The sequence below is a fragment of the Gordonia shandongensis DSM 45094 genome, from assembly GCF_000423025.1.
Classification (GTDB): Bacteria; Actinomycetota; Actinomycetes; order Mycobacteriales; family Mycobacteriaceae; genus Gordonia; species Gordonia shandongensis.
The window spans coordinates 56,567-239,994 of sequence record NZ_AUHE01000003.1 but is presented as its reverse complement, the minus strand read 5'-3'; the positions used below and the strand labels follow the sequence as shown (position 1 = coordinate 239,994).

General features: G+C 69.8%; 161 protein-coding genes and 2 pseudogenes (1 of these 163 cut by a window edge). 73 read left to right on the top strand and 90 right to left on the bottom strand.

Features of this window, described 5'->3' with window-relative positions:
- Positions 1-226 (top strand): annotated as a pseudogene (locus tag G528_RS18935) (HNH endonuclease signature motif containing protein); the annotation flags it as partial.
- A 63-nt stretch (positions 227-289) separates the two neighbouring features.
- Here G528_RS18935 and G528_RS0106295 read toward each other — a convergent pair.
- Positions 290-1,510, bottom strand: coding sequence for a polysaccharide biosynthesis protein (locus tag G528_RS0106295; protein ID WP_035719195.1), 1,221 nt, complete (start codon positions 1,508-1,510; stop codon positions 290-292).
- A gap of 82 nt (positions 1,511-1,592) precedes the next feature.
- Between G528_RS0106295 and G528_RS0106290 the strand changes: the two genes are divergently transcribed.
- From G528_RS0106290 to G528_RS0106280, 3 genes are all read left to right on the top strand, one after another.
- Complete coding sequence (locus G528_RS0106290; protein WP_026918233.1) at positions 1,593-2,507, top strand: HpcH/HpaI aldolase/citrate lyase family protein; 915 nt, start codon at positions 1,593-1,595, stop codon at positions 2,505-2,507.
- A 4-nt stretch (positions 2,508-2,511) separates the two neighbouring features.
- Positions 2,512-4,311, top strand: coding sequence for an MmpA family trehalose lipid delivery protein (locus tag G528_RS0106285; protein WP_026918232.1), 1,800 nt, complete (start codon positions 2,512-2,514; stop codon positions 4,309-4,311).
- A gap of 189 nt (positions 4,312-4,500) precedes the next feature.
- Positions 4,501-5,118, top strand: coding sequence for a ScbR family autoregulator-binding transcription factor (locus G528_RS0106280; protein WP_026918231.1), 618 nt, complete (start codon positions 4,501-4,503; stop codon positions 5,116-5,118).
- Between the two features lie 45 nt (positions 5,119-5,163).
- Here G528_RS0106280 and G528_RS0106275 read toward each other — a convergent pair whose 3' ends face one another.
- Entirely contained in the window at positions 5,164-6,312 is a 1,149-nt protein-coding gene (locus G528_RS0106275) for a glycosyltransferase family 4 protein (RefSeq protein ID WP_026918230.1), read from the bottom strand.
- A gap of 28 nt (positions 6,313-6,340) precedes the next feature.
- On the opposite strand from G528_RS0106275, the gene G528_RS0106270 reads away from it, so the two are divergent.
- From G528_RS0106270 to G528_RS0106260, 3 genes are all read left to right on the top strand, one after another.
- Positions 6,341-7,081 (top strand): class I SAM-dependent methyltransferase, encoded by a 741-nt coding sequence (locus G528_RS0106270; protein ID WP_026918229.1) that lies wholly within the window; start codon positions 6,341-6,343, stop codon positions 7,079-7,081.
- Positions 7,082-7,360: 279 nt separating this feature from the next.
- Positions 7,361-8,812 (top strand): aldehyde dehydrogenase family protein, encoded by a 1,452-nt coding sequence (locus tag G528_RS0106265; RefSeq protein WP_026918228.1) that lies wholly within the window; start codon positions 7,361-7,363, stop codon positions 8,810-8,812.
- 116 nt (positions 8,813-8,928) lie between these two features.
- Positions 8,929-10,539: a sigma-54-dependent Fis family transcriptional regulator gene (locus G528_RS0106260; protein WP_026918227.1), complete on the top strand. Its 1,611-nt coding sequence runs from the start codon at positions 8,929-8,931 to the stop codon at positions 10,537-10,539.
- On the opposite strand, the gene G528_RS0106255 is transcribed toward G528_RS0106260, so the two are convergent.
- Positions 10,518-10,823 carry an EthD family reductase gene (locus G528_RS0106255; protein WP_026918226.1) on the bottom strand — a complete coding sequence of 102 codons (306 nt, stop codon included), beginning with the start codon at positions 10,821-10,823 and terminating at the stop codon, positions 10,518-10,520. The two genes, G528_RS0106260 and G528_RS0106255, sit on opposite strands and share 22 nt — an antisense overlap.
- Before the next feature lie 199 nt (positions 10,824-11,022).
- On the opposite strand from G528_RS0106255, the gene G528_RS0106250 reads away from it, so the two are divergent.
- A complete protein-coding gene (locus tag G528_RS0106250) occupies positions 11,023-12,648 on the top strand; it encodes a fatty acyl-CoA synthetase (RefSeq protein WP_026918225.1) in 1,626 nt (541 codons plus the stop codon).
- Positions 12,649-12,666: 18 nt separating this feature from the next.
- Here G528_RS0106250 and G528_RS0106245 read toward each other — a convergent pair whose 3' ends face one another.
- From G528_RS0106245 to G528_RS0106215, 7 genes are all read right to left on the bottom strand, one after another.
- A complete protein-coding gene (locus G528_RS0106245; protein ID WP_026918224.1) occupies positions 12,667-13,158 on the bottom strand; it encodes a hypothetical protein in 492 nt (163 codons plus the stop codon).
- 30 nt (positions 13,159-13,188) lie between these two features.
- Positions 13,189-15,756 (bottom strand): ABC transporter permease, encoded by a 2,568-nt coding sequence (locus G528_RS0106240; RefSeq protein ID WP_026918223.1) that lies wholly within the window; start codon positions 15,754-15,756, stop codon positions 13,189-13,191.
- Positions 15,757-15,760: 4 nt separating this feature from the next.
- A complete protein-coding gene (locus G528_RS0106235) occupies positions 15,761-16,552 on the bottom strand; it encodes an ABC transporter ATP-binding protein (protein ID WP_051198373.1) in 792 nt (263 codons plus the stop codon).
- Between the two features lie 136 nt (positions 16,553-16,688).
- Positions 16,689-18,512 carry a phosphoenolpyruvate carboxykinase (GTP) gene (locus tag G528_RS0106230; RefSeq protein WP_026918221.1) on the bottom strand — a complete coding sequence of 608 codons (1,824 nt, stop codon included), beginning with the start codon at positions 18,510-18,512 and terminating at the stop codon, positions 16,689-16,691.
- 116 nt (positions 18,513-18,628) lie between these two features.
- Positions 18,629-19,012, bottom strand: a complete 384-nt coding sequence (locus G528_RS0106225) for a hypothetical protein (protein WP_026918220.1) — start codon at positions 19,010-19,012, stop codon at positions 18,629-18,631.
- A 49-nt stretch (positions 19,013-19,061) separates the two neighbouring features.
- Complete coding sequence (locus tag G528_RS0106220) at positions 19,062-20,198, bottom strand: hypothetical protein (RefSeq protein ID WP_026918219.1); 1,137 nt, start codon at positions 20,196-20,198, stop codon at positions 19,062-19,064.
- Complete coding sequence (locus G528_RS0106215; RefSeq protein ID WP_156890362.1) at positions 20,195-20,950, bottom strand: hypothetical protein; 756 nt, start codon at positions 20,948-20,950, stop codon at positions 20,195-20,197. The genes G528_RS0106220 and G528_RS0106215 overlap by 4 nt, the downstream gene beginning before the upstream one ends.
- 114 nt (positions 20,951-21,064) lie before the next feature.
- Here G528_RS0106215 and trmB point away from each other — a divergent pair, with 114 nt between their 5' ends.
- The 5 genes from trmB to G528_RS0106190 all read left to right on the top strand — a co-directional run bounded on the left by trmB (position 21,065) and on the right by G528_RS0106190 (position 27,474).
- Positions 21,065-21,946, top strand: coding sequence for a tRNA (guanosine(46)-N7)-methyltransferase TrmB (gene trmB / locus G528_RS16605; RefSeq protein WP_425402216.1), 882 nt, complete (start codon positions 21,065-21,067; stop codon positions 21,944-21,946).
- On the top strand, positions 21,943-22,596 hold the full coding sequence (locus G528_RS0106205) for an NYN domain-containing protein (protein WP_026918217.1): 654 nt from the start codon (positions 21,943-21,945) through the stop codon (positions 22,594-22,596). Before trmB ends, G528_RS0106205 begins: the two co-directional genes overlap by 4 nt.
- 96 nt (positions 22,597-22,692) lie before the next feature.
- On the top strand, positions 22,693-25,878 hold the full coding sequence (locus G528_RS0106200; RefSeq protein ID WP_026918216.1) for an MMPL family transporter: 3,186 nt from the start codon (positions 22,693-22,695) through the stop codon (positions 25,876-25,878).
- Positions 25,879-25,912: 34 nt separating this feature from the next.
- The gene (locus G528_RS16600) at positions 25,913-27,043 is read left to right on the top strand and encodes a lysylphosphatidylglycerol synthase transmembrane domain-containing protein (RefSeq protein WP_051198368.1); all 1,131 of its coding nucleotides are present in this window, start codon (positions 25,913-25,915) and stop codon (positions 27,041-27,043) included.
- A gap of 14 nt (positions 27,044-27,057) precedes the next feature.
- Positions 27,058-27,474 carry a DUF3054 domain-containing protein gene (locus G528_RS0106190; protein ID WP_026918215.1) on the top strand — a complete coding sequence of 139 codons (417 nt, stop codon included), beginning with the start codon at positions 27,058-27,060 and terminating at the stop codon, positions 27,472-27,474.
- A gap of 13 nt (positions 27,475-27,487) precedes the next feature.
- Here the strand turns inward: G528_RS0106190 and G528_RS0106185 are convergent, their stop codons facing one another.
- Complete coding sequence (locus tag G528_RS0106185) at positions 27,488-29,125, bottom strand: NTF2-like N-terminal transpeptidase domain-containing protein (protein WP_026918214.1); 1,638 nt, start codon at positions 29,123-29,125, stop codon at positions 27,488-27,490.
- Positions 29,126-29,254: 129 nt separating this feature from the next.
- On the opposite strand from G528_RS0106185, the gene G528_RS0106180 reads away from it, so the two are divergent.
- The 3 genes from G528_RS0106180 (at position 29,255) to G528_RS0106170 (ending at position 34,163) form a co-directional block, all read left to right on the top strand.
- Positions 29,255-29,986, top strand: a complete 732-nt coding sequence (locus G528_RS0106180) for a pirin family protein (protein ID WP_026918213.1) — start codon at positions 29,255-29,257, stop codon at positions 29,984-29,986.
- Positions 29,987-30,029: 43 nt separating this feature from the next.
- Entirely contained in the window at positions 30,030-32,042 is a 2,013-nt protein-coding gene (locus tag G528_RS0106175) for a M13 family metallopeptidase (RefSeq protein ID WP_026918212.1), read from the top strand.
- 72 nt (positions 32,043-32,114) lie between these two features.
- The gene (locus tag G528_RS0106170) at positions 32,115-34,163 is read left to right on the top strand and encodes an MMPL family transporter (protein WP_026918211.1); all 2,049 of its coding nucleotides are present in this window, start codon (positions 32,115-32,117) and stop codon (positions 34,161-34,163) included.
- Here G528_RS0106170 and G528_RS16595 read toward each other — a convergent pair.
- Entirely contained in the window at positions 34,114-35,070 is a 957-nt protein-coding gene (locus G528_RS16595; RefSeq protein WP_051198367.1) for a DMT family transporter, read from the bottom strand. The two genes, G528_RS0106170 and G528_RS16595, sit on opposite strands and share 50 nt — an antisense overlap.
- 182 nt (positions 35,071-35,252) lie before the next feature.
- On the opposite strand from G528_RS16595, the gene G528_RS0106160 reads away from it, so the two are divergent.
- Entirely contained in the window at positions 35,253-36,143 is an 891-nt protein-coding gene (locus G528_RS0106160) for a LysR family transcriptional regulator (protein WP_026918210.1), read from the top strand.
- Between the two features lie 94 nt (positions 36,144-36,237).
- Positions 36,238-37,194, top strand: a complete 957-nt coding sequence (locus G528_RS0106155) for a R2-like ligand-binding oxidase (RefSeq protein ID WP_026918209.1) — start codon at positions 36,238-36,240, stop codon at positions 37,192-37,194.
- Positions 37,195-37,282: 88 nt separating this feature from the next.
- On the opposite strand, the gene G528_RS0106150 is transcribed toward G528_RS0106155, so the two are convergent.
- On the bottom strand, positions 37,283-38,398 hold the full coding sequence (locus G528_RS0106150; RefSeq protein WP_425402215.1) for a L,D-transpeptidase: 1,116 nt from the start codon (positions 38,396-38,398) through the stop codon (positions 37,283-37,285).
- Between the two features lie 131 nt (positions 38,399-38,529).
- On the opposite strand from G528_RS0106150, the gene G528_RS0106145 reads away from it, so the two are divergent.
- Positions 38,530-39,414, top strand: a complete 885-nt coding sequence (locus G528_RS0106145) for an alpha/beta fold hydrolase (RefSeq protein ID WP_026918207.1) — start codon at positions 38,530-38,532, stop codon at positions 39,412-39,414.
- A gap of 44 nt (positions 39,415-39,458) precedes the next feature.
- On the opposite strand, the gene G528_RS0106140 is transcribed toward G528_RS0106145, so the two are convergent.
- Genes G528_RS0106140 through G528_RS0106120 form a run of 5 tightly spaced genes read right to left on the bottom strand, consistent with a single transcriptional unit; the run spans position 39,459 to position 42,886 of the window.
- Positions 39,459-40,079 carry a TetR/AcrR family transcriptional regulator gene (locus tag G528_RS0106140; RefSeq protein ID WP_026918206.1) on the bottom strand — a complete coding sequence of 207 codons (621 nt, stop codon included), beginning with the start codon at positions 40,077-40,079 and terminating at the stop codon, positions 39,459-39,461.
- Positions 40,076-41,272, bottom strand: a complete 1,197-nt coding sequence (locus G528_RS0106135) for an NAD(P)/FAD-dependent oxidoreductase (RefSeq protein WP_026918205.1) — start codon at positions 41,270-41,272, stop codon at positions 40,076-40,078. Before G528_RS0106135 ends, G528_RS0106140 begins: the two co-directional genes overlap by 4 nt.
- Positions 41,269-41,457: a rubredoxin gene (locus G528_RS0106130; RefSeq protein WP_026918204.1), complete on the bottom strand. Its 189-nt coding sequence runs from the start codon at positions 41,455-41,457 to the stop codon at positions 41,269-41,271. Before G528_RS0106130 ends, G528_RS0106135 begins: the two co-directional genes overlap by 4 nt.
- A 1-nt stretch (position 41,458) precedes the next feature.
- Positions 41,459-41,626, bottom strand: coding sequence for a rubredoxin (locus G528_RS0106125; RefSeq protein ID WP_026918203.1), 168 nt, complete (start codon positions 41,624-41,626; stop codon positions 41,459-41,461).
- Between the two features lie 15 nt (positions 41,627-41,641).
- Positions 41,642-42,886 carry an alkane 1-monooxygenase gene (locus tag G528_RS0106120; protein WP_026918202.1) on the bottom strand — a complete coding sequence of 415 codons (1,245 nt, stop codon included), beginning with the start codon at positions 42,884-42,886 and terminating at the stop codon, positions 41,642-41,644.
- A 160-nt stretch (positions 42,887-43,046) separates the two neighbouring features.
- Here G528_RS0106120 and G528_RS0106115 point away from each other — a divergent pair, with 160 nt between their 5' ends.
- Genes G528_RS0106115 through G528_RS0106105 form a run of 3 tightly spaced genes read left to right on the top strand, consistent with a single transcriptional unit; the run spans position 43,047 to position 45,716 of the window.
- Positions 43,047-43,847: an SGNH/GDSL hydrolase family protein gene (locus tag G528_RS0106115; RefSeq protein WP_026918201.1), complete on the top strand. Its 801-nt coding sequence runs from the start codon at positions 43,047-43,049 to the stop codon at positions 43,845-43,847.
- A 46-nt stretch (positions 43,848-43,893) separates the two neighbouring features.
- Complete coding sequence (locus G528_RS0106110) at positions 43,894-44,886, top strand: daunorubicin resistance protein DrrA family ABC transporter ATP-binding protein (RefSeq protein ID WP_026918200.1); 993 nt, start codon at positions 43,894-43,896, stop codon at positions 44,884-44,886.
- Complete coding sequence (locus G528_RS0106105; RefSeq protein WP_026918199.1) at positions 44,883-45,716, top strand: ABC transporter permease; 834 nt, start codon at positions 44,883-44,885, stop codon at positions 45,714-45,716. The genes G528_RS0106110 and G528_RS0106105 overlap by 4 nt, the downstream gene beginning before the upstream one ends.
- A gap of 1 nt (position 45,717) precedes the next feature.
- On the opposite strand, the gene G528_RS16590 is transcribed toward G528_RS0106105, so the two are convergent.
- Positions 45,718-46,590, bottom strand: coding sequence for an oxygenase MpaB family protein (locus G528_RS16590; protein ID WP_211220602.1), 873 nt, complete (start codon positions 46,588-46,590; stop codon positions 45,718-45,720).
- A 118-nt stretch (positions 46,591-46,708) separates the two neighbouring features.
- On the opposite strand from G528_RS16590, the gene G528_RS16585 reads away from it, so the two are divergent.
- Positions 46,709-47,413 carry a TetR/AcrR family transcriptional regulator gene (locus tag G528_RS16585; RefSeq protein WP_051198363.1) on the top strand — a complete coding sequence of 235 codons (705 nt, stop codon included), beginning with the start codon at positions 46,709-46,711 and terminating at the stop codon, positions 47,411-47,413.
- A gap of 69 nt (positions 47,414-47,482) precedes the next feature.
- Here G528_RS16585 and G528_RS0106090 read toward each other — a convergent pair whose 3' ends face one another.
- Both G528_RS0106090 and G528_RS0106085 read right to left on the bottom strand, forming a co-directional pair.
- Entirely contained in the window at positions 47,483-49,681 is a 2,199-nt protein-coding gene (locus G528_RS0106090) for a 3-hydroxyacyl-CoA dehydrogenase NAD-binding domain-containing protein (protein ID WP_026918198.1), read from the bottom strand.
- Positions 49,682-49,711: 30 nt separating this feature from the next.
- Positions 49,712-50,923 (bottom strand): acetyl-CoA C-acetyltransferase, encoded by a 1,212-nt coding sequence (locus tag G528_RS0106085; protein ID WP_026918197.1) that lies wholly within the window; start codon positions 50,921-50,923, stop codon positions 49,712-49,714.
- A gap of 139 nt (positions 50,924-51,062) precedes the next feature.
- Between G528_RS0106085 and G528_RS0106080 the strand changes: the two genes are divergently transcribed.
- The 3 genes from G528_RS0106080 to G528_RS0106070 are packed head-to-tail and all read left to right on the top strand — an operon-like array spanning position 51,063 to position 53,909.
- Positions 51,063-52,244: a TetR/AcrR family transcriptional regulator gene (locus tag G528_RS0106080; protein WP_026918196.1), complete on the top strand. Its 1,182-nt coding sequence runs from the start codon at positions 51,063-51,065 to the stop codon at positions 52,242-52,244.
- The gene (locus G528_RS0106075) at positions 52,237-53,139 is read left to right on the top strand and encodes an adenylate/guanylate cyclase domain-containing protein (protein ID WP_026918195.1); all 903 of its coding nucleotides are present in this window, start codon (positions 52,237-52,239) and stop codon (positions 53,137-53,139) included. The genes G528_RS0106080 and G528_RS0106075 overlap by 8 nt, the downstream gene beginning before the upstream one ends.
- A 29-nt stretch (positions 53,140-53,168) precedes the next feature.
- Positions 53,169-53,909 carry a substrate-binding domain-containing protein gene (locus G528_RS0106070; RefSeq protein ID WP_026918194.1) on the top strand — a complete coding sequence of 247 codons (741 nt, stop codon included), beginning with the start codon at positions 53,169-53,171 and terminating at the stop codon, positions 53,907-53,909.
- A gap of 28 nt (positions 53,910-53,937) precedes the next feature.
- On the opposite strand, the gene G528_RS0106065 is transcribed toward G528_RS0106070, so the two are convergent.
- On the bottom strand, positions 53,938-55,224 hold the full coding sequence (locus G528_RS0106065) for an ROK family transcriptional regulator (RefSeq protein WP_026918193.1): 1,287 nt from the start codon (positions 55,222-55,224) through the stop codon (positions 53,938-53,940).
- A gap of 321 nt (positions 55,225-55,545) precedes the next feature.
- On the opposite strand from G528_RS0106065, the gene G528_RS0106060 reads away from it, so the two are divergent.
- The gene (locus G528_RS0106060; protein WP_026918192.1) at positions 55,546-56,205 is read left to right on the top strand and encodes a histidine phosphatase family protein; all 660 of its coding nucleotides are present in this window, start codon (positions 55,546-55,548) and stop codon (positions 56,203-56,205) included.
- Positions 56,206-56,208: 3 nt separating this feature from the next.
- On the opposite strand, the gene G528_RS0106055 is transcribed toward G528_RS0106060, so the two are convergent.
- The 4 genes from G528_RS0106055 to G528_RS16575 all read right to left on the bottom strand — a co-directional run bounded on the left by G528_RS0106055 (position 56,209) and on the right by G528_RS16575 (position 59,900).
- Positions 56,209-57,228, bottom strand: coding sequence for a phosphotransferase family protein (locus G528_RS0106055; protein WP_026918191.1), 1,020 nt, complete (start codon positions 57,226-57,228; stop codon positions 56,209-56,211).
- 99 nt (positions 57,229-57,327) lie between these two features.
- Positions 57,328-58,533, bottom strand: a complete 1,206-nt coding sequence (locus G528_RS0106050; RefSeq protein ID WP_026918190.1) for an acyl-CoA dehydrogenase family protein — start codon at positions 58,531-58,533, stop codon at positions 57,328-57,330.
- Between the two features lie 94 nt (positions 58,534-58,627).
- On the bottom strand, positions 58,628-59,233 hold the full coding sequence (locus G528_RS16580) for a TetR/AcrR family transcriptional regulator (protein WP_035719097.1): 606 nt from the start codon (positions 59,231-59,233) through the stop codon (positions 58,628-58,630).
- A 4-nt stretch (positions 59,234-59,237) separates the two neighbouring features.
- Positions 59,238-59,900, bottom strand: coding sequence for a TetR/AcrR family transcriptional regulator (locus G528_RS16575; RefSeq protein WP_051198360.1), 663 nt, complete (start codon positions 59,898-59,900; stop codon positions 59,238-59,240).
- A gap of 88 nt (positions 59,901-59,988) precedes the next feature.
- Between G528_RS16575 and G528_RS0106035 the strand changes: the two genes are divergently transcribed.
- Positions 59,989-60,852, top strand: coding sequence for an oxygenase MpaB family protein (locus G528_RS0106035; RefSeq protein WP_026918189.1), 864 nt, complete (start codon positions 59,989-59,991; stop codon positions 60,850-60,852).
- Here G528_RS0106035 and G528_RS0106030 read toward each other — a convergent pair.
- From G528_RS0106030 to G528_RS0106020, 3 genes are all read right to left on the bottom strand, one after another.
- Entirely contained in the window at positions 60,794-62,056 is a 1,263-nt protein-coding gene (locus tag G528_RS0106030) for a hypothetical protein (protein WP_026918188.1), read from the bottom strand. The genes G528_RS0106035 and G528_RS0106030 overlap by 59 nt on opposite strands.
- Positions 62,057-62,167: 111 nt before the next feature.
- Positions 62,168-63,454, bottom strand: a complete 1,287-nt coding sequence (locus G528_RS0106025) for an alpha-hydroxy-acid oxidizing protein (protein WP_026918187.1) — start codon at positions 63,452-63,454, stop codon at positions 62,168-62,170.
- 56 nt (positions 63,455-63,510) lie between these two features.
- The gene (locus tag G528_RS0106020) at positions 63,511-63,993 is read right to left on the bottom strand and encodes a DUF4334 domain-containing protein (protein WP_026918186.1); all 483 of its coding nucleotides are present in this window, start codon (positions 63,991-63,993) and stop codon (positions 63,511-63,513) included.
- Between the two features lie 55 nt (positions 63,994-64,048).
- Between G528_RS0106020 and G528_RS0106015 the strand changes: the two genes are divergently transcribed.
- Entirely contained in the window at positions 64,049-64,408 is a 360-nt protein-coding gene (locus tag G528_RS0106015; RefSeq protein WP_026918185.1) for a RidA family protein, read from the top strand.
- 59 nt (positions 64,409-64,467) lie between these two features.
- On the opposite strand, the gene G528_RS0106010 is transcribed toward G528_RS0106015, so the two are convergent.
- A complete protein-coding gene (locus tag G528_RS0106010) occupies positions 64,468-65,886 on the bottom strand; it encodes a flavin-containing monooxygenase (RefSeq protein ID WP_026918184.1) in 1,419 nt (472 codons plus the stop codon).
- Between the two features lie 217 nt (positions 65,887-66,103).
- Positions 66,104-66,874, bottom strand: a pseudogene (ku, locus tag G528_RS16570) (non-homologous end joining protein Ku); the annotation flags it as partial.
- 39 nt (positions 66,875-66,913) lie between these two features.
- Between ku and ligD the strand changes: the two are divergent.
- Positions 66,914-68,827 carry a non-homologous end-joining DNA ligase gene (gene ligD / locus G528_RS0106000; RefSeq protein WP_026918183.1) on the top strand — a complete coding sequence of 638 codons (1,914 nt, stop codon included), beginning with the start codon at positions 66,914-66,916 and terminating at the stop codon, positions 68,825-68,827.
- 13 nt (positions 68,828-68,840) lie between these two features.
- On the opposite strand, the gene G528_RS0105995 is transcribed toward ligD, so the two are convergent.
- The 13 genes from G528_RS0105995 to G528_RS0105935 all read right to left on the bottom strand — a co-directional run bounded on the left by G528_RS0105995 (position 68,841) and on the right by G528_RS0105935 (position 82,846).
- A complete protein-coding gene (locus G528_RS0105995) occupies positions 68,841-69,263 on the bottom strand; it encodes a nitroreductase family deazaflavin-dependent oxidoreductase (protein ID WP_026918182.1) in 423 nt (140 codons plus the stop codon).
- Between the two features lie 40 nt (positions 69,264-69,303).
- Entirely contained in the window at positions 69,304-71,148 is a 1,845-nt protein-coding gene (locus G528_RS0105990) for an NAD(P)-binding domain-containing protein (RefSeq protein WP_026918181.1), read from the bottom strand.
- Positions 71,149-71,250: 102 nt separating this feature from the next.
- On the bottom strand, positions 71,251-71,979 hold the full coding sequence (locus tag G528_RS16565) for a hypothetical protein (protein WP_051198358.1): 729 nt from the start codon (positions 71,977-71,979) through the stop codon (positions 71,251-71,253).
- Positions 71,976-72,524, bottom strand: coding sequence for a hypothetical protein (locus G528_RS0105980; protein WP_026918180.1), 549 nt, complete (start codon positions 72,522-72,524; stop codon positions 71,976-71,978). Before G528_RS0105980 ends, G528_RS16565 begins: the two co-directional genes overlap by 4 nt.
- Complete coding sequence (locus tag G528_RS0105975; protein ID WP_026918179.1) at positions 72,497-73,930, bottom strand: MlaD family protein; 1,434 nt, start codon at positions 73,928-73,930, stop codon at positions 72,497-72,499. The genes G528_RS0105980 and G528_RS0105975 overlap by 28 nt, the downstream gene beginning before the upstream one ends.
- Positions 73,927-75,057, bottom strand: coding sequence for an MCE family protein (locus G528_RS16560; protein WP_035719090.1), 1,131 nt, complete (start codon positions 75,055-75,057; stop codon positions 73,927-73,929). Before G528_RS16560 ends, G528_RS0105975 begins: the two co-directional genes overlap by 4 nt.
- Positions 75,057-76,178, bottom strand: a complete 1,122-nt coding sequence (locus tag G528_RS0105965; RefSeq protein WP_026918178.1) for an MCE family protein — start codon at positions 76,176-76,178, stop codon at positions 75,057-75,059. The genes G528_RS16560 and G528_RS0105965 overlap by 1 nt, the downstream gene beginning before the upstream one ends.
- On the bottom strand, positions 76,175-77,164 hold the full coding sequence (locus G528_RS0105960) for an MCE family protein (RefSeq protein WP_026918177.1): 990 nt from the start codon (positions 77,162-77,164) through the stop codon (positions 76,175-76,177). Before G528_RS0105960 ends, G528_RS0105965 begins: the two co-directional genes overlap by 4 nt.
- A complete protein-coding gene (locus G528_RS0105955; protein WP_026918176.1) occupies positions 77,161-78,201 on the bottom strand; it encodes an MCE family protein in 1,041 nt (346 codons plus the stop codon). The genes G528_RS0105960 and G528_RS0105955 overlap by 4 nt, the downstream gene beginning before the upstream one ends.
- A complete protein-coding gene (locus G528_RS0105950) occupies positions 78,198-79,364 on the bottom strand; it encodes an MCE family protein (RefSeq protein WP_026918175.1) in 1,167 nt (388 codons plus the stop codon). The genes G528_RS0105955 and G528_RS0105950 overlap by 4 nt, the downstream gene beginning before the upstream one ends.
- Entirely contained in the window at positions 79,361-80,227 is an 867-nt protein-coding gene (locus tag G528_RS0105945) for an MlaE family ABC transporter permease (RefSeq protein WP_026918174.1), read from the bottom strand. Before G528_RS0105945 ends, G528_RS0105950 begins: the two co-directional genes overlap by 4 nt.
- Positions 80,228-80,279: 52 nt before the next feature.
- Positions 80,280-81,107: an MlaE family ABC transporter permease gene (locus tag G528_RS0105940; RefSeq protein ID WP_026918173.1), complete on the bottom strand. Its 828-nt coding sequence runs from the start codon at positions 81,105-81,107 to the stop codon at positions 80,280-80,282.
- Positions 81,104-82,846 carry an FAD-dependent oxidoreductase gene (locus G528_RS0105935; protein WP_035719176.1) on the bottom strand — a complete coding sequence of 581 codons (1,743 nt, stop codon included), beginning with the start codon at positions 82,844-82,846 and terminating at the stop codon, positions 81,104-81,106. The genes G528_RS0105940 and G528_RS0105935 overlap by 4 nt, the downstream gene beginning before the upstream one ends.
- Positions 82,847-83,001: 155 nt before the next feature.
- Between G528_RS0105935 and G528_RS0105930 the strand changes: the two genes are divergently transcribed.
- From G528_RS0105930 to G528_RS0105920, 3 genes are all read left to right on the top strand, one after another.
- Positions 83,002-83,613 carry a TetR family transcriptional regulator gene (locus G528_RS0105930; protein WP_026918171.1) on the top strand — a complete coding sequence of 204 codons (612 nt, stop codon included), beginning with the start codon at positions 83,002-83,004 and terminating at the stop codon, positions 83,611-83,613.
- 135 nt (positions 83,614-83,748) lie between these two features.
- Positions 83,749-84,993, top strand: coding sequence for a GAF domain-containing protein (locus G528_RS0105925; RefSeq protein ID WP_026918170.1), 1,245 nt, complete (start codon positions 83,749-83,751; stop codon positions 84,991-84,993).
- A 69-nt stretch (positions 84,994-85,062) separates the two neighbouring features.
- Complete coding sequence (locus tag G528_RS0105920; RefSeq protein ID WP_026918169.1) at positions 85,063-85,830, top strand: metallophosphoesterase family protein; 768 nt, start codon at positions 85,063-85,065, stop codon at positions 85,828-85,830.
- Positions 85,831-85,968: 138 nt separating this feature from the next.
- Here G528_RS0105920 and pntB read toward each other — a convergent pair whose 3' ends face one another.
- The 3 genes from pntB to G528_RS0105905 form a co-directional block, all read right to left on the bottom strand.
- A complete protein-coding gene (gene pntB / locus G528_RS0105915) occupies positions 85,969-87,444 on the bottom strand; it encodes a Re/Si-specific NAD(P)(+) transhydrogenase subunit beta (RefSeq protein ID WP_026918168.1) in 1,476 nt (491 codons plus the stop codon).
- 8 nt (positions 87,445-87,452) lie between these two features.
- Positions 87,453-88,985: a Re/Si-specific NAD(P)(+) transhydrogenase subunit alpha gene (locus G528_RS0105910; RefSeq protein WP_026918167.1), complete on the bottom strand. Its 1,533-nt coding sequence runs from the start codon at positions 88,983-88,985 to the stop codon at positions 87,453-87,455.
- A 247-nt stretch (positions 88,986-89,232) separates the two neighbouring features.
- Positions 89,233-90,720, bottom strand: coding sequence for an FAD-binding protein (locus G528_RS0105905; protein WP_026918166.1), 1,488 nt, complete (start codon positions 90,718-90,720; stop codon positions 89,233-89,235).
- Between the two features lie 216 nt (positions 90,721-90,936).
- On the opposite strand from G528_RS0105905, the gene G528_RS0105900 reads away from it, so the two are divergent.
- The gene (locus G528_RS0105900; protein WP_035719086.1) at positions 90,937-92,016 is read left to right on the top strand and encodes a YdcF family protein; all 1,080 of its coding nucleotides are present in this window, start codon (positions 90,937-90,939) and stop codon (positions 92,014-92,016) included.
- A gap of 77 nt (positions 92,017-92,093) precedes the next feature.
- Here the strand turns inward: G528_RS0105900 and G528_RS0105895 are convergent, their stop codons facing one another.
- From G528_RS0105895 to nadB, 7 genes are all read right to left on the bottom strand, one after another.
- Positions 92,094-92,582: a ferritin gene (locus tag G528_RS0105895; protein WP_035719171.1), complete on the bottom strand. Its 489-nt coding sequence runs from the start codon at positions 92,580-92,582 to the stop codon at positions 92,094-92,096.
- 219 nt (positions 92,583-92,801) lie between these two features.
- The gene (locus G528_RS0105890; protein WP_084638057.1) at positions 92,802-95,087 is read right to left on the bottom strand and encodes a heavy metal translocating P-type ATPase; all 2,286 of its coding nucleotides are present in this window, start codon (positions 95,085-95,087) and stop codon (positions 92,802-92,804) included.
- A 29-nt stretch (positions 95,088-95,116) separates the two neighbouring features.
- Positions 95,117-95,275 carry a hypothetical protein gene (locus tag G528_RS18610; protein WP_169515225.1) on the bottom strand — a complete coding sequence of 53 codons (159 nt, stop codon included), beginning with the start codon at positions 95,273-95,275 and terminating at the stop codon, positions 95,117-95,119.
- Complete coding sequence (locus G528_RS0105880) at positions 95,272-95,478, bottom strand: heavy-metal-associated domain-containing protein (RefSeq protein ID WP_026918162.1); 207 nt, start codon at positions 95,476-95,478, stop codon at positions 95,272-95,274. Before G528_RS0105880 ends, G528_RS18610 begins: the two co-directional genes overlap by 4 nt.
- A 97-nt stretch (positions 95,479-95,575) precedes the next feature.
- On the bottom strand, positions 95,576-95,908 hold the full coding sequence (locus tag G528_RS0105875) for a metal-sensitive transcriptional regulator (protein ID WP_026918161.1): 333 nt from the start codon (positions 95,906-95,908) through the stop codon (positions 95,576-95,578).
- 126 nt (positions 95,909-96,034) lie between these two features.
- Positions 96,035-96,538: a hypothetical protein gene (locus G528_RS18785; protein WP_026918160.1), complete on the bottom strand. Its 504-nt coding sequence runs from the start codon at positions 96,536-96,538 to the stop codon at positions 96,035-96,037.
- Between the two features lie 909 nt (positions 96,539-97,447).
- The gene (nadB, locus tag G528_RS0105865; RefSeq protein WP_026918159.1) at positions 97,448-99,022 is read right to left on the bottom strand and encodes an L-aspartate oxidase; all 1,575 of its coding nucleotides are present in this window, start codon (positions 99,020-99,022) and stop codon (positions 97,448-97,450) included.
- A 140-nt stretch (positions 99,023-99,162) separates the two neighbouring features.
- On the opposite strand from nadB, the gene G528_RS0105860 reads away from it, so the two are divergent.
- Positions 99,163-100,536, top strand: coding sequence for an ABC1 kinase family protein (locus G528_RS0105860; protein WP_051198355.1), 1,374 nt, complete (start codon positions 99,163-99,165; stop codon positions 100,534-100,536).
- 54 nt (positions 100,537-100,590) lie between these two features.
- Positions 100,591-102,435: a cell envelope lipid trafficking protein PgfA gene (gene pgfA / locus G528_RS18900; RefSeq protein ID WP_084638056.1), complete on the top strand. Its 1,845-nt coding sequence runs from the start codon at positions 100,591-100,593 to the stop codon at positions 102,433-102,435.
- 13 nt (positions 102,436-102,448) lie between these two features.
- Here the strand turns inward: pgfA and G528_RS0105850 are convergent, their stop codons facing one another.
- Positions 102,449-104,119: an FAD-binding dehydrogenase gene (locus G528_RS0105850; protein ID WP_026918157.1), complete on the bottom strand. Its 1,671-nt coding sequence runs from the start codon at positions 104,117-104,119 to the stop codon at positions 102,449-102,451.
- Between the two features lie 391 nt (positions 104,120-104,510).
- On the opposite strand from G528_RS0105850, the gene G528_RS0105845 reads away from it, so the two are divergent.
- The 5 genes from G528_RS0105845 to G528_RS0105825 all read left to right on the top strand — a co-directional run bounded on the left by G528_RS0105845 (position 104,511) and on the right by G528_RS0105825 (position 111,197).
- Positions 104,511-105,467 carry an alpha/beta hydrolase gene (locus tag G528_RS0105845; RefSeq protein WP_026918156.1) on the top strand — a complete coding sequence of 319 codons (957 nt, stop codon included), beginning with the start codon at positions 104,511-104,513 and terminating at the stop codon, positions 105,465-105,467.
- Positions 105,468-105,582: 115 nt separating this feature from the next.
- Positions 105,583-106,644 (top strand): Dyp-type peroxidase, encoded by a 1,062-nt coding sequence (locus G528_RS0105840; RefSeq protein WP_026918155.1) that lies wholly within the window; start codon positions 105,583-105,585, stop codon positions 106,642-106,644.
- A 30-nt stretch (positions 106,645-106,674) separates the two neighbouring features.
- Positions 106,675-107,472, top strand: coding sequence for a family 1 encapsulin nanocompartment shell protein (locus G528_RS0105835; protein ID WP_026918154.1), 798 nt, complete (start codon positions 106,675-106,677; stop codon positions 107,470-107,472).
- 69 nt (positions 107,473-107,541) lie between these two features.
- Positions 107,542-109,275 (top strand): ABC transporter ATP-binding protein, encoded by a 1,734-nt coding sequence (locus G528_RS0105830; protein ID WP_026918153.1) that lies wholly within the window; start codon positions 107,542-107,544, stop codon positions 109,273-109,275.
- Entirely contained in the window at positions 109,272-111,197 is a 1,926-nt protein-coding gene (locus G528_RS0105825) for an ABC transporter ATP-binding protein (protein ID WP_026918152.1), read from the top strand. Before G528_RS0105830 ends, G528_RS0105825 begins: the two co-directional genes overlap by 4 nt.
- Positions 111,198-111,223: 26 nt before the next feature.
- On the opposite strand, the gene rnhA is transcribed toward G528_RS0105825, so the two are convergent.
- Positions 111,224-111,685 carry a ribonuclease HI gene (gene rnhA, locus G528_RS0105820; protein ID WP_026918151.1) on the bottom strand — a complete coding sequence of 154 codons (462 nt, stop codon included), beginning with the start codon at positions 111,683-111,685 and terminating at the stop codon, positions 111,224-111,226.
- A gap of 32 nt (positions 111,686-111,717) precedes the next feature.
- Here rnhA and G528_RS0105815 point away from each other — a divergent pair, with 32 nt between their 5' ends.
- Both G528_RS0105815 and G528_RS0105810 read left to right on the top strand, forming a co-directional pair.
- Positions 111,718-112,248, top strand: a complete 531-nt coding sequence (locus tag G528_RS0105815) for a DUF1697 domain-containing protein (RefSeq protein ID WP_026918150.1) — start codon at positions 111,718-111,720, stop codon at positions 112,246-112,248.
- Positions 112,248-112,595 (top strand): YidH family protein, encoded by a 348-nt coding sequence (locus G528_RS0105810; protein WP_026918149.1) that lies wholly within the window; start codon positions 112,248-112,250, stop codon positions 112,593-112,595. Before G528_RS0105815 ends, G528_RS0105810 begins: the two co-directional genes overlap by 1 nt.
- Before the next feature lie 22 nt (positions 112,596-112,617).
- On the opposite strand, the gene G528_RS0105805 is transcribed toward G528_RS0105810, so the two are convergent.
- The 3 genes from G528_RS0105805 to G528_RS0105795 form a co-directional block, all read right to left on the bottom strand.
- Complete coding sequence (locus G528_RS0105805; protein WP_026918148.1) at positions 112,618-114,627, bottom strand: YhgE/Pip domain-containing protein; 2,010 nt, start codon at positions 114,625-114,627, stop codon at positions 112,618-112,620.
- Entirely contained in the window at positions 114,628-115,362 is a 735-nt protein-coding gene (locus tag G528_RS16545; protein WP_051198354.1) for a P-loop NTPase family protein, read from the bottom strand.
- Positions 115,363-115,474: 112 nt separating this feature from the next.
- A complete protein-coding gene (locus G528_RS0105795; RefSeq protein ID WP_026918147.1) occupies positions 115,475-116,686 on the bottom strand; it encodes a CoA transferase in 1,212 nt (403 codons plus the stop codon).
- A gap of 72 nt (positions 116,687-116,758) precedes the next feature.
- On the opposite strand from G528_RS0105795, the gene G528_RS0105790 reads away from it, so the two are divergent.
- Genes G528_RS0105790 through G528_RS0105780 form a run of 3 tightly spaced genes read left to right on the top strand, consistent with a single transcriptional unit; the run spans position 116,759 to position 119,617 of the window.
- The gene (locus G528_RS0105790) at positions 116,759-117,958 is read left to right on the top strand and encodes an acyl-CoA dehydrogenase family protein (RefSeq protein ID WP_026918146.1); all 1,200 of its coding nucleotides are present in this window, start codon (positions 116,759-116,761) and stop codon (positions 117,956-117,958) included.
- Between the two features lie 28 nt (positions 117,959-117,986).
- Entirely contained in the window at positions 117,987-118,733 is a 747-nt protein-coding gene (gene fabG, locus G528_RS0105785) for a 3-oxoacyl-ACP reductase FabG (protein WP_026918145.1), read from the top strand.
- Positions 118,730-119,617, top strand: coding sequence for an HTD2 family dehydratase (locus G528_RS0105780; protein WP_026918144.1), 888 nt, complete (start codon positions 118,730-118,732; stop codon positions 119,615-119,617). Before fabG ends, G528_RS0105780 begins: the two co-directional genes overlap by 4 nt.
- Here the strand turns inward: G528_RS0105780 and G528_RS0105775 are convergent.
- A complete protein-coding gene (locus tag G528_RS0105775) occupies positions 119,614-120,837 on the bottom strand; it encodes an acetyl-CoA C-acetyltransferase (RefSeq protein ID WP_211220601.1) in 1,224 nt (407 codons plus the stop codon). The genes G528_RS0105780 and G528_RS0105775 overlap by 4 nt on opposite strands.
- A 108-nt stretch (positions 120,838-120,945) precedes the next feature.
- On the opposite strand from G528_RS0105775, the gene G528_RS0105770 reads away from it, so the two are divergent.
- On the top strand, positions 120,946-121,620 hold the full coding sequence (locus tag G528_RS0105770) for a GntR family transcriptional regulator (RefSeq protein ID WP_026918142.1): 675 nt from the start codon (positions 120,946-120,948) through the stop codon (positions 121,618-121,620).
- 13 nt (positions 121,621-121,633) lie between these two features.
- Here G528_RS0105770 and G528_RS16540 read toward each other — a convergent pair whose 3' ends face one another.
- The gene (locus G528_RS16540; protein WP_245569688.1) at positions 121,634-123,085 is read right to left on the bottom strand and encodes a hypothetical protein; all 1,452 of its coding nucleotides are present in this window, start codon (positions 123,083-123,085) and stop codon (positions 121,634-121,636) included.
- Positions 123,086-123,348: 263 nt separating this feature from the next.
- Between G528_RS16540 and G528_RS0105760 the strand changes: the two genes are divergently transcribed.
- Positions 123,349-123,795: an Hsp20/alpha crystallin family protein gene (locus tag G528_RS0105760; RefSeq protein WP_026918141.1), complete on the top strand. Its 447-nt coding sequence runs from the start codon at positions 123,349-123,351 to the stop codon at positions 123,793-123,795.
- Positions 123,796-123,823: 28 nt separating this feature from the next.
- Positions 123,824-123,976, top strand: a complete 153-nt coding sequence (locus G528_RS18400) for a hypothetical protein (RefSeq protein WP_156890361.1) — start codon at positions 123,824-123,826, stop codon at positions 123,974-123,976.
- 777 nt (positions 123,977-124,753) lie between these two features.
- Here G528_RS18400 and dnaB read toward each other — a convergent pair.
- The gene (dnaB, locus tag G528_RS0105745) at positions 124,754-126,967 is read right to left on the bottom strand and encodes a replicative DNA helicase (RefSeq protein ID WP_026918140.1); all 2,214 of its coding nucleotides are present in this window, start codon (positions 126,965-126,967) and stop codon (positions 124,754-124,756) included.
- Between the two features lie 457 nt (positions 126,968-127,424).
- Here dnaB and G528_RS16535 point away from each other — a divergent pair, with 457 nt between their 5' ends.
- Positions 127,425-128,012 (top strand): hypothetical protein, encoded by a 588-nt coding sequence (locus G528_RS16535; RefSeq protein ID WP_245569687.1) that lies wholly within the window; start codon positions 127,425-127,427, stop codon positions 128,010-128,012.
- 102 nt (positions 128,013-128,114) lie between these two features.
- Here G528_RS16535 and rplI read toward each other — a convergent pair whose 3' ends face one another.
- The 4 genes from rplI to rpsF all read right to left on the bottom strand — a co-directional run bounded on the left by rplI (position 128,115) and on the right by rpsF (position 129,845).
- A complete protein-coding gene (gene rplI, locus G528_RS0105735; protein ID WP_026918139.1) occupies positions 128,115-128,564 on the bottom strand; it encodes a 50S ribosomal protein L9 in 450 nt (149 codons plus the stop codon).
- 20 nt (positions 128,565-128,584) lie between these two features.
- Positions 128,585-128,839: a 30S ribosomal protein S18 gene (rpsR, locus tag G528_RS0105730; RefSeq protein ID WP_026918138.1), complete on the bottom strand. Its 255-nt coding sequence runs from the start codon at positions 128,837-128,839 to the stop codon at positions 128,585-128,587.
- A gap of 56 nt (positions 128,840-128,895) precedes the next feature.
- Positions 128,896-129,447, bottom strand: a complete 552-nt coding sequence (locus G528_RS0105725; RefSeq protein WP_026918137.1) for a single-stranded DNA-binding protein — start codon at positions 129,445-129,447, stop codon at positions 128,896-128,898.
- Between the two features lie 116 nt (positions 129,448-129,563).
- Complete coding sequence (gene rpsF / locus G528_RS0105720; protein ID WP_026918136.1) at positions 129,564-129,845, bottom strand: 30S ribosomal protein S6; 282 nt, start codon at positions 129,843-129,845, stop codon at positions 129,564-129,566.
- 140 nt (positions 129,846-129,985) lie between these two features.
- On the opposite strand from rpsF, the gene G528_RS0105715 reads away from it, so the two are divergent.
- On the top strand, positions 129,986-132,007 hold the full coding sequence (locus tag G528_RS0105715; protein ID WP_026918135.1) for a GNAT family N-acetyltransferase: 2,022 nt from the start codon (positions 129,986-129,988) through the stop codon (positions 132,005-132,007).
- Here G528_RS0105715 and G528_RS16530 read toward each other — a convergent pair.
- From G528_RS16530 to G528_RS0105700, 3 genes are all read right to left on the bottom strand, one after another.
- A complete protein-coding gene (locus tag G528_RS16530; protein WP_245569686.1) occupies positions 131,981-133,555 on the bottom strand; it encodes a glycosyltransferase family 87 protein in 1,575 nt (524 codons plus the stop codon). The two genes, G528_RS0105715 and G528_RS16530, sit on opposite strands and share 27 nt — an antisense overlap.
- Positions 133,556-133,606: 51 nt before the next feature.
- Positions 133,607-135,847, bottom strand: a complete 2,241-nt coding sequence (locus G528_RS16525; protein WP_051198352.1) for a transglycosylase domain-containing protein — start codon at positions 135,845-135,847, stop codon at positions 133,607-133,609.
- A gap of 145 nt (positions 135,848-135,992) precedes the next feature.
- Positions 135,993-136,385: a DUF5318 family protein gene (locus tag G528_RS0105700; RefSeq protein ID WP_026918134.1), complete on the bottom strand. Its 393-nt coding sequence runs from the start codon at positions 136,383-136,385 to the stop codon at positions 135,993-135,995.
- A 148-nt stretch (positions 136,386-136,533) separates the two neighbouring features.
- Between G528_RS0105700 and G528_RS0105695 the strand changes: the two genes are divergently transcribed.
- Both G528_RS0105695 and G528_RS0105690 read left to right on the top strand, forming a co-directional pair.
- Positions 136,534-137,187, top strand: coding sequence for a PadR family transcriptional regulator (locus tag G528_RS0105695; RefSeq protein ID WP_026918133.1), 654 nt, complete (start codon positions 136,534-136,536; stop codon positions 137,185-137,187).
- The gene (locus G528_RS0105690) at positions 137,180-138,274 is read left to right on the top strand and encodes an inositol-3-phosphate synthase (RefSeq protein WP_026918132.1); all 1,095 of its coding nucleotides are present in this window, start codon (positions 137,180-137,182) and stop codon (positions 138,272-138,274) included. The genes G528_RS0105695 and G528_RS0105690 overlap by 8 nt, the downstream gene beginning before the upstream one ends.
- A gap of 33 nt (positions 138,275-138,307) precedes the next feature.
- On the opposite strand, the gene G528_RS0105685 is transcribed toward G528_RS0105690, so the two are convergent.
- The gene (locus G528_RS0105685; protein ID WP_026918131.1) at positions 138,308-139,408 is read right to left on the bottom strand and encodes a DUF475 domain-containing protein; all 1,101 of its coding nucleotides are present in this window, start codon (positions 139,406-139,408) and stop codon (positions 138,308-138,310) included.
- 60 nt (positions 139,409-139,468) lie between these two features.
- On the opposite strand from G528_RS0105685, the gene G528_RS0105680 reads away from it, so the two are divergent.
- Positions 139,469-140,482, top strand: a complete 1,014-nt coding sequence (locus G528_RS0105680) for a BadF/BadG/BcrA/BcrD ATPase family protein (RefSeq protein ID WP_026918130.1) — start codon at positions 139,469-139,471, stop codon at positions 140,480-140,482.
- Positions 140,483-140,562: 80 nt separating this feature from the next.
- Here G528_RS0105680 and G528_RS0105675 read toward each other — a convergent pair whose 3' ends face one another.
- Entirely contained in the window at positions 140,563-141,798 is a 1,236-nt protein-coding gene (locus tag G528_RS0105675) for an NAD(P)/FAD-dependent oxidoreductase (protein ID WP_026918129.1), read from the bottom strand.
- A 320-nt stretch (positions 141,799-142,118) separates the two neighbouring features.
- On the opposite strand from G528_RS0105675, the gene G528_RS0105670 reads away from it, so the two are divergent.
- Positions 142,119-143,342, top strand: a complete 1,224-nt coding sequence (locus G528_RS0105670) for an IS110 family RNA-guided transposase (RefSeq protein WP_006896189.1) — start codon at positions 142,119-142,121, stop codon at positions 143,340-143,342.
- Positions 143,343-143,380: 38 nt separating this feature from the next.
- Here G528_RS0105670 and G528_RS0105665 read toward each other — a convergent pair whose 3' ends face one another.
- A complete protein-coding gene (locus tag G528_RS0105665) occupies positions 143,381-146,422 on the bottom strand; it encodes an MMPL/RND family transporter (protein ID WP_006896188.1) in 3,042 nt (1,013 codons plus the stop codon).
- Positions 146,423-146,508: 86 nt separating this feature from the next.
- Complete coding sequence (locus tag G528_RS0105660; protein WP_006896187.1) at positions 146,509-147,135, bottom strand: TetR/AcrR family transcriptional regulator; 627 nt, start codon at positions 147,133-147,135, stop codon at positions 146,509-146,511.
- Between the two features lie 114 nt (positions 147,136-147,249).
- Between G528_RS0105660 and G528_RS18170 the strand changes: the two genes are divergently transcribed.
- Complete coding sequence (locus G528_RS18170) at positions 147,250-147,726, top strand: PaaI family thioesterase (protein WP_006896186.1); 477 nt, start codon at positions 147,250-147,252, stop codon at positions 147,724-147,726.
- A 514-nt stretch (positions 147,727-148,240) separates the two neighbouring features.
- On the opposite strand, the gene G528_RS0105650 is transcribed toward G528_RS18170, so the two are convergent.
- Entirely contained in the window at positions 148,241-148,774 is a 534-nt protein-coding gene (locus tag G528_RS0105650; protein ID WP_245569685.1) for a DUF2231 domain-containing protein, read from the bottom strand.
- 110 nt (positions 148,775-148,884) lie between these two features.
- On the opposite strand from G528_RS0105650, the gene G528_RS0105645 reads away from it, so the two are divergent.
- The gene (locus tag G528_RS0105645) at positions 148,885-149,574 is read left to right on the top strand and encodes a helix-turn-helix transcriptional regulator (RefSeq protein ID WP_035719080.1); all 690 of its coding nucleotides are present in this window, start codon (positions 148,885-148,887) and stop codon (positions 149,572-149,574) included.
- A gap of 91 nt (positions 149,575-149,665) precedes the next feature.
- Here the strand turns inward: G528_RS0105645 and argG are convergent, their stop codons facing one another.
- From argG to G528_RS0105630, 3 genes are all read right to left on the bottom strand, one after another.
- The gene (argG, locus tag G528_RS0105640; RefSeq protein ID WP_026918126.1) at positions 149,666-151,081 is read right to left on the bottom strand and encodes an argininosuccinate synthase; all 1,416 of its coding nucleotides are present in this window, start codon (positions 151,079-151,081) and stop codon (positions 149,666-149,668) included.
- 68 nt (positions 151,082-151,149) lie between these two features.
- On the bottom strand, positions 151,150-152,598 hold the full coding sequence (gene gndA / locus G528_RS0105635; RefSeq protein WP_026918125.1) for an NADP-dependent phosphogluconate dehydrogenase: 1,449 nt from the start codon (positions 152,596-152,598) through the stop codon (positions 151,150-151,152).
- A 204-nt stretch (positions 152,599-152,802) separates the two neighbouring features.
- The gene (locus G528_RS0105630; RefSeq protein ID WP_026918124.1) at positions 152,803-154,119 is read right to left on the bottom strand and encodes a TrpB-like pyridoxal phosphate-dependent enzyme; all 1,317 of its coding nucleotides are present in this window, start codon (positions 154,117-154,119) and stop codon (positions 152,803-152,805) included.
- Between the two features lie 36 nt (positions 154,120-154,155).
- Here G528_RS0105630 and G528_RS0105625 point away from each other — a divergent pair, with 36 nt between their 5' ends.
- Positions 154,156-155,139 (top strand): quinone oxidoreductase family protein, encoded by a 984-nt coding sequence (locus G528_RS0105625; RefSeq protein ID WP_026918123.1) that lies wholly within the window; start codon positions 154,156-154,158, stop codon positions 155,137-155,139.
- Positions 155,136-155,846: a hypothetical protein gene (locus G528_RS0105620; RefSeq protein ID WP_026918122.1), complete on the top strand. Its 711-nt coding sequence runs from the start codon at positions 155,136-155,138 to the stop codon at positions 155,844-155,846. The genes G528_RS0105625 and G528_RS0105620 overlap by 4 nt, the downstream gene beginning before the upstream one ends.
- On the opposite strand, the gene G528_RS0105615 is transcribed toward G528_RS0105620, so the two are convergent.
- Together G528_RS0105615 and G528_RS0105610 are read right to left on the bottom strand one after the other, a co-directional pair.
- A complete protein-coding gene (locus G528_RS0105615) occupies positions 155,836-156,741 on the bottom strand; it encodes a diacylglycerol/lipid kinase family protein (RefSeq protein ID WP_026918121.1) in 906 nt (301 codons plus the stop codon). The genes G528_RS0105620 and G528_RS0105615 overlap by 11 nt on opposite strands.
- The gene (locus G528_RS0105610) at positions 156,738-158,339 is read right to left on the bottom strand and encodes an FAD-binding oxidoreductase (RefSeq protein ID WP_026918120.1); all 1,602 of its coding nucleotides are present in this window, start codon (positions 158,337-158,339) and stop codon (positions 156,738-156,740) included. The genes G528_RS0105615 and G528_RS0105610 overlap by 4 nt, the downstream gene beginning before the upstream one ends.
- Positions 158,340-158,409: 70 nt before the next feature.
- Between G528_RS0105610 and G528_RS0105605 the strand changes: the two genes are divergently transcribed.
- Positions 158,410-159,015: a TetR/AcrR family transcriptional regulator gene (locus tag G528_RS0105605; protein ID WP_026918119.1), complete on the top strand. Its 606-nt coding sequence runs from the start codon at positions 158,410-158,412 to the stop codon at positions 159,013-159,015.
- Positions 159,012-160,601 (top strand): glycerol-3-phosphate dehydrogenase/oxidase, encoded by a 1,590-nt coding sequence (locus G528_RS0105600; RefSeq protein WP_051198351.1) that lies wholly within the window; start codon positions 159,012-159,014, stop codon positions 160,599-160,601. The genes G528_RS0105605 and G528_RS0105600 overlap by 4 nt, the downstream gene beginning before the upstream one ends.
- A gap of 39 nt (positions 160,602-160,640) precedes the next feature.
- On the opposite strand, the gene dinB is transcribed toward G528_RS0105600, so the two are convergent.
- Positions 160,641-161,855, bottom strand: a complete 1,215-nt coding sequence (gene dinB, locus G528_RS0105595) for a DNA polymerase IV (RefSeq protein WP_026918117.1) — start codon at positions 161,853-161,855, stop codon at positions 160,641-160,643.
- 145 nt (positions 161,856-162,000) lie between these two features.
- Between dinB and G528_RS16515 the strand changes: the two genes are divergently transcribed.
- The gene (locus G528_RS16515; protein ID WP_084638052.1) at positions 162,001-163,593 is read left to right on the top strand and encodes an HNH endonuclease signature motif containing protein; all 1,593 of its coding nucleotides are present in this window, start codon (positions 162,001-162,003) and stop codon (positions 163,591-163,593) included.
- A gap of 34 nt (positions 163,594-163,627) precedes the next feature.
- On the opposite strand, the gene G528_RS0105585 is transcribed toward G528_RS16515, so the two are convergent.
- A complete protein-coding gene (locus tag G528_RS0105585) occupies positions 163,628-164,281 on the bottom strand; it encodes a class I SAM-dependent methyltransferase (protein WP_026918116.1) in 654 nt (217 codons plus the stop codon).
- Between the two features lie 26 nt (positions 164,282-164,307).
- Between G528_RS0105585 and G528_RS0105580 the strand changes: the two genes are divergently transcribed.
- Complete coding sequence (locus tag G528_RS0105580; protein ID WP_026918115.1) at positions 164,308-165,102, top strand: LLM class F420-dependent oxidoreductase; 795 nt, start codon at positions 164,308-164,310, stop codon at positions 165,100-165,102.
- Between the two features lie 33 nt (positions 165,103-165,135).
- Here G528_RS0105580 and G528_RS0105575 read toward each other — a convergent pair whose 3' ends face one another.
- A complete protein-coding gene (locus G528_RS0105575; RefSeq protein WP_026918114.1) occupies positions 165,136-166,545 on the bottom strand; it encodes a phytoene desaturase family protein in 1,410 nt (469 codons plus the stop codon).
- Between the two features lie 54 nt (positions 166,546-166,599).
- On the opposite strand from G528_RS0105575, the gene G528_RS0105570 reads away from it, so the two are divergent.
- The 4 genes from G528_RS0105570 to G528_RS0105555 all read left to right on the top strand — a co-directional run bounded on the left by G528_RS0105570 (position 166,600) and on the right by G528_RS0105555 (position 171,115).
- On the top strand, positions 166,600-168,624 hold the full coding sequence (locus tag G528_RS0105570) for a TPM domain-containing protein (RefSeq protein ID WP_026918113.1): 2,025 nt from the start codon (positions 166,600-166,602) through the stop codon (positions 168,622-168,624).
- 106 nt (positions 168,625-168,730) lie between these two features.
- Entirely contained in the window at positions 168,731-169,180 is a 450-nt protein-coding gene (locus tag G528_RS0105565) for a MarR family winged helix-turn-helix transcriptional regulator (RefSeq protein ID WP_026918112.1), read from the top strand.
- Positions 169,167-170,405: an MFS transporter gene (locus G528_RS0105560; RefSeq protein WP_026918111.1), complete on the top strand. Its 1,239-nt coding sequence runs from the start codon at positions 169,167-169,169 to the stop codon at positions 170,403-170,405. The genes G528_RS0105565 and G528_RS0105560 overlap by 14 nt, the downstream gene beginning before the upstream one ends.
- Positions 170,406-170,437: 32 nt before the next feature.
- Complete coding sequence (locus tag G528_RS0105555) at positions 170,438-171,115, top strand: SDR family oxidoreductase (protein WP_026918110.1); 678 nt, start codon at positions 170,438-170,440, stop codon at positions 171,113-171,115.
- Between the two features lie 186 nt (positions 171,116-171,301).
- On the opposite strand, the gene G528_RS0105550 is transcribed toward G528_RS0105555, so the two are convergent.
- Complete coding sequence (locus G528_RS0105550) at positions 171,302-171,697, bottom strand: nuclear transport factor 2 family protein (RefSeq protein ID WP_026918109.1); 396 nt, start codon at positions 171,695-171,697, stop codon at positions 171,302-171,304.
- An 86-nt stretch (positions 171,698-171,783) separates the two neighbouring features.
- On the opposite strand from G528_RS0105550, the gene G528_RS0105545 reads away from it, so the two are divergent.
- Entirely contained in the window at positions 171,784-172,125 is a 342-nt protein-coding gene (locus G528_RS0105545; protein ID WP_026918108.1) for a YnfA family protein, read from the top strand.
- 48 nt (positions 172,126-172,173) lie between these two features.
- On the opposite strand, the gene G528_RS0105540 is transcribed toward G528_RS0105545, so the two are convergent.
- Positions 172,174-173,364, bottom strand: a complete 1,191-nt coding sequence (locus G528_RS0105540) for an acyl-CoA dehydrogenase family protein (RefSeq protein ID WP_026918107.1) — start codon at positions 173,362-173,364, stop codon at positions 172,174-172,176.
- A 72-nt stretch (positions 173,365-173,436) separates the two neighbouring features.
- Here G528_RS0105540 and G528_RS0105535 point away from each other — a divergent pair, with 72 nt between their 5' ends.
- Positions 173,437-174,495, top strand: coding sequence for a DUF2804 family protein (locus G528_RS0105535; RefSeq protein WP_026918106.1), 1,059 nt, complete (start codon positions 173,437-173,439; stop codon positions 174,493-174,495).
- A gap of 6 nt (positions 174,496-174,501) precedes the next feature.
- Here the strand turns inward: G528_RS0105535 and G528_RS16510 are convergent, their stop codons facing one another.
- Genes G528_RS16510 through leuS form a run of 3 tightly spaced genes read right to left on the bottom strand, consistent with a single transcriptional unit; the run spans position 174,502 to position 178,121 of the window.
- Positions 174,502-174,957, bottom strand: coding sequence for a GNAT family N-acetyltransferase (locus tag G528_RS16510; RefSeq protein WP_051198348.1), 456 nt, complete (start codon positions 174,955-174,957; stop codon positions 174,502-174,504).
- A 32-nt stretch (positions 174,958-174,989) separates the two neighbouring features.
- Positions 174,990-175,214 (bottom strand): glycine zipper domain-containing protein, encoded by a 225-nt coding sequence (locus tag G528_RS17990; RefSeq protein WP_156890360.1) that lies wholly within the window; start codon positions 175,212-175,214, stop codon positions 174,990-174,992.
- Positions 175,215-175,259: 45 nt separating this feature from the next.
- Positions 175,260-178,121 (bottom strand): leucine--tRNA ligase, encoded by a 2,862-nt coding sequence (leuS, locus tag G528_RS0105520; RefSeq protein WP_026918105.1) that lies wholly within the window; start codon positions 178,119-178,121, stop codon positions 175,260-175,262.
- 93 nt (positions 178,122-178,214) lie between these two features.
- On the opposite strand from leuS, the gene G528_RS0105515 reads away from it, so the two are divergent.
- The 3 genes from G528_RS0105515 (at position 178,215) to G528_RS18780 (ending at position 180,199) form a co-directional block, all read left to right on the top strand.
- On the top strand, positions 178,215-178,727 hold the full coding sequence (locus tag G528_RS0105515; protein ID WP_026918104.1) for an SdpI family protein: 513 nt from the start codon (positions 178,215-178,217) through the stop codon (positions 178,725-178,727).
- Positions 178,728-178,733: 6 nt separating this feature from the next.
- Positions 178,734-179,720 (top strand): bile acid:sodium symporter family protein, encoded by a 987-nt coding sequence (locus tag G528_RS0105510; protein WP_026918103.1) that lies wholly within the window; start codon positions 178,734-178,736, stop codon positions 179,718-179,720.
- A gap of 71 nt (positions 179,721-179,791) precedes the next feature.
- Complete coding sequence (locus tag G528_RS18780; RefSeq protein ID WP_245569684.1) at positions 179,792-180,199, top strand: hypothetical protein; 408 nt, start codon at positions 179,792-179,794, stop codon at positions 180,197-180,199.
- Here G528_RS18780 and G528_RS16495 read toward each other — a convergent pair.
- Complete coding sequence (locus G528_RS16495; protein WP_051198344.1) at positions 180,160-181,497, bottom strand: MFS transporter; 1,338 nt, start codon at positions 181,495-181,497, stop codon at positions 180,160-180,162. The genes G528_RS18780 and G528_RS16495 overlap by 40 nt on opposite strands.
- 112 nt (positions 181,498-181,609) lie before the next feature.
- Here G528_RS16495 and G528_RS0105495 point away from each other — a divergent pair, with 112 nt between their 5' ends.
- The gene (locus tag G528_RS0105495; RefSeq protein WP_169515229.1) at positions 181,610-182,173 is read left to right on the top strand and encodes a YqgE/AlgH family protein; all 564 of its coding nucleotides are present in this window, start codon (positions 181,610-181,612) and stop codon (positions 182,171-182,173) included.
- A gap of 10 nt (positions 182,174-182,183) precedes the next feature.
- Here G528_RS0105495 and G528_RS0105490 read toward each other — a convergent pair whose 3' ends face one another.
- Both G528_RS0105490 and G528_RS0105485 read right to left on the bottom strand, forming a co-directional pair.
- Positions 182,184-183,275, bottom strand: a complete 1,092-nt coding sequence (locus G528_RS0105490) for an aminotransferase class V-fold PLP-dependent enzyme (RefSeq protein ID WP_026918101.1) — start codon at positions 183,273-183,275, stop codon at positions 182,184-182,186.
- Between the two features lie 9 nt (positions 183,276-183,284).
- Positions 183,285-183,428, bottom strand: partial view of a CCA tRNA nucleotidyltransferase gene (locus G528_RS0105485; RefSeq protein ID WP_026918100.1) — the end only. Its footprint extends 1,326 nt past the window's final position; the window shows 144 of its 1,470 coding nt (coding positions 1,327-1,470); the start codon falls outside the window, past its right edge; it ends in the stop codon at positions 183,285-183,287.

Here is a 183,428-nt window from a genome sequence, read left to right as displayed (position 1 = left end):
CCTCGGGGCGGCCTGCGGCAGCCACAACCGCACCGTCGGCACCGCACCCGGCCAATGGGAAACCCGCATCGCGGCCACCGGCCCCCATACCGGACGCGTCCACTGGCGACCGGCAACCGGCGGACCCCATCGGTGGCAGATCAACACCATCCACCACGCCGAACTGCTCCCGACCACAGACCCCGACCCACCACCGACACCACCAGAACCACCAGAACCGGACTGACGCCGCGGTCGCTGTGAGAGATGCCGGCAGCTCAGAGGTGCCCGACATCCGACCCGAATACGCCTAACCGACCACGGTCGAATAACCGGCGGTCGCGGCCACGGCCGTCGCCGCGGCGATCGCCGCCACCGCAGCCAGCCCGACCACCGATTCCACGCAGGTCGCGATGACGACGACCTCCACCGCCAGGGTGACGAAGGCCGGGACCGCGCCGCGCGCCCGGTCGCGCGCGATCGCCGCCAGGAGCAACAGCTGCAGCACCGCCAACAACGATCCGGTGAGCGCGAACAGCCACATCAACCCCGCGACGGGCCGGTAGTCCTCGGAGATCACCACTGGGACCAGCGGTCCGCCGACGGCGGCGAGGGCCGTCACCGCGACGCCGATTCCGGTGAGGACCACCGCGGCGCGGCGCAGGGCCGCCGCCGACCGCACCGGATCGGCGAGCCGCGGGTAGGCCACCACGCCGATGGCCTGCGGCAGCCAGAACGCCGCCTTCGTGGCGACCGCACCCAACGCGTAGAGGCCCGCATCGCCGGGCGTCAACACCGCGCGGGAGAGCAGCAGGTCCACCGAGACGGCGACGATCATCACGAACTGGACGCCCGAGGCGGCCAGCACGTCGGTGAGCCCCACGCGCGGACCGCTCCCCGGACCCGCATCGACTCCCGCACCGACCGGAGTCTCCCGCGTCCGGCGACGTCCCGTGAGTGCGACGACGACCGCGGCGGCCACCACGGTGCCCGCGGTACCCGCCGCGAGGGCGCCGGTGGCGTCGGCGCCGGCGTAGACGGCGGCGACCACCGGCACCGATCGTGCGACACCGACACCCGCGAGCACACCGCCGAGCATCCGGAACCGGCCCGCCCCCTGGAGGAATCCCTGCCCGCCCGCGATCACCGCCAACGGCGCGGCACCGGCGAGCGCGGCCGCCGTCGGAGCCAGACCGGTGTGCGCGATCCGCATCATCGCCGCCACCGCGATCACCGCGCCGCCGGCCACAACCAGCAGCACTCCGGCGATCAACCGCCACAGCCGCCGCCGCGCGGTCCCCCGCACCACCTCGCGCGCCACGACCGTCTGAACGGCCAGGGCCGGGACGGACGCGACCAGCATGGCCGCGTTGAGAACCGAGAACTCACCGAAACCGTCGGTCCCCAGCACCCGACTGGCCGGGATCTGCGCAGCATAGGCCAGCAGATTGGCCAGCAGCGTTCCCGCCGTGACCCACCCGAGCGACGCCGCGGTGGACCCGCGGCGCACGCGTGCGGCGACGTCGACCATGCTGAACAGTCTGCCTGCCCGCGTCACGATAGACTTGCTCGGCAGCATCCCACCCCGAGTCCGAGACGAGCGTAAAGAGTCGATGTACGACAGCGAGCCCTTCACCGAGCCCGACCCCACCGACGTCGGTTCCCGCATCGACCCGGTCCTCGCGCGGAGCTGGCTGCTGGTCAACGGCACACAGTTCGACCGGTTCGAGCCCGCCCACCGGTCGCGCGCCGACATCGTGGTCCTCGACATCGAGGACGCCGTGGCACCCAAAGACAAGGACCGCGCCCGCGACAACGTGGTGCGCTGGCTGAACGACGGTCATTCCGACTGGGTCCGGATCAACGGTTTCGGCACACCCTGGTGGTCGTCTGATCTCACCGCGCTGTCGAAGACGTCGATCGGCGGCATCATGCTGGCGATGGTCGAGTCGGTCGACCACATCACCGAGACGGCGCGCCGCGTCCCCGGAGTGCCGATCGTCGCCCTCGTGGAGACCGCGCGCGGCCTGGAACGCATCACCGAGATCGCCTCGGCCAAGGGAACCTTCCGACTCGCCTTCGGCATCGGCGACTTCCGCCGCGACACCGGCTTCGGCGATCAACCCGCCACCCTCGCCTACGCGCGGTCGCGGTTCACGATCTCGGCGAAGGCCGCGAACCTGCCGTCGGCCATCGACGGCCCCACCGTGGGGTCGAGCGCACTCAAACTCTCCGAAGCGACGGCGGTGAGCGCGGAGTTCGGCATGACCGGCAAGATCTGTCTCACCCCCGATCAGTGCGCACCGGTCAACGAGGGCCTCTCGCCGTCGCAGGACGAGATCAAGTGGGCCCGCGAGTTCTTCACCGAGTTCGAGGCCGACGGCGGTGAGATCCGCAACGGCTCGGACCTGCCGCGCATCGCCCGCGCCACCAAGATCCTCGAGTTGGCCCGCGCCTACAAGATCGTCCCGAGCGACTACGGCATCAACGATCACATGCCGGCGCCGACCGACACCTACCACTACTGACATCGTGCTCTACGCGGTCGGCGGCCTGCTCACGGCGCTGATCTGCGGGCCGCTGTTCGTGTGGTCGACGAGCGCCGGGCATCTGCTGTACCGCGACGCCGTCGCCGTTCCTGAGTGGTCGGCGACCGCCGCCGCGTTCGGCATCGACGGATCGGCACCACGCGCCGTCCCCCAGGACGGTTTCCTCGCGGTCGTCTCACCGTGGATCGACGGCAGCTCCCTGGTGCCCGCGATCACGGCGGTCGCCGTCTTCGCCGCCGCGATCGGGTACGGCCGTCTCGCCGGTCGGCTGGTGCCCGACGCCGGCACCGCCGGCCAGGTGGTCGCGGCCACGGTGGCCGTGTGGAACCCGTTCGTCGCCGAGCGGCTGTTGCAGGGGCAGTGGAGTCTGCTGACCGGGTATGCGGCCCTGGGGTGGACGGTGCTCGCCGTGATGCGCCTCGCCCGGGAATCCGGGGCCCGCACCTCCGGAACCGGAACGTCGGGCGTCCCGGAGTGGACGCCCGGACTCCGGTCGACGCCCGGACGGTCGACGCTCGGACGGTGGGCCGTGCTCGCGAGCGTGCTCGCCGCCGCGGGACTGACGCCGACCGGTTCGGTGTTGGCGCTGGTGGTGGCCGCCGTTGCGGCCGTCGCCGTCCGCCTGCCCGTGCGCCGAACGGTCGGCATCGTGGCACTGTGGGCGGTCACCGCGTCACCGTGGCTGGTCGGGGCGGCCGTGTCGTCCGCGGTCGGCGGGTCGGGTGGCGCAGCCCTGTTCGCGGCTCGCGCCGAACCGGCCCTGGGCACGTTGGGGACCCTGCTCGGTCTCGGCGGCATCTGGAATGCCGAGGCGGTGCCGGGCAGTCGGACGTCGCCGTGGGCGCTCGTCGCGACGGCGCTGCTCGTGACCGTGGTGGCCGTCGGCTCGGTGCACCTGGCGCGAGGTCACCGGATGAATGGTGGCCGGCGGGACTCACCGGAGGCCCGCGTCGTCGGGCTGCTCGCGGTGCTCGCCGCGGTGAGCGTGATCGCGGTGGCCGCTGCGGCGACCGCGCCGGGGCTGTGGCTGCTCGACGGCGTTCTCGAGCACGTACCGGGTGCCGGGCTGCTGCGCGACACCCAGAAGTTCGTGGCGACGGCCGTGCCGTTCGTCGCCGTCGCCGCCGCGGCGTGCGTCGCCCGGCTGCGCCGCTGGGTGCCCGCCGGTTTCGCGGGCGTCGCCGTCGTCGCCCTGGTGGTGGCGCCGCTGCCCGATCTCGTCGGGGCCGGCGGGATCCGGCCGGTGGCGTACCCCGCCGATTACCCGCGGGCCGTCGCGGCGATCGGGGACGGCGGCGGTTCGGCGGTCGCACTGTGGCCGTCCGACCAGGTCCGTCGACTCTCGTGGACGCGCGGTCCGTCGCTGTCGCCGCTGCCGCGGATGATCGACGCCCCGGTGTTGGCCTCGGGCGAACTCACCGTCGACGGAACCTCGGTCGATGCACCCGACGGGCGGGTGGCGGAGGTGGTCGACGCGCTCGACCGGGGCGGTGATCCACACCTGTTGGCGTCGCTCGGTGTCGGCTGGGTGGTGGTCGAGGAGGCGCCGCCCCCGCGACTGCTGGCCGCCGCCGGTCCGCCGGTGACGACCGGCGATCACGTGTCGGTGTATCAGATTCCCGACGCGGTGCCCGCACCGAGCCCGTCGACTGCGAGCTGGGTGGCGACCGGGATCGCCCACGGCGCCTGGGCGGCCTGTCTGCTCGCCGGGGTCGTCGCCTGGGCCGCGCGGCTCCGTCGGGGGCGCGGGACGTGGGCTGTCCGGCGCCGGTCCCGCCTCTGAGGCACCCCTCGGCTCTTCGGCGGACTCCTCCGTGTCTCCAGCCGATCTCGCAGCCCCAGCGTCGGGACCGGAAACCGGTCCACCGGTATGAAACTTTATACTCCCCTGTACATACCGGCAAGATCTACGGCGTCGCCACGGTCGGACCGGGCGGACACACCAAGGGCGAGCGCAGAGGCGGGAGGCTTCGTGGCCAAACAGGCGAGAGCCGTCGCGACCCGCGGTCAGATCCTCGACGGTGCCGCGCGGGTCTTCGGTCGTCTCGGATTCGAACGCGCCCGACTCAACGACATCGTCGACGAGACCGGGGTCACGCGCGGGGCCCTGTACTTCCACTTCCAGTCGAAGGACGAGCTGGCCCGCATCGTCATCGACGAGCAGCATGCCCGTTCTCGTGCCCTCATCGATCGGGTGACCGCCACCGACGCCGACGCGATCACGACGATCGTCGAGTTGACCCGCGAGTTCGCCCGGTTGGCTGCCGACGACCCGGTGATCCGCGCCGGCATCGGGCTCATCCTCGAGTTCAATCGCGGTGAGCAGCCGATCCCGGCCTACCTGGATTGGATCGAGGCCTCCCGGCGCCTGGTGACACGGGCGATCGCCGAGGGCGACGTTCGGCCGGAGGTGGTGCCCGCCGACGCCGCCGAGTTCATCATCGGTTCGTTCGTCGGCGTCCAGCTCAGCTCGCAGATCGTCGCCGGCGGCGTCGACCTGCTCGACCGTGTCGACCGACTGATCGGCTTCATCCTGCCGGCGCTGATGCGTCCCGAACGGTTCGCCGCCCACCCCGCGACCGTCGGCTGACGCCTCCCGCCTGCGAGAGCGACGATCAGTTCCGCAGGGCGACGATCAGTTCCGGAGGGCGGCGAAGACGTCGACGAAACCGTTGGCCGTGCGGTGCCACGAGAAGTCCGCGGACCGTGACCGGGCCGCAGCACTGAGGGCGGTGCGTCGGGCGGCGTCGACCGCGAGCTGCGCCGTCGCGGAGACGAGGCCGTCCGTGTCGTCGACGAGGACGCCGGTCACCCCGTCGATCACCGAGTCGACCAGTCCCGCGGAGCTGCGGTAGCCGATGGTCGGGACGCCGTGTTGGGCCGCTTCGATGACGGCCAGCCCCCACCCCTCCTTGCGTGACGGCATCAGATGGAGGTCGGCGGCGGCCAGGATCTCGTGTTTGCGGACGTCGCTGACGTGGCCGTGGAATCGCACCCGGTCGGCGACGTCGAGGTCGGCGACCGCGGTGGTCAGCCGGTCGGCCCACCAGCCGTCGCCGACGATGTCGAGCCGCACGTCGACGCCGCGGACCGCGAGGCGCGCGACGGCCTGCAGGGCGTGCTCGATCTGCTTGTGCGGCACCAGTCGGGAGACCACGACGAGGTTCACGCCGTCTCCCGCGGGGTGGGCGGTCCGGGGGGCGTCGGTTCTCGCCGCGGCGGGGATCGGGTCCACGCCGCCCCGGATCACCGTGATCCGGTCGCGGTCCACGCCGAGGCGTTCCAGTTCGGCGGCCGACGGGTCCGACACGGTCACGTAGCGGCTCCGCCGGTGCACGCGCGGCGACAGCCGGGATTCGATGAACCAGCCCAGGCGCGACAAGACGGGGCCGGCGACCGGCCACTGTTCGCGGTGACCGTGGTGCACCAGGATCACCGTCGGTGTCCGGGTGACGAGGCGGGCGAAGAAGGGCACGCCGTTCTGGGTGTCGACGATGACGTCGGGCACCCGAGCTCGTAGGCGGCCGCGCCCGAGCCGGGCCGCCGCGATCGTCGCCAGGGCCCGCGGGTACACGGTGAGTCGGCCGCCTGCCCGGAGCACCAGGATCCCGTCTCGCATCTGTTTGCGGGGGGCGCCGCGGTAGCGGGCGGTCAGCAGGGTGACGCGTGATCCGCGACGGGCGAGTTCCGCGCCGACTCGCTCGAGGTACCGTTCACTGCCGCCGCCCTGCGGGTGGCCGGTGTCGCGCCAGCACAGCAGCAGGACGTCGGTCGGCACGCTCACGCGACCCAGGGTATGCGACCCTGACACCATGCTCCCGTTCGCCCGCCGGGCCACCGCGGCCCGATCGGTTCGACTGTTGCGGGCGTTCGGTCACGAGCAGTCCGAGCCCGCCGTCTTCTACTCGGCCCTCGCCGATGACACCGCCGCGATGGTCGCCGGCGTGGTCCCGGAATCGTTACGCGGTGCGGCGGTTCTCGATGTCGGCGGCGGCCCCGGATTCTTCGCCGACGCGTTCACCGCTCGCGGCGCGGACTATCTCGCGGTGGAGCCGGATGCCGGGGAGATGTCGGCCGCCGGAATCGACCACCGCACCACCGTTCGCGCGCGCGGGCAGCGACTGCCGTTTCGGAGCGGGAGCGTGGACGTCTGCTTCTCCTCCAATGTCGCCGAGCACACTCCGGACCCGTGGGCGATGGCCGACGAGATGGTGCGGGTCACCCGGTCGGGCGGGACCGTAATCCTCAGCTACACGCTGTGGTGGGGCCCGTTCGGCGGACACGAGATGGGGCTGACGCACTATGCCGGCGGGCACCGTGCCGCCCGCTGGTACACGCGGCGTCACGGGCGACTGCCGAAGAACCTGTACGGCGTCTCGTTGTTCCCGATCACCGCCGCAGCGGGGCTGCGTTGGGCGCACAGCACCTCCGCCGCCGATCTCGTCGCCGCCTTTCCGCGTTATCTCCCCCGCTGGGCGTGGCCGGTCGTCCACGTTCCCGGCGTCCGCGAGGTCGCCGCGACCAACCTGGTCCTCGTTCTCCGCGTCCGCTGAGGATCCGGATGCCGGGGATCGTCGGCGACGGCGACCCGCCTGAAGGACGAGCCTGCGAACCGCGAGATCAGGTCCGCGACGTGCTGAATCACATGTGTGTAATTCATCCACACTGTGGACAAGCCCTGTGGACAACTCGCGCGGTCGTCCACTTTCGGCACAGTCGCGGGCGGCGGGCGCCAGCAGAATCGGCACTGAGCGCATCGACCGGGGACTGCCTGGCCGTCGCTTCCGGACCGTCGGACGGCGGCCGGACGATCTCCGAGGAAGCGTGACGCCATGACCGAGTCCACCATCGGAACCGACCACACCGACCTGTTCATCGGCGGCACCTGGACGCCGTCGCGCGGCGGCGAGACCCGAACCGTCGTCGACCCGTCCACCGAACGCCCACTGGGCACCGTCGTCCTGGCCTCCACCGACGACGTCGACGCCGCCGTCGCAGCGGCCCGCGCCGCATTCGACGACCCCGCCGGGTGGTCCTCGTGGACCGGCGAGGCCCGCGCCGACGCACTCGACCGATTCGCCGACGCCCTCACCGCCCGCAGCGACCAGATCGCGGCCGCGGTGACCTCGCAGAACGGCATGCCGATCGGTTTGGCGACCGCACTCGAAGGTGCCTTCGCGCCCCTGCTGTTGCGGTACTACGCCGACCTCGCCCGCAGCTCGCATCCCCAGATCGTCGACGGCATGCTCGGCGGCCGCGTCGAGATCCGGCACGTCCCCTACGGCGTCGTCGGCGCCATCGCACCGTGGAACTATCCGCAGACGCTCGCAGCCATGAAATACGCACCCGCCCTGGCCGCCGGCTGCACGGTGGTCCTCAAAGCGCCCGTCGAATCGCCCCTCGACGCCCGCCTCGTCGCCGACGCCGCCATCGAGGCGGGACTGCCCGCCGGAGTGCTGAACATCCTCCCCGGCGACGTCGACGCCGGCCGCGCCCTCGTCGCACACCCCCGCGTCGCCAAAGTCGCGTTCACCGGATCCACCGCCGCCGGCCGCGACGTCGCCCGCGTCTGCGGCGACCTCCTGCGACCCGTCACCCTTGAACTGGGCGGAAAGTCCGCCGGCATCGTCCTCGACGACGCCGACCTCGCGTCCTCGGTGGAAGACCTGTTCGGCGCCGTCTTCATCAACAACGGCCAGACCTGCTTCCGCACCGCCCGAATCCTCGCCCCACAGCGTCGCTACGACGAAGTCGTCGCACTGCTCGCCGACCTCTCGTCCGGCGCCGCCGTCGGCGACCCCCGCGACGCCGCCACGGCGATCGGCCCACTCGTCCACGCCCGCGCCCGCGCCCGCGACCGCGTGATGGGATACATCGACCAGGGACGGGCCACCAGCAGGCTCGTCACCGGCGGCGGCACCCCCGACGGCCCCGGATTCTTCGTGCAGCCGACCGTCTTCGCCGACGTCGACAACGATTCGCCGATCGGCCAGGAGGAGATCTTCGGGCCCGTCGTCACCGTCGCCCCCTACCGCGACGAAGACGACGCCGTCGCCATCGCCAACGACTCCGTCTACGGACTCGGCGGCACCGTCTGGTCCCGCGACGCCGAGCACGCCGCCCGGGTGGCGCGGCGCCTGCAGACCGGCACCGTCGGCATCAACGGTTACACCCCCGACCCGGCGGGCCCCTTCGGCGGCTTCAAGAACAGCGGCATCGGCCGAGAATTCGCCACCAGCGGGTTCGAGAACTACCGGCAGCCGCAAACCATCTACCTCGGTTGATCACGAGATCGGTCTGTCAACGGTGTAGCGAAAGTGAACACCGCGAACAGGCGTGAGGTGTCACACTGATAGGACCAGTTCGCGGGTTCGGTCCGCGCCCCGGGGAGGTGTATCCGATGTCCGTTCAGGCCTCCGCCGCGATCGGATCGTCATGGCGCCGATCGGCGCTCAGCGGCGTCGACCCGGCCCGCTGCCTCGACGGCGACGACACCATCGTCGAGGTCAACACCGGCAGTCGCCTCCTCGCCGCCGCAGGGCCCGTCCTCGACCGGGTCGCCGATGCCCTCGCCGGCACCGACTTCGCCGTCCTGCTCGCCGACAGCAGCGCCCACGTCGTCGACATCCGCGCCGGCGAAGCCAGCGTCCGCGACCACGTGGACCGGTCCGGCGTCGTCACCGGACGGTGGCTCGCCGAAGAGGCCGCGGGCACCAACGCCGTCGGCACCGCCCTGGAGGTCGGCGGCGGCGTCAGCGTCCGCGGCACCGAGCACTTCGCCGAGGCCCTGCGCGGCTTCTCCTGCTACCGCCACCCCATCCGGCACCCGGTGACCCGCCGGACCGTCGGAGTCCTCGACATCTCCTGCGGACTCGAAGCCGAGAACCGCCTCCTGCCGCCGTTCCTCGTCTCCGTGGTCCGCGGCATCGAGGACCGCCTGCTGCGCAGCGCCTCAGCGCCCCAACGAGAACTGATCGACGCCTTCGACCGCGCGGTCGCACTCTTCCGCGGCTCCGCCGTCGCGGCCATCGACTCCGAGATCGACCTGGAGAACGTGCACGCCGGACGGCTCCTCGACCCCGCCGACCGAGTGACCCTGAGCGTGCTCATCCGCGAAGCACCCCTCGCCGGGACGAGCGAACACGATCTCACCCTCGTCTCGGGGCGCGCGGTCCGCGCGGCCGTCACCCGGTACGGCGACGGCGGACTGATCGTCCTGACCCCGACACCCGAACCTCGGAGCGCACCCGAGGTCGCGGCACCCGTCTCCGCAGCCCCGCCCGGCGGCCTCACCGTGGTCTCCGGTGAGGCGGGGACCGGTCGGACCACCGCGGCCGCCACCACGCTCGACGGCTTCGAGGCGGCCTGGATGGACGGGGCCGACACCGTGGTCTGCGACCACCGGGAGTGGCTCCGCGACGTCGCCGCCACCATCGATCGGGCCGCGGTCGTGGAGAACGTGCACCTGCTGCCCGCCCCCGTCGCGCACGGTCTGGCCGACCTGCTCACGGCCCGCCCCCTGCCGGCGCCGGTCGTCCTCACGTGCCTGCCCGAAGCCGATCTGACCGGCGAACACACGCGGTTGATCGCTCTCGCCGATCACCACGTCGACCTGCCCCCGCTGCGCCACCGGCGCGGCGACATCCCCGCACTCGTCGCCGCCCGCCTCACCCGCAACCGGCCCGACGACACGGTGCGGCTGACACCGGACGCCATCGCCGCACTGACCGAATACGGGTGGCCCGGCAACGTCGCCGAACTCGTCCGGGTCGTCGATGCGCTGACGTCCCGGCGCAGCGCCGGCGACATCACCGCCGCCGACCTCCCCGCCCACATCCGTTCGGGGGCGATCCGCTCCTCACTGACCCCGCTGGAACAGGCCGAACGCACCGCGATCGCTGAAGCCCTCCGTGTCACCGACGGGAACAAGAGCGCGGCGGCGGCGCGGCTGGGAGTCAGCCGCACCACCCTCTACCGCGCCATCCGCCGCTACCGGCTGAACACGTCGTAGTGGACGATCGTGGCGCCACCGGTCGCATAGTTCGCGATGTCGGCGGCCGCCGCCTGCCCCTCCGGGGACGCCATCCCCGCACCGAACGCCTCCGCCGAGGCGAAGTCGGCCGAGAAGATCGCCCAGAACGGCGACGAACCCTCGGCCGCCTCGACGCCGAACGCGAAGGTCAATCCGCTCGCGCCCGGGATGGCCGCCGCCAACGGCAGGTGCGTGCTCCGGTAGTACTCCTCGAACTGCCGGTGATCAGTCGGTTCGCCGTACAGGACGTTCACACGATGCATGGGGTTCTCCTTCGAGCGGCCGCGGCGTCTCGAGCACACGGCACGGAATCGGACGACTCCATCGTCGTCCGCGCCACCGGCGACAGCTGATCAGAAAGTGGACACCTGCCGCACCACCCGTGGGAGACACTGGGTCACAGGTCACCGAAGCACAGTTCCGGATCCCCTCCGCGGATCCCCGTCAGAAGGTGAGAACGCCATGACCGTCGACACCGCTCTTCCCGAGATCACCCGCGCACGTCGTCACAGTCTCGGCGACCTGCTGCATCGCACGGCCCGTCGCGTGCCCGACAAACTCGGCGTCGTGACCGCCGAGCGTGAGTTCACCTTCGCCGAATTCGACGTCGCGGTGAACCGCATGGCGCATGCGCTCGCCGACCGCGGGCTGGTCAAGGGCGACCGGCTGGCCCTGCTGTCCCGGAACTGCTGGGAGTTCGGCGCCCTGGTCTTCGCCGCGGCACGGCTCGGCGTGATCCTGGTGCCCATCAACTTCGCCCTGCAGCCGCGCGAAGTCGCCTTCATCCTCGCCGACTCCGGGGCATCCGGGCTCATCGCCGGCGGCGACCTCCTCGACGTCGCCGCGGCGGCCGCCGACATCGCCGCCGAGTCCGGCGATGCCGCCCCCGCCGCGAGCATCCGGGTCCGGGCCGTCATCGGGGAGCCGGCGACACGATCGGCGGCAGCCGGATGGGAGTCCGCGTCACGATGGGCCGACGACGGTCCCGACCGGGCGCCCGACGTCGACGTCCTCGACGACGACCCGATCCGGTTGATGTACACCTCCGGCACCGAGTCGTCGCCGAAGGGCGTCATCTCCACCAGCCGCTCCCTCATCGCCCAGTACGTCAGCTGCATCGTCGACGGCGGCGCCACCGCAGACGACATCGAGATCCACTCGCTGCCGATGTACCACTGCGCCCAACTCGACTGCTTCTTCTGCGTCGACGTGTACCTCGGCGCCACCAGCGTCATCCTCCCGACCCCCGACCCCGACGCCGTCTTGGCCGCGATCGAACGGCACGGAGCCACCAAGTACTTCGCACCCCCGACCGTCTGGATCGGGCTCCTGCGCTCCGAGAAGTTCGCGTCGACCGACCTGTCGACGCTCGCCAAGGGCTACTACGGCGCCTCCCCGATGCCCGCCGAAGTCCTCCGCGAACTCCTCGACCGACTCCCCGACGTCCGGCTGTGGAACTTCTACGGGCAGACCGAGCTGTCGCCGATGGTCACCATCCTGCTGCCGCACGAACAGCTCGCCCACGCGGGCAGTGCCGGACGCGCCGCCCTCAACGCCGAGACCATCATCGTCGACGACGACGGGAACGCCGTCCCGCCCGGCGAGGTCGGCGAGATCGTCCACCGCAGTCCGCACATCTGCGCCGGCTACCACCACCGCCCCGACAAGACCGCGGAGGCGTTCGCCGGCGGCTGGTTCCACTCCGGCGACCTCGGTGTCATGGACGCCGACGGATACCTGTCGGTGGTGGACCGCAAGAAGGACATGATCTGCACCGGCGGCGAGAACGTCGCCAGCCGGGAGGTCGAGGAGGCGATCTACGAGATCCCGGGCGTCGCCGAAGTGGCCGTCTTCGCCGTCCCGCATCCGCGGTGGGTGGAGGCCGTCACCGCCGCCGTCGTCCCCCGCGCCGGCGTCGACATCGACGAACAGCAGATCCTCGACCACCTCCGCGACCGACTGGCCGGATTCAAACGCCCCAAGTACGTGGTCGTCGTCGACGAGCTGCCGAAGAACCCCAGCGGCAAGATCGTCAAACGGACGCTGCGCGAACGCTACGACGATCTCGCCCGGACCGCCACCGGGTAGCGACCGGCGCGAACCGATTCACCGCGGGAGACGGCCCGAGCAGTGCAGCGGTCCGCCGCGGCTCGTGCTCGACGCGATGAGGTCCTCACCGTGGAGGATCGTGCAGGTCACCGTTCCACGGGTGACGATCGCATCCATCGTCGCCTTCCGCCCCTTGACGGTGGTGGCCTGCGACCACGGCGCACCGGCCGCCACCACCACCTTGGTCCCGCTCCCCGTCGCGAACGTCAGCGTGATGACGTCGCCGCTGCCGGTGAGCTGGTAGGTGACCGAACCCGGTGGGGCCGTCGGCCGCGTGCGCGACGGCACCGCGGTCGACGACGACGTCGACGACGAACTGGTCGGTGACGAACTGCTCGCCACGCTGCTCGAAGCGGGTCCCGCCTGCTCGTCGGGTTCTGACACGCGGTCGAAGACGATCTTGCCGACCAGGGCCACGACGATCACGGCGAGGACCACCACGATCGACAGCAGGACGGTCCGGCCGCGACCCGGTGACGCATTGCTCATGCCTCACGGTATCGCGGCGCGGCCCCTCGGTCATTCGGCGGTGATCGCCTCCAACGGCCGCGTGCGGGCCGCCGTGACCGCCGGCCACAGGGCGGCCACCACTCCGACGACCGCCGACCCGACCAGGGTGGCGCCGATCAGCGGCCACGGAATCACCACCCCGTCGATGCCCCAATGCGCCAGGGTGCGGACCAGCGGGACGCCGATCGCCAACCCCAGCACGGTGCCGAGCAGCGCACCGAAGACCGCGATGTACGTCGACTCGAGGTACACCGTCCGGCGGACCTGGGCCCGGCTCATCCCGACTGCTCTGAGCATGCCGATCTCCTGGCGCCGCTCCACCACCGACAGGGCGAGGGTGTTGATGATGCCGAGCACGGCGATCACCAGCGACAGCGCCAGCAGGGCGCCCAGCGTCGCCATCATCTGATCGATCTGCGACGAGATCGAGTTCTTGAACTGGTTGCGATCCTGAACCTGAGCGGTCAGGTACGGCGCCGTCGCATCGGTCAGTCGCCCTCGGAGCTCGTCGAGCGACGTCCCGGCGGCGGCCTTCACCAGGATCGGTCCGACGATCCGCTGCGCGGCCACCGGGACCAGCTCGTCGTAGGCGTCGGCGCCGACCATCACCGGGACCACCAGCTGGTTGGGCGCGAAGACGCCGGTGACCCGCACCGTCACGTCCTGCCCGGTGGTCCCCTCGAGGTCGACCGAATCGCCCAGCGTCCACCCCTTGTCGCGGGCGACGTCGTCCGCGACCAGCAGGTCGTGGCCGGACAGGTCGGCGGTTCCCGCTTCCATGTCGAGCGCCACCACGTCGTCGATCGATCCGCCCATCGGCGACGAGACGAACGTCGTCGAACCGTCCACGCCGGCGCGGCTGTACGCCTGGGCGACCACCGCGGACGTTCCCGGCACCGTGCGGACGGCGTCGGCGACCGCCGGGGAGAGCGGCATGTTGTTGGTGCCGGTCACCACGAAGTCGGCCTGCAGTCCCTTGTCGACCGCCGCGTTGACGGTGCCCTTGAACGACCAGCCCAACGTGCCGATCACCACGACCAGCATCAGACCGAGGGTCAACGCGAACGCGGTCGCCGCGCTGCGGCGCGGATTGCGGACCGCGTTGGTGCGGGCCAGGCGGCCGACCGTGCCGAACGGCCGCTGGAACACCGCACCCAGTCCGCCGACGACCGGCCGCGCCACCGCGGGCGCCCCGACCACCACGGCGATCACCGCCAGCAGGGCACCGAGGCCCACCGTCACGGCCGGGCCCACGCCCTCACCGAGTCCGCCGACGACGAGCGCGGCCACCGCGAGAACCCCGATCACGGCTCCCACCAGCGTCCGGCCGCGCAGCGACCCCGCTCCCGGTTCCACACTGCTCTGGCGCATCGCCTCGACGGGCGGGATCCGCGATGCGCGGCGCGCCGGGATCCAGGCGCTCAGCAGGGTGACGACCACGCCGACGAGCAGTGCCGACACCACGGCCGCGACACCCACCTGAACACCGTTCGACGGCAGGCCCTGCGATTCGGTGAAGGCGAGCATCGCCGCGGCGATCCCGATGCCCAGACCGAGTCCGATCACCCCGCCGACCACGCCGACGATCAGCGCCTCGCGCATCACCGACCGCGAGATGTCCGAGCGTCCCGCGCCGATGGCGCGCAGCAACGCCAGTTCGCGATTCCGCTGGGCCACGATCATCGAGAACGTGTTGTAGATGATGAACGTGCCCACCAGCAGCCCGATCGCCGCGAAGGCGAGCAGGATCGCCTGGAAGATCGTCAGGAACTCGCCGATGGCCTCCTTCTGATCGGCACGCACCTCATCGCCGGTGCGCACCGAGTAGGCCGTCGGCGCCGATGCGTCGCGGGTGGTGAGGAACGACGCCACGGCGTCCCGGAGCTCGTCGTCCGAGACCCCCGGTGCGGCCGCCAGATTCACCGTCGAGACGTATTCGCCGTCGGAGAACAGTCGGGCCGCCGTCTGCTCGTCGAAGGTCACGCCGACGAACCCGCCCGTCGACGTCGGCATGTCGGTGATCCCGACGACCGTCACCGTCATCGGCGGCTCCGTTCCGGCCCCCACGACGACCTTGGTCGTCGACCCCACACGCAGGTCGGCCTTCTCGGCCGCATCGGCGTTGAGGGCGATCTCACCTGATCGCTGCGGGGCGCGGCCCTCCTCGATCGTCATCTGCTCGCCGACGGCGCGGTCGGGCGGCAGGTATGCCATCCCGATGCTCGGTGCGCCGCCGGTCTGGATGGCGCGCCCCGACGAGTCGGCGACGGTCACCGACCCCGAGTAGTCCTTGGCGAGGCGAGCGATCCCCAGGTCGCCGGCGTGGGCGTCGAGATCGTCGGCGAGGGCGGTCGGGACTCCCGCGGAATCGTCCTTGGCCCCGCTGACCTGGACCGAGACGCCCTTCGCCGCATTGTCGAAGATGCCGTTGAAGGCCTCGGAGACCGTGGAGGTGAAGACCACCGCCGCGGCGACGAAGCTGGTGCCGAGCACCACCGAGAAGACGGTGAGGATCAACCTCACCTTGTGTTGCACGAGGCTCCGGGTGGAGACCTTGCGCATGACGGATGCGGCCATGACGTCAGCCCACCTCGCCGTCGCCGGACTCCGCCGCGGGCGCCTCGTCGTCGAGATTCCGCATCACCTCGAACACGTCGTCGGCCGACGGCCGGGAGAGCTCGCGGACGATCTGCCCGTCGGCCAGGAACACCACGCGATCGGCGTAGGCCGCCGCCCGCGGATCGTGCGTCACGATCACCACCGTCTGACCGAACTCGTCGGTAGCCGCCCGCAGGATCGACAGGACCTCGCCCGACGACCGCGAGTCGAGGTTGCCGGTCGGCTCGTCGCCGAAGATGATGTCGGGCCGCCCCACCAGAGCGCGCGCGCAGGCCACCCGCTGCTGCTGGCCTCCGGACAGCTCCGACGGCCGATGCGAGAGTCGGTCGCGCAAACCGAGCCGGTCGACGACCGTGTCGAACCACTCCCGATCCACCCGACGGCCGGCGATGCCCTGCGGGAGGGTGATGTTCTCCTCCGCGGTCAACGTCGGCACCAGGTTGAACGCCTGGAAGACGAAGCCGATGCGGTCGCGCCGGAGCCGTGTCATCTCCTTGTCGGACAGGCCGACCACCCCGACGTCGCCGATCCAGACGGACCCGTCGGTGACGGCGTCCAGCCCCGCCAGGCAGTGCATCAGCGTCGACTTCCCGGAACCCGACGGCCCCATGATGGCGGTGAACTCACCGGCTCGGAACCCGATCGACACCCCGCGAAGGGCGTGGACCGCGGTGTCTCCGCTGCCGTAGGTCTTCACCACCGAGTCTGCGCGCGCTGCGATCGTGTCCGCGTCGGTCGATTCCCTTGGAGTCATGTGAACAAAAATCTCACGTCTGGCCGCGCCGCGCATCAGGAACATCCCTGAAGACGTCCCCGAGGGGAGCCGCCGGACGCCCGAGGGCCGCACCGGATCGAACCCGGTGCGGCCCTCGGAAACCCTCGTGTCCCAGTCAGCCCAGACGGCTGCGCAGCGTCTCGAGCTGGTCGCTGAGCTCACGCGGCAGCTTGTCGCCCACGAACTCGAACCACTCCTCGATCGTCGGGATCTCCTCACGCCACTCGTCGGCGTTCACCGCGAGCGACTCGGCGAGATCCTCCTGCGCCACGTCCAGACCGGTCAGGTCGAGCTCGGACGGTGCGGCGACGGTGCCGATCGGCGTCTCCACGCCGTCGACGCGCCCCTCGATGCGGTCGACCATCCACTTCAGGACGCGGCTGTTCTCGCCGAAGCCCGGCCACAGGAAGCGGCCGTCCTCGCCGCGGCGGAACCAGTTGACGTAGAACACGGCGGGCAGCTGGGCGCCCTCGCGGCGGCCGATGTTCAGCCAGTGCTCGAAGTAGTCGCCCACGTGGTAGCCCATGAACGGCAGCATCGCCATCGGGTCGCGGCGGACGGTGCCGACCTTGCCCTCGGCGGCGGCGGTCTGCTCGGAGCCGACGGTGGCACCCATGAAGACGGCGTGCTCCCAGTCCCGCGCCTGCGTGACCAGCGGGACCGTCGACTTGCGACGGCCGCCGAACAGGATCGCCGAGATCGGGACGCCCTGCGGGTCGTCCCACTCGGGGGCCAGCGTCGGGCACTGCGACATCGGGGTGCAGTACCGCGAGTTCGGATGGGCCGCCTTGGTCTCCGAGTCGGGACCCCAGTCCTCGCCGTGCCAGTCGATGAGGTGGGCCGGCGTATCGCCGCCGATGCCCTCCCACCAGACGTCGTCGTCGTCGGTGCGCGCGACGTTGGTGTAGATCGTGTTGCCCGCCTCGATGGTCTTCATCGCGGTCGGATTCGAGTCGTAGCTCGTGCCCGGCGCCACACCGAAGAAGCCGAACTCGGGGTTCACGGCGTACAGGCGTCCGTCGTCGCCGAAACGCATCCACGCGATGTCGTCGCCGACGGTCTCGGCGCGCCAGCCGTCCAGCGTGGGATGGATCATCGCGAGGTTGGTCTTACCGCACGCCGAGGGGAACGCCGCGGCCACGTAGTAGACCTTGTCCTCCGGGCTGATCAGCTTGAGGATCAGCATGTGCTCGGCGAGCCAGCCCTCATCGTGCGCCATCGCCGAGGCGATCCGCAGCGCGTAGCACTTCTTGCCGAGCAGCGCGTTGCCGCCGTAGCCCGACCCGTACGACCAGATCACGCGGTCCTCGGGGAAGTGGACGATGTACTTCTCGGTGTTGCACGGCCACGGGACGTCCTCCTCGCCCTCGGCGAGCGGCGCGCCCACCGAGTGCAGGCCCTTGACGAAGAACCCGTCGTCGCCCAGCGCCTCGAGGACCTTGGGGCCCACGCGGGTCATGACGCGCATCGACAGCACCACGTACGGGGAGTCGGTGAGTTCGATGCCGAGCTTCGGATCGTCCGAGCCCAGCGGCCCCATGCAGAACGGGATGACGTACATGGTCCGTCCGCGCATGCTGCCGCGGTACAGGTCGGTCATCGTGGAGCGCATCTCGTCGGGATCGACCCAGTTGTTGGTGGGGCCGGCCGCATCCGCGGTCTTGCTGCAGATGAAGGTGCGCGACTCGACGCGAGCCACGTCGGCGGGATCGGAGAGGGCCAGGAACGAGTTCGGCTTGCGCTCCTCGTTCAGCTTGACCACGGTGCCTGCGTCGACCAGCTCAGCGGTGAGACGGTCCCACTCGTCGTCACTGCCGTCCGACCAGACCACGCGGTCGGGCTGCGTGAGCTCGGCAACCTCGGCCACCCAGGCGATGAGCCCGGCGTGGTTCGTGGGGGCGTTCCCGGGTTCGAGGCCCGGAACGGTCGCAGCGGTCATGCGGATCTCCTCGTCGAAATTCACGGTGCCTGCGCGCAACAGCTGTGCGGACGCATTCCCGGCCTAGGATACGCCCGTTTCTCCCGGCCCGGGCCGGTGGGCGGACCGAGCGGCCGTCAGTCGATACGGCCGAGAGTCGTCGGGCTCCACTCGCCGACCGTACCGTCGAGCGAGCGTTCGGTCACCCCGTCCGGTCCGTCGACGGAGGTCACCCGGTCGACCCGTCCGTCGCCGTCGGCATCGGAGACGATCGCCGGGACACCGCGGAGTCCGCTGGTCAACGATTCGGGGACGCCGTCGCCGTCGGCGTCGATGTCCGCGGGACCCAGGTCCCACACCGTGCCGTCGGCATACCACCAGAGGTTGTCGTGGGCCGAGACACCGTCGGCCGATTCGGTGTCGCCGAACACATCGGGAGCCTCCGGAGAACCCGCCTCCGCAGGGGTCCAGATGAGATCAGCTTCACGTTCCGCATCGGACTCGCCGAACAGCTCGTCCATCGTTCACCGGCACCTTCCCGAACACCCCAGCGGACACACCCCTCATCTATTAGACGCGCGCGGACCGCGTTCGGTTCCATATCTCTCGGCCGATGCTCGCCTCCGCCGCCCCGACGGCCGCGACGAGCCGGTGCTCCATGTCGCCGCGACGCCGGGCGACGGTCTCACCGACCCAGCGGACGACCGCCGCGCGGCGCGCCGCATCCCGCCGGACGGCCACGATCCACGCCGCGAGCAGCACCCCGGCGGCGAGCGCGAGAGCCGTCCCGAGGGCACCGAGTCCGGCCCAGTCGAGGGCCGGGGCGATCACCATCCGGCCGACCCCGAAACCCATCGAGGCGCCGACGATCAACAGCATCGCCCCCTCGGCCCGTCCGCGCACCTGCTCGGGCGGCGGGCACGGCGGCCCGGCGTCCCGACCGATCTCCACGGGTCGCGGCGGCCCCGGCGACGACAGGCCCGCCAGGGCCGAGGCCTGGATCCGGTCGACCCGACGCCGCACCGCCTCGATGAGCCCCCGCTCCACCGCATCGAGCGCGGGCGGCAGCCAGTCGAGCGCACCGGGTCCCGTCGCCGTGGCCGTCGCCGCCGTCTCGCGCAGCGCTTCACGCAACGCCGCGACCGCCTCGCCGCGGACCTCGACGATCCCCGCACGCACCGCGGTGAGGCGTTCGGCACGCGTCGGCAACACCGCTGCCGTGTCGACCGACCGGCGCGCGACGGGCGGCGACACCGCCTCCTCGGGGGCGGGTCGGGAGAGTGCCGGCGGATCGTCGGTGCACCAGCGCACCACGTCTCGGACCCCCGACCGGTCACCCGCGTCCGGTGCGACGGCGAACAACGGCACGCGGCGATCCGGGTCGAGCGCGGTACGCGACCGCGCGATCACCGCCGGCCACCCCGGATGCCGATCCACGTGGACGGCCACCATCGCCACGGCCGCTCCCGCGCGGGCGGCGGCGGCCAGCACCGCCCGCTCCTCGTCGGCCGCCGGAGCCGTGGCGTCGAGGGCGAGCAGGACCGTCCGGGCGCCACCGACCACCACCGGCTCGTCGTACCGCACCGCGATGTGGGTCACCCCGTCCACGCCGTGCTCCGCGAGCTCCGCCGCCAGCCCCGCGGGGTCGGCGCCGGCGGTCCCCGCCACCACGACGGTCGCCGACGCCGTGGTCGCCGACGCCGTCACCGGGCACCCGTTCCGACCGCACCGGCGAGCCACCGCTCGGCGTCCTCCCGGCGGTGACCGCGCGCCGCCGACAGCCGAACCTCGGCGAGAGCGAGCACGCGACGCCGTTCGACGATCGCCGGAACCGCGGCGCGCACCGCGGGAATCAGCGCATCGATCCCACTGATGCCCCGGAGGTGCGCCGACAGGCCGGCGGCGTCGAGCTCTGGCGAGTCGACCAGCGCACGCATCGCCGCGACCAGTCCGGTGCGGCCCACGGACGACAGGACGTCGGCGCGCATCCGCTGGTCGGCCGGGTCGGTCGCGCCGTCGGGGAACATCGCGGCGATCACGGGGACACCGAAGCCGCGCCCCGCATCGCGTCCCCGGTCCGCCCACCGTCGGAGGGCGGCGGCCTGTGCGTCGTCGAGGTCGACCCCGGCGAGCAGGCCCGACACCGGTGTCACCGGCAGACCGAGGCGGTCGGCGGCCGCTCGGGCGAGCCGGTCGGCCGTCGGTCGCGCATCGGCCTTACCGGCGATCACGACGACCGGCGGCCCGCCGCGTCGCCGACAGCGGTCGAGGAGCACCCGGTCCGGGCCCCGTTCCTGGGCGCCGATCACGCGTACGAGGAGATCGGCGTCGGCATCCGCATCGTCGGGGCGGGCCGTGGCCGCCACCCCGAACCGGCGGTGCAGCGCTCGCACCATCGTCGCGACGCCGACACCGGCCGTTCCCGACACGGCGACGCGCAGAGTCCCGTCAGCATCCACCCCGTCCACCTCCCCCAAGGCGTCCTCGATACGCCGACGCTACTCCCCGGATCGGACATTTGGTGCCGTATTCGGGGTGTCCGGTGTGAGTGAGCAGCGGTGATGAGACACCATGTGTATGTGAGCATCGATCCAACCCCGAGTTCGTCCGATCCGGACTCGTCCACGCGGGAGCCGGCCGGACAGGGCGCGTCGAGCGACACCGATCGCTCCCGCCTGTACCCGCGCGTGACCAGCTTCCGGTTCCGCCGGGGCACCCTGACGCCGGGGCAGCGCCGCAACTGGGAGAACCTGTGGCCGACGCTCGGACGCGATCTGCGCACCGGCCCCGACCGCGACGCCGAGCCCCCGCTGCGGGCGCAGGAGTGGTTCGGCCGCACCGCGCCCCTCATCGTGGAGGTCGGCAGCGGCACCGGGATCTCCACCGCGGCGATGGCCGACGCCGAGCCCGACGTCGACGTGGTGGCCGTGGAGGTCTACCAGCCCGGTCTCGCCCAGCTCATCGGCCTCGTCGACCGCGGTGGGCTCACGAACGTGCGGATGATCCGCGGCGACGCGACCGTCGTGCTCACCGAGCTGATCGCACCCGACTCGCTGACCGGCGTTCGCGTGTTCTTCCCCGACCCCTGGCCGAAGGCGCGGCATCACAAGCGGCGATTCCTGCAAGCCGGGACCATCGAATTGATCGCCGACCGCTTGGCGCCCGGCGGCATTCTGCACATCGCGACCGACCACGCGGACTACGCTGCGTGGATCGCCGAGTTGCTGGCCACCCAGCCTCGGGACCGTCCGCACGTGGTCCCGCTGACCTTCGATTCGCCGATCCTCCTCGACCGCCCGACCACGAAGTTCGAGGGTCGCGCCCACGAGGAGGGACGCGGGGTCAACGAGTTCGTCTATGTGAAACCGGCCCCGGCTGCGAGACCGGCCCCGGCTGCGACGGCGCCGCCGCGGATGAGCGCGGCGTCGGACACGACGAGCGAGGAGAAGGCATGACCCCGGAGTTCGCCGACACGATCGCCGGCACCACGTCCCACCGTCGCGTCCTGCTCGTGTGGGACGCCCCGAACATGGACATGGGGCTCGGCGGCATCCTCGGCGGCCGTCCGACCGCGGCCCACCGGCCCCGGTTCGACGCCCTCGGTCGGTGGCTCCTCAAACAGTCCGCCGCACTGGGCGCCCGGTTCCACGCCGAGGTGGAGCCCGAGGCGACGGTCTTCACCAACATCGTCCCCGGCAGCGCGGAGGTGGTGCGTCCGTGGGTGGAGGCGCTCCGCAACGTCGGCTACGCCGTGTTCGCCAAACCCAAACTCACCGACGACAGCGATGTGGACGCCGACATGCTCGACCACATCCAGGTGCGTCGACACTCGCCCGGGCTCGCCGGAGTGATCGTCGCCTCAGCCGACGGGCAGGCGTTCCGGGAGCCGCTTCTCGAGATCGCCGCGGAGGGCGTCCCGGTGACGGTCATCGGCTTCCGCGAGCACGCGAGTTGGGCGCTGACCTGCGATGAGATCGAGTTCATCGACCTCGAGGACATCCCCGGCGTATTCCGCGAACCGCTCCCGCGGATCAGCCTCGACGCACTGCCCGACGAGGGCGCCTGGCTCACCCCGTTCCGCCCGCTCTCGGCGCTGCTCAGCTAGCGGCCCCGCCCAACCTGAATCCGTGCGGCTCGATTTCTCAGTAATGATTGAGAGAATCACCCGATCGGACATCGGCAAGTAAGAAAGGACACCGGCGTGTTCGGATCCATCGGCTCATTCGTCCACCGGATGCGCTACACCGTCATCGCCGTGCTCGTCGCGCTCATGGGCGGCCTGGGACTGTACGGCCTGAGCCTGGGCGATCACCTGTCCCAGAGCGGATGGTTCGCCCCGGGCTCCGAATCGGTGGAGGGATCGGTGCTGGCCGACTCCGCACTCGGCCGCGACCACAAGTCCGACGTCATCCTGCTGATCACGCCGCCGGCGGGCACCACGGTCGACGATCCGGCGTTCGGCGCCAAGATCGAGACGATCCTCGACGATCTCACCGAGCAGCACCCCGATGTCGTCAGCCGTGAGAGCGGCGACGGCCACGCCGGCATGATCGATCCGTTCGAACCGGCGGCAGGCGGCGCCAGCGACATCGCCGCCGAGACCAAGCAGAAACGCATGTGGACGCCGGACCGCAAACATGCGTTCGTGTCGATCGGCGTCGCCGGCGACGACGACACCAGCATCGTCAAGAACTACCAGAAGATCCAGCCGTTCTTCGACGATCTCGCCGAACGCTACGACCTCCCGGGAACCCGGTTCCAGCTGGCGGGTCTGCAGCCGATCGCGACGGCGATGAGCGCTGGGATGGACGCCGACATCGCGCGCGCCGAACTCATCGCGCTGCCCGTCGTCGCGGTGATGCTGTTCTTCGTCTTCGGCGGCGTGATCGCCGCGGTGCTCCCGGTGTTCATCGGCGGTCTGACGATCGCCGGCTCGCTCGGCATCATGACGCTCCTGGCGCGCGTCACCGAACTCAACATCTTCGCCCAGTCGGTCGTCACGCTGATCGGACTGGGCATCGCGATCGACTACGGCCTGTTCATCGTCAGCAGATTCCGCGAGGAGTTGGCCGACGGCTACACCGTCGAGGCCGCGGTCCGAAGAACCGTGATGACCGCCGGTCAGACGGTGGCGTTCTCCGCGACGATCATCATCGCCGCGCTGGCCTGTCTGCTGATGTTCCCGCAGGCGTTCCTCAAATCCGTGGCGTACGGCGCCCTCGCGTCGGTGTCGCTGGCCGCGATCCTGTCGGTGACGGTGCTGCCCGCGGTCCTGTCGATCCTCGGCCACCGCGTCGACGCCCTGGGACTGCCGTTCCTGCGTCGCACCAAGACGCGCGAAGAGGTCGAGGCCGGATTCTGGGGCAAGCTGGCCGGCTGGGTGATGAAGCACCCGATGAAGACGGCCGTGCCGACGACCCTGATCCTGCTGGCGCTCATCATCCCGTTCAAGGACATCACCTTCGGCGGGATGAGCGAATCGTATCTGCCGCCCGACCAGCCCAATCGCGTGGCGCAGGAGGACTTCGACAAGTACTTCCCCAGCGAGCGGACCGAAGAGATCAAGCTCATCGTCAAGGTCCCGCCGACCATCGACGACGCCGCGGGCGCCGTCGACGCCATCAAGAACGACGCCAACAAGATCCCGGGCTTCACCCGCCAGTTCTCGCCGGACGCCGACCAGAACGGCCTGTGGGGATCGTCGGGTGACGACGCCGTCGTCCAGATGTCGGCGGGACTGCTCGATCGGGACACCGCGGCCGAGGCGATCTCCAAACTCCGCGAGATCGACCCGCGCGGCACCACGGTCTACGTCGCGGGCACCCCGGCGCTCACCCAGGACTCGGTGGACGCCCTCATGACCCGACTGCCGTTCATGGCGGTGCTGCTCGTCTTGGTGACCGGCCTGCTGATGTTCCTCGCGTTCGGCTCGATCATCCTGCCGATCAAGGCGGCGTTGATGACGGCGCTCGGACTCGGCTCCACGCTCGGCATCCTCACGTGGATCTTCATCGACGGACACGGGTCGTCGCTGGCGAACTTCACGCCCGGCGCCCTCTTCGCACCCGTGCTCGTGCTGATCATCGCGATCATCTACGGGTTGTCGAACGACTACGAGATATTCCTGATGTCCCGCATGGTCGAGGCCCGACAACAGGGGGCCTCGACCACCGAGGCCATCCGCGTCGGCACCGCCCAGACCGGTCGCATCATCACCGCGGCCGCCGCCATCCTGGTGGTGGTGACCGGAGCGTTCGCGCTCTCGGACATCGTGATGATGAAGTACATCGCGTTCGGCATGATCGCCGCCCTGATCCTCGACGCCACGGTGATCCGCATGCTGCTGGTGCCGTCGATCATGAAGATGCTCGGCGACGACTGCTGGTGGTCGCCGCGGTGGATGCAGTGGCTTCAGCAGCGGATCGGTCTCGGCGAGACGATTCTCGAGGAGGAGCCCGAGCACAAGCGGCCCGACTACCAGCCGGCACACGTCGGCGGGACGTCGGGCGGTGTGGTGGCCGCCGCCGAGGCGCCCACCACGGCGTTCCGCGCCCCCGACCGGTCCGCCGATCGCGGCGACCGCCCGGTCGCCGGACGGGCCGAACCCACCGGCCGCTGGCGGTCGCTGCCGTCCACACCGGCGGGCGGCGCACCGGAGAGCGACCCGGGCACCGGCCGCGGACGGCCCGACCGCGGCGGATCGTCACGACGCCCGTCGGCGGCGGAGGATCCCGCGGCCGAGGATCTGGCGGCCGAGGGCACCCTCGACGAGTTGATCGACGAGCCCCGCACTCCGCGCCGCCCCGACGCCGCGCGCTCACGGCGCGGCGACTCGGGACCCGACACCGGTTCCTGGCGACTCGGCCAGGGCGGGGTGCGGCAGGTCGGCGCCGACCAGCGGGCCCGTCCCGCGCGGCCGACCACACCGCCGCCGATGAGCGGCCCCCAGCGGGTGTCTCGCGGCCCGGTCACACCGACGACCACCGGTTCGCTGCCCGTACTCGGCCGTCCGGGCGACGTGCCCGCCGACCGCAGGCCGATCGGTCAGCCGGAACCCCCGCGGCGGGTCCCGCCGCGCGCGGTGGTCCCCCCGTCAAGACCGCAGGGCCCGGCGGGTCCGCAGGGCTCGGCGCGCCCGCAACCGGCACCGCGTCCGGCACCGCAGCCCGGACCCGCTCGTCCGGAAGCACCCCGCCCCCAGGCACCCCGTCCGGAAGCACCCCGTCCGGAGGCACCCCGTCCGGAGGCACCCCGTCCGACGCACGAGGAGCAGTCCGAACCGGCGCCCTCGCGGGAGCTGCGCCCCGACCGCGGCGAGTCCGGCAATCAGATCAGCGTGCAGGACCTGCTGCGGCGGAGCCGGGCGAACCGCCCCGACGACGAATAGGACGGGAGACACCCCGCCCGTTAGGCTGTACGCCATGCCCACCGACGACGTCGACCCCGTCGCCGAGGACGCACAGTCTTCGTCGCGGTCGTGGCGGCGCTGGCTCCGGTGGCTACTGGTGGCCGTGGTCGTCGCCATCCTCGTCACCGAAGCCGTGATCATCTGGCCCAAACTGTCGCTGGCCTGGCAGCGGATCGGCGATCTCCGGTGGGAATGGGTGATCGCCTCGATCGGTGCCGCGATGTTGTCGATGGACAGCTACGCACAGGTGCAGCGCGTCCTCATGCGGTCGGCCGGCGTGCGGGTGCGGCAACGCGAATCGCTCGCCGTGATCCTCGCGTCCAACGCCGTCTCGCAGACGATGCCCGGTGGGCAGGTGCTGGCGCCCGCGTTCGTCTACCGCGAGACCCGCAAGTGGGGCGCCAGCCCGGTGGTCGCGTCGTGGCAGCTGGTGATGTCCGGGCTGCTGGCCGGTGCGGGCCTCGCATTGCTCGGACTCGGCGGCGCACTCCTCGCGGGCGCCAAGACCAGCCCGTTCTCGGTGATCTTCTCGGTCTCGGCGTTCGTCCTGTTCCTGGTGATCATGCAGTATCTGGCCGGGCATCCGCAGGTCCTGGAGTCCATCGCGGCCCGGATACTCGGTTGGTTCAACCAGCTCCGTGAGAAACCCGCCGATTTCGGCACCGACAAGCTCCACCAGATCATCCACCAGCTGCAGGCCGTGAAGCTCGATCGGCGCCACGGAGCGCAGGCGTTCGGGTGGAGCCTGTTCAACTGGGTCGCCGACGTCGCCTGTCTGGCCGCCGTCTGCTACGCCGTCGACGCCCACCCGTCGATCGCGGGCCTCATGGTGGCGTACGCGGCGGGCAAGGCCGTCGGCACCGCGGTGCCCCTGCTCCCGGCGGGCATCGGAGTGGTCGACGGCGTGCTGTTCGCCGCCCTCGTCTCGGCCGGCGTCCCCTCGGCCGACGCCTTCACCGCCGTCCTGCTGTACCGCATCGTCAGCTACATCCTCATCTCGCTGGTCGGCTGGGTCATCATCGCCATCCGATACCGGGGCGCATTCGCCGGCGGCCGCAGCCTCGACGACGAGATCGCCGAGGACACCACCGAGAAGAACCCGGTCATCCGCCCGGACGAGCCGGGAGACGCGCCGCGCGAGTAGCTACCGTGGACGTCATGACCGCACCCGCACCGGCGTCGCCCGCGACCCGCCGCTACGTTCTTCCCGCGCTCGCCGACGTGATCGCCATCGGCGTCTTCGTCGCCGTCGGCCGCACCACCCATGACGAGGGCAATGCGGTCGTCGGCTTCCTCACCACCGCGTGGCCGTTCCTCGTCGGCGGCGGCGTCGGTTGGCTCGCGGTGTTCGCCGTCGGGCGCGGACGCCGGTTCGTCCCCGCCGCGCCGGTGCCGGCCGGCGTGGTGATCTGGCCGGCGACCGTGATCGTCGGGATGCTCCTGCGGACGGCGTCCGGTCAGGGCACCGCGGCGGCGTTCGTCATCGTCGCCGCCGTCGCGACGGGGCTGCTCCTCGTCGGCTGGCGCATCGCGGCCCACCTCATCGCAACCCACCTCATCGGCGGCCGCCGGTAGGACGAGCGGGGCGCTACTTGATCGTGAAGTACTTCTGCGCCACCTGGAGTGCCGCGGTACCGGACTTCTCGCCCTCGCAATAGATCACGATCACCCTGCCGCCCTGCGAGCCGATGAACCATCCCGGTCCCTGCGGGCCGTCGGTGCCAACGAGCGCACGCAGCCCAGGGGCCTTCGTCAGGTCGCTGGCATCACCCTTCGCGGCGGTGCGCGCCATCTCGGCGCGGACGCGACGCACCACGTCGTCGTCGATGGTGCCGAGGTCGCCGCCGCCGCGCACCTTGGTCTCGGCGCCCTTGATGACGTACGGCGGGGCCGCCCGGTCGGTGCCCGACGCGGAGCGGTCGAGGGCGACGCCGAGGGCGGCCATGTTGAGGATCGACGCGGTGGGGTTCTCGGGCCGGTACGAGGCGGCCGAGACGTTCGGCTTCCCGACCCTCTTGGGCAGGCTCACGCCCGCCGTGACGAAGTCGACCCCGAGGCCGAGTGACCGCAGCGCGCCGCGGGACGCCTTCTCATCACCCCGCGTCACCCCGTCGATCGCGTCGTAGAGGGGATCGAGGGTGTCCCCGACCGGGTGCGCGCCCACCGCATCGATGGAGCGTTTCGCGGCGGCATCGTTCTGCGCCATCGCGAGGATGCCCCCGGTCTTCGGATCGAGGGTCATCATGGTCGCCGGTTGGGCCACCTCGACGACGGCGTCGCCGAGGGTGAGCTGCTGACTCTGGCTGATGGTCGTCATGACGTCCGGGCCCGGGCCGCCCTGGTGGCCGGCGAGCTTGCGCGGCGGCGACCCGGGGACGACGAGCTGCACCTGCCAGCCCGCGGTGGCGTCGCGGATCGCGTTCCAGTAGTTGGTGATTCCCGTCGCCAGCGGCGTCGACAGCCTGCGGTCGCTCATCACCAGCTTGCCGGTCTTGTTGACGGTCACCCCGGCGATGCGGGCGGGATCGGAGGCCAGGACCTTCATGTCGGGGTCGCGGAGGGTGACGGCGACGATCTCGTCGCCGGGCGATTCGGCCATCTTCTTCCCGATGGTCTTCGCGGTGACCAGGGGGGCGATCGGTTTGATGGCTCGCGCGAGCGCGGTCACCGACTTGTCGACGTTCCGCGTGGCCTTCGGGTTGAAGACGATCTCGTTGACCGGCTCCATCTGCATGAACGGCTTCTTGTTCGCCGACCGCACGGTGGGCGCGGGGGTGGCGTCGGTGCGGACCTCCTGGAGGCGGCTGTCGGCCGTCATCCCGGCCATCAGCAGTCCCGGGTCCCACTGAACCTTCCATCCGGACGAGAGGCGGCGCGCCGAGCCCGAGGTGGTGGTCTCGAAACTCCGGTCGTCGGACCACCGCCACGTGGTCGACAGGGTGAAGGATGCGCTGCCGTCGCTGTACTCGACGAGCTTGCCCGCGTCGCTCGAGACCTCGCGGGCGTGCATCGACGCGAAGGTGGCGCCGAGCGTCTCGGCCGCCTGACTCGGCGACGTCGTCATCTCCGCGGCGCCCTGCGTGTCCTGCCGCGCCATCGCATCGGCGAACTCGTTCACCGCCCGCGCGGCATCCGTCTCCTGCTCCGACGAGCATGACGCGACCCCGAGCGTCATCGCCGTCGCGGCGATCAGTGCGACCGCCGATCGTCCTCCCCGGAAAGCCATAGCCTCAATTATCACTTCTTTCACACACGTTTCATCCATCTCGGCCCGGTGTCCCGCGTCGAAGTGGTCACAATCTCACAACGCCCCGCACCTCGATCTTCTTCCCGTGAGCCGAGGATAATGGGCCGCATGACCCTCACCGTCGTTCGTTCAGCCGATCGCCGCCGGACCGTTACCGACTGGCTCGACTCGGCGCACTGCTTCTCGTTCGGCGACCACTACGACCCCGCGAACACCCACCACGGCGTCCTGCTCGCCCACAACGAGGACACCGTCGCCCACGGCCGCGGATTCGACACCCACCCGCACCGCGACACCGAGATCATCACCTGGGTCCTGTCCGGCTCCCTGGTGCACCAGGACTCCGAGGGCAACGCCGGCGTCATCTACCCCGGACTGGCCCAACGGACCAGCGCAGGCAGCGGCATCCTGCACTCCGAGCGCAACGATCACCTCGAGACGCGGGGCGAACCGGTCCGCCTCATCCAGATGTGGGTGATGCCCGACGACTACGGCACCGACCCCGACTACGCCCAGCACGACATCACCGACGAGCTGACCCCCGGTCGCCTCGTCACCCTCGCGTCGGGATCGCCGCACCACGACTCCGCGATCCGCATCGCCAACGCCGACGCCACCCTGTCGGTGGCCCGACTCGCCCCCGACCAGCAGGTCACCGTGCCGACGGCACGCTTCACCCACCTGTTCGTCGCGCGCGGCGCCGTCGACGTCGACGGCGAACGGCTCACCGTCGGCGACACCGTCCGCGCCGAGGGCATCGGCGGCACCGTCGTCCGCGCCGCCGGCGACAGCGAGATCCTCCTCTGGTCCATGGACGCCCGCCTCGGCGAAAACCTCTGAACAAACGCGGTCGACGCGGCACGAAGCGCACGGTGATGCCACCATGGAGGGCGTGACTAGCGAGCAGACCTCCGGCGCAGCGACCACCGACCGGATGCGATCCGGCATCGACCTGGAATGGATGGACGACTCGGTCCGCGCCGCCGACGACCTCTACACCCACGTCAACGGCCGGTGGCTGGCCTCCCACCAGATCCCGGGCGACCGCAGCATCGACGGCGCGTTCCACGTCCTGCGCGACAACGCCGAGGCCGACGTCCGCGCGATCGTCGAGGAGTGCGCCGACCGGGAGTCGGCACCGGGAACCCCCGCGCAGAAGATCGGCGACCTCTACGCCTCCTTCATGGACGTCGAGCGCATCGAGGAGCTCGGCGTCACCCCCATCGCGGCGGATCTCGCCGCGATCGACGCCGTCTCCTCCACCTCCGACCTCGTACGCACGATGGGCGCACTGCAGCGCGACGGCGTCGGCGGTCTGTTCGGGTTCTACGTCGACACCGATGCGCGGGCCTCCGACCGCTACCTCGTGCACATCGTGCAGAGCGGCCTCGGACTGCCCGACGAGTCGTACTATCGCGAGGACAATCACGCCGAGACCCGCGAGGCGTACCGGGCACACCTGGCGACCATGCTCGACCTCGCCGGACGCGACGACGCCGCGACGAGGGCGGACGCGGTGTTCGCACTGGAGACCGCGATCGCCGCAGCGCACTGGGACGTGGTGCGCCGCCGCGACGCCGAGGCGTCGTACAACCTGCGCACCCTGACCGAATTCACCGATGCCGCCGCCGGCTTCGACGTGGACGCCTGGCTGGCCGGGATCGGCGCGGGCGACGAGTTCGCCGAGGTGGTCGTCGGGCAGCCGTCGTTCGTCGAGGGCGCCGCCGCACTCGTGGCCGCCCAGCCCCTCGACGCGTGGAAGGACTGGCTCACCTGGCGGCTCATCCGCTCGGCCGCGCCCTACCTGTCGAGCGCCTTCGTCGACGCGAACTTCGCGTTCTACGGCCGGACCCTCACCGGCGCCGAGGTGATCCGCGACCGCTGGAAGCGCGGCGTCGGATTCGTCGAGCACGCCGCCGGGTTCGCCGTCGGCGAACTGTACGTGGAACGCCACTTCCCGCCCGAGGCGAAGGCCCGGATGGACGAGCTGATCGCGAACCTCGTCGAGGCCTACCGGCGCAACATCTCCGACCTGGAGTGGATGACGCCCGCGACCCGCGAACGCGCCCTGGCGAAACTCGACGCCTTCACCCCCAAGATCGGCTACCCGGCCACGTGGATCGACTACGCGTCCCTCGAGGTCGACAGGACCGACCTGGTCGGCAACTCACGCCGCGCCGCGGCCTTCGAGACCGCCAGGGAGCTGGCGAAGATCGGCGACCCCGTCGACCGCGACGAATGGTTCATGACCCCGCAGACCGTCAACGCCTACTACAACCCCGGGATGAACGAGATCGTGTTCCCGGCCGCCATCCTGCAGCCGCCGTTCTTCGATCCGCACGCCGACGACGCCGCCAACTACGGCGGCATCGGCGCCGTCATCGGTCACGAGATCGGACACGGTTTCGACGACCAGGGCGCCAAGTACGACGGCGACGGGAACCTCGTCGACTGGTGGACCGACGACGACCGCACCGAGTTCGGCACCCGCACCGCGGCGCTCGCCGCCCAGTACGCCGAGTTCACACCGCACGGACTCGACGAGAAGTACAAGGTCAACGGCGAGTTCACCCTCGGGGAGAACATCGGCGACCTCGGCGGACTGTCGATCGCACTGGTCGCCTACGAGATCGCCGTCGCCGCATCCGGCCAGACGCCGCCGGTGATCGACGGGCTCTCCGGCGTGCAGCGCGTGTTCTTCAGCTGGGCCCAGATCTGGCGGACCAAGACCCGCGACGAGGAAGCCGTCCGCCGGCTCTCGATCGACCCGCACTCGCCCCCGGAGTTCCGCTGCAACGGTGTGATCCGGAACGTCGACGCCTTCTACGAGGCGTTCGACGTGGCCCCCGGCGACGCCCTGTACCTGGCACCCGAGGAACGCGTCCGGATCTGGTGATCCGGCCCCCGGGCCGCAGCAGCACCGGACTTCAGCAACACCGGACTTCAGGGACACCGTGAAGGGAATGCGATGACATCGCGGCGAATCATCCGGAGCCTCCTGCCGGCCGTCGTCCTCCTGGTGTGGCTCGGCATCGCCGGGGCCACCGGACCGCTGGCCGGCGCCCTCGCCGGCGTCACCACCAACGACGCGAGCGCGTTCCTGCCCGCCTCGGCGGAGTCGACCCGCGTGTCCGACGAACTGCCCGGGTTCACCGACACCGACTTCTTCCCGGCCATCGTCGTCGCCGAGAAGGACTCCCCGATGACCGCCGGCGACCGCGCCGCCGTCGCCGACGCCGTCGCCCCGCTGCGCGGCACCACCGGATTCGGCCCCGACTTCTCGCCACCCCTGCCCTCACAGGACGGGCGCGCCGTCACGCTGATCGTTCCGGTGTCGACCGATGGGAAGCCCAAGGAGGAGATCGCCGAACTCCGCGACCGGCTGGCCGAACCGCCGACCGGAGTCCGGGTGGCGGTCACCGGCCCCGCGGCGCAGGCCGCCGACCTCTCGGCCGCCTTCGCCGGCATCGACGGCGTCCTGCTGCTGGTGGCGGCGGCCGTGGTGCTGCTCATCCTCATCGCCGTGTACCGGTCGCCGATCCTCCCGATCGTCGTCCTGCTGTCGGCGGTCTTCGCCCTCGCCCTCGCCTCCGGCGCCGTGTACGGGCTCACCGTGTCCGGCGCCCTCGAACTCAACGCGCAGAGTCAGGGAATCCTGTTCATCCTGGTGTTCGGCGCCGCCACCGACTACGCCCTGCTCCTGGTCGCCAGATACCGCGAGAACCTCGCCGAGGAACCCGACGCCCGGACGGCCCTGGTCGCCGCCTGGCGCGCCACGATCGCCCCGATCACCGCGTCGGCGGCCACCGTCACCCTCGGCGTCCTGTGCCTGCTGTTCTCCGATCTCAACTCCAACCGCAGTCTCGGACCCGTCGCGGCGATCGGCATCGTCGCCTCACTGCTGGCGTCCACCACCTTCCTGCCCGCCGCCCTCGCCGTCATCGGCCGGTCGGCGTTCTGGCCGCGACGCCCCGAGGCCACCGGCGGCTCCGCCCATCGGATCTGGGAGCGCGTGGCCGCGTTCGTCGCGCGTCGACCGCGACGCGTCTGGGCGGGGACGCTCATCGTGCTCGTCGCCGGCGCGGCGTTCGCACCGATGTTCCGCGCCGACGGCGTCTCCACCGACGACTTCTTCCTCGGCGAGGTGGAATCGGTGGCCGGCGCGCAGATGCACGCCCGCCACTTCGACGGCGGCTCCGGCACGCCGACGTGGATCCTCGTGCGCACCGGGGCGGCGACCGATGCCGTCGACGCGGCGCGCTCCGTGCCCGGCGTCGCCGATGCGGTGGTCCTCACCGCCGAGGGCGCCCCGGTGACGCACGACGGCCGGGAGGCCGTCCAGGCCACCCTCGCCGACGAACCGAACTCACTGGCCGCGCAGGACACCGTGGTCCGCCTCCGCGCGGCACTCGCCGACGCCCCGCCGCTCGCCGACGCCGATCCGCTGGTCGGCGGCGACACCGCCGTCGACCTCGACACCCGCACCACCGCGGAACGCGACCGCAACGTGATCATCCCGCTGGTGCTGGCGGTGGTCCTCCTGGTGCTCATCGTGCTGCTGCGGAGCCTGCTCGCACCCGTCCTGCTCCTGGCGACCACGGTCCTCTCGTTCGGGACGGCGCTGGGGGTGGCGGCCCTGGTGTTCAACGGCCCGTTCGGCTTCCCCGGCGCCGACCCGGTGGTGCCGCTGTTCGCCTTCGTGTTCCTCGTCGCGCTCGGGATCGACTACAACATCTTCCTGATGACGCGGGCCCGCGAGGAGTCCCTGCGCGCCGGCACCCGCGAGGGCATGATCCGCGCGCTGACCGGGACCGGCGGCGTCATCAGCGCGGCGGGCCTCGTGCTGGCCGCGACCTTCGGCGCGCTCGGCGTGATCCCCCTGCTGTTCCTCGCTCAGGTCGCGTTCCTCGTCGCCTTCGGCGTCCTCGTCGACACGCTCATCGTCCGCTCCCTGCTGGTGCCCGCCCTCACCCTCGACATCGGTCGTCGGGTGTGGTGGCCGAGTCGGCTTCCCTGACCTGCGCGCCCGCGCCCTCCCCCGCAAGCTCGCCGACCGGACTCTCGGTCGCCCGGCGCCGGTCGACGCCGACCCGACAGGCCGCGGCCCCCACCACCAGACCGATCACGACACCGACGTCGGGACGCTCCCCCATCAGCACCCACGTGAGCACCGCGGCGATCGACGGGATCACGCCGAACAGGAGCGAGACGGCGGCGGCCCCGGCCCGTGCGATCGCCGCCAGGTAGAGCGTCGCGGCGATCACCGAGTTGGCGATCACCAGGACCGCGATCGTCGCGACGGCCGTCGGCGCGTCCGCGACGTGCTGCGGCGTGAGAGCGAAGAACACCGCCGAGGGCACCAGCGCGACCGTGACGCCGATCGTGTTGACCGCGATCGGATGACCATCACGCAGGTATCGCTGCTGGTAGACACCGCCCAGGGCGAGACCGAGGACCGCGACGACCACCCAGCCCACCGCGACGTCCACGTGCCCGACCTCCATCACCCGTCCGGCGAAGGCGGCACCGACGGCCACGAGTGCCAGCAGCACCGCGACCACCCGCCGCGCGGTGAGGGGCTCGCGCAGCACGACGGTCGACGCGAAGGCCGTGACGACCGGGTTCATCGCGATCACCAATGCGACGAGCACCGGGGAGACGCCGGCGTACATCGCCTGGTAGCAGCCGACGAACTGGACGCCCTGCGACAGGAATCCCACCACCACCGCGTGCCACGCCTGGCGGCCGCGCGGCCAGGCGAGTCCGCGCACGCCGACGATCGCGGCCAGGAGCACCGCCGAGACGAGGAACCTGCTCACCAGGACCGTCCCCGGCGTCGCCGCCTGGACGGCGAGAGCACCGACCGGGTAGCCGAGTGCGTAGAAGAAGGCCGTCGATGCGCCGAGCGGGAAGGGGAGTCTCACAGGAGACGATGGTCGTCGCATCACGCCGCGCCGTCCAACGACATATCGTTCGCCATCCGATAAGCATTCGTGAACCATCGATTCGGTGATCGTCGCCGAACCTCCCCCTGACCTCCGCGCCGGTCGGTCCGGTCGATCGCGATCACTGATCGGTTCGGGCCGAGGAGGACTACCCTGCAGTCATGGCCCGCACCTTCGACATCACACCCCTGCGGTCGCTGGCCGCCGTCGCGACCACCGGCGGCGTCCACCGCGCCGCCGAGTCGCTCGTCATCACCCAGTCGGCGGTCAGCCAGCACCTGCGCCGCCTCGAACGGGAGGCGGGCACCGCACTGGTGCGACGGGACGGACGCCGCATCGCCTTCACCCCCGACGGCGAGGAGCTCCTCGCCCACGCCCGCGCGATCCTCGCCGCCCACGATGCGGCCGTCGCGCGGTTCGACACCGCCGCCGACGACACGGTGGTGATCGGCGCCGCCCAGAACAGTGCCGCGGTGGTGCTGCCCCTGGTGATGAGCCGACTGCGCGAGCGGTTCCCCGACAAGGACGTCCGCTTCCACCTCGACCGGCACGCCACGGTGCGGACCATGCTCGATCACGCGCGGGTCGACGTCGTCGTGACCACCCGGGTGGCGCCCGAACTGGCACCCCGCGGCGACGGCTTCCGACTGCGGTGGCTGTGGTCGGCCGACGCCCCGACGCCCGCCGACACCGATCCCGTCCCGCTCGTCACGTTCTCCCCGCCGTGCACCCTGCGCCAGCCGACCTTCGACGGATTCAGCGCCGTCGGCCGTCCGTGGCGGCTCGCCGTGGAGGTCAACGACCTGGCGACGGGCCTCGACGCCGTCCGCGCGGGCATCGGAACCATGCTCGTCCCGGTCCTGGACCGACTGCCGGACGGTCTGGTGGCCCTCGACGACGCCCCGCTCCCGCCGACCATCCAGTTGGGCGTCGCCTACTCCGATCACACCCGACCGGAGATCGGCGCCACCGTGACCGAGGTCCTCGCCGAACAGCTGGGCACCGACCGCGTCGAGCTCGCGCACAACGCGGCGTTCCCCATGCCGGCGTGACCACCGCCCTGGCTCACGCCGATCGCGCACCGGAGCCCGCCGTGACGGACTAGCGTCGAAGGGGACTCGAACCGACGAGCGGGAGGCGACGACCGTGACCGCACCTTCACCTCGACCCGATGTCCGCGACAGGTTCACGTCGCTGCGTTCCGGCGGCATGAACTGGGATTCGTTCCCCCTGCGACTGTTCACCAAGGGCAATGCCAAGGCCTGGAATCCGGCCGACATCGACTTCACGCAGGACGCCCGCGACTGGGCGGCACTGTCCGATGAGCAGCGGCGCAGCGCGACGTACCTGGTCGCCCAGTTCGTCGCCGGCGAGGAGGCCGTCACTCACGACATCCAGCCGTTCATGGCGGCGATGGCGGCCGAGGACCGTTTCGGCGACGAGATGTACCTCGCCCAGTTCTGCCTGGAGGAGGCCAAACACGCGCAGGGGTTCCGACTGTGGATGGACGCCGTCGGCCTCACCGACGATCTGCACCCGTTCGTCGCCGACAACCCCCATTACCGGCGCATCTTCTACGACGAGCTGCCGGCGGCGCTCGGCGTGTTGACGCGCGATCCGTCACCGGAGAACCAGGTCCGGGCCAGCGTCACCTACAACCACGTGGTGGAGGGCAGCCTCGCGTTGACCGGGTACCACGCGTGGCGGACGATCTGCGCCGACGAGGGCATCCTGCCGGGCATGCAGCGTCTCATCGGCTCCATCGCGGAGGACGAGACGCGGCACATGGCGTGGGGGACGTTCACCTGCCGTCGGCACATCGCGGCCGACGACGGACTGTGGCAGGTGGCGACCGACCGTTTCGGCGAGTTGATGCCGATGGCCGTCGGCATGATCGGCTGGGTGAACGACCAGTTCGAGGAGACGCCGTTCGGCCTCGACAACGACGCCTTCATCGCCTATGCCGCCGATCGCGCGCAGCGGCGGATGAACGCGATCGCGTCGGCGCGCGGCCGGCCGGTGGCCGAGATCGACGTCGACGACAGCCCCGTCACCCTCGAGGAGACGTTCACTGCGGAGGATCGGGCGTCGTTGGAGCGCTGACGCGCGAACATTTCCACCACGTCTGCGATGGTGTGACGGCCTGTAGGCGCCATCGTCGCGCTATACGCGTTGGTAATGCTCGAGCGGGTCAGGTCGGCGCGCCCGCCTTCCACTGCTCCCAGCTCAGCTCCCAGTCGCCGTAGGTGTCCCACACCGGCAGCGGCGGCCCCCCGGAGTCGGTCACCTCCACGACGTCGCCGATGCCGAAGTGATCGAACATCCACTTGGCGTCCGCGTTGCTGAGGTTGACGCAGCCGTGCGAGACGTTCGCCGCCCCCTGCTGCCCCACCGACCACGGTGCGGCGTGCACGAACTCGCCGTCGTTGGAGATCCGCAGGTCGTTGTAGACGGTCTCCCGGTAGTACCCGGGGTCGCCCTGGCAGACGCCGAAGCTGCACGAGTCCATCACCGTCACCGGCGACTTCTCGGAGATCACGTGCGGTCCGGTGTGCGACGGCGTGTCGGGCTCCCCGAGGCTCATCGGCATCTGCCGCACCTGCTCGCCGTTGTGGAACACGGTGAGCAGTTCGGTGGCGCCGTCGGCTTCGGCCACCCACGAGTCGTGCACCGTGTAGTCGACGGCGTTGTCCTCGGCCCCGTACACCCCGTTGCCGAGGTCGACGCCGTACACGTCCGCTTCGAGGTGGATGCGGGTGCCGGGCTTCCAGTAGTGCGGCCCGCGGTAGTGGACGTTCTGATCGTCGATCCAGTACCAGGAGCCGGGCTGCGCGGGTGTGGTGGTGACCTTGAGGTGCTTCGTCACCTCGGCCTTGTTCGCGACCGGCTCGGTGAACTGGAAGACCATCGGCTGTCCGATCCCGATGCCGACGTCGGAGACCGTCTCGGGTGCCGGGATCACATTGGCGTAGGCCGTGCTCTTCGGCGCGAGGGTGCTCACGGTGAACGTCTTGCGCGTCCGGTGTCCGTCGGCGTTCGCCGCCGTCGCGGAGACGGTGTAGGTGTGGTCGTAGCCGAGGTCCTCGGTGGTGGTCCAGCGGGTGCCTTCGCGATCCGCGGTGCCGTCGACGCGCTTGCCGTCGGCATTGGTGACGGTGACGGCGGTCAGCTCGCCGCCCCGTGCGTCGACGACGATCGGCGTCGTCGGGTTGATCGGCGCACCGTCGGCGACGGGCACCGAGATCGTCGCGGGCGGCGGCGGTGCCGCATCGGGCGCGTCGCTCGCGCATGCAGCCACCATCAGCATCGCGACCACCAGCGACATCACTGCGATCGCCGACTTGAACCCACTCACCACCGTCGTCCCCTCGTCGTCGTCTCCCGACGTTCTCCAGAGTACGACTGTTCGAAAACTAGAACGCGTTCTACTATGGGCGCATGGACGTGAGCTACGAGGGAACCAAGCGCGAGATCGGCACGGACAAGGGAGTCATCCGATACCACGAAGCCTGCGCCGTCGACGGCCGGCACGAGCACGGCGACTGCGATCGCCCCGTGCTGATCCTGCTCCACGGATCGGGCCCCGGCGTCAACGGGTGGCGAAACTATCGAGGCAACCTCGGATTCTTCGCGGAGACCCACCACACCTACATCGTCGAGTTCCCCGGATTCGGCGTCTCGGACCCGGTCGAGGGTCACCCCGTCCTCACCGCGGGCGGATCGGTCATCCGATTCATGGACGCGCTCGACATCGCTTCGGCCGCCATGATCGGCAATTCGATGGGCGGCGTCGTCGGGATCAACCTCGCCGTCAAGCACCCCGAGCGGGTCGAGAAGCTCGTCACCATCGGCGGCGTGGGGCCCAACCTGTTCAGCTCCAGTCCGTCCGAGGGACTGCGGCTGCTTCAGGAGTTCACCGACGCCCCCGACCGCGACAAACTCGTCCGGTGGCTGAACTCGATGGTCTTCGACCGTTCGATCGTCACCGACGATCTGATCGAGGAGCGCTGGGCGGCCGCGAACGATCCGGACGCGCAGAAGACGGCCGCGATGATGTACGGCTCCAAGGCCTTCGCGATGATGCAGGAGTTCCAGGCGAACTCCGACACCCCGCCCTACTGGGCGATGATGCACAAGGTGAAGTGCCCGACGCTGCTCACGTGGGGGCGCGACGACCGGGTGAGCCCGCCGGACATGTCACTGGTCCCGATGCGATTGATCCCCAACGCCGAACTGGTCGTCTTCCCCAACAGCGGGCACTGGGTGATGATCGAGGCGAAGGACGCCTTCGAGTCGTCGGTGCGGGCGTTCCTGACACGCTGACCGGGCGACGCCGGCCGGGCGACTGACCGGGCGACGCCGACGGGTCAGCCGCGGGCGGCGATGATCGCCGGAGCGAGGACCACGGCGAGGTCCTCGGCGACGTCGTTGTCCGCATTCGCGGCGGGCGGCATCGACACGTAGCTCAACGCCATCCGCGCCACCATGCGCGCGACGCGTCCCGCGGCGACGGTCGGCATCGCCACCCACGACTCGCGCAGCACGACGGCGATCCGCCCGGTGGCGGCGTCGATGATCGGGGCCGCATCGGTGGTGATGAGCTTGAGGAGGTCCGGTTTCGCCTCGCCGCTGAGCAGCGACTGGATCAGCGGGTCGTCGGCGGCGCCGGCGAAGAACCGGGTGAATCCGACGCGCAGCGATTCGGTGACGTCGCCCTCGTTCTGTTCGATGGCCTCGGCGATCTCCGCGGTGAACTCCTCGGCCAGCCGCAGCGCGTAGGCCTGCGCGAGCCCCGCCCGCGAGGAGAACTCGTTGTACACGGTCTGTCGGCTCACCCCGGCGCCGCGGGCGACGTCGGCCATCGTGACGCGCGACCAGTCCTTCTGCCGCAACAGGTCCCGCAGTCCGTCGAGCAGAGTGTCGCGCAGCAGCTGCTTGGCTGCTGACGCGAAACTCGGGTGGCCGGCGACGGCGGTGGGAGCACTCACACGCTCGAGCCTAGTCCCGCGGCGATCTGCGTGCGGAGTTCGCGGGCCGCGGCCGCGCGGCCGATCGTGACGGCGCCGACGAGGTCGCCGCCGACGTGGGTGGTGACGGTGGCGTCACCGGCGGTCACCTCGCCGTCGACCCGGACGTCGCCGTCCGCCGACGGCCAGCCGACCATCTGCACGTTGACCCCGTACTGCATCGTCCACGCACGCGGCACCTCCGTGAATCGGGGGGCCTCGCGGCCGTCGAGGCCGGCGAGGATCGACTGCGCGGCCGCCTTGCCCTGGTCGGTGGCTCCGAACCAGTGCTCACCCTTGACCGGTTGACCGGTGCGGAGGTCGGGCAGTGCTGCGGCGTCGCCCGCCGCGTAGATCCCGGCGACCGACGTCGCCAGGGACCCGTCGACGACGATGCCCTCGGCGACGGTCTCCGCGCCGGCCGATGACGCGAGCGCCAGATCGGGAGCCATGCCGAGCGCCGCGACGACCGTTCCCGCATGGCGCGACCCGTCGACGCAGGCCACCTCGCCGCCGGTCGCCGACTCGGCGCACGCACCGGTGTGGATGTCGACGCCCCGCTCGCGGTGAATCCCCGCGAGGAAGTCCGAGACCACGGCGGGCACGACGCGGCCGGCCACTCGGTCGGCGGCCTCCAGGACCGTCGCCCGATGGCCGTGCGCGGCGGCCGACGCGGCGAGCTCGAGTCCGATGAGTCCGCCGCCGATGACGACGAGTCCGCCCGAGGCGGCGATCGCGTCCCGGATGCCGAGCGCGTCGTCGCGGGTGCGGAGCGTCGGCACCGCGGCGTCGAGCCATGCCGGCCGGAGCGGGCTGCCGCCGGTGGCCAGCAGCAGGGCTCGGTAGTCGAGCGTCGTCCCGTCGTCCAGCGTGACGGTCCGCGCGTCGGGGTCGACGGCCATCGCCCGCACCGATGCTCGGACGTCGATCTGCTTCGCGTCCCAGAAGTCGGGCTTCTGCAGGCTGATCCGCTCCACCGAGAGATCGGCGGCCATCAGGTCCTTGGAGAGCGCGGTGCGACGGTAGGGCAGACCGGATTCGGCGCTCAGCAGCGTGAGAGCCCCCTCGTAGCCGGAGTTCCGCAACGTCGTGGCGGCGGTGACGCCGGCCGTGCCCGCTCCGATGATGACGACGCCGGGCTGTCCGCCGGTGCCGATTCCGGTCTGATCACTCATGACCGGGCGACCTCGACCATCTCGAAGTCGGCCTTCGCGGCGCCGCAGTCGGGGCAGCTCCAGTCGTCGGGGATGTCGTCCCAGCGGGTGCCGGGGGCGATGCCGTCCTCCGGCCACCCCTCGGCCTCGTCGTATTCGAAGCCGCACTGCACGCAGCGGTAGAGCTTGAAGGCGGTGTCACTCATGTCACTGTCCAATCTTCTCGAAATCGATCTTCTCGCGGACCCCGCAGTCGGGGCAGGGCCAGTCGTCGGGGATGTCGGCCCACGCGGTGCCGGCCGGGAAGCCTTCGCGAGGGTCCCCGTCGGCCTCGTTGTAGACGTAGTCGCAGACCTCGCACCGGTAGGAACTCATCGGGTCATTCCTCTCTCAGGCGTCCGCGCCGTACTTGGCGAGGATCTTCTTCTCACGGCTCGGCTGGATGTTGGCCTTGGTGATGTCGCCGTCGTAGTGCTCGACGACGCGGTGGTCCATGATCTTGCGCCAGATCGGCGGGAAGTACGCGACGGTGATCATGCTCGCGTAGCCGCTGGGCAGGTTCGGCGCCTCCTCGAAGCTCCGGAGCGTCTGGTAGCGACGCGTCGGATTCGCGTGGTGATCGCTGTGACGCTGCAGGTGGTACAGGAAGATGTTCGTGCAGATGTGGTCGCTGTTCCACGAGTGCTCGGGGGTGCACCGCTCGTAGCGGCCGCGTTCGTTCTTCTGCCGCAGCAGACCGTAGTGCTCGAGGTAGTTGACGGTCTCCAGCAGCGAGAACCCGTAGACGGCCTGCAGGACCATGAAGGGCAGGATCTGCCAGCCGAAGATCGCGGTCAGCGCGGCCCACAGGACGACCGACATCGCCCAGGCGTTGAGGACGTCGTTGCTCGGGTGGAAGACGGGCCGCTCCATGCGCTTCATCCGCGAGGACTCCAGCTCCCAGGCCGATTTGAGGCTGCCGAACACGCTGCGCGGCAGGAAGCTCCAGAAGCTCTCGCCGAAACGCGAGGTCGCGGGGTCCTCGGGGGTGGCGACCCGCACGTGGTGGCCGCGGTTGTGCTCGATGAAGAAGTGTCCGTAGAACGTCTGCGCCAGGGTGATCTTCGACAGCCACCGCTCGAGGTCGACCTTCTTGTGGCCGAGTTCGTGCGCGGTGTTGATGCCGATGCCGCCCATCGCGCCGACCGAGAAGGCCAGGCCGATCTTCGACGCGAGGCCGAGGCCGCCGTCGATGCCGAGCCAGCTCAGGTCGCCTGCGGTCCACAGGTAGCAGGCGAAGACGAGGCTCGCGAGCTGGAACGGGATGTAGACGTAGGTGCAGTACCGGTAGTACTTGTCGTTCTCCAGCTGCTCCATGAGCTCTTCGGGCGGGTTCTGCCCGTCCGGGCCGAAGAAGATGTCGAGAATCGGCAGCAGGCCGTAGATGAGGATCGGCCCGAGCCACCACCACGCGGGCGACACGGTGCGCAGCCATTCCGCGTTCGCCGCGTCCGCGCCCCAGTTCATCAGTGCGACGAATCCGGTCGCAATGAAGACGGCGGTCGGCGGGACCAGGCCCAGCAGCCACAGGTGGCGCTTCTTGTCGCGCCAGGGCTCCACTTCGACGCTGTGATCGTCGATCGTCGGGTTCGCCATGTCAGTCCTCCTCGGTACGGCGAGTTCTTCTGTGTTTGACAGTAGGACACTTCGCGTCCTGTGTCTATACATTAACCCATTATTTGTAAAGTGACGGGCTTCACCTGCGCCGATGTTTCGCTCCGCCGATCCCGGACCGTCGCGGACTACCATCGGCGGCATGACGTTCTCGCGATTCGTCGCGATCGGCGACTCCCAGACCGAAGGCATGTGCGACGACGACGGCGCGGGCGGACTGCGCGGATGGGCCGACCGGCTCGCCGAGCGCCTCGCCGACCTCCGCCCCGACGTGCGCTACGCGAATCTGGCGGTGCGCGGGAAGAACACCCGCGACACCCTCGTCGAGCAGCTCGAACCCGCGCTGGCCCTCCACCCGGACCTGATCGCCGCGCCGCTGGGCATGAACGACGTGATCGGGCGCACCGACCTCGACCGCGTCCACGCCGACCTGTCGACGATCTACGAGCGACTCGCCGCCACCGGCGCCACGGTGATCGTCTCGACGTTCCCCGACATCTCGGCGATCAACCCGCTGGGCCGGTTCTTCGGCGAACGACTCCTGGAGCTGAACCGGTTCATGCGCGACTTCGCGCGCGAGCACGGCTTCGTCCTGGTCGACCTGTACGCGGCACCCGTCCTCGTCGACCCGCGGGCGTGGTCACCCGACCGCCTGCACGCCTCCCCGCTCGGCCACGAGCGTTTCGCCGCCGGAGCCGCCCACGCCCTCGGCCTCCCCGACGGCGATCCCGAGTGGGGCGCGCCGCTGCCGGGACGCGACACACCGCATCCGGTCGCCCAGGCGGCCGCCGACCTCCGGTGGGCGGCGGAGTTCTTCACCCCGTGGATGATCCGCCGACTGCGCGGCCGGTCCCTCGGCGACGGCCGGGAGCCCAAGCGGCCCGTCCCGTCGCCCGTCCGAGCTCCGGCCGACCGGCCCGCCGTCGGCTCCGAGGGCGCCTGAGAAAAACCTCTCGCCAGGCGGCATCGGTTCTCCGTACAGTGAACCAATGACCTCACGCCCCGGCGACACGATCGCCGTCGAAGCCATCGACCTGGTGAAGCGGTTCGACGATTTCACCGCAGTCGACGGCATCAGCTTCGCCGTCCCGGCCGGCACCGTCCTGGGCATGCTCGGCCCCAACGGGGCGGGCAAGACCACCACGGTCCGCATGATGACCACGTTGAGCACCCCCACGTCGGGGACCGCCCGGATCAACGGCTTCGACGTCCTCGAGAATCCGGCGGGCGTCCGGCGGAGCATGGGGCTCACGGGACAGGCCGCGACCGTCGACGAACTGCTCACCGGCCGGGAGAACATGGCCATGATCGGCGGCCTCTACGGCATCGGCCGCAGGGAGCTGCGGCGCCGCACCGAGGACCTGCTGGCGCAGTTCTCCCTCACCGACGCCGGAGACAAGACGGTCCGCGAATACTCCGGCGGCATGCGACGGCGCATCGACCTCGCGGTCAGTCTCCTCGCCTCGCCGCCCGTCCTGTTCCTCGACGAACCGACCACCGGCCTCGACCCGCACAGCCGCAACGAGCTGTGGGACGTGCTGCGGGGGCTGGTCGACGGCGGCACCACGTTGATCCTGACGACCCAGTACCTGGAGGAGGCCGACCAGCTGGCCGACCGGATCGTCGTCATCGACGCCGGCCGGATCATCGCCGAGGGCACGCCCCTGGAGTTGAAGACTCAGGCCGGCGCCGCGAGCCTCGTCACGACGCTCACCCATGCCGCGGACCTGCCGTCCGCGCACGCGCTGCTGGCCGAGGTGTCCGACGAGATCTTCGTCGACGATCATGCGCGGACGCTGACGCTCCCGGCGGGCGGTCTGTCCGATCTGACCCGGGTGGCTCAGCTCCTGGACCGCTCGGCGATCGCGGTGGACGATCTGAGTCTGTCCCGACCCAGCCTCGACGACGTCTTCCTCAGCCTCACCGGGCACCGTGCCGTGGCCGACGAGTCGTCGGCCGACCTCGAAGGAGTCGACGCATGACCGCGTCCACCGTGGGCGAGCGCGTGGAGCCGAAGCCGCCCAGCACCTGGCGTCAGACCTCGATCATGGTGCGACGCAGCCTGATCCACACCAAACGAATGCCCGAGATGCTGTCGGACGTGACGGCGCAGCCGATCATGTTCGTCGTCCTTTTCGCGTTCGTGTTCGGGCCGGCGATGCCGACGCCCGGCGGCGGCAGTTACCGCGAGTACCTGCTCCCCGGCATCATGGGGCAGACCATCGTGTTCACGGCGTTCATCGTGTCGAACGGCATCACCGCGGACGTCGACAAGGGGATCGTCGACCGGTTCCGCTCCCTGCCGATCAACCGGACGTCGTATCTGCTGGGACGCGCCGTGGCCTCGCTGCTGCATTCGTCGATCGGCATCGTCGTCATGGCGCTGACGGGTCTGGCGATCGGCTGGCGGATCCACACGTCGTTCCCCGAAGCGGTCCTCGGCTTCGCCCTCGTGCTGGTCTTCGGCTTCGGCATGATCTGGTTCGGGATCCTGATCGGCTCGTGGCTCAAGTCGGTGGAGGCGGTCAACGGCTTCATGTTCACGTTCCTGTTTCCGCTGACGTTCTTGTCGAACGCCTTCGTCCCGACGGCGCCGATGGCGCCGTGGCTGCGGGCGATCGCCGAGTGGAATCCGGTGTCGTCGCTGGTGCAGGCGATGCGACAGTTGTGGGGGAACGGGCCTGTCGCCGCCGAGGGCGCGGCGTTCCCGCTGCATCATCCGATCATCGCGACGATCGTGTGGTCGCTGGTGTTCACCGCGGCGTTCGCACCGTTCGCACTGCGGGCGTTCCGGCGCCGCACCGCGAACTGACTCAGCCGCAGGCCCGCCGCGGCCGGGCGACGCCCTCCCCGGCTCGGCGACGCCGCCGCAGGTCCCAGAGGTAGTACTTGGCGGGGAGCCAGCGGATGGGCCGCGGGATCAGTCGGTACACGGGCGGCATGATCGTCATCAGCAGGTCGAACGCCCGCTGGCGGCCCGGCCCCCACGGGAGCTCGAAATCGGTGCGCACCCGCTCGGGGAGCAGCCCGGTCGTGACGAGCCGGTTCAGCGGCATGCCGGGTTTGATGTACCAGGGCGCGTCGCCGCCGCGCAGGAGGGCGTGGACGAAGCGACGGACCTGGTCGTCGCAGGAGAGCTCGTCGAGTTTGCGATCCCAGTAGGCGTCGAATTCGGCGCGGGTGGCGGGCCACATGTCGGGTTTCACCTGGAGGGCCGTGCCGAAGACCGCCGAGTCGCGGTACAGGGCGTCGGCCTGCGCGTCGGTGAGCTCTCCGAAGAATCGCCGGTACAGGGTGGCGCCGTTGCGGTAGAGGGTGCCGGCGACCCACAGCTGCAGCTCGGGATCGAACGCGTTGTAGGTCGCCGAGCGGATGGGGACGTGCGCCTTGTTGGTGGTCCGCACGATGTGCTTGCGGTCGTCCTCGCTGCCGAGGGTCACGGCGTAGACGTACGACATGGTGGTGCGAAGTCGGTCGAGGGGGCGGCGGAGCACCGTGCTGTGGTCGGCGACGCCGTGGCCGACACCGGGTTCGGCGAGTTGCAGGAGCACCGTGCTGCCCGCCCCGAGGAACAGGCAGGCTTCACCGATCATGGTGTTGAGACCGAAGTCGGTGTCGTCGACGGTTCCGCGCGCTGCCGTCCCGGCCGGTGTCCCCGCCGGTGTCCCGGCCGATGCCACAGTCATCATCTGTCTCCTCGCTCGCCTCGGATCGACATTCGACGTCTCACCACGTGCAACGTTTCAACTGAAAGTGTTGCACTGTACGCGCATGGTTGCAAGACCCTCGGCGTACCATCGAGCTGTGTCGACCACGGAATCGCTGCTGTCCCTGCTCCAGGAGTCCGGCGCACAGGGCTGCGACGAGGAGATCGTCCAGGCCGCCCTGGAGCAGTTCGCACTCACCGGCGTCCGCCGCACCAGCACCGACGACATCGCGCGCCGGGCGGGCGTCAACCGCGCCACCGTGTATCGCCGCCTCGGACCGCGCAGCGACATCGTGGGCACCGCGTTCCTCTACGAGGCCGGTCGGGTCCTGAGCGCCATCGAATCGGAGCTCCCCGACGAGATCGACGACGTCGACGCGTACATCGTCGCCTTCTTCACCACGACGCTCACCACGCTGCGCGAGAACGTCCTGCTGCAACGCCTGCTCGACGTCGACCGCGATGAGACGCTGCACGCGCTGACCCTCCAGGCGGGCCCGGTGCTCTCGCTGGCGTCGGCCTACGTCGCCGAACACGTTCGCCGCATCCGCGCCACCGTCGACCGACGGAACGACCCCGACCGGAGCGCGCCAGACGGCACTGTGCCAGACGCCGGCGTGTCGAATGGCGGCGTGTCCGGCGGCGGCGTGTCAGACGACGGCGTCGCCGCGCTCAGCGACACCCTCGCACGGCTCACCCAGTCGCTCCTCCTGACGCCCGACGCCGGTCCGCCCCTGTCGACACCGCAGGAGATGCGGGCCTACGCCGAACAGATCCTGGTCCCCATGATCCGCGGCCGATAGACCACCGCCGACAGACAAGGCCCCGATGAACCTGACGGTTCATCGGGGCCTGTTCGTCGCGTCAGACGACTACTTCGGGACCAGGTTCTCGTTCGTCAGCTTCTCGACGCCCGACTCGGCCTTCTCCACCAGCGAGGCCGGCGGCTCGAAGTGAGCACCGTACTTCGAGGCGAGATCGCGAGCACGTGCGACGAAGCCCTTCAGGCCGCCCTCGTACTGGTTGATGTACTGGACGACGCCGCCGGTCCACGCCGGGAAGCCGATGCCGAAGATCGAACCGATGTTGGCGTCCTCGACCGACGTCAGCACGCCCTCGTCGAAGCACTTCACCGTCTCGAGCGCCTCGGCGAACAGCATGCGCTCCTTCATGTCCTCGAACGGGATCTCGTTCGACCCGGACTTGAAGTTCTCCCGCACGCCCGGCCAGATCAGGCCGCGCTTGCCGTCGGTGTAGTCGTAGAAGCCCGCACCGTCCTTCTTCGAGGTACGGCCCAGCTCGACCATCTTGTCGATGACCGCGTACGACCCGTGGTCGGGGAACTCGACGCCGGAGGCCTTCGCCGCCGCCTCGGTCTCCTTGCGGATCTTCTGCATCAGCGTGAGCGTCAGCTCATCGGAGAGCTGCAGCGGCGGCGCCGGGTAACCGGCCTGGCCGCCCGCCTGCTCGATGAACGCCGGCTCCACACCCTCGCCGACGGCCGCGATGGCCTCGTTGATGAAGGTGCCGATGACGCGCGAGGTGAAGAACCCGCGGCTGTCGTTCACCACGATCGGCGTCTTGCGGATCGCGAGGGTGTAGTCGATAACCTTGGCGAGCACCTCGTCCTTGGTCTTCTCACCGCAGATGATCTCCACCAGCGGCATCTTGTCGACGGGCGAGAAGAAGTGGATGCCGATGAAGTCCTCGGGACGATTGACGCCCTCCGCGAGCGAGGTGATCGGCAGGGTCGACGTGTTGGAGCCGAGGACGGCGTCGGGTTCGACGATGTCCTGAATCTCCTGGAACACCGTGTTCTTGACCTCGACCGACTCGAACGCGGCCTCGATCACGAAGTCGACGCCCTTGAAGTCCTGCGGGTCGACAGTCGGATGGATCCGGTCGAGCAGGGCCTTGCTCTTCTCCTCCGTGGTCTTTCCGCGCGAGAGGGCCTTCTCCTCGAGCTTCTCCGAGTAGCCCTTGCCCCGCTTGGCGGCGTCGATGTCGATGTCCTTGAGGACCACGTCGATGCCGGCCTTCGCCGAGACGTATGCGATCGCCGCACCCATCATGCCGGCACCGATGACACCGACCTTCTTGGCCTGGAACTTGTCGAATCCCGCGGGACGCGAGCCGCCGCTGCTGATGTGCTGCAGGTCGAAGAAGAACGCCTTGATCATGTTCTGCGCGACCTGACCGGTCACCAGCGACACGAAGTAGCGGGTCTCCACCTCGTCGGCGGTGTCGACGTCGACGTACGCGCCCTCGATGGCGGCGGCCAGGATGGCGCGCGGCGCCGGCATGTTGGTGCCCTTGATCTGCTTGCGCAGGAGCGCCGGGAACGCCGGGAGGTTCGCCGCGACGGCCGGGTTGGTCGGCGCGCCGCCGGGCATCTTGTAGCCCTTGACGTCGAACGGCTGCTGCGCCTCGGGGTTCTCCTTGATCCACGCCTTGGCGGCCGGGACCAGTTCGTCGACGGTGCCGACGACCTCGTTGACGAGACCGAGGTCCTTGGCCTTCGCCGGCTTGAGGCGCGGGCCCTGGAGCAGGACGCCCATGAGCGCCTGCTGCATGCCGAGGAGGCGAACGGTGCGGACCACGCCGCCGCCGCCCGGAAGCAGGCCGAGGGTCACCTCGGGCAGACCGAGCTGGTTGCCCTTGACGTCGGCGGCCACGCGGTAGTGGCAGTGGAGCGCGATCTCCAGACCGCCGCCGAGCGCGGCGCCGTTGATGGCCGCGACGACGGGCTTGCCGAGGGTCTCGAGCCGACGGAGCACCTTCTTCATGCCGTTGGTGCGCTCGGTGATCGCGGTGGCGATCTCCTCCTTGGACTGGTCCTTGGGAGGATTGGTCATGTCCTTGAGGTCGCCGCCGGCGAAGAAGGTCTTCTTCGACGAGGTGAGGACCACGCCCGCGATGTCGTCCTTCTCGGCCTCGAGGCGATCGACGGTGGCCGCCAGCGAATCCATGAACAGCTGGTTCATGGTGTTGGCGCCCTGGTTGGGATCGTCCATGGTGAGGATGACGACGCCGTCGGCGTCCTTCTCCCACTGGATCATGTTGTCAGTCATGGTTGAGTCTTTTCCTTCTCGTTCTCAGGCTCAGAGGCGCTCGATGACGGTGGCGACACCCATGCCGCCGCCGATGCACAGGGTGACCAGGCCGTAGCGGCCGCCGACGCGCTCGAGCTCGTCGAGGGTGCTGCCCAGGATCATGGCGCCGGTGGCGCCGAGCGGGTGGCCGAGAGCGATGGCGCCACCGTTGATGTTGACCTTCTCGTGCGGGACGTCGAGATCCTTCATCCACTTCATGACGACCGACGCGAACGCCTCGTTCAGCTCGAAGACGTCGATGTCGTCGATGGTCAGGCCGGCGCGCTTGAGTGCGAGCTCGGTCGCCGGGGTGGGGCCGGTGAGCATGATCGACGGCTCGGAGCCGACCTCGCCGTAGGACACGACGCGGGCGCGCGGCGTCAGACCGTTGCGCTTGCCGGCCTCCTCGGTGCCCACGAGCACCAGGCCGGAGCCGTCGACGATGCCGGAGCTGTTGCCGCCGGTGTGGACGTGGTTGACCTTCTCCACGTTCGGGTACTTCTGCATGACGACGTCGTCGAAGCCCGCCATGTCGGCCAGACCCTGGAAGGCCGGCTTGAGCTTGCCGAGGCTCTCGACGGTGGTGCCGGGACGACGGTGCTCGTCGTTGTCGAGCAGGGTGACCCCGTTGATGTCCTTGACCGGGATGATCGACTTCGCGAAGCGACCCTCGTCCCACGCCTGTGCGGCGCGACGCTGCGACTCGGCGGCGTAGCCGTCGATGTCCTCGCGGGAGAAGCCCTCGATGGTGGCGATCAGGTCGGCGCCGATGCCCTGCGGGGCGATGTAGTTGTCGTACGCCGTCGCCGGGTCCATGAACAGGGCGCCGCCGTCACTGCCCATCGGAACGCGCGACATCGACTCGACGCCGCCGGCCAGAACGAGGTCGTCGTAGCCGGAGCGGACCTTGGCCGCGGCCAGGTTGACGGCCTCCAGGCCCGACGAGCAGAACCGGTTGATCTGGGTGCCGGGGACGGTCTCGCCGAGCCCCGAGGTCAGGGCCGCGGTGCGGGCGATGACGGCGCCCTGCTCGCCGACCGGCGACACGACGCCGAGGACGACGTCGTTGATGTCCTTCGGGTCGAGGTCACCGTGACGCGCCAGCAGGCTGTCGATCAGACCGGACACGAGGTCGATCGGCTTGACGCTGTGCAGCGAACCTCCGCGCTGCTTGCCACGGGGCGTGCGCACCGCCTCGTAGATGAATGCTTCGTCGGACACTGGTGTTCCTTTCACATGAACCGAGAATGGTTACCCCGGAATGGTTACCATCGTAGGCTAACCCCCAATAACGTATTTGACCATACTTAGAGGTCAACTCGTTTCTATCGTGTCGTGTTTCGGCTATGGTCGGTTCACCATGACTTCTGAGAAGGCCACGCGGCGCACGCGGTCGGAGGGTCGTCGGCGGCAACTCGTCGACGCGGCGACCACCCTGTTCGCCGAACGCGGCTACCCGCACGTCGCGGTGGCCGACATCGCCCGCCAGGCCGGGGTCAGCGTGCCGACCGTCTACCGCCACTTCGCCGACAAGAGCGACGTGCTCGCCGCCGCCGTCGCCACGCGCGTCGACGAACTGGAGGCCAGCACCGAGAACGCCGGCCTGGAGCACGCCGCCGATCCGCAGGACGCCCTGGCGCGCAGCGTCACCGCCCTCAGCATCGCCAACCCGCACGCCACGTCGCTGTGGCGCTGGTCGGGCCAACACCTGTCGCCGCGGGAGAACACCGAGGTGGTCCGCCGGACCCGGTCGGTCCTGCGCCGCTGGGCCGCCGCCATCCGCACCGGTCGGACCGACCTCACCGAACGGGAATCGATGTACGTCGCCGGAGCGGTCCTCAGCGTCATCGGCAGCGGCGCCGGCCGCGCACTGCGGGGCGGAGCCCGCGACGAGACCTGCGCGGCACTGCTCGAACTCGTCCGCCGAACCATCGCGCTGAGCCCGGGGGAGGCCACCGCGCTCCCCACCCGGATCGGACTCGAACCGGACACCGTCACCCGGCGCGACGAGATCCTCGACGCCGCGGCCCGGCTGTTCGCGGTCCACGGCTTCGCCGGCACCGGGATGGACGAGATCGGCGCCGCCGTCGGCATCACCGGTCCCAGCGTCTACAAGCATTTCCCGTCGAAGATCGCGATCCTCGTCGGGATCGGGCAGCGCAGCGGAATGCGGCTCGAAGCCGGTGTGCTGGCGACCTATTCGACGACCACCGACCCGCGGCGGCGGCTGCACGGACTCGTCGACGGTTACGTCGACGCCGTCGTCTCCACACCCGACATGCTCGTCTCGTTCACGAGCGCCTACGCGTTGACCGGCGAACCGCAGGGCGCCGATCTGCTCGCCGTGCAACGCCGATACGTGGCACGCTGGATGCACCTGCTCACCGAGATCGATCCGGACCGCACGCCCGTGGCCGTTCCGCTCGCGGTGCACGCAGCCCTCGCGGTCGTGAACGACGCCGTCCGGATGCCCCGCAGCACTCCGCGGCCGGAGTTCGCCGCACGGATGGCCTACCTGATGAAAGGCGTGCTGGGTGTCTGACGAGCCGATCGACTACACCCGCGACGAGCTGATCGCCGCGTTGCGCCTCGACCCGGCCTACGCCCAGAAGTTCTGGAACGCCTTCGGTTTCGCCCACGACCCGGGCACCGCCGACGGACACCGCTTCACCGACGACGATCTGTCGGCGCTCGGCGTGTTCGCCGGCAACGACCAGGCGATGGACACCACCGCGCAACTCGCCGCGGCACGCGCCATCGGGCAGTCGTCGGCCCGGTTGGCGCAGTGGCAGGCCGACGAGATCGCCCGACTCGCCGCCGATCCCACCGTCGACGCGACCGCGCAACAGATGATCGACGCCCTCGACCATCTGCAGTCGCTCATCTGGCGGCGCCACCTGGCGACCTATCTGAACGACGAGGGGCGCACGGAGGAGCATCCCGACGTCATCGTCGGCTTCGCGGACATCGTCGGCTACACGTCCATGTCTCGGCGGATGGGCATGACCGAGTTGGAGAACCTCCTGGAGTCCTTCGAGTCGGCCGCCCACACCGTCATCACGGTCCGCGGCGGACGGGTGGTGAAGACCATCGGCGACGCCGTCATGTTCAGCGTCGTCGACCCGGGCGCCGCCGCGGAGATCGCGCTGGCCCTGCACCGGCTGTCCGGCGAGGGCGACCTCCCGGTCCTGCGGATCGGCATGGCCCTCGGCGACGCATTGGCTCGCATGGGTGATCTGTTCGGGGAGCCGGTCAACATCGCCGCCCGTCTGGCGGGGGCCGCACGCTCGGGGACGACGCTCGTCGACGAACGTCTCGCCGATGCGCTGCGCGAGGCCGAGCCCTTCCACATCAGCTCGATCTCGCCGCTGTCCGTCCGCGGGTACCGCCGTCTCAAGGCGTCCACGCTGGTCCGAAACCGGAACTGGCAGAACTGAGCCCGCACACCGACCACTATTCTGGGCGCATGACGACCCGTCCCGCGGCCGCCGCCGCGCTGCTCGCGACCGTCGCCGTCGCATCCTGGACCGTGACGGCCTGCGCGGCGTCCGACGACCGCGAGTTGACCGTCGCCGTGCCGACATCGCTGCGGGCGGTCATGTCCTCCATCGCGACGTCGTTCGAGCACGATCATCCCGGCGTCGACGTCACGGTCCGGACCGCCGAGGGGGCCGATCCGGCGGCCGACGTGATCGCGACGGCGGACGAGGCCGCCATGGACCGGCTCGGCGACCGCGTCGTCACCCCTCGGAGGGTCGCGTCGAACTCCCTGGTCATCGTGCTGCCCTCCGCGTCGACCGCGACCTCGGGAATCACCGGGTTCACCGATCTCGCCCGGTCCGGACTGCGGGTCGCGGTCTGCGCCGAACACCTCCCGTGCGGGTCGGCGGTGACCGCGGTGGAACGCCGCACGCAGGCGTCGGTGACCGATCCCGTCCGGGTCCGCTCGAGCGCCGACGCCGTCGCACAGGTCCTCGCCGGTCGCGTCGACGCCGCGCTGGCCTACCGGACCGATGCGCCCGGGGCGGACTCGCCCACCCGGATCGTTGCCGACCCGGTGTTCTCCACCGCGATCAACCGCTATCCGATCGGGGTGGCCCGCGACTCGCCGCGCGGTTCGTTGGCCGCCGAGTTCATCGCCGCGGTGATCGGGCCGGTGGGCGGCCGCGCATTCGTGGAGGCCGGCTTCGGTCCCCCCTCCGGCTGACACCCCGTCCGGGGCCCGCGCCGCCCGGTCAGGCCGTGCGGGCCAGGGCCTCCAGCGGATCGGCGTACAGCGCGTCGAGCGCCACGGCGCCCGCGGCCTTCTGCTGCACCGTGATCGCCGACCGCGCGACACGGACGTCACGCTGGGTGATCACGGTGGTGGCGCGCAGCGCCTTGCTCACCGCGGGCAGCGCCTCGGGGTAGTCGGTGAACGCCTGCCCGCCGAGGATCACGTGATCGGGATTGAAGATGTCTGCGATGAGGGCGACCGTCCGGCCCAGCACCTCACCCCGCTCGGTGAGGAGCCGGTCGGCCACGGAGTCGCCGGTGCGCGCGGCCGCGCGGAGCTCGTCGAGCGACGACACCTCCAGACCCGCGGCCTGGGCGGCCCGGAGCACACCCGAGTCGCTCACGGTCTCTTCGAGGCGCCCCGTGCGCTCCGGATCCAGGAGCGTGGTGCCGCCGACCGGGAAGTGCCCGATCGTCGGCGGGCCCGCGGCGGGAGTGTGCACCGCACCGTCGACGCTGAAGGCGATGCCGACCATCTCGCGGGCGTAGAAGTACAGGAAGTTCTGGTTCTGATCGGCCGGATTGACCACCTGTTCGGCGGCGGCCATCGCCTCGACGTGCGATGCCACCGACACTGGCAGCCCGATGTTCTCGGCGATCACCCGTCCGACCGGAACCCCGGTCCACCCGAGGCGGGGATGGTCGACGACGCCGTCCTGCGCGACCCGACCGCCGATCGCGACCCCCGCCCACAGCAGGCGCTTGCCGACCCAGCGGTCCGCGAACCGGCGGGCGCTCTGCCCCACCGCGGCCACCACCTGTTCGGGCGTCTCGGCCTGCGGGGTCGGGATGGCGATCGCTCCGACCACGCGGTGCTGCAGGTCGTGGGTCGTGATGGAGGTCGATTTGAAACCGATGTGGATGCCGACCGTGAGGAAGCCGTCGGTGTTGATCTCGAACGGCACGCGCGGGCGGCCCACCGCGCCGGGGGGAGTCAGATCGGCGCGCTCACGGATCAGGCCGGCCTTCAGCAGCGCCGTCACCTGACGGTTCACCGTCGAGATCGACAATCCGGTGATGGCCGCCGCATCGTCGCGGAACACCGGCCCCGACACGCGGGCGGTGCGCAGCACCAGGGCCGCCGCCTTGGTGGAGAGCTGCAGCGACGCCGTGGTCACGTGCGGCGACGCGGTGTTCCGGGTGCTGGTCGGCGCCACGGCCGTCGCCGGACGGCGCGGAGCGCGGGCAGGCGCCTGCGGTGCGGGGGCGGTGGCCGATGCGGCGGGGCGGTCGAGAGTGGAAGTCATGGGTTCACGGGTCCTGAGGCCTGGGGCGGTACGCGCCGGTTCGGGGCGCGCACCCGCCGAATGGTGCTCACCTGCGGTGAGGCGACGGGGCTGGTTCGGGCTGGATCAGCGCATTCGGCGACAACAGAGGACCCTGGCCAGCGGAAGGCGACATCCCAGAGCGGTGGTCACGTAGGTGACCTCCGGAACGACGAACGGCTGACTGGTCATAATCGCTATATGATAGCAAGCACCCCCGCGGGGTGCAACCGGACCGCGCTGGCTAGCGTGAGGGTGTGACGACCGACTCCTTCCCCCGACGTGCATCGAGGATCCGCTGACATGGGCACGATCTACCTCGTCCGGCACGGCCAGGCGCCCGCGCACGCCTACACCGGTGATCCGGGCGGCGGGCCCGGGCTCACCGACCTCGGATACGCCCAGGCGCGGGCGACGGGTGTCGCCCTGGCCCGACGGGTCACCGGGTTCGACGCCGCGATCTGCGGTGATCTGCCCCGTCAGCAGGCGACGATCGCCGGCGTCCTCGAGGCCTTCCCCGAGAGCACGATGCCGCACGTGGACGCCGACTGGAACGAATACGTGACCCCGGCCCTCCCCGAGGGGGACGACATCCACGCCGACGGCGGGCGTCCCTTCCAAGACGCCCTCGACGACGCCCTGGCCGCGTGGGTGGCGGGCGCCGACATCGGCCCGGAGACGTACGCGTCGTTCATCGACCGCACCGGCGCCGCCGCCGACCGCGCGGCGGCCCTCGCCGGATCCGGACGGTCGGTCCTCGTCGTCTCGTCGGCGGGCGTCATCACCGCGCTCATCGCCCGCCTGTGGGGCGTCCCCGCCCCGGCGTGGCCGCAGTTGTCGCGCACCTTCGTCAACGGGTCGATCACCACGGTCATCGCCGGGCGGCGCGGGCTCACCCCGGTCTCGATCAACGACCACGCGCACCTCGCCGACGTGCACTCGGGCCTGGCGACCTTCCGGTAGCGGTCAGGCGGCGAGGGCGCGGAGTCCGGCGGCGATGAACTCGCCCGTCGCCTCCGCTGCGCGTTCGGCGCCGTCGGCCCCCGACGATCCGCCGGCCAGTGCGCGATGGGTGATGCCCTCGGCGATGACACCGAGTTTGAGGTTGGCGAGCCCGAGATAGAAGTTCCAGTCGCCGAGGGCGGCGCCGGTGGCGTCGACGTAACGCTCGACCAGCCCGTCGGCGTCCGGATAGCGCTCACTGGTCCACGCCGCATCGAAGCCCAGCACCGACGAGAACACCGGGGCGCGATAGACGCACGCCAGGGCGAGGTCGGTCAACGGGTCGCCCAGCGCCGACATCTCCCAGTCGACGACGGCCGCGACGGTTCCGGCGTCCCGCGGGTCGAGGATGGTGTTGTCGATCCGGAAGTCGCCGTGGACGATCGAGCTGCGCGCCGACGCGGGGACGCGGTCGGCCAGCAGTGTCGCGAGCCGGTCGACGTCGTCGAGGTCCCGGGTCTTCACCAGCCCCCACTGCCGCGCCCACAGCGACACCTGTCGGGAGGCGAACCCCTCGGGGCGGCCGAAGTCGCCGAGCCCGACGGCCCGGTAGTCGACGGCGTGCAGATCGGCGAGCGTCGACACGAGGGCGTCGGCACTCGCGGTGACCTCCTCGTCGGAGAGGGCGGCCAGGTCGTCTGCCGACCGGATCACGCGGCCGTCGACGAATCCGACCACGGTGCAGGGCGCTCCGATGATGTCGCCGGTGGCGTCGATCGCGACGCTGGGCGGCACCGGGACGTCGGTGGCGCCGAGCGCCGAGGTGACCGCCCATTCCCGGTTCATATCGTGCGCCGACGGTGTGAGGCCGCCCATCGGCGGGCGCCGCGCCACCCAGTGGTGCACGTCGTCGCGGACGTCGAAGGTCAGGTTCGACCGGCCGCCGCTGATCAACTCGATCCGCAGGTCGCCGATCACCTCGACGTCGTTCGCGGTCAGCAGCGCGCGCAGCGCGTCGGTGGTGAGTCCGGGATGGTCGCCCACGGGGATCTCGCTCTCGGTCGGGGTCGGGGAGTTCGGGGTCGGGGAGTTCGGGGATGGGGAGTTCGGGGATGGGGCGTTCGGGGATGGGGCGTTCGGGCGTCAGCTCTCGCGGGCGCGGCGCGCGCGGGACACGGCGCGTTTGGCGACCGCCCACCGATGCACCTCGCTGGGGCCGTCGTAGATCCGGAACGGGCGGACCTCGTTGGCGAGCCGCGCCAGCGGCAGGTCCTCCTCGCTCACCCCGAGTCCGCCGCACATCTGAATGCTGCGGTCGATCACCCGCGAGAACGCCTCTGCGCCGAAGGTCTTGGCGATCGACGTCGCATCGGAGGCGTGCTCGCCGCGGTCGAGTTCGTAGCAGGCGCGCACCAGCAGCGCGCGGGCGGCGGCGAGGTCGATCTCGTTGTCGGCGATCATCTGCTGGATCATCCCGAGGTCGGAGAGCATTCCGCCGAACCCCTCGCGCCGTGACACGTAGTCGACCGCGACGCGATGGGCGCGCACGGCGCTGCCCATCCAGCGCATCACGTGGGTCATGCGTGCCGGCCCGAGCCGGACCTGCGCGTACCGATAGCCCTGGTCGGGTTCGCCGAGCACGTCCTCGTCGGGGACGAAGACATCGGTGAAGCGGACCTCGCAGTGGCCGCCGATCATCGACTTGTCGGTGGTGTGCACGTGTCGCTCCACGGCGATGCCGTCGGTCTCGGCCGGCGCGAGGAACATCGTGGCGCCGCCGCGGTCGCCCGGCACACCCGCGGTGCGCGCCATGATGATGAAGAAGGCGGCGCCCTCCGCACCGGTGATGAACCGTTTGAAGCCGTTGATCCGCCAGCCGCCGTCGACGCGGACGGCGGTGGTCGACAGCCCGTTCGGGTCGGCGCCGGCACCGGGCGCGGGTTCGGTCATCGCGAAGGCGCTGCGAACCTCACCGGTGGCGAGGGGTTCGAGGAAGCGGCTGCGCTGGTGGGGTGTCGCGATGGCCGCCAGCATGTGGACGTTCCCCTCGTCGGGTGCGCCGATGTGCAGGGCCATCGGTCCGAAGATGGAGGCGCCCGCCGCCTCGAACACCGGGGCCCGATCGCTCATCGACAGACCCAGTCCGCCGTACTCGACGGGTGCGTGCGGCGCGAAGACCCCGGCCTCCCGGGCCTTGGCGTTCAACTCGCGGCGGAGGTCGTCGCCGCCGGCCGCGGCCACATCACCGTGGTGGCGCTCCTCGACGGGCAGGACCGCGGTCTCGATGAAATCGCGCGTGCGCGCCACGAGGTCGATGACCTCGTCGTCGTAGCTCAGATCGATCGCCATGGGACTCCCTCTCACGATACCGAACAAGCGTTCGGTCAGATTGCACCCTGACACGCCCGCGCCGTGCCGTCAAGCGATCGGCCGATCCCGTGCGCTACCGACCGCGTCCGGTGTACCCGACGATCGCGCGCGCGAAGTCGAGATTCTGGGCGATGAGCTCGTCGGCCGACATCGGCCCGTCGACGCGATACCAGGTCGAGACCCCCACGCACATGGTCGCCACCGCACGCGCGGCCCCCTTCGGGGAGTCGGTCGAGAACGCGCCGTCCGAGACTCCGGCCAGCACCACCTCGTCGACCATCCGCTGCTGCCGGATCCGATGCCCGATGTAGACACGGTGATACTCCGGGTCCAGGCTCCGCAGCTCCGTCGACCCGACGAACGCCTGTTCGCGCCGATACATGTGGAACCGCAGCAGCGACTCCACCACGGCGTCGAACCGCGCCACCGGATCGACACCCGCCTCCCGCAGCGCCTCCTCCGAGCGTCGCAGCAGATCGGACATCGTCAACTCCAACAACCCCTGGAGCAGCGACTGCTTCGACGGATAGTGGTGGTAGAGACCGGGAACCGAGAGTCCGGCACGCGCAGCGATGTCGCGCACCGACGTACCGTGATAGCCGTGTTCGACGAAGGCGTCGAGCGCTGCCCGCAGCGGGGCGGGCAGGTTCACCGCGCCGTAATCGCGCCAATTCGTCATACAGTCAACTTAGCCGCGTCCGCGCGGAGTCCGCCGTGCGACTCTCGGGAAGCAGCATCTGAACGCAGATTCCCACCAGCGTCTCGCGATCCACATCGATGACGCCCTCGGTCCACGATGCGAGCAGCCGAGCCAGGCCGCCGACCTGAAAGTGCGCCGCCGCCAGGGTCTGCTGACCACCGGAGACGTCGGCGACCTGCGCGGCGCTCTGCGAGGTGAGGCGGGCGAACATCTGCAGCGATTCGGCGCGCTTGTCGATGACGACCGGGCTGCGCAGCGTGTCGGAGAAGATCACGCCGCCCTTGCGCGGGTCGCCGGCCACCACCTCGACGATCGCCTCGACGGCGCCGGTCACCTTGGCGCGCGGGGTGTCGCCGGCGTCGAATCCCGCCAGCCCGCGCTCGGCGATCTCCGAGATGATGCCGTCGTAGGTCGCACCGACGAGGGCGTCGACGTTCTCGAAACTCTCGTAGAAGTAACGCGGCGTGAGCCCGGCGCGCGCACAGATCCCCCGGACGGTGACCTGTCCGGGCCCCGACGCGGACAGCATGTCGAGCGCGGCGTCGATCAGCGCGGCGCGGCGCCTGGCGACGCGCGCGTCCCCCGACTCACCGCCGTACAGCCGCAACTCCGGTGCGGCCCGATCCCGATCATTCACACCAGACATCTTGACACCTCGGCGGCCCGAGAGTTCAATCAAATAGGAAACGGTTGTTATCACTTCCCGGGGCACCGGGCGCACCGCAGGAGGCGCCATGACCGCAGAGGCACTCGACCCGTCCACCGCCGAACGGCACTCGCGGCGAGTCGAACTCGACTCGCAGACCGTCGACGACCTCGAGATGATCGGGCTCGCCCTGCTCGCCGGACCCGCGAACGTCATCATGCAGCTCGCCGTCCCCGCCGTCGGATACGGCGTCTACGAGAGCAAGGTCGACTCGGGCAACCTCTTCAAATCGCCCGTCAGCCGCACTCGCACCACCCTGACCTACCTCGCGGTGGCCGCCATGGGCAGCGAAGAGGACCGCCGCCGCTACCGGCAGGCCGTCAACAAGGCGCACGCGCAGATCCGGTCGACCAGCGAGAGCCCCGTCGAGTACAACGCCTTCGATCCCGCACTGCAGCTGTGGGTCGCCGCCTGCCTCTACCGAGGCTGGGAGGACATGCAACGGCTGTACGGCGATCCGGCCGCGATCACCGAGGAGGCCTACCGCCAGGGCGCCGTCATGGGCACCACACTGCAGATGCCGCCCGAGATGTGGCCCGCCACCCGCGCCGACTTCGAGAAGTACTGGAACGACACCGTCGCCGGACTCGAGATCGACGACACCATCCGCGAGTACCTGCTGCGGATCGTGCGCATGGAGTTCCTGCCGCGCCCCCTGTCCGCCGTCGTCGGGCCGCTCTCGCTCATGCTGACGGTCGGTTACCTGCCGCCGGAGTTCCGGGACAAGATGGACGTCCGCCTCGCACCGTGGCAGCAGCGCGTGTTCGACGCCCAGAACACCGTGCTGCGGCAGGCGGTGCGGCTCATGCCGGGCCCGGTCAAACAGTTCCCCTTCAACGTCCTGCTGGCCGACGTCCGTCGTCGTCTTCGCCAGGGACGTCCTCTGCTCTGAGCGCCGCACCGCCGGTCGGCCGCTCCCGGGCGGCCCGGTCCAGTTCGGCCGACTCGCGCTCGAGCTCCTCCTCGCCGTGACGTGCCCGGCGCCGCGCGACGAGCACGAAGACGACCATGAGGACCAACGACGTCCCCGACCCCGCGAGTAGAGCGACGGCCGTCCGGTCGGCATCGTCGACCCGACGATCGACGGCGACCACCTCGTCGGCCGGCTCCAACTCGCTCGCGGCCGAGTCGATGTCGCCGCCGATGCCGTCGAGCACCTTCTGCAGCTCTCGCACACCGTCGCCGACGTCACCCGCGGCCTTCACCGTCTCCCCGCGCGCCGACGCCAGCCGCTTCATCCCCGACTCGAGCTGCTCGGCCGACCGCCGCGCCTCACCGATCACCCGGTCGAACTCGGCAGACGCGCCGTCGACCGACGACGAGATTCCGCGCAGTTCTCCGCGCAACGCGTCGATGGTGTCGGACTGACGGGCGATCTCGGCTCCCGACTTCTGCAACGCCGTCAACGTCTCCACCAGATCGCGCGTCCCGGGCGCCTTACTCGACTCGACGAACCGCAACAGCGGCGTCACCAGGGAGTTCATCTGGTCGGCGGCCGCCGTGAGATCCCGTGCGCGGTCCAGACCCGCCCCGATCGACGTCGACAGTCGCTGCACCTGCGCGGCCGCGGCCTTCGCGTCGGGAGCCTGCCGCAGCCCGGACACCAGATGCTCGGATGCGCCGGAGGCCCGGTCGACGGCGTCGAACACCGACTCGGCGCCGCCCACGATCTTCTCCACGCTTCCCGTGGCACCCGTGACCGCCGACGACATCAGTCCGAACATCAGGTTCGCCGAGTCGAGAGACGACCGTGCGTTCTCGATCTGATCGGCCGACGGATCGGACTCGGACTCGGTGACGTCCGGCGGAACGGTCAGGAAGGTGGCACTGCCGACGACGACGCCCGCCGCGACCGCACCGATCAGCCAGGGCGCGCGCCCGACCGCCCCACCCCGTCGACGACCGTCCCGCCGACGACCGGCCCGCCGGCGACCGCCCCGCCGGGCGCCGTGGCGTCCATCGGTCGAGGAGTGCGGTGACTCGGCCGGCTGGGACTCGACCGACTGGGATTCGGCTGACTGGGATTCGGCTGACTGGGATTCGGCCGGCTGGTATTCGACTGACTGGGATTCGGCTGGCTGGTCGGAGTCGGGCATCACCTCACGGTAAGAGCGATCACTGAGATCACCCTGAGAGGATCACCCTGAGAGGATCGCCCCGAGCAGATCCCCGGGGCGGATCGCCCTGAGAGGCATCCGCTCCACGAGTCAGGTCAGGTGCTTGAGGGCGCTGCGGTCGAGCGTCGCCACGTCGCGATGCCCCGACAGCCCCAGCGTGAGGTCGAGTTCGCCGACGATGTTCGCGACCGCGTCCCGCGCCCCCGCCGTGCCGTCGAGCGCGAGGCCATACATGTGCGGGCGGCCGATGCACACGGCATCCGCCCCCAGTGCGAGCGCCTTGAACACGTCCGAGCCCGTGTAGAACCCCGAGTCGACGAGGATGCGGATCTCACCGCCCACCTCGTCGACCACGTCGACGAGCGCATCGGTCGACGAGATGGAGCCGTCCACCTGACGTCCGCCGTGGTTCGAGACGATGATCCCGTCGATCCCCTCGTCGACGCACCGCCGCGCGTCGTCGGGATGCAGGATGCCCTTGAGCACGATCGGCAGCGACGTGCGGTCCCGCAGGGTGGTGATGTCGTCCCAGTTCAGCGACGGACGCGAGTACGTGTCGAGGAATGTCTGCACCGCGGCGCGCGACTCCGGCCGCGTGAGGTTCCGGCGCAGATCCCCCGGCATGTTCCGGGCGATCGACCACAGCGTGCGCAGCGCCCCGAGCGAGATCTCCGGCTTCTCGGCGGTCGCCGTCGACAGCCGCTCGGCGACGATCTCCCAGAACGACGGATCCGAGGTGTACTGGCTGATGCCCTCGCCGCGCGCGAACGGCAGCGAACCGAGGTTGAGGTCCTGCGGGCGCCACCCGAGCATCGTGGTGTCGAGGGTGACCACCAGGGCGTCGGCGCCGATCGTCTCCGCCCGCGAGATCAGGCTGTCGACCAGCCGCTCGTCGGTGGACCAGTACAGCTGAAACCAGCGCGGCGCACCGGGGGTCACCGCCTCCATCGCGGCGGCCACGTCCTCCATGGGCGCACACCCCTGGTTGGAGAAGATGTACGGGACGCCGAGCTCGGCTGCGGCCGCACCGATGTGGACGTCGGCGTTCGGGTGCGCGAGGGCGCCGGCGCCGACCGGGGAGAACAGCACCGGGGCGGGCAGGGTCCGACCGAACAGCTCCACCCGAAGGCTCCGCTCCGAGGTGTCGCGGAGCATGCGGGGGACGATCGCCCAGCGGTCCAGCGCCGCCCGATTGGCGCCCATCGTGCGCCCCTCGCCGGCACCGCCGGCGATGTACGCCCACCCCCGACGGCTCATCGCCGCGCGGGCGCGCCGTTCGAGCTCACCGAAATCGGTGGGCACCACGGGTTTCCGCCCGTGGACTCCTCCGGTGTAGATGTCGTTCTGCCGCGCCCTGCCGAATCCGATCGAGACCATGCGCCCATTGTGGCGCACCGCACGCGGACGCACGCGAAACCGGCGCCCGGATCGACTCAGTCGTCGTCGCGAACCAGATAGAAGTAGAAGTGCCGATCGCGGACCAGCGACGTCTTGCCGTTCATGATTCCCATCAGCGTCCGGTCGTCGACTCGTTTGAAATGGTCGATCACCGGCTGACCGTCGTAGACCATCGACGCCGTCGACTCACCGCGGAACTCGACCATCCAGCAGCTCGCCTCGCCCTTGCCGATCTCCGTGTTGGAGTACAGCTCACCGTTCTCATCGCGGCAAACCATCGGTGCGACGTCGTGCCACGAGGTGAACGTCTTGCCGTGCCATCGCACCGCCGCCAGCTGCCCGTCCATCCGGTGACCGGACGGCAGTTCACCGCCGCGCCACGGGCCCATCATCTCCTCCACCCGCACCGTGGGCAGCGGTGCCCAGACGGCGTCGAGTTCGTCCGGGGTGCTGACCTCCCCGGAGTCGACACGGCGGAAGAAGTCGGCGACGGCCTCGTCGCGAGTCAGCTGAGCCATGTCGTCAGCCTACGTCCGTAGGATGGCGGCCACCACGTCATCGGAGGCTTACATCATGTCTGCGAGTGTCTCGCCCGACCATCCCTACAGCCCGGCGTTCCGTGCCGGCGACACCGTCTACGTCTCGGGCGCCCTGTCCGTCGACCGGGACTACCGCCCCGTGCCGGGGCGCGACGACGCCCTCGACGCCGCCGTCGAGCGGATGACCGAGCGGCTCGCGACCGTCGGCGCCGATCTGCGCGACGTCGTGAAGGTGACGTACTACGTCACCGATGTCACCCTCCGGGAGGAGGCCAACCGGCAGTTCGAGCGGATCTTCGCCCAGCCGCGCCCCGCACGGACCTTCCTGGCGGTGTCGGCCCTGCCCTACGGCGCGACCGTCGAGATCGACGCGATCGCCCACAGTCCCGGCTAGGGTCCCGAGACGGGGCGCCGAGAACCGGGCGTCAGGTGCCGGGCGCCAGGCGCCGGGCGTCAGGAGAACGACATCTCCTCGGTCACGTCGTAGCGCCGCGCATCCCACGCGTCGAGCAGCAGATTGTGACGCACCTGCCACGGGGCCCGGTCACCGGCCTTGGGCAGCCGCGATCCGGCACGTTTGACGTATCCGGCGTCCAATTCGAGCAGTGCGTGCGCCTCGGGACGGGCGCCCCGCAGCGACGGGACCGCGCGGGTGTGGCCGCCACGGCGCATGTACTCGATCAGCTCGGCGACCGCCTGGCTGGTGAGATCGACCCGCAACGTCCACGACGCATTCGTGTACCCCACCGACCAGGCGAGGTTCGGGACGTCGTCGAGCATGTAACCGCGGTACGCGTACTTCTCCCCCGGCTCCACCGTCTCGCCGTCCACCGACAGCGACGCACCCCCGAACGAGACCAGGTCCAGGCCGGTCGCCGTCACGATGATGTCGGCGGGCAGGTGCCGTCCGGAGTCGAGCTCGACACCGGTCTCGGTGATGCGCGCGATCGTGTCGGTGGCGACATCGGCGTCACCGTCCTTGATCGCCGTGTAGAAGTCGCCGTCGGGGATGACGCACAACCGCTGATCCCACGGCTCGTATCGCGGCTTGAAATGGGTGTCGACGTCGAACCCCTTGGGCAGCATCGCGATCGCGATGCGACGCAGCAGACGCCGCGACAGTTTCGGAAACGCCCGACAGAACAGGAACATCAGCATCGTGCTGACGGCGTTACGCCAGCGGATGACGGTGTGCGACACCTGCGCCGGCAGCGCCCGCTGCAACAGCTTCGTCATCGGGTCCTCCCACGGGAGGGGGAACATGTAGGTCGGCGACCGCTGCAGCATCGTCACGCTGCCCGCGCGCGGAGCCATCGACGGGATCAGCGTGACCGCCGTGGCGCCCGACCCGATCACGACGACGTCCTTGCCCTCGTAGTCGAGGTCCTCGGGCCAGAACTGCGGGTGCACGAAGGTGCCGCGGAAATCCTTCTCGCCGGGGAATTCCGGCCGATATCCCGCCTCGTAGCGGTAGTACCCGGTGCACATGTAGAGGAATCGGGTGACGAACGTGGTCGGCTCGCCGTCGACGAGGGCGTCGACCGTCCACAGATCCGTGGCGGAGTCGAAATCGGCACCGGTCACGTCGACGTCGAACGTGATGCGTTCGGCGATCCCGAACTCCTCCGCCGTCCGCTCCAGGTACTCGCGGATCTCGTCGCCGCGGGCGACCGTCCGCTGTCCGCGCCACGGATTCCACGGGAAGCTCAGCGTGAAGATGTCCGAGTCCGACCGCACGCCGGGATAGCGGAACAGATCCCACGTTCCGCCGATCCGACTGCGGCGCTCCACGATCCGGTAGTCGAGGTCGGGATTGCGCTCCCGCAGGCGATAGGCCGCGTCGATGCCCGACAGTCCGGCTCCGACGATCAAGACGTCGAGGGGCTGATTCGCCGCCTGATCGCGGTCGTCCCGATGGCGGTCATCCGCGTTCGGCCCGCGGTCCACACCGTCTGTCACTGCACCCTCCAGGTTCACCGGCAGATATGACTGTCGTCACTCTACCGACAGACGACGGGGGCCGCGGACCCCGGCTCACCCCGGCACGGGCGGCGGCGCCACCGGTCGGCGCCACCGGTCAACCGGCGGCACGGTCGCGCACCGACGCCCGCAGCGCGGCCAGCAGATCGGCGACCTCGGCGTCGTCGTCGGACGCGTCGTCGACCGGTTCGGGGAAACCCTGCCCGCCCTCGGCCCGCGCGTCGATCAGCTTGGCCAACTCCACCTGGTAGGTGTCCTCGAACCGGGTGGGGTCGAAATCGTCGGCCATCGTCTCGATGAGCGAGGACGCCATCTCCAACTCCTGGTCGCGGATCTCCACGTCGGCTTCGAGGAAGTCGAAATCGGGGCGCCGCACCTCATCGGGCCACAGGAGGGTCTGCAGCGTCATCACACCGTCGATGACGCGCAGCGCCGCCAACCTGGTTCTGCTGCGCAGCGTGAACGTCGCGATCGCGAGGCGTTCGGTCGTCTCCAACGCCCGGGCCAACAGGACGTACGCCTTGGGCGACCGCGACGCCGGCTCCAGATAGTAGGGCTTGTCGAAGTAGATCGGATCGACCTGGTCGATCGGGACGAACTCGAGGATCGAGATCTCCGGGCTCCGCGTCACCGGCAGACTCGCCAGATCGTCTTTCGTGAGCACCACCTGCTGCCCGTCGCTCGACTCGTACGCATTCGCGATGTTCGCGTAGTCGACCTCCCGGTCGGTTCCCTCGCGCACCCGCCGATAGCGGATTCGGGTGCCGTCGGCGGCGTCCACCTGATGCGAGGTCCGATCGTGGCTCTGCGTCGCGGAGTACACCTTGACCGGGACGTTCACCAGGCCAAAGCTCAGATCGCCTCTCCAGATCGAGCGCATGGCGCTCATTGTGCCAGCCGTCGGACCACAATGGCGGACATGAGGCGCGCGCAGCTCGAGGTCGACGGCCGGACGGTGACCGTGTCGAATCTCGACAAGGTGCTCTATCCCGAGGCCGGGATGCGCAAGGCCGACGTGATCGACTACGTCCTCCGGGCGGCTGCCGCGATGCTCCCGCATCTCACGGCCCGGCCCGTCACCCGCCTCCGCCGGCCCGGCGGCGTGCCGACCGCGCCGTTCTTCGAGAAGGCCCTGCCGGCCGGCGCACCGGAGTGGATCCCCCGCTACACCGTCGAGCACACCGACCATCGGACCGTCTACCCCGTGGTGGAGTCGGCCGCCGACCTCGTGTGGCTGGCGCAACTCACGGCGGTGGAACTGCATGTGCCGCAGTGGCGCATCGACCTGACCGACGGCCCCGACCGCCGCACTCGGCGCCTCGTGCTCGACCTCGATCCCGGACCCGGGGTGTCGCTGCGCGACTGCGCCCGCGTGGCCGTCGACATCCGAGCGATGCTCGACGACGTCGGCCTCGCCTCGTATCCCGTCACCAGCGGCGGCACGGGCATCCACGTCTACGCGCGAACGGAGACGCCGATGCGGACCCGGTCGGCGCGGGCGGTCGCGCGCCAGATCGCGACGACCCTCGCGCAGACGCACCCGCGCACCGTCACCGCGACGATGGCGAAGGCCGAACGCGACGGCCGGGTGTTCATCGACTGGAGTCAGAACTCCGCCGCCAAAACCACCGCGGCACCGTATTCACTGCGTGACGCGGCGACGCCGCTGGTCGCCGCCCCGCGGTCGTGGGACGAACTGTCCGACACCGGTCTGGCCCAGCTGACACCGGGCGACGTGCTGCGCCGCATCGACGCCCACGGGGATCTGCTCGCCGGGCTCGAGAGCGACGGTCCGCCGCACGGGCGGCCCGACCCCGAGGTGGTCGACCTGGGCGCGTACCGGCGTGACGCGCGTCCACCGGCGCGGGCCGGCGCCGAACGCGGGAAGGCGTCCCGCACCGACCTCCTCGCGCTCCGTCCGATGCTGGCTTCCGACGCCCCCGTCGACGGACTCGGCGACGACTGGGCCTACGAGGGGAAATGGGACGGCTATCGGACGCTGATCCGGGTGCTCGACGGTCGAACGCGGCTGATCTCGCGGACCGGCGCCGACATCACCGACGAGTTCCCGCAGTTCGCGACGATCGGGGAACGCCTGCGACGGGACGGCCGGCCGGTCGACGCCGTGTTCGACGGCGAGATCGTGGCGCTCGACGATGCGGGGATCACCGACTTCGCGCTGCTCACCTCCGGGCGCCGCACGCCCGGGCGCGCCGACCTGCGCGTCCGGGTGTTCGACATCCTGCACTTCGACGGCGTCGACCTCTGGTCCGCGCCGTTCGACGTGCGCCGCGAGGTCCTCGACGCGGTCGACGTCACGGCCCTCGGGCCGCTCGTCGAGGTCCCGCCGCTGCTGGCCGGACCCGCCGACGCCGCGGTCCGCGAGGCACGTGCCAACGGATGGGAGGGGATCGTCGCCAAGCGGCGCGATGCGCCGTACAGCGGCGGACGCCGCAGCCCGTCGTGGCGCAAGCAGAAGAATTGGCGCGACGTCGAGGTGGTCGTCGGCGGGTACCGGACCGGCCGCGGATCGACGTCGCGGATCGGGTCCCTGCTCGTCGGCCTTCCCGCCGAGACCGGACTGCGGTACGTGGGTCGGGTGGGCACGGGGTTCACCGACGCCGAGCTGGCCGATCTCGCCGCGGAGCTGGCACCGCTGCGGATCGGCCGCAGCCCGTTCATCGACGTCGACGCACCGGTGGCGGGCAGCGCCACCTGGGTGCTGCCGACCCTCGTCGCCGATGTGCGGTTCATGAACTGGACGTCCACCGGGCATCTGCGTCACCCCAGTTGGCGCGGCATTCGCCGCGACAAGCTCCCCGGCGACCTGTGACGGGGCCGGCCGGTCACTCCAGGACGAACACCGGGATCCGCCGATCGGTCTTCCTCTCGTACTCGGCGTACGGGGGGAAGGCCGCCACCGCGAGCTCCCACCAGTGCTCGCGTTCGGCCCCCGAGACCTCGCGCGCGGTCATCGTGCGGACGTCCGCACCGTCCTGCACGGTGACCTCCGGGTGCGCCTTCACGTTGAAGTACCAGGCCGGATGCTGCGGCGCGCCGCCCTTCGACGCCACCATCGCGTACTTTCCGTCCTCTTCGACACGCATCAGCGGAACGTAGCGCCTCGTCCCCGACCGTGCGCCGATCGTCGTGAACAGCACCACCCTGCGGCCGTCGATCGATGCGGCATCCGTGGTTCCGGCGGCCAGGATCTTCTCGGTCTGGTCGCGAACCCACCCGGTGGGACTCAGTTCGGGGCTCTCGCTCATACCGTCGATCCTAGGGGCGCGGCGCACGGCCCGGCCACGATCAACTCAGGTGGTGCACCTCCTGGCGCCCGTAGACCGGAGTGTCCATCCCCTCGAACCGCGCCTTGAGCTGCAACGCCAGATACAGCGAGTAGTGACGTGACTGGTGCAGGTTGCCGCCGTGAAACCACAGGCCCGGCTGCTGGGTCGGCTTCCACATGTTGCGCTGCTCGCCCTCCCAGGGGCCCGGATCCTTGGCAGTCTGCGAGCCCAGTCCCCACACCTTCCCGACGCGGTCGGCGACGTCCTGCCCCATGAGGTCGGCGGCCCAACCGTTCATCGAGCCGTATCCGGTGGCGTAGACGATCACATCGGCCGGCAGTTCGGTTCCGTCGGACAGGACCACCGACCGCTCGGTCAGGTGGTCGACACCGCCCTTGGCCAGTTTGATGGTTCCGTCGGCGACGAGGTCGCAGGCACCGACATCGATGTAATATCCCGAACCGCGTCGCAGGTACTTCATGAACAGACCGGACCCGTCCTCACCGAAGTCGAGGTCGAAGCCCGCCGCCTCGAGCCGCGCGTAGAACTCCTTGTCGCGTTCGCGGATCTGGTCGTACAGCGGGATCTGGAACTGGTGCATGATCCGGTACGGCAGCGACGCGAAAGTCATGTCGGCCTTCTTGGTGGTCATCCCGCCGGCGACGGCCTGCTCGCTGTACAGGGCCCCCAGACCGATCTCCATCAGCGAGTCGGACCGCACGATGTGCGTCGAGGAACGCTGGACCATCGTGGTGTCGACGCCCGCCTCGACCAGCGCCTTGCAGATGTCGTGCGCCGAATTGTTGGCGCCGATCACGACGACCTTCTTACCGGTACCGGCATAGGAGTCGGGGCCGGGGTGCGCGCTGGAGTGGTGCTGCTCTCCGGCGAAGACGTCGCGGCCGGGGAACTCGGGCACGTTCGCCTTCCCCGACATGCCGGTCGCGAGCACCAGCTGCGTCGGATGCAGGGTCATCGGTTCGCCGTCGCGGACGAGGTCGACCGTCCACCGGCCGGCGGCCTCGTCGTACGACGCCGACGTGCATTCGGTGCGGCTCCAGTACGGCACCTCCATGACCTTGGTGTAGAACTCCAACCAGTCGCCGATCTTGTCCTTCGGGGCGAAGACTGGCCAGTTCTGCGGGAACGGCAGGTACGGAAGGTGGTCGTACCAGACCGGGTCGTGCAGGCAGAGCGTCTTGTACCGACCGCGCCACTGGTCTCCGGGACGGTCGTGCTTGTCGACGACGATCGACGGAACACCCAGCTGGCGGAGTCGGGCACCCAGCGCGATGCCGCCCTGGCCGCCGCCGATCACCAGCACGTACGGCTGCACGGCGCGGCCGAGTTCGGCCTCCTCGTCCTCCCGGCGTTCGGCCCACGACCGCCGGTCGGGATCGCTGCCGTGCACCGCGCCGAGGGGGCGCGTGAAGCCGCTGGGCTCCTCGTGCCCCTTGAGCTCCTGCAGGGTCGTCAGGAATGTCCAGGCCCGGTCCACACCGTCGTCGTCCTCCCGGATGCGCAGGTGACCGTCACCGCGGCCGACCTCCGTCTCGAACGCGATGAACGCCTCGAGGACACCGTCGGCGTCGGTGGCGTCCTCGGTCCGGACGAACCCGCTCGCCCCGGTGGGGACCTGACGTTCGGCGAGCATCGCGACGATCTCCTCGCGACCCTGGACCGTCTTGAGATTCCAGGTGAACGCGACGAGGTCCCGCCAGTACGAGTCGTCGACGAACAGTGCTGCCACCGCCGCGGGGTCGCCCGAGGCGAGTGCATCGGTGAAACGGGCGAGCCACGCGTCGACCCGCTGCGATTCGGTCGACGCCGCGGGTGCGGACGGGGTGTCGATGGTCTGCGTCATGGGGAGTGTCCTTTCACTGCGAATCACCACGTTCTGTGATGCACAGCACACTCCGCCTCCGACGGGCGGACAAGGGTTGCAGGGGGTTGCAGCCCCCGGACGTCACACCGGCGTGAATCCGGAGATCTTCCAGTCCTGCCCGTCGCGCACCATCTCCACGCGGATCCGGCTGCCGTCCAACCGCGGCCCCTCCATCTCGGCGCTGGTGGTCGTCTGGTTGACGAACAACAGGAGTGTCGCGCCATCGCTGTCGGACGACACCACCGACGACTCCACCACCTCGGCCTTCGTGACGATGCGGTCCTTCTTGGCCGTCGGCTGGATCACCGACGAACCGAGTTCGGCGTACTCGTCGCGGAAGTCGCCGGACAGCATCGCGTTCGCCGCCGCCGGGAGATCCTTGTCGACAGACCGGTAGTCGTAGCTCAGGATCTCCGGGATGCCCGACTCGGCGGCGTCGAGCGCCGACTGTCCCGCCGCGGCGTCGGACGCCAGCGAATCCGCCTCGAACCAGGCATATCCCAGCGAGCCGGCGGCCCCGACGATCACCACCGCCAGAACGCCGATCACGAGTCGACGGGCGCGTGGCGAGAGTCGAGCGGGCCACGAGAACGCCGCGGCCGTCGATCGCAGGAATCGGGTGGGCCGCCCGTCGCTCGCCGCATCCTCGAGGACGTCCGGTTCCCCGGCGCCGCCCCCGGACGAGCCGTCACCGCTCGGCGCCGATTCGACGCCCTCCAACGGCACGTCCTGCTCCACGAGCACGTCACGGTCGTCTTCGGTCACGTCGTCTTCGGTCACATCGTCTCCCGTCATCGTCGCCCCGCTCATGACACGAACTCCACGTTGCTGACCTTCCAGTCGTCGTCGGACCGCTCCAGCTCGACTCGCATGCGGTAGACGCGCTGCTGGCCGTCGGGCGCCTCGGTGTTCTTGACGACGGAGCTCACCGCCGCGAGCACCGACGCCGAGTCGTCGTCGGCGTCGACGATCCCCGCCTCCTTCACCGAACCGGTCGACCGCACCTCGCCGGACGACAACACCTGCGAGAACGATGCCGCCAACTGGTCGAACTGCTGTTGGAACGCCCCGGTCGACACGGACTTGATCCGATCCAAGTCGGCCTTCGACCGCTCGTAGTCGAGACTGACGAGCCCGGCGACCACATCGCGGGTCACCTCGAGCACCTGGTCGTCGCGCTGCTGGTCGTGCCGCGCATCGTAGAGCCGAGTGCCGACGACTCCGAGAGTCGCGATCACCGCGATCACCGCGAGGATCAGCACCCACACGAGTGCTACGGTCCTCGACCCGGATCTCACCGGGGATCGTCCCCGGTCCTCGGTGCCGGTCACCACGTCATCATCAACGACTGCCATGTCGCCTTCTCCTTTCCGGAGGCCGTCCGGGTGGGTGTGCCGACGAAGTAGGTCACTCCGTCCGGGCCGCGGAATCGACCGGTCGTCTCGGAGTACGGAATCGGCCGCACCGCCGGTCGCGCCCGCGTCGTCCTCCGCTTCTTCGGTCCGTCTCCGCCGGTCGCTCCGTCGCCGCCGGCGGCACCGCCGGGACGCGAGAGCATCTCGGGCCAGGTCGACGGGAGACCGCGAGGGCAGTCCGCCACCAGGCCGGTCCGCACACTCGGATCGGTCGCGCACTGAACGTTCCGTGCGCCGCGCGCCACCTTCGGGTTGTCGGGACGCGCCGTGCAGTACTGATCCGGGACCGCGGGGACCGTGCTCGTGTCGGATGCGTCGCGCCGCTGCGTGCCCCCGTATCCCTCGGTGCACGGTGGCGGGTTCAGCGTGTTGCCCAGCTTCACGTCGAGCGGCGCCTGCGGACTCTGTCCGAGTTCGAAGTCCTTGACCGAGTACAGGGTTCCCGATGTGAATGCCGGGTAGACGGTCAGAATGTGGCGCAGGTTCGGGACGTTGACGCGCAGGACCTGCCCCACCGACTGCAGATCGGCGAGCAGGGTCGGCAGCGTCGGCGTCAACTCGTCGAACGTCTCGGTGACCTCGTCGGCCGCCGCGGGCGTCTCGCGGAGCAGCGTCCGGATCTGCCCGTCGCTCATGGCGAGCTGGTCGGTGAACGACGCCAGGTCGCGGACCGATGAACGCAGGTCGTCCGCCACTCGATTACCCGTCCGCAGCAGCGGTTCCGCGTCGTCGATGAGCCTCAGCGTCGGGGTCAGATCGACCTGCGCCAACGACAGGAGCCGCTGCGACGAGTCGACGAGACGGGCCAATCGCTCACCGGTGTGCCCCACCCCGCCGGACACCTCGTCGATCGTGGTCTCCAGATTCTCCGGCGAGATCGTCGAAACCAGGTTCATGGTCCGCTCCAGGACGTCCTTCGTCGGGGTCGGCGAGACGTTCGACGCCGCGGGCAGCACATCGCCTTCGGCGAGGTCCGGGCCGTCCGCCGACGCCGGGATGAGGTCGACGTACTGTTCACCGACCGCCGACTGACTCCGGATGTGGGCTGCGCTGTCGCGGGGGATGTGGATCGTCGAGTCGATCGTCAACGTGACCCGGACCGGTGCGCTGAGGTCGGTGAGGTCGACGTCGACGGCGTCGACCCTGCCGACCGTGACGCCCCGGTACGAGACCAACCCGGTCGGGTACACACCGCCGGCATCGTCGAACTCCGCGACGACCCGATAGGTGCCGATCCCGGTGACGCGGCCGATCCCGATGTAGTGGACGGTGCCGTACACGACGCTGACCACGGTGAGCACCGCGAACGCGATCAGCTGCCAGCGGACGAATCCGGTGAGTTTCATCGTCGTCCTGCCTTCGGTCGGTTCACGCGTTCGAGGGGAGCGCGCAACGGGTCCGCCGCCTGCCGCGAGACGGCCATCTTGGCCAGATCGACACTGGGGATGCTGCCGATCACCTTGTCCCTGATCGCCCCGACCGAGAGGTCGAGGGTCAGGAAGAGGTTCTGGTAGTCGCCCTTCATGCCCTTGTCGATGGTCGTGACCGGAAACGGCACCGTGAGGCCGACGAGCAGGGAGCCGACGAGGTCGTCGCCGGACTCGCGAAGGCCCTTCACCGCGGGCCGCAGTTCGGAGACGACGGTCGCCAGATCGTCGTGACTCCGCGAGAGGACGTCGTCGACCTTGTCGCCGAACACGCCCACTCGATCGAGCATCGCGACGAGGTCGGAGCGCTGGTCGGCGAGCACGGTCAGTGCCGGCGCCATCGCATCGACGCCCTCGGCGATCGTCGAGTTCTGATCGGCGAGCGTGCCGCTCAGCTCGCCCAGGGAGTCGATGGCGCGCCCGATGTCATCGCGCTGACGGTGCAGCCCGCCGACGAAGGTCTTGAGCTTTGCGATCGCTCGGTTGGCGGCGGCGGTCCGGCCGTCCGTCGCACCGTTGAGCTCGGTCATGATCGATCTCAGTTGTTCGAGACCGCTGCCGTTGAGCACCAGCGACAGCGCCGCCAGCACCGACTCCGTCGACGGGTAGGCCGCCGACTGGCCGACGCCGACCGTGTCGCCCGGCAGCAGATGGCCGGGGCCGGGATCGGCCGGTGGCACGAACTCGAGGTATTGGGCTCCCAGCACCGATGTCTGAGCGAGTGTGACGGTCGCATCGTGCGGTATCTCGACGCCCTCGGAGATCTGCACCTCGACCTCGGCGAGCGACTGGTTGACGCGGATCGCGCCGATCTGCCCGACCGTCACGTTGTCGTACTTCACCAGCGAGTTGGACACCAGGTTCTGCACGTCGGCGAGCTGAACGGTGAGCGAGTAACTGTCGCCGGAGATCGCGTCACCGGGCAGCGGCAGCGAGTTGGGGCCGTCGAAGCGGCAGCCCGCCAGCGTCGACGCCCCGATGAGGGCGGCGGCGACGGCGGCACCGACCCGGCGCCGCCCGCGTCCCTGATGTTCGACCGACCGCATCACCGGCCTCCCTTCCGGCTCGCGGCGGATCGCGCCAACTCCGACGTCAGGACGCGGGTCAGCGTCGCATTCGCCTTCTGGCACTCGGATTTCGGTGCATCCACGGTGGTCAGCAACGCGCAGATCAACGAGACGGGATCGGGGAAGTCCGCGATCGCCAAACCCGCCGTCAGCGAGTTCGAATCCGGGTCGTAGATGTTGTAGAGGTTCGACAGCGCCGTCGGTGCCGCGTGGAGCACCTGGGCGAGCTCGTCCTGGCGATCCACGAGGAGACGGGACACTCGCGTGAGGTCCTTGACGTCACCGCTCAGCGCCGACCGATTCTCCGCCAGGTAGTCGCGGAGGCGCGGCGCCATCGAGTTCATCGCGACCAGCGCCGCGTCGAGTTCGGTGCGGTTGTCGTCGAGCATCGCCGAGGCGTCCGCGAGCTGCGACGAGAAGGCGACGATCTGCTCGTCGGAGTTCCGCAGCGCCGTCACCACCTGTTGCAGATTCCGAACGGTGCTGAACAGGTCGGGACCGCCGGCCGACAAGGTGGCCATGGCGTCCGACAGCGCATCGAGCGACGTCCGCAGCGAGCCTCCCGTGCCGTCGAGCGCCTCGGCCGAACTGTCGACGAGTCGGCTGAGCGCGCCCTGGTCGTCGGCGCCGCGCGGCCCCAGCTGATCCGCGAGATCGGTGACCTGAGTCTTGATCTCGTCGTAGCCCACCGGAACCGCGGTTCGACCGACGTCGATCACGGCGCCGTCGGCGAGAGCATCCCCCCGCGAGGCCGGGTCCGGGTTGACGAACTGGACGTAGCGGCCCGACACCATCGTCGGTGCCACGATGGCGGCGCGCGCCTCGGCGTCGACGAACACGTCCGTGCCGTAGTCGACGTCGACCCTGACCTTGCCCGGTGTCGCCTCGATGTCGGCCACCGTCCCGATCGACACACCGCGCATCTTGACGGGGTCGCCGGGATAGAGCCCGGTTGTGTTGGTGAACCAGATGGTGGCGCGTGAGGTGTGGGTGCGTTCCCACAGGTTCGCCGCGACGACCACGACCAGGGCGACGACGAGGATGACGATGACGGCGACCGCCGGTCCGCCGATTCTCTTGATCCGTGCGATCGCGGTCATCGTCCACCTCCCGGGCTTCCCGGCTGCTGCCCGCGAAGATTGGCCGGGGTGATGTTCTCCAGCAGCACCGCGAAGAACGGGCCGCTCCCGAGGACGTCGGTGAACTGGGTGACGAACGTCCGCATTCCCTTGATCGACTCGTCGAGGTTCGTGTAGTTCTCGTTGAGTGTCGCGGTCACGGCGCGCAACTCCTCGAGCATCGCCGGGGCCGTCGTTCTGGTCTCACGGGTCACCTTCTCGATCTCGTCGGCCATCCCGCGGAGGGTGACCAGCAACCGGTGAATCACCGCGGCGCGGTCGTTGAGGGTTGTGAACAGCACGGTGCCGTCGTCGATCAGCCGGGTGATGTTGCCCTTGCGTTCGGCGAGGACCCCGGACACCGCGTCGGCCCGCTGCAGCAGGGTGCGGATTCCGGCGTCGCGCGTCGAGACGGTGCGGGCGGCGTCGGCGAGACTCGTCAGGGAGCCCGCCATGTCGGACGGCAGATCGTTCATCACCGCGTTGAGACTCTCGACGGCGTCGACGACACGCTCCTTGTCGGTGTCCTCCACCGTGTCGGTCAACTGCTCGAGCGAGTCGGTGAGATCGAATCCGGAGGTGGTCCGCGACAGCGGAATCCGATCGCCCAGATCCCCGGGGCCACCGGTCTGAAGTTGGACGTAGCGGCGACCGAGCGCCGTCTCGACCTTGATCGCAGCGCTGGTCTCCTCACCGAGACGCTTCCAGCCCTCCGTCAGCCGCAATGTGACGTCGACATGATCGTCTTTGAGATCGATCGAGCGGACCGTGCCCGCCGAGACGCCCGCGATCTGCACCTCGTCATCCGGGTTGAGGCCGCCGGCGTCGGCGAACTCCGCGACGACGGTCGTCGTCCCCGGCCAGAACGGCAGGGAGCGGTAGTTGAACGCGAGCGCCAGCACCGCGACGATGGCCACGATGCCGATCACGCCGGCCCGCAGTGTGCGGGAGGATTCGTCGGATCTCATTTACACCTCTGAGCGGGGACTTGAATCATCGGGGTGTCCTGGTGCCCGCCGTCGAGCGTCGGGTACCGGATGGCCAGGCCGCACACGAAGAAGTTCACGAAGCTCCCGTAGCCCGAGGATCGCCCGAGCAGCCGGTATGCCTCCGGCAGCTTCGCCAACAGCATGTTGATCGTCGACGTGTTGTCGTTGAGGTTCTTCGCCAGACCGCGCAGATGGTCGACGTCGGCGGTGAGATCGGGGCGGACCTCGGTCAACAGCTCGTCGAGTTCCGCGGTGGCGGACGAGATGTTCGTGAGCCCGTCGGCGATGAGCGTGCGGTCGTCGGCCAGCCCGGACACCAATCGCTGCAGTTCGCGGAGGACGCCCGCGAAGGCCGTCCGACGGTCGGCGACGGTTCCCAGCACCGTGTTGAGGTCGCCGACCATCGATCCGATGGTGGCGTCGCGATCGGCGATGGTCCGGCCGAGCTCGCCGACCTGGGTGATCAGCTCACCGACGTCGGCGGTGCGCCCGTTGAGGACCGAGACCAGGGCCGCCGAGAGCTTGTTGGTCTGATCGGGGTTCACGCCCGCCAGCAACGGCTTGAAACCGTTCACCAGGGCGTCCATGTCGAGCGCCGGACGGGTCTGGCCGATCGGAATGGTGCTGCCCGACGGACGCTGCTCCGCGATGCGGCCGGGTTCGGTCGTGAGCTCCACGTAGCGGTCGCCGATGAGGTTCTTGTATTTGATGGCGGCGGTGGTCGCCGTCGTCACGGGGATGTCGGAGTCGACGTCCATCGCCACCTCGGCACCGAGTTTCTGCGCGCCGGTGCCCGAGCCGTCGGTGATGACCACGTCGGTCACCTTCCCGACCACGACGCCGGCCACCTTGACGTCGTCTCCCGACCGGAGCCCCGACGCCGAGGTGAACTTCGCACGGAAGTCTGTCGTGGGTCCGAACCGCAGATCTCCCACGACCACGAACAGTGCACCCGTGATCAGGGCGCTGACCGTGAGAAAGATTCCCAGCTTGATGGCCTGCCGCGTGATGCTCATTTGGTCATTCCGTAGATCATGGAGGCGAACGGGTTGCCGATGATGTCCTCCACCGACGAGACGTCCCGGTAGGCGTGGCTGCCGTCGTCGAAGTCGACGTGACCGGGAGCCGGGCCGCCGGGGGCGCGCGGGTAGCCGTAGCAACTCGGCCCGGACCGGCCCGCGGAGTTTCTCGGAGCGTCGACGCCCGGCCGGTACGGCGGGTCTCCCATGATCAGGGTGCCGACGATGTCGAGTCCCGAGCGGGCACCGCCGAATGCCCGTTCGAGGTACTTGCGGCCGGTGTTGAGCCCCTCGAGGAAGCACGGATAGATCGGTCCGTAATCCCCGAGCGCCGTAACGGGCGGAGCCAGCGCGTCGGCCGCCATCTCCAACGGTCGTCCGGTGTCGGTGATGAAGCGGTTGCCCGCGTTGCCGAATCGGGTGAAGCTCAGCAGGAATGCCGTGAGCTGCGATTGATTCTCGACGACCGTGTTCGAGGTGACGGTGAGGTTCCGGAGCGTGGTCATCAGATCCGGCGACAGGTCGGCGAACGTCTCGAGGTTGTCGGCTCCGAGGCGCAGGTCTCGTTGGAGGGTCGGCAGCGACTTGTTGAAGCGTGCGAGATACTCGTCCACCGTGTCGATCAATGTCGCGAGGGTGTCGCCGCGCTCGAACGTTCCGGTCTGAACCGCGGTCAGCGTCGAGTTGACCTGTGCGGGGTCCACACGGTCGAGGATTCCCACGAGGAGCTCGAAGGTGTCGAAGACCTCGACGGGCGTGCGAGACGTGTCGATCGTCGCACCGTCGTCCAACGTGGCCTTCGCCGGTTCCGAGGGCATCCGGAGGGCGACGTACTTTCGGCCGAAGAGCGTGGTCGGTTCCATCTCGGCCTCGACGTTGACCGGGAGTGTGGCGAGGGTGTCGCTGTCGACAGCCATCTCGATGCGGGCGCGGTCGTCGTCCACCGTGACCTTCGAGACGCGGCCGACGACCACGCCGTAGAGCTTGACGTCCGAGCCCGCCGACAGCAGCAGCCCCGCGCGGGGCGCGTTGAGGTAGACGGTCCTGGTGTCCTGAAATCGGCCGTTGTACGACAGCAGTGCGACTGCCACGAGGGCGGCCACGATGACGACGGCGGCGGCCGCATACAGCACGTGTCGCGTGCGCGAGTGCTCGATCATCCCGACACCCGCACCGTCGCGTGGACGCCGCCGTACAGGGCGATGCCGACGATGAAGTCGACGACCATGATGATGATCAGGGACATCCGGACCGCATGGCCGACGGCCACGCCGACACCCGCCGGTCCGCCGCTCGCGTTGTACCCGTAGAAACAGTGCACAGCCATCACGGCCACGGCCATCACCACCACCTTCAACAGGGAGATCGCCACGTCGCCCGGTTGGAGGAAGAGCTGGAAGTAGTGGTCGTAGGTGCCCGGCGACTGGTCCGAGAGGAAGACGCTGACGAACTTGGTCGACGCGTACCCGGTGAACAGCGCGATCGCGTACAGCGGGATCACCGCGGCGAGGCCCGCCGCGATCCGTGTCGACACGAGGTACGGGAGCGACTGCACCGACATCACTTCGAGGGCGTCGATCTCCTCACTGACCCGCATCGCCCCCAACTGGGCGGTGAATCCGGAGCCGACAGTCGCCGTGAGTGCGACGCCTGCGATGACCGGAATGGCTTCGCGAGTGTTGAAGAATGCCGAGATGAACCCGGACATGGCTTCGACGCCGACGCGGCCGAGTGAACTCGACCCCTGCTGGCCGACCTCGTAACCCGCTGCAGCCGTGAGAAAACCGATGATGACGACCGTGCCGCCGATCACCGCGAGCGCACCCGCACCCAACGAGACCTCGGCGAGCAGCCGGATCGTCTCACGACGGTAGTGCGTGACGGCCTTCGGGATCGACCGCAACGACGCACCGTAGAAGGCCAGCTGCCTGCCGAAGTTCTCGGCGGGCGTCAGGACCTTCGACGGCTCCAACCGCGCGGCGATCGATCGCGACGGTTCGTGCGTGACCGTTGACTGCGTCATGCTCGCCTCCCACTCGGGCGCGTCTCGTTCCGGGGCATCTTGATCGGGTTCCTCACTGCAGCGACAGGGTGGTGATGACGGCGTTCGCCAGGAAGAGCAGGACGAAGCTGAAGACGACGGTCTGATTGACGGCGTCACCGACCCCCTTGGGGCCGCCGCCGGCGTTGAAGCCCAGGTGGCAGGCGACCACCGATGCCAGCAGCCCGAAGATCCCGGCCTTGAGCTCGCTGATGAGCAGATCGGGGATTCCCGTCAGGATGGGGATGGCCGTGATGTACTGCCCGGGTGTCGCGCCCTGCAGGAAGACGCCGTACACGTAACCGCCCGCCAAGCCGATGGCGGTGACCAGTCCGTTGAGGAACACCGCGACGACGCACGATGCGATCACGCGGGGGACGGCGAGACGCTGGATCGGATCGATGCCCAGCACCCGCATGGCGTCGATCTCCTCGCGGATGGTGCGCGAGCCGAGGTCCGCGCAGATGGCGGTGGCCCCCGCGCCGGCGACGACGAGCACGGTGACGATGGGGCCGATCTCGCGGATGACGGCCACGCCGGCACCGGCGCCGCTGAGATCGATGGCACCGATCTCGCCGAGCAGCACGTTGATCTGGAAGACGACCATCACGCAGAACGGGATCGACATCAGCATGGTCGGGACGATGGAGACGCTCGCGATGAACCAGGCCTGGGAGATCACCTCCCGCCACTGGAACGGCCGCCGCGGCAGCGCTTTCACGATGCCCCAGAAGGTCAGGAAGAATGCGCCGAGCGTCTCGACTCCGGAGCGGACCTTCGTCTGGAGCGGGTCCCACCACGCCTCGCGGCGTGCGGATCCGCGCTCGGCGGGCCGCTCGTCGACGGCGGCCGCGCCGCTCATCGGGCCCCCGGGTCGGAACTGATCGGGGTGATCGGAAGCCGGAGGGCACCGGGAGCCGATGACGGGACCGCGGGCGTCGCCGGTTCCACCGGATCGATGCGCACGTAACCCGCCCCCTGGGCGGGGCGCGGATCGGGTCGGCCCCTGTTCGGCCACAACGCAGCAGCTCGTTCCGCCTGGGCGGTGATCGTCAGCGACGGGTTGACCCCGAGATTGGCCGAGACCGCGGAACCGTCGACCACGCTGAGGGTCGGGTACCCGTGGACTCGGTGGTACGGGTCGATGACGCCGGACTCCGAGTCGTCGCCGATCACGCATCCGCCGAGGAAGTGCGCGGTCATCGGGACGTTGAAGACTTCGCCCCACGTACCGGCGGGGACCCCGCCGATCTTCTCGGCGATGCGCCGGGTGACCTCGTTGCCCGCGGGGATCCAGGTGGGGTTGGGCTTCCCGTGCCCCTGCCTGCTGGACAGCTTGCGGCCGAACAGTCCGCGCGTGGTGAAGGTGGTGATCGAGTTGTCGAGGTTCTGCATGACCAGGGCGATCACCGTGCGTTCGCTCCAGCCGGCGACCGCCAGGACGCGCGCCATGGCGATCGGGTGGCGGACGGCGGTGCCGAGGAACCGCAGCCAGCGGGGAAGGCGACCGTCGCCGTCGGTCATCAACGCCTGCAGCAGCCCCATCGCATTGGACCCCTTGCCGTATCGGACCGGCTCGACGTGCGTGTCGGGCTCCGGATAGAACGACGAGGTGATCGCGACGCCCCGGGTGAGATCGAGGGACTCGTCGACGCGGTAACGGATGGCGCCGAGGATCGATTCGGAGTTCGTCCGGGTGAGCTGCCCGAGCCGCGCCGACAGGCCGGGCAGCCGCCCCCGGTCGTGTAGTCGGTGCATGAGCTGTTGGGTGCCCCAGGTTCCCGCGGCGAACACCACGTGGCGGGCGGTGACGGTCCGGGCGCGCTTGCGCAACGCCGCTCCGGTACGGACCGTGTGCACGGCCCACGTGTCGCCGCGCTGTTCCAGATCGACCACCGTGGTGAGCGGATGCACCACCGCACCAGCCCGTTCGGCGAGACCGAGATAGTTCTTGACCAGTGTGTTCTTGGCGCCGTGTCGACACCCGGTCATGCACTCTCCGCATTGGATGCAACCCGTCCGTTCCGGGCCGGCACCCCCGAAGTACGGGTCGGGCACGGTGACCCCGGGCTCCCCGAAGTAGACGCCGACCGGCGTCTGGATGAACGTCTCCCCGACGCCCATGTCGTCGGCCACCGACTTCACGATCTCGTCGGCGGGAGTCAGGTGAGGATTCGTGACGACACCGAGCATGCGGCGAGCCTGTTCGTAGTACGGCGCGAGTTCGCTCTCCCAGTCGGTGATGTGGGCCCATTGCGGATCGTCGAAGAAGGCACCGGACGGCTTGTAGAGGGTGTTCGCGTAGTTCAGAGACCCGCCGCCGACGCCGGCACCCGCGAGGATGACGCAGTCGCGAAGGAGGTGGATGCGTTGGACGCCGTAGGCGCCGAGGCGCGGCGCCCAGAGGAAACGCCGAAGATCCCAGCTCGTCGAGGCGAACTCGTCGTCCGCGAAGCGTCGGCCCGCTTCCAGGACACCGACGCGATAGCCCTTCTCGGTGAGGCGGAGCGCCGTGACGCTGCCCCCGAAACCGGAACCGATCACGACGACGTCGAAGTCGACGTCGTCGCCGAGCGGCTGGTGCTGGGGGGCCTGACTCATCGACATCTTCTCCATCGCCCGGGGTCGGTGGCGTCGACTCGGACGGGTGAGGAACACCGCCGCCGACCGACACTGTGATCTAAGTTGCATTGTTTGTATACACTTTAGGTAGAAGTGTCAACAGAACGACCATTTTCGGTCCGTATGATGGCGATATGCCCGGACCGCGCCGCTTCCACTCCGAAGTGCGACAGCTCCTGAGAGACCGCGTCCTCGACGTGGCCCGCGACCTCGTCGTCGACCGCGGCTGGACCGCCGTCAACATGTCGCGGCTGGCGCGCGAGGTCGGCATCAGCCGCGCCGGCCTCTACAACGAGTTCGGCACCCGCCAGGACCTCGCCGGCGCACTCGTGGCACGCGAGGCGGACCGCTTCCTGCGCGGCGTCGTCGAGGCCATCGACCGCCACCCCGGCGACATCGTCGACGGCCTCGCCGCGGCGGCGGCCCACACGCTCGACGTCGGCGACGACAACGAACTGCTGCTCTCCGTGGTCTCCGGACATCGCGACGAGAGCGAACTGCTCTCCCTCGTCGCCGTCGATTCCGAGACCGTCCTCGGACGCGCCATGCAGGTGGTCGCCGACCAGATCCGCGCCCACCGCACCGAACTCGGCGAGCACGACGTGCACACCGTCACCGAGGTCTTCGTCCGACTCACCGTGAGCCACCTGCTGCAGAGCCGGGGCCCCCATGCCGACGCCATCGCACAGATCCGCGCCACGGTCGCCGGACTCCTGGCCACCCTCCCGGCACCCGCCGCCGGTTGACCCCGGCCGCGGGTCGGCCGCGGCGGACGTTGCACGGGGGTTGCACACCGCTTGACCCCCCGACACCCGCGGGCGATGCTGAATCCGATGTGATCTCCCGCACAGTCGAGACGGGTGATCCGCCGAGACCGGGAGGTGAGCACGACGACCGTTCCGCCACCGGTGCCCCTCGAACCGGCGATCGTCTCCGGCGCCGACCCGCGCGAGTACGCCGCCGTCCTGCACGCCGTCTACGACGCCGCCATGTCCGGGACACGCCTGCCCGCCCGCCCCCGATCGGTCATCAGCGACTCGTGGCGCCGGGTCGTCGACGCGGGCGTCGACCCCGATCACGGTCGCGCGGGCGACCCCCTCGCCTCGGCGGATCTGGAACACCGCCGCACCCGGTCCGGACTCGCCGACGTCCTGGAATCCGTGACCGGCCGCCTCGACGTCCTCATCTCCGCGGGCGACAACGTCCTCGTGGTCGCCGACGCATCCGGCCACGTCCTGTGGCGGGCGGGCGCTCCCCGCACCCTCCGTCAGGCCGACCGGCTCGGATTCACCGAGGGCGCCTCGTGGGCGGAGAGCACGGTCGGCACCAACGCCATCGGCACGGCGCTCGCCTCCCGACAGCCGGTCCAGGTGTTCTCCGCAGAACACTTCGTGCGCACCCATCACGCCTGGACCTGCACCGGAGCCCCCATCCGCGATCCGCGAACCGGCGACGTCCTCGGGGTCGTCGACGTGAGCGGCCCGGCTGCCTCCATCCATCCGACGACACTCGCGCTCGTCGACTCGGTCGCCCGGCTCACCGAATCCGAGCTCCGAGAGGCCCACCGCGACGACCTCGACCGACTGCGCACCGTGTCCGCATCGATCCTGCCTCGACTCGACGGTCCGGCCGTCATCGTCGACGGCGACGGCTGGGTGGCGGCCGTCGACCGCCTCCCGCCGACCCGGCGGATCCCCCTGCCGGGCGGATTCGGTCCCGGACGTCACCTGGTGCACCCCCTCGGCGTCTGCGACGCCGAGCCCCTGCCCGGCGGCTGGCTGCTGCGGCGCGTCCCCGGCACCGACGCACCGGGGCGCACCGATCTCACCCTCACCGACGACGGGGGCGTCACCGCACTGCACATCGGTACCGGCGACGCCGCCTGGGTGCTGCATCCGTCACCGCGGCACCTGCAGATCCTCGACCTGCTCGTCGCGCATCGCGACGGTCTCAGTGCGGCCGCGCTGGCCCGTCTGCTGTTCGGCAGCGCCGACAGCACCGTGACGGTCCGCGCCGAGATGTCCCGCCTCCGTCGACGGCTCGGCGCCGTCTTGGCCGCGGGCCCCTATCGGTTCGCCGAGACGGTCCGCATCGTCGACCGGCGGGCGGCCGGGCGCACGATCTGACGGGCGCTCGCACGTCGTCTAGCCTGGACGGGAACGCCCACCCGACCGCTGCGAGACACGAGGAGCACAATGCACGTCGTCGCGCAGGTCAGCGATCTCCATTTCAACGGGACGGCCGAGAATCGCAAGCGCGCCGAAGCGGTGATGGACTACCTCAACGGGCGGTGCGGCGGGCCGCGGAACATCGACGCCCTGCTCGTCACCGGCGACATCGCCGACGAGGGCCTGCCCACCGAGTACCGCGAAGCACTCGACACGCTGGTCACCGACATTCCGACGGTGATGCTGCTGGGCAACCACGACGACCGCGCGGCCTTCACCGAGGTCACCGCCGGGACCGGGCGAACCGATCCGGTGAACTCCGCACTGCGGGTGCCCGCGTCGGACGCCGGTTCGGGCCTGCTCGTCCTGGCTCTCGACTCGTCGATCCCCGGACGCTCCGACGGATACCTGTCGCGGCCAACGCTCGACTGGGCACGTTCCCAGATCGCCGACGCCGGCCCCGACACCGACGTGCTCGTCGCCTTCCACCATCCCGCCATCGACATCGGCATCGGTTTCATCGACGGGATGCGGCAGCTCGATCCGCGGCTCCTGGCCGATTTCGTCGCCGAGCATCCCGGCATCGTCGGCTGCGTCTCGGGACACGCCCACACGGCCGCGGTCACCTCGTTCGCCGGCCGCCCCCACGCGGTGGCCCCCGGCGTCGCCTCCACGCTCAATCTGCCGTTCGAGGGCAGTGCGGTGATCAACTCCTCGCACCGGCCGGGCGTCGCCTTCCACCTGATCGACGACGCGCACCGTCTCACGACGCACTTCCGCGGCGTCCCCGGCTGACACTCCCCACCGCACCGCACCCCGCACCGCACCGCACCGCACCGCACCGCCAGCCTGGTATCGGCCCGGAAAGCACTCATGCCGTACGTCCGACCCGCCATCGGGTTCGGACATACGGCATGAGCCGGTCGGACTCCTCTACAGGGCCGCGATGATGTCCTCGACCCGGTTCTTCGCGTCGCCGAACAGCATCTGCGTGTTGTCGCGGAAGAACAGCGGATTCTGGACGCCCGCATAGCCGGCGGCCATCGAACGCTTGAAGACGATGACGTCCTTGGCGTTCCAGACCTCCAGGACCGGCATGCCGGCGATCGGCGATCCCGGATCCTCGGCGGCGGCCGGGTTCACCGTGTCGTTGGCGCCGATGACCAGGACGACGTCGGTCTCATCGAAGTCGTCGTTGATCTCGTCGAGCTCCATCACGATGTCGTAGGGCACCTTCGCCTCCGCCAGCAGCACGTTCATGTGCCCCGGCAGACGGCCGGCCACCGGGTGGATGCCGAACCGGACGTCGACACCCTTGGCGCGCAGCTTGGCCGTGAGATCGGCGACCGGGTACTGCGCCTGGGCGACGGCCATGCCGTAGCCCGGCGTGATGATGACCGACTTGGCGTCGGCGAGGAGTTCGGCGGCCGCGTCGGCCTGGATCTCCCGGTGCTCGCCGTAATCGGTGTCGTCGGCGGGGCCGGCCTCGATGCCGAAGCCGCCGGCGATCACGGAGATGAACGAGCGGTTCATCGCCTTGCACATGATGTAGCTCAGGTAGGCACCCGACGAGCCGACCAGCGCACCGGTCACGATCAGCAGATCGTTCCCGAGCAGGAAGCCCGACGCGGCGGCGGCCCAACCGGAGTACGAGTTGAGCATCGAGATGACGACGGGCATGTCGCCGCCGCCGATCGACGCCACCAGGTGCCAGCCGAGGAACAGTGCGAGCGCGGTGATGACGGCCAGCAGGATGTAGGCCGGCGTGGTGTTCGCGTGGGTGTCCATCGCGACGTAGAAGCCGGTGAGGATGACGAACACCACCAGCGAGCCGAGGTTGATGAAGTTCTTGCCCGGCAGCATGAGCGGCGCCGACTTCATCTTCGCCGACAGCTTCAGGTTCGCGACGATCGAGCCGGTGAGGGTCACCGCACCGATGAAGATGCCGATGGCGATCTCCGCCTCGTGGATGTTCGTCAGGGCCCCGAGGTCCTGCGGGTTCTCGACGCCCGAGGCGTCGAAGCCGCCGATGGCACCGTTCCACCCGATGAGGACGGCCGCGAGACCGACGAACGAGTGGAGCAGGGCGATGAGCTCGGGCATGCCCGTCATCTCGACGACGCGGGCCTTCCACAGGCCGATCACGGCGCCGACGACGATCGCGCCGACCAGCAGGACGATCAGGACCCACGTGAGATCCGGGAGATCGGCCTTCTGCTCGTCGGTCGGATTGTAGACGTGGTCGAGCACCATCGCGATCGTGGCGACGAGCGCGATGCCCATGCCGACGATCCCGTAGGTCAGTCCGCTGCGCGAGGACTCGTGCTTCGACAGTCCGGCGAGCGAGAGGATGAACAGCAGCGACGCGACGATGTACGCCGCACCGCTGATCGCGGTCACGATTCCGATCGACACCGTCAGGCCTCCTTGCTGAACATGGCGAGCATGCGGCGCGTCACCGCGAAGCCACCGAAGACGTTGATGGAGGCGACGAGGATCGCGACCGTGGACAGGATCTGGACGGCGACGTTGGCCGTGGCGAGCTGCAGGAGCGCGCCGACGATCACGACGCCGGAGATCGCGTTGGTCACCGACATCAGCGGCGTGTGCAGCGCATGCGCCACGTTTCCGATCACGTAGTAGCCGATCACGATCGCGAGCATGAGCACCGTGAAGTGCTGCGGCAGCGGTTGCGGCGCGAACGCGACGACCACCCCGTAGATCACGATGCCGACCAGCGCGAGCGCCACCTTCTTCGCCGGCGACATCGGAGCCTTGGGCTCCTGCTCCGGCTGCGGCTCGGCGGCCGGGGCCTTCGGCGCGGCGGACACCTGCACCGGCGGCGGCGGCCACATCTCCTCACCGTCGCGCGTCACCGTGATGCCGCGCTGGACGATGTCGTCCATGTCGAGCGTGAGCTCGCCGTCCTTCTCGGGGGTGACGAGCTTGAGCAGGTTGACGATGTTGGTGCCGTACAGCTGCGAGGTCTGGGCGGCCAGTCGGCCGGCCAGATCCGTGTAGCCGAGGATCGTGACGCCGTTGTCGGTGACGACCTTCTCGTCGGCGACGGCCCCGGCGGCGTTGCCGCCGCTCGACGCCGCCATGTCGACGATCACCGAACCGTGCTTCATGGCGGCCACCGTCTCGGCCGTGATGAGGCGCGGCGCGGGACGGCCCGGGATCTGCGCGGTGGTGATGACGATGTCGGCGCCGCGCGCCTCCTCGTCGTACATGGAGGCGGTGGCCGCCTCCTGCTCCGCGGTCATCTCCTTGGCGTAACCGTCCTCGGACTTCTCGGCCTCGAAGTCGACGTTGACGAATTCGGCGCCCATCGACTCGACCTGTTCGGCCACTTCGGGGCGCACGTCGAAGGCGCGCACCACGGCGCCCATCGCCGACGCCGCACCGATCGCGGCGAGACCGGCCACACCGGCGCCGACGACGAAGACGCGGGCCGGCGGGATCTTGCCCGCGGCGGTCACCTGGCCGGTGAACATGCGGCCGAACTCGTGCGCCGCCTCCACGACGGCGCGGTAGCCGGCCACGTTGGCCATCGACGAGAGGACGTCCATCGACTGGGCCCGCGAAATACGGGGGACGGCGTCCATCGCGAGGGCCGTCACGCCGGCCTCGCGGAGCTTCTCGCGGAGTTCGGCGTCGCGCGCCGGGGCCATCATCGAGATGAGGACCGCTCCGCGGCGCAGGCGCGCGATCTCATCGTCGTTCGGGGCGTTCACCTTGACGACCACGTCCGCGCCCCACGCGTCGTCGGCCGAACCGAGGCGCGCCCCGGCGTCGGCGAACGCGGCGTCGGGCTGCTCGGATCGGTCACCGGCGCCGGATTCGACCACGACGTCGTAGCCGAGCGACTGGAGCTGCCCCACCGTTTTGGCGGTCGCGGCGACGAGCGTCTCGCCCGCCTTGGACTCCCGGGGGATGCCGATCAACATGTCACTGCCTCTCCCACACTCATCTCTTCACCTTGTCTCACGGAGCGTGACGCGAAGGCACCGAGAACACGAGCGAGGGCGCCGGGCAGCGGCCCGCCGTTCGGCGAGCGTCCCTGCCTGCGCCGGCCAGTGCATCATCGGACTCGCGCGACACGCCGCAGGCGGTCCGCGGACCGACCCTGCTTATGGAAAACGTGGCATGACGGTAGCACGGTCCCCCATCGACTCCCGGAGGCCGTTAGGTTCGTCACTTACCGGCCGGTAAGGTCTCCCCCACGTGGGACGACCCCGCGGCATGACGTCCGGCACGCCGCCCGAAGTACGATCCCTCGCCCAGCTGAGTACCGCTGGCGTACCCCTTTCCGTCCTGCGCGATGTTGGCGGCGCAGGCGCCCGCCGCGTAGAGCCCGGCGATCGGTGCGCCGTCCTCGGCGAGCACCTGACCGTCGACGGACGTCGCCATCCCGCCGACGGTGAATCCGGCGTAGAGCGCCTTCCCGAGACTCATGTCGAACGCCGCCCACGGACCGGTGTCCTGCGGCGCCAGGAACTCCGGACTCTTGTGGAAGTCGGGGTCCTCGCCCCGGGCCGCGTACTCGTTGTACCGGTCGAGCGTCGCCGCGAGCGTCGCCCGGTCCAGGCCGAGACCGTCGGCCATCTCCTCGACCGTCTCCCAGCCGTCGATGAACGGTGCGAGGGGGAACTCGGGGCGTTCCATGTGCGCCTCGTCGACGATCAGGTACGCCGCACGGTCGGTCTGGTCCATGACATAGCCCGACGTCCGCGAGTGGTACGAGTCCTCGGCGACGAACCGCTTACCCTCCTTGTTGACGACGATGCCGGTGAGCAGGATCGACGGCGGGTACACCGGTGCGGTGATGAACGCCTGGTCCATGTGTTTGAGGTGCGCGCCCGCCGAGACGCCCATCCGGATGCCGAGGCCGTCGTCGTAGGTGCTGCCGAGGGTGAACGGCTTCTCGGCGAGCTGCGGGACGTACTGCGCCACCATGTCGGGGTTCATGACGAAGCCGCCGGCGGCGATCACCACCGCACCGGCTCGGATGAACCCCTCCTCGCGGCCCGCCTTCCAGTGCACGCCGACGACGGCCCCGTCGTCGTCGACGATCAGACGGCGCGCCCCGGTCTCGTATCGGATCTCGACGGATTGTTCGCCGAGACGCTCGACGAGGAGGTCGATGACCATGCCGGCGCCGCCGGTGTCGCCGGGGACGGGCACCTTGTGGCCGCGCGGCGCGGGCACGGCCTGGTCGGCGAAGGGCCACACCTTCTCGTTGCCCGTGTACATCAGCCCCTGCGTCTGCGGCTGGATGACCGCCTTCTCCGGGTAGTAGGACCGCTCGAACTCGAAGCCGAGCGATTCCAGCCAGTCGAAGTGGGCGACGCTGTCGGCGCAGTAGGCGTCGATCTTGTCCGGCTCGGGTTCGCGGGAGACCGCGGTGATGTACTTGGCCATCTCCTCGGCGGAGTCGTCGTGGCCGGTGGCCCGCTGCACCGCGGTGCCGCCACCGAGGTAGAAGTGCCCGCCGGCCATGCACGTGGTGGCGCCGGCGGCGGCCGATCGCTCCAGGACCAGGACCGAGGCGCCGTGGTCGGCGGCCTCCACCGCCGCGCAGCATCCGCCGATGCCCGCACCCACCACGAGCACGTCCACGGTGTCGGAGTAGTCGGCGACGTCGGATGCGTTGACGGTCTGGGGAATGTCGAGTCCGCTCATAGCGGCCAGGCTAATCGAAAAATAGAACGTGTTCTATCGAGATGGCGGATTCGTGAACCGGCAGTCCGGGTTGTTCTCGACGGCGGCGCCGCCGGCCGGGTCGTCTGACTGTCTAAGCTCTCTGATGAATCCGAAAGTCTCCAACAGACGCGGGAGGCGAACAGGCGGCAGCACTGCCGCCGCCCCCGTCGGCCGCCACCAGTTGAGGAGTGACGCATGGATCCGGAGTGGATCCCGGCGATCGTCGCCGGCGCGGCCACCGTCGCCGCCGGTGTCCACACCCTTCGCCGCATCATCACCGACCGCAGACGTCCCTCGAACGGCCTGTGGCTGCTCGGCTGCCTGACCCTCGGATGGCTCACCGCCGCCCTCATCGCACTCGGATCGCCGGACGGAGCGTCCGCCGGCGTCGTGCTCGTCGCCGTGGCACCCGTCCTGATCATTCCGATCCTGCTCCTCGGGACGACCGTCGCCCTGGTCGGCAACACCCCCGTGGTGGTGCGTCGAGAGGGACTGCGCATCGCCACCCTCGTCCCGCTGGTGATCGCGATCGCACTCGCCGTGACCCTCGGCGTCGGGACGTGGTGGCTGCTGGTCGTCACCGGGGCGACCGGCGACACCCGGGTCAGCCACGTCGCCGTCCTCTTCCTGCCCCTGCTGCTGATCCCCGGCGCCGTGTTCGTCTTCGAACTGCTCGCCTACACCGGGTACGCGATCGCGTACTCGCGCCTCGACAGGGTCCGGGACGCCGACATCGTGGTGGTCCTCGGCGCGGGCCTCAACGGCGACCGCGTCACCCCGCTGCTGGCGTCCCGCCTCGACCGCGGCATCGACGTCCTGCGCGAATGCCGAGATGCGGGCCGCGACGCGCGGATCGTCGTCTCCGGCGGGAAGGGCTCCGACGAGGTGGTCTCGGAGGCGAAGGCCATGTCCGACCACCTCGTCGAGCGGGGCGTCGACCCCGATCTGATCATCGTCGAAGACCGGTCGACGACCACCGCCGAGAATCTCGAGTTCACCACCGCCCTCCTCGCCGAGCACGGCGTCCCGTGGGAACGGATGGCCGTCGTCACCAGCAACTTCCACGTCCTGCGCGCAGCCTCGCTCACGCAGCGGATGGGTCTGACCGCGTCGGCCGTCGGCGCACGGACGGCCGCCTACTATCTGCCGACCGCCTTCCTTCGCGAGTTCGCCGCCATCGTCGTCCACTTCCGGCGCGGCACTCTGGTCACCATCGCGGGCACGGTCGTCCTCTGGCTGCTGTTCGCCGCCGCCACCGGACTGTTCCACCTCTGAGCCGCCGCTGTGCGCCGCTCCTCAGACGCGTCGAGCCGGCGCCGATCAGTTCGGCACCGGCTCGACGGACGTCCGCGTCAGCTCTGCGACGAGGCGAGCTCGGCGTCGATGCGCAACAGGCCCGGCCCCTCCTCGTTGACGAGCTGCAGGCGCCCGTAGATCTCGCCGACGGTGGCCTCCTCCTCGATCTGCTCGCTGATGAACCACTCGATGGTGGGCCGCGAGTCGATGTCACCGTGGGCGTCGGCCAGCCGGTGCAGTTCGCGCACCGCCTCGGAGATGCCCCGCTCGGCCTCCAACGCGATCTCGAACAGCTCGGCGACCGTGTCGGCCTTGACCGACGGGATGGTGATGTCGCCGATCACCGGGCGGTTGTCACGGTCGGTCAGGTGCTTGATGAGACGGTCGCCGTGACCGATCTCCTCGTCGGACTGGCTGCGCATCCAGCTCGCCATCCCCGGGAGATCGCGGAGTTCCAGCTCGGCGGCGAGCTGCCGGTACAGCATCGACGACTCGATCTCCTTGGTGATCTGCTTGTTGAACGCGACTTCGAGTTCCTCATTCATCTTCACGGCAACCATCTCCTCGTCATTCATGGATGTCTTCTCGGCGCTGTCGCCGTCATGCATTGATGATAGGTGCCGAAATCCTTTTGCAACAGCAAGGAAAGGGTGCCCGAATAGTGCAGAGGAATGGCAACCCTAACTATTCATGACGCTCGTCACCGCCAAGATAGAGAAGGCAAACCTCAGTTCACTTCCGCAGGTCAGCGACCTGCTCCGCCGTCAGGTGCGCCGCGTTCGAAATCCCTTCAATCGCAGACTGTTGGCGACCACGAATACCGAGGAGAACGCCATCGCCAGACCCGCCATCATCGGATTCAACAACGCCGATGCGGCCAGCGGAATCGCGGCGACGTTGTACGCGAACGCCCAGAACAGATTCGACTTGATGGTCGAGAGCGTCTTGCGCGACAGCGCGATGGCGTCGACCACCGCCCAGAGGTCGCCGCTGACCAGCGTGAGATCGCCGGCCTCGATCGCCACATCGGTGCCCGTCCCCATCGCCAGCCCCAGATCGGCGGCGGCCAGGGCGGCCGCATCGTTGACACCGTCGCCGACCATCGCCACCACGGCGCCCTCGGACTGCAGACGCGCCACGGTGTCGACCTTGTCCTGCGGCGACACCTCCGCGATCACCTCGTCGATGCCGACCTGCTCGGCGACATGCCGCGCCGCCCCGGCGTTGTCGCCGGTGAGCAGGACCGGCCGCAGACCCATCGCGCGCAGTGCCGCGACGGCGTCCGCCGACGACGGCTTGACCGTGTCGGCCACCACCACCACGCCCACGGGCGCGCCGTCACGGCTCACCACCACCGGCGTCGCCCCCTGCCCGGTCGCCGAATCGACGGCCGACCGGAGCTCACCGGGCAGCGCTCCGGGCGCGTGACGCGGTGAGGTGACACGGACGTCGACGCCGTCGACGAGCGCCTTCACCCCCGAACCCGCGAGGTTCTCGAAATCGAGTGCCGCCGGCACCGCGGTCTCCCGCGCGTCGGCATGTGCGACGATCGCCCGACCGATCGGATGCTCCGAGCCGGCCTCCACGGCGGCGGCCAGGGCGAGGACCTCGTCGACGTCCACCGCCGTCGCGGCCGCCACGCCGTCGACCGCCATGTCGCCGGTCGTCACGGTGCCCGTCTTGTCGAGAACGATCGTGTCGACACGCCGCGTCGACTCGAGCACCTCGGGCCCCTTGATCAGGATGCCGAGCTGCGCGCCGCGACCCGTGCCGACCATCAGCGCGGTGGGCGTCGCCAGCCCCAGGGCGCAGGGGCAGGCGATGACGAGCACCGAGACGGCCGCGGTGAACGCCAGGACGGTCCCGCCGCCGACTCCCAGCCAGAAGCCGAGGACGCCGGCGGCGATCGCGATGACCACCGGGACGAAGACCGACGAGATGCGGTCGGCCAGGCGCTGCACGGGCGCCTTGCCCGCCTGCGCGTCGGCGACCATCTTCGACATCTGCGCCAGCGCGGTGTCCGAGCCCACGGCCGTCGCCTCGACGATCAGCCGGCCGTGCGCGTTGACCGTCCCACCGACCACCCGGCTGTCGGGCCCCACTTCGACGGGCACCGACTCGCCGGTGATCATCGACTGGTCGACGGCCGAGGCCCCGTCGCGGATCACGCCGTCGGTGGCGATCTTCTCGCCGGGCCGGACGACGAACCGCCGACCGACGCTCAGTTCGGCGACCGGGACGGTGACCTCGCGGCCGTCACGGATCACCGTGACCTCCTTGGCGCCCACCTCGGCCAGGGCTGCCAGCGCGTCACCGGCCCGCAGTTTGGCGCGCTTCTCGAAGTAGCGGCCCGCCAGCAGGAAGGTCGTGACGCCGGCCGCGGCCTCCAGGTAGATGTGCGAGGAGCCCTCGCCCCGGGTCGCGATGAAGGTGAACCCGTGGGTGAGGCCCGGCGTGCCGGCGGTCCCCCAGAACAGGGCGTAGATCGACCAGCCGAAGGCCGCCGACGTCCCCACCGACACGAGGGTGTCCATGGTGGTGGTGCCGTGGCGCAGTCCGGCCCACGCCGCCCGGTGGAAGGGGAGCGCACCCCAGACGATGACCGGCGCGGCCAACGTCAGCGACAACCACTGCCAGTTGGTGAACTGCCAGGCCGGGATCATCGCCATCGCGATCACCGGCACCGACAGGATCGCGCTGACGATCAACCGTTGCCGCAGCGCGGCCAGCTCCGTCTCGGCGCGCGACGGTCCGAGGTCGCCGTCGTCGTGTGCGCCCGCGGGCTCCCGGGAGATCTCCGCGGCGTCGTACCCGGCCGACCGGACGGTCTCGATGAGGTCGGTCGGCGCGAGGTCGCCGCCGTACTCGACGTGCGCCTGCTCGGTCGCGTAGTTGACCGTCGCGGTGACACCGTCGAGTTTGTTGAGCTTGCGTTCGATCCGGTTGGCGCACGACGCGCACGTCATGCCGATCAGTTCCAGATCGACGTCGCGCAACGCCTCGGTGGTCTCGGCGGGGCCGGTCTGCGGACCGGCGGCAGTGCTGGTCATCGTCTCACCTGTGTCTCGTTCTCATTCGTTCAGTGTCGGGGTGCCTCGTGGATCTGGACGGTCGGGTCCGCGGACGGTTCGTCCCACGGGCCGACCGCGCGTCCCACGCCGAACGCCGCGCCGAAGACGACGACGGCGGCCGCTGTGAACGCTGCGATCCGCACCGCGGGCCGCTCGATCGCGCTCATGCCAGCTGGTAGCCGGCCTCGACGACGGCGGCCCCGACGGCCTCCCGGTCGAGCGGCGCGTCGCTGGTGATCTCGACGCGACCGCTGTCGACGTCGACGGCCACGTCGCGCACGCCGGCGATCTCGGAGATCTCCTCGCGGACCGAGGATGCGCAGTGCCCGCAGGTCATCCCGGTGACGGTGACGGTGGTGGTCTCGCTCATGGCTGTGAACTCCTTCTCGTGTTCTCTACTCGTGCTGTCGCGTCGACATCCCCGGTGAGGAGACGGTCGGCGCGCTCGGGGCCGGTCGGCCCCGGGGTCAGGATTTGACCAGGCGGGCGATGGCCTTCACGGCCTCGGCCACCTTGGCCTGCGCGGCTTCGTCGCTCTCACGCGCGGCGTCGACGACGCAGTGGTTCATGTGGTCCTCCAGGAGCGCCAGGCCGACCGATTCGAGGGCCCTGGTCATCGCGGCGACCTGGGTGAGGATGTCGATGCAGTAGGCCTCTTCGTCGACCATCCGCTGCAGTCCGCGGGCCTGCCCCTCGATCAGCTTGAGGCGACGCACGTACTTGTCCTTCTCGGGCATGTACCCGTGCTGGTGGTGTTCGGTCGTCGAGTCGGACTCGACGCCTGCCTGCTCCGTGGACATCTCACTCTCCTTCGATACCCCCATCGGGTATCTCTGCCGATAGTTGTACCACCCACCGTACCCATACGTCTACCCCCTAGGGGTATCGAATTTCGATGGGAGAACGGTCGCGGCGACGCGCCGCGGTCAGCCTTCGTTGAGGACGTCCGCCAGACGAGCGAGGGCGTCGGAGACATCGCGCAACGCCTCGGAGACCTCGCCCTCCGACGACGCCTCGGGCAACGACCGCACCTGGGCGGCGGCCTCCTCCACCACCGACGCGATCGATCCGACGTCGCCGGCCGCATCCGGAAGACGCCGATGCGAGGTCGGAACGCCCATCCGCACCGGATCGTCGGTCGACGAGATCACCCGGATCATCGGCGTGGTCATCACCGTGTTCGACGGCGAGCGGACCTCCATCATCGGCTCATCAACGACAGAGACCCTCGACACCGCGTCACCTTCGGCCGGGCCGGGCTCGAATCCGCCGGGGCCCGACTCCTCGGTCGGCGGTGTCGGGGGCAGCGGCGGCGGGACAAGTGGTGTCGGGGCAAGCGGCGGCGGCGGGGGCAGCGGCGGCGGCGCGCCGTCGAGCAGGGCTCCGAAGGACAGCCCGGCCTGCTCCGCGGGCAACGAGAGCGTCGGCATCCCGTCGAAGAGATCGTCCAGCGACGGCGTGGAGAACGCTCCCGGCGCGCCGCCGGTCGCCTCGGCGAATTCGGTCCCCGGATCACCGAGACGCGCGCCGCTCGACCGCGGCGGTACCGGCGCCGGAGCAGAAGGAGACGACAGGGAAGAAGGGGCAGGCGGCGGGGCGGGCGGCGGCGGGGCAGGCGGGGCCGGGGACCGGGGAGGCGTCGAGGGCTGCCGACGCTGGAACTGCTGTGTCCCTGCCTGCGGTGTCCCTGCCAGGTGTGTCCCTGACTGCGGTTTCCCTGACTGCGGTTTCCCTAACTGCGGTGTCCCTGCCAGGTCTGTCGCTGAAGGGTGGACTTCCGACCGAGGCGGGCGAGGTCGAGCTGCGGGAGCAGCCGGAAATCGTCCCGAGGGCGCCGGGACACGGCCCGACCCCGGCGCCGCGGACGGTCCGGGGGCAGGCGGGCGGGGCACAAAAGCGGCGTCCGCGCGGCCGGTCGGACGCGGCGACGCCGCCGGCTCCGGGTACCGGTGCGGCCCACCGTGGCCGGCGAAGAACAGACACGGCGCATCGTCGTCGAGCGCACGCAGGGGACACGCGGACTGCACGACGAGATTCTGCCCGCCACGGCCGTAGTCGTCCCAGAGGAGCCAGCGTCGACGCCCACGGTGCGGCTGCGCCCCGTCGGATGCGTGCGACCCGGAGTGTCCTGCGGGCAGCCGACAGTCGACGAGCCAATCGTGCCGAGATGTCAACAGCAGCGCGTCGCGCTCCTGAGCAGTCGCAACGACGGACGACCAGCAGCGATCACCGCGCATGCTCGGCCCCTTCCTGTCGCGAGTCGTGCCGACCGACTCCTGCGAGTGTACGGAGCAGCGATCTGCCGTGGCTACAGGTGCATCGAATTCGGGACGCCTCGGTCACATCGGCTGCGGTTCGACGATCCCGAACCCCTCACCGTCGAACTGGAAACGACACGTCGCCCACGACGTCGCCGTCGCCGGGAAGTCGGTGCGGTGGTGACACCCCCGCGACTCGCGCCGCCACCCGGCCGCCGCCACCACGGCACGCGCGGCGAGCGTGAGGTTCGCGTCCTCGATGCCGTCGCGGTCGCCCTGGCTCCGGGCGGGAGCCGACACGAGCAGCGCCTCCACGCCGGCGAGCCCCTCCGCGGTGCGGTCGAGGGCGACCGACGTCGACATCGCGTCCTGCAGCGCACGGCGATCCCGCGCCGGGAGCGCCGGCAGCAGCGGCACGTCCGCGTCCGGAACACGCCCGCCGACGAGGGCCGCGGCACTGCGCGCCGCGACGCGGCCGCCCACCAGCCCTTCGAGCAGACTGTTCGACGCGAGCCGGTTGGCACCGTGCAGTCCGGTCCGCGCCACCTCGCCGGCCGCCAGCAGCCCCGGGACCCCGGTGCGGGCGTCGGCATCGACCACCACGCCGCCGCACAGATAGTGGGCGCCCGGCACCACCGGCAGCCGCCCGTCGACGATCTCGAGCCCCGACGCGCGCACCCCGGCGGTGACCGTCGGAAAGCGATCGGTGAACGCGGGCACCGCGGCGACGTCGAGCCACACGTGGGGGCGACCGGTGCGGTGCATCGCGGCGGTCACCGCCCGCGCCACCACGTCGCGGGGCGCGAGGTCGCCGAGGGGGTGGACGCCGTCGGTGACACTGCGACCGTCGGCGTCGACGAGGACGCCGCCCTCGCCGCGCACGGCCTCGCTGACGAGGGTCCGCCGACCGCGCGCGCCGGGCACGTACAGCATCGTCGGGTGGAACTGGATGAACTCCAGGTCCGCGACGTGCGCGCCGGCACGCAGGGCGAGGGCGACTCCGTCGCCGGTGGACCCGCGGGGGTTCGTGGTCGCCGAGTACAGGTGGCCCATGCCGCCGGCCGCGAGCAGCGTGACCGGTGCGCGCACGACGCCCCGCCCGTCGGGTCCGAGGTACTCGACGCCCGCCGCGCGACCACCGGAGAGCAGGATCTGGGTCACGCACGCCTCGCCGACCACGCGGATCGGCGCCGCGGCGACGGCCGCCTCCAGGGAGGCCTGGACGCGAGCGCCGGTCGCGTCGCCGCCGGCGTGGATGATCCGTCGGACGGTGTGGCCGCCCTCGCGGGTGCGCAGGAGTCGGCCGTCGGCGTCGGTGTCGAACCGGGCGCCGTGCTCGATCAGCCGGCCGACGGCCGTCCATCCGCCGGCCAGGATCGGCTCGGCCGCCGTCGCATCGGTGAGACCGGCGCCCGCGGCGAGGGTGTCGGACAGGTGCAGTCCCACCGAGTCGTCGGGATCGTCCGGGTCGACGACCGCGATTCCGCCCTGGGCGTAGTGGGTCGACGCGGCGTGCTCGGTCTCGTTCCCGGCTCCGACGCGTCCCTTCGTCAGCACGGTGACCGACAGTCCGCGGGCGGCGGCCGACAGCGCAGCGGTCAATCCGGCGACGCCCGCGCCGATCACGACCACATCGACCCTGGTTTCCTGGTTCATCGCGACTCCCGGCGGACGGCGTGCCGGGTCGGTGACCCGCACGGTTATCGACTACTGGTCGAAAACTATCGGTTGAGCGTACGCCCCCGCCGCCGCGCGCGACGAGGTGGCCGCACCCCGCCGGTCCACTACAATCCCGAATGGTGACGACTGAACAGGACAACGTGCACGCAGTGGACCGTGATCGGCTCCCCGGCGTCTCGGCGGTCACCGAGGTCACACGCTTCACGACCACCGCCGGACACGCCGCCGTCGGAGTCGGCCGATTCGTGGCCGGATCCGCCACCGGCCTCCTTCGCGGCCGCCGCCCCGGCGCCCCCGCCGTGGCGCACGAGGTGCGCCGCACCTTCGAACGACTCGGCCCCACCTACGTGAAGCTCGGACAGCTCATCGCCTCCAGCCCCGGCGTCTTCGGCACCACCATGTCGGACGAATTCGAGTCCCTGCTCGACCAGGTGCGACCCGCCGACCCCGCCGCCATCCGCCGGGTGTTCGTCGAGGAGCTGGGCGCCGAACCGGAAGACGTCTTCGCCACCTTCGACGTCGAACCCATCGCGTCGGCGTCGATCGCGCAGGTGCACACCGCCACCCTCGCCTCCGGCGAAGAGGTCGTCGTCAAGATCCAGCGGCCGGGTATCGCCGAGCGACTCTCCCCCGACGTCGCCATCCTCGAACGGCTGGCGGGCCTGCTCGAGTTCTCCGACTACGGCCGGATGCTCAGCGCCCGCAACGTGGTCGAGGACTTCGCCGACGGCCTCGACTCCGAGCTCGACTTCCGCAACGAGGCCGCCACCATGCGCGAGTGGTTCGAGTGTCTGCAACCCGGCCCGTTCGGCGACCGAGTCAGGGTTCCGGCGGTCTACGACGAGTTCACCACCGCCCGCGTGATGACGATGGAACGCATCTACGCCACCCGCATCGACGACGTCCGCGCCGTGCGGGCCGCCGGCCACGACGGTGAGGCCCTCTGCCGCAACCTGCTGCTGTCGCTGCTCGACTCGGCCTTCCACGGCGGACTGTTCCACGGCGACCTGCATGCCGGAAACGTCCTGGTGGACGAGGAGGGCACCCTCGTCCTGCTGGATTTCGGGATCGTCGGCCGGTTCGACGCCCGCACCCGCCGGATCCTGCGTCAGCTCGTGGTCGACCTGATCGTCAAACAGGACTACGACTCCGCGGGCCGCGCGATCTTCCTCCTCGGCGCCGTGCACAAGCCCGGCTCCACCGCCAAGGGCGGCGCCGACCTCGAACGCGTCACCGCCCCGCTCTCCACGACGTCGATGGCGTCGATGTCGTACACCGACCTCGGCCGCCAGTTGGCCGCCGTCGCCAAGGCGCACGACGCGCGGCTGCCGCGGGAGTTGGTGCTCGTGGGCAAACAGCTGTTGTATGTAGAGAAGTACATGAAGCTGCTGGCCCCGCGGTGGAAGGCCATCTCCGACCGCGAGATCTACGGCTACATGGCGGGGATCATGAAGGAAGCCGAACGCGACCGGCGTGCCGCCCGCGGCTGACCGGAACACCGCCGATGCCACCGCGACCGACACCCGATGAGGAGACGACCGGATATGAAACGTGCCGCACTGGCACTGCTGGCCTTCGTCGGCATCGCGTGCATCGTCGCAGCCGTCGCCATCCCGACCTACCTGGTCCCGAAACTGCGCGTGGTGCCCCTCGACCTCGACATCACGTCGGTCGCCACCACCGTGCCCGGCGACGGCCAGGCCGGTGACCGCTTCCCGGCCACCATCTTCGACCGCTGCTCCATCACCAAGAAGAAGGCGGCGACGATGGCCGCCCACCTCACGCAGCAGCGACGGTCGGTGATCGTCGAGCCCTCGGACGCCGAACAGGCCACCCTCCAGTCGGCGCAGACCGTCGAGATCGACCGGGTCCGCGGCGCCGACGGCGCCGAGCACGATCTGACGATGGCGGCCGACAACGACGAGCGCGGGTGCGACGACGCCCTGCTGACCGCCACCATCGACCGGGTGTCGGTGAACCGCAAGACGTCGGTGCCCGACGGCGACGTCAGCTCCCTGCAGCTCGCATCCGTGCCCGACGGCGGGAGCGTCGACGACGTCTCGGTGCGCCTCGACGACCGCCACGGCTTCCAGTACAAGTTCGGCTTCGACGTCCAGAAGCAGGACTACCTGTACTACGACACCAACACCCGCAGCGATGCGACGGCCAAGTTCGTCGAGGAGAAGGAGATCGACGGCGTCCAGACGTACCACTTCGTGGCCGACGTCCCCGAGACCGACCTCTCCGAGCTGCCCGACGCCGACGACGAGGCCGCCCTCGGCACCATCCTCGACATGCCCGCCCGGTGGTGGGGCATCAAGGGCAAGGGCGTCAAGTCCAAGGACGTCATCACGATGCACCGCTACGCCAAGGCGACGCGGCACGTGTACGTGGAACCGCAGACCGGCACCATCGTCTACGGGATGGAAGACCAGCACCAGTACTTCAAGTCGCCCGACCCCACCGCGCCCCGCGCAGTCCGCGACTTCCAGATGGACGTGCTCAAGGGCCGGTTCCAGTGGAACGACGAGACGGTCGCCCAACAGGCGTCACGCACCAAGGACTATCTGGACCAGCTCCGCTTCGGCGGGCTCTACGCGCCGATCGGCCTCGGAGTGCTCGGCGGACTGCTCCTGCTCGCCTGGCTCGCCTTCGTGATCCTGGGACGGCGCCGCCGGACGGCCGGCGGCCCCGACGACGGCGGCCCCGACGACACCGGGCCCGACGGCCCGGTCGACCCCGCTGACGGCGGCAGCGCTCCCGACTCCGGCAGCGCCGATCCCGACACCACCGACCACCGGGGCTGGAGCAACGCCGATCAGGCCGCGACGACGGTCTTCGCACGACCGACGCAGAGTGCACCCGCGTCGCCCATCCCGTCCGTGGAGAGCCCCGCCGACGTGACCGACACCGCGGCCTACGGGATCCCCGTGCAGCCCGACACCGGCGGGCACCCCGACCGGCAGGACGGGAACACCCAGTACGGGGACACCGAGTACGGGGACACCCAGTACGGAGACACTGAGTACGGGGCCGACCCGTACAGCGACCAGCGGTACGGGGCCGACCAGTACGGCGACCAGCGGTACAGGGCCGACCAGTACAGCGACACCCAGTACAGGGGCGACCCGTACGGGGTCAATCAGCACCGCGCCGAACCGTATCGGATCGATCCGAACCCGGCCGACTCGTACTGGACCGCACCCGCGTCTCCCGAACAGCCCGCGACCGGTCAGCCCGACGACGGCTTCACCCCGATCGTCGAGGACCCCGCACCGGACGACCCGGAACCCGGCGATCGGGCCCAGCAGAGCAACCCGTACCCGTTCGCCGATCCCACGCGGCCCATGCCCGACCTGAGCCGGTACCGCCGCCACGGTCGCGACTGACCACGGGCACCGGTCAGAGGTCGCGCGCCACCGCCAGCCCGGCGGCGCGTCCGGAGAAGATGCAGCCGCCGAGGAACGTGCCCTCCAGTGCGTTGTACCCGTGGACGCCGCCGCCGCCGAAGCCGGCGACCTCGCCCGCCGCGTACAGGCCGTCGAAGGGCGTGCCGTCGGGACGCATCACCTGCGAGTCGAGATTCGTCTCCAGCCCGCCCAACGTCTTCCGGGTGAGGATGTTCAGGCGCACCGCGATGAGCGGACCGTGCGCCGGATCGAGCAGCCGATGCGGTTTGGCCACCCGGACCACCTTGTCGCCGAGATAGTGCCGCGCGTTCGACACGGCCATCATCTGCGCGTCCTTGCTGTACGCGTTGTCCACCTGCGCGTCCCGCGCCGAGATCGTCAACTCCAGCTCCTGCAGATCGATGTGGCCGCCGCGGCCGATCTCGTTCATCCCCGCCACCAGATCGGCGAGATTGTCGCGGACCACGAAGTCCTCACCGTGTTTGGTGAACGCCTCCACCGGGCCCGGCATCCCCTTCGCCAGACGACTCCTCGCCGCCACCTTGAGCGACTTCTCGGTGATGTCGGGGTTCTGCTCGGAGCCCGACAGGGCGAACTCCTTCTCGATGATCGAGCGGGTCAGCACGAACCACGAGTAGTCGTATCCGGTGTCGAGAATCGCCTTCATCGTCGAGTTGGTGTCGAACCCGGGGAAGTTGGGCGCGGGGAGCCGGTTGCCCTCCGCGTCGAGCCACAGCGACGACGGCCCCGGGATGATCCGGATCGCGTGATCCGACCACACTGGGTTCCAGTTCTTGATGCCCTCGGTGTAATGCCACATGCGGTCGCGGTTGACGATGTTGGCGCCGGCCCGTTCGCTGATGCCGAGCATCCGGCCGTCCACATAGTCGGGGACGCCCGCGATCATCGTCTTCGGTGCGGGGCCGAGCCGCTGCGTCGGCCAGTTGGCCCGAACCATCTCGTGGTTGTGGCCGATGCCGCCGGAGGTCACGATCACCGCACCCGCCCGCAGCTCGAAGTCACCGACCTCGGTCCGCGAGGTGGGTGTTCCGCGCGCGGCGTCCGTCGGCTCCAACAGCGTGCCGCGCACGCCGACGGCCGCACCGTCCTCGACGATCAGGTCGTCGACGCGCCGCCGGAACGCGAAGGTCACCAGGCCTCGCTTCTCCGCCTCGAGCACCGGCTCGGCGAAGACGCGCATCACCTCCGGCCCCGTGCCCCACGTGAGGTGGAAGCGCGGGACCGAGTTGCCGTGTCCGTCGGCGAATCCGCCGCCGCGCTCGGCCCAGCCGACGACGGGGGTGAACCGCAGCCCCAGATCGTGCAGATAGGAGCGTTTGATCGTCGACGCGAACTCCACGTAGGCGCGCGCCCACTGCCGGGGCCAGTAGTCCTCGTCGTCGCGATCGAAACCCGCCGACCCCATCCAGTCCTGCAGCGCCAGCTCGGGCGAGTCCCTGATGCCCAGGCGCCGCTGTTCGGGGCTGTCGACCAGGAAGAGTCCGCCGAGCGACCAGAACGCCTGACCGCCCAGGTTCTCCCGATTCTCCTGATCGACGACGATCACCGTCCGGCCCGCCCGCGTCAGTTCGTACGTCGCCACCAGACCCGCCAGTCCGGCGCCGACGACGATCGCGTCGGCCGCCTCCGTTCGTCCGCTCACGAGACCACCTGCTTCCCGGGCACGTCGACCCTGAGATCTCCTGTGGTCCACCGCACAGACCACCTCTGCAGGAGACCCTACCCGCAGGAGAATCGCGTTCCGCGCCGCGACGGGAACACCGCCCCCACAAGCGGTTTCCGCGTCACCCGCGCCCACCGCCGACAGTTACCGAATCGTGATCCGGGCGTCGGTCTCTCGTGGCGAAACAGTCGCGACCAGCGGCGGATCACATGCCGAGGCTTTGCAGCGACATCACGTTTCCGCTACGCTCACGACGCGTGCGGGGGCAACTTCGGGCTACGGCTCGGACGTCGCTGCGGGAATCGACGAAGTCCTGCCGCGTCGACAATCCGGTCGCGTCAGCGACTCCGATACACACCGAAGGATTTCTATGCTCAAGAGCGTTGGTAAACGCCTGACGATCACGGTCGCCGCCCTGACGACCCTCGTCGGCACCGCTGCCGCCGTGGCCCCGCAGGCCCAGGCCGCGGGCACCACCGAATACGTCTACTCGAACGCCATGCACCGGAATGTTCCGGTCCGCATCATCGACGGCGGCGGCGGCAAGGCCAAGCCGACCCTGTACCTCCTCGACGGCCTGCGCGCCCCGCGGAACAACAGCGGCTGGCTCATCGAGACCGACGTCGATCGCTACATGGCGGGCAAGGGCACCAACGTCGCCATTCCGTTCGGCGGCGGCGGCAGCTTCTACACCGACTGGGAGCGGCGCGACCCGAAGCTCGGCCTCAACAAGTGGGAGACGTTCCTGACCAAGGAGCTCCCCGCCTACATGAAGCGCAAGCACAACAGCGACAACCGCCGCAACGGCGTCGCCGGCCTGTCGATGTCCGGCACGGCCGCGCTGAACCTGGCGTCGCGTCATTCGAACTTCTACAAGGCCGTCGCCTCCTACAGCGGCTACCCCACCGTCACGATGCCGGGCTTCACCCAGGGCATCATGGCCTCCGTGGCCGAGATGGGCGGCAACCCGATGAACATGTGGGGCGTCTACCCCGCCGGTGAGTGGTTCGCCAACGACCCGTTCCTGTCGGCGGGCAACCTCGCCGGAAAGCGCGTCTACGTCTCGTCCGGCACCGGTGTCGGCAGCAAGTACGACGCCAGCCTGACCCCGGGGAACCCGGCGTTCAACCCGACGAAGTTCGCGCAGATGGTTCCGCTGGAGGTCGCGGCGTCGACCAGCTCGCAGCTGTACATCGCCCGCCTGCAGACCGTTCCGGGCGTCCGTCTGACCACCCACATCACCCCGGACGGGGCGCACTGGTGGGACTACTGGCAGGCCCGCTTCAAGGAGTCGTGGCGCACCACGTTCCGCCCGGCGTTCTTCTGATCGCCTGACGCGCATCGACGGCCGGCATCCTCACCGAGGATGCCGGCCGTCGGCGTCTGCGCCGCGCGACTCCGGAGCGAGAGCGGCTGTCGGCGGGCATCGGTAAGCTGGGAGCGTGCCGACGCCTCAGAACATCCTGACCCGAAAGACCTCGTCCGCCGTCTTCCTCGTCCACACCATCGACGACGGCGGCGAGAGCACCGTGCGGGACGCCCTCGCCGACCTGGCGGGCCTCGTCAGCGCGGTCGGGTCCCGCGCCCCCGAGTCGGCGCTCACCGCCGTGGCCGGGATCGGCTCGGACGCCTGGGACCGGCTCTACTCGGGGCCGCGGCCGGCGGGCCTGCGCCCGTTCACCGAACTCCACGGTGCGGTCCACACCGCGCCCGCGACGGCGGGCGACCTGCTGATCCACATCAAGGCCGATCGCATGGATCTGTGCTTCGAGGTGGGGCAGAAGTGGGCCGAATCGGTGCGTGACGCCGTCACCACCGTCGACGAGGTCCACGGCTTCCGGTATTTCGACCTCCGCGACATGATCGGCTTCGTCGACGGGACCGAGAACCCCACCGGGCAGGACGCCGTCGATGCGATCACCGTCGGCGACGAGGACCCCGACTTCGCCGGCGGCAGCTACGTCGTGATCCAGCGGTATGTGACCGACTTCGAGTCGTGGAACAGCCTGTCGGTGGAGAATCAGGAGCGTGCGATCGGCCGGACCAAGCTCGACAACATCGAGATGGACGACGACGTGAAGCCGACCAATTCGCACATCGCACTCAACGTCGTCACCGATGAGGACGGCGAGGAGATCGACGTCGTCCGCGACAACATGCCGTACGGCGACGTCTCGGGAGGCGGCGAGCGCGGCACGTTCTACATCGCGTACTCGCGCGGTCCGGACGTCAGCGAGGAGATGCTCCGTCGGATGTTCATCGGCGAACCCGAGGGCAACCACGATCGGCTCCTCGACTTCACGACCGCCGTCACCGGATCGCAGTTCTACGTGCCGACCGGCGACTTCCTCGCCGATCCGCCGCCGGCACCGTTCCCCGACGCCGCGAACCCCGATGATCACGAACCCGTGCCCGAGCGCCCCGCCGACGGATCCCCCACGGACGGATCGCCCACGGACGGTTCGCCCACGGACGGTTCGCTCGGCATCGGCTCGCTCCGCTGACCCCAGACCCCGAATCGAGTGAGGACAACCATGAACAATCTGCACCGCGAACTCGCCCCGATCTCCACCGCCGCCTGGGCGGAGATCGAGGAGGAGGCGTCGCGCTCGTTCAAACGGAACATCGCCGGTCGTCGCCTCGTCGACATGTCGGGTCCCCTCGGCCTCGACGTCGACTCCGCCGTCCGCGGCCACCGCGCGAAGATCGACTCCCCCACCGACGGGATCCACGCCTTCCTGCGCAGCACGCAGCCGATGGTGGAGCTCAAGGTTCCGTTCACGCTGTCCCGCGAAGCCATCGACAGCGTCGACCGCGGGGCGTCCGACGCCGACTGGGATCCGGTGGTGTGCGCCGCCCGCTCCCTGGCGCAGGCCGAGGACCGCGCCATCTTCGAGGGCTACCCGGCCGCGTCGATCACGGGCATCCGCAATGAGGACGGGGTCAGCGCGCTCGCGCTGCCCGACGACGTCCGCGACTATCCGGAGGCGCTCAGCCAGGCGATCAGCAAGCTCCGGCTCACCTCCGTCGACGGCCCGTACTCGCTGGCCCTGTCGGCCGAGCAGTACACGCTCGTCAACGAGACCTCCGACCACGGCAACCCCATCCGCGAGCACCTGCAGCGGATCCTCGTGGACGGTGAGATCGTCTGGGCGCCGGCCATCGAGGGCGGCTTCCTGCTCAGCACTCGCGGCGGCGACTTCGAGCTCATCATCGGCCAGGACGTGTCCATCGGGTACGACTCGCACGACGGTGACACCGTGAACCTGTACTTCTTCGAGACGTTCACCTACATGACGTACTCGCCGGAGGCCGCCGTCACCCTCGGCTGAGCGATCTCCGCGGCGGGAGCGGCCGGTTCTCCGTCGCCGGATGGGCGCGGGACACGTACTGTGTGACTCGTGCTCATCCGCCTGCTGCGTACCTACGTGCTGCGCTACCGCGCCGCCATCGGGGCGGTCATCGCGCTCCAGCTCGTGTCGACGGTCGCGATGCTCTATCTGCCGACGCTGAACGCCGACATCATCGACCGCGGTGTCGCCGTCGGCGACACCGGCTACATCCTGTCGACCGGCGCCTGGATGCTGGCGGTGTCGTTCGCCCAGATCCTGTGCTCGATCGGCGCCACCTACTTCGGCGCGCGTGCCTCCCTCGGCGGCGGCCGCGACATCCGGCACGACCTCGTGGACCGGGTGAGCGGATTCTCCACCCGCGAGGTCGGCCAGTTCGGCGCCCCGTCGCTCATCACCCGCACCACCAACGACGTCCAGCAGGTCCAGCTCCTCGCCGTGATGGCGATGGCGATCCTGGTGACGGCCCCCATCATGGGGATCGGCGGGATCGTGATGGGCGTGCGCATCGCGTCGGCGATCTCATGGATTCTCGTGGTCGCCGTGCCGGTGCTCGGCATCGTGATGGGCCTCATCATCGCCCGGATGATCCCGAGCTTCCGCGCCATGCAGACGCGGATCGACGACGTGAACCGGGTGATGCGCGAGCAGATCACCGGTATCCGCGTGGTGCGCGCCTTCGTCCGCGAACGCCACGAGGTGACGCGGTTCGGTGTGGCCAACGATCGGCTCGCCGACGCGTCCCTCCGTGTCGGCCGGATGATGGCGCTGATGTTCCCGCTGGTCATGCTGATCACCAACCTGACGCTGGTGGCCGTCCTGTGGTTCGGCGGCCACGCCGTCGACGACGGCACCGTCGAGATCGGCGCGCTGACCGCGATGATCACCTACGTCATGCAGATCATGATGTCGGTCATGATGGCCTCGTTCCTGACGATGATGGCACCGCGGGCCACGGTGTGCGCGGAACGGATCTGCGAGGTCCTCGACACCGAGGCGTCGGTCACCGCGCCGACGCATCCGGTCGCCGTCACCGGCGACCCCGCGGTCGTCGAGCTCACCGATGTGGAGTTCCGATATCCGGGCGCAGCCGAACCCGTGCTGCACGACATCTCCTTCCGCACGGCCCCCGGCACCACGACCGCGATCGTCGGGTCCACCGGATCGGGGAAGAGCACCCTGATCAACCTGCTGCCCCGCATGCTCGACGTGACCGGCGGCGCCGTCACCGTCGGCGGCACCGATCTGCGCGATGCGGACCCCGACGTTCTGCGGCGGCACTTCGGTCTCGTGCCCCAGCGGCCGTATCTGTTCTCGGGCACCATCGCGAGCAATCTGCGCACCGGTCGACCCGACGCCACCGACGACGAGATGTGGGAGGCGCTCACCATCGCTCAGGCCGCCGACTTCGTCCGCGCGATGCCCGACGGTCTGGACACCGCGGTCTCGCAGGGCGGAACGACCGTCTCGGGCGGCCAGCGTCAGCGGCTCGCGATCGCCCGCGCCCTCATCCGGCGGCCGTCGGTGTACCTGTTCGACGACTCGTTCTCGGCCCTCGACCTGACCACCGATCGGCGGCTGCGCGAGGCCCTGATCCCGGCGACGCGGGACGCCGCCACGGTCATCGTCGCCCAGCGGATCTCCACGATCACGGGGGCCGACCAGATCATCGTCCTCGACCGCGGCACCGTCGTCGGTCTCGGCACGCACGCCGAACTGCTCGAGAGCTGCCCGACCTACGCGGAGATCGCGGAGTCGCAGATGGCGATCGGAGCGGGCGCATGAGCCGCCCGGGCGGCCCCGGCGCACCGGGCCTGGAGCGGCCGAAGTCGTTCGCGCCGTCGCTGAAACGCCTGATCCGGCGCCTCGACGATCACCGTGCGCTGATGCTGGTGATCCTGGGGTCGATCGTCGGGTCGGTCACGCTGACGGCTTTCGCGCCGCGCGTTCTCGGCTCGGCCACCGACGAGCTGTTCGCCGGCGTCATCGGCTCGCGACTGCCGGCGGGCCAGTCCAAGGAGCAGGTGGTCGAGGCGTTGCGCGGCCGCGGCGACTCCACGTTCGCCGACATGGTGTCGTCGATGGACGTGACGCCCGGCCAGAGCGTCGACTTCGCCGCCGTCGGCCGGATCCTGGCGCTGGTGTTGGCGCTGTACCTCGCCTCCGCCGTCCTCGGCTGGCTGGCGGCCTACCTGCTGAACAAGGTGGTCGTCGCCACGGTGACCCGGCTGCGCGCCGAGGTGGAGGCGAAGATCCACCGGCTGCCGCTGTCGTTCTACGACGCCTCGGCCCGCGGCGATCTGCTCAGCCGCGTCACCAATGATCTCGACAACCTGTCGCAGTCGCTGCAGCAGACCATCAGCCAGCTGTTGAACTCGCTGCTCATGGTGGTGGCGATCCTCATCATGATGGTGACGATCTCGCCGCTGCTGTCGCTGATCGCCGTCGCGACGATCCCGGTCGCGGCGGTCGCGACGGCGCTGATCGCGAAACGGTCGAAGCCGCATTTCATCGAGCAGTGGACGTCGACGGGCGCCCTCAACGCGCAGATCGAGGAGACGTTCACCGGTCACGAGCTGGTGACGGCGTTCGGCCGCCGCGACGAGGTCCAGAAGACGTTCGACGAGCGCAACGAGAAGCTGTACGGCGCCTCGTGGCGCGCGCAGTTCATCTCCGGCATGGTCATGCCGACGATCATGTTCCTGGGGAACCTCAACTATGTCGCCGTCGCGGTGGTCGGCGGACTGCGTGTCGCCTCCGGTCAGTTGAGCCTCGGTGAGATCCAGGCGTTCATTCAGTACTCGCGCCAGTTCACGCAGCCGCTCACGCAGATCGGCTCGATGTTCAACCTGATGCAGAGCGGTGTGGCGTCGGCCGAGCGGATCTTCGACGTCCTCGACGAGGACGAGGAGCGGCCCGATCCGGTCGATCCGGCGTCTCCGGCCTCCGACACCGGCCACATCGTCTTCGACGACGTCTCGTTCCGCTATCAGCCCGACCGCCCGCTGATCGAGAATCTGTCGCTCGAGGCCCGGCCGGGCGACATGATCGCCATCGTCGGTCCCACCGGCGCGGGCAAGACGACGCTGGTGAACCTCATTCTGCGCTTCTACGAACTCGACGGGGGCAGCATCTACGTCGACGGGGTCGATGCCGCCGCGATGAGCCGTGACGATCTGCGCGAGCGGACCGGAATGGTGCTGCAGGACTCGTGGCTGTTCGGCGGCACCATCTACGAGAACATCGCGTACGGCGATCCGACGGCGTCGCACGAGGCCGTGATGGAAGCCGCCTGGGCCAGTCACGTCGACCACTTCGTGCGGACCCTGCCCGACGGCTACGACACCGTGATCGACGATGAGGGCAGCGGCGTCAGTGCCGGCGAGCGGCAGCTGATCACGATCGCACGGGCGTTCCTCGCCAAGCCGACCATCCTGATCCTCGACGAGGCGACCAGTTCCGTGGACACCCGCACCGAGCTGTTGATCGGCAAGGCGATGGCGAATCTGCGGGCCGACCGCACCAGCTTCGTCATCGCGCACCGGCTCTCGACCATCCGCGACGCCGACCTCATCGTCGTGATGGAGGACGGCCGCATCGTCGAGCAGGGCGATCACGCGGCGCTCCTGGAACGCCGCGGCGCCTACCACCGTCTCTACAACGCACAGTTCAGCGCGCCGGTCGACGACGTCGACGCCCCCGTGTGACCGCGAGACCGTCGCGGATGTCGCGGTCAGCCGTCCCGCAGGGCGCGGGCCGCTCCCGTCGCAAGGGTGTCGGCGATCTCGTTGTACTTGTCGCCGGCGTGCCCCTTGACCCAGCGCCATTCGACGCGGTGGAGCTTCTCGGCCTCGATGAGCTCCTGCCACAGGTCGGCGTTCTTGACCGGCTGCCTGCTCGACGTCTTCCACCCGTTGCGCTGCCACCCGGCGACCCAGCCGGTGATGCCGTTGCGGACGTAACTCGAGTCGGTGTAGAGGATCACCGTCGACGGCCGGGTGAGGGCGCGCAGCGCCTCGATCGCCGCCATCAGCTCCATGCGGTTGTTCGTGGTGTCCGGTTCCGCGCCGGAGATCTCCCGTTCCACGTCGCCGTATCGCAGCACCGCGCCCCACCCGCCGGGCCCGGGGTTGCCCAGACACGCGCCGTCGGTCGAGATCTCCACTACCTTCGAGGTGGTTCCGGCGTCGCTCATGACGCACAACGCTACCGGGTGAGGAGATCCCCATGGCTGCCGACCGCATCGTGATGATTCGCGCGGTCAACGTCGGCGGAGCGAAGCTGCCGATGGCACGGCTGCGCGCCATCGCCGACGAGTTGGGGGCCACCGACGTCTCCACGTACATCGCGTCGGGCAATCTGCTGTGCACGCCGCCCGGCGACCCGGACCGGTTCGACCGCTCGCTCGAGCGCGCCATCGCCGACGAGTTCGGCTTCTTCCGGGAGGCCGTGAGCCGCACACCGGCCGAGCTGCGTGACGCGCTGGCCGCGTACCCGTTCGGCGAGGCCCCGCACGGTCACATCTGTTTTCTGACCGGCGAACCGGATCCGGACGCCGCCGAGGAGTTCTGCGCCACCGACTTCGGTGGCGGCGAGCGGCTGCGGGTCATCGGTCGCGACCTGCACATCGACTACCCGGACGGGGCCGCTCCCACCCGGGTGACCCCGGCACGCATCAGCCGGGGACTCGGCGTCACCGGAACGTCCCGCAACCTCCGCACGGTGGCGACCCTCATCGACCGGGCGGGAGGCGAGTGATGAGCGAGAACTCCGACCCCGACGGCCCGCCGGGCCGCGTCGACGCCCGCTTCACCCTGGCCGCCGAACGGACGATGCTCGCGTGGCTGCGCACGGCGCTGGGCCTGATCGCCGCGGGTGTGGCGGTCCTGCATGTGATGAACGACTTCGCCGAGGGCGGGATCCGCATCGCGCTCGGTGTGGCGCTGGTGGTCCTCGGCGCGCTGTGCGCGCTCACCGGGGCGTGGCGGTGGCGGCGCGTCACGCAGACGTTGGCGCGCGGCGGCGAGATGCCCGGCACCGGTCCGGTCTGGGCGATCATCATCGCCCTCATCGTCCTGGCGCTCGCGTTCGCGGTGGTGGTGTGACCACCGCGACCGCGAGCGCGCGTCACACTTCGATGGGTGGGAAGAGCTGCTCCATCGTGTACTGGCGGTTGCGTCTGGCGGCCCACGAGCTGATCGCCATGCTGACGGCGGCCACGCCGACCAGGACGGCCACCGCCACCCAGAGGCGTGAGTCGACGCCGCCGCTGATGAGCTGGCGCAGGCCCGTCACCGCATAGCTCATCGGGTCGTAGGGGTGGAACCATTGCGCGGGTGTCGCCGTCGTCTCCACCGGATAGATGCCGCCCGACGCCACGATCTGGATCATCAGGAAGGCCAGGGAGACGACGCGGCCGACGGCGACCCCCAGCACCGCGTTGAACATCTGGATCAAGGCGAGGAACGCCCCGGATATCAACAGCATGAAGGCGATCATCCCGATCGGGTGGGCCGCGTCGAGCCCGACCGCGAAGTGCGCGACGAGGAACATCACGACCACCTGCGCCGCGGCGATCAGGATCGCCGGCCAGTACGAGGCCAGGACTGTCCGCAGACCGCCGAGCCCCGCGAGGACCGGTCGCGACTGGATCGGCTTGAGCAGCATCCAGATGATGATGGTGCCGATGAACAGCGCCAACGGCAGGAAGAACGGGGCGAACCCGGCACCGAAGGTCGGCGCCTGATTGTGCGTCACCGAGTTGAGTTCCACCGGCTGCGACAGGTTCGCCGCCGTCGTCTGCCGCTGATCGTCGCTGCCGAACGACGGGATCTGCTTGACGCCGTCGCCGAGTCCGTCGGCCAACTCGTCGGCACCCGCCTTCAACTGCGGGGTGCCCTCGGCCAACCGGCCCGCGCCGTCGGCGAGCTGATCGGCGCCGTCGGTGAGCGCGACGAGGCCCTCGTGCAGTGACGACGCGCCGGTGCGGAGCTGGTCGGCGCCGGACTGCAGCTGGTCGACCTTGGCGGCCAGGCCGCCGCTCTCGAGCATCGACAGCATTCCCCGCAGGTCGGAGCCCTCGTCGCCGAGTTGCGCCGACAGGGAGCGCGACTGTCGGCCGAGGCGTTCGACGCGGTCGGCGGTCTGCGGGTCGATCCCCTCGGTCCGCAGGAACTGTTGGACCGGCGCCAGGGCGCGGGCGGCCGCGCGCGCATTGGGGTCGGCGCTGCGTTGCAGGGTGGCGACGGTCTGGGTGACGGCCTTCTCGGCCTGCGACTGTCCGGCGCCCGCGGCGCTGATCACGCGCAGCACGTCGGAGAGGTCAGAGGAGAGCCGGGCCGCGTCGTCGGCGAACTCCGACGGTTTGACGCCCGAGGTCTGCACCTGCGACAGGAACTTCGAGAGCGGGACGGTGGCCGACGTGATGCCGTCGGCGAGCTGTTCGGTCCCCGACGCGAGCTCGGCCGAGCCGTCCCGTGCGGTCACCATGTTGCGGGCGAGCTCCTGCGAGCCGTCGGCGAGCTGCTGCGCGCCGTCGTCGGCGGTGCCGAGCCCGTCGGCCAACTGCGCTGAGCCGTCGGCGGCCGTCTTGAGTCCCTCGCCGGCACTGGTGAGGCCCACCAGGACCTTGTCGACGGCCTGCTGTCCGATCTTGTCGTTCAGCGCCTGCGACACCTGCGCGGCGGCGTTCTGTCCGATGATGCCCGCGAGGTAGTTGTTCGCGTCGTTGAACTGGAATTCGATCCGCGCCTTGTGCGGATCGTCGGTCAGCGGCGAGGCGATCGCCGAGCTGAAGTTCTTCGGAATGGTGATGGTGAAGTAGTAGTCGCCGTCGGCGAGTCCCTTCGCGGCGCCGGAGGCGTCGGTGGGCCGCAGGTCGAGTTCGCCCGAGGAGAGCAGTTCGTCGGTCACCTGCCTGCCCGCGTCGAGGGTCTCATCGCCGACCCGGGTCCCCTGGTCTTCGTTGACCAGCGCGACGGGAACCTTGTTGACCTCGTCGAACGGGTTCCAGAACACCCACAGGTACATGGCGCCGTAGAGCAGCGGCATCAGGATGATGGTGACCATCGCGATGCGCGGCATCGCGCCCTTCGAGTAACGCTTCAGCTCGGTGCCGAGCGACATTCCGGCGAGCATCTACTGTTCCCCCTCGATTCGTGCGGTCTCGACGGTCGGCGCCGCCGCGCCGTCACCGTCGAGCATGGACGGCACCTCGATGACGGCCCGCTGCCCCAGTCCGGGGTCGACGGGATTCACGGTGGTGGTGACGACCGTCTGGCGGTTGCCGAGTTCGGCCAGTCGGCGCACGAGGACGCCGTGGTTGGCGTCGCTGGTGACCTGGTCGATGTTGCCGACGACCAGCAGCGGTCGCAGCCGGGTGTTGGCGAGTGCCACGCGCAGGAGCAGATCGTCGAGTTCGGAGATCTCCTCGATGTACGCGTCGAGCGCGGGCAGCGGCAGGTCGCCGAAGACCGGGCGGCAGATGCGTTCGAGATCGTCCCGGCCGGCCTTGCCGATCAGGCGGTACCACGGGGCGTCCCAGCGGAGCTGTTCGGTGAGCAGGTCGACGACCCGCACCGATGCGTACACGTCGTCGAGGGCGGCGATGGCCGCCAGCGAGGCGTTCCGGAAGATCGACTTCGCCGTGGTGCGGCCGAAGACGTCGAGGGTGCCGGAGGCGGGTTTCATGCGTCCGGCGAGGGTCATCTGCAGCGCGGTTCGTCCGGGGCCGGCCTCGGCACGCAGGATGGTGAGCCCACCCGCGGGGATGTCGAGGTCGAGGGGGCCGTACACGGGCCCCCACGGTCCGGTCTTGGTGATTCCGCGCGCGACGACGGCCATGGACGCGGCCGTGTCGGGGAGAGTACTCATGGCCTGGGAGCCTAGTCGGGTTCCGTCGATCTTCCCGGGTTCGGCGGGCACAGAGTGTGCAAACACACGTTATCAGATGGGTGGGTGTCGCGGGTCACAATCGCCGGAGACGTCAGGCGATGACACCGGTCCGCCGCAGCCGTGCGAGCTCGCCGTCGTCGAGATCGAGCACCTCGCGCAGCACCGCGTCGGTGTGCTCGCCGAGCCGCGCCGCGGCGCCCGTCCCCGAGTACCCCGACTCGTACCGCGCCGGCGAACTCGCCGAGATCACGCTCCCGACGCCGGGCTGATCGAGCAGATCGAGAACGGGCTCCCCGGCGGCCGCATCCGCGACTTGCGCGGGCGTCCGGTACGGCCCCCACAGGACGCCCGCACCGGTGAGGTCGGCGTGGACCGTCCGACCGCGGCGCTGCGCGAACCACGGAGCCAACACGGCCTCGATGACCGCGCGATGCCGGTAGCGGTCGGCATCGGTCGCGAAGTCCGCACCGAGGGGTGCGGACAGGGCGGCGAAGACGTCGGCGGTCCCGGTGACGTCCACCAGTGCGGACCACTGCCGCGGGGTCAGCACGACCACCATGACCCGCTCGCCGTCGGCACAGACGAAGTCGGTGCCGAAGGCGCCGTAGAGATCGTTGCCGTGCCGATCTCGGTCGCCCCGCTCGCGTGCTTCGCTGTACCACCCGAGGTCGGCGACCGCCGCGAGCGCCACATCGCGCAACGCGATCTCGACGTGGGCGCCCGCTCCCGTGCGGTCGCGGCGCCGCAGCGCCGCCAGCACCGCCGTGACCACCTGCTGGCCGCACAGGAGGTCCCACGCGGGCAGGACGTGGTTCACCGGCGTCTCCGACGCCGCGGGTCCGGTCATCGCCGCCACACCGACGTCGGAGTTCACCGTGTAGTCGACGGCGGCGCCGCCGTCGGCGCGGCCCTGCACCCGCACCGCGATCACGTCGGGGCGGCGTGCGGCGAGGGCGTCGTACGAGTACCAGGCGCGGCCCACCGCGTTGTCGACAACGATGCCCGCATCCGCGCCCGGCGCCGTGGCGAGGCGGAGCAGCAGGTCGCGGCCCTCGTCGCCGCGCAGGTCGAGGGTCACCGAGCGCTTCTGGCGGTTCAACGAATTCCAATAGAGGCTGGCGCCCGTCCGGGTCGAGAGGGGCCAGCGGTCGACGTCCGCGTTGCCGCCGATCGGGTCGACGCGGATCACGTCCGCGCCCAGGTGCCCCAGCGCCAGGCCGGCGCTGGGGCCTGCGACGAAGCTGGCGAACTCGATGACGCGAACCCCCGCGAGCGGACGGGACGACCGGTCGGCCTGCGGCATGCTTCCTCCGTGGGGTCGAGCAATTAATATATTATACGAGATGTCGATGCCGCCGGGATGCGAGGAGATCCGATGTCACAGGTCAGCCCCGACGACTTCACCGCGATCCGCGACGCCGTCCGCGACTTCGTCCGCACCCGCGTGATGCCCCGCGAGAAGGAGATCGCCGACGCCGACGCCGTCCCCGCCGACCTCATCGCCGCCGCCAAGGACATCGGGCTCTACGGTTTCGCCATCGGCCAGGAATGGGGCGGCCTCGGACTCGACCTCCGCCAGGACGTCCAGCTGGCCGAGGAGTTCGGCTACACGTCGCTGGCCCTGCGATCGCAGTTCGGCACCAACAACGGGATCGCCGGCCAGGTCCTCGTCGGATTCGGCACCGACGAGCAGAAGTCGACGTGGCTCGCGCGGATCGCGTCCGGCGACGTGGTCGCCTCCTTCGCACTCACCGAGCCGGGAGCCGGTTCCAACCCGGCCGGACTGCGCACCCGCGCCGTCCGCGGCGACGACGGCGGCTGGGTCGTCGACGGCGCCAAATGCTTCATCACCAACGCCCCCGCCGCCGACCTGTTCGTCACCTTCGCCCGCACCCGCCCCGCCGACTCCGCCGGCCCCGGCATCGCCGTCTTCCTCATCCCCGCCGACGCACCCGGTGTGCGGGTCGCCGCACCCGACCGCAAGATGGGCCAGGAGGGCTCGGCGACCGCCGACGTCTCCTTCGACGGCGTCCGCCTCCCGGACACCGCGCTGGTCGGCGGCAGCGAGGACGTCGGCTATCGGGCGGCGATGACGTCGCTGGCCCGCGGCCGCGTCCACATCTCGGGGCTCGCGGTCGGCGCCGCCCAACGCGCACTCGACGAGTCGCTGCGCCACGTCGCGGTGACCACCCAGGGCGGTGTCCGGATCGGCGACTTCCAGCTGGTCCAGGCTCACCTCGCCGACATGCAGGCCGGAGTCATGGCCGGCCGCGCGCTCGTGCGGGACGCCGCCGACAAATGGGTCTCCGGCGAGGACCGGCGGATCGCGCCGTCGGTCGCGAAACTCTTCTGCACGGAGATGGTCGGCGACGTCGCCGACCGCGCCGTCCAGCTCCACGGCGGCTCGGGCTACATGCGCGACATGCCGGTGGAACGCATCTACCGCGACGTCCGTCTGCTGCGGCTGTACGAAGGAACCAGCGAGATCCAACGCCTCATCATCGGCGGCGGCCTGGTGAAGCAGGCCGAAAGGGACGCGGCCGGCCCCCAGTCCGCACCGGCCGGATCGCACTGACCGGACCGCCTCACGAAGGAGACCCACCATGACCGGACCGCTTCTCGACGCGAAGACCGCCGTCGTCACCGGCGGCGCGCAGGGGATCGGCTTCGCCATCGCCCAGCGTTTCGTCGGCGAGGGCGCCCGCGTGGTCCTCGGCGACATCGACCCCGACCCCGTGGCCCGCGCCGCCGATCAGCTCGGCGGTCCCCACGTGGCGATGGGCGTACCGGTCGACGTCACCTCCGCCGCCGACGTCGACACCCTGCTGCGCACCGCGATCGACTCGTTCGGATCGCTGGACGTGATGGTCAACAACGCCGGCATCACCCGCGACGCGACCATGCGCAAGATGACCGAGGAACAGTTCGACGAGGTCCTCGACGTCCACCTCAAGGGCACGTGGCTCGGCACGCGTGCGGCGGCGACCATCATGCGGGAGAACGGCGGCGGCACCATCGTCAACATGTCGTCGATCTCCGGAAAGGTCGGCTTCGTCGGTCAGACCAACTATTCGGCGGCCAAGGCCGGCATCGTCGGCCTCTCGAAGGCCGCGGCCAAGGAGGTCGCGCACGCCGGCGTCCGGATCAACTGCATCCAGCCCGGACTCATCCGCACCGCGATGACCGAGGCCATGCCCGAACGGATCTGGGATCAGAAGATGTCGGAGATCCCGATGGGCCGCGCGGGCGAACCGGGCGAGATCGCATCGGTGGCGCTGTTCCTGGCCTCCGAACTGTCGTCGTACATGACGGGCACCGTCATGGAGGTGACCGGCGGACGGTTGATGTGAGTCCCGACGCCGCGTGGCGGCCGCGCACCGTCACCAGCGACGAGCTCGTCGACCCCGCGCCGGTCGCCGCCCTCGCCGCAATGTTCGACGACGATCTGCCGACGCCGCGGCCCGGCGATCCGCTGCCGCCGCTGTGGCACTGGGTGGCCCTGCCGCGCTGGTCGCCGTCGCGGGAGCTCGGCGCCGACGGACATCCGCGACGGGGCTCCTTCCTGCCGCCCGTCGACCTGCCCCGCCGCATGTTCGCCGGCGGCCGCGTCGAATACCCCGGTGTCGTCCGCGTCGGGGACACCGTCCGCCGCGAGTCGGTGGTCGAGTCGGTCACCGAGAAGCGGGGACGCAGCGGCCGGCTCGTCATCGTGGTCGTCGCGACCACCCTGTACGGCGGCGACGGCGCGCCCGCGGTGCGCGAGACGCAGAACCTCGTCTACCGGGAGGCGGCGCCGCCGGGCGCCGCGGCGGACGTCGATCCGGCGCCCGCGCCGGTCGGGGCGCCCCTGCGGGCCGACGGACCCGACCGCTGGGCCCTGCGGACCGACCCCGCCCTGCTGATGCGCTTCTCCGCGGCGACCGCCAACACGCACCGCATCCACTACGACTGGCCGTATGCGACACGGGTGGAGGGTTACCCCGGACTCGTCGTGCACGGGCCGCTCATGACGCTCTCGCTGATCGAGGCGCTGCGGCTCCGCGGCGACGTCGCCCTCGCCTCGGTGACCCACCGCACCGTGGCGCCCCTGTTCTGCGGGGAATCGGCGTCGGTGACGGTCGAGACGCGACCGGCGGGGATCGCCGCCCGCGTCCTCGGCCCCGACGGCGCGCCCCGGACGGTCCTGGACGCGGTGCTCTCCGGGTCTGCGGAGTCCCGGGCGCCGCGAGGTTAGGCGGTCTCGAACGTCGCCGCCATCCCCTGGCCTCCGCCGATGCACATGGTGGCCAGTCCCCGGCCGCCGCCGCGGCGACGCAGTTCGTGCAGCAGCGTCGTCACCATCCGCACACCGGTCGCCCCGATCGGGTGCCCCAGCGAGATCCCCGACCCGCTGACGTTCAGCCGTTCGTGATCCCGCCATCCCCAGCCCTCGAGTACGGCGAGCACCTGACAGGCGAACGCCTCGTTCAGTTCCACCAGGTCCTGGGCGTCGAGCAGTTCGGCGGTGCCGACCCCGGCGCGGTCGGCGAGTCGGGCCACCGCGGGCACGGGACCGAATCCCATGCGCGAGGGCTCGCACCCGGCGGCCGCCCACCCGGTGAGGAATCCGATGGGCTCCACGCCGAGGGCGTCGAGACGGTCCTCGGCGACGATCAGGCAGGCCGCGGCCGCGTCGTTCTGCTGACTGGCGTTCCCGGCGGTGACCGTTCCGCCGGGGACCACCGTGCGCAGGCGTGCGAGCGTCTCGGGCGTCGAGTCGGGTCTGATGCCCTCGTCGCGGACGAACGGGATCGCCTCGCCGCGGCGCTGCGGGACGTCGATCGGGATCACCTCGTCGTCGAAGCGTCCGTCCTCCCATGCGGCGTGCGCGCGCCGGTGACTGCGGGCGGCGTAGGCGTCCGCGGCGGCGCGGGAGATCCCGTGGTCGGCGGCGAGGTTCTCGGCGGTCTCGATCATTCCGGAGATCACGCCGAACCGGCCTTCGGGCTGGGAGCGTTCCCGGCCGCGGTCGAGACGGTCGTACAGGACGGCGTTGCCCGCCCGCGAGCCCCATCGCTGCGCGGTCGTGTAGTACTCGATGCGGCTCATGGACTCCACGCCGCCGGCGAGGACCGCGTCGGCGGCGCCGGTCTGGACCATCATCGCCGCGGTGGCCAGGGCCTGCAGGCCGCCGCCGCACCGGCGGTCGAGCGCCATGCCGGGCACCTCCACGGGCAGACCGGCGTGCAGTGCGAGCCAGCGGCCGACGCACGGCACCTCGGAGTTGGCGTACGACTGGGCGAAGACGACGTCGTCGATGCGCGCGGGGTCGATGCCCGAGCGCTGCACGACGGCGCGGACGGCGGCGGCGCCGAGGTCTTCCACCGGCACGTCGCGGAGCGTGCCGCCGAAGGCTCCTACCGGGGTGCGCAGCGGGGCGACGATCGCGGCGCGGCGCAGAGTCGGGGCAGTCATCGCGGGTTCCTTCCCCTCGTGGGACCACTGATTTTATATAATATGGAAAGCGTCGGCCGCCGAGTTCCGTCGACGCACGGCGAGGAGTTCGACCACGTGAACGCAGCGATGCCACCGGAGGGCCCGCGGCACCGGCCGCTGCCCGACATGGTCGCCGCGCACGTCCGCGAACAGATCATGTCCGGTGCGATCCGTCCCGGGGAGTTCCTGCGGATGGAGCCGATCGCCGACGCCGTCGGGGTGTCGATCACCCCGGTCCGCGAGGGGCTCGTCCGGCTCACCAACGAGGGATTCGTCACGGCCGTCCCGCGACGCGGTTTCGTGGTCGCCGAGTTCACCCGCCGTGATGTCCGCGATCTGTTCTGGGCGCAGTCGCGGCTCGCCGGCGAACTCGCCGCGCGGGCCGCGGACCGGATCACCGTCGACGAGCTCGACGAGTTCTCGGGTCTCATGACGATGTCCGACGCGGCGATCGCCTCGGGCGATCCCGTCGCGATCGGCGAGTACGGTCACCGCCTGCACCGGCATGTCAACCTCGTCGCCCGGTCCGATCGACTGGCCAGGATGCTGGCGTCGATCGTCAAGCATCTGCCGAACTCGTTCTACGGCTCCATCGAAGCGCACATCCGCACCGTGCCCGCCGACCATCGCGACCTGTATGCGGCGTTGGCCGCGCACGACGCCGAACGCGCCCGCGCCGTCACCGAACGCCACACCCTCGGCAGCGCCGACTACGTCGTCGAGATGCTCGAGGGGCGGGGGCTGTGGGGCGACGACCGCTGACGCTCGGCGCCGATCACCAGCGGGTCGTCGCCGGCGCCTTCCCGGTCTGCTGATCCTCGGCGAGGCACAGTGACCGCAGGACGTTGTGGTACACCACCAGACCGTAGGTGTTGGGGGCGTTGATCAGTCCGTCGGCGCGCGGCAGGAGGTCGATGCCGCCGGTCATCGGCGCCAGGGCGTCGGCGGCGAAGTCGTTGGCGACGGAGATGAAGTGCGTGGTGAGCGCGTAGGCGTAGTAGGCCGCCGTCATCGTCTTGGTGACCGTGAGGTCCGCGAGGCGGACCGTCTTCCCGAGGTCCTTGCCTTCACCGATCGTGTGGCCGATGCCGATCGCGATCTCGGTGATCGCACCGCCGACGTACGGGATCGCTCCGAGCCCGTACGAGAGGAGGGTCTCGATGGTGGTGAAGTCGGCCGGGTCGGCGGGGATCAGGTTCTCCGGGACGCGGACCTGCCGCATGAAGGCGTCCAACTCCTTCTGTTTCGCGGCGATCTGCCGTGCGGCGCGCGCGTTCGGCGCGATGGCCTGCAGGTAGGCCGAGGTGCGGGCGACGATCCGTTTGAGCGGGAGGTCGCCGATCGCCGGGCAGGTGCCGGGTTCGGCGATCATCACCTGGCCGGCGATGTCCTCGATGATCGCGGGGACCTGGGAGGAGAAGTTCCCGGGTTCGGGTTTGCCGGCGCGCGCCCGTTCCTGCGGTGTCATCGTGACGAGGCAGCCGCCGATGATCGCGTCGCTGATCTGGCGGTACATCAGCTTCAGTCCGGCTGCGCCGATCGTGATCGGCAGGGTGATGAGGGTTCCCAGTGCCACCGGCCCCACGGACACGAGGCCCGGCATCGTGTCTTTGACGAAGGTCAGCGGGATGATCGCGGTGAGGTAGAAGTACAGCCACGCCGTCTCGACGGCCTGCGAGAGGGTCAGGTTCTCCACGCGGATCGGCTGCGCGGCACGTCCTTCGCGGACGTTCATCAGCTGGGTGACGATCCACTGCGACAGCGGGTCGCGGTAGGTGTTCATCGGCGCGTCGTCGGAGGCCCCGAGCTGGGTGGGGTGCATCGAGACGGCCGTCGTGGAGATGGTCATGCGGTGCATGTCCGCGAGCACCTGGCGCTTCGCCGCCCGCGCCGCACCGCGGTGTTCTGCGGGGATCGACGGCATGAAGGAGTCGAAGACCGCGACGAAGACCTTGTCGAGGGTCGCCTCCTCGGCGCCCACGCAGGTCGCGCCGTCGGCGGTCACCGTCGTCGGGGGTGTGCGCTCGGCCGCCTGCTTCGTCGCCGCCTGGCGGCCGGGGCCGTCCGCGACGTTCTGCGTGGTCGACTCGGACTGCAGCGTCGCGCGCTGCTCGCCCGGTGCCGCGCTCACGCTCTGCGACACGCTGCCGATCACCACGGCACCCACGAGGGTCACCGCCACCGCACGTGCGGCACGCGACCGCCACGAACGCACACTGATTGCCATGTTCTCTGCGCCTTTGTTCCCCGACCAGCGATCTCGGACACGTCGCTTCCGTCGCGCATCAGCTAACACCATGTTCGGAGTGTCCGCTCATCGGACTACGCGATCGGCACGAATTTGACGATCCGCCCACCCCGGACGTCGCTAGCACTCGGTGCATGCGAGTGCTAGAAATCGGTGTCGGTCGCGGGTATTCTCAGTGGTGTACAGCATGTGCTGCTCGGCCGACGGGTGGCGGGCAGCCTGTCTTCAGGAGGTGAGTTGCTGTGCTTCGATTCGATCCGTTCAGCGACGTCGACGCCCTTGCTCGGGGGTTGATGACCGGTTCTCTCGCCGGCACCCAGCGAACGCCGAAGTTCATGCCGTTGGATCTCTACAAGGTGGACGACCGCTACATGCTGGTCGCCGATCTCCCGGGCGCCGATCCCGGGTCGATCGACGTGGACGTCGACAGTGGTGTCCTGACTCTGTCCGCGCAGCGGAGCGCACCGTCCGACGAGGGCGTCCAGTGGCTGACGAGCGAACGGTTCTCCGGGACCTACCGTCGGCAGTTGACGCTCGGCGACGGCATCGACCCGTCGGGCATCACCGCGCACTACGACAACGGGGTCCTCACCGTGATCATCCCGCTGGCCGCCGAGGCCAGACCCCGCAAGATCACGGTCGAACACGCCGACCGTCCGCAGGCCATCGCCGCCCGCGGTTCGGACTGACTCCCGTCGCCGAGGGAAGGAGCAACGCATGATGACGATGGACACCATTCCGCGCTGCGACGACGCCGACTGGCTCGACCAGACCGCGTCCGTCCCGGACGATGAGTTCGACGACTACCCGTTCACCGAGCGCGACGAGCCCGACCTGCCGTCGCTCCCGGGATTGGACCTCGCGAGCTGATCGGTCCGACCCCGATCCGACAACCCCACTGCGGCCCCGTCGCCTTCGACGGGGCCGCAGTGCGTCGACGGACCTCGTCAACCAGATCCGGCGGAAACACCCCCGTCAGCACACCCACCGACACCAGATCAGACAGACGACGATCCGACTCGGGCTTCACCCATCCCGCACGTGGCATGCAACTAAACTGAATGCTTGTCACTTGACTGAACGGCATTGAGGGCTAACGGCCCCTGTCGGTAGACATTCTTCTCCAGACGATCCTCCCGAATGGGATGATGCTGATCGCAAGGATGACGATGACCAACAAGCTCGGATCCTGAGCGCCGCGCTGTTTGAAGTAAATGAACGTTGCCATCGCAGAGATCAGTAGTACTGCGAATACGATTCTGAGAACTTTCGATCGCGACATGATTCTAGTCCCCGGTCCGATGCACTTGGATATCAAGGGATCCGGGCATTACTTCGATCTGATGATGTTCATCCTCATCGAGGGTTTTGGGCTCGTTGCGAATGCAAGCGTACGAAATTGTGCAGGCAGCTGCACCTGCAGCTCCGGCAAACAACGATCCCACGGCCGTCTCGGCAGCCACTGCCGAAAGCACCGCGCCACACCAGAGTGCGAACCCATATTCTGAGCTGGTAGTGGCCATTCTTTGCCCACGGACGATCAGGTCATGAGACATATCCCAGTGGATGTGGTTCCATTTGCATCCGCCGTTGTCATTACGCGGACCTATGCAGTCAGGCCACCATCCATATCGGCTCCAGCTCCGCTCAGCCCCGCGCCATGTCGACGAACTTCGACAGGTGCAGCTGGTGGGCGACGGTGATCGTCGCGGTCGGACCGTTGCGGTGTTTGCCGACGATGATGTCGGCCTCGCCGGCGCGGGGATCGTCGCGTTCGGTCGCGTCGGGGCGGTGCAGCAGGATCACCATGTCGGCGTCCTGCTCGAGGCTGCCCGACTCACGCAGGTCCGACACCTGCGGGCGTTTGTCCGTCCGCTGCTCGGGTCCTCGGTTCAGCTGGCTGATCGCGACGACCGGCACTTCGAGTTCCTTGGCCAACAGCTTGATGGAGCGCGAGAACTCCGAGACCTCCTGCTGCCGCGACTCGACCTTCTTGCCCGAGGTCATCAACTGCATGTAGTCGATGACCACGAGCTTGAGATCGTGCCGCTGTTTGAGGCGACGCGCCTTGGCGCGGATCTCCATCATCGTCAGGTTCGGCGAATCGTCGATGAACAGCGGCGCCTCGGTGATCTCACCCATGCGTCGAGCGAGACGGCTCCAGTCGTCGTCGTTCATCTTGCCCGACCGCATGTCCCCGAGCTTCACCTTCGCCTCCGCCGACAACAGCCGCATGACGATCTCGGTCTTGCTCATCTCCAGCGAGAACATCGCACCGGTCTGCCCGTTGTGGATGCTGCACGACCGCAGGAAGTCGAGCGCGAGCGTCGAATTGTGCGTCGGCACCATCGCCTCACCCGCCAGGTACAGGTGGCTGCCGTTGTCGACCTGGACGCACCGCACCGGCACACTCGGCACCGACCGCACCGACACGACGCGGCGCGCCCGAACGTTGCCCCGCAGCTCCTTGTGCCGTTGCGCCTTGTCGAAGACGGTGAACACGTCGTCCGGCGCGTTGAGCCGCACCCAGCCGCTGCTGGCGCGGCGGAACGTGTAGCCGAGGCCCGCAGCCAGATCGCCGACCACCGACGACATGTGGTTCGTGACGGCCGGGACGGTGATCCATCCGTCGTCGTCCACCCGGCCCCGCGAGTCGACGATGCCCGCCAGCAGCGCGCGCCGCTGCGAGATCGAACCGCGCAGATACTCCGGCGGAATCCGGCCGCCGAGGTCGGTCATCAACGTCATCACGTCGACGGGGCCCTCGGCCTCGATGCGCGCGCCGATCTCAGGATCGTCGTACGCCATCCCGGCCAGCGCGCCGACCGTGTACGGCCCGTAGGCCAGGGACCGGTACGGCAGGTCGATCGGTTCGGTGTTGTGCACCACGGCGCGGCCGCTGTACAGCTGAAGCTCATCGGTGGTCAGCACGCGGTCGGAGCCGTCGACCTCCACGCTCCACTGGTGCTCCTGGTCGGCGGCGATCACGGCGCCGTCGTCGAACTCCACCTGGAAGCACGGCCGCCGGGTCATCACCTCGGTGGCCGCCACGACCGTCGTCGGCCGGCCGTCGGGACCCAACAGCCGGTCGCCCTCGGCGACGCGGCCCATCGTGGTCCACCCGGTCGGCGTCGGCAGCGGGGTGTCCAGCGCCAGGGCCTTCCCCACACCCGGTCGGGCCGCGACGATGATCATCTGTCCGGGATGGAGTCCGTTGGTGAGATCGTCCAGGTCGGCGAACCCGGTCGGCACGCCCAGCGACAGCCCGCCGCGCGACGCGATCGAGTCGAGTTCGTCGAGTGTCGGCTGCAGGAGCTCCTCGAGGGCCACATAGTCCTCGGCGGTGCGGCGTTCGGTGACGTCGTAGATCTCCGCCTGTGCACGGTCGACCACCTCGGCCACGTCCTGGCCGTCGGCGCCGGCGTAGCCGTACTGCACGATGCGCGTGCCGGCCTCCACCAGACGCCGGAGGATCGCCTTCTCGCTGACGATCTCCGCGTAATACCCGGCGTTGGCGGCCGTCGGCACGGTCGAGATCAGCGTGTGCAGGTACGGCGCGCCGCCGACGCGCCGCAACTCGCCCTTCCGTTCGAGTTCGGCACCGACGGTGACGGCGTCGGCGGGTTCGCCCTTGCCGTACAGCTCGAGGACCGCGTCGTAGACGGCCTGGTGTGCGGGCTTGTAGAAATCGCCCGGCTTGAGACGCTCGAGGACGTCGGCGATCGCGTCCTTCGAGAGCATCATTCCGCCGAGAACCGACTGCTCGGCCTGATCGTCCTGGGGTGGCTGCCGCCCGAACTCCTCCGTCGGAGGCTCGGGGGGGAGGTCGGATGCGAGATCGCGACCGGCGTCGACTGCCACCTCTGGACTCCCCTCATGTCGTCAACGGCATTGACTGCGGCCCCGTGTCTCCCACGACGACGGGTCCGGGTTCCGCGCCGGTAGCGACCCGGCAAACGAGAACCTGCAGAAAGGTTAGGTCCAGACTCCGACAGCGCCAAACGAGCCCTGTGGACAACGCTGTGAACCGTGTGTGGACAACGGTGGATGACGCAGGACCGGGTGTGTACAGGCATGTGGAAACACTGGGGAATTACCTCACAGGCTCTGACATCAGCACTGGTCAGATGCCATTTTCCCAATCCACAGCCAGGAGTTTTCCAAACCCCGGCGTGTTGCCTTGCGCCACGCCGAGGGAGGCTTCGAGTACCCCTTGAGATCGACCGTCCACCGCACCGAATCCAGGTCTCCGGCGGCGCGCACCGGAGGGTTCTTCGAACCGCCCACACTCGGCCCTCCGACGTGCTGAAATGACATTGTGCGTGCCTCACACCTCACCCGAACGGGCCTGCTGACGATCATGACCGCCGTCGCGGCGGTCACCGCCGCCCTCGTCCCGGGCGCCGCCGCAGCAGCACCGGCGTCGGGCGTCCCCGACCTGAGCGCACTCACCGCCGTCGACGCGACGCCCTACCGTTCCCTCTCCTACGCCAACGGCGGCAGGCACTTCTTCCGCGCCGGCTCCACGCTCTGCCAGATCGGCTCGGGAGCGTCCTCGGCAGCCTGCCGCATCCGTCCGGCCACCGCCCCGCCCAATGCGATCGGCGTGACCCTCAGCGGCGAGAACGCCGGCCCGTACTGGGTACGCCGCGACTCGTCGTTCCAGCTCGGACCCGTGAGCCGCTTCCGCGCACCCGCGCTCACACCCGGGCACCGCATCACCGTCCGCAACACCACCTGCGGAGTCCCGAAGGCCGGCGTCATCATCTGCCACAACAACAACCGGAGCTTCACCGTGAGCCGGTCATGGCACCGGTTCACCTACCCGAAGGGCGACCGGTACCACGACCGCAATCCGCACCCCCGGTACCTGCCGAAGGACATCCGGTCACCCCAGCTCCGCTGACCGCGGAGTCGGCACCGGGCGGCCGCACCGCCCACAGCCGCCCCAGACACGACGAAGGCCGGTCCCCCGCGGGGACCGGCCTTCGTCGTTGAACCGTCTGCGTCAGCTGACGACGGTGAGGCTGAACGACGCCTCGACCTTCGGGTGCAGCTTGACGACCACCGGGTAGGAGCCGACGGCCTTGATGTGGCCCTTCGGCAGCTCCACGGCACGCTTGTCGACGGCGGGGCCACCGGCGGTGCGGATGGCGCCGGCCACGTCGGCCGCGGTGACCGAGCCGAAGAGTCGGCCCGAATCGTGGGTCTTCACGGTCAGCGAGACCGAATCCAGGCCCTCGAGGGCCTGCTTGATCTCGTTGGCGTGATCGAGGTCGCGGACAGCGCGAGCCTCCTGAGCGCGGCGGATGCCCTCCACCTGCTTCTGGGCGCCGCGGGTGGCGACGATCGCCAGCCCACGGGGCAGCAGGTAGTTGCGGCCGTAACCGTCACGCACCTCGACGGTGTCGCCGGCGACACCCAGGTTCTCGACATCGGCGGTGAGGATGAGCTTCATCGTTCTGCGTCCCTTCCCGCTCAGCGACCGGTCGACGTGAACGGCAGCAGGGCCACCTCACGCGAGTTCTTGACGGCCACGGCGATGTCACGCTGGTGCTGGACGCAGTTGCCCGTCACGCGACGCGAGCGGATCTTGCCGCGGTCGGACAGGAAACGACGCAGCAGCGCGGTGTCCTTGTAGTCGATCTCGGTCTTCTTGTCCTTGCAGAAGGTGCAGGCCTTGGCCTTGGTGACCTTCTCCACGCGGACCTTGCGGCCCTTTTGCTTTGCCATATGTTGCTCCGTTTGATGCTCTCCGGAACGGCCGCCTCAGCGGACGGCGCCCGGAATCAGAAAGGTGGTTCGTCGTCCCCGCCGCCGAAACCGCCGCCCGCTGCGGGCGCACTGCCCCACGGGTCGTCGGCCGGCTGGCCGCCCTGCTGTGGGCGACCGCCCTGCTGCTGGCCGTAACCGCCGCCGGCGTTGCCGCCGCCCTGGTTACCGCCGAAGCCGCCGCCACCGCCGAAGTTGCCACCGCCGCGCTGGGTTTTGGTGACCTTCGCCGTGGCGTAGCGGAGGGAGGGGCCGATCTCGTCGACGTCCAGCTCCACAACGGTGCGCCGCTCGCCCTCGCGGGTTTCGTACGACCGCTGCTTCAGCTTGCCCTGCACGACCACGCGGGCGCCCTTGGTGAGCGACTCGGTCACGTTCTCCGCGGCGTCACGCCAGATGCTGCAGCGGAGGAACAGCGCTTCGCCGTCCTTCCACTCGTTCGTCTGACGATCGAAGGTGCGCGGAGTGGAGGCCACCGTGAAATTGGCGACCGGAGCACCGGATGCGGTGAACCGCAGTTCCGGGTCGGCGGTCAGGTTTCCGACAACCGTGATGACCGTGTCAGTCATGAGACTCCCCTAAATCGTGTGAAGAAAGCGCGGGTTCGGCGCGCACCGGAGTGGTTCGCTTCCACAGTATGTGCCGATGCCGACATCCGCAGCAGGCTTCGCGGGCCTGTGGACGGCTACTTGCGCAGGACCTTGGTGCGCAGGACCGACTCGTTCAGCTTCAGCTGACGGTCGAGCTCGCTCACGGTGTCCGGGGTCGCGTTCAGCTGGACGACGGCGTAGATGCCCTCGCTGTGCTTGGCGATCTCGTATGCGAGACGGCGCTTGCCCCAGACATCGACGTCCTCCACCTTGCCGCCTTCCGTGCGGACAACGTTGAGGAGAGTATCCAGGGATGGGGCGACGGTGCGCTCGTCCAGACTCGGATCGAGGATGACCATCAGTTCGTAATGACGCATAAGACCACATCACCTCCCATGGGCTGATCGGCCGCGGACGGTCCGCGGCAGGAGGGTCGCCTGCGTCGGCAACCTGTCAAAGATACATGAGCGGGTACTGACCAGCGAAATCAAGAATGGGCTGCACTACTCTCGTCCCCATGCCATCGGTCCGCCGCCGTCTCACCCGACTCCACCCGGGCGAGACGGTCCTCCTGCTGACGACCGCGATGCTCGCGACCGCGGCGTCCCTGTCGGCGGCGTTCGCCGTCAAGGCGCCGTGCACCACACCGCCCGGGTATCCCGACGGTTACCGTCAGTGGCTGTTCGCGGGGCCCCGCGACGCCGTCCCCTGCTACTCCGACCTGATGACGATGTGGCACGGCCGCGGGCTGGCCGACCACGTCTTCCCGTACATCCACGGCGGTATCGCGCCCGACGGGCAGCTGTTCGGGGGCGCCGTCGAGTATCCCGTCCTGTCGGGGTTGATCATGTGGATCAGCGGGCTCGGCGCGGACAGCGACTTCGCGTTCCTGTGGCACAGCCTCCTGGTGCTGGCGCCGTTCGCGTTCGTCACCTCGATCATCCTGGCCGTGTTGAGCCGCTGGTGGGTGCTCCTGTGGGTCGCGACCCCGCCCCTGCTGCTGTACGCGCTGCACAACTGGGAGCTCCCGGTGGTGTGCGCGTCGGTGGTGGCGGTCGCCGTCATGGCGCGCGGCGGTTCCGCGGACCCCGCCACCGGGCTCCGACGGTGGTCGGTGCGCACCACGACCGCGCTGGCGGCCGTCCCGCTGGGCGTCGGCTTCTCCCTGAAGATCTACCCGGGCCTGTTCGTGATCCCCCTCGCGCTGTACGCCCTCACCCGTGGCGAGCCGGGCGCCGACCGGCGGCGGGGACTCGATCCGCGCGGCGCGCTCATCGTGGTCGCGGCGGCGGCCGCGACGGTGGCGGCGACCCAACTGCCGTTCATGATCGCGGGGTTCGACGGCTGGCGCGCGGCGATCAGCTTTCAGACGCGCCGGATGGCCGACATGACGACCAACTCCGTCTGGTACTGGGGTCTCCGGCCGCTGATGGGCGGTGAGACGCCCGAGTACGACCGCATCGTCGGCGTCGCGTCGCCGGTGCTCATCGCCGCGGCGTTCCTCGCCGCATGCGCACTGGGCATGCGGGTGTACCGGCGGACGGGCGCCTTCCCGTGGCTGGGCGTGAGCGCCGCGGCGCTCGCCGGTTTCATGCTGTTCCACAAGGTTCACTCGCCCCAGTACACGCTGTGGATCCTGCCGTTCTTCGTCCTCCTGCGCGTCCGCTGGTGGTGGATCGTGACCTATCTGGTCGGCGATCTCATCGTCGCGCTGACCGTCTTCCACCTTCTGGCCGACCACGACGCCGCCACGCTCGAGGCGGTCGAGAGCGGGGTCGCGGCGGGCGTGTGGATCCAGGCGGTCGTGCTGCTGGCGCTGCTGTTCGTGCTGCCTCGCACCCCGGCGCGCGAGCCGCTGGCCTCATACCTCGCCGGCGCCCAGGGCCCGCCCGGACCGCTCACCCGCCTCCGTGCCGCCGACGCCGCGGCCGCCCGCGTGTGGCTCGGCACCCCGACGCTCGCGGGCCGGGCGGTGACCCTGCGGCCGCTGGCCCTCGCGGACGCCGAGGCCCTCGGCGCGGTGGCGAGCGATCCCGACCTCTACCGGTGGACGAGCGGCGTGCCGCGCGGGCGGGCCGCGGCGGCCGCCTGGATCCGCGACGCGCTCGCCGATCCCGAGCGCATCCCGTTCGCCGTGGTCGACGCCGCCGGCCACGTGGTCGGGACCACCAGTTTCTACGACGTCGACGAGTCGACGAGGTCGCTGGCGATCGGATACACCTTCTACGCCCCCGACGCGATGGGGACCGCGGTGAATCCGGAGGCGAAGCTCCTGGCGTGCGAGTACGCGTTCACCGACTGCGGTGCGGTCCGCATCGTGTGGCACACCCACGCGCAGAACGCGCGCTCACGGCGGGCGATCGAGGGGATCGGGGCCCGCGCCGAGGGCGAACTGGCTAAACATCGACGATTCGGCGACGGCTGGCGGACCACAGCCCAGTTCGCGCTGACCGACGACGAGTGGCCTGCCGCCCGCGCCGCCCTGCGCGCCCGGGTGGCCGCGGCGGTCGAGTCAGATGCCGGCCGCGTCGGCCGCTGATCCGACCGTGCGTCGGCCGTCGCTCGCCGGCGGGTACTGCCCCTCCGGCCCCATCCCGTCCCGAGAACCCAGCCCGTCGCGAGGACCCTGTCTGTCGAGAGGACGCAGCATCCGCCAGATCACCACGGCGCACAGTCCGACGACGACGGCACCGCGGACCGTGTTGAACGCGTAGAACCATTCCGGCGGCAACCATTTGCGGTCGGAGTCGAGGAACAGCCCCATCCGCGGAATCCACACGAGAGCGTCGAAGGTCATCCACGCCAGGACGGCCCTCGGATACGGCACCGCAAGGACCGCGAGCGGCACCAGCCACAGCGACGACTGCGGGGTGAACTGTTTGCCGAACAGCAGGAATCCCGCGACGAGGAGGAACACCAGCTGCGGGAGCGTCGGATCGTTCTGCGCCCGCAGCCCGATGTACGTCACCGTCGCGATCACGGCCGCCAACAGCAGCAGGACCAGGGCGGTCAACAGCGTCGACGTCGGCTGCCACCCGGTGGCCTCGGCGATCAGCCGGTACAGCGTGTCGGGTTCCACACCGCGGTCCGCCCACACCCGGTAGGTGTGGCTCCACCCCGCCGGGTACAGGACGATGAGCGGCAGGTTCACCGCCAGCCACGCCAGCACCGTCGTGCCCAGCGTCTGCGCGAGATCACCCAGCCGTCGTCGCCGCACACACAGGATCGCGACAGCGGGCAGCATGAGGAGCGGATAGACGGCCGCGGCCGCGCCGAGCCCCACGAAGACGCCCGCCCACCCCGGCCGACTCCGGGTCCACAGCAGCATCGCCACGGCGAGCATCGCGATCCCGAGCACCCCCGACCCGTCGGTGAAGGCGTGGAAGAACACCAGCGGCGACAGCGCCATGAGCGCACCGAGCCACAGCCGCCGACGATCGGTCATCATCGTCGCCCACACGGCCAGCAGCCAGAACAGCGCCAGGACGACCGCACTGATGTTGAAGAAGTTCACGGCGTCGAGCGTCGACGGCAACCCGGCGGCGTCGGCGAACCACGCCCACGCGCGGGCCCCCTGGGCGTCGGCGTACATCAGCATGCCCGTCAGGGCCGGCGCCGCCAGATACCGCTTGCCGTCACCGTCCGGTCCGGTCCAGTAGGTGCGGTACGGGAACGAGCCGTCGGCCAGGTCACCCGGCGACAGTCTGTTCTCGCCGTACGCCGGGACGAGATCGGTGTAGCACAGCCCGTAGAACTGCCGCTGATTGTCCCAGTTGAGCCGCACCTGCCCCGGCTCGTCGGCCACCGGCGCCTGCTGGAGGCATCCCGCCTTCCCGAACCAGCTCAGCGACAGACCGACCAGGGCCAGCAGGAAGATCACCCGCAGCGGGGTCCACAGTCGACTGCGGCCGACGGCGGCGTGCAGACCGACGGGCCCGCCGATGGTGTCGCTCGCCGTGGCGATCTGCCGACTCGACCACGACGGCAGCATGCGGTCGTAGTCGACACGGGTGTCGGCGGCCGGCCGCTCCGGCGAGTCGTACCCGTGCTCGTCCGGCGTCCGGTCCACGGCGTCACTTCGATCCACGCGACCAGTGTGGTCCACGCGACCGGTCAGGTCCACGGCGGCGCGCCCCGACTACTCGGCCGCGGCGGGCTCCGTCGTCGACTCGGCCGCCGGGCTCCGTCCGCGACGTCCCTGCGTGGTCGGCTCCGCCGTGTCGCCCGGATCGGCGGTCTCGCCGCCGCCGTCGTCGCGGTCACCGCCACCGCCGCCGGGGATCGTGATGTCGCCCCACGGGCCGGGCACCTCGAAGGTGATGTCGCCGCGGTCCCGACTGCGGGTGCGCGTCGGCTTCCGCTCCTCGGTCTGCGTGGGTGTCGGCGCCTCGTACGGCACGCCCGCCTGGCCGCCCACCGGATCGGGGTTCGGGAACTGCTTGATCTCGTCACCGGCGAGAGCGTTGCTCATGGCCTGCGCCCAGATCTGCGCCGGGAGCCCGCTGCCGTAGATCATGGCGCCCCCGTAGTTCACCAGCGGCTTGTCGCCGTTCTTGGTGCCCACCCAGGTGGCCGTCGACAGCTGCGGGGTGTACCCCACCATCCACGCGTACCGGTTCTGCCCGCTGTTGCCGAGCTGCGCGGTACCCGTCTTCGCCGCCGACGGCCGCGTCCCGAGGTTCGGGTCCGTGACGACGTTGCCGTTGGAGTACGCGGCGATCGGCTCCATCGCCGCCGTCACGTTGTCGGCGACAGCGGCCGGGACCACGCGCTTGCCGTCGTTCTTCGAATGCTCGTACAGGACGTCGCCGGTCGAGGTCTCGACCTTCTCGACGAAGTACGGCTCGCGGTAGACGCCCGACGCCGCGAGGGTCGCGTATGCCGACGCCATGTCGATGACCCGCGAATCGTACTGACCGAGCACCACGCCGCCCTGCGTGTGTCCGTTCTTCTCCTGCAGCGTGTGCGGATGCCCGGGGAAGCTCTCGGCGATGCCGAGGCGGTGCGCGGTGTCCGCGACCGTGTCGGCCTTCCCGTTGAGGTCCATCATCAGGCGGTAGTAGACGGTGTTGAGCGACATCTTGAGAGCGGTCGCGAGGTTGCAGGTGCCGCACGATTCGCCGTCGGAGTTCTCCACGGTGATCCCGCCGGTCGCCTCGAACGGCGACGACGAGTACCGCGACGACAGCGGAATGTCCTGTTCGAGGGCCGCGACCAGCGCGAACACCTTGAACACCGAACCGGTCTGCAGGGCGGCCGACGCGTAGTCGAGTCCGGTGCCGTACTCGCCGCCGTAGTAGCCGCGGACGGCGCCGGTCGCCGGGTCGATCGCCACCGACGCCGTGCGCAGGTCGTCGGGTTCGCCCTCGAGCTTCCCGCGCGAGGCGCCCACGAGCGACTTCTGCACCTTCGGGTCGATGGTCGTGGTGATCTTGAGGCCGCCGGTGCGGATCTGATCGTCGCTGATGCCGCGCCGGTTCAGTTCGTCGCGGACCCGGGCCTTGATGATTCCGTTGGGTCCCTCATCGGTGGCGGCCTTCTCGGCCTTCACCTTCTCCGGCTCCGGGAACTGCTGTTCCTTGCGCTCGGCGGCGGTGATCGCCTTGGTGTCGACCATCCCGTCGAGCACGTAGTTCCAGCGGCTCTCGGCGAGGTCCCGATTCACGGCGGGGTCATAGATCGACGGGCCGCGGATGATGCCGGCCAGCAGCGCGGCCTCCGAGACCGTCAGCTCGTTCTTCTTGGTCTTCTTGGTGATGTCCTTGTCGAAGTACGTCTTGGCGGCCGCCGCGATGCCGTACGCGCCACGACCGAAGTAGATCGTGTTGAGGTAGGCGGCCATGATGTCTTCCTTGGACCATTTCTGCGACATCTTGGTGGCGATCGCCAGTTCCTTGAACTTGCGCTTGTAGCTCACCTCATCGCCGACGATGGCGTTCTTGACGTACTGCTGGGTGATCGTCGAGCCGCCGCCCGCACCCTCGCGGTTGAACACCTTGCCCATCACGGCGCGAATGAATCCGGTGGAGGAGAAGCCGGAGTTGGAGTCGAAGTCGCGGTCCTCGGCGGCCTTGACGGCCTCGACCATCGTCGTCGGGATGTCCTCGTATTTGACGTCGCTGCGGTTGCCGCCGTCCTGGACGATGCGCGAGATGACCTTGCCGCTGTCGTCGACGATGGTCGCGACCTGGTTCTGCTTGATCTCGCCCGGTGAGGGCACCGATGCCGTCAGGTAGGTGACGAGGAAGGCGACCACCAGGCCGAGCGCGAGCAGCGGCACCGCGCCGGCGAGCAGGCCGAGGCCCCACGCCGATGCGCGGATCGCCGTCTGGTTTCCGGTCGTCGATCCACCGGTCCCGGCGTCCTTATCGCTGGTCATCGTTCACCCACTCCTGTGTACCGCCTCGCGGACTGTTTCCGTTCACAACTCTGACGCATCTGCGCGCACTCGCCAACTCTCGCCACAGCATCTTCTCCGGCTGCCGGTTGCCGCGCACCTGCGTCGATCGTGCCTGTGCCGAACCTCACTCGGCCACCCGGCGACGACGGCGCCGGGCCCCCGCGGGCAGACCGGCAACGTACGACGTGACGAGATAGTTCCATCGGCACGAGCGGCACACCTCCACGACGTGCACGCTGAACTCCTCGGCGCGTGTGGCCAGTGCATCGATCTCGGCGATCGATCGCGCCGAGCCGTTCACGCCGCCGAGCTTGTCGCCGAACACCCACGAGACGAGTGTGACCTGCTCTTTACGGCAGATCGGGCACACCTCGTCGGTCTGGCGGCCGTGGAACTTCGCGGCACGGACCAGGTAGCGGTCGGCGTCGCAGACCTCATCGAGCGCCGTCTGGCCCGTGCGCACACGCGCGAGGCACCCGCGGCGCGCGAGTGCGTAGTCCACGATCTGCCGATGCACGGTCCTCAGCGTAGTCGGGTGATCTGAGAGCAGTCCGTGTGATGGACATCAACCCCCTAAGCTACTCGCTGGTATGCGTTCGGTTATATCGATGCGATACATTGGTTGCTGCATCACGGCGCGATAACGGGACGAAAGGAGGCCGGGAATGCTCGAGATGGCGATCCTCGGACTCCTCCTCGAAGCGCCGATGCACGGGTACGAGCTGCGCAAGCGGCTCACCGGCCTGCTCGGAGCGTTCCGCGCGTTCTCGTACGGCTCGCTCTACCCGACACTGCGTCGCATGCAGGCCGACGGCCTCATCGCCGAAGACGACTCCGAGTCGCCCACCGGCACCAAGGTCCGTCGCGGACGCCGCGTCTACCGGCTGACGCCCGCCGGCGAAGAGCGCTTCACCGAGCTCGTCGCCGACACCGGGCCGCAGAACTACACCGACGACGGCTTCGGCGTGCACCTGGCGTTCTTCAGCCGCACCCCGGCGGTCGCCCGCATGCGGATCCTCGAGGGACGCCGCAGGCAGGTCGAGGAGCGCCGCGAGGGTCTGCGCGACCTGCTCGGCCGGACGACGAAGTCGAACGACCACTACACCCGGCAGATGCACGAGCTGAGCCTGGAGACCTCCGAACGCGAGGTCCAGTGGCTCAACAAGCTCATCGCCGACGAGGCGTCCGCCTCCGTCGGCCCGACAGATTTTCGAACCGCGCAGCCCGACTCGGCTGCACGAGGCGAAGTAAGTAAGAACTCGGCGGCACCGCAATCCGCCGTTCCGCCGCAAAAAGAAGGAGATCCCGACCATGGGTGAAACCAAGAAAGTGCGCGTGGCCATCGTTGGCGTGGGTAACTGCGCCTCATCCTTGGTCCAGGGCGTTCACTACTACCGTGACGCCGACGAGGGTGCGACCATCCCGGGCCTGATGCACGTCAAGTTCGGCGACTACCACGTGCGCGACGTCGAGTTCGTCACCGCGTTCGACGTCGACGCCAAGAAGGTCGGCTTCGACCTCTCCGAGGCGATCAACAACAGCGAGAACAACACCATCAAGCTCACCGACGTCCCCCCGATGGACGTGCCGGTGCTGCGCGGTCACACCCTCGACGGTCTCGGCAAGTACTACAAGGAGACCATCACCGAGGCCGACGGCGACGGCGTCGACGTGGTCAAGACCCTCAAGGACAATCAGGTCGACGTCCTGGTCAGCTACCTCCCGGTCGGCTCGGACCAGGCCGACAAGTTCTACGCGCAGTGCGCCATCGACGCGGGCGTCGCCTTCGTCAACGCGCTGCCGGTCTTCATCGCCTCCGACCCCGAGTGGGCCAAGAAGTTCACCGACGCCGGCGTCCCGATCGTGGGCGACGACATCAAGAGCCAGGTCGGTGCCACCATCACCCACCGCGTCATGGCGAAGCTGTTCGAGGACCGCGGCGTGGCACTCGACCGCACCTACCAGCTGAACGTCGGCGGCAACATGGACTTCAAGAACATGCTCGAGCGTGAGCGCCTGGAGTCCAAGAAGGTCAGCAAGACGCAGGCCGTCACCAGCAACCTGCACGGCAGCCTCGCGAACAAGGTGTACGACAAGAACGTGCACATCGGCCCGTCCGACTACGTCGCCTGGCTCGACGACCGCAAATGGGCCTACGTGCGCCTCGAAGGCCGCGCCTTCGGCGACGCCCCGCTGAACCTGGAGTACAAGCTCGAGGTCTGGGACTCCCCGAACTCGGCCGGCATCATCATCGACGCCGTCCGCGCCGCCAAGATCGCCAAGGACCGCGGCCTCGGCGGCCCGATCCTCCCGGCGTCGGCCTACCTGATGAAGAGCCCGCCCAAGCAGATCGCCGACGACATCGCGCGCGAGCAGCTCGAGGCGTTCATCATCGGCGCCGACTAGTCACGCGTCCGCGGCGAACCCGGTCCACCGTCATCAGTGGACCGGGTTCTCTGCTCTCCGGCGCACCACGCTGCCGATGAACGCGGCGACGATCAACACCACCCCCACCAGCCCGGTCACGACCTCCGGGACCGCCGTGCCGATGGAGTACAGCAGGATCAGCGCCAGCGCGCCGATCGCCCAGTGAGCGCCGTGCTCCAGGTAGACGTACTCCGCGAGCGTGCCGCGCCGCACCAGGTACACCGTCAACGAACGCACGAACATCGCGCCGATGAGACCGAGGCCGAGCGCGATGAGGATCGGGTCCGCGGTGATCGCGAACGCACCGATCACGCCGTCGAACGAGAAGGACGCGTCGAGGACCTCCAGATACAGGAACGCGAAGAAGCCGGCGCGGCCGGCGGCCTTCGCCACCGTCGACGGGCCCGCCGCGGCCCGCGGCGCATCCGGCTCGAGCGCATCCGATTCGGGCGCATCCAATTCGGGCGAAGCGGGCCGGTCGACGTGGAAGAAGTCCCCCAACCCGTTGACCACCAGGTACGTGATCGTCCCCAGCGTGCCGGCGATCATCACCGTGACCGCCTCGTCCGCAGGCGCGACGACCACCGCCGTCACCACCAGCACCGTCATCGCGATCACGACCGGCGCCCGATCGAGTCCGTGCAGACGCATGAGGGGTCGCTCGACCCACGAGATCCAGGTGATCTCCTTCTCCGCGACGAGGAAGTCGAGGAACAGCATCAGCAGGAACATCCCGCCGAAGGCCGCGATCTGCGGATGCGCACCGACGACGATGTCCTCGTAGGTCGGTGAGCCGTCCGTCGGCGGATCGAGCGCCAACCGCAGCGCTTCGACCGGGTCCAGACCGGCCGTCACCCACACGATCACCAGCGGGAACGCCAGCCGCATACCGAAGACGGCGAGGAGCACACCGACCGTCAAGAACATGCGCTGCCAGAACTCGTTCATCCGCTGCAGGACCGTCGCGTTGATGACCGCGTTGTCGAACGACAGCGAGATCTCCAGGACGCCGAGGATCGCGGTGAGCAGAAGGGCCGTCGGACCGCCGTAGACGAAGGCGACCACCAGCGCGGCGACCGTCACCGCGATCGAGACGCCGAAGATGCGGATCACGACACGAACCGGCCTTTCTCGACGAACGGTCCCCGCACCGGGAGCCGCTAGGGTGAGCGCGTGGCTCAGAGTACTGACCGACCCGCGATCGTCGCCGTCGACTGCGGCGGCACGAGCGCAAAGGCGACGCTCCGCACGGCCCGGGAGCGGCACCGGTTCGCCGGGGAGGCCAGCCTGTCCGGGTACCTCGATCCGCGGGAGATCCCGACGGTGCTCGACGCGATCCTCGCACCGATCGAGAACGCCTGGTCGCAGTCCGCCGCCGGTCCGGTCGTGGTCGTGATCGGGGCCGCGGGCTTCACCCCCGGGCTGCGCGACGTCTTCCGCGCCGCGATCGCGCAGATCATGCCGCGGGCGTTCGGCGGCGCGGTGACGGGCGCCGCGGTCATGAACGATGCGACCGCACTGCTCCTCGGGCACGACGCCGACGGCGTCGTCGTCGCGGGCACCGGGTCGAGCGTGCTCATCCGGTCCGGCGACGACGTCGTGACCGGCGGCGGACACGACTGGGCCGCCTCCGACGAAGGGTCCGGATTCTGGATCGGGCTCCAGGGCATCCGGCAGGTCGCCCGCGACGTGGACGCCGATCGGCCCAGTGCGTTGCGCGACGCCTTCGGCGCCACGTACTCCCCCCGCGACGACGTCGCCGGGCTGCGCGAACTCGCGGTGGCCGGCCCTCGGATGAAGGCGGAGATCGCCCGCTTCTCGGCGGGTGTGTGCGCGGCTGCGGCCGACGGTGACACTGCGGCGACCGAGGTCCTGCGCAGCGAGGCTCATGCGCTCGTCGATCTGCTGGCGCGCACCGCGGTCCGTGCCGGGTCGCCGACGTCGCTGGTGGCGTGCGGCGGCATGCTCACCGAGCCCGGGTACCGCACCCTGGTGGTCCGGGAGGCCGAGCGGGTAGTGCCCGGCCTCCGCTGGCGGTTCGTCGACGACGGCCTCGAGGCCGTCGAGCGGTCCGCCGACGTCCTGCACCGCGACCCCGCCGCGTGGGACGCCCTCTCGGACTCCCTGCGACCGCTGGTCTGGTCACCGGACCGGTCGGCGCGGCGGCGACCACGCGACGTCAGCTGATCGTCCCCGTCATCGGCCTTCGCGGGCGATATGTCCGCGATGCCTCGTCACGGGGACGATCATCGGGCCGACCACCTCCGTCAGGCGAGCAGATCGGCCAGCGGGACGTCCGGGTCGGCCAGTCGCGTCGGGTCGACCACGCGGCGCGCCGAGACGAGGGCCGCCAGGTCGTCGCCGTCGTCCCACAGGTTCACGTTCATCGCCGCGAGGACCGCGTCGTCGTCACCGAGCCAGAAGGCGTGGAACGACCGGCCCGCCACGTCGCCCCGCGTCACCACCGCGGCATGGTCGACGGCGTGGCCGCGGTACTCCATGCCCAGGTCGTACTGATCGGTGAAGAAGTACGGCAGCCGGTCGTATCGGGCGGGGCCGCCCACGATGTTCTCGGCGACGACGGCCGGCTGATTGAGGGCCGTCGCCCAGTGCTCGGTGCGGATCCGCGCGCCGAGAAACGGATTCTGTGCGGCCGCGATGTCACCGACCGCATACACGTCGGGGGCCGACGCGTGCAGTCCCGCATCGACCGCGACACCGCGATCGACGATGTCCAGGCCGGCGGCCTCGGCCAGGTCGATCCGCGGCGCCGCCCCCACGGCCACCAGGACGGTGTCCGCGTCGATGCGGGTGCCGTCGGCGAGGTCGACCCCGACGGCGCGACCCGAGTCGACGCCGATCGACTCGACGCGCGTCCCGAGTCGCAGGTCGACGCCGTGTTCTCGGTGCAGATCGGCGAACACCGCTCCCAGTTCGGGACCGAGTGCCGCCCGCAGCGGCTGATCGGCCGCCTCGACGACCGCGACCTCGGCACCGCGGCCGCGCGCCGACGCCGCGACCTCGAGTCCGATCCAGCCGGCGCCGATCACCGCCAGGCGTGCGCCCGCGTGCAACCGGTCCCGCAGGGCCGTCGCCTCGTCGAGTGTCCGCAGGTAGTGGACGCCGTCGGCGTCCGACCCCGGGATCGGCGGTCGGGCCGACGCCGAACCGGTCGCGAGGACCAGCGCGGAGTACTCGAGGACGTCGCCGTCCGAGAGCGTCACGGTGCGCGCCGCGACGTCGATCGCGGTCGCCGTCACTCCGCGCCGCAGATCGACGCTCGAGGTCTGGTACCAGTTCGCGTCGTGGACGGTGAAATCATCCGGCCCCTTGCCGCCGGCCATGAACTCCTTCGAGAGCGGTGGCCGCTCGTAGGGCAGGTGATCCTCACCGGACACGAGCACGATCGGCCCGTCGTATCCCTTCGTCCGCAGTGCCTCGGCGGTCGTGGCTCCCGCCAGTCCCCCGCCGATCACCACCACCGGATGTGTCGATCTCGTCATTGTTCTCGTCTCCCTTTCGCTGTCCGTGAGTACGTCGTCCGACGGCTTCGACGGTGCGGTCAGCCGATACCGGCCGCACTGAGGAGCACAGTCACCTTTACGTTGGAGTACGTCCGGGGCGGTCGCCTCGGACGTTCGTCCGCGGTTCGGGGCGTGGCTCGACAATCACCTGTTGTCGCTGGTGGCTTGGCGTGGAAGGTCACCCCGGACCGTGACGGGTCGTTTCGGCCGCTGATTGAGATGTGTTCGCGAACTTGTCGCTGTGTAAAGGTGTGCCGGCGAAACCACCCTGACGAGCCAACCGCACACGGAAGGACAGTATGGACGAAAAGATCTGGGTAGGAATTGATGTCGGTCGGCATGCGCATCACGCCGCCGCGGTCGATGAGGCGGGAACGGTGCTGTGGTCTCGGCGGCTTCCCAACGATCAACCGGCGATCGAAGCGCTCATGGACCGGGTCGCCGACATGAAATTCGTGGTGTGGGCGATCGACATGACCGCACCGGAATCGGCGCTGCTGAGGGGTGTGCTGGCTGCGCGGCGCCAGCAGATCCGCTACGTGCCCGGCCGGGTCGTGCACAGCATGACCGGTGCGTTCGCGGGTGAGGGCAAGACCGATGCCCGCGATGCGGTCGTGATCGCCCAGACAGCCCGCCTACGTGGCGATCTCGCCACCGTCTCGGCGCCCGACGACGTCGCGATCGAACTCGACCTGCTGACCGGACATCGCAACGACCTCGTCGCTGAACGTACGCGAGGCATCAACCGCCTGCGCGGCCTGCTGACCCGCATCTTCCCTGCACTAGAACGGTGTTTCGACTACTCGACACTGACCGGTCTAACGTTCCTCACCCGCTTCGCCACGCCATCTGCGATCGCTGCGGTCTCTGACGACGAGATCTACGACCACCTGCGCAGTCACGGCGTCCGCCGACCCACGATCCCGAAGATGATCGACAAAGCCCGTGCCGCGGCGGCCGCGCAGACCGTCACCCTGCCTGGCGAGGCGACCACAGCCCTACTGGTGCAACACGCGGCTACCTCGTTGGTCATGCTGACCCGTCAGATCGCCGACCTGGATAAGCAGATCACCGAGGTGTTCCGCCGCCACCGTCACGCACGGATTCTCGAATCCGTGCCAGGCATCGGCACCCGAAGCGGCGCTGAGCTCGTCGCGATCACCGGCGGCGACCTCACTTCGTTCGGCTCGCCCGCCAGACTCGCCGCCTACGCCGGTCTTGCTCCGGTACCGCACGACTCCGGTAACCGCCGGGGAGCCTTGCGTAGACCCCAGCGTTACCACAGAGGACTTCGCAAGGTGTTCTACATGGCCGCACTCAACAGCTCGCAACGCGACGGCCCGTCCCGCGAGTTCTACCAGCGCAAACGACGCGAGAAGCGTTCCCACGTCCACGCTCTCATCGCTCTCGCTAGACGTCTGGTTGACGTGGTCTGGGCACTGATCCGCGACGGTAGGGTGTGGTTGCCGCGGCCGACCGTCGAGCGGGTGTCAGTCGATGAGGTGGGCGCGATGGCTGGATGACTGGCGGGGCCGGTCAGATCTCGGCACGTGCGTGCGTACTAGCGGGACACTGGATGCGTGTCGGTTCGGGTACTCGGCCACCAGCTTGCTCTGCCGACAAGTGTGGCGATGGTCGGCACAACGATGGTGCGGACGATGAAGGTGTCGAGCAGCAGGCCGATGCCGATGATGAGTCCGACCTGGGTCATGATCGAGATGGATCCGGCCATGAGTCCGAACATGCTGGCAGCGAAGATGAGGCCGGCCGAGGTGATGACTGATCCGGTGTTGGTGACGGTTCTCAGGACGCCGATGCGGATGTTGTTTTGGGATTCTTCGCGTAGGCGAGAGATAAGAAGCATGTTGTAGTCGGCGCCGACCGCGACGAGGACTATGAAGGCCAGTAGTGGTACGGGCCAGGCGATATCGGTTTTGAGGATGTGTTGAAAGATCAGGACACCGATACCCAGTGCCGCGGTGTAGTTGAGTATGACGGTGCCCAGAAGGTATAGCGGCGCGATGAGTGCTCGGAGTAGGAGTATCAGGATCAGGCCGACGATGGTGAGGGTGGCCAACGCTAGGAGTCGGAAGTCTTCGGTGAGTAGACGTTGCAGATCGGCGTTGATGGCGGGGAACCCGGCTATCGCGATGTTGGAGTCCTGCAGGGTTGTGTTCGGTCTGGCGGCGAGTGCGACATCGGTGATTGTGTCGGCCAGTTGCATGGCCTCGGTGCTGTAGGGGTCGAAGCTGGTTTGTATTGCGTAGCGCACGGTATGGCCGTCGGGCGAGACGAACTGGCGAGCGACGTCGACGAAACGGCGGTCTGCGTTGGCCTGAGGTGGGAGGTAGAAGCCGGTTGCTGAGTTTGTTCCGGCGGTCTCGCGGGCGGAGGTTTGTAGTTGTGTGGCTAGCGCGGCCATCCCGGCGAGTTGTTGAAGGTTGCTGTCGATCAGCGCGGATACACCGGCGGCGAGTTGGCGTGATCCCGCCGCGAGTTGACTGATACCTGTTTGCAGTTGGGTGAGCTTGCCGGGAAGGTCTTGGCTGCTGATGCTTCCCAGCGTGGAGCCCAGTGAGTTGACGGTGGAAGTGAGTTGGTCGGTGACTGTTGAGATCGGTGTATCCAGCTGCGCGAGTTGTGTTGACAGCGTGGCGATCTGGTCGAGGGTCCCGTTGCTCAGTAGGGCGTCGAGATTGCGGGTCTGCGCGCGCAGAGCTGCGCACTGCGGGACTTGGGTGCACCAGGGCGCATTATCGAGGATGGGCAGGATCGAGGTCACTGTTGCCAGGGCTGCAGATGTTTGGCGGGTGAGCGCGGCCAGCTGTGGGGCATTCTGAGAAGCGCGATCGAGCGCTGGTGCAGATGCGGCGAGTTGGCGGAGTATCGGCTGGTACTGCTGAATTTGCTGCCCTGCTGTGCTTGCCTGATCGAGGATGCCGGCCAGGGGGGCCAAGTTGGTGCGTACCTGGGTGTCGAGCTGAGTAAGCCCGTCGGCGAGTTGGAATGCGCCGGTACGGAGCTGTTCGAGGTCACCTCGGCGGTTCTGGCCATCGTCGACCGCACCCGCCAGCCGGTCCCCGATCTGACCGTTCTGCCAGGACAGCTCGGCTTGCTCGAGCTTGTCCCCGGTGGGACGGGTAACACCGATGACTCGAGTCACTCCGGGGATCTGGGATACACGTGAGGCCATTTGCTCAAGATCGGCCAGCCCGCTGGCAGTACGGAGATCGATCGGTGCATCTACAACGAGGAACTCAGTGATAGTGACGTCTTGAGGGAAATGACGGTCGAGCAACGCGTAGCCTTCGTTGCTGTCGGTTGTCGCGGGCTGCCCCTCACGATCGTCGAAGGTGATCTGGATGCCCATCGCGAAGACGCTAAGCACGATTAGCCCGACCAGGGTTAGTGCCAGCAGAGGCACAGGACGCCGCACGACGAGCACGGCGACGCGATTCCAGTACTTTCGGGTCAGATCTCGTCTGGGTGCGCCCCAGCCGAATCGCGCCGCCCACAGCAACACCGGTGGTAGCAGGGTGACCGTGGCGAGGAATCCGATGAGGATGGCGATCGCGCATGCCGGACCCAAGGTGGAGAACACGCTCAGCTGACCAAACACCATCGCCAAAAAGGCCAGCGCCACCGTGGCAGCTGAAGCCAGGATGACCCGTCCGATAGTTGCTGTCGCGTCCACGAGCGCAACCTCAGTGGTAGCGTCCTGGCGTAGCCGTTCGTGATAGCGACTGATGAAAAAGACTGAGTAGTCGACCCCGGCTCCGAGCAGGATGACGGTCATGAACGCGACGGTGAACTGCGATACCGGCATACCGAGTTCGCCGAGTGCGGACAAGACCCCGCGGCCCACGCCGAGGCTGACACCGATCACCAACAACGGCACCAGCGCGGTGAACAGCGATCGGTAAACGATCAACAGAATGATCGCGATAAGCGCCACCGTCGCCACAGTGATCACGACTAAATCGCTTTCAGCACTGACGATCTGGTCACTGAAAGTGGCCGTCGGCCCGGTGACATGGACAGTGGTGTCCGTACCGTCAAACACGCGCTGCGCGGTTTGGCGCACGGTCTCCACAGCATGCGTGGCCGTTGGCCCTCCCAAAGTTCCGGTGACCCCGACAGGCAAGTACCAGGCTTGCCCGTCCTCACTCAAGGCCTGGCCGGCCGTCGTCGGATCGGAGAGCAAATCCCGCACTGACTGCACATCGTCGAAATTTTCGCGCAACTGCAGAACGAGCATGTCGTAGCGTTCCCGCGCCACGTCGGTGAACCCGTTCGGGTTCTCCATGGTCACGAAAACAGTGGTCTTGGCGCCCTTCTCACCGAACGCACCACCCATCTGATCGAGTGCTTGAAACGATGGAACCCCAGCAGGGATCGGATCAACAGACTGCTGCCGCACCACCGTCTCCAGCTGGGGAAACAGTATCGCCAAGACGATACCCACAGCCACCCACGCCCCGATGACGAGGAATCTGTGCGCCAAGGTGAACCGTGCCAACCGCCCCAATGTCGTGCTGTACTCGCTGCGTTCCGCCAACCGGCGCGCCGCCAAGCGCCCACCACTTGGACGTTGGACCACCATACGCAGCACCTCACCCTCGACCCAGCCCGTCTACGAAACCGACGGTATCGTTACGGTACTAGCAGTACCGTAGATGGGGAAGGAGGTCAGGAGGTTTGGTGTCGCCGGTGGGCCATGAGGAAATCGTCGACAAGCTGTTCGAGATCGCCAACGGTCATCGACCGAATGCCCGTGAGCTTGGCAAAGACAAGGGGGCCCGCCAGTTGAGTGACTGCCATGGTCAAATCGAGGTCGCCGAGCTCCGCCGTGGCCACGTCACTCGTCAAAACTCGATCGAATGGTTCTCGATACTGCTCGACGACTCGACGACGCAGTGGCGCGAGCGCGTTCTGATCCCCGTCGGATTGCCCGGATTGCCGGGGCTGCTCGGGAAGCATTGCCAACCATGCCAGCGTCGTCAACTGCAGCGGTGCCTGCTCAATAAGCTCAGCCTGCCGCTGCATCAGCTTCAGCAGGTCATCACGGATCGACGTCGTCGTCTCGGGGGTCTCGGCCTGAGGCAACAATCGCTCGAAGGCAGCCGCCACCAGATCTGTGGAGCTCTCGAAGTGACGATACAAGGTGGTGCGAGCAACACGAGACAGTCGAGTGACCGCCTCCACGGTAACGGCTTCGACCCCGCCACTGTTCAGCAAGGTCACCGCAGCATCCAACAAACGCTGACGCGACCGAACCCGCCTCGGGTCAACATCGTCGGAATCGATGGTTTCCACCTGGCCACTCCCTATATAGCCAAAATCACGAACCCCTGACTGCACAACAATACCGTCGGTAACAGAGCGAAACTGCCAGTGGCGGTACCGATTGAAGGCTCAGAAAGGTCACTTATGAGGGGCGACAAACCACTACCAGCACACGCACCATGGTGCATGGGATGCGGCGAAGACAACCCCAATGGCCTGCACCTCGAGGTACACCTGCACGGCGACCACGTCTACGCCGACCTGCAATTCGACGAGCGCCACTCAGGAGCCCCGGGACTCGCCCACGGCGGAGCCATCTCAGCGGCATGCGATGACATCATGGGTTTCACCCTGTGGATCGCCGAGACACCCGCAGTCACCCGAACCCTCACCGTGGAGTATCGACGCCCGGTCCCACTGCACACCCCCGTGCACATCACCGCCTCCCTCGTCGACGAAACCGACCGCGCGCTCTTCATCGAAGCCAACGGTACTGTCGGCGACACAACCTATTTCGCCGCAGAAGCGGTCTTCGTAAAGGTCGACTTGAGTCATTTTCTTCGTCACGGAGACTGGGGCGCCACAGCAGACCTCATCACCAGATTCTTTCAGGCCGACTAGCGACCGCCAGGCACGCCACCAAGCAGAAGAGTCGCCCCGCATCCACCAGCTGGCCCATCCTTGCGCACCCGCATTGAGATCCACGGTAGCCACGGCGACGACTCCGTGAGCCGCCACGACGACGATCGGGAAGTTCCTCTCCGGGGCGTCCTCGGTACCCGGTGCGCCCCGGTAGACCGGCAGCCAGCGGGCGAAGATCGCGAACCCGGCCAGGGCGATCACCACGAGCAGGCCGAAGGCGATCCAGGCGAGAGGGGCGGCGTCGACGACCGCGTAGACGATCCACAGCACCAACCCGATCGCGGCGAACACGAAGTGCGCGAACACCACGGGGGCGGGAAGGCGGGTCGGCGAATCAGCGATGCCGCCTGCGGCGATCCATCGGGCGAGCAGGACGAACCCGCCCGCCGCGGTGATGATCCAGAGTACGAGTGCTGCGATGGTCATACGTGCCTCCTCGGGATGAGAGTGGCCGGCCGGCGGTGCCGGCGGGACGTGGTGTCGCCGGGTCGGGTCAACGCCGAAAACCGGCGGCCTGGGTGGTCTCGTCGGCCACGCGGACGCCGTATCGGTACGCGAGGCGCCCCCCGAGGGATCCGCCCACCGCGAGCAGCGCGAGAGTGAGGGCGCTCAGGACGATCGGGCCCGTGCCGACGGCCCCGCCGGCGTCTGCGCGCCACCAGAAGCCCGCGGCGAAGGCGACCGTGACGACGAGCATCAGGGACATGTGGGCCAGGGCCGTGCGCATCGCCGTCGTCTTCGCGGGGATCGCCAGGAGATCGAGGAGGCCGACGATCGCGGCCGCGAGAGCACCGATCACGCCGACGGCGATCAGCCACCGGGCCCCTCGGGCGAGGGCGTCCGGATCGTCGACGAGGTGGGAGCCGATGTCGAAGACGAGGCTCGTGACCCAGGCGCCGATCGGCACGGTGACGAGAATCGGGTGATAGGGATGTCCGTACGGTCCGGCCAGGGCTGCGCTGACCGGCTGTTTTGCCGTCGGTCGATCGGCGCCCGACTGGATCGCGGTGGGATCGGGGCTGCTCACGGTGCTTCTCCTGCGGGGTGGGTGAGCGATCGACTTTCTAAAATCAATGCTCATCATCATTAGTTATAGAATGAAATTACAACACATCCGTTGGTTTTACAATGGGAGCCATGAACGCCGAACCGGAGCGGACAGACCAGCGGCTCATCGACGTCGCGGCCGTCTCCGCACTCGATGAGCCCACGCGGCGACGCCTGTACGACTTCGTCCGCAGTCGCATCGACCCCGTCACGCGCGACGAGGCCGCCGACGCCGTGGGGATCCCCCGGCAGACCGCGGCCTTCCATCTCGACAAACTCGCCGACGTCGGACTGCTGGAGGTCGACTTCGAACGGCGCACGGGCCGCACCGGGCCCGGAGCCGGCCGACCGGCCAAGCTGTACCGGCGCGCGGTGCGCGACATCCAGATCCGACTTCCCGAACGCTCCTACGAGCTCGCCGGCAGCCTGCTCGCCCACGCAGTCGACGAATCCGCCGAGACGGGGGAGCCGCCTCGGGCGATCCTGACACGACTGGCGACCGCCCTCGGCCGCGACCTCGGGCGCGGCGCGGGCGCCTCCGACGCCGACCTGCTGCGCATCCTCGAGGCCTCGGGCTACGAACCGCGCGTGGAGGACGACGACATCGCGCTGGTCAACTGCCCCTTCCATGCGCTCGCCCGCGCGCACACCGATCTGGTGTGCGGCATGAACCTCGATCTCATCGACGGACTCGTCGAATCGGCCCCCCATCGCCGGGCGCGACTCGACAAGCGCGAAGGCTACTGCTGCGTGCGGATCGGCCCGACAGACGACCACTGAGATCAACACGAAAAACGGGCACCGACGACACATGGTCGTCGGTGCCCGTCAGCTGTCCTGATCTCAGCTGGACCGGCCCGGTGAAGCGCCCCTAGTCGACGCCCGATTCGATGGCGGCGCGGTCGAGGGTCTCGGACCCCGGGTCGCCCGGCTGTCCGCCCGCGATCGCCTGCGCGCCACCGATCGAGAGCTCGCCGACCAGATCGGCGGTCGCGCCGCCGACCACACCGAGCTGCGCGTACTGCTCGAGGCGTGCACGCGAATCGGCGATGTCGAGGTTGCGCATGGTGAGCTGGCCGATGCGGTCGGACGGACCGAAGGCGGCGTCGCCGACGCGCTCCATCGACAGCTTGTCCGGATGGTACGAGAGGCCGGGGCCCTCGGTGTTGAGGAAGTGGTAGTCGTCGCCGCGCCGCAGTCGGACGGTGACCTCGCCGGTGACGGCGGAGGCGACCCACCGCACGAGGGCCTCGCGCAGCATGAGCGCCTGCGAGTCCATCCAGCGTCCCTCGTACATGAGGCGACCCAGACGACGGCCCTCGTTGTGGTAGTTCGCGACGGTGTCCTCGTTGTGGATCGCGTTCACCAGGCGCTCGTAGCCGATGTGCAGCAGCGCCATGCCGGGCGCCTCGTAGATGCCGCGCGACTTCGCCTCGATGATGCGGTTCTCGATCTGATCGGAGACGCCCAGACCGTGGCGGCCGCCGATCTCGTTGGCCTTGAGCACCAGCGCCACCGGGTCGGTGAAGGTCTCGCCGTTGATCGCGACCGGACGTCCCTGCTCGAAGCGGATCGAGACGTCCTCGGTCTTGACCTCCACGTCGTCACGCCACGCGGCGACACCCATGATCGGCTCCACGACGTCCAGGCCGTGATCGAGGTGCTCGAGGGTCTTGGCCTCGTGGGTGGCGCCCCAGATGTTGGCGTCGGTGGAGTACGCCTTCTCCTGCGAATCGCGGTACGGCAGGTTGCGCGCGGTGAGCCACTCGCTCATCTCGTGCCGCCCGCCGAGTTCCTCGACGAACTCGGTGTCGAGCCACGGCTTGTAGATCTTGAGGTTCGGGTTCGCCATCAGCCCGTAGCGGTAGAACCGCTCGATGTCGTTGCCCTTGTAGGTGGATCCGTCGCCCCAGATGTCGACGTCGTCCTCCTTCATCGCGCGGACCAGCAGCATGCCGGTCACCACGCGCCCCAGCGGGGTGGTGTTGAAGTAGGTCTTGCCCGACGTCCGGATGTGGAAGGCACCGCACTGCAGAGCGGCGAAACCCTCTTCGACGAGGGCCGCCCGGCAGTCGACCAGCCGCGAGATCTCGGCACCGTACTGGGTGGCGCGGCCCGGCACCGACGCGATGTCCGGCTCGTCGGCCTGACCGAGGTCGGCGGTGTACGTGCAGGGGACGGCGCCCTTTTCGCGCATCCACGCAACCGCGACCGACGTATCCAGACCACCCGAGAACGCGATTCCGACGCGCTCTCCCTTCGGCAATGAGCTCAGCACCTTCGACATATGGCCAGCTTAAATGCCGTGCGCCCGTCGGGCTAATCGCCCCTCGACTTCGTCGCCTCCGCGGACCGCTACGCCTCCACCTCGCTGCGGTCGCCGCTCCAGAGGGTGTGGAAGGAGCCCGGCTTGTCGATGCGCCGGTAGGTGTGGGCGCCGAAATAGTCGCGCAGGCCCTGGGTGAGGGCGGCCGGGAGCCGGTCGGCGCGCAGTGCGTCGTAGTACGACAGTGACGATGCGAACGCCGGGACGGGAACGCCGGTGGCGGTGGCGGTCATCACGACGCGACGCCAGCTGCCGACGGCCGTCTCGACCGCGTCGCGGAAGTACGGGGCCAGCAGCAGTGCGGGCAGTTCCGGATTCTCGGCGTAGGCGTCGCGGATGCGGTCGAGGAACTTCGCCCGGATGATGCAGCCGCCGCGCCAGATGGTGGCGAGGTCGCCGGGGTGCACGTTCCAGCCGTGCTCCTCGCTGCCGGCGGCGATCTGGTCGAAACCCTGCGAGTATGCGATCACCTTCGACGCGTACAGCGCCTGGCGGATGTCCTCGATGAAGGCCGCGCGGTCGGCCGGGGCGGCCGAGCGGTCGGCGCCGGAGTGCAGGCCGCGAGCCTCCCGCCGCTGGTCGGGGGCGCTCGACAGCGCCCGCGCGAACACGGCTTCGGCGATGCCGGTGGTCGGGACGCCGAGGTCGAGCGCCGACTTCACCGTCCACCGGCCGGTCCCCTTCTGGCCGGCCTCGTCGACGATGACGTCGACGAGCGGCCGACCGGTGGTCGCGTCGACAGCCGAGAGCACGTCGGCGGTGATCTCCACGAGGTAGCTGTCGAGGTCGCCGGTGTTCCATTCGCGGAAGACGTCGGCGATCTCGGCGACGTCCATGCCGAGCACGCCCCGCATGAGGTCGTAGGCTTCGCCGATGAGCTGCATGTCGGCGTATTCGATGCCGTTGTGGACCATCTTGACGAAGTGGCCGGAGCCGTCGGGTCCGATGTGCGTGCAGCACGGGACGCCGTCGACGTGCGCGGAGATCGACTCCAGCAGCGGGCCGACCGACTCGTACGATTCGGCGGGGCCGCCGGGCATGATCGACGGACCGTTGAGCGCGCCCTCCTCGCCGCCGGAGATGCCGGCGCCGATGAAGTTGAGTCCGCGCGCGGCCATCGCCGCCTCACGGCGGATGGTGTCGGTGTAGAGGGAGTTGCCGCCGTCGATGATGATGTCGCCGGGCTCCATGAGGTCGGCGAGTTCGTCGATGACGGCGTCGGTGGCGTCGCCGGCCTTCACCATCATCAGCACGCGCCGCGGGCGTTCCAGGGCGGCGACGAATTCGGCGGTGGTCTCGGTGCGGATGAAGTCACCCTCCGAGCCGTGCTCGGCGAGCAGCGCGTCGGTCTTGGCGATGCTGCGGTTGTGGAGCGCGACCGTGTGTCCGTGACGCGCGAGGTTGCGGGCGATGTTGGAGCCCATCACCGCGAGTCCGGTGACGCCGATCTGCGCCTGACGCTGTCCTGTTTCGGCCATGACTCTCCTTCTGGGCCGCCCCCACGGTGTCGGCGGGCGTCCCGATCTGCACTGACATTCAGTTGTACCCATTCCATCATTCCTCGCCGCAGAGGACGAGGTGACCTCGCGGGGTGAAATGCCACGTCAGCCAGGCGCGGGATCAGCGCCCGCATCGGGGGATGCGGATTCCCGCCGAGCCGCCCCCGCAGCGGAGACCGACCGTCAGAAGGCGCCGTCGAGGAACTCGGCGTACGCGGGCAGATCGAGCTGCCCGTGCCCGGACAGTCCGATCACCACGACCTGCTCCTCGTCGCTGTCGGCGACGTGGGCGGCGCAGGCCGCGATCGCGTGCGTGGACTCCGGTGCGGGGACGATGCCCTGGGTGCGCGCGAACGTGACGCCCGCGGTGAAGGCGTCGTGCTGGGCGATCGCGGTGCCCTCCACGAGGCCGAGCTCCACGGTGTGGCTGAGCGCGGGCGCCATGCCGTGGTAACGCAGGCCACCGGCGTGGATCGGGTCGGGCACGAAGTCCATGCCGAGCGTGTGCATCTTGAGCAGCGGGGTCAGTCCGGCGACGTCGCCGTGGTCGTATCGGTACTCGCCGCGGGTGATCGACGGGCAGGCGGCCGGTTCGGCGGCCACGATGCGCGGGGTGGAGCGGCCCGCCAACTTCTCCCGAATGAACGGGAAGGCGAGGCCGGCGAGGTTCGAGCCGCCGCCGGCGCACCCGAAGACGACGTCGGCGCCGCCCGGCTCGACGAGGTTCAGCTGGTCGACGGCCTCCTGGCCGATCACGCTCTGGTGCAACACGACGTGGTTGAGCACACTGCCGAGCGCGTAGCGGGTGTCGGCGTCACCGGCCGCCACCTCGACGGCCTCCGAGACCGCCATGCCGAGACTGCCCGTGGTGTGCGGGTCCTTGGCGAGCATGTCCCGCCCCGCGGCGGTGAGGTCCGACGGGCTCGGGTGCAGGGTGCCGCCGTACGTGCGGATGAGGAACCCGCGGTACGGCTTGGAGTCGTACGACGCGCGGACCTGCCACACCTCGACGTCGATGCCGAACTGTGCGCCGGCGAACGCCAGGGCGCTGCCCCACTGTCCGGCCCCGGTCTCGGTGGTCAGCTTCGTCACGCCGTCGATGCTGTTGTAATACGCCTGCGCCACAGCCGAATTGGTCTTGTGACTGCCGACGGGGCTCACACCCTCGTACTTGACGTAGATGCGCGCCTTCGTGTTGAGGGCCTCCTCGAACCGGCGCGCACGGAACAGCGGCGACGGCCGCCACATCGCGTAGATGTCGCGGACCGGTTCGGGGATCTCGATGTACGGCTCGCTCGACACCTCCTGGGCGATGAGTCCGGAGGGGAACAGCGCGGCGAGGTCGTCGGGTCCGACGGGCTCCCCGGTGCCCGGGTGCAGGTGCGGTGGAATCGGCTCATCGAGTTCGGCGGCGAGGTTGTACCAGTGCGTCGGAACATCGACGGTGACCAGATCGGACGTGACCAGATCGGGATGAGAGCCACCAACATTGCTTGTCATGCACGTCACAGTAACGCGGACGCTAGGGTGCCGGTCATGGTGGGCATCAGGTGGGTGGCGAACGGGTTCTCGGGATCGACTGATCTCGCGGCCGTCCCGTGCACACCCGCCGACCCGGGCCTCGGCGAGCTGCGGGTCCGCATCCGCGCGGCCGGGGTGAATCCCGCCGACCTCAAGCACGTCCTCCGGGCGTACGATCCGGCTCTCCTGCCGATGCCGATCGGCTACGAGGCGGTCGGCGACGTGACCGCGGTGGGTCCGGGGACCCGCGCGGCGTCGGGCGCCGTCGCGGTCGGCGATCGGATCGCGGCGTTCCGCGTCCACGGCGCCTACGCCGAGGAGATGACGCTGCCGGCCGAGAAGGCCTTCGTCCTGCCGGCCGCGGTGCCCGACGATCAGGCGGCGGGCCTGCTGCTCGCCGGCACCACCGCCGCCGAGATGCTGCACAGGTCCGGGGCGCGACGCGGCGACACCGTTCTCCTGCACGGTGCGTCGGGTGCGGTCGGTGCGATCGTTGTCCAGCTGGCCGCCCGCGCGGGCGTGACGGTGATCGGCACTGCTGGGATCGGCACCGCGGGGATCGGCACTGCGGGACCCGACCGCGCAGCTGCCGTCGCCCGCTTCGGCGGCGTACCCGTCGCCTACGGTCCGGGGCTGGCCGATCGGGTCCGCGACGCACTGATCCGGATCGGCGTCGACGGACCGCCGGTCGCGGCCCTCGACGCCGCGGGCACCGACGAGGCCACGGCCGTCTCCCTCGACCTCGTCGCCGACCGCTCCCGCATCATCACCGTCGCCGACCGCCGTGCTGCCGCCGACCACGGGTTCGTGGCCCTCTCGGGTGCCGACGCCGAGAGCGCCGCGTTCCGCGACCGGATGCGCGGTCCCCTCCTGGAGCTGTTGGCCGACGGCTCCCTGACGGTGCCGATCGCGGCTCGCATTCCGCTGGCCGACGCCCCCGCGGCCCTCGACGTGGTGGCGTCGGGCCGCGCGCACGGCAAGATCGTGCTGATCCCGTGACGGGGCGAGCGGCGGGGGCCGCGGTCGCGGTGCTCGGCGTGCTGATCGCGGTGCTGACATCGATCGGGTGGGTTCAGGTGACCGCGACGCAGGACGGTCCCGGCGACCGCGACCTCGTCGCCCACGCCACCGTGTCGGGGCTCGGCGGAGCGGGCTTCCGGACCAACTGGCCCGACCTCATCGACACCACGGCCGCCACCGACTCGGTTCGCTACCACGATCTCGGCGCCGACTGGGTGGGCGAGCGGGCGACGCCGATCGGTGCCACGACCCTGACGTTCGGCATCGTGCTGGTGATCGTCGGGGCGGTGTCGGCCGCCGGTCGTCTCCCGCGGCTCGCGGGCGCTCTCGGCGTCGTCGTCGCGCTCGCCGCCGTCGGGGCGGCGTCCTACGTGACGGTGCGACCCGGTGACGCGGTGCTCGACACCCCGTCCGCGACGATGTTCGCCGCCGCCCAGGTCCCCGCCGTCGTGCCCCTGCACCACCGCGATCGGCCCCTGGTGCTCGACGACGCGACGCGGGCGCGCCTCCGGGGTCTGGAACAGACGGCCGGGACGCCCGCGGTCGGTCGGCACCTGTCGGTGACGGCCTCGCCGGCGGGCGGTCTCATCGGGGTCCTCGGCGCCTCCGTCGCCGCCGTCCTCCTCGCCGGGACGGTCCTGGCGTCCGCCGTCCGCGCCGGGCGACGGGTTCCGATCAGCCCGTGAGCACCGGGAGGGCCGCGGCGCGGACCGCCACCGTGACCGGCGGACGGCACAGGTAGTCGCCGTCGGCGTGGACGGGCAGGGGCCTGTCGATCGTCAGTTCCACACGCGTCCCGGACAGCAGGCGAACGTCCCGCCGCCGCACGTGGGCGCCGGTTTTGGCCTCGTTCATCAGTGCGGCGAGCCGGAACGTCCACTGCGTGCCGTCGACCACGAGGATCTCGATGCGGCCGCTGTCGACGGACGCCGTCGGAACGATGCGCAGTCCGTGTCCGTACTCGCCGGAGTTCGCGATCACGACGAGGTGCGCGGGCAGCCGGTGCGTCACACCGTCGACGGTCAGGCTCACCGCCATCGGCTTCCAGCGGAGCGCGGACAGGACCGGTGCCACGCGGTAGGCGAGCCGACCCATCCACCGCACGCCGTTGATGAGTTCGGTGGCCTCGGAGTCGAGGCCCGCGTACACGTTGCCGACCGCGACGGCCACGGTTCCGTCGGGCCGCGTCACGTCGAGGACGTCGAGGCGCCGCCGGTGGCCGTCGGCGATCACGCGGGCGATCCCGGCGGGGTCGGTGGGCAGGCCCAGATGCCGGACGAGGTCGTTGCCGCGGCCGGCGGCGGCGATGGCCATCGGTGCGTCGTCGACGGTGAGCACGCCGGATGCGACGTCGCGGACGTGACCGTCGCCGCCGACGGCGACCGTGACGGCACCGCGGTGCGCGGCGGCGGCCGCGGCGGCCGTCGCGTGTTCGGACGATTCGGATTCGACGACCTCGAGGTCGCGGCGACCCGCCTCGGTCAGTTCGGCGGCCACGGCCGTCCACAGGCGCCGCGAGGCGCCGCCGCCGGAGATGGGATTCACCACGGCGACGATCGGCGGATCATGGCTCGAGGTCACGGCAGCAGGATCCCCGGATTCAGCACGCCGTTCGGATCGAGCGCGTTCTTCACCGCACGCAATGCGGTGAGCTGGACGTCTCCGATCTCCTCCAGGTACGGGTCGCGATGGTCGGTGCCGATCGCGTGGTGGTGGGTGATGGAGGCGCCGGCCGCTCGGATCGCCGCGTTGGCCGCCTGTTTGGCGGCGGCCCACTGCTCGCCGGGGTTCTCCAGTGCCTTCGCGATCACCGTGAAGTACAGGGACGCCCCGGTCGGGTAGACGTGCGAGATGTGGCACATCACGACCGCCGGCGTCCCCTGTTCGCCGAGGGCGCCGGTGATCGCGGCGGTGACGTCGGCCTTGAGCCGCTCGATGTTCGACCAGAAGGTCACCGTCTCCAGGGTCTCGACGAGGGCACCGGCGTCGAGCAGCGGATCCCGCAGGTACGGTCCCCGGAACCGACCTTCACGCCAGTGTTCGCCGGGTTCTTCGCCGAGGGGCGTGCCGCCGAGTGCGCGCAGCCGAGCCGCGACGTACGGCTCACGGCAGTCGACGTCGTCGGCATCGCCTTCGACGCCGACGATCATCAGGCATCCACCGGTCGGGCCCTGTGCGGAGGCGCTGCCCGCCCCGGACGGGTTCGCCAGATTGAGGCCGGTCTCGGCCTCGTCCGACAGTCGCAGCACGGTCGGGCGGACCGATCCCTGTGCGAGGGCGCGCATGGCGGCGGCTCCGGACCCGAAGTCGGCGAAATGCCATCCCGAGAAGCGGCGGACCGCGGGAACCGGGTGCACCCGGACGCGGACCGCCGTGACGACGCCGAGGGCGCCTTCGCTGCCGAGGAACAGCTGCCGCAGGTCGGGGCCCGCCGCCGATTTGGGGGCGGTTCCGATCTCGGCGACGCCGGCGGGTGTCACGACCGTCAGCCCGACGACCATCTCGTCGAAGCGTCCGTAGCCGATCGACGACTGTCCGGCCGACCGGGTGACGGCGCAGCCGCCGATGGTCGCGCCCTCGTACGACTGCGGGAAGTGTCCGAGTTCGAGCCCGTGTTCACGCAGGAGTCGTTCGGCGTCGGGCAGGCGGGTGCCTGCGGCCAGCGTCGCCACCTGCGACACCTCGTCGAGGTGCAGCAGGCCGGTGAGCGCACGCAGGTCGAGGCTGATGACCGGGCGTTCGCGTTCGGGGGCCAGACCGCCGGTCACGGACGTGCCGCCGGAGAACGGTGCGACGGCGAGTCCGCGGTCGGCGCAGACGGCGAGCACCGCGACGATCTGCTCCTCGGCCGTCGGGGCCACCACGGCGTCGGGGGCGTCGCTGCCGTCGCCGGAGCGGAATTTCAGCAGGTCGGGGGTGGAGAATCCGCGGAGACGAGCGATCCGTGCTTCGGGGTCGGTGCGGACGTCGGCGCCGGTCGCGGCGAGTGCCGCGGCGGCGGCGGCGTCGAGCCGGGTCTCCGGGATCTGCGGCGCCGCGGTCGGCGGTGCGGGGTCGGTGATCCCGAGCATGCCGAGCGCTCCGGTCACCGAGTCGGACAGATGCATCGGGTCGGCGGGGTCGCCCCACCGGCCGGGCTCGAAGTCGACCGTGTCGACGTCGATCTCGCTGCGCGTCATCGTGTCACCCTTCCTGACGGCGGAGCGCGTCTCGTCCGGACGGCCCCGCAATGCTGATACAGTGTGACATATGATGTCGCAGCAAATCAACGCGGATGACGTCGCCTCGCGGCGCACCGCACCCAATGCGATCAGCGAAGACGTGATCCTCGACGCGGCCGCCACCCTCATGTCGACGATCGGCATCCGACGCACCACGATGGCCGATGTGGCCCGGACCGCCGACGTCTCGCGGGCCACGCTGTACCGACGCTTCCCCAACGTCGAGGCTCTCGCCGCCCAGGTCACCACCCGGGAGTTCGAGCAGATCGTCGCCACGGCACCGCTCGGCGGCGGACACACCCGCCACGACCTCGTCGCCACCCTCGTCCACCTGGTCCGGGAGGCCCGCACCCACCCGCTGCTGCGCCGGATCATCGAACTCGACCCCGAGTTCCTCATGCCGTATCTGCTGCACCGGACCGGACGGACCGCCCGCAACCAGCTCGCACTGGTGCGGTCGCTGCTCGCGGCGGCCCAAGACGGCGGGCACGTCCGTCCCGGCGACGTCGACGCGATGGCCGCCACCGTCCTCCAGATGGCATGGTCGTTCGCGCTCACCGGACCCGTGTTCGCCGACCCGGCCACCCTCGACTCCGAGCTCTCCGACCTGCTCGAAAGGTATCTCCGCCCATGACGACCGCCCTCCGCGACCTCCTCGTCGCGCACCCCGCCGTCCCGGCCGGCTCCCTGCTGTCACGGGGGCGCCGCGCCGACGAGCTGGGGCGTCTCGGCGACACCCCGTCGGTCGACCTGGTGGTGATCGGCGGCGGTGTGACGGGCGCCGGCGTGGCCCTCGACGCCGCCGCCCGCGGTCTGCGAACCGTCCTCGTCGAGCGCCGCGACCTCGCCTTCGGCACCAGCCGATGGTCGTCGAAACTCGTCCACGGCGGGCTCCGCTACCTCGCCTCGGGGGCGGTCGGCATCGCATACGAGAGCGCTGTGGAACGTGATGCGCTGATCCGCCGCATCGCGCCGCACCTGGTGCGACCGCTGCCGCAGGTGGTCCCCCTCCTCCCCGACGCCGGTGCGGTCGACACCGCCGTCACCCGCCTCGGATTCCTCGCCGGCGACGCGCTGCGGATCGCGGCGCGCACGCCGGCCGCCACCCTGCACCGCTCCCGGCGCATCGCATCGTCGGAGGTCGCCGCCCTGGCGCCCACGGTCCGTCGCGACGGCCTGCGAGGCGGCCTGCTCAACTGGGACGGGCAGCTGACCGACGACGCCCGCCTCGTCACCGGCATCGCCCGCACCGCCGCCGCACTCGGCGCCACGATCCTCACCCGAGCGGCCGCCACCGAGGTGACCGGCCGGTCGGTGCGGATCGTCGACGATGTCGCCGGGCAGTCGCTCGACCTGTCGGCGGCCGCCGTCGTCAACGCGACCGGCGTGTGGGCCGCCGAGGTGGACGACAGCATCGCGTTGCGCCCGAGCCGGGGCACCCACCTGGTGATGCGGCAGCACAGCTTCGGGGACCTGCGTGCGGGTCTGACCGTCGCCGTTCCCGGCCACTTCGGCCGCTACGTGTTCGCACTCCCCCAACCCGACGGGCTCGTCTACGTCGGCCTCACCGACGAGGAGGCGCCGGGCCCCGTGCCCGACGTTCCGGTCGCCGAAGCCGGCGAGATCGACTTCCTCCTCGACACGATCAACCTCGCGCTCGCCGCACCACTCACGCGCGGCGACGTCGTCGGCACCTATTCGGGGCTCCGTCCGCTGCTCGACGCGGGCTCCGGTGCGACCGCAGACGTCTCCCGCAAGCATGCCGTCCTGACCCGCGACGACGGCCTGGTGACGGTGGTCGGCGGCAAGCTGACCACGTATCGGCGGATGGCGCAGGACGCGGTCGACGCCGCGCTGGCCGTCTCGGGACGCACCGCGCGGCCGTGCTCGACCCGCACGCTCCCACTGGTCGGGGCCCCGACCGGCGGCGACGCCGTCGCCGAGCTGACTCGGGTGGACGCGCCGGAGCGTCTCGTCGCCAAGTACGGCACCGAGGCGCCCGCGGTCGCCGCACTCGCGGACGCCGATCCGGCACTGGCCGAGCCGGTCGCCGACGGCACCGACGTCACCGGCGCGGAACTGGTGTTCGGCGCACTGGCCGAAGGGGCGCTCGACGTCGACGATCTGCTGGAGCGGCGCACACGGCTGTCGTTGACCCCGTCGCGCGCGGACGCCGCGGGGCCGCTCGCGGAGCAGATCCTCGCGGCGACTACCGACTGAAGCCGCCACCGCTTCCCCGGCACCGATCGTCGGCCTCGGTCATCGGTCCGGAAGCTTCGGCGTCTCCGGCATCGCGCGCCGCCCCACGAGCACTCCGCGGGTCACCGCACCCTTGCCGAAGCGTGTGCTGACCGAGTCGATGGCGACGTCGAGCTCGCCCGCGTGATCGTCGCCGCCGAACGGAATCGCGAGTTGGACTGCGCCGTGATCGGACAGATTGGTCAGCGACAGGCCGATCAAGGTGCAACCGCGGTCACGGATCTGCGGCATCGCTTCATCGAGCAGACCTCTCGCCACAGCCAGAACCACCTCGGTGCCATCCGTCGGTTCGCCGAGCGTTCGGGAGCGAGTGATGCGCTCGAAATCGTGAAACCGCAAGCGCAGCACGATGGTTCGAGTCTCGCGGTGAGCAGCCCGCAGACGTCGCCCGAGGTCGTCGACGATCGCGATGAGTGTGGCCTCAATGTCTGCCGCCGACTTCGCTCGGCGGCCGAGCGCGCGCTGGGCTCCGATCGAGCTGCGGCGCTTGCCCGTCGTGACGCGGCGAGGGTCGTGGGCCATCGCCAGCGCGTACAGGTGCCGCCCGGTGCCGCGGCCCAGCAGGGAGCTCAGATGTTCCTCACCGAGCGAGGCCATCTGTCCGACCGTCTCGATCCCGGCATCGTGCAGGCGCGCCTCGGTCTTGGCACCGACGCCCCACAGGCTGCGCACCGGCAGCGGATGCAGGAAGTCGATCTCGCCGCCGGCCGGAATGTGCAGCAGTCCGTCGGGCTTGCCCGCGGCGCTGGCGACCTTGGCGACGAACTTGTTCGTCGCGATGCCGACCGTGATCGGCAGCCCCACCTGCTCTCGGACTCGCTCGCGAACTCGTGTCGCGATCACGACCGGTGTGCCGCTGATCTTTTCAAGACCGCCGACGTCGAGGAAGGCCTCGTCGACGGAGATCGGTTCGACGAGCGGGGTGATGTCGTGGAAGACGTCGAAGACCTCGCGGCCGGCCTGCGTGTACGCCGCGAACCGCGGGGGCACCGTGACCGCGCGGGGCACCAGCGCCCGCGCCTCGTGGCCGGGCATCGGACAGCGCACGCCCAGCGCCTTGGCCTCATAGCTGGCGGCGACCACCACCCCGCCTCCGACGAGGACCGGCCGACCGCGCAGCGACGGATCGTCACGCTGCTCCACGGAGGCGTAGAACGAGTCGAGGTCCGCGTGCAGGATCGACGCCTGCCGTCGCTCTCCGGACTCGATCTTCATGACGTCATGGTGCCACTCACCTACGACAGCACGGAGGCGAACGCCCTCGAAAGAACTTTCGAACAACCTCTTGACCTGGCCGTTCATCAGAGTATTATAGATCACATAGTAATCAAATGTATGAGCGATGAGGGGAGGCCGGCCGATGTCCACCACGCCTGCCGCCCCCTCCTTCGCCGACAACGACCCGACTGGCGATCCCGCCGTCGCTCCGGCGATCACGCTGCCCGATGATCCCGTTGCTCTGGCTCGTCTGCTCGTCGACGCCACCGAGGCCCTGCGCACCGCCGATCTCGACGCGCTCACCGAGGATCAACTGATCACCGTCGCCGAAACCGTCGAACAGGCCCGGCGCAAGGGCGACGCCACCGATGCCGCCCTCATCACCGCCGTCTCCGACCGCGCCGCCTACCGAAATGCGGGCTGGATCCGCCTGTCCCAGTTCCTCGGCTTCGGGCTGCGCCTGTCGCCCGGCGAAGTGAAGCGCCGCACCCTGGCCGCGAGCAAGATCGGTCGCCTCAGCAATCTGCAGGGTGAGGTCCTCGACCCCGTGCTGCCCGCGACCGCGACCGCTGTCGCCCACGGTGCCGCGTCCACGGCTCACGTCCTGGTGATCGCCGAGACGGTGCGCCTGATCCCCGACCGCGTACCGGCCGACACCGTCAGCCGCGCCGAAGCCGACCTGGCCGACGCCGCCCGCACCCTGGCACCCGACCAGCTCAAGAAGGTCGGGATGCGCCTGCTCGCACACTTGGATCCCGACGGCCGGCTCACCGACGAACGCGACCGACAACGCCACCGCGAACTCGTCCTCGCCCGCCAAGACCTTCGTCTCATGTCCAAGCTCACCGCCCACCTCACCCCGCAGGTCCGCGCCAAACTCGATGTCGTCCTGCAGGCGTGGGCGGCGCCTGGATTCAACGACCCCGACGACCCCGACTCGCTGCGCGGGGCCGCAGACGCCCCCGGCGTGGACCCCGCAGCTCGCGAGGCCGCCGCCGAACGGGATCAACGCTCCCCCGGCCAGCGCAATCACGACGCACTCGAGGCGCTTCTCGACTTCGCGCTCTCGCACAAGGCGCTCGGTGCACCCGGAAAGCTGTCGTCGTCGCTGGTGATCACCGCCGATCTGTCCGACCTCGCCGCCCGTGTCGGCATCGCACTCACCGCCACCGGCACCCGTCTCCCGGTCGGTGCGCTCGTCGACATCGCCGCCGACGCGGTGCCCTACCTGGAGGTCTTCGCCGACGCCACGCGCGAAGTCCTCTACTTCGGACGCGGTCGACGCCTCGCCGGCAAAGCCCAGCGCCTCGCCCTGTTCGGCCGCGACCGCGGGTGCACCGCTCCCGGCTGCGATCGTCCGTTCTCCATGACCGAGGCCCATCACATGCCCGACTGGCAGTACGGCGGATCCACCGACATCGATCACCTCGGCGCCGCCTGCGGCGGCCACAACCGCGCAGCGAGCACCGGACCGGCCCGCTGGGACACCGAGGTGCTGGGCTCCGACGCCGGGCCGAACGCCGGCCGCGTGGGGTGGAAGCCCGCAAAGCGCGACATCCCACCCGCGGTCAACCCGATCCACCACGCGGACCTGCCACTGCGCCGCCCACCACCCGCCGCGCATCCACCCTCGCCACGCGCATCGGCAGCCGAGTACGTCGTCCTCGATCTCCTCGCGTCCCACCCGGCGACGCCCACCGGCGACACCGATCTGCGATTCCCACCCGCTGCGTGACCCCGGGGATGCGGGCCCGTTCGACCCACAGGGTTCAGGCGGGTTCCCGCACCATCCGCAGCACCACGTCGTTGACGTGGTGTCCGCCGCCGGCGGGGATGCCGCGCTCCCGGGTCTCGTGGGTGACGACCGTCCAGCCGTCTCCGAGGATTCGCACCATGTCGTCGGGCCACAGGAACTCGCCGGGATCGCGGCCGTGTGCACGCAGCCCCTCCGGATCGTGCATCACCACGAGCAGAGTGCCGCCGGGCGCGACCGCCTCGGCGAGCTTGTGGAGCGTGGCTTCATCGTCGGCGGCGATGTGAAAGTAGCTGGCGGTGACGAGGTCGTACCGGCGCCCGAAGTCGTCGGTCGTGACGTCGAATGACGTCCAGGTGATCGCTTCACGTGAATCGCGGGCGGCCGCTCGCTCGAGAGCCACGCGCGAGATGTCGGCGCCCACGACCGTCCAACCGCGATCGGCCAGCCACCGGACATCGGCGCCCTCACCGCAGCCGAGGTCGAAGGCCGTCCCGGGCGCGAGGTCGCCGAGTTCGGCGACGACCGCCGGGTTCACATCCGTCGTCCACAGCCTGTCGGCGGAGTCGTACAGCTCGTCCCAGTCGGCGGCGGTCCGGGGGTGGGCGGGCGTCTCCTGCCGGTTCCCGTGCTCGGTGTGGGACTCGGATTCCTGATGGTCGTCGGTCACACGTCAACGCTGCCACACTCGAAGCCATGACGTCACGCATCCGGATCGGAGTCCAGCTCCAACCCCAGCACGCCCCCGACTACGCCCTCATCCGCGACGCGGTGAGACGGGCCGAGGACTCGGGCGTCGACATCGTCTTCAACTGGGATCACTTCTTCCCGCTGTACGGGGACGCCGACGGCGCTCACTTCGAATGCTGGACGATGCTCGCCGCCTGGGCCGAACAGACTTCGCGGGTGGAACTCGGCGCGCTGGTCACCTGCAACAGCTATCGGAACCCCGACCTGCTCGCCGACATGGCGCGGACCGTCGATCACATCAGCGGGGGCAGGTTGATCCTCGGCATCGGCGGCGGCTGGTTCGCCCGCGACTACGACGAGTACGGCTACGACTTCGGCACCAGGGGCAGTCGTCTCGACGATCTCGGACGGTCGCTGCCGCGCATCGCCGACCGGCTGGCGGCCCTGAACCCGCAACCGGTGCGCGACATCCCGGTCCTCATCGGCGGCGGTGGTGAGCGCAAGACGTTGCGGCATGTGGCGCGGCACGCCACCATCTGGCACGCCTTCGTCGATGTGGACTCGTACCGTCGCAAGTCGGCGATCCTCGCCGACCACTGCGCCGACGTCGGCCGCGACCCCGCGCAGATCGAGCGGTCGGCCGAGATCCGCTACGACGGCGACGTGGCGGCGATGCTGAGCTTTGCGGACGCGATCACCGCCGAGGGCGTCTCCCTGCTGACGGTGGCGACCGGCGGTCCCGACTACGACCTGACCGCCGTGGACGAGTTGGTCCGCTGGCGTGACGCGCGCGCCGACTGATCAGTCCCGGTGTCGGTGCCGTTCACGGCCGATTCACGCCCGATGCAGGTCGCGCAGCGCGGCCCGAGCCGCGCGGTATCCGCTCATCCCGTGGACTCCCCCGCCCGGCGCGGCCGCCGACGAGCACAGGTACACGCCGGGGACGCCGGTGGTGTGCGGGCTCGTCAGCGTGGGCCGGGCGAGCAGTTGGCGCAGACTCGCCGTCCCTCCACTTATGTCGCCGCCGACGAAGTTCGCGTTGTACGCCTCCAGCTCGGCGGCGGTGACGGTGATCCGGTCGATCACGGTGTCGGTGAAACCGGGTGCGCACCGGTCGATCTCCGCGACGATCCGGTCGGAGACATCCGTGTCGCAACCGAGGGGCACGTGGCAGTACGCCCACGCCAGATGCCGTCCGCGCGGGGCTCGGGTCGGGTCGAGGCGCGTGGGTTCCCCGCCGAGCACCCACGGCCGGTCGGGGATCCGTCCGGTGTCGGCGAGCAGTTCGCTGCGGCCGATCTGCGCGCGGTCCTCGGCGATGTGAAAGGTCGCCGTCCGCGTCGGCGCCGACCCGTCAGCCCACGGAATCGGCTCGGACAGGACGAAGTCCACTTTGCACACACCGGGTCCGTGCCGGACGCCGTCGAGTCGGCGCGCATACCGGCGGGGCAACGCGTCGCCGACGATCCGCGCCAGCGATCGGGCCGAGACGTCGAACAACACGGCGGGGGCCGCCGGGAGGTCGGCCATCGAGGTCACCTCTCGCCCCGTCTCGATGCGGCCCCCGTGCTCGGTGACGATCGCCGCGAGCCCGTCCACGATGGCCTGCGACCCGCCCGCCGCGATCGGCCACCCCGAGTCGGCGAGGGCGCCGAGCAACAGTCCCGGCGCCGTCGATCCCGGTGCACGCAGCGGACGCGCCCCGTGCGCGGCGATGCCCGCGAACGCCGTCCGCGTCCGTTCGTCGCGGAACGCCGCGCGCACGAAGGCGTCGACCGGCGCGGCCGCCGACGCTCCGAAGCGGGCCATCGCCGCGGGTCGCGTCGGGAGTCCCGGCATGGCGAGGACGTCGTCGACGAGGTCGCGGTGGGCGGCCACCCGGTTCCGCCATGCTCGCGCATCGCGTCCGGGGACGGCGGGCGACCGCACGGCGTCTCGGTGCACGCCGATCGCATCGCCGGGACCGAAGGCGTGCGCCACCGAGATCTCGGGGACGAGCCAGTCGACGCGGTCGTGCAGCCCGAGATCGGCGAAGGCCGGCGACGCGTACCCGGTGGGATGGACCGCGGCGCACACGTCGCGGCGGATGCCCGCGCCGAACGCCTCGTCGGTGCGGCATCCCCCGCCGATGCTCGACGACGCCTCCAGGACGAGGACCGCCAGTCCGGCGCGCGCGAGGACGGCGGCGGCTGTGAGACCGTTCGGACCCGCCCCGACCACGACCGCATCTGCTTCGTCGTTCACCGCACTCCACTCACCCACGGAAGTCTGTCGCCTCCTCACGTTAGATTGAGTGCCATGACGTTCACGAGTTGTCGGCGTGTGCCGGTCGGTCGGCTCCTGGCGATTGTGACGGGAGCGGTCCTGACGGGGATGGTGGCCCTGCTGGCGGCGCCGCTGGGCGCGGGGACGGCCGCGGCGCAACCTCCCATCCGCCTCGGCGACCAGGTGGTCGACGCCGCCGGCGTCCTGGCGCCGGGTGACGGGCAGCGGATCCAGCGCGCCATCGACGATCTCGACGCCGACCGCGGCATCCAGATGTGGGTCGTCTTCGTCGACGACTTCGGCGGTCTCACGCCGGTCGAATGGATCCGTCGGACCGTCGATCTCAGCGACCTCGGTTCGCGCGACGTCGTCCTCGCCGCCGCGACGGCCGGCGGCCCCGATGCGGGCCGTCTCGCGGTGACCGATCCGATCGACGGGCTCACCGACGACGAACTGCGGTCGATCACCGAGGACACGCTGCTGCCCGGACTCTCCAAACAGCGGTGGGTCGACACGGCCGTCGACGCCGTGACGGAAGTGGACGATGCTGCGGACGACGACTCGCGCACCGGTCTGATCGTCGGCGCCGTCCTCGCCGTGCTCGCCGTCCTCATCGTCCTCGGCATCGGTCTGGCGCTGCTGATCCGTCGCCGCCGCGGCCGTTCCGTCGGTGCGACGGCGTCCGGCACGCCGACTCCCGCCGCCGAGTCGTCGAACGCCCTGACCGTCGACGAGCTGGCGGACGAACCGCTCGGGGTCCTCGACGCCTGGTCGCTGGAGGTTCTCACCGCGACCGATGATGTCGTCACCACCAGCGCCGACGAGCTCGATCTGGCCGTCGAGGAGTTCGGCGTCGCGGCCACCGCTCCCTTCTCCCGGGCCCTGGCCGACGCCCAGCAGACGCTCACCGCGTCGTTCGCGGCCCGGCACCGACTCGATCGCGCCCCCGACGTCGCGGAGGCGGAACGGCGCGGGGTCCTCACCCAGATCATCACCTCGTGCTCGGATGCCGACGCGCTGCTCGACGCTCAGGCGCCCGCCTTCGATCGGCTGCGGGACCTCTCGACCGACGCCGACGTCCGGCTGGGTTCCCTGCGCGACCGGGTCGCGCAGACCACGGCGCGCATCGCCGACGGTGAGCGGCTCCTCGTCGATCTGGCCGCCAGACGCGGCGGTACGGCGCCGTCGTTCATCGCCGACAACATCCGGCTCACCCGCGAGCACATGCAGTTCGCGGAGGACAGCCTGGTCGAGGGCGCCGACGCCGTGACCGAGCCGTCCGAGGCGCGCGGACAGGCCGTGGCTGCGTTGCGCGCCGCCGAGGGTGCCCTGTGCGCGGCCGACACTCTGCTCGACGCCGTCGATTCGGTGTGCCGCACATCGGCGCGCGCGGGGACGGGGCTGCCCGGCCTGATCGCGGCCGTCCGCGCCGAGGTGGCCGCCGCCCGTCGGGAGTCCGCCGACGGCGTGCTCGACGCGGAGATCGACGCCGCCCAGAAGGCGCTCGACGTCGCGGACACCCTCCGTGACACCGATCCGCTACTGGCGTTCGGCGATCTGGCCGACGCCGACGCCGATCTCGCCGCCGCGCTCGATCGATTGCGGGGCGCGCCGGCCGATCACCCGCGTTCGGCCGAACTGGTGCGTAATGCCCTCGAGACCGCGGAGGCCCGCACGCAGGCGGCCGCCGACTTCGTCGTCGCTCGCCGCGGTGCGATCGGCGCCCGCGCCCGCATCCTGCTGTCCCGCGCACAGCAGCTCGGCGGCGGTGCGGTCGCCGCGGCCGAGTCGGCACCCGACCGGGCGCTGGTGACCGCGCGTCGTGCCTCGCGGGTGGCGGCCGAAGCGCTTGCGGCGGCGGAGGCCGACGTCGCCGCCGCGGGCATCGATTCGGCCGCGGTTCTCGCCGGGATCCTCGTCGACAGCATCGTGCGCGACGAGGTCACCGTCGGGGCCGCTCGTCCGGCGCCGCGGGGCTTCACCGCAGGCGGTCGGAGTCCGGCGTCGTTCGGCGGCTCGTCGACCGTGGGTCGGATCGGGACCGGCGAACGCGTCTGACCGAACACCCCTGAGCGAACACGCCTGACTGGGATCTCCTCGGTGATCGGAGTGGTCGCACCCCGGCCGATTTTTACTTAGACTTACGAAGTGTTAGTCTCGCGAAGTGCTTGACGACAGTTCTCCCGACCTCGCGTCCGGTCTTCGCCACACCCTGACGAGGCTCTATCTGACGCTGCGGCGCAACGCACCACTCGGTGACATCAGCGCCGCTCAGGGGTCGGCACTGGCCCTCCTGCACGACCACGGCCCCATGCGCATGGGCGAATTCGCGGACCGCGAATCCATCCGCATGCCGACCGCGACCGCACTGATCGACGGCCTGTGCCGAGAAGGGCTCGTGTCTCGCGAACCCGACCCGACCGACCGCCGCGCAGTCCTCATCTCGATCACCCCGCAGGGCGTCGACGCCGTCGACGACATCCGCAGCCGCCGGGACGACGCCGTCACCCGCGCACTCGCCGACCTGTCCGAGGCACACCGTTCGGCGATCGCCGAAGCCCTCCCCGCCCTGCGCGACATGCAGTCCCGATTGGAGAACTATGACCGGAAATAGCCACTCGCTGACCGAGGCGTTCAAAGGCCAGCCGAAGACCGTCTGGGTGACGGCCTTCGCCGCGGTGATCGCCTTCATGGGCATCGGCCTCGTCGACCCGATCCTCAACACCATCCGCGAAGCCCTCAACGCTCCCGAGACCAAGCTGACCCTGCTGTTCGGCGTGTACATGGGCGTTCAGGTGGTCGCGATGCTGCTGACCGGCTGGGCGGCCTACCGCTTCGGCCCCAAGCGCACCCTGACGACCGGCCTGGTGTGCATCGTCATCGCCGCGGGCGTCTCCACGTTCGCCGGGAACATCGACCAGCTCATCGCACTGCGCGTCATCTGGGGCCTGGGCAACGCACTGTTCATCGCGACGGCCCTGGCCTTCATCGTCGGACAGGCGACCGGCGGCCAACACGGTGCCATCCTGCTGTACGAGGCGGCGCTGGGCGCCGGTCTGGCCGTCGGCCCGCTGCTGGGCGCGGTCCTCGGCGAGTGGACGTGGCGAGCACCGTTCGGCGGCACCGCCCTGCTCATGCTCGCCGGCGCCATCCTGTGCACCGTGATGCTGCCGCCCGACGGTCCGCGCACCGAACGCCAGCCCGTCGCGCTCCTCGACCCGATCAAGGCGCTGCGGAACCGCGCACTGCTCATCAACTCCATCGGCTCGGCGTTCTACACCGGCGCCCTGTTCACCGTCATCGCCTGGGCGCCGATCGCGATGGGGCTCCGGCCCATCTACGCGGGCATGATCTTCTTCGGCTGGGGTCTGCTCACCGCACTCGCCGGTGTCTTCGTCGCCTCCCGCGTCGCGGAGGCGATCGGCGACCGCGGCGGTGTCATGGCGGCGATCTGCGGTTACCTCGTGGTGATGCTGCTCGCCGGCGTCGGCGTGGTCGGCGACCAGGTGTGGCTCATCGGCGCGGCCGTGGTCCTCTCCGGCATCCCGTCGGGCATCTTGAACACCCTGTTCACCGGCGTGGCGATGTCGGCGACCGATGAATCGACTCCGCGGTCGGTGGCCAGCGCCGGCTACAGCTTCCTGCGATGGATGGGTGCGGCGGCGTCGGCGATCCTGGTCGCCTACCTCGGCCAGTGGTTCGGTCTGGCCTCGCCCTTCTGGTTCGCCGCCGGCTATTGCGCATTGGCCTTGTTCGCACTGCTCATCACCGGTGGAACACGACCTGGTGAACACGAGGTCGACGAGGCCGACGTCCTGGTGGGCGCCGAGGAGTTCTGAGGCTCGGCGGGGCGTTCACTACGATCGGAGCCATGCCCACCGCACTGATCACCGGAGCCAGTCGGGGCGTCGGCGCGCAGATCGCCCGCGCGCTCGCACCGACCCACGATCTGCTTCTGGGCGGACGCGGCTCCGCCGAACTCGACGCCCTGGCCACCGACCTGGAGGGTGCGGTCACCTTTCCGGTCGACGTCACCGACTACGAGGCTCTCGACGCGGCGACCGAGGCCATCGGGTCGCTGGACGTGCTGGTCGTCAACGCCGGCATCGCCTCCAGCCTGGAGGCCGTCGCCGACACGCCGGTCGAGGAGTGGCGGGCGCTCATGGAGACCAACGTGGTGGCGGCCGCCGAGCTCACGCGGCTGCTGCTGCCCGCGCTCCGCACGGCGGGCGGGCACATCGTGTACGTGAACTCCGGTGCGGGGATGAACGTTCGCCCCGGGTGGACGCCCTACGCGGCGAGTAAGTTCGCGCTGCGGGCGTTGGCCGACGGCGTCCGCGCCGAGGAGCCGTCGATCCGCGTGACCTCGGTGTTTCCGGGTCGGATCGACACCGACATGCAGCGCGACATCGTCGCCGTCGAGGGTCGCGACTACGACCCGTCGCAGTTTCTGCGCCCGGAGAGCGTGGCGGCGGCGGTGGCGCACGCCGTCGGCTCCCCCGCCGACGCGCATCCGACCGAGATCGTCCTGCGGCCGCGACCGCACTGACTGCCCTGCTCTGACTTCGCTGCTCCGGCTCCCTCTGCTCTGCTCTGAGACCCGGCCGCTCGCACTCCGCCGCGCGCTGCGCGGGGCGCAGCGAGTCGAAGCCCCGGACCGGATCGCCCGATGCGGTCCATTCGCGTACGACTCGCTGCGCCCCGCCAGCCTAAACCCTGTCCCGGCGAGGCCGGATCACACCTGGGTGAGGTCGGACTGCTCCCAGACGGCACGCATCGTGCGGATCTTGCCGTCGTCGTCGAAGGTCATGATGTCGATCGGGGTGATCTGGAAGGTCATCCCCCCGGTCCCGGTGACCAGGGTGAACTCGAAGACGGCGGTGTCGCCGGCGATGCGGGTCCACGCGAGGGTCGCGCTCCGGCTGTCGAGGCCGGTCACCACGCCGTAGAATTCGAGCAGTTCGTCACGGGTGCTGCGGACCGGGGTCCCGATCGGGTCCTCCACGGTCGCGCCGTCGGCGAACAGTGCGACGATGTCGTCGGCCGAGCCGGTGTTGAGGCCGTCGATGTACGCCTGGACCGTCGCCGCGATCTTGTCCGACAGACCCGTCTCCTGCTGTTCAGCAGTCATTGCCACTCCCTGAATTGGAACACGTTCTAGCGACCAGGCTAGCAGCGGGCGCCGCCCCGCACGGGGCTGCTGGCAGGATCGACGGCATGACCGTCGCCAAATCCCTCATCCTGTTCGCCCTGGCGGCACTCGCCGAGATCGGCGGTGCGTGGCTCGTGTGGCAGGGCCTGCGCGAACACCGCGGACTGCTGTGGATCGGCGGCGGCGTCGCGGCGCTCGGACTGTACGGCGTGATCGCCACCCTGCAGCCCGACGCCGAGTTCGGCCGCATCCTGGCCGCGTACGGCGGCGTCTTCGTCGCCGGATCGCTGCTGTGGGGGATGCTCGTCGACGGCTACCGGCCCGACCGGTGGGACGTCGTCGGCGCGCTGATCTGCCTCGTCGGCGTCGCCGTGATCATGTACATGCCGCGGTCGCTCATCGGCTGAGACCGCGTACCGCCCCGCCGACGCAGTGCACTGCTTCGGGACGGACCGCTACTTCAGGTCGGCGCTGCTCTTACCGAGGACCCGGCGGGCGATGATCAGCTGCTGGATCTGCTGGGTGCCCTCGAAGATGTCGAGGATCTTGGAGTCCCGGGCCCACTTCTCGAGGAGTTCGGTCTCCGAATAGGCTGCCGCAGAACCGATCTCGACCGCCTTATTGGTGAGGTCGGTGACGGTGCGGCCGGCCTTGGCCTTCGACATCGACGCCTCGGCGGAGTTCGGCTCCTTGTTGTCGGCCATCCATGCGGCGCGGAGGGTCAGCATCCACGACGCCTCCCAGTCCGACTCCAGGCGGATGTACTCGGCGACGGCGGCGTGCTGGGCGGCCACCGGGCGGTCGTAGTCGACCTCGTGGCCGGCCTCCTCGAGCATCCGTCGCAGTTCTTCGAGCGCTGCCCGTCCCAGGCCGACCGCCATCGCCGCGACCACGGGGCGGGTGTTGTCGAAGGTCTGCATGACGCCGCCGAAGCCCTTCTTGACCTCGATCTCGGGCGTGCCGAGCAGATTGTCCGCGGGCACCCGGACGTCCTCGAACCGCACCACAGCGGTGTCGGACGACTTGATGCCGAGCTTGTGCTCGAGGCGGGCGACGGTGACACCGTCGGTCTTCATCGGCACCACGAAGCTCTTGATCGCCGCGCGGCCGACGCTCTTGTCGAGGGTCGCCCACACCACCACGTGGTCGGCACGGCTGCCGGCGGTGACGAAGATCTTCTCGCCGTTGATGACGTAGTCGTCGCCGTCGCGCACCGCGGTGGTGGAGACGGCGGCCGAGTCCGAGCCGAAGCTCGGCTCGGTAATGGCCATGGCGGCCCAGACGTCGGCGAACCGCTCGAGCTGCTCGTCGTTCGCCACCGCGGCGATCGCCGCGTTCCCGAGGCCCTGGTGGGGAATCGAGAGCATGAGTCCGACGTCGCCCCAGCTCAGTTCGCGCGCATTGAGCACCGAGCGGAGATTCGCGCCGTTGACGGTTCCCTCGTCGGACGCCGTGCCGCCGTCGGCATCCTTGTCGCCGGAGCGGGCCTTCTTCGCGAGCTTTCCGAGCTCGTCGAGCTCGACCGGGTACTCGTGTTCGGCCTTGTCGTATTTGCGGGTGATGGGCCGGAAGATGTGTTCGGCCGCCATGCGGGCGCGCTCGACCGTGGAGTTCAGCTTCTCCGGGAGCTCAAGGTTGATTGCCATGACGCTATCTTACTACTGAGTAAGGTCATTGCCAACAGGCCGACCCGAATCCGTCGCGCTACGGTCGGGCATGTGACCACCTCACCTCTCTTCCCGCCCGACGCCACCGAGCCGCCTCCGGCGATCGTCGTCGACGGCCGCTACGTCTTCGGCACCTACAACGGTCCGGTGCCGGTGGTGAACCCCCTGGACGCCACGACCCCGGGCCCACTCCCGCGCGCCCGGCGCCGCAGCCGCGACCTGCGCCTCAAGGAGTGGGAGGCCTTCCAACTCGGCGACGACGACTGGTTCGTCCTCGGTGCGGTCTACAACGCCAAGGTGCTCGGGCTCCTCCAGGTGCTGGTCGTGAACAAACAGGCCGCCACCATCGCCCGGTGGGAGACGAAACTCCCCGCACCGCTGCTCGACGTCGCCCACGGCCTCACCGGCACCGCGTCGTCCGGCGAGTTCGCCGGACTGCGCCTCGAGATCGGCAACGATCTCGCCGACGGACTCGTCACCGTCGACGCGGAACACGCGGGCACCGCCCTCAAATCGGTTCTCGGGCTGCATGTGACCGGCGACTGCGGCGGCGCCGGACACCTCGCCGTGGTCCATCCCTTCGACGACGACCACGCGCTGTACTCGCACAAGACGATGATGCCCGCGCACGGGTCGCTGGTCGTCGACGGCGAACGCGTCGGTTTCGACGACGAGCGCGGATTCCTGATCCTCGACGACCACCACGGCGACTACCCGCGACCGATGCAGTACGACTGGGTGACCGCGGCCCGCCGCGGCGCGAACGGCCGCGTCGAGGGGTTCAACCTCACCGACAACCAGATCCGCAATCCCGGCGTCTACAACGAGAACGCGATCTGGATCGACGACACGGTCCACCGACTGCCCGCCGTCACCGTCCACCGCCCCGACGGCCCGTGGGGCACATGGCACATCCGCGACGCCTCCGGCGCCGTCGACGTGACCTTCACGCCCACGGTTCCGTCGACCATGCACGTCGGCCCGCGCAAGGCCCTCGCCGAGTACTACGCGCCGTACGGCTGGTACGAGGGCGTGATCCACGCCGAGCACACGACGCTCACCGTCGACGGCATGTTCGGGGTCGGCGAACAGAAGCGCATCTCGCTGTAACCCCGGTCAAGGAGCGACGACGGTCGCCAGCATCGTCCCCGGCCGACCGTCCACGTCGACGAATCCGAGGCGTTCGTACAGCCTGCGCGCCGGGTTGCCCTTCTCGACGCTCAGGCTCACGCCGTGGTGACCCGCCCGCGCCGCATGGTCGAGAGCGACCGAGACCAACCGACCCCCGAGTCCGCGCCTTCGAGAGTCCGGTGCACAGCAGACGCTCAATTCACCGATTCCGGGCGCGACGAAGCCGTAGCCGGGATCGTCGGCCGGAAGCATCAGCACCCACACCACCGCCTGCCACCCCTCTGGGCCGTCGACCACGAAGCCGAAGTCGCCGCGGCCGGGGACGAAGCGCGTGTAGCGCCGCAGCTCCGGTCGCCGTTCGACGTCATCCGAGGTGAACCGGTCGCGTGACCAGTTGAAATTCAGCAGCGTCGCCTCGCACACCACCGGGCCGTCGTCCACAGACAACGGGCGCGGCGAATCCGGAGCCGGCGTCATCCCGCGGGCCGATCGCCGGGGCCGTCTTCCGGATCGCCGGCCGCATCCCGCGGGCCGTCCGCGTCGGCACGATCGGTGCGGCCCCACGTGGTCCCGATCGCGATGCCGACCGCCAGACCGATCGCGATGCCCACGGCGACGTTTCCCAACGCGGCACCGAGCGCCACACCCAGACCCACGCCGATCGCGAGACCGGCGCCGAGCGAGTCGCTTCTGCGCATCGAACAGCCCGCCTTCCCGCGGTCGCCCGACGACACGGCACGCCGTCAGGGCACCACGTTCACCATCTTGCCCGGAACGAAGATCACCTTGCGCGGTTCGCCGTCGAGAAGCGCGGCGATCTTCTCGTCACCGAGGGCGGCGGCCACCACCGTCGGCTCATCGGCGTCGGCGGCGACCGTGATGCGGCTGCGTACCTTGCCCTTCACCTGGACGGGAATCTCGATCGACTCGTCGACGAGCCACCGCTCGTCGACCGTCGGGAACGGGCCGTGCGCGAGCGACCCGTCATGGCCGAGCCGGTCCCACAGTTCCTCGGCCAGGTGCGGGGCCAGGGGAGCGAGCATCAGGACCAGCGGCTCCACGCATGCCCGCGGCGCCCCGCCGGGGTAGTGCTTGGTGAGGAAGTTCGTCAGCTCGATCAGCTTGGCGCCCGCCGTGTTGGTCCGCAGGTTCTCCAGATCGTCGCTCACCCCGTCGATCGCGCGGTGCAACGCCCGCTGCGCATCATCGGAGGGCTCGGTGTCGACGACCCGGACGTCACCGGTCTCCTCGTCGATCACCAGCCGCCACACCCGCTGCAGGAACCGCTGCGCGCCGACGACGTCCTTCGTGGCCCACGGCCGCGACTGGTCGAGCGGCCCCATCGACATCTCGTACACGCGCAGGGTGTCGGCACCGTAATCGCGGCAGATGTCGTCGGGCGCCACCGAGTTCTTGAGCGACTTGCCCATCTTCCCGTACTCCTGGTGGACCTCCCGCCCCTGGTACAGGAACTTTCCGTCCACCTCCTCGACCTCCGCGGCCGGCACGTAGACCCCGCGCGAATCGGTGTAGGCGTACGCCTGGATCATCCCCTGGTTGAACAGGCGCCGGTACGGCTCGCGGCTCGTCACGTACCCCAGGTCGTAGAGCACCTTGTGCCAGAAGCGCGAATACAGCAGGTGCAGCACCGCATGCTCCACACCGCCGATGTACAGGTCCAGGCCACCCGGATCGTCCGCACCGTGAACCGCCGGACGCGGACCCATCCAGTAGGCCTCGTTGTCCTTTGCGCACAGCGTCTCGTCGTTGGTCGGATCGATGTACCGCAGCTGGTACCACGAACTGCCGGCCCACTGCGGCATCACGTTGGTGTCGCGGGTGTACGTCTGCAGCCCGTTGCCGAGATCGAGCTCGACGGCGACCCATTCGGTGGCCTTCGCCAGCGGGGGAGAGGGCTCGCTGTCGGCGTCATCGGGATCGAACGACACCGGCTGGTAGTCGGCGACCTCCGGCAGCTCCACCGGCAGCATGGCCTCCGGCAGGGCGTGCGGCGCCCCCTGGCCGTCGTACACGACGGGGAACGGCTCACCCCAGTACCGTTGGCGCGCGAACAGCCAGTCGCGCAGTTTGTACTGCACGGTGCCGACACCCGTGCCGTCGGCCTCCAGACGCTCGATCATGGCGCTCTTGGCCTCGTCGACGCCCATCCCGTCGAGGAAACCGGAGTTGACGAGCGTGCCGTCGCCGACGAAGGCCTCCTCGCCGATGCCCTCGGCCGAACCGATCACCTCGAGCAGCGGCAGCCCGAAAGCGGTCGCGAACTCGTAGTCGCGGGTGTCGTGCGCGGGGACGGCCATGATGGCGCCCGTACCGTAACCGATCAGCACGTAATCGGCGATGAACACCGGGATCTGCGCACCGTTCACCGGGTTCGTCGCGTACGCGCCGGTGAACACACCGGTCTTCTCCCGGTTCTCCTGACGCTCCAGATCACTCTTCGCGGCGATCGACGCGCGATACGCGGCGACGGCCTCCCGCGGCGACGGCGCCCCGCCGGTCCACCGCTCGTCCACACCGTCGGGCCACGCCGCGGCGACGATCTCGTCGACCAGCTCGTGTTCGGGCGCCAACACCATGTAGCTGGCACCGAACAGGGTGTCGGGTCGCGTGGTGAAGACCTCGATGGCGGCGGAGGCGTCCCGGACCGGGAAACGCACCCGCGCACCACGCGACCGGCCGATCCAGTTGCGCTGCATCGTCTTGACCTTGTCCGGCCAATCCAGCAGGTCGAGATCGTCGAGCAGGCGGTCGGAGTAGGCGGTGATCCGCATCATCCACTGCCGCAGGTTCTTGCGGAACACCGGGAAGTTGCCGCGATCACTGCGCCCCTCGGCGGTGACCTCCTCGTTGGCCAGCACGGTGCCCAGGCCCGGGCACCAGTTCACCAGCGAATCGCTGAGATACACCAGACGGTGCTCGTCGAGGACCTCCCGACGTTCGGCACGGCTGAGCGCCACCCAGTCGCGGCCGTCCTCCAACTCGCGGGTGCCGTTCTCGAACTCCTCGATCAGCTCGTCGATCCGGCGGGCACGACCCTGTTCGGGATCGAACCACGCGTTGTAGATCTGCAGGAAGATCCACTGCGTCCAGCGGTAGAAGTCGATGTCGGTGGTCGCGATGCGCCGACGCTCGTCGTGCCCCAGACCCAGGCGGCGGATCTGCTGCAGGTACCGCTCGATGTTGGCCTCGGTGGTGGCCCGCGGGTGGGTGCCCGTCTGCACGGCGTACTGCTCGGCGGGCAGGCCGAACGAGTCGAAGCCCATCGTGTGCAGCACGTTCTTGCCCGTCATCCGCTGGTAGCGCGCGTAGACGTCGCTGGCGATGAACCCGAGGGGGTGCCCGACGTGCAGGCCGGCGCCCGACGGGTACGGGAACATGTCCTGGATGAAGAGCTTGTCGTCGGCGTCCGGCGACGGCCCCTCGAAGTCCGTGAAATCGCCCGCGAGGGGGCCGACGGGATTCGGCGCGGCGAAGGTCTGGTTCTGCGTCCAGAACTCCTGCCAGCGCGCCTCGATCTCGCCCGCGGCGCGCGCCGTGTACCGGTGGCCGTCGGACGAACGATTCTCAGAATCAGCAGAAGTCACCCGACCAGCGTAAATCCTCGCGTCACAGTGCCCAAAAGCACACCGTGGGAATCACGGTTCGAGCCTGTCGCCGCGCCGTCGTACAGTGACCATGTGGCTATCGCATCCATCGTCGTCTCCGTCGTCGCCCTCGTGCTCGCCGCCGTCTGGCTGGGCGTCGGCGTCGCGGGGCTCACCGGAACGCTGCGACGCAACCGCTGGGTGGGCGTGCGCTCGGTGGAGACGATGCGCTCCGAGGAGGCGTTCGCGCTCGCGGGCCGCGTCGCCGGTCCCGGATTCGTCGGGGCCTCGGTCATCCTCGCCGTCGCCGGCGCTCTCGGCGTCGCATTCGATCGGTGGGGCTTCCTGTTCGCACTGTTCGGGATCGTCGTGGCGTTGCTGGTGATCTCGGCGATCGGCACCATGGCGATTGCCGCCGCCCGGACCGTCCCGCCGACCGACGAGGGCGGGTGCGGGTGCTGCTCGGGCGGCGCGGAGACGGCCTCGACGTGCGGGAGCTCCGCCGACGCCGATCAGGCGGCCGCCGACTGCGGCGAGTCGAGCTGCGGCAGTTGCGCACTGAGCGGCATGTGCCTCGCCGAGGACAACCCGCACAACCGCGTCTGACGTCGCATGCGTTCACTTCTCGATCGTTCCCCGATCGACGGCTTCGTCCTCTCCATCCTGCTGGCCGTGGTGGTGGCGGCCGTCGTGCCCGCCGACGGCGGATTCGCCGACGTCATGGACTGGGTCGTCACGCTCCTCATCGCCCTGCTGTTCTTCCTGTACGGGGCGCGCCTGCACCCGCGGGAAGCGCTCAACGGCCTCACCCACTGGCGACTGCACCTGACGATCCTGTCGTTCACGTTCATCGCGTTCCCCATCATCGGGGTCGCCCTGAAACCGCTGTTGGAGCCGGTGATCGGCGAGCATCTGGCCCTCGGCATGCTGTATCTGACGCTGGTGCCGTCCACGGTGCAGTCGTCGATCGCCTTCACCTCGATCGCGCGCGGCAACGTGGCGGGCGCGATCGTCAGCGCCTCGGCGTCCAACCTCCTCGGGGTGGTCCTCACACCGCTCCTGGTGGTCTTCGTGATGGGCTCGGGCGCGGGCGTCCAGATCACCGGCTCGTCTGTGACGAAGATCCTCCTGGAGATCCTCGTCCCGTTCATCGTCGGCCAGTTGGCGCGACCGCTGATCAGCGGGTTCATGGCCCGCTACGCGGCCCCGACGAAGTACGTCGACCGGTCGTCCATCGTGGTGGTGGTCTACGTGGCGTTCAGCGAGGGCGTCGTGTCCGGCATGTGGAGCATGGTGAGCGCTTGGGACGTGGTCATCGTCTGCGTCGTCTCCACGGTGTTCGTCCTGGCGATGCTGTGGGTGACCGGGTGGGTGCCGAGGCGGCTGGGCTTCGACCGCGCCGACACGATCGCGATCCAGTTCTGCGGCACCAAGAAGTCCCTGGCGACCGGCCTGCCGCTGGCATCGGTGATGTTCGCCGGCGGGACGGTCGGGTTCATCGTGTTGCCGCTGATGGTGTTCCATCAGATCCAGCTCATCGTGTGCTCCATCCTCGCGGGGCGCTACGAGCGCCAGGCGATCGCGGCCGAAGCGGCCTGACCGACCACTCGGCGACGCGCCCGGAGCGTCGGGATGTGGAACCGCGCGCAACCCCGGCGCGTCCAATCTGTATGGAGCCGTTCATCGAGTACGTCTTCGGGACCGGGTCGGGGCCGGTGTCACGATGGGCGTCGGCCGCCGACCTCGATCTCGACGGTGGCGGCACCCCGGACGCCGTGCTCCTGGACTTCGACGGTGACGGGCGCCGCGACGACGCGATGTGGGATTCGGACGGCGACGGGATCGCCGACATGGCCGTTCTCGATCTCGACGACGACGGTGTTCCCGAGACGTTCTTCGCCGACGGCGGCTCCGGCCTGTGGGAGCTGCCGCGCAGCGACGACGTCGGGGGCGCGATCCTGCTCGACACCGACGGGGACGGATACGCCGACACCCACCGGGCCACCACCGGTCGGGCCACCGCCGATCGGACGACCGCCTATCGGGCGGGGGCGCCCGACTCGCCGGGGGATCCCTGATCGAGGGCGACCGACTCGGGACGCAGCGGCGCCGGCGGCGGGCCGTCGGCGCGCGGGCCCGCCGCGCGCACCGCCACGCCCGCGACCAGGTACACCAGCGCACCGATGACCACGACCGCGACGCTGAGACCGTCGGGCGGGATCACCAGGGCCACGAGGAAGATCGCGACGACGAACAGGGAGTTGAAGACCGCGTCCTGCACCGCGAACACCTGCCCGCGGTAGGAGTCCGCGACATCGCACTGCATCGCGACGTCCCCGCAGAGCTTCACCGTCTGCCCCGCCAGGCCGATCACACCCGCGGCCAGGAGCACGGGGATCGGACGCTGGGTGAGGATCACCAGTTCGGCGGCCGCACCGCCGATCAACGCCGCGACCATGGTGGCGCGGCGACCCGCCACACGGATGCCGATCGGCGTGGCCGCCGCGGCGACGAGAGCACCGAGCGCCACCGCGCCGCCGATCAACGCCAGGGCCGTCACGTCGGCCCCCAGCGCATCACCGAACTCGGTGTGCCGCACCAGCATCAGGAACATCAACGTGTTGGCGCCGAAGACCAGCCGGTGCACGCCGATCGCCGCCAACGCGATCCCGACGCTCGGTATCCGCAGCACCTGCCGCACGCCGTGCGCCAGACCTCGAAGCACCGCGTACACGACGGTGTGTCCAGCACCGTCGGGCCGATCGGGGCCCAGTCGCCGCGGAGCGAACCGCGCCGCGAGCAGCGCGGCCGCCACCGCGAACACCGCACCCGCCAGCAACGTGGCACCCGACCCGCCGTTGTCGGGACCGAAGATCAGTCGGAGGACTCCCGACACCCCCGCGCCCGCGGCGAGCATCGCACCCCCGAGGGTCGTGAACACCGAGTTGACCTCGACGATCACCGGCCCCGGCGCCACGTGCGGGAGTGCCGCCGACAGTCCCGAACTCACCAGCCTGCTCGCCCCGGTCACCAGCAGCGCACAGATCAGGACCACCGCGTCGGGCGTGCTCACCGTCATCACCCCGGCGACGAGGACGACCGCGGCCGCACGCAGCAGGTTGGCCCACAGCAGGACGGCGCGGCGGTCCCAATGGTCGAGGAAGGCTCCGGCGAACGGCCCCAGGAGGGAGTAGGGGAGCAGCAACACGGCGAACCCGCCCGCGATCGCCAGCGGCTCCGAGTGGCGGTCCGGGTTGAACAGGATCGAGAACGCCAGAGCCGCCTGGAACGCACCGTCGCTGAGCTGGCACAGCAGACGCACCGTGAGCAGCCGAACGAGGCCGGGATGCCGGACGATCGACCGAATGGAGCTCACCCGTCGAGCCTACGGCGAACGGCGGCGATCGGCGGCGGCACCGCACGCGCGCCGCAGTGTCCCCGGGGAGTGTCATCATTGAAGGGTGACCGGCGCAGATTTCTCCTCCGCGATGCCCGAGGTGGGTCCCGGCAGCCTGCTGATCGCCTCGACCTCCCTCACCGGGCCCGTCTTCGCGCGAACCGTGGTCTACGTGATCGAGCACGACGAGTACGGCACCCTCGGCGTCGTCCTGAATCGGATGAGCGAGGCACCGGTGTTCAACGTGCTGCCCGCCTGGTCGGACCTCGCCGCACAGCCGCGCGCCGTCTTCGTCGGCGGCCCCGTCGGCACGTCGTCCGCCCTGTGCCTCGGCGTCGCCAAATCGGGTATCGACATCAGCGCGCAACCCAAACTGCACCAGGTGCTCGGCCCGGTGGCGATGGTCGACCTCGACGCCGACCCCGAGGAGCTGGCGCAGGTCCTCGCGGGGGTGCGGATCTTCGCCGGATACGCGGGCTGGGATGCCGGGCAGCTCGACGACGAGATCGCCGAGGGCAGCTGGATCGTGGCACCCGGCCTGCCCACCGATCTGCTCGCCGAACCGTCCGTGGACGTGTGGCACACCGTGCTCCGGCGTCAGCCGTGGCCGCTGCCGCTGCTGGCCACCTACCCGCTGCGGCCCGAGGAGAACTGACCGGCGGCGGTCAGTACCCCATCACGCGCAGGTCGGTCGCCAGCTGATCGAGCTGCTCCCGAGTCGCATCGAGATGCGGACTCACGCGCAGCAGCGACTGTTCGCCCGCCAGCGGCGCCCGCCACGAGTCGGCCGCCGTGACCAGCAGCCCGCCGGCCAACAGCCGGTTCTTCGCGGCGAGGACGTCGGACTCCTGGAAGCCGGGCGGCGGCGCCAACGTCACCAGCGCCGACGGCTCGGACACCGGCTCCATGACCTCCCAGCTGCCGATGCCGTTGAGACGTTCGCGGGTCATCCGCCCGATCTCGGCCAGCTCGCGGTACACCCGCTGCTGCCCGATGTCGACGATCTCGCCGACGGCCGTCGACAGGGCGAGCTGCCCGGCGATGAACGACTCCGAGGAGAGCACGTCCACCCGGGCCAGGGAGTCCGGTCGCACGGCGACGAATCCGACGCCGCGGGGACCCGACAGCCATTTGCGCGCAGTCCCGTACACGATGTCGGCGCCGGTCACCGTCGGCACGTGACCCACCGACTGCGCCATGTCGACCACCACCGGAACACCCGCGTCGTGCGCCACGCGGACGATCTCGGCGACGGGCTGGACGATCCCGCTCGCCGAACCGATGTGGCAGACGTGGATGAAGTCGGGCTGCTCGAACTGCAGCATGTTCTCCACCGAGTCGACGTCGACGTGCCCGTAGACGTCGGACTCCGGCATCGTGCGGACCGCGAAGTCACGGTCCTCGAATTCGGTGAGGTTGGGGCCGAACTCGTTCTTCGCCACCCACACGGTCGGCGACAGCGGCAGGTTCCAGGCGTTGAGGACGGCCCGGAGAGCGGCCCGAGCGCTGTCGCGGAACGCGATCTCCTCCGGGAGGTGGCCGATCAGCGATCCCAGCGCGCGGCGGCCGTCGGTGAGGTCGGCGGCGATCTCGTCGGCGGCCACGTACGACCCGCGCTCGGCCTCCCGCAGCAGATGTCGGTGCAGGGTGTCGATCACCGCGTTGGAGGACCGGGCGGCCGACGCCGCGTCGAGGTGCCCTATCGACGGCTCGATGCGCGCGCCGTGCCACCGGTCACCGAGTTCGCTGCAGTACATGCCTCGAATCTACCGGCCCGCACGCCCGTCGGCCGAGCCGCGCTCCGCCCACCACGCACGCAGTGCGGCCTCCGCGTCGTCCCGGCTCATCGGCCCCACGTCGAGGCGTAGCTCCTTCAGATGACGCCAGGCCTCACCGACCACCGGCCCAGG

What these genes read in the sequence shown, in the direction of transcription:
- G528_RS0106295 (WP_035719195.1), bottom strand. Translation starts at nt 1,510, where the DNA reads ATGGTCGACGTCGCCGCACGCGTGCGCCGCGGGTCCACCGCGGCGTCG.
- G528_RS0106290 (WP_026918233.1), top strand. Translation starts at nt 1,593, where the DNA reads ATGTACGACAGCGAGCCCTTCACCGAGCCCGACCCCACCGACGTCGGT.
- G528_RS0106270 (WP_026918229.1), top strand. Translation starts at nt 6,341, where the DNA reads ATGCTCCCGTTCGCCCGCCGGGCCACCGCGGCCCGATCGGTTCGACTG.
- G528_RS0106265 (WP_026918228.1), top strand. Translation starts at nt 7,361, where the DNA reads ATGACCGAGTCCACCATCGGAACCGACCACACCGACCTGTTCATCGGC.
- G528_RS0106260 (WP_026918227.1), top strand. Translation starts at nt 8,929, where the DNA reads ATGTCCGTTCAGGCCTCCGCCGCGATCGGATCGTCATGGCGCCGATCG.
- G528_RS0106255 (WP_026918226.1), bottom strand. Translation starts at nt 10,823, where the DNA reads ATGCATCGTGTGAACGTCCTGTACGGCGAACCGACTGATCACCGGCAG.
- G528_RS0106250 (WP_026918225.1), top strand. Translation starts at nt 11,023, where the DNA reads ATGACCGTCGACACCGCTCTTCCCGAGATCACCCGCGCACGTCGTCAC.
- G528_RS0106245 (WP_026918224.1), bottom strand. Translation starts at nt 13,158, where the DNA reads ATGAGCAATGCGTCACCGGGTCGCGGCCGGACCGTCCTGCTGTCGATC.
- G528_RS0106240 (WP_026918223.1), bottom strand. Translation starts at nt 15,756, where the DNA reads ATGGCCGCATCCGTCATGCGCAAGGTCTCCACCCGGAGCCTCGTGCAA.
- G528_RS0106235 (WP_051198373.1), bottom strand. Translation starts at nt 16,552, where the DNA reads ATGACTCCAAGGGAATCGACCGACGCGGACACGATCGCAGCGCGCGCA.
- G528_RS0106230 (WP_026918221.1), bottom strand. Translation starts at nt 18,512, where the DNA reads ATGACCGCTGCGACCGTTCCGGGCCTCGAACCCGGGAACGCCCCCACG.
- G528_RS0106225 (WP_026918220.1), bottom strand. Translation starts at nt 19,012, where the DNA reads ATGGACGAGCTGTTCGGCGAGTCCGATGCGGAACGTGAAGCTGATCTC.
- G528_RS0106205 (WP_026918217.1), top strand. Translation starts at nt 21,943, where the DNA reads ATGACCCCGGAGTTCGCCGACACGATCGCCGGCACCACGTCCCACCGT.
- G528_RS16600 (WP_051198368.1), top strand. Translation starts at nt 25,913, where the DNA reads ATGCCCACCGACGACGTCGACCCCGTCGCCGAGGACGCACAGTCTTCG.
- G528_RS0106190 (WP_026918215.1), top strand. Translation starts at nt 27,058, where the DNA reads ATGACCGCACCCGCACCGGCGTCGCCCGCGACCCGCCGCTACGTTCTT.
- G528_RS0106185 (WP_026918214.1), bottom strand. Translation starts at nt 29,125, where the DNA reads ATGGCTTTCCGGGGAGGACGATCGGCGGTCGCACTGATCGCCGCGACG.
- G528_RS0106180 (WP_026918213.1), top strand. Translation starts at nt 29,255, where the DNA reads ATGACCCTCACCGTCGTTCGTTCAGCCGATCGCCGCCGGACCGTTACC.
- G528_RS0106175 (WP_026918212.1), top strand. Translation starts at nt 30,030, where the DNA reads ATGGAGGGCGTGACTAGCGAGCAGACCTCCGGCGCAGCGACCACCGAC.
- G528_RS0106170 (WP_026918211.1), top strand. Translation starts at nt 32,115, where the DNA reads ATGACATCGCGGCGAATCATCCGGAGCCTCCTGCCGGCCGTCGTCCTC.
- G528_RS0106160 (WP_026918210.1), top strand. Translation starts at nt 35,253, where the DNA reads ATGGCCCGCACCTTCGACATCACACCCCTGCGGTCGCTGGCCGCCGTC.
- G528_RS0106150 (WP_425402215.1), bottom strand. Translation starts at nt 38,398, where the DNA reads ATGCTGATGGTGGCTGCATGCGCGAGCGACGCGCCCGATGCGGCACCG.
- G528_RS0106145 (WP_026918207.1), top strand. Translation starts at nt 38,530, where the DNA reads ATGGACGTGAGCTACGAGGGAACCAAGCGCGAGATCGGCACGGACAAG.
- G528_RS0106135 (WP_026918205.1), bottom strand. Translation starts at nt 41,272, where the DNA reads ATGAGTGATCAGACCGGAATCGGCACCGGCGGACAGCCCGGCGTCGTC.
- G528_RS0106130 (WP_026918204.1), bottom strand. Translation starts at nt 41,457, where the DNA reads ATGAGTGACACCGCCTTCAAGCTCTACCGCTGCGTGCAGTGCGGCTTC.
- G528_RS0106125 (WP_026918203.1), bottom strand. Translation starts at nt 41,626, where the DNA reads ATGAGTTCCTACCGGTGCGAGGTCTGCGACTACGTCTACAACGAGGCC.
- G528_RS0106120 (WP_026918202.1), bottom strand. Translation starts at nt 42,886, where the DNA reads ATGGCGAACCCGACGATCGACGATCACAGCGTCGAAGTGGAGCCCTGG.
- G528_RS0106115 (WP_026918201.1), top strand. Translation starts at nt 43,047, where the DNA reads ATGACGTTCTCGCGATTCGTCGCGATCGGCGACTCCCAGACCGAAGGC.
- G528_RS0106110 (WP_026918200.1), top strand. Translation starts at nt 43,894, where the DNA reads ATGACCTCACGCCCCGGCGACACGATCGCCGTCGAAGCCATCGACCTG.
- G528_RS0106105 (WP_026918199.1), top strand. Translation starts at nt 44,883, where the DNA reads ATGACCGCGTCCACCGTGGGCGAGCGCGTGGAGCCGAAGCCGCCCAGC.
- G528_RS16590 (WP_211220602.1), bottom strand. Translation starts at nt 46,590, where the DNA reads ATGACTGTGGCATCGGCCGGGACACCGGCGGGGACACCGGCCGGGACG.
- G528_RS0106090 (WP_026918198.1), bottom strand. Translation starts at nt 49,681, where the DNA reads ATGACTGACAACATGATCCAGTGGGAGAAGGACGCCGACGGCGTCGTC.
- G528_RS0106080 (WP_026918196.1), top strand. Translation starts at nt 51,063, where the DNA reads ATGACTTCTGAGAAGGCCACGCGGCGCACGCGGTCGGAGGGTCGTCGG.
- G528_RS0106070 (WP_026918194.1), top strand. Translation starts at nt 53,169, where the DNA reads ATGACGACCCGTCCCGCGGCCGCCGCCGCGCTGCTCGCGACCGTCGCC.
- G528_RS0106065 (WP_026918193.1), bottom strand. Translation starts at nt 55,224, where the DNA reads ATGACTTCCACTCTCGACCGCCCCGCCGCATCGGCCACCGCCCCCGCA.
- G528_RS0106060 (WP_026918192.1), top strand. Translation starts at nt 55,546, where the DNA reads ATGGGCACGATCTACCTCGTCCGGCACGGCCAGGCGCCCGCGCACGCC.
- G528_RS0106050 (WP_026918190.1), bottom strand. Translation starts at nt 58,533, where the DNA reads ATGGCGATCGATCTGAGCTACGACGACGAGGTCATCGACCTCGTGGCG.
- G528_RS16580 (WP_035719097.1), bottom strand. Translation starts at nt 59,233, where the DNA reads ATGACGAATTGGCGCGATTACGGCGCGGTGAACCTGCCCGCCCCGCTG.
- G528_RS16575 (WP_051198360.1), bottom strand. Translation starts at nt 59,900, where the DNA reads ATGTCTGGTGTGAATGATCGGGATCGGGCCGCACCGGAGTTGCGGCTG.
- G528_RS0106035 (WP_026918189.1), top strand. Translation starts at nt 59,989, where the DNA reads ATGACCGCAGAGGCACTCGACCCGTCCACCGCCGAACGGCACTCGCGG.
- G528_RS0106030 (WP_026918188.1), bottom strand. Translation starts at nt 62,056, where the DNA reads ATGCCCGACTCCGACCAGCCAGCCGAATCCCAGTCAGTCGAATACCAG.
- G528_RS0106025 (WP_026918187.1), bottom strand. Translation starts at nt 63,454, where the DNA reads ATGGTCTCGATCGGATTCGGCAGGGCGCGGCAGAACGACATCTACACC.
- G528_RS0106020 (WP_026918186.1), bottom strand. Translation starts at nt 63,993, where the DNA reads ATGGCTCAGCTGACTCGCGACGAGGCCGTCGCCGACTTCTTCCGCCGT.
- G528_RS0106015 (WP_026918185.1), top strand. Translation starts at nt 64,049, where the DNA reads ATGTCTGCGAGTGTCTCGCCCGACCATCCCTACAGCCCGGCGTTCCGT.
- ligD (WP_026918183.1), top strand. Translation starts at nt 66,914, where the DNA reads ATGAGGCGCGCGCAGCTCGAGGTCGACGGCCGGACGGTGACCGTGTCG.
- G528_RS0105995 (WP_026918182.1), bottom strand. Translation starts at nt 69,263, where the DNA reads ATGAGCGAGAGCCCCGAACTGAGTCCCACCGGGTGGGTTCGCGACCAG.
- G528_RS0105990 (WP_026918181.1), bottom strand. Translation starts at nt 71,148, where the DNA reads ATGACGCAGACCATCGACACCCCGTCCGCACCCGCGGCGTCGACCGAA.
- G528_RS16565 (WP_051198358.1), bottom strand. Translation starts at nt 71,979, where the DNA reads ATGAGCGGGGCGACGATGACGGGAGACGATGTGACCGAAGACGACGTG.
- G528_RS0105980 (WP_026918180.1), bottom strand. Translation starts at nt 72,524, where the DNA reads ATGGCAGTCGTTGATGATGACGTGGTGACCGGCACCGAGGACCGGGGA.
- G528_RS0105975 (WP_026918179.1), bottom strand. Translation starts at nt 73,930, where the DNA reads ATGAAACTCACCGGATTCGTCCGCTGGCAGCTGATCGCGTTCGCGGTG.
- G528_RS16560 (WP_035719090.1), bottom strand. Translation starts at nt 75,057, where the DNA reads ATGCGGTCGGTCGAACATCAGGGACGCGGGCGGCGCCGGGTCGGTGCC.
- G528_RS0105965 (WP_026918178.1), bottom strand. Translation starts at nt 76,178, where the DNA reads ATGACCGCGATCGCACGGATCAAGAGAATCGGCGGACCGGCGGTCGCC.
- G528_RS0105960 (WP_026918177.1), bottom strand. Translation starts at nt 77,164, where the DNA reads ATGAGATCCGACGAATCCTCCCGCACACTGCGGGCCGGCGTGATCGGC.
- G528_RS0105955 (WP_026918176.1), bottom strand. Translation starts at nt 78,201, where the DNA reads ATGAGCATCACGCGGCAGGCCATCAAGCTGGGAATCTTTCTCACGGTC.
- G528_RS0105950 (WP_026918175.1), bottom strand. Translation starts at nt 79,364, where the DNA reads ATGATCGAGCACTCGCGCACGCGACACGTGCTGTATGCGGCCGCCGCC.
- G528_RS0105945 (WP_026918174.1), bottom strand. Translation starts at nt 80,227, where the DNA reads ATGACGCAGTCAACGGTCACGCACGAACCGTCGCGATCGATCGCCGCG.
- G528_RS0105940 (WP_026918173.1), bottom strand. Translation starts at nt 81,107, where the DNA reads ATGAGCGGCGCGGCCGCCGTCGACGAGCGGCCCGCCGAGCGCGGATCC.
- G528_RS0105935 (WP_035719176.1), bottom strand. Translation starts at nt 82,846, where the DNA reads ATGAGTCAGGCCCCCCAGCACCAGCCGCTCGGCGACGACGTCGACTTC.
- G528_RS0105930 (WP_026918171.1), top strand. Translation starts at nt 83,002, where the DNA reads ATGCCCGGACCGCGCCGCTTCCACTCCGAAGTGCGACAGCTCCTGAGA.
- G528_RS0105920 (WP_026918169.1), top strand. Translation starts at nt 85,063, where the DNA reads ATGCACGTCGTCGCGCAGGTCAGCGATCTCCATTTCAACGGGACGGCC.
- G528_RS0105910 (WP_026918167.1), bottom strand. Translation starts at nt 88,985, where the DNA reads ATGTTGATCGGCATCCCCCGGGAGTCCAAGGCGGGCGAGACGCTCGTC.
- G528_RS0105905 (WP_026918166.1), bottom strand. Translation starts at nt 90,720, where the DNA reads ATGAGCGGACTCGACATTCCCCAGACCGTCAACGCATCCGACGTCGCC.
- G528_RS0105900 (WP_035719086.1), top strand. Translation starts at nt 90,937, where the DNA reads ATGGATCCGGAGTGGATCCCGGCGATCGTCGCCGGCGCGGCCACCGTC.
- G528_RS0105895 (WP_035719171.1), bottom strand. Translation starts at nt 92,582, where the DNA reads ATGAATGAGGAACTCGAAGTCGCGTTCAACAAGCAGATCACCAAGGAG.
- G528_RS0105890 (WP_084638057.1), bottom strand. Translation starts at nt 95,087, where the DNA reads ATGACCAGCACTGCCGCCGGTCCGCAGACCGGCCCCGCCGAGACCACC.
- G528_RS18610 (WP_169515225.1), bottom strand. Translation starts at nt 95,275, where the DNA reads ATGAGCGCGATCGAGCGGCCCGCGGTGCGGATCGCAGCGTTCACAGCG.
- G528_RS0105880 (WP_026918162.1), bottom strand. Translation starts at nt 95,478, where the DNA reads ATGAGCGAGACCACCACCGTCACCGTCACCGGGATGACCTGCGGGCAC.
- G528_RS0105875 (WP_026918161.1), bottom strand. Translation starts at nt 95,908, where the DNA reads ATGTCCACGGAGCAGGCAGGCGTCGAGTCCGACTCGACGACCGAACAC.
- G528_RS18785 (WP_026918160.1), bottom strand. Translation starts at nt 96,538, where the DNA reads ATGCCGACGCTCTCGTTGCCCGCGGAGCAGGCCGGGCTGTCCTTCGGA.
- nadB (WP_026918159.1), bottom strand. Translation starts at nt 99,022, where the DNA reads ATGAACCAGGAAACCAGGGTCGATGTGGTCGTGATCGGCGCGGGCGTC.
- G528_RS0105860 (WP_051198355.1), top strand. Translation starts at nt 99,163, where the DNA reads ATGGTGACGACTGAACAGGACAACGTGCACGCAGTGGACCGTGATCGG.
- pgfA (WP_084638056.1), top strand. Translation starts at nt 100,591, where the DNA reads ATGAAACGTGCCGCACTGGCACTGCTGGCCTTCGTCGGCATCGCGTGC.
- G528_RS0105845 (WP_026918156.1), top strand. Translation starts at nt 104,511, where the DNA reads ATGCTCAAGAGCGTTGGTAAACGCCTGACGATCACGGTCGCCGCCCTG.
- G528_RS0105835 (WP_026918154.1), top strand. Translation starts at nt 106,675, where the DNA reads ATGAACAATCTGCACCGCGAACTCGCCCCGATCTCCACCGCCGCCTGG.
- G528_RS0105825 (WP_026918152.1), top strand. Translation starts at nt 109,272, where the DNA reads ATGAGCCGCCCGGGCGGCCCCGGCGCACCGGGCCTGGAGCGGCCGAAG.
- rnhA (WP_026918151.1), bottom strand. Translation starts at nt 111,685, where the DNA reads ATGAGCGACGCCGGAACCACCTCGAAGGTAGTGGAGATCTCGACCGAC.
- G528_RS0105815 (WP_026918150.1), top strand. Translation starts at nt 111,718, where the DNA reads ATGGCTGCCGACCGCATCGTGATGATTCGCGCGGTCAACGTCGGCGGA.
- G528_RS0105810 (WP_026918149.1), top strand. Translation starts at nt 112,248, where the DNA reads ATGAGCGAGAACTCCGACCCCGACGGCCCGCCGGGCCGCGTCGACGCC.
- G528_RS0105805 (WP_026918148.1), bottom strand. Translation starts at nt 114,627, where the DNA reads ATGCTCGCCGGAATGTCGCTCGGCACCGAGCTGAAGCGTTACTCGAAG.
- G528_RS16545 (WP_051198354.1), bottom strand. Translation starts at nt 115,362, where the DNA reads ATGAGTACTCTCCCCGACACGGCCGCGTCCATGGCCGTCGTCGCGCGC.
- G528_RS0105795 (WP_026918147.1), bottom strand. Translation starts at nt 116,686, where the DNA reads ATGCCGCAGGCCGACCGGTCGTCCCGTCCGCTCGCGGGGGTTCGCGTC.
- G528_RS0105790 (WP_026918146.1), top strand. Translation starts at nt 116,759, where the DNA reads ATGTCACAGGTCAGCCCCGACGACTTCACCGCGATCCGCGACGCCGTC.
- fabG (WP_026918145.1), top strand. Translation starts at nt 117,987, where the DNA reads ATGACCGGACCGCTTCTCGACGCGAAGACCGCCGTCGTCACCGGCGGC.
- G528_RS0105775 (WP_211220601.1), bottom strand. Translation starts at nt 120,837, where the DNA reads ATGACTGCCCCGACTCTGCGCCGCGCCGCGATCGTCGCCCCGCTGCGC.
- G528_RS0105770 (WP_026918142.1), top strand. Translation starts at nt 120,946, where the DNA reads ATGCCACCGGAGGGCCCGCGGCACCGGCCGCTGCCCGACATGGTCGCC.
- G528_RS16540 (WP_245569688.1), bottom strand. Translation starts at nt 123,085, where the DNA reads ATGGCAATCAGTGTGCGTTCGTGGCGGTCGCGTGCCGCACGTGCGGTG.
- G528_RS18400 (WP_156890361.1), top strand. Translation starts at nt 123,824, where the DNA reads ATGATGACGATGGACACCATTCCGCGCTGCGACGACGCCGACTGGCTC.
- rplI (WP_026918139.1), bottom strand. Translation starts at nt 128,564, where the DNA reads ATGAAGCTCATCCTCACCGCCGATGTCGAGAACCTGGGTGTCGCCGGC.
- rpsR (WP_026918138.1), bottom strand. Translation starts at nt 128,839, where the DNA reads ATGGCAAAGCAAAAGGGCCGCAAGGTCCGCGTGGAGAAGGTCACCAAG.
- G528_RS0105725 (WP_026918137.1), bottom strand. Translation starts at nt 129,447, where the DNA reads ATGACTGACACGGTCATCACGGTTGTCGGAAACCTGACCGCCGACCCG.
- rpsF (WP_026918136.1), bottom strand. Translation starts at nt 129,845, where the DNA reads ATGCGTCATTACGAACTGATGGTCATCCTCGATCCGAGTCTGGACGAG.
- G528_RS0105715 (WP_026918135.1), top strand. Translation starts at nt 129,986, where the DNA reads ATGCCATCGGTCCGCCGCCGTCTCACCCGACTCCACCCGGGCGAGACG.
- G528_RS16525 (WP_051198352.1), bottom strand. Translation starts at nt 135,847, where the DNA reads ATGACCAGCGATAAGGACGCCGGGACCGGTGGATCGACGACCGGAAAC.
- G528_RS0105695 (WP_026918133.1), top strand. Translation starts at nt 136,534, where the DNA reads ATGCTCGAGATGGCGATCCTCGGACTCCTCCTCGAAGCGCCGATGCAC.
- G528_RS0105690 (WP_026918132.1), top strand. Translation starts at nt 137,180, where the DNA reads ATGGGTGAAACCAAGAAAGTGCGCGTGGCCATCGTTGGCGTGGGTAAC.
- G528_RS0105675 (WP_026918129.1), bottom strand. Translation starts at nt 141,798, where the DNA reads ATGACGAGATCGACACATCCGGTGGTGGTGATCGGCGGGGGACTGGCG.
- G528_RS0105670 (WP_006896189.1), top strand. Translation starts at nt 142,119, where the DNA reads ATGGACGAAAAGATCTGGGTAGGAATTGATGTCGGTCGGCATGCGCAT.
- G528_RS0105665 (WP_006896188.1), bottom strand. Translation starts at nt 146,422, where the DNA reads ATGGTGGTCCAACGTCCAAGTGGTGGGCGCTTGGCGGCGCGCCGGTTG.
- G528_RS18170 (WP_006896186.1), top strand. Translation starts at nt 147,250, where the DNA reads ATGAGGGGCGACAAACCACTACCAGCACACGCACCATGGTGCATGGGA.
- G528_RS0105645 (WP_035719080.1), top strand. Translation starts at nt 148,885, where the DNA reads ATGAACGCCGAACCGGAGCGGACAGACCAGCGGCTCATCGACGTCGCG.
- argG (WP_026918126.1), bottom strand. Translation starts at nt 151,081, where the DNA reads ATGTCGAAGGTGCTGAGCTCATTGCCGAAGGGAGAGCGCGTCGGAATC.
- gndA (WP_026918125.1), bottom strand. Translation starts at nt 152,598, where the DNA reads ATGGCCGAAACAGGACAGCGTCAGGCGCAGATCGGCGTCACCGGACTC.
- G528_RS0105630 (WP_026918124.1), bottom strand. Translation starts at nt 154,119, where the DNA reads ATGACAAGCAATGTTGGTGGCTCTCATCCCGATCTGGTCACGTCCGAT.
- G528_RS0105625 (WP_026918123.1), top strand. Translation starts at nt 154,156, where the DNA reads ATGGTGGGCATCAGGTGGGTGGCGAACGGGTTCTCGGGATCGACTGAT.
- G528_RS0105610 (WP_026918120.1), bottom strand. Translation starts at nt 158,339, where the DNA reads ATGACGCGCAGCGAGATCGACGTCGACACGGTCGACTTCGAGCCCGGC.
- G528_RS0105605 (WP_026918119.1), top strand. Translation starts at nt 158,410, where the DNA reads ATGATGTCGCAGCAAATCAACGCGGATGACGTCGCCTCGCGGCGCACC.
- G528_RS0105600 (WP_051198351.1), top strand. Translation starts at nt 159,012, where the DNA reads ATGACGACCGCCCTCCGCGACCTCCTCGTCGCGCACCCCGCCGTCCCG.
- dinB (WP_026918117.1), bottom strand. Translation starts at nt 161,855, where the DNA reads ATGAAGATCGAGTCCGGAGAGCGACGGCAGGCGTCGATCCTGCACGCG.
- G528_RS16515 (WP_084638052.1), top strand. Translation starts at nt 162,001, where the DNA reads ATGTCCACCACGCCTGCCGCCCCCTCCTTCGCCGACAACGACCCGACT.
- G528_RS0105580 (WP_026918115.1), top strand. Translation starts at nt 164,308, where the DNA reads ATGACGTCACGCATCCGGATCGGAGTCCAGCTCCAACCCCAGCACGCC.
- G528_RS0105570 (WP_026918113.1), top strand. Translation starts at nt 166,600, where the DNA reads ATGACGTTCACGAGTTGTCGGCGTGTGCCGGTCGGTCGGCTCCTGGCG.
- G528_RS0105560 (WP_026918111.1), top strand. Translation starts at nt 169,167, where the DNA reads ATGACCGGAAATAGCCACTCGCTGACCGAGGCGTTCAAAGGCCAGCCG.
- G528_RS0105555 (WP_026918110.1), top strand. Translation starts at nt 170,438, where the DNA reads ATGCCCACCGCACTGATCACCGGAGCCAGTCGGGGCGTCGGCGCGCAG.
- G528_RS0105550 (WP_026918109.1), bottom strand. Translation starts at nt 171,697, where the DNA reads ATGACTGCTGAACAGCAGGAGACGGGTCTGTCGGACAAGATCGCGGCG.
- G528_RS0105545 (WP_026918108.1), top strand. Translation starts at nt 171,784, where the DNA reads ATGACCGTCGCCAAATCCCTCATCCTGTTCGCCCTGGCGGCACTCGCC.
- G528_RS0105540 (WP_026918107.1), bottom strand. Translation starts at nt 173,364, where the DNA reads ATGGCAATCAACCTTGAGCTCCCGGAGAAGCTGAACTCCACGGTCGAG.
- G528_RS17990 (WP_156890360.1), bottom strand. Translation starts at nt 175,214, where the DNA reads ATGCGCAGAAGCGACTCGCTCGGCGCCGGTCTCGCGATCGGCGTGGGT.
- G528_RS0105510 (WP_026918103.1), top strand. Translation starts at nt 178,734, where the DNA reads ATGCGTTCACTTCTCGATCGTTCCCCGATCGACGGCTTCGTCCTCTCC.
- G528_RS18780 (WP_245569684.1), top strand. Translation starts at nt 179,792, where the DNA reads ATGGAGCCGTTCATCGAGTACGTCTTCGGGACCGGGTCGGGGCCGGTG.
- G528_RS0105495 (WP_169515229.1), top strand. Translation starts at nt 181,610, where the DNA reads ATGCCCGAGGTGGGTCCCGGCAGCCTGCTGATCGCCTCGACCTCCCTC.
- G528_RS0105490 (WP_026918101.1), bottom strand. Translation starts at nt 183,275, where the DNA reads ATGTACTGCAGCGAACTCGGTGACCGGTGGCACGGCGCGCGCATCGAG.